198 protein-coding genes, 3 tRNA genes and 1 pseudogene (2 of these 202 cut by a window edge) are annotated in these 230686 nt (G+C 62.4%); 90 read left to right on the top strand and 112 right to left on the bottom strand.

All coding sequences use genetic code 11. The features are described 5' to 3' along the window. The 6 genes from OQE56_RS07025 to OQE56_RS07000 form a co-directional block, all read right to left on the bottom strand. Positions 1–1912 carry the 5' portion of a M1 family metallopeptidase gene (locus OQE56_RS07025; RefSeq protein WP_267222863.1) on the bottom strand. Its footprint begins 296 nt before the window's first position, so only the first 1912 of its 2208 coding nucleotides appear in the window; it begins with the start codon at positions 1910–1912; its stop codon lies off the left edge, out of view. A 110-nt stretch (positions 1913–2022) separates the two neighbouring features. Further along, positions 2023–3663 carry a sulfite reductase subunit alpha gene (locus tag OQE56_RS07020; RefSeq protein ID WP_267222861.1) on the bottom strand — a complete coding sequence of 547 codons (1641 nt, stop codon included), beginning with the start codon at positions 3661–3663 and terminating at the stop codon, positions 2023–2025. Then, positions 3660–4631, bottom strand: coding sequence for an FAD:protein FMN transferase (locus OQE56_RS07015; RefSeq protein WP_267222859.1), 972 nt, complete (start codon positions 4629–4631; stop codon positions 3660–3662). The genes OQE56_RS07020 and OQE56_RS07015 overlap by 4 nt, the downstream gene beginning before the upstream one ends. Before the next feature lie 34 nt (positions 4632–4665). Then, complete coding sequence (locus OQE56_RS07010; protein ID WP_267223403.1) at positions 4666–5475, bottom strand: DUF4198 domain-containing protein; 810 nt, start codon at positions 5473–5475, stop codon at positions 4666–4668. Positions 5476–5495: 20 nt separating this feature from the next. Next, positions 5496–6011 (bottom strand): DUF2271 domain-containing protein, encoded by a 516-nt coding sequence (locus OQE56_RS07005; protein ID WP_267222857.1) that lies wholly within the window; start codon positions 6009–6011, stop codon positions 5496–5498. A 95-nt stretch (positions 6012–6106) separates the two neighbouring features. Continuing rightward, complete coding sequence (locus OQE56_RS07000; protein ID WP_267222855.1) at positions 6107–6751, bottom strand: PepSY-associated TM helix domain-containing protein; 645 nt, start codon at positions 6749–6751, stop codon at positions 6107–6109. Positions 6752–6976: 225 nt separating this feature from the next. Between OQE56_RS07000 and OQE56_RS06995 the strand changes: the two genes are divergently transcribed. After that, positions 6977–7666, top strand: a complete 690-nt coding sequence (locus OQE56_RS06995) for a response regulator (RefSeq protein ID WP_267222853.1) — start codon at positions 6977–6979, stop codon at positions 7664–7666. Between the two features lie 41 nt (positions 7667–7707). Further along, a complete protein-coding gene (locus OQE56_RS06990) occupies positions 7708–9126 on the top strand; it encodes a sensor histidine kinase (RefSeq protein ID WP_267223401.1) in 1419 nt (472 codons plus the stop codon). 301 nt (positions 9127–9427) lie between these two features. On the opposite strand, the gene OQE56_RS06985 is transcribed toward OQE56_RS06990, so the two are convergent. Beyond that, positions 9428–10834 (bottom strand): aspartate aminotransferase family protein, encoded by a 1407-nt coding sequence (locus tag OQE56_RS06985; protein ID WP_267222851.1) that lies wholly within the window; start codon positions 10832–10834, stop codon positions 9428–9430. Between the two features lie 51 nt (positions 10835–10885). Continuing rightward, complete coding sequence (locus OQE56_RS06980) at positions 10886–11587, bottom strand: MtnX-like HAD-IB family phosphatase (RefSeq protein WP_267222848.1); 702 nt, start codon at positions 11585–11587, stop codon at positions 10886–10888. Positions 11588–11850: 263 nt separating this feature from the next. On the opposite strand from OQE56_RS06980, the gene OQE56_RS06975 reads away from it, so the two are divergent. The 5 genes from OQE56_RS06975 to OQE56_RS06955 are packed head-to-tail and all read left to right on the top strand — an operon-like array spanning position 11851 to position 16917. Further along, on the top strand, positions 11851–13269 hold the full coding sequence (locus tag OQE56_RS06975) for a TolC family protein (protein ID WP_267222846.1): 1419 nt from the start codon (positions 11851–11853) through the stop codon (positions 13267–13269). Next, positions 13269–14402, top strand: a complete 1134-nt coding sequence (locus OQE56_RS06970) for an ABC transporter permease (protein WP_267222844.1) — start codon at positions 13269–13271, stop codon at positions 14400–14402. The genes OQE56_RS06975 and OQE56_RS06970 overlap by 1 nt, the downstream gene beginning before the upstream one ends. Positions 14403–14405: 3 nt before the next feature. Further along, entirely contained in the window at positions 14406–15170 is a 765-nt protein-coding gene (locus OQE56_RS06965) for an ABC transporter ATP-binding protein (protein ID WP_267222842.1), read from the top strand. Then, positions 15167–16108: an efflux RND transporter periplasmic adaptor subunit gene (locus OQE56_RS06960; protein ID WP_267222839.1), complete on the top strand. Its 942-nt coding sequence runs from the start codon at positions 15167–15169 to the stop codon at positions 16106–16108. The genes OQE56_RS06965 and OQE56_RS06960 overlap by 4 nt, the downstream gene beginning before the upstream one ends. Before the next feature lie 11 nt (positions 16109–16119). Continuing rightward, a complete protein-coding gene (locus OQE56_RS06955) occupies positions 16120–16917 on the top strand; it encodes a MipA/OmpV family protein (RefSeq protein WP_267222837.1) in 798 nt (265 codons plus the stop codon). A 61-nt stretch (positions 16918–16978) separates the two neighbouring features. Here OQE56_RS06955 and OQE56_RS06950 read toward each other — a convergent pair whose 3' ends face one another. The 4 genes from OQE56_RS06950 to OQE56_RS06935 all read right to left on the bottom strand — a co-directional run bounded on the left by OQE56_RS06950 (position 16979) and on the right by OQE56_RS06935 (position 21983). After that, positions 16979–17299: a non-heme iron oxygenase ferredoxin subunit gene (locus tag OQE56_RS06950; protein ID WP_267222835.1), complete on the bottom strand. Its 321-nt coding sequence runs from the start codon at positions 17297–17299 to the stop codon at positions 16979–16981. Further along, positions 17296–17844 (bottom strand): GNAT family N-acetyltransferase, encoded by a 549-nt coding sequence (locus OQE56_RS06945; RefSeq protein WP_267222833.1) that lies wholly within the window; start codon positions 17842–17844, stop codon positions 17296–17298. Before OQE56_RS06945 ends, OQE56_RS06950 begins: the two co-directional genes overlap by 4 nt. A 273-nt stretch (positions 17845–18117) precedes the next feature. Next, positions 18118–19128: a YncE family protein gene (locus OQE56_RS06940; protein ID WP_267222831.1), complete on the bottom strand. Its 1011-nt coding sequence runs from the start codon at positions 19126–19128 to the stop codon at positions 18118–18120. Between the two features lie 26 nt (positions 19129–19154). After that, the gene (locus OQE56_RS06935; protein ID WP_267222829.1) at positions 19155–21983 is read right to left on the bottom strand and encodes a TonB-dependent receptor; all 2829 of its coding nucleotides are present in this window, start codon (positions 21981–21983) and stop codon (positions 19155–19157) included. 198 nt (positions 21984–22181) lie between these two features. Between OQE56_RS06935 and OQE56_RS06930 the strand changes: the two genes are divergently transcribed. From OQE56_RS06930 to OQE56_RS06920, 3 genes are all read left to right on the top strand, one after another. Next, positions 22182–22367: a hypothetical protein gene (locus OQE56_RS06930; RefSeq protein WP_267222828.1), complete on the top strand. Its 186-nt coding sequence runs from the start codon at positions 22182–22184 to the stop codon at positions 22365–22367. A gap of 173 nt (positions 22368–22540) precedes the next feature. Then, positions 22541–24580, top strand: coding sequence for a M13 family metallopeptidase (locus OQE56_RS06925; RefSeq protein WP_267222827.1), 2040 nt, complete (start codon positions 22541–22543; stop codon positions 24578–24580). A gap of 169 nt (positions 24581–24749) precedes the next feature. Beyond that, positions 24750–25031: a putative hemolysin gene (locus OQE56_RS06920; protein ID WP_267222826.1), complete on the top strand. Its 282-nt coding sequence runs from the start codon at positions 24750–24752 to the stop codon at positions 25029–25031. A gap of 24 nt (positions 25032–25055) precedes the next feature. Here OQE56_RS06920 and OQE56_RS06915 read toward each other — a convergent pair whose 3' ends face one another. The 7 genes from OQE56_RS06915 to OQE56_RS06885 all read right to left on the bottom strand — a co-directional run bounded on the left by OQE56_RS06915 (position 25056) and on the right by OQE56_RS06885 (position 31632). Further along, positions 25056–25562 carry a DUF3291 domain-containing protein gene (locus OQE56_RS06915; RefSeq protein WP_267222825.1) on the bottom strand — a complete coding sequence of 169 codons (507 nt, stop codon included), beginning with the start codon at positions 25560–25562 and terminating at the stop codon, positions 25056–25058. A gap of 88 nt (positions 25563–25650) precedes the next feature. Continuing rightward, on the bottom strand, positions 25651–26898 hold the full coding sequence (locus OQE56_RS06910) for an aminotransferase class V-fold PLP-dependent enzyme (protein ID WP_267222823.1): 1248 nt from the start codon (positions 26896–26898) through the stop codon (positions 25651–25653). Between the two features lie 35 nt (positions 26899–26933). Next, positions 26934–28253, bottom strand: a complete 1320-nt coding sequence (gene sufD / locus OQE56_RS06905) for a Fe-S cluster assembly protein SufD (protein ID WP_267222821.1) — start codon at positions 28251–28253, stop codon at positions 26934–26936. Next, on the bottom strand, positions 28250–29020 hold the full coding sequence (gene sufC, locus OQE56_RS06900; RefSeq protein WP_267222819.1) for a Fe-S cluster assembly ATPase SufC: 771 nt from the start codon (positions 29018–29020) through the stop codon (positions 28250–28252). Before sufC ends, sufD begins: the two co-directional genes overlap by 4 nt. Before the next feature lie 19 nt (positions 29021–29039). Beyond that, positions 29040–29678, bottom strand: a complete 639-nt coding sequence (locus OQE56_RS06895) for a class I SAM-dependent methyltransferase (RefSeq protein ID WP_267222817.1) — start codon at positions 29676–29678, stop codon at positions 29040–29042. Then, positions 29675–31153, bottom strand: a complete 1479-nt coding sequence (gene sufB / locus OQE56_RS06890) for a Fe-S cluster assembly protein SufB (RefSeq protein WP_267222815.1) — start codon at positions 31151–31153, stop codon at positions 29675–29677. The genes OQE56_RS06895 and sufB overlap by 4 nt, the downstream gene beginning before the upstream one ends. A 44-nt stretch (positions 31154–31197) precedes the next feature. Beyond that, entirely contained in the window at positions 31198–31632 is a 435-nt protein-coding gene (locus tag OQE56_RS06885; protein ID WP_267222813.1) for an SUF system Fe-S cluster assembly regulator, read from the bottom strand. Between the two features lie 329 nt (positions 31633–31961). Between OQE56_RS06885 and OQE56_RS06880 the strand changes: the two genes are divergently transcribed. From OQE56_RS06880 to OQE56_RS06860, 5 genes are all read left to right on the top strand, one after another. Further along, a complete protein-coding gene (locus OQE56_RS06880; protein ID WP_267223400.1) occupies positions 31962–32300 on the top strand; it encodes a P-II family nitrogen regulator in 339 nt (112 codons plus the stop codon). Continuing rightward, the gene (locus OQE56_RS06875) at positions 32290–33624 is read left to right on the top strand and encodes an ammonium transporter (protein ID WP_267222811.1); all 1335 of its coding nucleotides are present in this window, start codon (positions 32290–32292) and stop codon (positions 33622–33624) included. The genes OQE56_RS06880 and OQE56_RS06875 overlap by 11 nt, the downstream gene beginning before the upstream one ends. Positions 33625–34241: 617 nt before the next feature. After that, complete coding sequence (locus OQE56_RS06870; protein ID WP_267222809.1) at positions 34242–35255, top strand: aminoglycoside phosphotransferase family protein; 1014 nt, start codon at positions 34242–34244, stop codon at positions 35253–35255. 142 nt (positions 35256–35397) lie between these two features. Next, positions 35398–36105, top strand: a complete 708-nt coding sequence (gene murU / locus OQE56_RS06865) for an N-acetylmuramate alpha-1-phosphate uridylyltransferase MurU (RefSeq protein WP_267222808.1) — start codon at positions 35398–35400, stop codon at positions 36103–36105. 138 nt (positions 36106–36243) lie between these two features. Next, positions 36244–37359, top strand: a complete 1116-nt coding sequence (locus OQE56_RS06860) for a sterol desaturase family protein (protein WP_267222806.1) — start codon at positions 36244–36246, stop codon at positions 37357–37359. A 151-nt stretch (positions 37360–37510) separates the two neighbouring features. Here the strand turns inward: OQE56_RS06860 and secF are convergent, their stop codons facing one another. The 14 genes from secF to OQE56_RS06790 form a co-directional block, all read right to left on the bottom strand. Beyond that, entirely contained in the window at positions 37511–38476 is a 966-nt protein-coding gene (secF, locus tag OQE56_RS06855; RefSeq protein ID WP_267222804.1) for a protein translocase subunit SecF, read from the bottom strand. A 16-nt stretch (positions 38477–38492) separates the two neighbouring features. Further along, the gene (gene secD / locus OQE56_RS06850) at positions 38493–40364 is read right to left on the bottom strand and encodes a protein translocase subunit SecD (protein WP_267222803.1); all 1872 of its coding nucleotides are present in this window, start codon (positions 40362–40364) and stop codon (positions 38493–38495) included. 89 nt (positions 40365–40453) lie between these two features. Then, positions 40454–40780 (bottom strand): preprotein translocase subunit YajC, encoded by a 327-nt coding sequence (gene yajC / locus OQE56_RS06845; RefSeq protein WP_425601603.1) that lies wholly within the window; start codon positions 40778–40780, stop codon positions 40454–40456. Between the two features lie 246 nt (positions 40781–41026). Further along, complete coding sequence (tgt, locus tag OQE56_RS06840) at positions 41027–42154, bottom strand: tRNA guanosine(34) transglycosylase Tgt (protein ID WP_267222799.1); 1128 nt, start codon at positions 42152–42154, stop codon at positions 41027–41029. 78 nt (positions 42155–42232) lie between these two features. Next, positions 42233–43261, bottom strand: a complete 1029-nt coding sequence (gene queA, locus OQE56_RS06835; RefSeq protein ID WP_267222797.1) for a tRNA preQ1(34) S-adenosylmethionine ribosyltransferase-isomerase QueA — start codon at positions 43259–43261, stop codon at positions 42233–42235. A gap of 96 nt (positions 43262–43357) precedes the next feature. Then, positions 43358–44464, bottom strand: a complete 1107-nt coding sequence (locus tag OQE56_RS06830; protein WP_267222795.1) for a lipocalin-like domain-containing protein — start codon at positions 44462–44464, stop codon at positions 43358–43360. After that, the gene (locus OQE56_RS06825) at positions 44464–47019 is read right to left on the bottom strand and encodes an ABC transporter permease (protein WP_267222794.1); all 2556 of its coding nucleotides are present in this window, start codon (positions 47017–47019) and stop codon (positions 44464–44466) included. The genes OQE56_RS06830 and OQE56_RS06825 overlap by 1 nt, the downstream gene beginning before the upstream one ends. Then, a complete protein-coding gene (locus tag OQE56_RS06820) occupies positions 47016–47717 on the bottom strand; it encodes an ABC transporter ATP-binding protein (RefSeq protein WP_267222791.1) in 702 nt (233 codons plus the stop codon). The genes OQE56_RS06825 and OQE56_RS06820 overlap by 4 nt, the downstream gene beginning before the upstream one ends. 116 nt (positions 47718–47833) lie before the next feature. Beyond that, positions 47834–50257, bottom strand: a complete 2424-nt coding sequence (locus OQE56_RS06815) for a hypothetical protein (protein WP_267222789.1) — start codon at positions 50255–50257, stop codon at positions 47834–47836. 71 nt (positions 50258–50328) lie between these two features. Beyond that, complete coding sequence (locus tag OQE56_RS06810) at positions 50329–51525, bottom strand: DUF3142 domain-containing protein (protein ID WP_267222787.1); 1197 nt, start codon at positions 51523–51525, stop codon at positions 50329–50331. 68 nt (positions 51526–51593) lie between these two features. After that, the gene (locus OQE56_RS06805; RefSeq protein ID WP_267222786.1) at positions 51594–52196 is read right to left on the bottom strand and encodes a response regulator transcription factor; all 603 of its coding nucleotides are present in this window, start codon (positions 52194–52196) and stop codon (positions 51594–51596) included. Positions 52197–52276: 80 nt separating this feature from the next. Beyond that, complete coding sequence (locus OQE56_RS06800) at positions 52277–53515, bottom strand: sensor histidine kinase (RefSeq protein ID WP_323748563.1); 1239 nt, start codon at positions 53513–53515, stop codon at positions 52277–52279. Between the two features lie 6 nt (positions 53516–53521). After that, positions 53522–54307, bottom strand: coding sequence for an ABC transporter permease (locus OQE56_RS06795; RefSeq protein ID WP_267222785.1), 786 nt, complete (start codon positions 54305–54307; stop codon positions 53522–53524). Beyond that, positions 54307–55221 (bottom strand): ABC transporter ATP-binding protein, encoded by a 915-nt coding sequence (locus OQE56_RS06790; protein WP_267222784.1) that lies wholly within the window; start codon positions 55219–55221, stop codon positions 54307–54309. Before OQE56_RS06790 ends, OQE56_RS06795 begins: the two co-directional genes overlap by 1 nt. Before the next feature lie 285 nt (positions 55222–55506). On the opposite strand from OQE56_RS06790, the gene OQE56_RS06785 reads away from it, so the two are divergent. The 5 genes from OQE56_RS06785 (at position 55507) to OQE56_RS06765 (ending at position 62168) form a co-directional block, all read left to right on the top strand. After that, a complete protein-coding gene (locus tag OQE56_RS06785) occupies positions 55507–57003 on the top strand; it encodes an aminotransferase class III-fold pyridoxal phosphate-dependent enzyme (protein WP_267222783.1) in 1497 nt (498 codons plus the stop codon). Positions 57004–57235: 232 nt separating this feature from the next. Beyond that, a complete protein-coding gene (locus OQE56_RS06780) occupies positions 57236–57589 on the top strand; it encodes a PsiF family protein (RefSeq protein ID WP_267222782.1) in 354 nt (117 codons plus the stop codon). 237 nt (positions 57590–57826) lie between these two features. Beyond that, positions 57827–58468: a uracil phosphoribosyltransferase gene (upp, locus tag OQE56_RS06775; RefSeq protein ID WP_267222781.1), complete on the top strand. Its 642-nt coding sequence runs from the start codon at positions 57827–57829 to the stop codon at positions 58466–58468. 246 nt (positions 58469–58714) lie between these two features. Then, positions 58715–60361, top strand: coding sequence for a methyl-accepting chemotaxis protein (locus tag OQE56_RS06770; protein WP_267222779.1), 1647 nt, complete (start codon positions 58715–58717; stop codon positions 60359–60361). A gap of 13 nt (positions 60362–60374) precedes the next feature. Next, positions 60375–62168: a GGDEF domain-containing protein gene (locus OQE56_RS06765; protein WP_267222777.1), complete on the top strand. Its 1794-nt coding sequence runs from the start codon at positions 60375–60377 to the stop codon at positions 62166–62168. 55 nt (positions 62169–62223) lie between these two features. Here the strand turns inward: OQE56_RS06765 and pip are convergent, their stop codons facing one another. From pip to OQE56_RS06750, 3 genes are all read right to left on the bottom strand, one after another. Next, entirely contained in the window at positions 62224–63180 is a 957-nt protein-coding gene (pip, locus tag OQE56_RS06760; protein WP_267222775.1) for a prolyl aminopeptidase, read from the bottom strand. 120 nt (positions 63181–63300) lie between these two features. Next, positions 63301–64266, bottom strand: a complete 966-nt coding sequence (locus tag OQE56_RS06755) for a YncE family protein (RefSeq protein ID WP_323748562.1) — start codon at positions 64264–64266, stop codon at positions 63301–63303. A gap of 304 nt (positions 64267–64570) precedes the next feature. Then, entirely contained in the window at positions 64571–65953 is a 1383-nt protein-coding gene (locus tag OQE56_RS06750) for an FAD-binding oxidoreductase (protein WP_267222771.1), read from the bottom strand. 124 nt (positions 65954–66077) lie between these two features. Here OQE56_RS06750 and serA point away from each other — a divergent pair, with 124 nt between their 5' ends. After that, positions 66078–67310, top strand: a complete 1233-nt coding sequence (gene serA, locus OQE56_RS06745) for a phosphoglycerate dehydrogenase (RefSeq protein ID WP_267222770.1) — start codon at positions 66078–66080, stop codon at positions 67308–67310. A gap of 253 nt (positions 67311–67563) precedes the next feature. On the opposite strand, the gene OQE56_RS06740 is transcribed toward serA, so the two are convergent. The 9 genes from OQE56_RS06740 to thrS all read right to left on the bottom strand — a co-directional run bounded on the left by OQE56_RS06740 (position 67564) and on the right by thrS (position 75567). Next, positions 67564–67640: transfer RNA gene (locus tag OQE56_RS06740), tRNA-Pro, on the bottom strand. A 64-nt stretch (positions 67641–67704) separates the two neighbouring features. Further along, a complete protein-coding gene (locus tag OQE56_RS06735; RefSeq protein ID WP_019467383.1) occupies positions 67705–68061 on the bottom strand; it encodes a MerR family transcriptional regulator in 357 nt (118 codons plus the stop codon). Continuing rightward, the gene (gene ihfA, locus OQE56_RS06730) at positions 68042–68341 is read right to left on the bottom strand and encodes an integration host factor subunit alpha (RefSeq protein ID WP_026635111.1); all 300 of its coding nucleotides are present in this window, start codon (positions 68339–68341) and stop codon (positions 68042–68044) included. The genes OQE56_RS06735 and ihfA overlap by 20 nt, the downstream gene beginning before the upstream one ends. A 1-nt stretch (position 68342) precedes the next feature. Continuing rightward, positions 68343–70742: a phenylalanine--tRNA ligase subunit beta gene (pheT, locus tag OQE56_RS06725; protein WP_267222764.1), complete on the bottom strand. Its 2400-nt coding sequence runs from the start codon at positions 70740–70742 to the stop codon at positions 68343–68345. A 21-nt stretch (positions 70743–70763) separates the two neighbouring features. Continuing rightward, entirely contained in the window at positions 70764–71759 is a 996-nt protein-coding gene (gene pheS, locus OQE56_RS06720) for a phenylalanine--tRNA ligase subunit alpha (RefSeq protein WP_267222762.1), read from the bottom strand. 105 nt (positions 71760–71864) lie between these two features. Beyond that, positions 71865–72224 carry a 50S ribosomal protein L20 gene (rplT, locus tag OQE56_RS06715; RefSeq protein WP_017463630.1) on the bottom strand — a complete coding sequence of 120 codons (360 nt, stop codon included), beginning with the start codon at positions 72222–72224 and terminating at the stop codon, positions 71865–71867. A gap of 16 nt (positions 72225–72240) precedes the next feature. Further along, positions 72241–72438, bottom strand: a complete 198-nt coding sequence (gene rpmI, locus OQE56_RS06710) for a 50S ribosomal protein L35 (protein ID WP_038615747.1) — start codon at positions 72436–72438, stop codon at positions 72241–72243. A 657-nt stretch (positions 72439–73095) separates the two neighbouring features. After that, entirely contained in the window at positions 73096–73620 is a 525-nt protein-coding gene (gene infC / locus OQE56_RS06705; RefSeq protein WP_304529332.1) for a translation initiation factor IF-3, read from the bottom strand. A 45-nt stretch (positions 73621–73665) separates the two neighbouring features. Next, positions 73666–75567: a threonine--tRNA ligase gene (gene thrS, locus OQE56_RS06700; protein WP_267222751.1), complete on the bottom strand. Its 1902-nt coding sequence runs from the start codon at positions 75565–75567 to the stop codon at positions 73666–73668. Between the two features lie 398 nt (positions 75568–75965). Between thrS and OQE56_RS06695 the strand changes: the two genes are divergently transcribed. Beyond that, positions 75966–76973 carry an NAD-dependent epimerase gene (locus tag OQE56_RS06695; protein ID WP_267222749.1) on the top strand — a complete coding sequence of 336 codons (1008 nt, stop codon included), beginning with the start codon at positions 75966–75968 and terminating at the stop codon, positions 76971–76973. Positions 76974–77037: 64 nt separating this feature from the next. On the opposite strand, the gene OQE56_RS06690 is transcribed toward OQE56_RS06695, so the two are convergent. The 3 genes from OQE56_RS06690 to uvrB all read right to left on the bottom strand — a co-directional run bounded on the left by OQE56_RS06690 (position 77038) and on the right by uvrB (position 79728). Beyond that, entirely contained in the window at positions 77038–77487 is a 450-nt protein-coding gene (locus tag OQE56_RS06690; RefSeq protein ID WP_267222747.1) for a CopD family protein, read from the bottom strand. Between the two features lie 65 nt (positions 77488–77552). After that, positions 77553–77627: transfer RNA gene (locus tag OQE56_RS06685), tRNA-Val, on the bottom strand. 79 nt (positions 77628–77706) lie between these two features. Continuing rightward, the gene (gene uvrB, locus OQE56_RS06680) at positions 77707–79728 is read right to left on the bottom strand and encodes an excinuclease ABC subunit UvrB (RefSeq protein WP_267222745.1); all 2022 of its coding nucleotides are present in this window, start codon (positions 79726–79728) and stop codon (positions 77707–77709) included. 153 nt (positions 79729–79881) lie between these two features. Between uvrB and OQE56_RS06675 the strand changes: the two genes are divergently transcribed. Next, entirely contained in the window at positions 79882–80445 is a 564-nt protein-coding gene (locus tag OQE56_RS06675; protein WP_267222743.1) for a GspH/FimT family pseudopilin, read from the top strand. A 66-nt stretch (positions 80446–80511) separates the two neighbouring features. Here OQE56_RS06675 and OQE56_RS06670 read toward each other — a convergent pair. The 8 genes from OQE56_RS06670 to grxD form a co-directional block, all read right to left on the bottom strand. Beyond that, positions 80512–80588 (bottom strand) — tRNA-Asn (locus OQE56_RS06670). Between the two features lie 83 nt (positions 80589–80671). After that, entirely contained in the window at positions 80672–82081 is a 1410-nt protein-coding gene (gene ppnN, locus OQE56_RS06665; protein WP_267222741.1) for a nucleotide 5'-monophosphate nucleosidase PpnN, read from the bottom strand. Between the two features lie 182 nt (positions 82082–82263). Further along, positions 82264–85644 (bottom strand): TonB-dependent receptor, encoded by a 3381-nt coding sequence (locus tag OQE56_RS06660; protein WP_267222739.1) that lies wholly within the window; start codon positions 85642–85644, stop codon positions 82264–82266. A 412-nt stretch (positions 85645–86056) separates the two neighbouring features. Continuing rightward, positions 86057–88483, bottom strand: coding sequence for a TonB-dependent receptor (locus tag OQE56_RS06655; RefSeq protein WP_267222738.1), 2427 nt, complete (start codon positions 88481–88483; stop codon positions 86057–86059). Positions 88484–88921: 438 nt separating this feature from the next. Further along, positions 88922–90631 (bottom strand): bifunctional ornithine lipid synthase OlsF, encoded by a 1710-nt coding sequence (gene olsF, locus OQE56_RS06650; RefSeq protein WP_267222737.1) that lies wholly within the window; start codon positions 90629–90631, stop codon positions 88922–88924. A 130-nt stretch (positions 90632–90761) separates the two neighbouring features. Next, positions 90762–91361: a YhgN family NAAT transporter gene (locus OQE56_RS06645; RefSeq protein WP_267222735.1), complete on the bottom strand. Its 600-nt coding sequence runs from the start codon at positions 91359–91361 to the stop codon at positions 90762–90764. Positions 91362–91397: 36 nt separating this feature from the next. After that, positions 91398–92168, bottom strand: a complete 771-nt coding sequence (locus OQE56_RS06640) for an SDR family NAD(P)-dependent oxidoreductase (RefSeq protein ID WP_267222733.1) — start codon at positions 92166–92168, stop codon at positions 91398–91400. Next, entirely contained in the window at positions 92168–92491 is a 324-nt protein-coding gene (gene grxD / locus OQE56_RS06635) for a Grx4 family monothiol glutaredoxin (RefSeq protein WP_267222732.1), read from the bottom strand. Before grxD ends, OQE56_RS06640 begins: the two co-directional genes overlap by 1 nt. Positions 92492–92616: 125 nt before the next feature. Between grxD and sodB the strand changes: the two genes are divergently transcribed. Then, positions 92617–93195: a superoxide dismutase [Fe] gene (gene sodB, locus OQE56_RS06630; protein ID WP_267222730.1), complete on the top strand. Its 579-nt coding sequence runs from the start codon at positions 92617–92619 to the stop codon at positions 93193–93195. A gap of 112 nt (positions 93196–93307) precedes the next feature. Here sodB and OQE56_RS06625 read toward each other — a convergent pair whose 3' ends face one another. Both OQE56_RS06625 and purE read right to left on the bottom strand, forming a co-directional pair. Beyond that, positions 93308–94471, bottom strand: coding sequence for a 5-(carboxyamino)imidazole ribonucleotide synthase (locus OQE56_RS06625; RefSeq protein WP_267222728.1), 1164 nt, complete (start codon positions 94469–94471; stop codon positions 93308–93310). Continuing rightward, complete coding sequence (purE, locus tag OQE56_RS06620; RefSeq protein ID WP_267222726.1) at positions 94468–94971, bottom strand: 5-(carboxyamino)imidazole ribonucleotide mutase; 504 nt, start codon at positions 94969–94971, stop codon at positions 94468–94470. The genes OQE56_RS06625 and purE overlap by 4 nt, the downstream gene beginning before the upstream one ends. 64 nt (positions 94972–95035) lie before the next feature. Between purE and OQE56_RS06615 the strand changes: the two genes are divergently transcribed. The 4 genes from OQE56_RS06615 to OQE56_RS06600 all read left to right on the top strand — a co-directional run bounded on the left by OQE56_RS06615 (position 95036) and on the right by OQE56_RS06600 (position 99100). Then, complete coding sequence (locus OQE56_RS06615) at positions 95036–95308, top strand: Trm112 family protein (protein WP_267223395.1); 273 nt, start codon at positions 95036–95038, stop codon at positions 95306–95308. A 164-nt stretch (positions 95309–95472) separates the two neighbouring features. Next, positions 95473–97755 (top strand): DUF1631 domain-containing protein, encoded by a 2283-nt coding sequence (locus OQE56_RS06610; protein ID WP_267222724.1) that lies wholly within the window; start codon positions 95473–95475, stop codon positions 97753–97755. Then, on the top strand, positions 97752–98606 hold the full coding sequence (gene nadC / locus OQE56_RS06605; RefSeq protein WP_267222722.1) for a carboxylating nicotinate-nucleotide diphosphorylase: 855 nt from the start codon (positions 97752–97754) through the stop codon (positions 98604–98606). The genes OQE56_RS06610 and nadC overlap by 4 nt, the downstream gene beginning before the upstream one ends. 86 nt (positions 98607–98692) lie before the next feature. Continuing rightward, positions 98693–99100, top strand: coding sequence for a DUF3301 domain-containing protein (locus OQE56_RS06600; RefSeq protein WP_267222719.1), 408 nt, complete (start codon positions 98693–98695; stop codon positions 99098–99100). A gap of 63 nt (positions 99101–99163) precedes the next feature. On the opposite strand, the gene OQE56_RS06595 is transcribed toward OQE56_RS06600, so the two are convergent. From OQE56_RS06595 to petA, 5 genes are all read right to left on the bottom strand, one after another. Beyond that, complete coding sequence (locus OQE56_RS06595) at positions 99164–99616, bottom strand: ClpXP protease specificity-enhancing factor (RefSeq protein WP_267222717.1); 453 nt, start codon at positions 99614–99616, stop codon at positions 99164–99166. Positions 99617–99807: 191 nt separating this feature from the next. After that, positions 99808–100431 (bottom strand): glutathione S-transferase N-terminal domain-containing protein, encoded by a 624-nt coding sequence (locus tag OQE56_RS06590; protein WP_267222715.1) that lies wholly within the window; start codon positions 100429–100431, stop codon positions 99808–99810. 91 nt (positions 100432–100522) lie between these two features. Then, on the bottom strand, positions 100523–101278 hold the full coding sequence (locus OQE56_RS06585; RefSeq protein ID WP_425601602.1) for a cytochrome c1: 756 nt from the start codon (positions 101276–101278) through the stop codon (positions 100523–100525). After that, positions 101271–102572, bottom strand: coding sequence for a cytochrome b (locus OQE56_RS06580; RefSeq protein WP_267222714.1), 1302 nt, complete (start codon positions 102570–102572; stop codon positions 101271–101273). The genes OQE56_RS06585 and OQE56_RS06580 overlap by 8 nt, the downstream gene beginning before the upstream one ends. Beyond that, positions 102572–103177 (bottom strand): ubiquinol-cytochrome c reductase iron-sulfur subunit, encoded by a 606-nt coding sequence (petA, locus tag OQE56_RS06575; protein WP_267222712.1) that lies wholly within the window; start codon positions 103175–103177, stop codon positions 102572–102574. Before petA ends, OQE56_RS06580 begins: the two co-directional genes overlap by 1 nt. 377 nt (positions 103178–103554) lie before the next feature. Between petA and OQE56_RS06570 the strand changes: the two genes are divergently transcribed. Continuing rightward, positions 103555–104742: a S1C family serine protease gene (locus tag OQE56_RS06570; RefSeq protein ID WP_267222710.1), complete on the top strand. Its 1188-nt coding sequence runs from the start codon at positions 103555–103557 to the stop codon at positions 104740–104742. Here OQE56_RS06570 and OQE56_RS06565 read toward each other — a convergent pair. Then, positions 104728–105753 carry a lytic transglycosylase domain-containing protein gene (locus OQE56_RS06565; RefSeq protein ID WP_425601609.1) on the bottom strand — a complete coding sequence of 342 codons (1026 nt, stop codon included), beginning with the start codon at positions 105751–105753 and terminating at the stop codon, positions 104728–104730. The two genes, OQE56_RS06570 and OQE56_RS06565, sit on opposite strands and share 15 nt — an antisense overlap. 413 nt (positions 105754–106166) lie before the next feature. Between OQE56_RS06565 and miaB the strand changes: the two genes are divergently transcribed. From miaB to OQE56_RS06510, 11 genes are all read left to right on the top strand, one after another. Then, a complete protein-coding gene (gene miaB / locus OQE56_RS06560; RefSeq protein ID WP_267222708.1) occupies positions 106167–107519 on the top strand; it encodes a tRNA (N6-isopentenyl adenosine(37)-C2)-methylthiotransferase MiaB in 1353 nt (450 codons plus the stop codon). Then, positions 107516–108010 (top strand): GNAT family N-acetyltransferase, encoded by a 495-nt coding sequence (locus OQE56_RS06555; protein ID WP_267222706.1) that lies wholly within the window; start codon positions 107516–107518, stop codon positions 108008–108010. The genes miaB and OQE56_RS06555 overlap by 4 nt, the downstream gene beginning before the upstream one ends. A 7-nt stretch (positions 108011–108017) precedes the next feature. Further along, positions 108018–109004 (top strand): PhoH family protein, encoded by a 987-nt coding sequence (locus OQE56_RS06550; protein ID WP_267222704.1) that lies wholly within the window; start codon positions 108018–108020, stop codon positions 109002–109004. After that, positions 109001–109480, top strand: coding sequence for an rRNA maturation RNase YbeY (gene ybeY, locus OQE56_RS06545; protein ID WP_267222702.1), 480 nt, complete (start codon positions 109001–109003; stop codon positions 109478–109480). Before OQE56_RS06550 ends, ybeY begins: the two co-directional genes overlap by 4 nt. Positions 109481–109910: 430 nt before the next feature. After that, a complete protein-coding gene (locus OQE56_RS06540) occupies positions 109911–111179 on the top strand; it encodes an HlyD family secretion protein (RefSeq protein WP_267222701.1) in 1269 nt (422 codons plus the stop codon). Between the two features lie 19 nt (positions 111180–111198). Continuing rightward, positions 111199–112461, top strand: a complete 1263-nt coding sequence (locus OQE56_RS06535) for a hypothetical protein (RefSeq protein WP_267222699.1) — start codon at positions 111199–111201, stop codon at positions 112459–112461. Beyond that, positions 112458–114431 carry a glycosyltransferase gene (locus OQE56_RS06530; RefSeq protein ID WP_267222697.1) on the top strand — a complete coding sequence of 658 codons (1974 nt, stop codon included), beginning with the start codon at positions 112458–112460 and terminating at the stop codon, positions 114429–114431. The genes OQE56_RS06535 and OQE56_RS06530 overlap by 4 nt, the downstream gene beginning before the upstream one ends. Positions 114432–114445: 14 nt before the next feature. Further along, positions 114446–115951 (top strand): efflux transporter outer membrane subunit, encoded by a 1506-nt coding sequence (locus tag OQE56_RS06525; RefSeq protein ID WP_267222695.1) that lies wholly within the window; start codon positions 114446–114448, stop codon positions 115949–115951. A gap of 141 nt (positions 115952–116092) precedes the next feature. Further along, complete coding sequence (locus OQE56_RS06520; RefSeq protein ID WP_267222693.1) at positions 116093–116941, top strand: CorC family transporter; 849 nt, start codon at positions 116093–116095, stop codon at positions 116939–116941. A 59-nt stretch (positions 116942–117000) separates the two neighbouring features. After that, the gene (locus tag OQE56_RS06515; protein ID WP_267222691.1) at positions 117001–118221 is read left to right on the top strand and encodes a lipoprotein N-acyltransferase Lnb domain-containing protein; all 1221 of its coding nucleotides are present in this window, start codon (positions 117001–117003) and stop codon (positions 118219–118221) included. Between the two features lie 46 nt (positions 118222–118267). Beyond that, entirely contained in the window at positions 118268–119284 is a 1017-nt protein-coding gene (locus tag OQE56_RS06510; protein ID WP_267222689.1) for a magnesium and cobalt transport protein CorA, read from the top strand. 62 nt (positions 119285–119346) lie between these two features. Here the strand turns inward: OQE56_RS06510 and OQE56_RS06505 are convergent, their stop codons facing one another. Further along, entirely contained in the window at positions 119347–121425 is a 2079-nt protein-coding gene (locus OQE56_RS06505) for a S9 family peptidase (RefSeq protein ID WP_267222687.1), read from the bottom strand. A gap of 274 nt (positions 121426–121699) precedes the next feature. Here OQE56_RS06505 and tfpZ point away from each other — a divergent pair, with 274 nt between their 5' ends. The 4 genes from tfpZ (at position 121700) to OQE56_RS06480 (ending at position 126693) form a co-directional block, all read left to right on the top strand. Further along, a complete protein-coding gene (gene tfpZ / locus OQE56_RS06500) occupies positions 121700–122476 on the top strand; it encodes a TfpX/TfpZ family type IV pilin accessory protein (RefSeq protein ID WP_323748560.1) in 777 nt (258 codons plus the stop codon). A 339-nt stretch (positions 122477–122815) separates the two neighbouring features. Beyond that, positions 122816–123337, top strand: a complete 522-nt coding sequence (locus OQE56_RS06490) for a pilin (protein ID WP_323748559.1) — start codon at positions 122816–122818, stop codon at positions 123335–123337. 189 nt (positions 123338–123526) lie between these two features. Beyond that, a complete protein-coding gene (locus OQE56_RS06485; RefSeq protein WP_267222683.1) occupies positions 123527–125464 on the top strand; it encodes a hypothetical protein in 1938 nt (645 codons plus the stop codon). After that, positions 125461–126693 carry a lipopolysaccharide biosynthesis protein gene (locus tag OQE56_RS06480; protein WP_267222681.1) on the top strand — a complete coding sequence of 411 codons (1233 nt, stop codon included), beginning with the start codon at positions 125461–125463 and terminating at the stop codon, positions 126691–126693. The genes OQE56_RS06485 and OQE56_RS06480 overlap by 4 nt, the downstream gene beginning before the upstream one ends. A 4-nt stretch (positions 126694–126697) precedes the next feature. On the opposite strand, the gene OQE56_RS06475 is transcribed toward OQE56_RS06480, so the two are convergent. From OQE56_RS06475 to OQE56_RS06440, 8 genes are all read right to left on the bottom strand, one after another. Beyond that, positions 126698–127558: a glycosyltransferase gene (locus OQE56_RS06475; protein WP_267222679.1), complete on the bottom strand. Its 861-nt coding sequence runs from the start codon at positions 127556–127558 to the stop codon at positions 126698–126700. Then, entirely contained in the window at positions 127558–128400 is an 843-nt protein-coding gene (locus OQE56_RS06470; RefSeq protein ID WP_267222678.1) for a class I SAM-dependent methyltransferase, read from the bottom strand. The genes OQE56_RS06475 and OQE56_RS06470 overlap by 1 nt, the downstream gene beginning before the upstream one ends. Positions 128401–128566: 166 nt before the next feature. Further along, positions 128567–129538: a glycosyltransferase family 4 protein gene (locus tag OQE56_RS06465; protein WP_267222676.1), complete on the bottom strand. Its 972-nt coding sequence runs from the start codon at positions 129536–129538 to the stop codon at positions 128567–128569. Between the two features lie 62 nt (positions 129539–129600). After that, entirely contained in the window at positions 129601–130773 is a 1173-nt protein-coding gene (locus OQE56_RS06460; protein WP_267223391.1) for a glycosyltransferase family 4 protein, read from the bottom strand. A 34-nt stretch (positions 130774–130807) separates the two neighbouring features. Further along, positions 130808–131662, bottom strand: coding sequence for a glycosyltransferase family 2 protein (locus OQE56_RS06455; RefSeq protein ID WP_267222674.1), 855 nt, complete (start codon positions 131660–131662; stop codon positions 130808–130810). Positions 131663–131764: 102 nt separating this feature from the next. Next, positions 131765–132037, bottom strand: a complete 273-nt coding sequence (locus OQE56_RS06450; RefSeq protein WP_267222671.1) for a DegT/DnrJ/EryC1/StrS family aminotransferase — start codon at positions 132035–132037, stop codon at positions 131765–131767. A gap of 83 nt (positions 132038–132120) precedes the next feature. After that, positions 132121–132207, bottom strand: a complete 87-nt coding sequence (locus tag OQE56_RS06445) for a hypothetical protein (RefSeq protein ID WP_267223390.1) — start codon at positions 132205–132207, stop codon at positions 132121–132123. Beyond that, positions 132207–133040 carry a DegT/DnrJ/EryC1/StrS family aminotransferase gene (locus OQE56_RS06440; protein WP_267222669.1) on the bottom strand — a complete coding sequence of 278 codons (834 nt, stop codon included), beginning with the start codon at positions 133038–133040 and terminating at the stop codon, positions 132207–132209. The genes OQE56_RS06445 and OQE56_RS06440 overlap by 1 nt, the downstream gene beginning before the upstream one ends. A 137-nt stretch (positions 133041–133177) precedes the next feature. Here OQE56_RS06440 and pilB point away from each other — a divergent pair, with 137 nt between their 5' ends. The 4 genes from pilB to coaE all read left to right on the top strand — a co-directional run bounded on the left by pilB (position 133178) and on the right by coaE (position 137873). Continuing rightward, a complete protein-coding gene (gene pilB, locus OQE56_RS06435) occupies positions 133178–134902 on the top strand; it encodes a type IV-A pilus assembly ATPase PilB (protein ID WP_267222667.1) in 1725 nt (574 codons plus the stop codon). A 161-nt stretch (positions 134903–135063) separates the two neighbouring features. Further along, positions 135064–136332, top strand: coding sequence for a type II secretion system F family protein (locus tag OQE56_RS06430; RefSeq protein WP_323748558.1), 1269 nt, complete (start codon positions 135064–135066; stop codon positions 136330–136332). Between the two features lie 63 nt (positions 136333–136395). Beyond that, a complete protein-coding gene (locus OQE56_RS06425; protein WP_267222665.1) occupies positions 136396–137253 on the top strand; it encodes a prepilin peptidase in 858 nt (285 codons plus the stop codon). Then, positions 137250–137873 (top strand): dephospho-CoA kinase, encoded by a 624-nt coding sequence (gene coaE, locus OQE56_RS06420; protein WP_267222663.1) that lies wholly within the window; start codon positions 137250–137252, stop codon positions 137871–137873. The genes OQE56_RS06425 and coaE overlap by 4 nt, the downstream gene beginning before the upstream one ends. A gap of 7 nt (positions 137874–137880) precedes the next feature. Here the strand turns inward: coaE and OQE56_RS06415 are convergent, their stop codons facing one another. From OQE56_RS06415 to lgt, 4 genes are all read right to left on the bottom strand, one after another. Beyond that, positions 137881–138813: a Nudix family hydrolase gene (locus OQE56_RS06415; RefSeq protein ID WP_267222661.1), complete on the bottom strand. Its 933-nt coding sequence runs from the start codon at positions 138811–138813 to the stop codon at positions 137881–137883. Between the two features lie 38 nt (positions 138814–138851). Further along, positions 138852–139340, bottom strand: a complete 489-nt coding sequence (locus OQE56_RS06410; RefSeq protein ID WP_267222659.1) for a dihydrofolate reductase — start codon at positions 139338–139340, stop codon at positions 138852–138854. 94 nt (positions 139341–139434) lie between these two features. Next, positions 139435–140229: a thymidylate synthase gene (locus tag OQE56_RS06405; RefSeq protein ID WP_267222657.1), complete on the bottom strand. Its 795-nt coding sequence runs from the start codon at positions 140227–140229 to the stop codon at positions 139435–139437. Between the two features lie 3 nt (positions 140230–140232). After that, positions 140233–141123: a prolipoprotein diacylglyceryl transferase gene (lgt, locus tag OQE56_RS06400; RefSeq protein ID WP_267222656.1), complete on the bottom strand. Its 891-nt coding sequence runs from the start codon at positions 141121–141123 to the stop codon at positions 140233–140235. A 357-nt stretch (positions 141124–141480) separates the two neighbouring features. Here lgt and OQE56_RS06395 point away from each other — a divergent pair, with 357 nt between their 5' ends. Further along, positions 141481–144393 carry a TonB-dependent receptor plug domain-containing protein gene (locus tag OQE56_RS06395; RefSeq protein ID WP_267222655.1) on the top strand — a complete coding sequence of 971 codons (2913 nt, stop codon included), beginning with the start codon at positions 141481–141483 and terminating at the stop codon, positions 144391–144393. Positions 144394–144705: 312 nt separating this feature from the next. Further along, on the top strand, positions 144706–147630 hold the full coding sequence (locus OQE56_RS06390) for a TonB-dependent receptor plug domain-containing protein (protein WP_267222652.1): 2925 nt from the start codon (positions 144706–144708) through the stop codon (positions 147628–147630). Positions 147631–147723: 93 nt separating this feature from the next. On the opposite strand, the gene OQE56_RS06385 is transcribed toward OQE56_RS06390, so the two are convergent. The 4 genes from OQE56_RS06385 to OQE56_RS06370 all read right to left on the bottom strand — a co-directional run bounded on the left by OQE56_RS06385 (position 147724) and on the right by OQE56_RS06370 (position 150203). Beyond that, entirely contained in the window at positions 147724–148227 is a 504-nt protein-coding gene (locus tag OQE56_RS06385) for a TPM domain-containing protein (RefSeq protein ID WP_267222651.1), read from the bottom strand. A 1-nt stretch (position 148228) separates the two neighbouring features. Beyond that, a complete protein-coding gene (locus tag OQE56_RS06380) occupies positions 148229–149119 on the bottom strand; it encodes a TPM domain-containing protein (protein ID WP_267223386.1) in 891 nt (296 codons plus the stop codon). Positions 149120–149123: 4 nt separating this feature from the next. Then, the gene (locus OQE56_RS06375) at positions 149124–149741 is read right to left on the bottom strand and encodes a LemA family protein (RefSeq protein WP_267222649.1); all 618 of its coding nucleotides are present in this window, start codon (positions 149739–149741) and stop codon (positions 149124–149126) included. A 90-nt stretch (positions 149742–149831) separates the two neighbouring features. Then, positions 149832–150203: a diacylglycerol kinase gene (locus OQE56_RS06370; RefSeq protein ID WP_267222647.1), complete on the bottom strand. Its 372-nt coding sequence runs from the start codon at positions 150201–150203 to the stop codon at positions 149832–149834. Positions 150204–150437: 234 nt separating this feature from the next. Here OQE56_RS06370 and OQE56_RS06365 point away from each other — a divergent pair, with 234 nt between their 5' ends. From OQE56_RS06365 to OQE56_RS06320, 9 genes are all read left to right on the top strand, one after another. Next, the gene (locus OQE56_RS06365) at positions 150438–151970 is read left to right on the top strand and encodes a peptide MFS transporter (RefSeq protein ID WP_267222645.1); all 1533 of its coding nucleotides are present in this window, start codon (positions 150438–150440) and stop codon (positions 151968–151970) included. Between the two features lie 119 nt (positions 151971–152089). Beyond that, positions 152090–153361 (top strand): ATP-binding protein, encoded by a 1272-nt coding sequence (locus OQE56_RS06360; RefSeq protein WP_267222643.1) that lies wholly within the window; start codon positions 152090–152092, stop codon positions 153359–153361. 99 nt (positions 153362–153460) lie between these two features. Continuing rightward, positions 153461–154024 (top strand): response regulator transcription factor, encoded by a 564-nt coding sequence (locus OQE56_RS06355; RefSeq protein WP_267222642.1) that lies wholly within the window; start codon positions 153461–153463, stop codon positions 154022–154024. A gap of 311 nt (positions 154025–154335) precedes the next feature. Next, a complete protein-coding gene (locus OQE56_RS06345; protein ID WP_323748557.1) occupies positions 154336–154818 on the top strand; it encodes a type IV pilin protein in 483 nt (160 codons plus the stop codon). Positions 154819–154822: 4 nt separating this feature from the next. Then, positions 154823–155296, top strand: a complete 474-nt coding sequence (locus tag OQE56_RS06340; protein ID WP_267222640.1) for a GspH/FimT family pseudopilin — start codon at positions 154823–154825, stop codon at positions 155294–155296. Continuing rightward, complete coding sequence (gene pilV, locus OQE56_RS06335) at positions 155293–155856, top strand: type IV pilus modification protein PilV (protein ID WP_267222638.1); 564 nt, start codon at positions 155293–155295, stop codon at positions 155854–155856. Before OQE56_RS06340 ends, pilV begins: the two co-directional genes overlap by 4 nt. After that, positions 155853–156947 carry a PilW family protein gene (locus tag OQE56_RS06330; RefSeq protein ID WP_425601601.1) on the top strand — a complete coding sequence of 365 codons (1095 nt, stop codon included), beginning with the start codon at positions 155853–155855 and terminating at the stop codon, positions 156945–156947. Before pilV ends, OQE56_RS06330 begins: the two co-directional genes overlap by 4 nt. After that, on the top strand, positions 156947–157501 hold the full coding sequence (locus OQE56_RS06325) for a type IV pilus modification PilV family protein (protein ID WP_267222634.1): 555 nt from the start codon (positions 156947–156949) through the stop codon (positions 157499–157501). The genes OQE56_RS06330 and OQE56_RS06325 overlap by 1 nt, the downstream gene beginning before the upstream one ends. 34 nt (positions 157502–157535) lie before the next feature. Further along, on the top strand, positions 157536–160865 hold the full coding sequence (locus tag OQE56_RS06320; protein ID WP_267222632.1) for a pilus assembly protein: 3330 nt from the start codon (positions 157536–157538) through the stop codon (positions 160863–160865). A gap of 144 nt (positions 160866–161009) precedes the next feature. Here the strand turns inward: OQE56_RS06320 and OQE56_RS06315 are convergent, their stop codons facing one another. Next, a complete protein-coding gene (locus tag OQE56_RS06315) occupies positions 161010–162059 on the bottom strand; it encodes an isoaspartyl peptidase/L-asparaginase family protein (protein WP_425601600.1) in 1050 nt (349 codons plus the stop codon). Between the two features lie 164 nt (positions 162060–162223). On the opposite strand from OQE56_RS06315, the gene OQE56_RS20075 reads away from it, so the two are divergent. Next, complete coding sequence (locus OQE56_RS20075) at positions 162224–163576, top strand: 3-oxoacid CoA-transferase (RefSeq protein ID WP_323748556.1); 1353 nt, start codon at positions 162224–162226, stop codon at positions 163574–163576. A gap of 88 nt (positions 163577–163664) precedes the next feature. Continuing rightward, positions 163665–165872 (top strand): reprolysin-like metallopeptidase, encoded by a 2208-nt coding sequence (locus tag OQE56_RS06300; protein ID WP_267222630.1) that lies wholly within the window; start codon positions 163665–163667, stop codon positions 165870–165872. Between the two features lie 4 nt (positions 165873–165876). Here the strand turns inward: OQE56_RS06300 and OQE56_RS06295 are convergent, their stop codons facing one another. From OQE56_RS06295 to OQE56_RS06285, 3 genes are all read right to left on the bottom strand, one after another. Next, a complete protein-coding gene (locus OQE56_RS06295) occupies positions 165877–166863 on the bottom strand; it encodes a sensor histidine kinase (RefSeq protein ID WP_267222628.1) in 987 nt (328 codons plus the stop codon). A 21-nt stretch (positions 166864–166884) separates the two neighbouring features. Further along, a complete protein-coding gene (locus tag OQE56_RS06290; protein ID WP_267222626.1) occupies positions 166885–167616 on the bottom strand; it encodes a response regulator transcription factor in 732 nt (243 codons plus the stop codon). 109 nt (positions 167617–167725) lie between these two features. Then, positions 167726–168340 carry an arylesterase gene (locus OQE56_RS06285; protein ID WP_267222624.1) on the bottom strand — a complete coding sequence of 205 codons (615 nt, stop codon included), beginning with the start codon at positions 168338–168340 and terminating at the stop codon, positions 167726–167728. On the opposite strand from OQE56_RS06285, the gene OQE56_RS06280 reads away from it, so the two are divergent. Genes OQE56_RS06280 through OQE56_RS06270 form a run of 3 tightly spaced genes read left to right on the top strand, consistent with a single transcriptional unit; the run spans position 168339 to position 172666 of the window. Beyond that, positions 168339–169064 (top strand): ABC transporter ATP-binding protein, encoded by a 726-nt coding sequence (locus tag OQE56_RS06280; RefSeq protein WP_267222622.1) that lies wholly within the window; start codon positions 168339–168341, stop codon positions 169062–169064. The genes OQE56_RS06285 and OQE56_RS06280 overlap by 2 nt on opposite strands. Then, positions 169061–171544: an ABC transporter permease gene (locus OQE56_RS06275; protein ID WP_267222621.1), complete on the top strand. Its 2484-nt coding sequence runs from the start codon at positions 169061–169063 to the stop codon at positions 171542–171544. Before OQE56_RS06280 ends, OQE56_RS06275 begins: the two co-directional genes overlap by 4 nt. A 3-nt stretch (positions 171545–171547) precedes the next feature. Next, the gene (locus tag OQE56_RS06270) at positions 171548–172666 is read left to right on the top strand and encodes an SLC13 family permease (protein ID WP_267222619.1); all 1119 of its coding nucleotides are present in this window, start codon (positions 171548–171550) and stop codon (positions 172664–172666) included. A gap of 120 nt (positions 172667–172786) precedes the next feature. Here OQE56_RS06270 and OQE56_RS06265 read toward each other — a convergent pair whose 3' ends face one another. The 7 genes from OQE56_RS06265 to gspN all read right to left on the bottom strand — a co-directional run bounded on the left by OQE56_RS06265 (position 172787) and on the right by gspN (position 177948). Then, the gene (locus OQE56_RS06265; RefSeq protein ID WP_267222618.1) at positions 172787–173563 is read right to left on the bottom strand and encodes a DUF4097 family beta strand repeat-containing protein; all 777 of its coding nucleotides are present in this window, start codon (positions 173561–173563) and stop codon (positions 172787–172789) included. 253 nt (positions 173564–173816) lie between these two features. After that, on the bottom strand, positions 173817–174629 hold the full coding sequence (gene mazG, locus OQE56_RS06260; protein WP_267222616.1) for a nucleoside triphosphate pyrophosphohydrolase: 813 nt from the start codon (positions 174627–174629) through the stop codon (positions 173817–173819). Further along, entirely contained in the window at positions 174626–175453 is an 828-nt protein-coding gene (gene cysQ / locus OQE56_RS06255) for a 3'(2'),5'-bisphosphate nucleotidase CysQ (protein WP_267222614.1), read from the bottom strand. The genes mazG and cysQ overlap by 4 nt, the downstream gene beginning before the upstream one ends. Further along, a complete protein-coding gene (gene nudE / locus OQE56_RS06250) occupies positions 175450–176007 on the bottom strand; it encodes an ADP compounds hydrolase NudE (RefSeq protein ID WP_267222612.1) in 558 nt (185 codons plus the stop codon). Before nudE ends, cysQ begins: the two co-directional genes overlap by 4 nt. Positions 176008–176026: 19 nt before the next feature. Then, a complete protein-coding gene (locus OQE56_RS06245; RefSeq protein ID WP_267222610.1) occupies positions 176027–176371 on the bottom strand; it encodes a hypothetical protein in 345 nt (114 codons plus the stop codon). A gap of 9 nt (positions 176372–176380) precedes the next feature. Further along, a complete protein-coding gene (locus tag OQE56_RS06240) occupies positions 176381–177166 on the bottom strand; it encodes an inositol monophosphatase family protein (RefSeq protein ID WP_267222607.1) in 786 nt (261 codons plus the stop codon). After that, positions 177163–177948 (bottom strand): type II secretion system protein N, encoded by a 786-nt coding sequence (gspN, locus tag OQE56_RS06235; protein ID WP_267222605.1) that lies wholly within the window; start codon positions 177946–177948, stop codon positions 177163–177165. The genes OQE56_RS06240 and gspN overlap by 4 nt, the downstream gene beginning before the upstream one ends. Before the next feature lie 325 nt (positions 177949–178273). Here gspN and OQE56_RS06230 point away from each other — a divergent pair, with 325 nt between their 5' ends. Further along, complete coding sequence (locus OQE56_RS06230; protein ID WP_267222602.1) at positions 178274–179635, top strand: adenosylmethionine--8-amino-7-oxononanoate transaminase; 1362 nt, start codon at positions 178274–178276, stop codon at positions 179633–179635. Positions 179636–179666: 31 nt separating this feature from the next. On the opposite strand, the gene OQE56_RS06225 is transcribed toward OQE56_RS06230, so the two are convergent. Beyond that, positions 179667–180032 (bottom strand): hypothetical protein, encoded by a 366-nt coding sequence (locus OQE56_RS06225; protein ID WP_267222600.1) that lies wholly within the window; start codon positions 180030–180032, stop codon positions 179667–179669. Positions 180033–180205: 173 nt separating this feature from the next. Here OQE56_RS06225 and OQE56_RS06220 point away from each other — a divergent pair, with 173 nt between their 5' ends. Then, on the top strand, positions 180206–180940 hold the full coding sequence (locus OQE56_RS06220; protein WP_267222598.1) for a 16S rRNA (uracil(1498)-N(3))-methyltransferase: 735 nt from the start codon (positions 180206–180208) through the stop codon (positions 180938–180940). A gap of 95 nt (positions 180941–181035) precedes the next feature. Here OQE56_RS06220 and OQE56_RS06215 read toward each other — a convergent pair whose 3' ends face one another. The 7 genes from OQE56_RS06215 to OQE56_RS06185 all read right to left on the bottom strand — a co-directional run bounded on the left by OQE56_RS06215 (position 181036) and on the right by OQE56_RS06185 (position 192759). Next, the gene (locus OQE56_RS06215; protein ID WP_267222596.1) at positions 181036–181512 is read right to left on the bottom strand and encodes a chemotaxis protein CheW; all 477 of its coding nucleotides are present in this window, start codon (positions 181510–181512) and stop codon (positions 181036–181038) included. Continuing rightward, positions 181509–183167, bottom strand: a complete 1659-nt coding sequence (locus tag OQE56_RS06210; protein ID WP_267222595.1) for a chemotaxis protein CheB — start codon at positions 183165–183167, stop codon at positions 181509–181511. The genes OQE56_RS06215 and OQE56_RS06210 overlap by 4 nt, the downstream gene beginning before the upstream one ends. Further along, positions 183160–189222 carry an Hpt domain-containing protein gene (locus tag OQE56_RS06205; protein ID WP_267222593.1) on the bottom strand — a complete coding sequence of 2021 codons (6063 nt, stop codon included), beginning with the start codon at positions 189220–189222 and terminating at the stop codon, positions 183160–183162. Before OQE56_RS06205 ends, OQE56_RS06210 begins: the two co-directional genes overlap by 8 nt. A gap of 83 nt (positions 189223–189305) precedes the next feature. Continuing rightward, on the bottom strand, positions 189306–191336 hold the full coding sequence (locus OQE56_RS06200) for a methyl-accepting chemotaxis protein (RefSeq protein WP_267222591.1): 2031 nt from the start codon (positions 191334–191336) through the stop codon (positions 189306–189308). A gap of 117 nt (positions 191337–191453) precedes the next feature. Next, a complete protein-coding gene (locus tag OQE56_RS06195; RefSeq protein WP_267222590.1) occupies positions 191454–191993 on the bottom strand; it encodes a chemotaxis protein CheW in 540 nt (179 codons plus the stop codon). 7 nt (positions 191994–192000) lie between these two features. After that, on the bottom strand, positions 192001–192372 hold the full coding sequence (locus OQE56_RS06190; protein WP_267222588.1) for a response regulator: 372 nt from the start codon (positions 192370–192372) through the stop codon (positions 192001–192003). Between the two features lie 30 nt (positions 192373–192402). Then, positions 192403–192759, bottom strand: coding sequence for a response regulator (locus OQE56_RS06185; protein WP_199096830.1), 357 nt, complete (start codon positions 192757–192759; stop codon positions 192403–192405). A gap of 483 nt (positions 192760–193242) precedes the next feature. Here OQE56_RS06185 and gshB point away from each other — a divergent pair, with 483 nt between their 5' ends. The 6 genes from gshB to OQE56_RS06155 all read left to right on the top strand — a co-directional run bounded on the left by gshB (position 193243) and on the right by OQE56_RS06155 (position 199145). Then, positions 193243–194220, top strand: a complete 978-nt coding sequence (gene gshB, locus OQE56_RS06180; protein WP_267223379.1) for a glutathione synthase — start codon at positions 193243–193245, stop codon at positions 194218–194220. Then, positions 194217–195080 (top strand): cell envelope integrity TolA family protein, encoded by an 864-nt coding sequence (locus tag OQE56_RS06175; RefSeq protein ID WP_267222586.1) that lies wholly within the window; start codon positions 194217–194219, stop codon positions 195078–195080. The genes gshB and OQE56_RS06175 overlap by 4 nt, the downstream gene beginning before the upstream one ends. 130 nt (positions 195081–195210) lie before the next feature. After that, complete coding sequence (locus OQE56_RS06170) at positions 195211–195783, top strand: YqgE/AlgH family protein (protein WP_267222585.1); 573 nt, start codon at positions 195211–195213, stop codon at positions 195781–195783. Next, complete coding sequence (gene ruvX / locus OQE56_RS06165; protein WP_267222583.1) at positions 195780–196214, top strand: Holliday junction resolvase RuvX; 435 nt, start codon at positions 195780–195782, stop codon at positions 196212–196214. The genes OQE56_RS06170 and ruvX overlap by 4 nt, the downstream gene beginning before the upstream one ends. Positions 196215–196238: 24 nt before the next feature. Next, complete coding sequence (locus OQE56_RS06160) at positions 196239–197165, top strand: aspartate carbamoyltransferase catalytic subunit (protein ID WP_267222582.1); 927 nt, start codon at positions 196239–196241, stop codon at positions 197163–197165. A 216-nt stretch (positions 197166–197381) separates the two neighbouring features. After that, positions 197382–199145, top strand: coding sequence for a hypothetical protein (locus tag OQE56_RS06155; protein ID WP_267222581.1), 1764 nt, complete (start codon positions 197382–197384; stop codon positions 199143–199145). 270 nt (positions 199146–199415) lie between these two features. Here OQE56_RS06155 and OQE56_RS06150 read toward each other — a convergent pair whose 3' ends face one another. Continuing rightward, positions 199416–200585, bottom strand: coding sequence for a PilT/PilU family type 4a pilus ATPase (locus OQE56_RS06150; RefSeq protein WP_267222579.1), 1170 nt, complete (start codon positions 200583–200585; stop codon positions 199416–199418). A 39-nt stretch (positions 200586–200624) separates the two neighbouring features. After that, the gene (locus OQE56_RS06145; RefSeq protein ID WP_267222578.1) at positions 200625–201662 is read right to left on the bottom strand and encodes a type IV pilus twitching motility protein PilT; all 1038 of its coding nucleotides are present in this window, start codon (positions 201660–201662) and stop codon (positions 200625–200627) included. A gap of 330 nt (positions 201663–201992) precedes the next feature. On the opposite strand from OQE56_RS06145, the gene proC reads away from it, so the two are divergent. The 15 genes from proC to OQE56_RS06075 all read left to right on the top strand — a co-directional run bounded on the left by proC (position 201993) and on the right by OQE56_RS06075 (position 218931). Next, positions 201993–202811: a pyrroline-5-carboxylate reductase gene (gene proC / locus OQE56_RS06140; protein WP_267222575.1), complete on the top strand. Its 819-nt coding sequence runs from the start codon at positions 201993–201995 to the stop codon at positions 202809–202811. Between the two features lie 26 nt (positions 202812–202837). Next, a complete protein-coding gene (locus OQE56_RS06135; RefSeq protein WP_267222574.1) occupies positions 202838–203413 on the top strand; it encodes a YggT family protein in 576 nt (191 codons plus the stop codon). 37 nt (positions 203414–203450) lie between these two features. Continuing rightward, complete coding sequence (locus OQE56_RS06130) at positions 203451–205502, top strand: M13 family metallopeptidase (protein ID WP_267222572.1); 2052 nt, start codon at positions 203451–203453, stop codon at positions 205500–205502. A gap of 225 nt (positions 205503–205727) precedes the next feature. Then, entirely contained in the window at positions 205728–206861 is a 1134-nt protein-coding gene (locus tag OQE56_RS06125) for a tyrosine-type recombinase/integrase (RefSeq protein WP_267222571.1), read from the top strand. Positions 206862–207003: 142 nt separating this feature from the next. After that, a complete protein-coding gene (locus OQE56_RS06120; RefSeq protein ID WP_267222568.1) occupies positions 207004–207252 on the top strand; it encodes a MerR family transcriptional regulator in 249 nt (82 codons plus the stop codon). A gap of 87 nt (positions 207253–207339) precedes the next feature. After that, positions 207340–207489: a hypothetical protein gene (locus tag OQE56_RS06115; protein ID WP_267222567.1), complete on the top strand. Its 150-nt coding sequence runs from the start codon at positions 207340–207342 to the stop codon at positions 207487–207489. A gap of 60 nt (positions 207490–207549) precedes the next feature. Next, the gene (locus OQE56_RS20095; RefSeq protein WP_345781167.1) at positions 207550–207849 is read left to right on the top strand and encodes a CHC2 zinc finger domain-containing protein; all 300 of its coding nucleotides are present in this window, start codon (positions 207550–207552) and stop codon (positions 207847–207849) included. Beyond that, entirely contained in the window at positions 207846–210023 is a 2178-nt protein-coding gene (locus tag OQE56_RS06110) for a DUF3631 domain-containing protein (protein WP_267222566.1), read from the top strand. The genes OQE56_RS20095 and OQE56_RS06110 overlap by 4 nt, the downstream gene beginning before the upstream one ends. Next, on the top strand, positions 210020–210733 hold the full coding sequence (locus tag OQE56_RS06105) for a hypothetical protein (RefSeq protein ID WP_267222564.1): 714 nt from the start codon (positions 210020–210022) through the stop codon (positions 210731–210733). The genes OQE56_RS06110 and OQE56_RS06105 overlap by 4 nt, the downstream gene beginning before the upstream one ends. Next, positions 210730–211461 (top strand): hypothetical protein, encoded by a 732-nt coding sequence (locus OQE56_RS06100; RefSeq protein ID WP_267222562.1) that lies wholly within the window; start codon positions 210730–210732, stop codon positions 211459–211461. Before OQE56_RS06105 ends, OQE56_RS06100 begins: the two co-directional genes overlap by 4 nt. Positions 211462–211974: 513 nt before the next feature. Then, entirely contained in the window at positions 211975–212499 is a 525-nt protein-coding gene (locus OQE56_RS06095; RefSeq protein ID WP_267222561.1) for a hypothetical protein, read from the top strand. A 666-nt stretch (positions 212500–213165) separates the two neighbouring features. Then, the gene (locus OQE56_RS06090; RefSeq protein ID WP_267222560.1) at positions 213166–215733 is read left to right on the top strand and encodes a DUF6531 domain-containing protein; all 2568 of its coding nucleotides are present in this window, start codon (positions 213166–213168) and stop codon (positions 215731–215733) included. Between the two features lie 130 nt (positions 215734–215863). Further along, entirely contained in the window at positions 215864–216226 is a 363-nt protein-coding gene (locus OQE56_RS06085; protein WP_267222559.1) for a hypothetical protein, read from the top strand. Positions 216227–216417: 191 nt separating this feature from the next. Continuing rightward, positions 216418–218439 carry an RHS repeat-associated core domain-containing protein gene (locus OQE56_RS06080; protein WP_267222557.1) on the top strand — a complete coding sequence of 674 codons (2022 nt, stop codon included), beginning with the start codon at positions 216418–216420 and terminating at the stop codon, positions 218437–218439. A gap of 24 nt (positions 218440–218463) precedes the next feature. Then, a complete protein-coding gene (locus OQE56_RS06075) occupies positions 218464–218931 on the top strand; it encodes a hypothetical protein (protein WP_267222556.1) in 468 nt (155 codons plus the stop codon). Between the two features lie 399 nt (positions 218932–219330). On the opposite strand, the gene OQE56_RS06070 is transcribed toward OQE56_RS06075, so the two are convergent. From OQE56_RS06070 to pdxH, 8 genes and pseudogenes are all read right to left on the bottom strand, one after another. After that, entirely contained in the window at positions 219331–220131 is an 801-nt protein-coding gene (locus OQE56_RS06070) for a PDZ domain-containing protein (RefSeq protein ID WP_267222554.1), read from the bottom strand. An 81-nt stretch (positions 220132–220212) separates the two neighbouring features. Continuing rightward, positions 220213–220425, bottom strand: a complete 213-nt coding sequence (locus OQE56_RS06065; protein WP_267222552.1) for a helix-turn-helix domain-containing protein — start codon at positions 220423–220425, stop codon at positions 220213–220215. After that, a complete protein-coding gene (locus OQE56_RS06060) occupies positions 220422–221108 on the bottom strand; it encodes a lysozyme inhibitor LprI family protein (protein ID WP_267222550.1) in 687 nt (228 codons plus the stop codon). Before OQE56_RS06060 ends, OQE56_RS06065 begins: the two co-directional genes overlap by 4 nt. Positions 221109–221647: 539 nt before the next feature. Further along, complete coding sequence (locus tag OQE56_RS06055; protein WP_267222548.1) at positions 221648–223027, bottom strand: hypothetical protein; 1380 nt, start codon at positions 223025–223027, stop codon at positions 221648–221650. A gap of 30 nt (positions 223028–223057) precedes the next feature. Beyond that, positions 223058–223258, bottom strand: a pseudogene (locus OQE56_RS06050) (SOS response-associated peptidase family protein); the annotation flags it as partial. A gap of 2513 nt (positions 223259–225771) precedes the next feature. After that, complete coding sequence (locus tag OQE56_RS06045) at positions 225772–226596, bottom strand: cobalamin-binding protein (RefSeq protein ID WP_267222546.1); 825 nt, start codon at positions 226594–226596, stop codon at positions 225772–225774. A gap of 4 nt (positions 226597–226600) precedes the next feature. Beyond that, positions 226601–227038 (bottom strand): secondary thiamine-phosphate synthase enzyme YjbQ, encoded by a 438-nt coding sequence (locus tag OQE56_RS06040; protein ID WP_267222544.1) that lies wholly within the window; start codon positions 227036–227038, stop codon positions 226601–226603. Between the two features lie 28 nt (positions 227039–227066). After that, positions 227067–227654 (bottom strand): pyridoxamine 5'-phosphate oxidase, encoded by a 588-nt coding sequence (gene pdxH / locus OQE56_RS06035; RefSeq protein ID WP_267222543.1) that lies wholly within the window; start codon positions 227652–227654, stop codon positions 227067–227069. A gap of 40 nt (positions 227655–227694) precedes the next feature. Here pdxH and OQE56_RS06030 point away from each other — a divergent pair, with 40 nt between their 5' ends. Next, positions 227695–228525, top strand: coding sequence for a kinase (locus OQE56_RS06030; RefSeq protein ID WP_267222542.1), 831 nt, complete (start codon positions 227695–227697; stop codon positions 228523–228525). 12 nt (positions 228526–228537) lie between these two features. Here OQE56_RS06030 and OQE56_RS06025 read toward each other — a convergent pair whose 3' ends face one another. Further along, positions 228538–228882 (bottom strand): YbjQ family protein, encoded by a 345-nt coding sequence (locus OQE56_RS06025; RefSeq protein ID WP_267222540.1) that lies wholly within the window; start codon positions 228880–228882, stop codon positions 228538–228540. Positions 228883–228947: 65 nt separating this feature from the next. Further along, a complete protein-coding gene (locus OQE56_RS06020; RefSeq protein WP_267222539.1) occupies positions 228948–229787 on the bottom strand; it encodes an SDR family oxidoreductase in 840 nt (279 codons plus the stop codon). Positions 229788–229845: 58 nt separating this feature from the next. On the opposite strand from OQE56_RS06020, the gene OQE56_RS06015 reads away from it, so the two are divergent. After that, complete coding sequence (locus OQE56_RS06015; RefSeq protein WP_267222538.1) at positions 229846–230385, top strand: shikimate kinase; 540 nt, start codon at positions 229846–229848, stop codon at positions 230383–230385. Next, on the top strand, positions 230382–230686 hold the beginning of the coding sequence (gene aroB, locus OQE56_RS06010) for a 3-dehydroquinate synthase (RefSeq protein WP_267222536.1). The gene runs 796 nt beyond the window's last position; the window shows 305 of its 1101 coding nt (coding positions 1–305); it begins with the start codon at positions 230382–230384; its stop codon lies beyond the right edge, outside the window. The genes OQE56_RS06015 and aroB overlap by 4 nt, the downstream gene beginning before the upstream one ends.

Below are 230686 nucleotides of genomic sequence, written 5' to 3'. Positions count from 1 at the left end.
TGCCCCGCCACAGAAACGCCCCGGCACCCGACGCGCCGTGAGGATGCGATTGCAGCCAGGCGCCACGCTGTTTGATCACCTGCTCATCGCGATCGTCGCTGGATAGCTCCTTGCGCTCCCCCTGCTTCACCCAGCTGCCTGCCTGCGGCAGCACTTCCTGATTGACGATGGCATCGACGCGATCGTCAATGCGCGCCGTACCGTAGACGAACTGATCGAAGACGTCGTTGACGGCGCGTGCATTGCCCGAGACATCGATCAGCACTGCCCGCAGGTCCGCCGCCGATGGATGGCGGAACTGCCAACGACGGTAGTACTCGCGAAAGGCGCGCTCCATCGTCTTCTTGCCGAGGCGCTCTTCCAGATCGTGCATCGCCGTCGCCGTGCGCGAATACACGGTGCCGTAACTGGAAGCGGAATAGCGGTCCCAGCTGTTTGCGCCCAGCGCATCGTAAGGTCGCGACAACCCCGCCCAATAACGCTCGAGCGCAAACACCTCCGCCGACGGCTTGATGCCTGCTCGCCGGGCCCATGTACTGGGTACCAGCACGCGCTGGTTGCGTTCGCGCAGCATGCGCTCATCCCAGTACTCGTTGATGCCCTCATCGAGCATCGGCTCCTCGAACTCGTTCGAGGCCAGCAACCCATAGAAGTAGCCGTGACCGAATTCGTGGATGGTGACGAAATCGATCTCCCATTGATCCATGGTGTCTTCGTCGATTTTCGAGTAGCCCTCCGCAGTGAAGAACGTCGGGTACTCCATGCCGCCTGCATCGTCCGCGTTGAACGGCGGTATCACCGCGGTCACCGTGCGATAGGGATACGGCCCCAGCGTGTTGGAGAAATAGCTCAGCGAGTCCAGCGTTGCCTTGAGCACGGGCTGGGCACTGGCTTCGTATTCGGGCGGGTAAACAACTCGCACCGCCACACGAGGGCTACCGGGCCCCTGCCAGTTGCCATTCAGCGTTTCGTAGTCCTTGGCGGCGACCCAGGCGAAATCGTGCACATCGTCCTGCACGAAGTGATAGGTGGTCTTGCCGCCTGCCTCTTCCGGCTCGTCCTGCTGCGCGCCTACGGCACCCACGGTGTAATCCGAAGGCACCGTCAGGCGCACGTCGTAGCTGCCGAAGTCCGCGTAGAACTCGCTGTTGTAGTGGAACTCGTGCACGTTCCACTGTACGTGCGCCGCACCGCGCTCACCCGGCAGTTCGAGCACGCCGATCTTGGGGAACCATTGAGCCACCAGGTTGAAGTCGCCCCACCAGCCAGTGCGCGCAAATACGCGCGGCAATTGACTGGTGAAGTCGATATCCAGCTTGAGCGTGCCACCGGCCGGCACGGGCTCGGCGAGATCGACATACGCCACGGTCTGATCCGTCGCCGGACCGTCGTCCGGATGCACAAAGCCCCACTTCAATGCAGCGTTGCCCTGCGCAATGCTCTTCAGATCAATCCAGCCCCACTCGCCTTTCTTCGGCGCAGCAACGGCACCGCGCGGCGGGCCAAGCACGCTGCGCTCGGTGAAGAACGTGCTGCCTTCGTTCTGGAACGCATTGAGATACAGGTGAAGGTAGATGCGGCCCACCGGCTGATCGCTGCGATTGCGCCAGGTGAGCTGCTCGCTGCCCTTGACGCTATGCCTGACAGCGTCCAGCTCGGCATCGATGCGATAGCTCGCCACGCGATCCGAAAGCGTCGGCTCGTTGCCGGTGCGCGCACCGCCCCAGGCCTGAGGCGAACTCGGCTCGCGCGGCGCGGAAGCGTGTGCTTTGGCCAACGGAATCACTGCCGGCACGACGGCCGCCGTCGCGGCAGGCGCAGGCACATCCTGAGCGCAGGCCATCCACGGCAACACCAGGCACCAGGTCAGCGCCACCCCACGGGCGAGCCCGCTCCCCCACTGTTTCCCCATATACCCCTCCCCCGAAGGAACGCGCAGCGTGGGGCATCGATACGCAGAGCTCCTATAGGCCAAAGGTCATGGGTGACATGTCCCTGCGCTGGAGTCTGCGCAGCAGGGACTTAGTACACGTCTCGCCGATAACGCCCTTCGTCGCGGAGCCGCTCTACCGCTTCATCGCCGAGCATCTCGCGCAATGCGTAGTCGACGCCCGGTGCCATGCCGGCGAGGCTGCCGCAGACGTAGATGGCGGCGCCTGCGGCCACCCAGTGGCGAAGCTCAACGGCGGCTTCGCGCAAACGGTCCTGCACGTACAGCCGGGCGCCGCCTTCGCGGGACCAGACGAGATCGAGCCGCGCCAGCTTGCCCTCTTCCCGCCAGCGCATGATCTCGTCGCCGTGAAAGAAGTCGTGTGCAAGTTGGCGCTCGCCGAACATGAGCCAGTTACGCCCATAGCCCGCTTCGATGCGCGACTTCAGCAGAGCGCGAAGACCGGCGAGTCCGGTGCCGTTGCCGATGAGGATCAGCGGACGATCGTCAGCTGGCGCATGGAACGCCCGGTTGGGTCGGATACGCAACGCGATGTCACCACCAAGCTCGGCATGTTGCGTCAGCCAGCCCGAACCGATGCCAGGCGTGCCGTCATCACGCTGCATGCAGCGCACCAGCAGATGCAACGCACCATCGGATGGCAGCGATGCGATGGAATACTCGCGATGCGGCAACGCCTGTAAAGCTGCGACGACCTGTGCCGGGGTACATCCACGCACATCATCATAGGCAGGCAGGTGACTTTCCATCAGCCATTCACGCAGGCTGGCCCGGCGTCCTTCATGCGTCAACCAGGTGCTGCCGTCGAAGGGTGGTTGGGCCAGCCAGCGCTCCACGTCAGCAGCCGCGTGCCGCGGGCCGATCTCCACCAGATCGCCAGCTTGCCAGGCAAGCGCACCGTCCAAAGGACGCAGGGCGATATGAAAGCAGGCGCCGCCCTGGCTGCCAGGATTCAACAGCGTCCGTTCGATCAACTGCCAGCGCTGGTAATCCGGCCGCTGCCAATCAGGCAATTCGGTGGCGCCGGAAAGCAACGCCAGATGATGCTGCCAATGGCGTAGTGCGGCGGGATCGCCATTGTCGACTTCTACTGGATCGAACAGCGTGGTGGCTCGACTATGTTGCAGCCATTGCAGCAACTGGCGGCCGAAACCGCAGAAATCGTCGTAGTCCCGATCGCCCAGCGCCAGCAATCCGTAGCGCAGATGCGAGAGATCCAGCGGCGTGCGCATGCATTGCGTGATGAAACGCGCCGCACTGTCTGGCGCATCGCCGTCGCCCGTGGTGCTCACCACAAACAACACGCGCGACGCTGCCGCCAGCATGTCTGCACCAACATCACCCAGCCCGATCAACTGCGCCGGCATCCCCGCCTGTTGCAGGCTCTGCGTGGTCTGCCAAGCCACCTGCTCTGCCGTGCCGGTCTGGCTGGCGAACAGCACGAGAACAGCGTCGCCACCTGCGACAGAATTCGACAAGGACGAAGCTGCTTGCTCTATCGCGCGACGGCGCCAGCCCAGCCATGCCGTGAACCCGACCCACACCAGCAACACCGCTGTTGCGGCGAGCCAGCGCGACGCATCCGGCAACTGCCACGCGTCCTCACGCAGGTGCCATATCAGCAACGCGCCAACCAACGCGGCGAGCAACGCGCACAGTGCAACGTTGCCCCACGCAGGTTGTTTGCGCTCCGTCGATGCCGATGCGTTCACGACATCAATGCCGCTTCGAAGGCAGGTGACAGACGCTCTTCCAGGCCGCTTGCGCCACGCAGGATGAACATCACGGCGAGCCCACGTTCGCGTGCGTAAGCCATACCTTGCTCCGGACCCAGCACCGTCATCAGCGTGCCCATCGGGTCCGCCTGTATCGCTTCACTGGCGAGGATGCTCACTGAAGCCACCGCGTGCGGCACCGGCCGCCCCGTGCGGGGATCGATGTGATGTGAGTAACGTGTTCCGTCATTTTCGAACTGGCGGCGATAGTCGCCCGACGTGGCGATGGCGCGACCGCTGAGCGTCAGCACCTGACTGAGCTGATCCATGTACGCCACTGCGCCAACCGCTGCGCCAGGGCGTTCAATGCCGATGCGCCATGGTGTGCCGTCGGGCTTCATGCCCTTGCCCTTGAGCTCGCCACCTACTTCCACCAGCCACGCTTCTACACCAAGGCTATCCAGATAGCGGCCAACGAGATCGACGGCATACCCTTTGGCAACCGAAGAAAGGTCGAGATAGACGCCGCCGGGCTGGAACGCGCTGTGTGTGAGCTCATCCAACTTGAGCTTCCACCAGCCGATACGCTCGCGCGCAGCGTCGATCACGGCATCGGAGGGAGGCTCACTGCAAGCCGCGTCAGGGCCGAAACCCCACAGGTTCACCAGCGGCCCTAGCGTGGGGTCGTACGCACCATCACTGTCGCATGCCACGTGCAGCGCATACTTCACCACCTCGAAGCATTCCGGAGGAAGTACATGCCATGTGCCGGCCGGCGAACGATTGAAGCGCGACAACGCCGATGCAGACTTGTAGGTACTCATCTGATCATCGACCAGATCGACAGCCCCCTGGATACCGCCCTGCCAGGAGCGCAGCGTCAGTTCAACCGGCAGCACCGCGCGCACCGACCAGGTCGTGCCCATGGTGTGGCCTTGCGCGGACTGCACGATGAGGTCCTTCAACGGTGCGGCTCCTTAGAACGGTGCGGCCATCGCATTACTGCGGCAGCACTTCCAACGTGGCTGAATACGACAGCCGGCGCACCTTCGCCTGCTTGATGCTGGACTTGCTGTCCTGTGTGCTGGCGTTGATCCAGTACATGCCGGCATGCGGCCAGTTGAAAGTGAACTTGCCGTCCTTGTCAGTGGTGACGTCAACTTCGTCCTGCGCGTTGCGATAACGCGTTTCGCCGGCGATGGCCGTTACCTTGATGCCGCTGACCGGCTTGCCATCGAGCAGTAGCTGGAACGTGCCGGCCTCACCCGTGACCAGATCGGTGAACGACGTGACGGGCACCAGCTCAAGTCCCTTGCCGCTGGGCTTGAGTGCCGCGTCGTTAGGCTTGCCGTTGGTGACAAAGGTTTCGACGCGGCTGATCGACTCGGATACATCCACGTTCTTCGCACCCGCGGGAATGTTCTTGGCAAGATCTGCCGGCTCGCCGCGCCAGCGCTTTTTCTGGCCATCCTGCTCGTAGCTGGCGAACAGACCACCGTTCACTGCAGCAACTTTGTAGGTACCTTGCTGCGTGAGATGCACGTCGAACACGCTGCGGTATTGCCCGGTGAGCGCGTTCTCCGCCTTGACCGTCTGTCCGTCCGGCGCGGTGATGGCGACTCGATCCAGCGCCACCGGCATGTGATCGGGATAGAACAGATCGTTGGAGACCGCCGCATCCACCGTCACCCACGGGTCAGCACCGGAAACATTGGTTGCCGACGGCACCAGCCACATCTTGTGCGCTTGCGCAGCCAGGGGCAGCGCCATCGCCAAGGCCCACACGCTCCACTTCAAGGTCTGCTTCATCATGGGGTTGTTCTCTCTGGTCACGGGGCGAGATCGACTTTGACGGTGCCGAGTTCACTGCTGCCTTGGGCGGTCAGCTGCTGTGGTGCTGACGCCGGCCAGTTGAACGGCACGCGCACCACTTCGCGGCCACCGACTTCGCGCGCGGCCTCCACCACCAGCTCGTACTTGCCCGCAGGCAACTGTCCCAGCGGCGCCTTGCCTTCGTGATAGCTCAACGACTGCTCGCCCGCCGGACGCGTCGCGCCCGACACGCCATCCACCGGCATCTGCAAGTCGCGGCCGCCGCGGCGCCACCACTGGCGCAACTCCGGCAGCCACTTGGTACCGGCGCCTTCTTTGGATTCCTTCTGCGCGTACCACACGGCCAGCTGCGCGGCGACGCTGTGGTCTTCGCGCTCGACCCACACCGCCGTGTAAGGCCGGTGATACTCGGCCACGTTGAGTTGTGGAATCTGCACGGTGACATGGAGATCAGCCGCCGCAACGGGAGCCGCCAACAGCACGGCGGGAAGCGTAAGGGTCAGACGCCGCATGGTTACCTCGTTAGAGCGAGAAGTGAGTGAAGAAGAGTGAGAAGTGAGAGTTCGCGCTTTCTCTCGTTTCTCACTCTTCTTCACTCACGCTTCGCTTAATGGATAAAGATCAACGCCAGCACCAGCGGCAGTACCAGACCGAAGGCCACCAAAGGCCAGGTGGCACCGCGCTGTGCGGCATGCATTTTCAAAAGCAATAAGCCGGTGATGGAAAAGATCACGCAGGCCAGCGCAAACACATCAATGAACCAGCCCCAGGCCGGCCCCGCGTGGCGTCCCTTGTGCAGATCGTTGAGATAGGCGATCACGCCGCGCGTGCTTCGCTCCGTTTCCACCTTGCCGGTTTCGCGCTCGATGCTGAGCCAGGCATCGCCGCCCGGCATCGGCATCGAGATATAGACGTCATCGGATGACCACTCCGCCGCGCGGCCGGCCACGTCCACATGCATCTCGGCAGCGATCCAGTCGGCCACGGCGGCGGGTATCGCCACCCCCTTGCGCTCGTCCTCGCCCGCAACCATTTTTAGCAGCAGCGCAGGCAACTCTGCACTGTGGTGCGCCGTTTGCGCTTTGGCTTCGATTTGACCGGCGTGATTGAGCGTGAAGCCAGTGACTGCGAACAACAGCATGCCGACCAGACACAACGCTGAGCTGATCCAATGCCATTGATGGAGTTGCTTCAGCCAGAACGCCCGGCTCGCTCCCCTGGTGCTGTTGTGCGTTCGCGCCGTCGGTTCCATGCCCGTTTTCTTGACCATCCTGTCCGTACGATGCTGCGTCGCGGGCCATGCAACCGAGTGGCGCGCAAACTGTCTCAATGCCGTATCAGGGCGCTAAGCTGCCGGCTTGGGCGGCTCCGAACTGACGTCGAGCCAAGATCCTGCCACAAATGAGAATTAGTCGCAATTGAACCAGGCTCGACTCATCGCCTCCCTGACGACGGCCACGCTCTACTGGAACTTGATATGCGCATTTTGATTGCCGAGGATGACCCCTCCATCGCCGCTGGTGTCAGCGCATCGCTGCGCCAGGGCGGCCACGCCGTGGATTGCGTGACCGACGGCGCCAAAGCCGACGCTGCGCTGCGCGACACGCCGTACGACCTGCTCATTCTCGACCTCGGCCTGCCCAACCTGGATGGTGCCGATGTGCTGCAACGGCTGCGCAAGCGCGGCACCGGCCTGCCCGTGCTGGTCATCACCGCGCGCGAAGGCCTGCGCGAGCGCGTACGCGTGCTCGATCTCGGCGCAGACGACTATCTGGTGAAGCCCTTCGCGCTCGCCGAGTTCGAAGCGCGTGTGCGTGCCCTGCTGCGGCGCTATACCTCACAGGGTGCGCCGGAGCTCACCATCGGCCGCCTGCGTCTGGACCTGCCCGGCCATCGTGCATGGATCGACGACACGCCGCTTGAACTCACCGCTCGCGAATTCGGCCTGCTTGAAGCCCTTGCCGCGCGACCCGATCGCGTTACCAGTCGCGCGCAGCTCGTCGAGGCGCTGTGCAGTTGGGACGAAGAGCTCACCGACAACGGCCTGGACATTGCCATCTATCGCCTGCGCCGCAAGCTCGCCGATTCCGGCACGCAGGTACGCACCATTCGCGGCCTTGGCTATTTGCTGGAAGAAGTGAAGGAAGGCAAGGAATCCAAAGCATGAACAAGGCGGCACCGAAGCAGGAGCAGTCGTGGCTGTACCGCATGCTCGAGCCCGATGGCCGCCCGAGCCTGCGCCGTCGACTGCTGTCGTCGCTGCTCGTGCCTTTGATGCTGCTGCTGGCCATCGAGAGCCTGATCACCTACAGCGGCGCACTGATCTATTCCAACCACGTGCATGATCGCGACCTTGGCGACAACGCCATGACGCTGGCGCAAATGCTCACCCAGGAAGATCTGGGCGGGCAGATTTCACCACAGGCGCGTTTCCTGCTCGAGTACGCGCCCGAGGGCCACAACTATTTCAGCGTCACCAGCCAGAAGCACGGCCTGCTGGCCGGCTCACCCGAGCTGCATGCCGCGCCGCCGGGGGCCAGCATTGACGCGGAGCCAGTGCTCTACTCCACCACGCTTCGCACCAACAAGCAGAGGGTGCGTGAACTCCGCGCCGCGACCGTGCGCATTCCCAACCTGCGTGACCCCGACGACCAGCTCACGATTACCATGGCGGAGACGTTTCACGACCGTCACCAGCGTGCGCGCGAAATTCTGCTGCTCAGCATCCCCGCACAGGCCTTGCTGATCGCCAGTGTGTTCTTTCTGGTGCTATACGGCGTGCGCGTCGGCCTACGCCAGCTCGACCCGCTGACCGCCCGGCTAGCCGCACGCGAGCACGACCTGGCACCGATCGGCGACGCCGACGTGCCGGTGGAAATCCTGCCGCTCACACGCACCATCGATGGCCTGTTCGCGCGCCAGCGCGGCATGCTGGCATTGCAGGAACGATTCATTGCCGACGCGGCGCACCAGCTCAAGACCCCGCTCGCCGGATTGCGCGTACACGTGGAACGCGCCCAGGCCGACCCGAGTCCGGAAACCGTCAGTGATTCGCTGCAGCACATCGTGCGTCTGACCCAGCGCGCCAGCCGCGCATCCAGCCAGCTGCTCGCCCTCACCCGCGCGCAGTCGCCCGATTTGAACGAGAGCGAACCGCACTGCCTGCTCGATCTCGCGCAACTGATACCTGAACTGTTGAGCGTGCGCGTGCACGACGCCATCGCTGCCGGCGTGGATCTTGGCTATGAAGGCCCTTCCGGCCCGTTATGGATCGATGGCGATCGCATCTCGCTGCAGGAGATGCTCGATAACCTGATCGACAACAGCCTGCGTTATGCCGGCCGCGACAGCATCGTCACCGTAGGGGTCTCGACGCTGGCCGATAGCGCTTGCCTCAGTGTGGAAGACAACGGGCCCGGTGTGCCGCCCGCTTTTCTGGAACGTCTGGGCGAGCGCTTCTTCCGCGTACCGGGTGTCACTGAGGAAGGCACCGGGCTTGGCCTGGCCATCGTGCAACGCATCGCCGAGCGTCATCACGCCTATGTGCGTTTTCTCAGTGGCACCAGCGGCGGCCTGCGCGTGGAAATCGTATTCCCGCCGGCACGCACCTCCAAAACGCCAGGCTGATCCTTTGCAGGAGCGCACTTGTGCGCGACTGCAGCGCCTCATCGTCATGGCGACATAGATTTGTCGCGCACAGGGTGTGCTCTCACAAAAAAAGCGGCTGGCAAAAACGGGGTGCCGCCTTCTTGGCCCACGCGCTCAACAATTCCAGACGAATCGTTGCGGGCATGCACGCTCACCAAGCTGCGGACATAAAAAAACGGCGACACCAAAGAGCCGCCGTTGTCACACATCCCCTGCATGGGAACTACTTGAGACAAACCACCAACAAACGCCGCGGGGCCCATGCCCCGCGGCGTCGTCATTACATCGCCTTCTTGGCCTTGGTCAGCAGCTGGTCGAGCAGCGCGATGGCCAGATCGATTTCTTCGTGCGTGATGTCGAGCGACGGCGCGAAGGTGATCACGTTCTTGTACCAGCCACCCACGTCGAGCACGAGGCCGATCTTCTTGCCGTTGTGCTCCAGGTCGCCGGCGAGGCCGATGTCGACCATCTTGTCGAGCAGCGCCTTGTTCGGCGTGAAGCCATCGTCGGTGCAGATTTCGGCGCGCAGTGCGAGGCCGAGGCCGTCGACATCGCCGATTTCCTTGTGGCGCTTCTGCAGGTCCTTGAGACCTTCGAGGAAGTGCGCACCCTTCTTGGCGACATTGGTCTCGTAGTCCAGCTCGTAACCCATCTTGATCACTTCCAGACCCAGCGAGGTACCCAGCGGGTTGGAGTTGAAGGTGGAGTGGGTGGATCCCGGCGGGAAGATGGTCGGGTTGATCATCTCTTCGCGTGCCCACAGACCCGACAGCGGGTTCAGGCCGTTGGTCAGCGCCTTGCCGAAGACGATGATGTCCGGCGTCACACCGAAGTGCTCGATCGACCACAGCTTGCCCGTGCGCCAGAAACCCATCTGGATTTCGTCGACGACCATCAGGATGCCGTACTGATCCAGCACCTTCTTCAGGTCCTTGAAGAAGTTCATCGGCGGAATGACGTAACCACCCGTGCCCTGGATCGGCTCGACGTAGAAGGCAGCGTATTCAGCCTGGTTGACCTTGGGATCCCACACGCCGTTGTATTCGGTTTCGAACAGGCGGGCGAACTGGCGCACGCAGGCGTCCGAATACTCTTCCGGCGTCATGCCCTTCGGGCGGCGGAACGGGTACGGGAACGGGATGAACATCGCACGCTCACCGAAGTGGCCGAAGCGGCGACGGTAGCGGTAGCTGGAGGTGATCGACGAGGCGCCCAGCGTACGGCCGTGATAACCGCCCTCGAAGGCGAACATCAGGCTCTTGCCGTTCTTGAAGTTGCGCACGAGCTTCAGCGAGTCTTCCACGGCCTGTGCGCCGCCGACGTTGAAGTGCACGCGGCCCTTCAGGCCGAACTTCTGCTGCGCGTCGACCGCAATGGTCTTGGCCAGCTCGATGCGGGTCTGGTGCAGGTACTGGCTGGCGACCTGCGGCAGCACGTCGATCTGACGCTTCAGCGTGTCATTGAGGCGCTGGTTGCCGTAACCGAAGTTGACGGCCGAGTACCACATCTGCAGGTCAAGGAAGCGCGTGCCGGCGGTGTCGATCATCCAGCTGCCTTCGCCGTGGCGGAAGATCTTCGGCGGATCGACGTAGTGCACGGTGTCGCCAAAGGAGCTCCACTCGGCCTCATCAGCCAGCAGCTGCGCGTCGGGGATCACGACGCCAGCGTTCTTCTCGTAAGCGTTCATCAGGGGAAATCCAGAAACGTTTGTAAAAGGGGGATCAGGAGGGGGATCTGATCAGGAAGCCATGGCAAGCACGGGGCTGGCCGGCGCCTGCTCGGCAAGCAGACTGCCATCGAGCAGGCGCGGCAGCAGCTCCAGCGCATCCTCGAAACCAGTGATCGGCACATACGGGATGCCGGCGGCGCGGCAGTGCTCGATCAGGCGGTGCTTGGCGAAAACAAAATCAACGCGATCGGCGGCGCAAAAATCGGATGCGCCATCGCCGATCAACAGTGTCTTGGTGCCACCCTTGCTGGCCTGCGCGGCCACGGCGCACTTGCACGTGCCGCTACGGCAGCCCTCGGCCTGGAACGGCGAGGTGAGCTGCCACTTCTGCGGCGGCGTGGCGGGGGCGAGGTGGTTGGCGGCCAGCGGCAGATCGTCCAGGCCATAGCGGCCCAGAATCTTGCGGATGGCGTAGTCCAGACCGTCGCTCACCACCTGGATCGGCGTGCCGGTGGCGCGGGCCATCTTCACGAAATCCGGGAAATGATGATCAATCCACAGGGAGGACAGGTGCTTGTCCAGCTCTGCCTGGTTCATGTCCAGCAGGCTGACCTGACCGGTCATGCATTCACGCGAGCCAATACGGCCGGCGCGCCAGTCCTGCTCCAGCGTTTCCCAGCCGGGACGGCCGAAACGGTCGAGCAAGGAGTCGATGACGTCCTCAACAGAAATGGTGCCGTCGAAGTCGCAGAGGATGGTCCAACCAGTCACAGGGTGAAGCTCCGGATTGCAGAATGGCTACACGATAGGTACCCACCCCTTTCGGCCTCCTTTCTTTCCGAAAGATACTGCGCGCCTCCGTCTCATCCCCCCGGTGTCCCAATTTGGGACAGTTCTTAAGGCTGTTTAAGGCCGGCTCCGGTATGCTTGGGCACTTATTGGCGCTGCCGCCGGTCACAAGCAAACCTCAACTTGTCACCTGAACATCCAGGAAATTCGTGTTTCAGCGTCAATTCAAACCGGATCAGTCGCACATGGAAGCTGAACGTCCCCGGCCTCGCCACCCGCTAGCCAGCGGATTGCTGGCCTGCGGCATTGCCGTGCTGGCCGGCTGCTCCGCGGCACCCCTCCCCGAGCTCAAGCCTCAGGTGCCCGACGTCTGGCGCAATGCGCCGGCGGGCGTTGCTCCGCCCGCGGCCGACCTGCGCGGCTGGTGGCAGGCGCTGGGCGACCCCGAGCTCGATGCGCTGATCGACCGCGCCCTGCAGGGCAACCTGGACGTAGCCCAGGCCACGGAGCGCATGCGTGCAGCCCGCCTGCTGAACCGCCATGCGCATGACCCGTATCTGCCTTCGCTGCACGGGCGCACCAATGATGTGATCGACCCGGACACGACGGCCTCGTACTTCGTGGCCGGCTTCGACGCCCTGTGGGAACTGCCGTTGTTCGGCGCATGGGCGAGCTCCCAACGAGTGGCCAAGGGGCAGCTCGATGGCGCCAATGCCGCCATCCGGGGCGCCCAGGTGTCGCTGGTGGCCGAGGTCAGCCGCCGCTGGATCGAGTTGCGCTCGGCCCAGCAACAGGCCCGCCTGCTCACCGCTATCCGCGATGCGCAGCAGGAAAAGGTGCGCCTGCTGCAGGTACGCGAACAACTGAAGCTGGTGCCGCCCAATGAGGTGGCACGCGCACAGGCCGAGCTGGCCCGCGCCGAAGCCGCGCTGGCCGAGCCACAGCAGGCCATCATCAGCAGCGTGCAGCAGCTCGCCGTGCTGGTGGGCCAGCCCGAGCCGGACCCGCAATGGTTGCAGCCCGGCGCCCAGCCCCGGCTGGGTGCGTGGCAGCTGACCACCGCTCCAGCCGACATGCTGCGGACACGCCCCGAGATTGCCACCGCCGAGGCCGATGTCCTTAAAGCCGCTGGCGAACTGGGCATGAGCCGCGCTGACATCTATCCGCACATCGGCCTTGGCGCATCGCTGCAGTGGTCGGCCAACATCAACTCCAACAAGCTCAGGGTGCACACGGGCGAGGCGATTTTCTCGTACGGCCCCATCATCGATATTCCCCTGTTCGACTGGGGCCAGCGCGTTGCCAACGCGCATGCCAAGGATCATGAACTACGCGCCGCCGTGCTGGCCTACCGGCAGGCCGTGTTGCAGGGCGTAGCCGAGGCAGAAACGGCGATGGGCGATCTGGAGCAATTGCGCGGCCGCGAAGAGGCCACGCAGAAGGCCACCGAGTCGCTCGACGTCAGCATGGCCGCGTTGAGCAAGCGTGCCGAGCTGCGCCTGAGCAGCAATCTCGATGTGCAGGACGGACTGATCGAAAACCATCGCGCCCAGCTTGAGCTGGTCGGTGCGATCGCCGCCCGCGATCTGGCCTATGTCTCGCTGTACAAGGCGCTAGGCGGCGCTGCCATGCCCAATCCGCCGTCGCCCGGGAGCGCCGACTGATGGTCGCGCTCGCACGCAAAACGCTTATCTACGAATGGCGCCGCTTTCTGCCTGCCATCGTGGCGGTCGGTTTCGCCGGTCTGCTGCAGTTGCTGCAGGTCGCGCTGGTGCTTGGCATCTTCGGCAGCGCTGCCGTCTACATCACCGGTTCGTCGGGTGACCTGTGGGCCGGCTACCCCGGCACGCAGAGCGTCAACCTGGGACGCTCCATCGACGCGGGCGTGGAAATGCGGCTGCGCATGGACCCGGCAGTGACCGCCGTCGAACCGTTCCATTGGGTGGATGCCGACTGGCGCGGCCCCAGCGATACCGGCGGCGTGTCGGTGTTTGTCTCCGGCATCAACACGCGCCCCGACGGCATGTTGTTCGCGCGCGCACTGCCACCGGCACTGCGGGCACGCCTCAACGAACCCGATGCGGTCATCGTCGATCGCGCCGATCTGGACAATCTGGGCGTCGGCGTGGGCGACAGTGCGGTGATCAACGGTCATCGTGTGCGCGTGGTTGGCGTCAGCAACGGTCTTCGCGCCCTGGGTGGTGTCAACGTGGTGGCGTCGCTGGCCACGGCGGCAACGCTGGATACGGATCCGTCCAACACCAATCGCATGACCTACTTCGTGGCCAAGCTGCGCAACCCGGCCGATGCCGAGGATGTTGCCGCACGCCTGCGCGGCAACACGGCGTTCGGCAACTATGACGTGTGGACTGCAAAGGATTTCGCTCGTCGTTCACAGCTGTACTGGATATTCGATACCGGCGCCGGCGCCGGCGTGCTGTTCCTCGCGGGCATTGTGTTTCTGGTCGGCGTGGTGATCACCAGCCAGACCCTGGTGGCCGCAGTGATCGGCTCGATCCGCGAGTACGCCACGCTCAACGCACTCGGCGTGGGCGTGGGTGCATTACGCAAGGTGGTGATGGAACAGGCCTTCTGGGTCGGCGCGCTCGGGTTGCTGGGCAGTGCCGTACTGGGCGCCTTTGCCCTGATGTTCGCACGCAGCCGCAGCGTGCCGGTGGCACTGGGCCCCTGGGTAACGGTGGCATGCCTGTCGTTGTGCATGGGCTTGGCCATCGTGTCGGGACTGGCGGCCATGCGCAGCCTGCGCCGTGCCGATCCAGCCACGTTGTTGAGGTAAGCGATGAATCACGCGTCACCCGTTCCTCAACTCAAACCTACGGTGTCGTTGCAAGCGCGCAACGTCAGCAAGTCCTTTGCGTCCGGCGATATCCGCAGCACCGTGCTGCACGATCTCACGCTGGATGTGCACGCAGGTGAACTCACGCTCATCTCCGGGCCCTCCGGTTGCGGCAAGAGCACGCTGCTGGCGATCCTCAGCGGATTGCAGCGCCCGGATGGCGGCCACGTCATTGCGCTCGACCAGGACCTCAACCAACTCGATTCGCGCGCCGTCGAACGCTTTCGCCTGTTGCACACCGGCTTTGTGTTTCAGGGCTTCAACCTGTTCCCTGCGCTCAATGCGCTGGAACAGGTGGAGCTGCCACTGAGCTACCTGGGCCTCTCACCCACCGAGGCACGCCGCCGCGCCATAGCCTCACTGGAAGAGGTGGGCATGGGACCGCGCATGGGTCTTCGGCCGTCCGAGCTTTCCGGTGGCGAGAAGCAGCGCGTCGCTATTGCCCGCGCCCTGGCCAAAGAGCCGGACCTGCTGTTCGCCGACGAGCCGACCAGCGCGCTCGATGCTGCCAACGGCCAGATCGTTATCGACATTCTCCATCGCATCGCCCGCACGCACGGCACCACGGTGCTATGCGTCAGTCATGACCCGCGGCTGGTCGGGCACTCCGACCGCGTGCTGGCCATGGAGGATGGCCGTATCCTTAGCGACCGTGTGCCATCTCAAACATCGACGCCAACGTCAGGCCTCGAGGGATCTTCCGCATGACCTTGCGTCCGTTCTATCCGCTGCTCGTCCTGGCCCTTGCTTCGTCGCTGCTGGCTGCCTGCTCGCAAAACGACGCCGGCAAGAATGCCGCGGCGACAGCAGCGGCACCCGCCTATGCCGCGGTGGCTCGCGGTCGCGTCGACATCGAAGGCGGCATGCTCAAGCTGAGCATGCCGCGCGACGGCATCGTGGCAGAGATCAAGGTGCGTGAAGGCGATCACGTGCACAAAGGCCAGGTGTTGGCCGTGCTCGACACCCGGCCCGCACAACTGGCTGTCAGTGGCGCGGAAGCCGAGCTGAAGCAGGCTCAGGCACAAGGCAGAGTGCTGGAAGTTCGCCTCAAGGCCGCACAGCAGCGTTCGACGCGACTTGCCGCCGCGGCGGCCGCTGGCGCTGGCGACGGCCAGAGCGCGGATGATGCGAAGGATGCCGCACAGCAACTCCAGGGCGAATTCGACAATGCGCGCGCCTCCGAAGCCATGGCGAGCCAGAAGCTGGACGCCGCCCGCTACGAACTGGCTCAACGCACCCTGGTGGCGCCTCTCGACGGCCAGATCGTGGAACGCAACATTCAGCCCGGCGCCGCTGTATCGCCGCAGGGCGGCCCGGCCTTTGTATTGCTTCCGGAACTGCCCCGCATCGTGCGCGCCGAACTCAACGAATCGTTCGTGAGCGCCGTGCATGAGGGCATGGCGGCCCAGGTGATGGATGACAGCGGCAGCGGCGCACCCCTGCTGGGCGCGCACGTACGGCGCATCGGCACCGTGTTCGGCCCCAGCGCGCTGGAAGAAGATCCGCTGATCCGCGCCAATACCCGCACGGTGGAATGCGTGTTGGTGTTTGATCAGCCGCCGCCGCCGTCGCTGCGCATCGGCCAGCGCGTCATCGTCCAGTTCACCTCCAACAACGCTGCCGCACCGGCCAAACCCGGCGCCTGAGTCGCACCCGCATGAGCCGTTGTCGTTCCCTGCCCGCATCATGGATGCGCGCCACCGCCATGATGCTGGCGCTGACGGCTTCGGCAGGCGCAATGGCGGACAACCCGACCGATGGCCCCAACGACCTGTTCGGCGTTGGCATACAGCGCATGCCGGCGTGGATTGGCTCGAAAGACCATCGCAATCAGGCCGTGCCTTATATTCAGGCCGAGCTTCCCTGGCACATCACTCTGTCGACGCTCGACGGCCTGACCGTCGATCTGATTCACGGGGACAAATGGCGCGGCGGCTTGTACGGCAACTATATGTGGGGCCGTGACCGAGAAGAGCTCGGACCGAAACTCGGCGGCGTCATCGACTCGCTCGGCCCGCGTATCAATGCCGGTGGCTATCTCGAATACCAGGCCACCGCGCAGCTCAGCTTCGGCACAACGTTGAGTCACGACACGCAGGGCGAAGGCGCCTATCTCGACGTGTATGCCGACTACGATCTACCAGTCATCGGCTACCTCAACCACAGTTTGCAGGTGCAGTGGCAGGCGATGAACGGCCCCGCCATGCGGCGTTTCTTTGGTGTCACGCCCGAACAGGCTGCGAAACTGGACATCACCGCGTGGTCCCCTGGCGCCGGCAGCCAGCAGATGGCCTTCGAATACGACGCCTACATGCCCACCAGCCTGCACACCGGTTTCGCCATCGCCATCAACTACACGCGCCTGCTGGGTCAGGCCGCGGAGAGCCCGCTGGTTCGTGTGTACGGTTCGCGCAACCAGCTGACGACGACCCTGGCGTTCGTCTACAGGTTGTAGAGAAGAAGTAAGTGAAGAGGAGTGAGAAACGAGAGAAGGCGCTCTTCACTCACTCATCGCCTCACCGGTCGTCACGCGTCCAGATCTGGCCGTCCACTTCGTGCACCGGGAAACTGGCGATCGGCTCGTAGGCCGGCGGACAGGTGACCGCACCGCTGCGCACATCGAAACGCGCGCCGTGCCTCGGACACTCCACTTCGAAACCATGCAGATCGCCGCCGGCCAGTTCGCCGCCATCGTGGCTGCACACGTCTTCGATGGCGTAGAGATCGCCGTCGATGTTGTACACGGCAATGGCGGTGTCGCCGTCCCATACCACCTTGAACTCGCCAGGCAGCAGCTCGCTACGGGTGCCCACAAAAATCCAGTCGGCCAGATTCATGCCGCCACCTCGTGCAGCGGCTTGCTCATCCATACGAAACGCAGATCGTCGCGGCGCGGAACGCCAAAGCGTGGTTGCCCGTAAGGGAACGGGCGCGTCTCACCGGTAAGTTGGTAACCGCGGCGCTCGTACCAGGCAATCAATTCTTCGCGCTGCTCGATCACCGACATGCGCATCGACGTCGCCTGCCATTCCTTCTTCGCCACACGCTCGGCTTCCGCCAGCACCGCACGGCCGAGGCCTGCTCGCTGCAAGACAGGGTTCACCGCAAACATGCCGAAATAACCGGCGGCGTCTTGCCGTTCGACGTGGCAACAGGCCACCAGCTCGCCGTTCTGCTCAGCGAGAAGGATGATATTGCCATCGCGGCCGATCAGCCCCTCGACGCTTTCGGCATCGGTACGCTGACCGTCGAGCAGGTGAGTTTCAGTGGTCCAGCCACGCTGGCCGGATTCGCCGCGATACGCGGACTCGACGAGGGTGACGATGGCGGCAACGTCGTGGACAGTCGCGGCGCGGAACGTGAGATGGGTAAGACTTGGCATCGCATGATGATAGCGGGTGCCTTTGCTCCGGGCATCACCATAAGGGTGCCCTGGCTCCACGCTCCACCTTCGTCATTCCGGCGCAGGCCGGAACCCAGTGGCGTCACGGTTCGCTTGTCGCGCAATCCATCGTCGCCCTACATGCGGTCGCGACAACCCAACCTGGCCGTCACTGGGTTCCGGCCTGCGCCGGAACGACGAGCAAAAGCACAAGCCTTGCCATGCTCTGACAGTTTCGGCGGCAGGCCTCGCACCTGCCGCCGAAAGACCCACTCAGCGCGGGCTCACCACCAGCACGCCAAAGCCTTCCACCGGTTTGCCCTTGGCGGACGCCGTCGCAGCGGCGAGGTAGGCGGTGTGCGTCTGCGGATCGAGCGCAAGCGTGCGTGCGCTCGGCTGCGTCGGCAAGTTGCCCACCAGGTGGTAGTGATCCGCATCGTCCTGCGCGACGACACTGAGCTTCCCTTCTGCCCCCGGGCTCAGCACCACCTTGCGCTGCGCGTCGTACACCACGGCGTCCGGATCCTTGCTGACCGCCACCTTGGCCACCTGGTGGCCGTCGTTGGCGTCCGTCACGATCATCCAGCCATTGGCGCACACGGAGAACAGGCGGTGATTGGCCTTGTCCATCGCCAGGCCGGTCGGGCCATCGCACGGCGCCAGTGACCACACGTTCAGCACTTTGTTCGCGGCAAGATCCACCCGCACCAACTGGTTCTTGTCCTCGAGGTTGAGGAACAGCTGACCAGCGCCGTCGGCAACGGCGAACTCCGGACGGCCCGGCACCGCGATGGTCGCCAACTCCTTGCCCGCCTGTGCATCGATCACGCTGATGTTGCTGCTATGGCCATTCATGGTCAGCAGGTGGCCAGAGGCATCGTCGATCACGATGGCGTCCGGATCCTTGCCGCTGATGGCGATATGGCCGGTGACCTTGAGCGCATCCGTATCCACCACCGTTACGTTGTCGCCGTGACCGTTGCTAACGAACGCCTGGTGCTTCGCCGGCAGCAACGCCACGCCATGCGCATGCTGCATGCCCGGCACTTCGCCCAGCAACTTGCCAGAGACGGTGTCAACCACCATCACGCGATCGTCGCGGGCAATGAACAGGCGGTGAGAGGCGGCATCAAGGCTCAGGTAGTCCCAGCCACCGGCGCCACCCAGCGCGTAGTGCTGGCTCACGGCGTAAGGCATGTCGGGGGCGGCGGCCATGGAAGGTGCGGACAGTGCAGCCGTCAGGCACAGCGCGTACGGCATCCAGCGAAGAGAAGTCTTCTTCATACAAAATTCCTGGGGATCAAAAGAGGTCAGAGCTTGAAGCGGACGCCAGCGATATAGGTCTGGCCGTAGAACTCGCGCTGGATCGGACGATCGGCGGCCGGGCCTTCGGTGAACTTCAGACGCGTATTGGTGAGGTTCTTGGCGTTGAAGAACACCGACCACTGGTCGTTAAACGTGTAAGTCGCACCAAGGTCCAGCGAGAAGCGCGGCTGCGACCACACGTCGGTGGCCGACGAACTGCCGACACCAAAGATGTCTTTGCTGACGTAGTACGCACCAAGGTTTGCGCTGAAGCCACCCAGGTCGTAGAACACCATGAAGTTGCCGGTGTTGCGCGAGGTCGACGGCAACTGCGAATGATCACCCGGGCGGATCTCACCGCTGGAATCGACGTAGGTGTAGTTGGCGCCCATGCCGAACCCGGCCAGCCAGCCCGGCAGCATGGTGAACTTCTGCTGGTAGTTCAGCTCGATGCCGCGTGCGTGCGCATCGTTGATGTTGGCAAAGGTGTAGACCTTGGCTGCCCCAGTGAAGCCAGCGAACAATCCGTTGTTGGGGAACGTTACGCCACTCTCCTCCTTGTTGATGATGTAGTTGCTCAACTCCTTGTCGAACATGCCCACCGATGCGATGCCGCCATTGTCGAGGTAGTACTCCAGCGACAGATCGAAGTTGTCGCTGGTCGTCGGCTTGAGGTTCGGGTTGCCCTGCGTGACGCTGTCTGACGACGGATCGATCAACGTCGAGGTGGTGACCTGGTTGAAGCCCGGACGAGCGATGGTCTTGGAGTAGACCGCACGGCCAATCAACGTCTCCGTGAACGCATAGCGAAGCTGCACGGTCGGGAAAAAGTTGTTGTAGTTGTGGCCCACCGAAATCGGCGTCGCACCCACAAACGTGCCCGTATTCGGATCAAGCAGCACCTGGTTGCCACCGTAGGTCGCCACCGTGCGTTCCCAGCGCACGCCAGCCAGAATGTCGAGCTTGTCGACTGGCTTGAACTGATACTGACCGTACACGGCGTAAACGCCTTCCTTGCCGTTGGACACACCCTGCGCCTCGGCCTGCTGATCGGCCAGCGGATCCGCCTCGGGGAACAAGCCCTGGTTGCCCACATAGAAGTCGCGCAAGCCCGGCGCATACAGGTTGGGGCCGTTCTGATAGTGCCCGTCGTAGAACGTCACCGGCTTGCCGGAGATGAACTGCGTCATCGGCAATGCCGGCGGCACGCCGTCAAAACGCGTGATCTCACTGTGGCGATCACGCTTGCGTGCGCTTACGCCGAACTTGACGTTCTCGTCACTGCCCTCGAACCAGCTGGTGGGAATGGTGACGTTGAACGCGCCGCTGTATTCCTGATTGTGATCGTGCTCCGTGCTGTTCTGGAAATCGGAGAACGTATAAGCCGACGGATCCAGCGGATTCCCGTTGAGCGCGTTGAAGCGCGGGTAGCGCGGATCGCTGATGTTGTCGTAAGCCACCGTGTAAGTGTTGGGGTTGGCAAACGTGCTGTTGTAGTCGTGCGGCTTATCGTATGTACCGTAGGTTGCGGCCAGCAGGTAATCGATCTTGAAGCTCTGGAAATGGTTTTCGCCGCCGATGGAGGCGACGCGTGTAGCAATGGTTTCCCGCTCGTCGCGCAGCGACTTGTCAAAGGTGACGTTGGGATCGATGAAACCCTTCGGATTGGACGGATCAACCGTCACCGAACCGGTACCGCCAGCGAACATGTTGTAGGTAACGCGCTGACGGTTCACCGACTCGGTATAGCCCGCCTTGAAGTAGCGTACGTACCAACGATTGTCATCGTCCGGCTGGTAGTTCAGCTCGCCGCCGTAACCGATGCGACGGCGGTGGTACTGGTAATAGCGCTGCTCGAAGTCGTTCATTACCTTGCCGGGCGTACCGTTGGCCTGGTCGTCCGCGTAAGAACCCTCGATATCGTCTACGCCACGCTTGTCTTCGTAGTAGGCCACGGTGCCGATAAAGCTGAAGGCATTGCCGGGCCCAAAGCGGCTGCCGCCGGTCACCTGGTAATCCTTGATCGGCGTATCGCGCAGGTTCTCAAAACCGGTACCCAGCTCCACCTCGAGGAAATGATCCTTGCCCGGCGGTACCTGCTTCGGCGTGATCTCGATCGCGCCGCCCAGCGCTTCCGCATCCTGATCCGGCGTATTGGTCTTGGTCACGGTGATGGCACCGATCAGACCCGTGGGGATCGAGTCGAAGGCCACCGCACGACCACCGCCCATGGGCGACGCAGGGTTGGTCGGCGGCAGACGTACGCCGTCAAACGTGGCGCCATTAAGGTCGGCGTCCAGGCCGCGGATATTGATGAAGCGACCCTCACCGGTGTCGCTTTCCAGCGAAATGCCCGGAACACGACGCACGGCTTCGGCGGCATTCACATCGGGTAGCTTGCGAATTTCGGTGGCGGGCTGCACGTTCACCAGGTTGGGAGCATCCTGCTGAATGCTGCGGGCCATCTCCAGCGGCGTGGTCTGCGCCGTCACCTTCAGCGCCTGCAGCGTCGTGGCCGCACCGCCAAACTCCACATCCTGTTCAATGGCCTGGTCACCACGCAGGGCGACCTGACGCTGCACCGGCGCCTGTCCATCGGCACTTACCACCAGGTTGTAGTTGCCGGGTTCAATACCGTCCAGTACGTATTCACCGTCCTTGCTGGTGACCACACTGCGGTTCAATTCGCTCAACGTCACCTGTGCGCCAGCCACCGGATGATGCTCGCTTTCGACCACGCCCTTGAGAGAAGCGGAGCCGGCTGCGTGTGCCAGGCTTGCACCTGTCAACGCGGCAACGCCCACGAGAATGCTGCCTGCACGATTTGCTGCCATGGGAAAACCCTTAGGTAAATGAACGCGGATACGGTCTTGCGTCATGCCGCCGGGCGACGGGCATGCGCTGTCATTCCACGTACCTTAGGGAGCGGCTATGACCATCTGGATGCAGGTGCCTTACCTATCGGTAAGGAAGTGGGTGCCCCGCGCACCATTCGTCACCGTATTCAGCGGCAAGCCAGCGAATGATCGCTCTTGAGCATTCCCATCGCGGAGGATGATCGCGATACCGCCGCCCACATGGCGGCTGGCCTCCATACGAACGCCACGCATACCGGCAGTAGCATGCTGCTTGAGCACGCGTGTGCGTTTCACTTCGATCTGCAGACCGGAGTGGTCGAGACGCACATCGGCCGGCTGTGCAACAAGACCGATCGCTGACCTGTCCCGCGGTGCCGAAGCGACCCACAGGCACGGCGCGAAGCTTACGCCAACATGACCTTCGACACTGTGCCGCATTCTCCTGCGATCACTAGCCTCAGTGATCAACGCAAAAGGCCTGCCGGCCGGATAGCCTGGTCGCAGCGCCAATGACATCGGGAGAGTAGATCCACATGAAGTACCGCATGATGAAACCGCTCGCGCTGGCGGTCGGCATGGCAGTGTGCATGGCTGCGCAGGCCGCCCCCAATGGCTCGTTCGACGTGAAGGAGCTGGATGCCGCCAAGAATGTCTGCAATGACTTCAACGGATTCGTCAATGCGAAATGGCTTGCGGCCAACCCGATTCCCGCCGACCGCACGCGTTGGGGTTCGTTCGATGCGCTGCGCGAGGACAGCCTCAACGTGCAGCACGGCATCGTTGAAAAGGTCGCTAACGATGCTGCCAGCGCCAAGCCTGGCTCCATCGAACAGAAGATCGGCAACTTCTACGCCTCGGGCATGAACGAAGCCGCCATCGAAAAGGCTGGCTACGATCCGATCAAGCCGGAACTGACGCGCATCGATGCGCTGAAGAACACCGGCGACATCGTCGCCTACATCACCCAGAGCTACGCCCAGGGCAACCCCACCGCGTTCCGCTTCTACGGTAGCCCTGATTTCAAGGATTCCAGCCGCCAGATTGCCTACGCGGGCCAGGGTGGTCTGGGCCTGCCCACGGCGGACTACTACAGCAAGCCGGATTTCGAAAAGATCCGCACCGCCTATGTCGCGCACATCGCGCGCACGCTGCAGCTGGTGGGCGTCAGCGAGGCTGACGCACAGGCGCAGGCCAAGGCCGTAATGGCGCTGGAAACGCGCCTGGCTGCCGCCTCGCTGGTGCCGACCGAGCTGCGCCAGCCGGAGAATCGCTATCACTATGTCAGCATGGCCGATGCCGACAAGGTAACGCCGCACTTCGAGTGGGCTGCATTCTTCAAGGCGCAAGGTGCCAATGTGAAGGACGGCTTCTCGCTGTCTCAGCCGAAGTTCTTCGCCGAGTTCGACAAGATGCTGGCCGAGCTGCCGGTGAGTGACTGGCAAGCGTATCTGCGCTTCCACGCCATCGACGAGGCGGCCCCGTACCTGTCCACGCCGTTCCAGCAGGAAGACTTTGCGTTCAACGCGCAGACGCTCAACGGCCAGAAGGAGATGAAGTCGCGTTGGAAGCGCACGCTCGATGCGGTGGAAGGCGGCATGGGCATGGCACTTGGCCAGCTGTACGTGGCGCAGACCTTCTCGCCGGAATCCAAGGCACGCGCGCAGCAGCTGGTGGCGGACCTTCGCGCTGCCTACAAGACACGCATTGAGAATCTGCCGTGGATGAGTGACGCCACCAAGCAGAAGGCACTGGAGAAGTGGGCCAGCTTCACGCCGAAGATCGGTTACCCCGACAAGTGGCGCGACTGGACGGGCCTCACCATCAAGCCGTCCAACACCTATTTCGAAAACGTCCAGGCGGCCGACAAATTCAACTACGCCTATATGGTGGACAAGATCGGCAAGCCGGTGGACCGCACCGAATGGGGCATGACGCCGCAAACGGTGAATGCCTACTACAGCCCGCAGAAGAACGAGATCGTGTTCCCCGCCGCCATCCTGCAGCCGCCGTTCTTCTCGGCCAAGGTCGATGATGCACTCAACTATGGCGGCATTGGCGCGGTGATCGGCCATGAAATGGGCCACGGTTACGACGACCAGGGCAGCAAGTTCGACGCGCAGGGCAACAATAGCAACTGGTGGACGGACGACGACCGCAAGGCCTTCGACGCGCGCACTGACAAGCTGGCGGAGCAGTTCAACGGCTACGAGGCGCTGCCGGGCAAGTTCGTCAATGGCAAGCTGACCATGGGCGAGAACATCGGCGACCTCGGCGGCCTCAATGCCGCCTACGACGCGCTGCAAATGGCGCTGGCCCGTAACCCGGCCGAAGCCAAGACCAAAATCGACGGCTACACGCAGGACCAGCGCTTCTTCCTCAATTGGGCGCGCGTGTGGCGCGGCAGTATTCGTCCGGAAGCGCAGCTCACCCTGCTCAACACCGATCCGCACGCACCGGCGCAGTTCCGCGCTATCGGTGCTCCGTCGAACATGCCCGCGTTCGCCCAGGCGTTCCAGTGCAAGGCCGGCGACAAGATGGTGCGCGACGGCGATAAGCAGGTGAAGATCTGGTAAAACCCCGTGCCGCTCCGGCGGCACCGTCATGCCGCAAAACGAAAAGGCCCGTGGGCAACCACGGGCCTTTTTCATGCGCCATCACCCACTGCCTGCTCGCAGTGGAAAACTCCGACATCCTCATGACGCCTGTCCGGTTATGGTGAAGCACTCAACTCAAGGATGGCTTATGAAAACCGCGCTGATCGCCCTGATGGTCGCCCTGCTCGCCGCGTGCAGCACGCAACAAACCGCCGCACCAACCGCCCCCGCCTTGGTGGGTTTGCCCAATCCCGCGTCGGTCAACTGTGAAAAGCTGGGCGGCAATCTCGACATGCGCAAGGATGCCGCCGGCAATGAAGGCGGCATCTGCATCTTCCCTGATGGTCGCGAATGCGAGGAGTGGGCACTGTTCCGCGACCACACGTGCGTACCGATGCCCGCGTCCACCACGAAAGACAGCAAGTCGTGATGGCATCGCCGCCCGAGGCGCGGCCTAGGTTTCGCTGACCAGACGCGGCTCGCCGGTGACCGCCTGCGTGTCACCCGGCGGCGCAAATCGCTGCTTGAAGGTAAAGGCCAGAGGCGTCGGCCCAAAGCGATCGAGATGCCATAACTTGGCAAGGCCATCGGCAACGGTGGGTTCCGCGCCAGCCGGCACCCACCACAGCACCTGATAGGCGCGCCCTTCTGGCGGCTTCGTAAAGAACTCACGCCGGCGCGCCATGATCGAGGTATGCGCGCTGCGATAGACGAACTCGAACAGCGCTTCGGCGTTTTCCCAGACCGACATATTGACCAGCAACCGTGGGTCGGCAGCAACGGCAATGCTGGTGGCGCCACTCGAGCTGTCATCCTTCAGACGCCACACGAATCCGTGACTGGCTTCCGCCAGTGCATTGATCTCCGCCAACGCATGCATGAAGGGCTGCACCACCGGGTCGTCCGCATCCGCGACCAGGGTGCCAATGTTCATCTGAGCCAACTGCCAGGCACCTTCCATAGCTGACCTCCCAGGGACATGAGCTTGTCGTTGGGGGCAGCCATGGACGTTCTCAACGGGCCGATGTGCTATCGGCCCAGGCCGGTCATTACATCAACAGCTTGCGCACCTTGAGCAGCGCGGTGATGAAGGCGTCAATCTCTTCGCGGGTGTTGTAGAACGCCAGCGAGGCACGCAACGTGGCGGGCACACCATAGAACTGCATCAGCGGATGGGCGCAATGGTGGCCGGAGCGCACGGCCACGCCCTGCAGGTCCAGCAAGGTAGCCAGGTCGGTCGCCTGTGCGCCTTCGATCAGGAACGAGATCACCGGCTCCTTCTCCTTGGCCTCGCCGAAGATGCGCAGGCCCGGGATTTCACGCAGACGCTCCGTGGCGTAGGTCAGCAACTGCTGCTCCCAGGCATGAATGGCCTCGAAGCCAACCGATGCGTAGTAGTCAATGGCCGCGCTGACACCGGCGAATCCGGCGATATTCGGCGTGCCTGCCTCGAACTTGTGCGGCGGCTCGGCAAAGGTGGTGCCGTCGAAACGCACTTCGCGGATCATCTCGCCGCCGCCAAAGAATGGCGGCATCGCCTCCAGATGCTCCTTGCGTGCCCACAGAGCACCGGTGCCCGTGGGTGCGAGCATCTTGTGGCCGGTGATCGCATAGAAATCGCAACCCAGCGACTGCACGTCGACCGGGCGATGCGGCACCGCCTGCGAACCATCCACCAGCAAGGGAATGCCGCGCTTGCGGCATTCCTTCGCGATCTCGCGCACGGGGTTCACGGTACCGAGCACATTGGATACATGAGTGACGCACGCCAGCTTCACGTCCGGCGTAAGCATCTCGATGTACTTCTCGAGAATTAGCTCGCCCTGCTCATCGATCGGCGCCGGCTTCACCGTAGCGCCCGCACGTGCGGCCACCAGCTGCCACGGCACGATGTTGGCGTGGTGCTCCATCTGCGTGGTGAGGATGGTGTCGCCCGCCTTCAGTCGCGGCAACGCGAAGCTGTAGGCGACCAGATTGATCGACTGCGTGGTGCCGGAGGTCAGTACCAGCTCGTTGCGCGAGGTAGCGTTGATGAAGCGCGCCAGCTTGTCGCGTGCACCTTCATACGCCGCGGTGGCCTCTTCGCCGATCTGGTGCACCGAGCGCGATACGTTGGCGTTGTGCAGGCGGTAGTGCTCATCCACCGCCTCGATCACGCTCAGCGGCTTCTGGCTGGTATTGGCGTTGTCGAAATAGATCAGCGGCTTGTCGTGCACGGTGCGCGACAACAAGGGAAAATCGGCGCGAATGCTCTGCACGTCGAAAACGGTGGGGCTCGGTTTGGTCTGTGCGTTCATCGGTTTCGTTTCGCCTTATTGCCGGCTGCCCTGCCTTACGCAGAAGGCAGGTGAGCCATCAGCTGGTGATTGAGGTGCTCGCGCAGGCGCTCGTCCGGCAGCGACTCGAACACCGCACGGCAGAAGGCTGCGGTGAGCATCGCCCGCGCCTCGGTCAACGGAATGCCGCGCGAACGCAGGTAGAACAGCGAGCGCTCGTCGAGCTGACCCACCGTGGCGCCATGCGCCGCCTTCACTTCGTCCGCGTAGATTTCCAGCTCGGGCTTGGTGTCGATTTCGGCCTGGCCGGACAGCAAAAGGTTCTTGCTGCTCAGACTGGCATCGCTGCCATCGGCGCCCTGCGCCACCACAATGGCGCCGCGGAACACGCCGCGCGAACGCTGGTCGGCCACGCCGCGCCAGACCGAATGGGAAGCGGTGTTGAGGCCCTGATGGCGAATGGCCATCTGGGTGTCCACATGCTGGCGGCCGTTGAGAACGAATACGCCGTGCGTATCCAGCCGCGACTCGTCGCCGACCAGGGTTGCATGAAGATCGTGGCGAACCAGCGCACCGCCCAGCTCGAGCACATAAAGCGAAGCCTGTGCCCGGGCATCCAACTGAAGCTGGTTGTGACGCACCAGCGTGCTGCTCGCGGCGATGTCCTGCAGTGTGACGTGACGCAGTTTGGCGCCTTCGCGCAGCACGACGTCGGCCACCTGCGTGCCGAGATGCTGCTGGTCACCGCCGGAGGCATGATGCTCGATCAGCGAAAGCTCGGCGCCCTCGCCAAGTTCGATCACATGGCGCACATGCCACGCCAGAGCGTCCTCGGCCGGAGCGCCAATCATTAGCAGGTGCACGGGTTCGGCGATCTTGGCGCCAGCGGCCACGCGCAGCACGACACCGTCGCCGGCCAGGGCCGCATTGAGACGGGCGAACACGTCGCCGCCTTCGCGGTAATGACGCGACAGCGCAAAACGCAGCGGTTCCGCGTCGCCCTGCAATGCCTGCGACAGCGGCAGCAGGCTCAGGCCCGCAGGCAGTGCTTCGGTGCGCGACAGGTCGGCACGGAACACGCCATTGACGAATACCAGCGCCGGACCGTCGATGCCTGGCAAGGCGAAGGCCGATGCATCGACGTCACGCATGGCTGCCTGCGCGTCGCCCGGTGCAAACCGGCGCTGCCCCAGCGCGCGCAGCGCGGTGTACTTCCACGCCTCCATGCGCGTATCCGGCAAGCCCGCGGCGGCAAAGGCCTCAAGGTTCTCGCGGCGTGCCGCGTCAAGCCAGCCGATGGTGCTGCCGGGCAAGCTCGTCTGCGCTGCCGCTTCCAGCAGCGAATCGACGAATGGCGTGCGCTGCGGCTCGCTCATGCCGAGGCTCCGGTCAGTACGGGATCCTTATCCGCGACCCAGGCGTAACCGTGTTCTTCCAGCTTCAGCGCCAGCGTCTTGTCGCCGCTTTCCACGATGCGGCCGTCGGCCAGCACGTGCACAAAGTCTGGTTCGATGTAGTCGAGCAAGCGCTGGTAGTGGGTGATCACCAGGAACCCGCGCTCGGCCGAGCGCAGCGCGTTCACGCCCTGCGCCACTTGCTTGAGTGCGTCGATGTCGAGACCCGAGTCGGTCTCGTCAAGGATGGCCAGCTTCGGCTCCAGCACGGCCATCTGGAAGATTTCGTTGCGCTTCTTTTCGCCGCCCGAGAAGCCCTCGTTCACGGCGCGATGCAGCAGCTCGTCGGAGATCTGCATGATCTTCAGCTTCTCGCGCACGAGCTTGAGGAACTGCATGGAATCCAGTTCCTTCTCACCGCGCTGCTTGCGCTGCGCGTTGAGCGCTGCGCGCAGGAAGTAGGTGTTGTTCACGCCGGGGATTTCCACCGGGTACTGAAACGCCAGGAACATACCGGCCGCGGCGCGCTCTTCCGGCTCCAGCGCCAGCAGATCGACCCCGTTGAAGGTCACGGTGCCCTCGGTCACTTCGTAGCCGTCGCGGCCGGACAGCACATTGCCCAGCGTGGATTTGCCGGCGCCGTTCGGCCCCATGATCGCGTGCACCTCGCCCGGGTTCACGGTGAGCGTGAGGCCCTTGAGGATGTCCTTGCCCTCGACGCGGGCGTGCAGGTTCTCGATCTTCAGCATGTCAGATACTCAGGTGATGTCAGACGCCGGTGCCGTCGTTGCAACGCTGCAACACGACATAGGTGAACGCTTGTTCGTTGCCGGACGGCGTGTGGTGCACGTCGCGGCTGTGGGTAATCAGGGTGAAGGCCGGCTCAAACAAGGCGGCCAGCGATGCGGCGTCGTAGCGTGCGACGGGAAGTCCGCTGCAACGCTCCGGGCCATCCGCCGCGAACGTGCCGATGACGGCATAGCCGCCTGGCCTCATGGCGCGCGTGATCGACGCGACATAGCGCGACTGCTCGCCCGCATCGGTCAGGAAATGGAATACGGCGCGATCGTGCCACAGCGCATAGTGGCTCGCCGGAAACTCGTGATGCGTCACGTCGCCGACAATCCAGCGCACCGGATGCGCCAGTGCACCGAGGCGTTGCTGCGCTTCCGCCATCGCGACGGCGGAGAGATCGAGCACGCTGACGTCGGCAAAGTCGCGCGCCAGCAGATCGTCCACCAGCGTCGCCCGGCCACCGCCGACGTCGATCGCGGGCAGATCACGCGGTACGTCCAGCGCGTCGATAAGGCGCAGCGATTCGTCCAGGCGCGGGCGGAACCAGCTGGTCTGCCCTGCGTGCTTCTCGGCGTACACCGTGTCCCAGTGTGTTTGCCTGGTCGAACTCATCCCACCGCACCTTCCAGCGACACTTCCAGCAGCTTCTTGGCTTCCACGGCGAACTCCATCGGCAGCTCGCGAAACACCTGCTTGCAAAAGCCGTCGACGATCATCGACACGGCGTCTTCCTCGCCGATGCCGCGGCTACGGCAATAGAACAGCTGATCGTCGGAAATCTTGGAGGTGGTCGCCTCGTGCTCGACGATGGCGGTGGGGTTCTTCACTTCCATATACGGGAAGGTGTGCGCGCCGCACTTCTTGCCGATCAGCAACGAATCGCACTGCGTGTAGTTGCGCGCGCCCTCGGCGCCCTTCTCTACCTTCACCAGACCGCGATAGCTGTTGTTGCTGCGGCCAGCGCTGATGCCCTTGGACACGATCTTTGACTTGGTGCCCTTGCCGATATGGATCATCTTGGTGCCGGTGTCGGCCTGCTGACGATGGTGAGTGAGCGCCACCGAGTAGAACTCGCCCACCGAACGGTCGCCGCGCAGCACGCAGCTGGGATACTTCCAGGTGATGGCCGAACCGGTTTCCACCTGCGTCCACGAAATTTTGGAATCGTCGCCACGGCAATCGCCGCGCTTGGTCACGAAGTTGTAGATTCCACCGACGCCGTTCTCGTCGCCCGGATACCAGTTCTGCACCGTCGAGTACTTGATCTGCGCCTTTTCCAGCGCAACCAGTTCCACCACGGCGGCGTGCAGCTGGTTCTCGTCGCGCATCGGCGCGGTGCAGCCTTCGAGGTAGGACACATAGGCGCCCTCTTCCGCGACGATCAGGGTGCGCTCGAACTGCCCGGTATTGATCGCATTGATGCGGAAGTAGGTACTCAGTTCCATCGGGCAACGCACGCCCTTCGGGATGAATACGAACGAGCCGTCGGAGAACACGGCCGAGTTCAAGGCAGCGAAATAGTTGTCGCCGGTCGGCACCACGCTGCCCAGATACTGCTTCACCAGCTCGCCGTGCTCGCGGATCGCTTCGCTCATCGAGCAGAAGATCACGCCGGCTTCGGCCAGCTCTTTGCGGAAGGTGGTGCCCACGGACACCGAATCGAACACCGCATCCACGGCGACGCCGGCCAGCTTGGCGCGCTCGTGCAGCGGCACGCCGAGCTTCTCGTAGGTTTCCAGCAGCTTCGGATCGACTTCGTCCAGCGACTTCGGGCCCTGCTTGGGCGCGGCGTAGTAGCTGATCGCCTGATAGTCGATCGGACTCAGGCTGAGCTTGGCCCAATCCGGCGTCGGCATGGTGAGCCAGTGGCGATAGGCTTGCAGGCGCCATTCCGTCATCCACTCCGGCTCCTGTTTGAGCGCGGAGAGCTGGCGAATGATGTCTTCGGACAGGCCAGGCGGCAGGCTGTCGGTTTCGATGTCGGTGACGAAACCGGCTTCGTAGCGGCGGCCCAGCGCGGCGGCGACTTCGGCGTTGTCGCGAAGCGTGGCGGAGGTGTCGCTGCGGTCGGTGGTTTCGGTAGTCATGATGGTCTTCGTGTCGTCGAAAGCGGTCGCGGGATGAGATCGGGTCATCCGATCAGGTGGGCGTCGATGCGACGACTAGGGGGTTTGAGCATGTCGGAGAGGCTTACCGCGCGCAGCGCGTTGTCCACGACGTGGTTGACGTGTTGCCAGTTGGATCGCACGCCGCATTGCGACTCGCGGTCGCACTGGCCGACGGCGACGCTGCATTCGGTCATGCCGATGGGGCCTTCCAGCGCTTCGACGATCTGCGCCAGGGTGATCTCGCCAGCAGGGCGTGACAGCCGGTAGCCGCCGTTGACGCCACGGAACGACTCCACCAGCCCGGCGTGGCCCAGGGACTTGAGCAGCTTGCTCACGGTGGGGAGTTCCAGACGCGTCTCGTCGGCGATCTCCGCCGTGCTGAGCACGTCGTCAGGGTGGGCGGCAATGCAGGTCATCACCACCGTGGCGTAGTCGGTGAGGCGGCTGACACGAAGCATGGGGAGCGGCCAGGGGACTGCGTGAATCGGGACTAAAATGGTACTGATTTAAGCCTCGCCGGTCAAACCGCGGCGGTGCACCAAACGGGGGCGATGGCCTGAGTACACGCCCCGCTTTTGGGCAACCGGCGTGCCCGTCCTCCGGTACACACCTTCCCTCACCGTCATCCCGGCGAAGGCCGGGATCCAGTGCCTTTCCGCAACCCATTGAAGGCACTGGATTCCTGCTTTCGCAGGAATGACGGCGAGAGCGCCGGGCACCGTTCCGTCATTCCATGGCACGCATCCTGCTGCACCGCGACATAGACATCGCACGGGGAGCGTTGGGGATGAAGTGGATCACGGCCATCATCAAACCGTTCACATTGGACGACGTGCGCCAGGCGCTGACCGAGGCGGGGGTGACGGGTATGACCGTCACGGAGGTGAAAGGGTTTGGTCGCCAGCACGGGCACACCGAGCTGTATCGCGGCGCTGAGTACGTGGTCGATTTCCTGCCCAAGCTGAAGCTGGAAGTCGCAGTGGCCGACGAACAACTGGAACACGCTGTCGAGGCCATCATCGGCGCAGCGCGCACCGGCAAGATCGGTGACGGCAAGATTTTCGTCAGCGAACTGGAGCACGCCATCCGCATCCGCACGCAGGAGGTCGATGCCGATGCGCTTTGACGGAAAGTCGGCCAAATCGATGCTGGCTCTAGGCGCCCTGCTCGCCACGTCGCCTGCCTGGGCACAGGCGGCAACGCCCGCTCACATCGACAGTGGCGATACGGCGTGGATGCTTACCGCCACAGCGCTCGTGCTGATGATGACCATTCCCGGCCTGGCACTGTTCTACGGCGGCATGGTACGCGCGAAAAACCTGCTTTCGATCCTGATGCAGTGCTTCGCCATCACTGCGCTGGTCACGGTGCTGTGGATGCTCTACGGCTATTCGCTCGCCTTCAGCACCGAAGGCATGCATGCGGGCGTCACCAACCTGCACTCGTTCATCGGTGGACTGGATCGCGTGCTGCTGTGCGGACTCAAGCCGGACTCGCGCTACCAGACGGTGCCGGAGAGCGTGTACGTAATGTTCCAGCTCACCTTCGCCATCATCACGCCCGCGCTCATCATCGGCGCGTTCGCCGAACGCATGAAGTTCAGCGCATTGCTTTGGTTCAGCGGTCTATGGCTGACCATCGTTTACCTGCCAGTGGCGCACATGGTGTGGAGCGGCCCGGGTTCATTGCTGGGCGACCTGGGCGTGCTGGATTTCGCCGGTGGCACCGTGGTGCACATCAACGCGGGTATCGCCGGCCTCATCGCGTGTCTGGTGATCGGCAAGCGCCGCGGTTACCCCAACGTGCCGATGCCGCCACACAACCTCGGCTACACCGTGATGGGTGCCAGCCTGTTGTGGCTGGGCTGGTTTGGCTTTAACGCCGGTTCCGCAGTCGCCGCCAACGGCAGCGCAGGCATGGCCATGCTGGCTACCCAAGTCGCCACCGCCGCCGCCGCGCTGGGCTGGCTCGCCGCAGAATGGATCACGCACAAACGGGCCAGCGTGTTGGGCATCGTCTCGGGTGCAGTAGCGGGACTGGTCGCCGTAACCCCTGCCGCAGGCACTGCTGGCCCCGGTGGTGCATTAGTGCTTGGCCTGATAGCTGGTGTCATTTGCTTCTTCAGCGCCACGCGCCTCAAGCACAAGCTCGGCTACGACGACTCACTGGATGTTTTCGGCGTGCATGCTGTCGCCGGCATTGTGGGTGCTCTGCTCACCGGCCCACTCGCCTCGCCCAAGCTGGGTGGTTTTGGCACCGTCGAATCACTGTGGGGACAGTTGTGGATTCAGGCAAAGGGTGTGGGATTCACCGTGGCGTGGAGTGCAGTGCTCAGCCTGGTGATTCTCAAGCTGATCGATTGGACGCTGGGGCTGCGTGTGGATGACGAGCAGGAATTGATTGGCCTTGATCTCGCGTTGCATGAAGAGAAGGCATACAACCTTTCGTGACGCTTCGCTTCACCTTCTCCCCTTTGGGAAGAGAGTACTCGCGGGAAGGATTCAAACGAGCGTCACTCAGATTTGAAACCGGGGCGAGATTGACCCCTCACCCCAGCCCTCTCCCCAAAGGGGAGAGGGAGAAGTGTGGTACCTCGCGAAGTTCACAGTGCATGCCGAGAGGAAGCGAAGCGACGTTCCGCTTTAAGTCCTCTCCGCCATGGCGCGTTGCGAAGCGCTTGGAAGTACCCGCTGTGTAGCGGCGGAGGTTGCCAAGTAACAACGATCCTCAACCGTTCGGGCTTATCCCAGCGCAATGCTGCCAGCTCTTGAGGCCATTTTCTTTGGGTTACTTTTCTTTTGGGCCAGCAAAAGAAAAGTGACTCGGCCTCCGGCAGGAGGTCGAAACGCCCGCTGCGTAGGCGGCACGCTGGCGGGAACGCCATGTTCAGAGCCAAGAACAAAGTCACTGGATCCCTGCCTTCGCAGGGATGACGGTGAGGGGATTGAGCGCTACTGCGAGCACCCGACCTTTACCACCGTTAGGTGGCTCACCCCAACCCCCACTCCTGAGAGGCGAAAAACCCAAAAACCGCTAAGCTGCACGGCATCGCCACATTCAGCACGCCATGACCACCCTCCCCGACCGCGCCGCCACCCGCCTGGCCTGGACCCGCTCCGCTCTCGGTGACGCCACGCTCAACCTCGAGCCCGCCTCCTCTGATGCCAGCTTCCGCAGCTATTGGCGCACGCATCACGCCGGAAAAAGCTGGATCGTGATGGACTCGCCGCCCTCGAAGGAGGATCCGCGCCCCTGGCTGGCCATGGGTGAGCGTCTCGCTGCCGCGGGCCTGCACGTGCCTGCGGTGCACGCCAAGGACCTGGAACAAGGCTTTCTGCTGATCGAAGACCTTGGTAATCGTCTCTATCTTCCAGCGCTGAACGACGACACTGCCGACCAGCTCTACAGCGATGCCATGGATGCGCTGCTGCGCATGCAGACACGCATGGACTACGCCGACCTACCGCCGTTCGATCACGCGCTGTTGGTGAGCGGACTGGAAGTGATGCCGGAATGGTTTCTGCAACGGCACTTGGGTCACACACCCAGCTGCGGCGAATGGGATGTGCTCGAAGCCGCGTTCGGCGCAATCATCCGAAACGCGCTCGAGCAACCGCGCTGCTTCGTGCATCGCGACTATCACAGCCGCAACCTGCTAGTGGTTGACGACAACAACCCGGGCATCATCGATTTCCAGGGCGCCCTCGCCGGCCCCATCACCTATGACCTCGCCTCACTGCTGCGCGATGCCTACATCGTGTGGCCGCGCGAGCGCGTCGAAGGTTGGGTGGAGTCGTATCGGCAGCGATTACTCCAAGCCGGTGTGATCGACGAGAAAATCAGCCGCGAGCGCTTCCTGCGCTGGTTCGACTTCACCGGACTGCATCGCCATATCCGCGTGCTCGGGCAGTTCTATCGGTTGTGGTATCGCGACGGCAAGCCGGGTTATCTCGCCGATGTGCCGCGCGTGTATCACTACGTGGTGTCCGTGGCAGAGCGTTATCCGGAACTCGCAGACTTTGTCGCACTGCTGGAGCATCACGCCAATGGGCGGGATCTGACGCAAGTGGCAGCCGCATGAGCACCCGCAAACCTCAGTCTCCAACGACCGTCATCCCAGCGAAAGCTGGGATCCAGTGCCTTTTCCTCTTGCGTGGTGTAAGTCGCTGGATCCCAGCTTTCGCTGGGATGACGAGCAAAACATGGAAGCGCCAGGAAATGTCATGCGCCACGCCCTGATCTTCGCCGCCGGTCTCGGCGAGCGCATGCGCCCGCTCACCAATCACACGCCGAAACCGCTGCTGAGCGTCGGTGGCAAGCTGCTCATCGAGTGGCACCTCGAAAAGCTTGCTGCCATGGACGTGCATTACGTGGTGATCAACACCTCGCATCTCGCCGACCAGTTTCCCGACACGCTAGGCGACGGTTCGCGCTGGGGGTTGCGCATCCGCTACGCGTACGAAGGCCCGACGCCGCTGGAGACAGGTGGCGGCATGCTCAATGCGCTCCCTCTGCTCGGGCCGGAACCATTTCTGGTGATCAGCGGTGATGTCTGGACCGATGCGGATTTCGCCGCATTACCCACCGAACCACGCGGACTCGCTCACTTGCTGATGGTGGACAACCCGCCCCATCACCCGAAGGGCGACTTCCGACTCGATGAGCACGGCGTGCTGCATGACGACAAGGCATCGAGCGGCCTGACCTACAGCGGCATCGGCGTGTTTCGCCACGAACTGCTCACCGGCTGGCGTGACGTGATCCACGACGAGGGCGCACAGCAGCAACCGCCACGCTTCAAACTGAGGCGCCTGCTGGAACGGGCCATGACGCAAGGGCAGCTCCACGGCAGTCATTTCCATGGCGCCTGGACCGACGTGGGTACGCCGCAGCGCCTGCAAGAGCTCAACGAACGCCTGCTAGATGGGTGAAAGGTAGCTGTGCGCAAAATTTTGCCGGGTGGATGCCACGGGGCACCGGCGGTATCCTAAACCGCCCGGTTCTGTAGAACGCACCGCGTCGAGACTCTCACCTACAGGGCCGTATTGTTCTCCTGCAAGGTGTTGGCGATGTCTGAATTGTGGTCCCATCTGGTCAGCTGGTTTGCCAGCCACGGCGTGCTTCCGGTGCTGCAATATCTGCACCTCGAAGGGTTGGCCGGCGACCCCAACGACATCTCCGCCTCGCTGCTGATCGCCGCGCTCCAGCTGTGCATCATCGGCCTTATTTTCCGTCCGCTGGAAAGCGTCATGCCGGCGGAAAAATGGGCGGACCGCAAGCTGACCGCGGTCGACTTTCAATACACCGTACTGATGCTGGTGGGCATCTTCCCCATCTTCAGCTATCTGATACTCACGCCGATTGCCACCTACTTCGGTGGCCCGGATACCGGCCCCAGCGATGCCAGCGTCTCACCGCTCGCCCTCACCCACTGGGTGCCCTGGCTGAAGCAGCACCCGTGGCTGCTGTTCGGTTGTTACTACCTCGTCTACGACCTGGTGTACTACTGGATGCACCGCCTGCAGCACGCGCTGCCGTGGTGGTGGGCGCTGCACAGCATGCACCACAGCACCCGTCAGATGAGCTGCTGGACCAATGACCGCGGCAGCCTGATCGATGGCTTCCTGCAGTCGATGATCCTCGCCAGCGTCGGTATCGTGATGGGCGTGGAACCGGAACAGTTCGCGTGGCTGGTGCTATTGGGCGAGCTGGTGCAGAACTTCTCGCATGCCAACGTGCGCATCGATTTTGGCCCGGTGTTTGGCCGTCTGTTTGTGGCGCCGAAGTTCCACCGTCTGCACCACATGCTCGTCGATCCCACCCGCCCGAAGCTGCACAACTGCAACTTTGGCCAGGTGCTGTCCATCTGGGACGTGATCTTCGGTACGGCGCTTTATAACGAGCCGCTACGCCCGACCGGCGTGGGTGACCCGATGGTGGACGACGACAACAACCACAACCTGATCGGCCTGCACTGGAATGCGTTCAAGCGCTTCTGGGGCGCGGTGCGCCGCCCTGCCGGCTGGAAGTTCGGTGAAGTGGCGTTCGGGCCCAACTACGAACCGATCCCGGTCGACCAGCTCGACCTGCATGCGCTGGGGCATCACGTCTTTCAACAGGCACATGGCCCGCACGAAACATCGGGGGACGCCACCGAAGCACGCGAAGCCACCGAAACGGCCTGAGCTGCGGCACCTTCGCCACCCGCCTGCGGCAGGTATCACCGCAGGGCAACGTGGCAACTCGCTGTGCCTGGCGGCAGATGGCAACCCCATCAGGCAAACAAAAAGGCCCGGGATTCCCGGGCCTTTTCTTTTCCTGTCACCCCGTTGGCGCTTACGGACGGCGCGCCAGCTCCGGGTTTTCCTTGGTCTTGGGCATCAGATCCTGCTTGGACACACCCAGCCACAGCAGGATGGGGCTGGCCACGAAGATCGAGGACAGCGTACCCACCAGGATGCCGATCAGCATGGTGATGGCAAAGCCATGCACCGCCGGACCACCATAGAAGTACAGCGCGGCCATGGTGATGGCGGTGAACAGCGCGGTGATGATGGTTCGCGACAGCGTGTTGTTGATCGAGCGGTTGAGAATCTCTTCCGGCTCGGCCTTGCGGGCCAGACGGAACAGTTCTCGCACGCGGTCGAACACCACCACTTTGTCGTTGATGGAGTAACCGATCACCGCCAGTACCGATGCGAGCACGGTGAGGTCGAACTCACGCTGCACCAGCGCGAAGATACCCACAGTCACCAGGGCGTCGTGGAACTCGGTAACGATGGCAGCCACGGCAAAGCGCCACTCGAAGCGGATGCCGAGGTACAGGCCGATGCCGAGCACCACCACGACGGCGGCGACGATACCGTCGCTACGCAGCTCTTCACCGACGGCGGAACCCACGTAGTCGCGGCTCTTGAGCTTGGCGTCTGGGCGTACGGCCTGCAACGTCTTGGTGACGTCGTCGGCGATCTTGCCCAGGTCGACCTTGCCGCCAGTGGCCACGCCCGAGTTCGGATCGTCCTTCGGCTGCAGGCGGATGGAGATTTCCTTGGTGCCGCCGAGGCTCTGCACGATGGCGTGTTCCATGCCGCCCTTCTCCAGGGCTTCACGCACTTCACCGACCTGGACCGGCTGATCGTACTCGGCCACCAGCGATACACCGCCGGTGAAATCGAGACCGTAGTTGAGGCCCTTCACGGCGATGAGCGCGATGGAGGCGATCATCAGCAGGATGGCGATGCCGACACTGAACTTCCTCATGCCGAGGAAGTTCACGTTTGCGTTGTGGTTGAAGATTTCCATGTGTGCCTGTTCCTCTTCAGACCGACAGCGTCTTGAGCTTGCGATGACCGTGAATCAGCGCGGTGATCGCGTGCGTGACGGTAACGGAGGTGAACATCGAGGTCAGAATACCGATCAGCAGCGTCACGCCGAAGCCCTTGATCGGGCCCGAGCCCATCGTGGTCAGCGCCAGCGCGGCGATCAGGTGGGTGACGTTGGCGTCGAGAATGGTGGCCCACGCCTTGTCGTAACCAGCGCGGATGGCAGCCAGCGGCGTGGAGCCGTTGCGCAATTCTTCGCGGATGCGTTCGCAGATGAGCACGTTCGCGTCGATGGCCATACCCAGCGTGAGCACGATACCGGCGATACCCGGCATGGTCAGCGTGACGCCGATGGCCGACATCACCGCAACCAGAATCACCAGGTTGAAGAACAGCGCCACGTCGGCCACCAGGCCGAAAAGCTTGTAGTAGATGGCAGCGGCCAGCAGCACCAGCGCGAGGCCGAGCATCACCGCACGCAGACCCTTCTGGATGTTGTCCTGACCCAGGCTGGGGCCGATCACGCGCTCTTCGACGATATCCACCGGTGCAGCCAGCGAACCGCCCTTGAGCAGCAGAGCCAGCTCGGAGGCTTCCTTCGGGCTGCGCAGGCCGGTGGTCTGGAAGTTCTTGCCGAACACGCCGTTGATGGTGGCGTAGTTGATCACTTCCTCAGTGATCTTGGGCGTGCGCACTTCCTTGCCGTCGACCGTCTTGGTTTCGACGACGCGCTCCACGTACACCACGCCCATCGGCTTGCCGACGCTGCCGGTGGTGAAGTCCAGCATCTTCTTGGCGCCGGCGGCATTGAGCGTCACCGACACGGCCGGCGTGCCGCTCTGCTGGTCGAAGCTGGAGGAAGCATCCACCAGCTGGTCGCCGGTGACGATGATGTTCTTGCTCAGCAGGTAGGGACGACCGTCGTGATCCTTATAGAGGCGCGCATCCGGCGGAACGATGCCGCTGCGCGCAGCGTCCATGGCCTGCTGCGGCGTGCCGTAGCCTGCACGGTATTCCAGCGTGGCGGTGGCACCGATGATCTTCTTGGCCTCGGCCGTGTCCTGCACGCCAGCCAGCTCGACCACGATGCGGCTGTCGCCCTGCTGCTGGATGACCGGCTCGGACACGCCCAGCGCGTTGATACGGTTGCGCAGCGTGGCAAGGTTCTGGCGAATGGTGTTGAGCCCCAGCTCGCGCAGCTTGTCCGGACGCACCGAGGCATTGAGCGGGAAGCGGTCGCCGGTGTCGGTGCCTTCACGCAGAGCCAGGTCGGGGTACTCGACGGCGATGGCGTTGGTCGCCGCAGTGCGATCCGCGGCGGACTTCAGCACCACCGACACGCCCTGCCCGCGCTGCGCGTTGCGCACCACCGAGTCATAGCGAATGTTCTTTTCGCGCAGCAGGCTGCGGATGTCGTCCGCATAGCGCGTTTCCTGCTTGTCGATCACGTCGTCCTGATCGACCTGCATGAGGAAGTGCACGCCGCCCTGCAAGTCCAGACCCAGCGGCATCGACTTGGCGCCAATGGCGGTGAGCCAGCCCGGCACGGTGGACTTGAGGTTGAACGCCACGGTGTAGTCGTCGCCCAGCGCCGCCTTGATGGCGTCGGAAGCGCTCTTCTGCACATCCGGGTTGGCGAAGCTGGCCAGCAGATGGTCGTTCTTCAGCTCGATACCCGTGCTGGCGGCGTTCGCCTTCGTCAGGGCATCGGACACCTTCTGTTGAAGCGCCTGGTCAACCGTGCCGTTGCGATTGGCCGTGATCTGCACGGCAGGCACCGGCAGAAACACGTTTGGCAACGCGTAGATGATGCCAAACGCCAATACGATGGCGACCAGCGCATATTTCCAGCGTGGAAAATCACTCATGCCTTGAATCCGTCAAATGCCGCAGCGTGAGGCCGCCGCGGCGAGCAATGCGTCGTGGGTACCCGGGGCCCCTCAACCCCGGCGAGTCGTCAGGACGACTTGAGCGTGCCCTTGGGCAGCACCTGCTGCACGGCGCCCTTCTGCAGCTTGATCTTCACGTTCGGTGCGATTTCGACCGTGATGAAGCTCTCACCTACTTCATCCACCTTGCCGGCGATGCCGCCGTTGGTGACCACTTCGTCGCCCTTGGAGAGCGCCGAGACCATCTGGCGATGCTCCTTCTGACGCTTCATCTGCGGGCGGATCATCAGGAAGTAGAACACCACGAACAGCAGGATCAGCGGCAGGAAGGTCATGATCGGGTTCGCCGCGGCGCCACCGGCAGCCGGAGCGGCCTGAGCGATCACGAAAGACATCGGAAGGTTCATCAGCTTGTCTCGCAAGTAGCGGTACCTACAGGAATTTCTGTCGGCACCTGATAAAAGATCGTGGATTATGCCACGCGCCCCCGGACCCTGCATGCGTCACAAGGCCCGCCCGCCAAGGGTTCTGGCGTCGGTGAAGGCCGATTCCAAGGGGCTGGACCGGGGCGGGGCGTGAAAGGTTCCGCCAAACCACCTACCCATCATCCCGACGTAGGCCGGAATGACGGGCAAAAGAGGTCAGGCCGCCACACCACCCTGCCGGCGGGCATAGAACTCCGCCACGAAGTCGTCCAGCTGGCCGGCGGCAATAGCCTCGCGAAGACCGGCCATCAGGCGCTGGTAGTGACGCAGGTTGTGCATGGTGGCGAGCTGGCTGCCGAGAATCTCGTTGCAGCGGTCAAGGTGCCGCAGGTAGGCCCTGCTGAACCCGTTGCTGCAGGCATAGCAGTCGCAGCCCTCCTCGATCACCCGGGTATCCAGGGCGTACTTGGCATTGCGGATGCGCAGCGTGCCTTCGGAGGTAAACAGGAATCCGTTGCGCGCGTTGCGCGTGGGCATGACGCAATCAAACATGTCGATGCCGCGGCGCACGGCTTCCACGATATCTTCCGGACGGCCCACGCCCATCAAATAGCGCGGCCTGTCGGCGGGCAGCAGGGGTACGGTGAAGTCCAGCGTGTGGTTGCGCTCGGCCTCGGGCTCTCCCACGGCGAGACCACCCACGGCGTAGCCATCGAAACCGATATTCACCAACCCTTCCGCCGAGCGCCGGCGCAGGTTTTCATACACGCTGCCCTGCACGATGCCGAACAGCGCATTGGGATTCTTGAGGTCATTGAAGGCGCGGCGCGAGCGCTCGGCCCAGCGCAGGCTCAACTCCATCGACGTGGATGCCACTTTTTCCGTGGCCGGATACGGCGTGCACTCGTCGAAGATCATCGCGATATCGGAATCGAGCACCTTCTGGATGCGCATCGATTCTTCCGGCGACAGAAACACCTTCGAGCCGTCCACCGGCGAGGCAAACGCCACGCCTTCCTCGGTGATCTTGCGCTTGTGCGCGAGTGAGAACACCTGGAAGCCGCCCGAGTCCGTGAGGATCGGCTTGTCCCAGCCGATGAACTTGTGCAGGCCACCGAACTGCTCGATGACCTCGAGTCCGGGGCGGAGGTAGAGGTGGAACGTATTGCCCAGGATGATCTCAGCGCCGACCTCGCGGATATCGCGCGGCGTCATCGCCTTCACGGAGCCATAGGTGCCGACCGGCATGAAGGCCGGGGTTTCCACCGTGCCGCGGTCAAATGTGAGACGGCCGCGACGGGCCGCGCCGTCGGTGGCCTGGAGTTCGAAAGTCAGGGAAGTCATGGGGCAATTATCGCCTGTCCGGCGATTTCGTGCTCTGACGCCCCAAAAAACTGCTCCCAGCAGAGGAAGTGACGCCTCTCAGGCCTTGGGCAAGATCAGCATGGCATCGCCATACGAGAAGAAGCGGTACTTCTGCTCCACCGCATGCCGGTACGACGCCAGCATGAAATCGCGCCCCGCCAGCGCGGACACCAGCATCAGCAAGGTCGATTGCGGCAGGTGGAAATTGGTCAGCAGGCCATCGATGCTGCTGAATTTGTAGCCAGGGAAGATGAAGATCTGCGTTTCACCCGCGAACGGCTGCAGTACGCCATCGCGGCTGGCGCTCTCCAGCGCGCGCACCACGGTGGTGCCCACGGCAATCACACGGCCGCCGGCGGCACGCGTGCGGCGCATCTGCTCCACCAGGCTCGCGCCGACATTGAGCCATTCGCGGTGCATCTGGTGATCCTTGATGTCGTCCGCGCGCACCGGCTGAAACGTGCCGGCGCCCACGTGCAAGGTCACGTAACCAAACTGGATACCACGTTCACGCAGCAGGGCCAGCGTCGCCTCGTCGAAGTGCAGGCCCGCCGTTGGCGCCGCCACCGCACCGGGCTCGCGGGCGAACACGGTCTGGTAGCGCTCCATATCGCTCGCGTCCGCATGGCGCTCGATGTAGGGCGGCAACGGCATCTCACCGAGCTTCAGCAGCAATCGCTCCAGCGGATCGGGCGATTCGAAGCGCAGACGGAAAAACGGCCCGTCACGCCCCAGTACCACGGCATGGCTACCATCCGCCAGCTCGATGCGGCCACCCTCTTTCGGCTTCTTGCTCACACCCAGCTGCACGGTGGCTTCATGGGTGCCGGTAACGCGTTCGATCAGGATCTCCACCGCGCCGCCGGACTCCTTGCGGCCGTACAGACGCGCCGGAAGCACGCGGGTATCGTTGAACACCAGCAAGTCGCCCTCGCGCAGGAACGATGGCAGATCGCGGAACATGCGGTCCTGCCGCGTCTGCGCATCCACATCGAGCACCAACAGGCGACTGGCCGAACGCTCAGCCAGCGGCGCCTGGGCAATCAGCTCGGGCGGGAGTTCAAAATCGAAATCGGTCTTCTTCACGGCGGGGATCGTGGCATCGAATGCGCCATTATCGCGCAAAGCCTCCTGCTGAGCCCGCGCACGCCAAAACGGCCCCGGAGCGATGCCCCAGCGGCGCTACCACGCTTGCAGCGTGGCGTTCCTGGTATAGCCCGTCAGCTCAAGATAGCCGCGCCCCCGCCTGCCTGCGCTGGCGCCGTCGCCTGTCAGCGTGACCGCGCCTTCCCAGTACACCATGAACGTTGATTCGCGCGCATCAAGCTCCTGATCGTCGATAAGCGGGCTCACATGCCAGCGCATAGCGCCCATGCGCACCTGGAACGCCACGGGGTAAACCGAATCCGTGCGGGGTGACCGCCACTGACGCTCAGGTATGAACTCCACCTCAGCCGGCCCAAACTGCGTCGTGTGGCCGTCGCGATCGCGCAGCGTCGCGTGCGCCCAGATGACATGCCCGCCGCTGTCGCGCACCCGAAATGCCGTCAGCGCCGCGCCATCGTCGAGATTCGCGCCAAACCAATCCCAGCCCGCCGTACCGGCGGTCATCAACGAATTCGACCATTCGTGATCCAGCCAGGCATGGCCCGTCACGGCCACGCTTTCGCTCGCCGCGCCGGTTGCCGAGGGCCGCCTCACGCTGCCGTGCACCTTCAATTGCGGTTCGCTGTAGTAGTAACTCGCCTGTCCCGCGAGCGGCCCCTTGCGCGAGTAGCCTTGTTCGCCCTGCAACATGAGCGGTTGCGTGGGCGTCAGCGTGATATGAAGCGCCAGGCCCGTGGCATCGGCCACCACCGTATAGGTGCCGTCCGGCGCGCGCGTCATGTGCCAGGTATCGAGCCTGAGATCGGTTTGGCCGACCTTCGCGTACGCCAGGCCAAAGCCCTGACGCGCAATGTTCTGATCATGCACGAGCCGGCCATACGCTGGGTCGGCGAGCGCCACGTGCGCAATGATCAATTGCGACGGATCGAACGCGCTCACATCCTCTCCACCCTTCGCCTCATGAGTCGTGCCCGAGCGGAAAAACGTCACCTGAAAGCCGAGAGGTTGATGATCCGGCGTCTCAAGCCAACCGGTGACGTACCACCATTCGATGCGATAGGCGGGATGCGCGCCGCTATCTTTCGGCCAGTCGATCGCTCGCCCCGGCGTCACATCGGCAACCTGCGCTGCCCCGGCCCATGCCGTTGCCGCGAAAAACAGCGCTCCCCAAAGCCAGCGCATCACCAGTCCTCCCGCACCGCGCGCACCGCATCCATCGAAACGGCCCGATGCCCGGCAAGCACTGCCGTCACGCACGACGACACCAGCATCGCGCAACCGATCATCACGATCTCTGCCCACGGCACATGCAGCGAAATGCTCCAGTGAAACGATTGCGGATTGACCACGAACACCAGAATCAGACTGATCGCAAAGCCGAGCGCGCAGCCCATCGCTATGCCCAGCAACGTGAGCCATCCGGCTTCGGCCGCAATCATCGCCAGTATTTGCCGCACCGTTACGCCGACATGCCGCAGCATGCCGAACTCATGTGCGCGTGCAAGCGCCTGCGTGGAGAACGTCGCGCCGACACCAAACAGGCCAATGACCATGGCCACCGCCTCCAAAAGATACGTCACGGCAAAGGCGCGGTCGAACGTGGTCAAGGTGCGCGCGCGTATCTCACCGGGCTGCGAAAACTCCAGTGCATCGCCAAACGGCAGCTTCTTCAACGCATGGATCACCTGCGTGGCAGTAGTACTCGGGCGCAGCGTGATAGACATATCGGTTGCGCTGACATCACCCGTGAGGCGCCGATAGTCCGCCACGCGCATCTGCAGAGCCCCTGTCTGGCGCACATAGTCACGCCAGATACCCGCCACCACGAATCGTTCGCCCCTCCCACCGACCGGCAGCTCCAGCCGCTGCCCCAGGCGATAGCCATAGAGATCCACCATCGCCTCCGAGGCCCACACAGGTGTCTCGCCGCTATGCCACGAAGTTGGCTGAAGCACGTTGCCAGTCATTTGCAGCGTGGCATCAGGGTCAGCGGCGTCCAGCTCACGCGCGATCAGCGCAACCGGCGGCTTTGCCACGTCGAGTGTCAATCTCGACACGCGCGCAAACGCCACATGCGCAATACCGCCCACGGCCGCCACTTGCGCCTGCTGATCGGGTCGTAAGCCAGCGGCATCGCCACCCTGCACGACGCGTCCGTAGATGTCGGCGGACAGCAGGTGCGCCAGCCAATGCTCTACCGACACACGAAAGCTCGCCACCATGATGGCCATCGCGACAATCAGCGCAAAGCTCGAAAGCACGCCTCCCATCGCGATCGACGCCTGCCCCGGCGCGTTCGCCAGACGCGCGAGCGCCAGCATCGTCGCGACATTGCCTTGCCGCGCGACCCGGCGTGCGCTCGCCCTGCGAAATACCATGGCGGTAAGGCGTGGCATCAGCGCGATGGCACCCACAAGCAAGAGCGCCATGGCTCCATATCCAGCGACAGGCACGCCGTTGACCGGCGGCACGAGCGCGAGCGCGACGCCAACCACAAGGCATGCGAGCGCTGGCCAAGGCGTGCCAAACGGCGCCAGCGCGAGCTCCTCGCTGCCTGCCTTCAGCGCGGGCGCAGGCTGCGCCTTCGCTGCCTCCAACGCGGGTACGAGCGATCCCGCAAGTGCCACGCCAACGCCGAGCAGTAGGAAAATGGCGCTCGCGATCGGCTCAAAGGCGACACGCGGTTCGACGCCAGGAAAGTACCCACCGCCGAGGTCACCACCAAATACGCGTAGCGCCAGCGCCGCCACCATGAAGCCGAGCGCGATGCCGAGCACGCCGCCTCCAAGTCCTAGCAACCCACCTTCCAGCAGAATCTGCCTTACCAGATCCATTCGCGTCATGCCGAGCACGCGTAGCATGGCTAGCTGCGCGCGCTGACGCACCACACCGGCCGCTTGGGTCGCAAACACAAGAAACGCACCGGTAAACAGCGCCATCAACGCAAGCACGTTCATATTGATGCGATAGGCACGCGATAGCCGATCAGTACGGCTCTCGACGTCAGACGGTGCGTCCACCACCAGATGTGTCCCAAGCTCGCTTTGTAGCGCTTGTCGAAAGGCGTCGCTATCAACGCCGCGCGCAAGCTGCAGGTCCACATGCGAAAGTTTGCCCTGGAGATGAAAGTGCGTCTGTACCGCAGCAATATCCATCACCCCGATGCGCTGCCCCGGCCTTGCGCGCAAGATGCCGCCCGCCACGCGCAGCGTGATGGGCGACGTACCACCCAGCAACGTGACATGAGCGCCGTCCTGCGCACCTAGCCACGCTTTCGCGGACGGAGAGAGAAACAGAGCATCATCGGCAAGTACGTCGAGCATCGCCTGCGACGACGGTATGCTGACGAGATCGGGTGTCATGCGCCTGGCGCGAAACGCGTCCATGCCAAGCACCTTGAGTGTGGTGCTCTTGCCGGGTAGGGCCACGTCGACTTCGAGCACCGGACTCGCCGCCGTCACGCCAACGCGCATGGCAAGTCGTGGATAAATGGCTTCATCCATGAAAGGCTGCGCGCCGCGCACCTGCAAGTCGGCCTGACCCGAGAGGCTGCGTGCGGCGGCTGAAAACTCGTTGAAGGCCGCGCCATTGATGAGATACACCGCGTATCCCAGCCCCACGCCAAGCGCGATGGTCACCATGGCGACCAGTGCCCGGCCCCGATGGCTACGCCATTGCGCACCGAGCATCCAGCGCGCAAGCGTGGTCAGGCCGCGACCCGTCTTCGGCGTGCTCATCGCGCCGCCGTTGCTTTCCGAGCCCGGTCATGCAGCGCGCCCTGACTCAGGATCAGCACCCTATCGGCAAAGGCGGCGGCAGCCTCTGAATGCGTCACCATCACGGCGGCCGCGCGCGTCGCCTTGATTTCGGCACGGAGCAATTCGAGCACTTCGTGCGCGGTCTGCGGATCGAGGTTGCCGGTGGGTTCGTCCGCAAGAATCAGGCGCGGCCGATGCACCAGCGCGCGCGCAATCGCTACGCGCTGCAACTCGCCGCCCGAGAGCTCACGCGGCATGTCGTTTCCGCGTCCGCCCAGGCCAACGGCAGCGAGCATGTCGTGCGCAGGCGTTGGAGAAAGGTTGTTCAACAGCAGCGGCACGGCCACGTTTTGGTAAAGCGTCAAATGCGGCAGCACGTGAAACGCCTGAAATACAAAACCAAGCTTTTGGCGCCGCAGACGCGTGGCGTCATCGTCGGACAGACTCAAAACCGGCTCGCCGTCGATCAGCACCTCGCCGCTGTCGGCCACATCGAGCCCTGCGATCAGATGCAGCAAGGTCGACTTGCCGACGCCGGAGTCCCCCATGACCGCCACAAACTCTCCCTCGCCGAGCACGAAATCGAGCCCGGCAAGCACCACGCGGCCGCTACCGTAATGCTTCGAGAGACCACGGCATTCGAGGGAGGGAGAAGCGCTTGGCTTGGCAGGGCGCATAGCGGCTCGGCAGGTTGTCTTTCCCGCCGGTATTGTGCCCGCGAATCACCGGCCGCGCCCATGCCCCGGGCGATAAGCCGTCTGTTTTCTTGGAGATTCTACTTACGCGCCCTGTCTTAACCGACAGATCCTGGCGGGCCACCCTTCACCCGCCTGCGCCGAATGGCCCACGCCGCCAACCCCGCCAGCAGCACGGCAACGCCGAGCGCAAACGGCTGTGCATGGCGTACCACCCGTTTCACCGCTACCACCTGCTGGCTGCGCTTGAGTTGCCGCGCGCGATCGAAATCCGGCTCTTCGCAGTTGCGGCCGAAATTCCTGGCCCATTCGACATAAGGGCCCTGCTTCACGTAGCGCTGGTAATACGCTGTCGCACGCCGCACGCGCTCGGAGGGTTCCGCAGGGGCGGGCTCGCCGTAGCCCTGATAGTGGTCGTTGTAGTCCGGCGGGCCTTCCAGCATCCAGCCGGTGGCCTGGCACATCACCGCTGCATAGGCCTGTGAGCGCGGCGGTAGCAGATCGGCCGCACGCGCCGCTTCGTCAGCCGCGATATAGCGGTAATGGAAACGGTAGTCGGGCCTGGACACGCTTTCCGCATAGCGCTGGCGCTCGCCGTCGGTAACAAACGCCTGCTTGAGCGACTCCGGCTCCTGCCCACTGCCGCCCTGGAAACTGCCGCCATTGTCGTTGTAGTCGGGGCCCTGTTCGTAGCCGAGGATTTCCATGCCGTTCGCGCGCGCGATGGCGGCGGCGGTATAGCGCGCCTGCGCCTTGCCGATATCGGTCCACGCATGTTCGCCATCGTGCAGGGCCTTTGCATAATCCCTTGCCTTGCTGCGGAGATCGGACACCTGCAGTTTGCCGGCTTCATCAAACGTGCCGAAGCGCGGATCGCCATCCACCGGGAAATAGGCCAAGGCTTCGTCATAGCGTCCGGCGCGCATCAGGCGGCGAGCCAGCAGCCAGCGCAGGTTGTCGCCGAAGGGGTGTAACGTGCGGTAGTAGCCGTTCTCGTCCTTGGTCTTCGGCGGCACCGGTGTTGCGGGGGCGTGCGCATCGACGAATGCCTTGAGCTCGTCGACGGTCAACACGCGCTCCGCAACATAGGCGGCGTCATTGCCGTAGCCCATACCGGCGGTCTCCATGTCCTCGTCGTAGATATTGCCATCGCCACCCACGGAGACCGCAGCCTCAAAGAGGTGGCCAAGCGCTTCGACATACTCACCACGCGCGAGCGCAAGCACACCACGCTCGCCAGTGAGCAGATGAACGTTGGCGGGTTCGATCGCTGGCTGCGTATTGTCCACTTTGGGAAACGCCTTGGCCGCCGCCGCATACGCCGCGCTTGCCGCCGCCATGTCGCCCTTCTGCAATGCCAGCTTGGCGCGCACCCACTCGGCCAGCGGGCCTGTCGATTTGTCCACGAGTTTTGCTGCGAGCTCGTAGTTGCCCACCTGATAGGCGAGCGCGGCCAACCGATCGGCGCCCTCCACCTTGTCCAGGCCACGCTGTTCGATGGCGTGCACCAGGGCCTGCAGTCGTGGATCAGGCTTGTTTGCCGCGGCGTCGGTTGAGGCTTCATCCGAGGCGCCGCCCAAGCGCGCAAGTGCGTAGGTAACCAACAAGCGCTGCGGAACGGGGCTATCGATCAGTTCGGCCACGCGTTGCTGGCTTCGCATGGCGTTGTCCGCTATCGCCACCAGCGATTGCACACCGCTGTTCGAGGCGTGCCCAGCTTGCGCGGCGTACAAAGTGATCGCGCGTTTCAGATCAGCGCTGGCAATACCATTCGCGCAAGCGGCATCGCTCTTGCTTTCATTATCGCCATCGCCGTCATTGGACGCGCCGTACAGATCACCCCACGTGCACTGTTTGCCGTGGTTATAAAGGTAAAGGCGCGCCTCCTCGCCAAAACTCGCCACGGCCAGCCCTTGTGTGTCGGAGCCATCGTCCACGGCACGGGTACGCGCCAGCTGAAAAGCCTTGGCGGCGGCAGCGCGTTCGCGCTGGAAGGCGTTGGCATCCGCTGCGGACTCGTTGGCGCGATGGGCGTGGATGCGGCCCACCATGAAAGCCGCCCACACCGAGCGAAGCCTGGCCTGATCAGCAGGCAAGGCCAGCACCTGTTCGAAGCGCGTCGTCGCCCGGTCGAGCTGATCCTTTGCAAAATCCACGGCACCCGCCGTGTAAGCACGCAGATCCGCCGGCAGATCCTGGCCTTGTTCAAAGGCCGCATCGCCATCATCGGCCTGCCGCAGTGCTTCGACACGATCGAACTGCGCCGCCGTGAGACCGAGCGATTTGGCCTGCGCGTCCTTGTCCTTCTCCGGCTCATACATCTGCGGCTCGTTGGACGTCAGCTTGTCCGTGGCCGCCAGCAGGTGCATGGCTTCAAAAGCGAAACTGTTTTGCGGCGTGGCCTTCAGCGTGCCCGCACGCTGATCGAGCAATTGGTTGGGGAACATCGGGCCGCAAGCCCAGGCAACGGCGCCGGCGAGCCCGGCCACTACTGCAGCGACGATCCATGAGCGCTTATACATAGCATCACCTGACCAAGGGCAATCCACGCCCAGATAGCGCAATTATGGCGGAAAGCGTACGACGCCCGCTGTCACGATCCGAGGCGCAGCGCCGGTGCCTCATCGCAGCGCAACCATCCCACCGCCAGCTGGCGACCGGCGCGAAGCACACCCACCCGCGTACGCTGCAGGTAGAAACCGCGCTCGCCGCGCTCAAGCGCATAACCGTTGATGCCGTCCGCAGCCATGCAGCTACCGTCGATGTGAATCAACGGCGGCAATGGCAGGTCAGCATCGCCGTCGTTGATCAACCGCACGTCGTAACGGCGCGAATCGTCGGTAATGCTGGCTACCACCTTCAGCGATGCCTGCAGGGGTACGCGGCCAAGCACGGCCAGCCAGCTCGTTTCGCTCCATGCCCGCGTATCGTCGCCGGTCGGCAGACGAAACCACGCGATGCCCGCCAATTTATCCGGCGCACGCTGCTCCAGCGAGGCCACGAAACGCTGCATGGCTCGTGGGTCGGCAAAGAGTTCACTGGAACCCTCAGTACCCACCAACGTCGGGCGCTCGCTTTCGATGGAAGCCACGCGCCCCTGCTCGTCCCAGCTCACCCGCGTGCCGTAGGCAGGCAAGGCGACGCGCCATGATTTGGATGTATGCCTTGCGAATACGGTGAGCCAGGCGCGGGCCTGATCCGGATTGAACAAGCCGGCGCGTGGCGATTGCACGGCATGCACCTGCAGAACAGCCTCGTCCGCCTGGGCGAGCAGCCCATCAAGATCCGGGCTGACCAGCCATGTCGGCAACGCCGTCACCGAAAGCTGTTCATGCGCCAGTAGCGAGGGACGCAACGCCTGAAGGAAATGGGCGTAAGCGGGTAATCGCGAGGTGGCGCAGTCGTGGTCAATCTCCACACCGGCGAAGACGAGCTTCTGTTGCCGCCATACGGCAAGCACTGCCTGCACGTCCGCCAGCAAAGCCGCTTCATCCCATTGCTGCAGTTGCCCTTCGATGCGCACCACAGCCATGACCGGCTTGCCGCTGGCTGCCAGCGCGCGCCAGTCCGGCGTGAATACACGCCACTGCCCGCGTACATCCATTTCGCCAGCCAGCACACGCCACGCGCGCACGGATGGCCCGTCGTTGGTCAGGGCGCTGACGAGTGAAGGCGTCCACTGCCGTTGCCACACATAGGCGTCATTCGCGAGCGGCGTGGGCGTACCCGAGCAGGCTGCCATGGCGGCGGCCGCCAGCAGCCACGCAATCCGGACCATCCATCGGGACAACGAGGGGATCAAAGGCGCACTCGCGAAACCACTTCAGACGCTATTGCACCCGAACACGCGAATACTGGCTACAGCCAACCCTTCTGCCGCGCCATCCGGTAGGCCTCGATACGATTGGCCGTACCCAGCTTGCCAATGGCCTCGGAGAGGTAGTTGCGCACCGTGCCATGCGAGAGATTGAGCTGGGTGGCAATCTCGTTGGCCGACTGCCCTTCGCCAGCCAGACGCAGCACCTGCCGCTCGCGGTCATTGAGCGGGTCAGCTTCCGACCACGCTTCCAACGCCAGCTGGGGATCGATGGCGCGGCCACCGCGATGCACCGTGCGCAACGCTTCGGCCAGATTCTCCGCCGGGGCGTCCTTCAGCAGGTAGCCGGACACGCCTGCGTCCAGCGCACGGCGCAGAAAGCCCGGGCGGGCGAACGTGGTCACGATGATGACCTTCATCGGCAGCTCGTGCCGTTGTATGCGCTGCGCCAACTCCAGCCCGGTCAGGCCGGGCATTTCGATGTCGGTTACCAGCACATCCGGCTTGAGGCGCTGCAGATCACGCCATGCCGCTTCGCCGTCAGCCGCGGACCCCAACACTTCGATATCGGACTCGAGGTTCAACAGTGCAGATAGCGCACCGCGCACCATCGCCTGATCTTCGGCCAACAACACACGAATCATGTAGCACTCCCTGAGGAACGTTCCGACATCTGTTCAAGCAGTCCTGCCTACCTCGGCGAGCCGGACCAACGATTACACCATCACGTAGCGTGCCGCTCGCTCGGCGTCCAGTGGGCGGGCGCGGCGGGTTCGCCTGAGGCATCGCGCTGAAACTGACGCGGGCGCAACGGCACGCTGACAAGCAACCGCGTACCTTGTCCCGGCGGCGAATCCACCTCCAGCGTGCCGCCAAGTGCGCCAACGCGCTCATGCATGCCTTTCAATCCGTTGCCATGCGCACCGACGCCACCGCGTCCGTTGTCCTCGATGCAAAGCCGTAGCGTCTGATTGGCGACCGTGGTGGTCACCCGCGCCTGTGTCGCTTGCGCATGCCGCGCGACGTTGGTGACGGCTTCACGGAGCACCAGGGCCAGGCCCTGTTCCACATCGGCCGGCAGCGACGCCGGCAGCTCGCCGCATTCGAAATTCACGGACGATGACTCCAACATCAGGCGCGCCGAGGCCATCTCGGCGGCAAGGTCGGCCGCGCGAATGCCGCTGACCGCCGAGCGCACTTCCAGCAAGGCATGCCGGGCCACCTTCTCCGCCTCCGCCACTTCGCGCATGGCCGCCTCGCTGTCGCGGTCGAACAGCTTGCGCGAAAGCTCCAGCTTCAAAGTGATCAACGACAGGGTGTGGCCGAGCAGATCATGCAGATCACGCCCGATGCGCTCGCGCTCCGCCAGCGCCGCCAGCCGGCGCACCTCTTCGTGGGACAGGCGCAATTCGGCTTCTTTCTCGTCACTGAGCCGCTCCGCATGCACCGCGACGCCAATGATGATCGACGTGAAGGGAATCCAGATGACCGCCTGCCACACATAGTGCAGCCGCCACACTTCCACCATGCAAAGCACGTTGAGGCCCACCAATAGAGCCATGTACTGGCGGAACTTCATGCGGCTGCTGCGCAACATGATGGTGCCGTAGATGAAATAGGTCAGCGCGCTCGGATACCACGGCAGCAGCGTGAAGGCCATGATCACCAGGGCGAACGCGTAGTACTGCGAGTCGCGGCGCGACGCCAGGCAACAACGCGCATACAAGAAAAGAAAGATGGGATAGGTGAGCGCCGTCAGCACACCCCAGCGCAGGGTGTAGTGATCAAACATGGGTGTGATGAACACCCACACCGACCACAAGAGGTGCACGGCATCCACCCAGGGCGACTTACCCTTGCGGATGCTGTAAGCCACCAGCGAATCCGGTGCTGGTGTAAACCATGCCTGCCACCGCTGATGCATCGTTGCGCTCACGTCATAACCCTCCGTCCCCTTGCGCATGCTACTTCAACCCGCGCGCCGCAGACGCCGTACCGCGAACAGGAAGAATGCCGTCCCGTAGCTCCCCAGCACCAACACATGTGCCCACGGCGCGGTGTGCCCTATGCCCAGTGCGCTCAAGGCAAGTTGCTGCAGGTGTGCACTGGGCCAGATCGGCGCCATGTGTTGCAGCAAGGCGGGCAACATCGGCAGCGGTATCCACAAGCCGGACAGGAAAGACATCGGCAGATAAATCAGATTGAGTACACCCGGCGCCCCCTGCCCTTTCACCAGTACGCCCACCGCCATGCCCATGGCACAGAACGGCAACACGCCGAGCATACCGGTGAGCAGCAACTGCGACGCCTGGGGCAGCGTCAATGAAAGATGTGCCAGTACCAGCGCCATGAGCAGCAACAGCGTGATGACCACAGCGGCTGCCAGCATCGCCATCAACATCTTGCCCAGCAGGTAGGCCCCGGGCGGCATCGGCAAGGCGCGTTTGAGTGTCAGCAATCCATTGTCACGCTCTGCCGCCAGCGAGACGCCGAAACCGAACAGACCGGGACTCATCACACCAAACACGCCATAACTGGCCAGCAGATAACGCGCTGCGTCGTAGCCGGCATGGTTATTCATCACGATGCCGAACAACAAATAAAACATGGTGGGAAACAGAATCACCGGCAGCATGAAAGCCGGTGCGCGCAGATAGCGCAGACATTCGCTGCGTGCCTCTTCAAGGTAGGCGCCGAGCACGCGGCGCGGCGTCATGGCAGATAACGGCACTGCCGCCGTCGCGATAACGGACATCACGCCACCTCCTTTTCGCTATCCGTTTCATGGGTGAGCGCGGTGAATGCTTCCGCCAATCCGGCGCGACGCACTTCCAGCTCTGATAAGGCAGGATCGGCGTCAAGCAAACGCCGCAGCACTTTCTCTGGCGCATCGCTGTGCAGATGCAGACGCTCGCCGTCCCGTTCGGCGCGGGTCACATGGGGCCATTGCGCCAGTGCTTCCGGATCGAGATCGCTGATGCAACGGATGCGGGTAAGCGCAACGCGCGAACGCAAGGCATCCACACTGCCTTCGCTCAGGACGCGCCCTTTCGCCAGCACCACGACGCGTTGTGCCAGTGCCTCGGCTTCCTCGAGATAGTGCGTGGTGAGCACCACGGCGCAGCCCTCGTTCACCAGACGCCGGATGGCAATCCACAATTTTTGCCGCGCATCGATATCCATGCCGACGGTCGGCTCGTCGAGAAACAGCAATTCGGGGCGGCCGCACAAGGCAATGGCAAACTGCACGCGACGCTGCTGGCCGCCCGACAGGTTCGCGTAACGTCGCTGCAAGAGGTCGGCGATACCGGCGAGCTGCACGGTTTCTTCCTGCCTGCGAGGCGCCGGGTAATAGCTCATGGTCTGGCGGAGCAGTTCGGCCACGGTGAGCGTGCCGGGCAGCATGGCCGATTGCAGCATCACGCCGATGCGGCGCCGCGCGTCGATATGCTGCGGGTCCTTGCCAAACAGCTCGACGCGGCCGGCGTCTGCACGTACCAACCCCAGCAAAAGGCCGATCGCAGTGCTTTTGCCGGCGCCGTTAGGTCCAAGCAAGGCAAGCAATTCGCCGCGGTGCAGCATGAGATCCAAACCATTCAACGCTGTTAAAGCGCCGTAACGTTTCGTTGCGCCAGCCAGGCTGGCGACCGTTGTATCAGGCTTTTCCATGGCACCTCCTCCTTGCCCGCCATGCTAGGCACGGCAAGGGTTTGTACGCAGTTGCCGCCGTCAGCAGACGTGGGTGACAAGCGTCACACGGGGTACCGGCCGCGACCATGCCGCGCTATGCTCGGTACGTCGTTGCAGTGCACATCCGTGAAGGATCGCAGTGCGACATGACCCAACCGGGTCACGGAAACGCTGAACAGTCACGCGTTTCCACCACGCATTCATTGACACATCGATGCGCATGCCATCGGGACGGCAGGCAAGTCGACCTTGGAGGAGGAACCTATGGGCGTGATTGATCAGCTGCGCGAACTGCGCGAATTTGGCGGCGCACCGCAGACCACCGGTCTCGACGACGCCACGATCGAACGTTTTGCTGCCAGCTACCCTGAGCTGGTGCAGGCGATCGGTGAAGCCGTTGCGCGCCATCGCGAGCTGCGCAGTGAATTTGGTGATTTCCTGAAGCTGGACGAATCTGAGCAGCTGGCGACGTCGCAGGCGGAGTTCGTCAACTTCTATCCGGACGATGCGATCAACCCGTACCTGCCGGCGGCCGCGCGCGGTCCGTGGGTGGTGAGCCTGAAGGGCGCGGTGATCCACGATAACGGCGGCTACGGCATGCTGGGCTTCGGCCACAATCATGCGGCTATCGATGCAGCGCTGGCGCGCCCGCAGGTGATGGCCAACGTGATGACGCCGAGCATCTCGCAGATGCAGTTCACCAAGGCGATGGATCGCGAACTCGGCCGCCATCGCGGCGGCAATCCGTACTCGCGCTACCTCTGCCTCAACTCCGGTTCCGAAGCGGTGGGCCTTGCCTGTCGTATCGCTGACGTCAACGCGAAGTTGATGACCGATGCCGGTGCCCGTCATGCCGGCCGCGTCATCAAGCGCCTGGCGGTCAAGGGTGCCTTCCATGGCCGCACCGACAAGCCGGCGCTGTATTCCGACTCCACCCGCAAGACCTATCTGCAGCATCTGGCCAGCTACCGTCACGAAGACACGCTGATCACGGTGCAGCCTTACGACATCGCGCAGCTCGAAGCCGCGTTTGCCGATGCGGAAAAGAACGGCTGGTTCATCGAAGCGATGTTCCTCGAACCGGTGATGGGCGAAGGCGATCCGGGCCGTGCGGTGACGCCGGAGTTCTACCAGAAGGCCCGCGCGCTCACCGAAGCGCATGGCACGTTGCTGATGGTCGATTCGATCCAGGCCGGCCTGCGCGCGCATGGCGTGCTCTCGCTTACCGATTACCCGGGCTTCGAGAAGCTCGCCCCGCCGGATATGGAGACCTTCTCCAAGGCACTCAACGCCGGCCAGTATCCCTTGTCCGTGCTCGCCGTGAATGCGCGTACCGCGGAGCTTTACCGCAAGGGCATCTACGGCAACACGATGACCGCGAACCCGCGCGCACTCGACGTAGCACTGGCGACGCTTAACGAGCTCACTGACGACGTGCGCAACAACATCCGCGAGCGCGGCAAGGAATTTGTCGACAAGCTCAACGTGCTGAAGAACGAACTGGGCGGTCTGATCACCAAGGTGCAAGGCACCGGCCTGCTGTTCTCGTGCGAGTTGTCGCCGGAGTTCAAGTGCTATGGCGCGGACTCCACCGAGGAGTACATGCGCGAGCGCGGCGTGGGCGTGATCCATGGCGGCACCAACTCGCTGCGCTTCACCCCGCACTTCCTGGTGACCAGCGCCGAAGTGGATCTGGTGGTCTCGCACGTTCGCCAGGCACTGCTGCAGGGTCCGCGCAAGCTCAAGGCCGAAGCAGCCTGAGCGACAGGATGACCAGCGCCGCTCGCTGAGCGGCGTTGGCACGGCACCCAAGGAAGGCCATGTCCGGTGACGGGCGTGGCCTTTCCTCTTGGAATCGTTTGGTTAGCGGTTAGCCACCTGCGGCCTGGCTGAACGATGTGCACGGGAGGCCTCGGCGCCCCTCCCCGGTACCCGGCCGGCAGTCATAGACTTGCGCCGCCGGCACTCGCCGGTCATCAAGGAGGGTACCCGCATGTCTTCGCGTTTGAGCCTGATGGTTGCCAGCGTCGCGCTGGCCTTTGCCGCATCCACCGCTTTTGCCGCGCCGCAGGCCGCCAGCAGCAGCGCACCCGCCAAGAACTCGCAGCAGCAGCGCATGACCGACTGCAACAAGCAGGCGACGGGCAAGACCGGTGATGAGCGCAAAGCCTTTATGAGCACCTGCCTCAAGGGTGAAACCCCGGCCGCCGAGCCAGCCAAGCAGACCCAGCAGGAAAAAATGAAAGCCTGCAACGCCGACCCGCAGGCCAAGTCGCTGAAGGGCGATGCCCGCAAGCAGTTCATGAGCAACTGCCTCAAGAGCGATGCCGCTCCGGCTGCGCACTGATCGCCGATCAAGTGACAGCTGCAAGGGTGCCGGTCATGCCGGCACCCTTTTTTATGGCCCGGCCATGCCTTTCTATGGGAGCGCACCCTGTGCGCGACTGGCCCGCGACGCCGTAACACCTCCGAGGTCGCGCACGGGGTGCGCTCCCACAACCACACCGGTCGACATGATTTACATGCCTGTGCACTTCACGCTCCCTGGGCGACAATCGCGTCATTGCCATCGCCGGATCAGCCCATGAAGATCGTCGAAGTCTGCCATCCGCTTATCCAGCACAAGCTCGGCCTGATGCGCCGCGCCGGCATCAGCACCAAGGAGTTCCGCGAGCTGGCCTCCGAGGTTGCCGCGCTGCTCACCTACGAGGCCACCAAGGATCTCGAAACCGTTGAGCAGACCATTGAAGGCTGGGCCGGGCCGCTGACGGTGCGACAGATCAAGGGCAAGAAAGTCACTATCGTGCCAATCCTTCGTGCAGGCCTGGGGATGCTGCCGGGCGTGCTCGACCTGATTCCCGCCGCAAAAGTCAGCGTGGTGGGTCTGCAGCGTGACGAGGAAACGCTGAAACCGATCACGTACTACGAAAAGCTGACCGGACGCATGGATGAGCGCATCGCGCTGATTGTCGATCCCATGCTGGCCACCGCAGGCACCCTGGTAGCCACGGTCGACATGCTCAAGGCGGCGGGATGCAAACGCATCAAGGGTCTGTTCCTGGTCGCGGCGCCGGAGGGACTCAAGCGCATGGAAGCGGCGCATCCCGATGTGGAGATCTACACCGCTGCCATCGATGAGCGGCTCAACGAACACGGTTACATCCTGCCCGGCCTCGGCGATGCGGGCGACAAGATCTTCGGCACCAAGCAGTTGCCGGCCGGCTGAGCCAGACAACACCCCGCCACCTCAAAAGGCCTCGCCATCCGGCGGGGCTTTTTTTTTGGGCACAAGGTGAGAACTGCAGCACGAAAGTCATCGAAACGACACGTACTCATGCCATCTTTCCTGCGCTTCTTTGGCCATCCAAATCAAGCGTAAGAATCTGAATAAAATCATCTTTTTTTGATTTATGGCTAAAGTTGCCGCGCGGTGAGCCGACAGCTCTTGCAGTTCCCTCACCCAGATCCCCCCATGTTGAAACTACCGAAGTGGATGCCCGGACTGACGCTGCGCAAGCGACTGCTGCTGCGCCTGTTATCCATTCTTGGCTTGCTGGCTGTGATGTGCGTGGCAGGTCTGATCCAACTGCACCGCGCTGACACGCGCATCCAGGGCCTGGTGGAAGGTTCACTCAGCCCTGTCGCCGACGTTGGCCGCGTGCAGAACGACTACAACAGCAGCCTGCAGGCGCTCGTGCATGCGGTGCTGTCGCAGTTGCCCTCGGCCGTGGAAGACGCGCACACGCGCATTCACACCGATCGCGTGGATGCCGAGCGGCATTGGAAGGCCCTGCTGGGCAGTGAGCTGGCGCAGGAGCAGGCGTCGTCGCTGAAGGTCGCCGCCGTGCATCGCGCCGAAGCCGACCGCACCATCGACGAAGCGCTGGCGCTGCTCGATGCGGGGCAGTTCGATCTCGGCGGCCTCAAGCTCAGCACGGAGGTGCAGCCTGCTTACGAGCCGCTGCAAAGCGATTTCGCCAATCTGTTCGAGGCCGCCCTCGCCAAAGGCAATCAGCAGGTGCAGACGCAGCACCAGGCCAACCGCGAAGGCATCATCCTGTTGCTGGCTTTGCTGGCTGCCGCCCTGCTTACCACCATTTTTCTCGACGGCGCGCTGATGCGCTCGCTGATGCAACGCCTGAACCTGGCCACCCACGTAGCACAACGCATTGCTTCGGGCACGCTTGGCGAATCGGTTGACGCAGGTGTTGAGGATGAACTTGGCAAGCTGTTGCGCGCGCTTGCCTCCATGGACGCTCAGCTTGCCAACGTGCTCACCCAGGTGCGCGCCACTGCGCTCTCTGTGGATGAGCGCGCGCATCGCCTTGCTCGCAACAACGAAGCGCTGAGCCACCGCACGCAGACGCAGGCGGCCGGGCTTGAAGAAACCGCCGCCTCGATGGAGCACATGGCCGCCAGCGCCGTGCAAGGTGCAGGCCACGCTGACGGTGCCGCCAGTGCGGCGCGCGACGCGATGAGCCATGTGGCGCAAGGCCGCCATGTAGCCAACGAAGCTATCGACGCCATGCAGGCCATCCAGCAAGCCAGCCATGGCATCACTGACATCGTCGATCTGGTCGACAGCATCGCCTTCCAAACCAATCTGCTGTCGCTCAATGCCGCCATTGAAGCGGCGCAGGCCGGCGAGCGCGGACGCGGCTTTGCCGTGGTGGCCGCGGAAGTACGTCAGTTGGCGAAGCGCTGCGTGGACGCCGGCAAGGAGATTCGCCTCCTGGTGACCAGCAGCACCGAGGCCGTGAACGAGGCGCGCGCGCGCGTCACCTTGTCGAGCGAAGCGCTCGACGGCATCGTGCAAAGCGTCACGCGCGTATCGGGTCTGGTGTCCCAGATCTCCGAAGCTGGCCAGACCCAGGCCAGCGGCATCACCCAGATCAACCGTACCGTGATGGAGATGGACCGCATCACCCAGGCCAACGCCGGGCTGGTGGACGACATCAATGCCACGGGGCGCGCACTGAGCACCGACGCCGAGGCGCTGATGCGCCAGGTTGCCTTTTTCCGTCTTCCTGCCGAACGAGGAAGTGTCATTGGGTCGATGCAGGATGCGAGACCCTTACCGGCTATGACGCCCGAACCTCAGACTGCCGCCGCGGCCTGAACTGATCTGAGGCATGTTCCCCACCCTCGCTTACGACAACTCCCGACACGCCATGCTCGAGCGCGCACTCGCTGCAGGAAGCCTGACACCGGTCTTCCAGCCCGTGGTGCGCGTCGACACGCTGGAAGTCGTCGCGCACGAGGGCCTGAGCCGCTGCACTTTCATGCCGGGCAACTTTTCCATTCTCGACCTGCTCGATCTGGCGCGAATGGAAGGCCGGTTGGTGGACGTGGAACTGCACGCCGCTCGCACCATCTGCCGTGCGTTCGGGAATTATCAGGACGACGGGCGCTTGCTGGTGAACCTCAGCGCACACGCCATCTTGCAGGATACATTACGGCCGGGCGACGTACTGGCGGCGCTCACCGACAGCGGCCTCGACCCCGCCCGCGTCACCATTGAAGTGACCGAGCGCGATGTCGTGGAAAACCCCGCGCGCCTCGCCCACGCGCTTGGCTATCTGCGGGCGCATGGCATCCGCATCGCGCTCGATGATTTCGGCAACGGTCATTCCAACTTCGAGCTGTGGAACGAAATCCATCCCGACGTGGTGAAGATCGATCGTTATCTGGTCCATGGTATTTCGCGCAGCGCCGGGCGCCTGGCCATTGTGCGCTCGCTGTGCCAGGTGGCTGAAACGCTGGGTACCGATCTGGTGGGTGAAGGCGTGGAAGATCCGGCCGACCTCCGGGTGTTGCGCGATCTGGGCGTGCCCTATGTCCAGGGCTATCTGATCGGTCATCCGGCACGGGAGCCGGCGCGGGAAGCCAGCGCCGAAGCGCAACTGTTGCTGCGGACACCTTCCGTTTCCGTGTTGCCGCGCCCGCGTGGGCCGGTGACGCAACGCCCGACCCAGGTCAGTCATCTGTTGATGGACGCGCCATCGGTGCACCCGCGTCAGACCAATGAAGAGGTCATGGCACTGTTCGTGGATTACCCCGAATTGCATGCCGTCGCCGTGGTGAAAGATGGTCACCCCATCGGTCTGGTCAATCGCCGGCTGATGAACGAGCGCATGGCTCAACCGTTCGCCCGCGAACTGCTCGCGCGCAAATCATGCACGGCACTGATGAACAGTGCGCCGCTGGTGTGCGACGAACAGCGCAGCCTGGAAAGCCTTGCCGACGTTTTGCGTGGCGAAGACCAGCGTTATCTCGCCGATGGTTTCATCGTCACCAGCAACGGGCACTACCGTGGTCTGGGCACCGGTGAGGCGCTGGTGCGGCGTGTTAGTGAGTTGCGCATCGACGCCGCCCGCCACGCGAATCCACTGACCTTTCTGCCCGGCAATATTCCCACCACCGAGCATCTGGAGCGCCTGCTGGAAGGCGCGGAGCGGTTTGCCGTGGTGCATGTGGATCTGACCGACTTCAAACCGTTCAACGATCACTACGGCTATTCGCGCGGCGACGAAATGATTCGTCTGCTGTCCGGCCTGCTGAGCGAGCACGTCGATCCGTCGCTCGATTTCGTGGGACACATCGGTGGCGACGACTTCGTGGTGTTGTTTCAGAGTTTGGACTGGGAGGCACGCTGCCTGCGTGTCATCGATGCCTTCAACGCGCGCTCCCCACAACTGTTCGACGAAGAGGACATCGCCCAGGGCGGTCTTCGCGGCAAGGACAGGCGTGGCGAGCCACAATTCTTTCCGCTCACCGCCGTGGTGATGGGGGCCGTCGAACTCTCGCCGCCGCTGCCGCAGCGCGCGCAATCCATTGCCATGCTGGCCGCTCGCGCCAAGCGTCGTGCCAAGCGCGACAGCACCGGCCTGCATATCACCTCTCGCGTAACCGAGGCCACCGGCTAAACAAAGGCCCCGCCCGTTGCCGGGCAGGGCCTCGTCATACGTTATCGGCAGGCCGTCAGCGGCGGAAGCGATCTGTCGCCTGCACCAGTTCCGAGATATTGCCCGGCTCGAACGCCGAGTGACCCGCATCCTGCACGACGCGCAGATCGGCCTCCGGCCATGCGCGATGCAGGTCCCAGGCGCTGCGCATGGGGCACACCACGTCATAGCGGCCCTGCACGATCACTGCAGGAATCTTGCGGATGCGTTCGACGTTCCGCAGCAGCTGATCGTCATGTTCGAAGAAGCCGCCGTGCACGAAGTAATGGCATTCGATACGCGCGAAGGCCAGCGCAAACTCGTCCTCGCCGCTTGATTCGATATGCGCGGTGTCCTGCCACAAATAGCTGGTAGCCCCCTCCCACACCGACCACGCACGCGCCGCTTTCACGCGCACTTCCGGATCGGTGCTGGTGAGGCGGCGGTAGTAGGCGCTCATCAGATCGCCACGCTCGACCTCGGGGATCGCCGCAAGATACGTCTCCCATGCATCCGGATACAGCGCATCGCAGCCCTTCTGGTAGAACCATTCCAGTTCCCAGCGGCGCAGCATGAAGATGCCGCGCAGCACCAGCTCGGTAACGCGATCGGGATGCGTCTGCGCGTAAGCCAGCGCCAGCGTGGAGCCCCATGACCCACCGAACACCTGCCAGCGATCAATGCCCAGGTGCGTACGGACGCGCTCGATATCGTTGACCAGATGCCAGGTGGTGTTGTCCTTCAGCTCAGCATGCGGCGTGGACTTGCCGCAACCACGCTGGTCGAACAGCACGATGCGATAAACGGCGGGATCGAAGAAGCGGCGGCATTTCGGATTGGTGCCGCCACCCGGGCCACCATGCAGGAACACCACCGGCTTGCCGTTCGGGTTGCCGCTCTGTTCGTAGTACAGCGTGTGCAAGTCCGAGACCTTGAGCATGCCGGTGTCGTACGGCTCGATCTCGGGATACAAGGTGCGAAGTTCCTGCGACATGCCGGGGCTCCTGAAGCGGCGGGGACGGCTGATTAGGCTAACACGCCGCCCCGCTATGCCTGAGCCGCCCCATGGCCAGGCGGAGCTCCTCCGCCCGGCCACCTGGGACCCGCCTTCGCCTTACGGCTTGCCCACCGTCAGCACGGTGAAGCTATCGGGCTTGATGGCCGGGTGATGACCCTCCTGTGCCGGTCCGGCCAGCGTGGCGGCCGACAGGTACAGGCGATGCAGCTTGGGATCGAGCGTCATCGTGCGCGCGCTGGGCTGGGTGGGAATGGTCGCCGCGACGCTGTAATGATCCGCGTCGGCCTGATGCACCGCCGTGATGTCGCCACTTTCACCGTTGGAGCTAAAGACCATACCGGTGCCCTCGTCGAACACCACCGCATCCGGGCCTTCGCCAATCGCCACGCTGGCCACCAGCTTGCCGCTGTCCGCATCGACCACGGCCATCTGCTTGTTGTCGCAAACGGAGAACAGGCGGCGATGCGTCATATCCATTGCAAGGCCACTCGGCGACTCGCAGGAACCCAGTGACCAGGTCGCCACGACCTTGTTGGTCTTGGCATCGATTTTCGCGAGCTTGGCGGTGCCCTCGAGATTCACATAGACATTGCCCTTGCCGTCCGATACCGCAAATTCGGGCTTGTCGCCCAGCGGCACGGTAGCGACCACAGCGTTGTGGGAGGGATCGATGACGCTGACCGACTGCCCCTTACCGTTGAAGGTCATCACGTGCTTGGAGGCCGAGTCGTAAAGGATCGCATCCGGCTTCTCGCCGGTGCCGTTGACGGTACCGACCACGGCCAGCGTATCGAGATCGAACACCGTCACCGAGGCGGTCTGGCCATTGCTGGTGTAGCCGCGATGCGCGTCCTGATCGATGGCGATGCCGTGCACACCTGCCGTGCCGGGAATGGTGCCGATGCGCTTGTTCTGATCCACATCGACCACTTCCACGCGGTCGCCGCGGCTGACGAACAGATGCCGGCGCTGTGCGTCGAAGTTGAGATAGTCCCAGCCACCCGGGCCACCCAGCTTCAATTGAGACAACACGCGGTAATCGGCGACTTGCGGGGCAGCCATGACGTGGGATGCACCAAGCACAAGCAGTGCTGAAACCAGAGCCTTGCAGAGGGGTCGTTGCATGGTCGGAACCACCAGAGATTGAGGTTCTCCGAGCATGCAGCGACGGCCTTAGCACTGGCTTAGGCGGAGCCCACCGACTTCAAGAGTCCCTTCACGAGTTCCACCCATCGCATCCGCCCTCACCGTCATCCCCGCGAAAGCGGGGATCCAGTGACTTTAGGTTCTCCCTCAACGCCAAAAGGCACTGGATCCCCGCTTTCGCGGGGATGACGGTGAGGTAATTACCAAGCGATGCAGGGCCTTAAGCAAACAGCTTGCCCGGATTAAGCACGCCCTTGGGATCAAACACCCCGCGCACACCACGCATCAACGCAATCTCCGCCTCGCTGCGGGTGCTACCGAGATAGGCCCGCTTGACCAGCCCGATACCGTGCTCGGCGGAGATGCTGCCGCCATGGCGCTGCAGTGTCTCGGCCAGCAGCTTGGTCACGTGTTCGCATTGCGTGATGAAGTCGCTTTCGGACAGCTCCGCCGGGCGCAATACATTGATGTGCAGGTTGCCGTCGCCGATGTGGCCAAACCAGACCACCTCGAAGTGCGGATACTCACTGCCAAGCAAGGACTGGATCTCGTGCAGGAATACCGGCAGCGCACTGATGCGCAACGAGATGTCGTTTTTGTATGGACGATGCGGTGCCAGGCTCTCGGTGATGCCTTCGCGCAGACGCCACAACGCCGCTGCCTGAGCCTCGCTCTGGGCCATGACGCCATCGCTGATCCAGCTACGCTCCACGCCAAGCTCGAAGGCCGCCAAAGCGGCGTCCTGCGAAGACTCGTCCGCATCGAACTCGGTGACCACGTAGTAAGGGTGATCGCCGTCGATGGCGCGTTGCGCTCCGTGCGCCAGCACGTGCCGCAAGGCAACATCGGTAAAGAACTCGAAGGCCTGCAAGGCGAGGCGTGAGCGGAACAGCGCGAACACCTCCATCAGAGCATCCATGGTCGGCAATGCCAGCAGCATCACCTGTGATGGCGGCGGCGGATCGGTGAGGCGCAAGGTCGCCTCCACCACCACGCCGAGCGTGCCTTCCGAGCCGATCAGCAACTGGCGCAGGTCGTAGCCGCTGGAGTTCTTGATCAGGCCGCGATTGAGCTGCAGCAGTTCGCCATTACCTGCCACCACGGTAAGCCCGGCGATCCATTCGCGGGTATTGCCGTATCGGATGACGCGAATGCCCCCGGCATTGGTGGCGATATTGCCGCCGATGGAACACGAGCCGCGCGCGGCGAAATCCACCGGATAGATCAGCCCGTGCTCCTTGGCCGCCTCGTGCACGGCGAGCAAGGTCATGCCGGCCTGTACGCTCAGGGTACGATCCACCGCGTCAAAGCCGAGCACGCGATTCATGCGCTCCAGACTCAGCACCAGCTCGCCATGGGCCGCCACGGCACCACCGGATAAACCCGTGCGGCCACCCGACGGAACAATGGCAACTCCGTGCTCGTTGGCCCAGCGCACGATCGTTTGGACGTCCATCAACTCGGTGGGCAAAGCAATGGCCAGCGGCGCGGGCGTCCAGCGGCGCGTCCAGTCGCGGCCATAGTGCTCGAGGTCGGCGGGATCGGTCAGCAGTCGCAGATTAGGAAGCCGGACGGCCAGATCGGCCAGGCGGGCGTCAGTCATGATGGGGTCCCCAGGGGTTGTATCCAGCCTGCCAGCACCGGCTCGCAACGTCCAGTGTTGCGATGCCGCAAATTCGCTTCAATGTCTGGCATAGTGGCCGAGGTTATCCATCGCGCAACGGCCCATGAAGACCTCGTTCCCGAAACAAGACATCAAGGTGCTCCTGCTGGAAGGCGTCAGCCGCAGCGCCGTCGACAGCTTTCACCGCGCAGGCTACAGCCAGATCGAATATCTCGAGAAAGCGCTGCCGGAAGCCGAACTCAAGGCCCGCATCGCGGATGCGCATATCGTGGGTATTCGTTCCCGCACTCATCTCTCTGATGAGGTACTTCAGCAGGCTAAACGGCTAATTGCCGTGGGCTGTTTCTGCATCGGCACCAATCAAGTGGACCTGGACTCGGCGCGCCGGCTGGGCGTGCCGGTGTTCAATGCGCCCTACTCCAATACGCGCAGCGTGGCCGAATTGGTTATCGCTGAAACCATTATGCTGCTGCGCGGCATTCCGCAGAAGAACGCGCTGTGCCATCGGGGCGGCTGGACCAAATCGGCCGCCGGCAGCTTCGAGGTACGCGACAAGGTGCTGGGTATCGTTGGCTACGGCCATATCGGTACCCAGGTAGGCGTGTTGGCCGAGAGCCTGGGCATGCGGGTGATCTTCCACGACATCGAGTCCAAGCTGTCGTTGGGCAACGCTCGCGCCGCGGAGAGCCTGGAAGATCTGCTCGAGCGCGCCGACGTGGTGACCCTGCACGTGCCCGAAACACCGGCCACCAAGCTGATGATGGGTGCGCCCGAACTCTCGCGTATGCGCAAAGGGTCGGTGCTGATCAACGCGTCGCGCGGTACCGTGGTCGATATCGAGGCACTGGCCTCAGCGCTGCGCAGTGGCCATCTGTCCGGCGCCGCGGTGGACGTGTTCCCGGCGGAGCCGAAAGGCAACGACGACGCCTTCGTCTCGCCGCTGATCGGCATGGACAACGTGATTCTCACGCCCCATATCGGCGGCAGCACGCTGGAAGCGCAGGACAACATCGGCATCGAAGTCGCCAGCAAGTTGGTGCGCTACAGCGACAACGGATCCACGCTCTCGGCCGTGAATTTCCCCGAGGTCTCGTTGCCTGAGCACCCGCGCAGCCGCCGCCTGCTGCACATTCACCGCAATGTGCCGGGTGTGCTTTCGCGCATCAACGAGCTGTTCTCGTCCGGCAACATCAACATCGACGCCCAGTTCCTGCAGACGGACAGCGAAGTGGGTTACGTGGTCATCGATGTTGCAGCGGACGAAAAACAGTCCGCCATCTTGAAGGATCAGCTTGCGGCGATTCCGGGGACTCTGCGCAGTCGCGTGCTGTACTGAGTGAGGCGCTGAGGTACCTGAAATGCGAGGGGGAACCTCATCGTCATTCCTGCGAAAGCAGGAGGAGCTTCACAACAGCCGCAGGCTGGTCATCCAGCGACTTTCGAAGCTCCGACGCCGTATAAAGGCACTGGATTCCTGCTTTCGCAGGAATGACGAGTGGGAAACTTGCCGCAAGCCCGGATGGACATGCATCCATCAACCAAAACAAAAACGGCGCCCAAGGGCGCCGTTCTCTTATCTGTTGCCGAATTGGTCGGGACGGCGGGATTCGAACCCACGACCCTCTGCCCCCCAGGCAGATGCGCTACCAGGCTGCGCTACGCCCCGACGATACGGCAAGACGAGAAGTCTACCAGCTTGGCTGGTAGTACCGAAAGCCTTGAATGAAAACTCAGCGACGCAGCAGCGCCAGTACTTCTTCCAGCTCCATGCGCACCTGGCGCACGATCTGATGAGAAATGCTCGACTCCATACGCGCCTGCGGGCCTTCCAGACGGGCGCGGGCGCCCGTGATGGTGAAGCCTTCGTCGTACAGCAGGCCGCGAATCTGACGAATCATCAGCACATCGTGACGCTGGTAGTAGCGGCGGTTGCCGCGACGCTTGACCGGATTGAGCGCGGGGAATTCCTGTTCCCAGTACCGCAGCACGTGCGGCTTGACGCCACACAGTTCGCTGACCTCACCGATGGTGAAGTAACGCTTCGCCGGAATGGCGGGGAGTTCGGTGTTATTCCCTTGGTCCAGCATAGCTCTCGACTCGCACCTTGAGTTTTTGACCCGGTCGGAACGTCACCACCCGGCGAGCGGAGATCGGAATCTCTTCGCCGGTCTTGGGGTTCCGCCCCGGTCGCTGGTTCTTTTGACGCAAGTCGAAGTTGCCGAAACCGGACAGCTTGACCTGCTCGCCCTTTTCCAACGCCTCGCGGACGACCTCGAAATAGGCGTCCACGAATTCCTTCGCCTCACGCTTGTTGAGGCCCACCTCGAGAAAGAGGCGCTCGGCCATTTCTGCTTTGGTCAGCGCCATCTTATCCTCGCAACTTCGCCTTGCATGCCAACTCCAACGCACCGACTGCTTCACGTATGTTACGGTCCGCGTCGTCGTCAGTAAGGGTGCGTGAAGCGTCCTGTAAAATCAAGCCCATAGCGAGACTCTTTCGGCCCGCTTCGACTCCCTTGCCGCTGTAACGGTCAAACAGGCGCAGCTCCTTGAGCTGGGCGCCTAGCGTCGTCCGGACCACCTGCTCAATCTGTGACCAGCTAACCGATTCCGGCACGTCCACCGCGATATCGCGGCGCACAGACGGGAAGCGCGGCACGGCCTGTGCCTTGGGCAGACGGCGGGCCAGCACGGGCTCCAGCTCCAGTTCGAGCACATGGACATCGGCGCCCAGGTCCAGCGCTTTAGCCAACTGCGGATGCAGGGCACCCAGATAGCCCACGGTGACGCCATCGCGGGTAACGCGAGCGCCGCGGCCGGGGTGCAGCCAGCCCGGCAAATGGTCGGCGTGGACCGCCCAACGCTCGGGCTCGCCGCCCCAGGCGATCAAGGCGTCGAGATCACCCTTGAGGTCATGGAAGTCGAGCGTGCGCGAGACCTCGCCCCACTGCTCGGCATGGGCTGCGCCGCAAGCCACTGCGGACAACGTCGGCGTTTCGGTGGGCGCGTCCTTACGGGCCGCGGCTTCAGCGCCAATGCGGAAGGTGCGGCCCAGCTCGAACAGGCGCACGCGCTCCTGCTGGCGGGCACGGTTATGCGACAGCGCCACGATCAGGCCCGGCAGCAGCGAAGGGCGCATCACGGCAAGGTCGGCCGACAGTGGATTGGCGAGCGGCACCAGCTGCTCAGTCATGCCCCAGCGTTGCAGCACGTCGTTGCCAATGAAGGCAAGGTTCACCGCTTCGTAGTAACCGCGCGCGGCAAGCTGCTCACGTACGGCCAATTCATTGAGGCGGGCTTCGGGTTCCACCGCGAGCGCCAACGCGCCGGCAGGGGTGCTGGTCGGGATGTTGTCGTAACCGTGGATGCGGGCGACTTCTTCGATCAGGTCCTCTTCGCGCTCGATGTCGAAGCGGCTGCTCGGGGCGGTGATCTGCCAGCCATCGGCCTGCGTTTCCACTTTCATGCCGAGCGCGGTGAAGATGCGCGCGACTTCGGCGTCGGCCACGTTTATGCCCAGCACGCGCTTCAGGCGTGCGCGGCGCAACACCACCGCCACCGGCTTCGGCAGATCGGCGAGGTTCTCGGCCACCAGCACCGGGCCAGCCTTGCCGCCGGCAATGGCAAGCAGCAGCTCGGTCGCGCGCTCCAGCGCACGCTGCGGCAGCGCTGGGTCAACGCCGCGCTCGAAGCGATGCGATGCGTCCGTGTGCATGCCGAGTTTGCGCGCACGCCCCATGATGGCGGCCGGCGCGAAGTGCGCAGACTCCAGGAACACATTGCGGGTGTCATCGGTGACACGCGAATCGAAACCGCCCATCACGCCGGCCACGGCGAGGCCGTGCTTGTCGTCGGCGATCAGCACGAAGCTTTGGTCGAGTTTCGCTTCGGAAGCGTCGAGCAGCTTGAGCGTTTCGCCGTCACGCGCATGACGCACGACAATGTCGCCCTGCAGCTTGTCGTTGTCGAAAGCATGCAGCGGCTGGCCGAGTTCGAGCATCACGTAGTTGGTGACATCGACCACGGCGCTGATCGGGCGCAGGCCCGAGCGGCGCAGGCGTTCTGCCAGCCACAGCGGCGTGCGCGCTTTCGTGTCGATGCCTTCGATGATGCGGCCGAGATAACGCGGCGCATCAGCACCTGCTTCAAGGCGGATGCCGCGGCGCGCGTCACTGGCTACCGGCGAAGCGGCCTGCTCGCCGGTCTTCACGTGGCTGCCGAACAGCGCGGCCACGTCGTGCGCGAGGCCATAGAGGCCCAGGCAGTCCGGACGATTCGGGGTGAGCTTCAATTCGAAGCTGGCATCCGGCAAACCGAGATACGCGGCAAGCGGCTTGCCCACTGGCGCGTCGGCCGGCAGCTCGAGCAGGCCAGAGGCGTCGGCGTCAACGCCCAGCTCCTTGGCCGAGCACAGCATGCCGAACGATTCGACACCACGCAGCTTGGCCGCCTTGATATTGATGCCGCCCGGCAGGCTCGCACCCACCATCGCCAGCGGCACCTTGATGCCGACGCGTGCATTGGGTGCGCCGCAGACGATCTGCAGCGGCTCACCCTGCCCTGCATCGACCTTGCACACTTGCAGGCGGTCAGCTTCGGGATGCTTTTCGGCGCCGATGATCTCGGCCACCACCACACCATCCAGGCCTTCGCCCAGCGGGGTGAGCTCTTCCACTTCCAGGCCCGCCATGGTCAACGCGTGGGCCAGTGCCGCGCGGTCAGCCTGAATCTCGACCAGTTCGCGCAGCCAGTTCTCGGAGAATTTCATGCGTGTCGGTTCCTGCTGCGTTTACGCGAACTGCTTGAGGAAGCGCAGATCGTTCTCGAAGAACGCGCGCAGATCGGAGACGCCATAGCGAAGCATCGCAAAACGCTCCACGCCCAGGCCAAACGCAAAGCCCGTGTAGCGCTCCGGATCGATGCCGCAGTTCTTCAGCACGTTGGGATGCACCATGCCGCAGCCCAGCACCTCGAGCCAACGCGTGCTGCCGTCTTCCGCATCCCAACGGATATCCACCTCAGCCGAGGGCTCGGTGAAGGGGAAATAGCTGGGGCGGAAACGCATTTCGAAATCGCGCTCGAAGAACGCACGGATGAATTCGGCCAGCGTGCCCTTCAGGTCGGCGAAGCTCGACGTTTCATCGACCAGCAAGCCTTCGATCTGGTGGAACATCGGCGAATGGGTCTGGTCCGAATCGCTGCGGTACACCTTGCCCGGCGCAATGATGCGAATCGGTGGCTGGCGCCCCTGCATCGAGCGCACCTGCACCGGCGACGTATGCGTGCGCAGCAGGCGACCATCACCGAAGTAGAAGGTGTCGTGCATGGCGCGCGCCGGATGGTGCGGCGGAAAGTTCAGCGCCTCGAAGTTGTGCCAGTCATCCTCGATCTCCGGACCATCGGCACGCTGGTAACCCAGGCGCGAGAAGATCGCGGTGATGCGCTCGAGCGCTCGCGTGATCGGGTGGATACCGCCACGCTCGCCGTCGCGGCCTGGCAAGGTAATGTCGATGGTTTCCGAAGCGAGGCGATGATCGAGCTCCGCCTGCTCAAGCACCTGCTTGCGTGCGGCCAGCGCGTCGGCAAGGCGATCCTTGATGCGATTGACCTCGGCACCACGCGCCTTGCGCTCTTCGGGCGACAACGCACCCAGCGCTTTCAGCGCGGCAGTCACGATGCCGCTTTTGCCCAGCAGACTGACGCGCAGCGCGTCGAGCGCCTCGAGCGTATCGGCCTTGTCGATATCGGCCAGCGCGGCGACCGCGCGGCTATCCAGATCGTCCATCGATGCGATTCCGGTGTGGAAGTCAGAAACAAAAACGGGGAGGAGGCTGATGGCCTCCTCCCCGCTTGATCACATCATATCGTCAGTGCGCAGAGCGCTCGACGATCAAGCGGCCAGACTGGCCTTCGCCTTCTCTGCGATCGCACCAAACGCCTTGATGTCGTGCACGGCGATGTCTGCCAGCACTTTGCGGTCGACGGTGATGCCGGCCTTGGCCAGGCCATTGATCAGACGGCTGTAGGACAGACCGAACTGACGGGCAGCAGCGTTGATACGCACGATCCACAGAGCGCGGAACTGACGCTTGCGCTGCTTGCGGCCGATGTAGGCGTACTGACCGGCCTTGATGACGGCCTGGTTAGCTACGCGGAAGACTTTGCGACGGGCGTTGTAGTAGCCCTTCGCGCGGCCAATGATCTTCTTGTGACGACGACGGGCGGTAACGCCACGCTTAACACGAGCCATGGTTCAGTCCTCCGCCTTAGAGATACGGCAACATGCGTGCTACACCCTTGGTGTCGCATGCCTTGACGTGGTTGGTCGCACGCAGACCGCGCTTACGCTTGGTCGACTTCTTGGTCAGGATGTGCGACTTGAAGGCGTGACCGGCCTTGAACTTGCCCGATGCGGTCTTGCGAAAACGCTTCGCAGCCGCCCGGTTGGTCTTGATCTTGGGCATGGAAATGCTCCTTGATGGGGATTGACCCCGGTTTCTGACTGATCTGGCGGCACCCCTGAGGCGCTCTTTCCGTCCTGCCAGCATCGGTTCACGACCCGTCCTGGTGGGTCGAACCGGCGATTATACGGAGCAAATCAGGGTTTTGCTAGCGCCAGGGCTATCCGAACCGCAAGCCCGCTCCCTTTGGATGCGAGCAGCCGCAAAGGCGGGGCCGCTCTTAGCTCCCTCTCCCCGCCGGGGAGAGGGCTGGGGTGAGGGGACACTCTTGCCTCATCGCCTGGTCGAGCGGCCTTTTGCGTGATTCTGGCGCGCTATCGCGAGTGGGCTCGCCTGCCGCGGGCTTCCGTCCTCCTGCCGGAGGCCGGGTCACTTTCTCTTGCTTGCCCAAGAGAAAGTAACCAAAGAGAAGGGCACCCCGCTTGGCGCTGGCCGGCTGCGCCGACCAGTCCGTGAGGGCCGGCCGGGCTTTTCGACGGGGCTCCTGCCCCGGCGAAAAGTGCCTGGCGTCCTGCCAGGCACCCCTTCGGGGCCTGATCGCCCGACCCTCACCGCCGCACAGGGGGCCCAAAGGTCAAAAGCGCAAAGCCCGCACCTTGTCCGGCGACTAGCAACAAAAAAAGCGACCCGCAGGTCGCTTTTTTCTTGATTTACCGAGAATTACTTCTTCTTCGGCCCGATCATCATGACCATCTGGCGGCCTTCCAGGCGGGGGAAGGACTCGACCACGCCATTCTCGCCCACATCCTCCTGGATCTTCTTGGCCAGATTCTGGCCCAGGTCCTGGTGGGACATTTCGCGACCGCGGAAGCGGATGGTGACCTTGACCTTGTCGCCTTCCTCAAGGAAGCGAAGCATGTTGCGCAGCTTGATCTGGTAGTCGCCCACATCCGTAACCGGACGGAACTTCACCTCTTTGATCTCGACCTGCTTCTGCTTCTTCTTGGCGGCCTGGGCCTTCTTCTGGGCTTCGAACTTGAACTTGCCGTAGTCCATGATGCGGCAGACCGGCGGATCGCCGTTCGGCTGGATCTCAACCAGGTCCATGCCCGCCTCTTGCGCCAAAGCCAGCGCCTCGTCACGGGTCAGGATACCGAGCTGTTCCGAATCTGCGCCGATCACGCGAACGCGCGGGACGCGGATTTCAAGGTTACGGCGATTGCCCTTAGTGTCGGTGGTAGCGATACCACAATCCTCCAGAAGAGTTCTTAAAAGTGCCGGCTCGCGCGCTTAGCGACGGGTCTCGGCTTCCAGGCGCTCGATAAACGCGACCAACGGCATGCTGCCGAGGTCCTCGCCCGAACGCGTACGCACAGATACCGCCCCCGATTCCTTCTCGCGATCTCCGACCACCAGCAGGTAAGGGACTTTCTGCAACGTATGTTCGCGGATTTTATAGCCGACCTTCTCATTGCGCAAATCGGCGTGTACGCGGAAACCTTTATCGACAAGGGTTTGCGTCACTTCGCGGACATAGTCGGCCTGGGCGTCCGTAATGCTGAACACCGCGGCCTGCACTGGCGACAACCAGGTCGGCAGCAGACCGGCATGATGCTCGATCAGGATGCCGATGAAGCGCTCCATCGAACCCACGATGGCACGATGCAGCATCACCGGGTGACGGCGCTGTGAATGCTCGTCTACGTACTCGGCGCCCAGGCGCTCGGGCATCATGAAGTCCACCTGCATCGTGCCGACCTGCCAGGCACGGCCGATGGAGTCCTTCATGTGGTACTCGATCTTGGGACCATAGAAGGCACCCTCGCCCGGCAACTCTTCCCAGGTCACGCCGGCAGCACCCAGCGCAGCACGCAGCGCATCTTCGGCGCGGTCCCACACGTCATCGCTGCCGATGCGCTTATCCGGGCGCAGCGCGATCTTCAGCGCGATATCGGCGAAGCCGAAGTCGCTGTAGACCTTCATGGCCTGCTGGTGGAACGCCGTCACCTCGGACTCGATCTGCTCTTCCGTGCAGAAGATATGACCATCGTCCTGCGTGAACGCGCGCACGCGCATGATGCCGTGCAGCGCACCCGAGGGCTCGTTGCGATGGCACGCGCCGAACTCGCCGTAGCGGATCGGCAGCTCGCGATAGCTATGCAGATCGGTATTGAAGATCTGCACGTGACCCGGGCAGTTCATCGGCTTCAGGGCGTACGTGTGCTTCTCCGACTCGGTGAAGAACATGTTTTCCTGGTAGTTGTCCCAGTGGCCGGACTTCTTCCACAGCGAGACGTCCAGCACCTGCGGACAACGCACTTCCTGGTAGCCGCTGTTGCGGTACACGCGGCGCATGTGCTGCTCCACCTGCTGCCAGATGGCCCAGCCCTTCGGGTGCCAGAACACCATGCCAGGGCCTTCTTCCTGCTGGTGGAACAGGTCGAGCGCCTTGCCGATCTTGCGGTGGTCGCGCTTCTCGGCTTCTTCCAACTGGTGCAGGTAGGCCTTGAGGTCTTTGTCGTTGAGCCAGGCCGTGCCGTAGATGCGCGTGAGCATCGCGTTGTTGGAATCGCCACGCCAGTAGGCGCCGGCCACCTTCATCAGCTTGAACGCGCGCAGCTTGCCCGTATTGGGCACGTGCGGGCCGCGGCAGAGGTCGGTGAATTCGCCCTGCGAGTAGAGCGAAAGTTCCTCGTTCGACGGGATGCTTTCGATGATCTCGGCTTTGTATTCCTCGCCGATGCCACGGAAGAACGACACGGCCTCATCGCGCGACTTCACGCTGCGCGTTACCGGCAGGCCCTCCTTGACGATCTTCTCCATCTCCGCCTCGATCTTCACCAGATCGTCGGGCGTAAACGGGCGCTCATAGGCGAAGTCGTAGTAGAAGCCGTTATCGATCACCGGGCCGATGGTCACCTGCGCGCCGGGATACAAGCGCTGCACCGCCTGCGCCAGCAGATGGGCCGTCGAGTGACGGAGGATATCCAGCGCTTCCGGGCTCTTCTCCGTAACGATTTCGAGGCTGGCGTGGCGATCGATGGGGAAACTGGCATCCACCAGCTTACCGTCCACCTTGCCTGCCAGCGTGGCCTTGGCGAGGCCGGCGCCAATAGAGGCAGCCACATCCTGCACCGTCACCGGATGATCAAACGGGCGCTTGCTGCCGTCGGGTAGCGTGATTTCAATCATGTTCGCACCTGATAAAGACGCTCAATAGAACGTGTGTTTTGTAGAGCTCGACCGAGTCGATGGCGAGTTAACGTCGCTCACCGACAAAGCGTGCTTTTCGTGAAGAATCCGGTCATGGATGGCCGGTTTGGCTTTTGCCCGCCCGGACGGCGGGCAAAAATAAAGGCGCCATGCGCCCTCTCGTGAAACAAGGCGTGGCTCAGGTCAGCATGGGAAGTTCGTAGTTGCCATGTCACACACTCGACCAGCGCGGAAAGCGCGAGCCACCTTAGTCTCTGGATGGATTCGATAGAGACGCTAGTTTAGCCCACCACGGGCTGTCAATTCAGCATCACCCGCACCATCAGTCTCACAGCTGACAGCGATAGAATGCGCGCCCCTACCCTGGAGGTTACGCGATGCGCATGCTCGTCACCGGCACGGCCGGCTTTATCGGCTCCGCCCTGGCTGAGCGCCTGTTGGCGCGCGGCGACGAGGTCTATGGCATCGACAACCACAACGATTACTACGACCCGTCGCTCAAGGAAGCCCGCCTGGCGCGCTTTTCCGGCCACCCGAACTACACGCACCTGCGGGCCGATCTGGCCGACGCGGATGCCGTGAACAGGGCTTTCGCCGGCTTCCTGCCTCAGCGCGTGGTCAATCTGGCCGCCCAGGCCGGCGTACGTTATTCGCTGAAGAATCCGCAAGCCTACGTGCAGAGCAACCTGGTGGGCTTCGTGAACATCCTGGAGGCCTGCCGCCACGGAAAAATCGAGCATCTGGTCTACGCCTCATCCAGCTCCGTCTACGGCGCCAACCGCAAGCTACCGTTCGCCATCGAGGATGCCGTCGATCATCCGGTAAGCCTGTACGCCGCGAGCAAGAAGGCTAACGAGCTGATGGCGCACACCTATAGCCATCTGTACAACCTGCCAACGACAGGTCTGCGCTTCTTCACCGTGTACGGGCCATGGGGACGTCCCGACATGTCGCCCATGCTGTTCGCCGACCGCATAAGTCGCGGCGAACCCATCGACGTCTTCAATTACGGCAACCACAGTCGCGATTTCACCTTCATCGATGACATCGTGGAGGGCGTGATCCGCACCCTGGACCATGTCGCCTTGCCGGACCCCGCTTACGACGCTTTGCTGCCCAGCCCCGGCACATCCAGCGGGCCCTATCGCGTCTACAACATTGGCAATGACCAGCCCGTGCAGCTGCTGCGCTTCATCGAGCTGATGGAACAGCATCTGGGCCGCACGGTGGAGAAGCGTCTGCTGCCGATGCAGCCGGGCGACGTGCCCGATACATGGGCCGATGTGTCGGCGCTGCGCCGTGATGTGGGCTATGTACCCAACACATCCATCGAGGAAGGTGTGGCGCGCTTCGTGGCGTGGTACCGGGAGTACTTCCAGAAGTGAGTGAAGAGGAGTGAGAAACGAGAGAACCACTCTCACTTCTCACTCCTCTCCCCTATTTCCTGCTTCAGAACGGCTTGGCGATCACCAGGAAGATCACACCCAGCAGCACCAGCACCGGCAGCTCGTTCATGATGCGCAGCACTTTGCCGGATGGCAGCGCCCCTCCCTGTTCGCTGCGCTTAAGCAGACGGCCCGTCCAGCTGAAGTACACCAGCAGCAGCACGATCAGGGTGAGCTTGGCGTCGATCCAGTGCAGCGAAGCGACCACGTTCGGCAAGGTTTGCGGAAACAGCCGCCAGCCTTGCCATAAGGTCAGGCCGAACAGGAAGGCGATGCCGAACATGTTGTGGCCAAAACGGTAGAGCCGCCGCCCCATGAGTATCAGCCGCGCCTTGACGGCAGGCTCGTCACCGGCCTCCGCAATGTTCACCAGGATGCGCGGCAGGTAGAACACGGTGGCCATCCAGGCCATGACGAACAACAGATGGAGGCTCTTGATCCACAGATACGTCATCGACTGGCTCCTTCAGCGCAAAAAGAAACGGCGCGAACCCGAGGGCCGCGCCGTTTCGTCGGTATTGGTGGGCGGTACAAGGATCGAACTTGTGACCCCTACCATGTCAAGGTAGTGCTCTACCGCTGAGCTAACCGCCCGGAGCTCGCCCGGCATGCCGTGCGAGCCGCGCAGTATACGGGATCCCATCGGCGGCGACAACCGTCCCGTAAGCCCCACTCAACGCGCCGCTTTTTCGCGCAGCTGGTGGATCTGATCGCGAATCCGCGCCGCTTCCTCGAACTCCAGGTTTTCGGCGTGCTTGTACATCTGCGCCTCGAGCTTCTTGATCATGGCGGAGGCCTGATCGGCGTTGAGCGCGGCGTAGTTGGCACCTTGCTCCGCGATGGCGGCGCGGCGCTCGCCACGGTTGCCGCGGCCACGTCCCGGCGCCTCGCTGCGCGCCCCTTCCATGATGTCGGCAATGCGACGGACCACGGATTGCGGGGTAATGCCGTGCTCGGTGTTGTAGGCCTGCTGTTTCTCGCGGCGGCGCGCAGTTTCATCCATGGCTGCCTGCATGGAGCGGGTCACCGAATCGGCGTAGAGGATCGCCTTGCCGCGCAGGTTGCGAGCCGCTCGGCCAATCGTCTGGATCAGGGAGCCCGTGGAGCGCAGGAAACCCTCCTTGTCCGCGTCGAGGATCGCCACCAGCGACACTTCGGGCATATCCAGGCCTTCGCGCAACAAGTTGATGCCTACCAGCACGTCAAATTCGCCAAGGCGCAAGTCGCGGATGATCTCCACGCGCTCCACCGTCTCGATATCAGAGTGCAGATAGCGCACCTTGACCCCATGTTCGCCGAGGTACTCGGTGAGGTTTTCGGCCATGCGCTTGGTCAGCGTGGTCACCAGCACACGGTCGCCCATGGCCACGCGCTTGTGCACCTCGCCCAGCAGGTCATCCACCTGCGTACGCACGGGGCGCACCTCCACCTCCGGATCGATCAGACCCGTGGGACGCACCACCAGCTCCACGATGGCGTCACCGGATTTCTGCAACTCGTAGTCGCGCGGCGTGGCCGATACGTAGATGGAGCGCGGCGCGCGCTGTTCCCATTCCTCGAAACGCAACGGCCGGTTATCCATGGCTGATGGAAGGCGGAAGCCAAACTCCACCAGCGTTTCCTTGCGCGAGCGGTCGCCCTTGTACATGGCGCCCAACTGCGGAATGGTCACGTGTGATTCGTCGACCACCAGTAGTGCATCGGCCGGCAGATAATCGAACAGGGTCGGCGGCGCCTCGCCGGGGCCTCGGCGCGTAAGATGGCGCGAGTAGTTCTCAATGCCCTGGCAGTAACCCACTTCCGCCATCATTTCGATGTCGAAACGCGTGCGCTGATCCAGGCGCTGCGCCTCGACCAGCTTGTTGTCCTTGTACAACTGCTCCAGACGCTCTTTCAGTTCGACTTTGACGGTCTCGATGGCATTGAGCACGCTCTCGCGCGTGCTGGCGTAATGCGTACGCGGGTACACCGTATAGCGCGGCACTTTGCGAATCGTTTCGCCGGTGAGCGGGTCGAACAGCGACATGTTCTCGATGTCACCATCGAACAGTTCAATGCGCAGTGCTTCGGTTTCCGATTCTGCAGGAAACACGTCGATCACTTCGCCGCGCACGCGATAGGTACCGCGTTTCAACTCCATCTCGTTGCGGGAGTACTGCAACTCCGTCAGCTGCCGGATGAGTTGCCGCTGGTCGATATGCTCGCCCTTGGCCAGGATCAGGCGCAACGACAGGTAATCCTCGGGATCGCCCAGGCCGTAGATGGCCGAGACGGTGGCGACGATCAACGCATCCTTGCGCGACAACAGCGCCTTGGTGGCCGCCAGACGCATCTGCTCGATGTGGTCGTTGATCGAGGCGTCCTTCTCGATATAAGTATCGGACGCTGCCACGTAGGCTTCCGGCTGGTAGTAGTCGTAGTAGCTGACGAAGTACTCCACCGCGTTGTGCGGAAAGAACTCCTTGAATTCGCCATACAACTGCGCCGCCAGCGTCTTGTTTGGCGCCAGCACGATGGTAGGCCGCTGCACCTTCTCGATCACATTGGCGATGGTGAAGGTCTTGCCCGAACCGGTAACGCCCAGCAGCGTTTGCGCGGCGAGGCCAGCCTCAAAACCTTCGGTCAGCGCTCGGATCGCCCCGGGCTGGTCACCTGAGGGTTTATAGGGAGAGACGAGTTCGAAGCGATCAGTCATGGCAGGACACATGGGGGCTCGAGAGGCCATTCTAAATTGCCCCTGCTGACAGAGCCTGTCAGCAGGCAATGACGCCCAGCACCCCGGATCGACGACTGTCACCCATCGCCCTACCCCGTAGCTTGAACCCGCGGGCAACGCAGGAGGCGGCGCATGGGATCAGGGCGAAGAGGTACACCACGACGGCTAGCCAAGGGATTCACACTCATCGAGCTGATCGTGACCTTGGCCGTCACGATCACGCTTGCCTGCCTTGCCGCGCCCGCGCTGAGCCGCCTGGGCAACCGCAGCCGGCTGCAGGCCATGCAGATGGAGCTGATCTCATCGCTGAATCACGCGCGCGGATTGGCCGTGACTTCCGGACGACGCACGCTGCTCTGCCCGTCCCAGGCGGGCCGGCGATGCGACGATGGATTGCACTGGGAGGCCGGCTGGCTGGTCGGCCATTACCGCAGCGGTCAAGCCGACCAGGTGGATGGAGAACCGCGGATGGTGATTCCTGGCAACAGCCGCCTGACCATTCTGAGCAGCGCCGGTCGCAAGCGCGTGCGATACCAGAGTGACGGCACCGCCGGTGGCAGCAACGTGACCTTCACCCTCTGCGTACGCGGCGAGGCCGAAGGCGCATTGACCGTGGTCACTTCCGGCGCTGGCAGGGTCTATGGCGCCAAGGCCTCGGCTGACGAGGGAAAGCAGTGCGCCAACAGCGGCCCATAACATGCGCGAGGCCGTGAAGAACGCAAAAAAACAAGGCCGCGCATGACTGCGCGGCCTTGTCGAATATGGCGCCCGAAGTTGGACTCGAACCAACGACCCCCTGATTAACAGTCAAGTGCTCTAACCGGCTGAGCTATTCGGGCGGGGTGAGCTGGATAGTTTGAATATCCAGCCCCGGGCTGTCAAGACGTTTTAGCCATCGAATCGCCTTGAGAATCGCCGGAAATCAGGCGGTCTTGCCCGTCAGCACCCGATAGCACGGCACGTAGGCCGTCCCGCCGGGAAGCTTCATGCGGTCCTGAGCCACAAACGCCTTCAGCAGTTCGTCGAGCGAATGCATGATGTCGGCGTCGCCGTCGATGTCGAAGGGCCCCTCCTTCTCGATGGCACGCAGACCCTCTTCCTTCACATTGCCTGCGACGATGCCGGAGAACGCGCGACGCAGGTCTGCCGCCAGCTCGTGGCGCGGACGGTCGCGATGGATGGCCAGTGCACGCATGGCTTCATGCGTGGGACGGAACGGCAGCTGGAACGCGTATGGAATATTCAGCGACCAGTTGAAGAAGAACGCATCCTTGTTGTCCAGGCGATAGTTGCGCACCTTCTCGATGCCACGAATCATCGCGCGTGCCACCGCCGCCGGATCGTCCACGATGATCTGGTAATGCTGTGCAACGCTGTCGCCCAGCGTGAGGCGCAGGAAGCGATCGATCTGCTCGAAATAGGCCGCCGACTTCTTGGGGCCGGTGAGGATGAGCGGGAACGGCATGCCGGCATTGTCCGGGTGCATCAGGATGCCGAGCAGGTAGAGGATTTCCTCGGCCGTACCCACGCCACCCGGGAACACGATGATGCCGTGGCCCATGCGCACGAATGCTTCGAGGCGCTTCTCGATATCCGGCATGATCACCAGGTGATTCACGATAGGATTCGGCGACTCGGCCGCAATGATGCCCGGCTCGGTGATGCCGATGTAGCGGTTATTACGATGGCGCTGCTTGGCGTGCGCGATGGTGGCGCCCTTCATCGGGCCCTTCATGGCGCCCGGGCCGCAACCCGTACAGATATCCATGCCGCGCAGGCCGAGCTGATAACCCACCTGCTTGGTGTATTCGTATTCGTCGCGCGAGATCGAATGACCACCCCAGCACACCACGAGGTTCGGGTCGACCTGCGGCTTGAGAATGCGCGCGTTGCGCAGAATCTCAAACACCGCATGGGTGAGGCCCACGCTGTCGTCGAGGTCGAAGCTGCCCTGCTCCAACTGCGTCGACACATAGACGATGTCGCGCATCACGGCGACCAGCAATTCATTGATACCGCGAATGATCTGGCCATCCACGAAGGCCTGGGCCGGCGCGTGGGTCAACTCGATCTTGATGCCGCGATCCTGCTGCAGTACCTGGATATCGAAATCCGGATACTGCTCGAGCATGCCGCGGGGGTCGTCGCTCATGTTGCCCGAGGTCAGCACCGCCAGCGCGCAGCGGCGCAGCAAGGCGTGCAGGCCCGATCCGCTGGCATCGCGCAGGCGCGCCACTTCGTTTCGGGAAAGAATATCCAGGCCACCAGCGGGGGAAATACGCGCGCTGACAGTGGCGGCTCGGCCGGTCTTGCCGGCTTGGGTGTCATTCATTGAAGCAGTCTCCTAGCCGCGCCTTCGCGGCTCGTACGTCCGGGCAAAACGCGGCGGACCGCGTAGCTTCCCGCGCCGGGCATGGCAGGGTCAAGCCGCAGACTGTCTCATCGCCCCTAAACCCACAAAAAAACCGGCGCCCTTGCGGGCGCCGGCTCGGTTCGCCAGATCTTTCGACCCGATCAGAACGTGTACTTCACACTCAGCATGGCGGACCAACGCTGCGACGGGCTCAGCGACTCGTTCACCGGCAGCGGGGACGCATTCGGCGCGTAGTTGCCGTTCTTGTCCTTATAGTTTTTGCCGGAGATGTCGTAGTAGTAATTGCCGTTGGCGTCGACGCCGCTCACGTCAGCCAGGTTGCGCACGCCCGGGAAGCTCGCACGACGTTCCACACCCCAACGCTTGTTGAGCATGTTGGTGAAGTTGTAGATGTCCAGGGCGATGATGCCCTTGTTGCCATCGAACAGACCCGGGATTTCCTGACGGAACGACAGGTCGAGCTGGCTGATCCACGGTGCGCGGTCGGCGTTGCGGCCAGCAATGTCACCCTTGTGCTTGCTCAGGTAGTCGTTGCTGTTGATGTAGTCCATGAACTGCTGCTTCATCTGGCTCGTCACCGCAGAAGCCCACTTCACGTCGTTCACCGACTTCGGAATGTAGACCAGATCGCGGGCGTAACCGTCGCCGTTGATGTCGTTGCCGAAGGTCCAGCTGTACGGCGAGCCGGAATGGCCGTCGTACATGGCGCTCACGGTGGTGGCGTAGTCGCCGAAGAAGCGATGCTGCCAGGTCAGCGAAGCGATCACGCGATACGGCACCGAGTAGGCCGACGTCGTGGCTTTGTCTTCGTTCGGGTTAACCCAGACGTTGTTGTTGTAGTTGGAGTTGGCAACGCTCGACGAGCCCGGATTCACATCGGTGGAACGGTTGTAGCTGAAACCCACCATGCCGTACCAATCGTCTGCAAAGCCCTTCTTGAACGACAGCGTGAGGTTGTCCGAGCTGCCCTTCTGGGTATTGGTGAGCAGCGTGGTGGCACGATCGAACGCCGGGTTCTGGTTGGCGCGCTCGTTGGCCGAGGAGAGACCATTGGCGCTGGCAGTCCCTGCCGTGCCCTTGACGTTGCCGTTCCAGTACAGGTTACGGCCGTCCTGAGCGAGACGCGTCGGCGCACCGATGTTGATGTTCTTGTAGAAGATCGCGTCGCGCACCTGCAGATGGACCCACTCCAGCGACCCAACGATGCCCATCCAGGGCAGCTCGCGATCGACGGCGAGGTTCATCTTCCATACGGTCGGCTGCTTGAAGCTCGGATCAACCGTATCCACGGCCATCTTGGCGGCCGACGAACCGAGCGTCGTCGAGTTACCCGGAATGATCGGGTTGTTCGGGTCGTACGACGGCGCCGGCTTGATGCCGACGTTCGGCAGCACCACACCCGGGAGGCCACTCTTGGCGTCGGTGATGTTCCAGGTGCCAACGTTGTAGCCGTTGTTGGCGTAAGCGTTGGAGAGCCACACGCTCGGGTTGTTCGCGATGAACAGGCCCGCGCCACCGCGCAGCTGGGTCATGCGCTCGGTGTCGAACTGGTAATTGAACGAGATACGCGGCTGCACCACGCGGTTGCCGCTGACGCGCGTGTTGTTCGGGTAACCGAAACCGCCCTTGGAAGCGACGCACGCCGGGGTCTTGCCGTCAGCCTGGTAGGCCGTAAATGCCTTGCCCGGCGCAGCGGCGAAGCAAGGGTTCAGCAGCGGCTGATCGTCCGTGATCGGAATATCCACGCGCACGCCGTACTGCAGCGACAGACGGTCCGTAGCCTGCCAGGTGTCCTGCAGGAAGATGCCGTACTGGTTCAGTGTGTAGCGGGCCGCGACGTCGTCCAGCGAGTAGCCGTTGACCGGACGCTTCATCTGGTAGTTGTACCAGGCCCCCTTGGGCCAGGCGGCCAGGTTGAACTGGTACGAACCGAAGTAACGCGGCACGTACGCGTTGTAATACTGGTCACGCTCGTAGTCCACGCCGCCCTTCAGCGTGTGGTCGCCCAGGTACAGGGTGCCGGCGAAGTAGGCATTCCAGGACTTCACGTTCAGTGCGTTGACCTGACTGTTCGGCTCGGTGCCCAGCGCCACGTTGGTCGCGCTGTTGTTGCCGACGTCATTGTTCGGGTAGATCTGGAGGTACGGCTGGTCGCCACCCACCAGTGCCCCGCGGCTCTGATCGTACGTAGCGTACGAGATGGCCGATTCGGTCGAGAACTTGTCGGTCCAGTCATCGAACAGGTTCAGCGTGTAACTCTTGCTGTTGCGGTTCTTCGAGTACCAGTTGCTGCTCAGGTTGAGGTAACCGGCGGCGCTGGCCGTGGCGATCGGCTGCACTTCCTTGGTCTGGTTGTAGCGGAAGCTGGCGCGGTGATTGGTGTTGATGTTCCAGTCCAGCTTGACCAGGTAGCGCTTGTCGGTCAGATCGAACTTGTCGGTGTAGTTGCCCGGGTTCAGCCCCAGCGACTTGGCCTGGCTGATGATCTGGTCAACCTGTGCCTGGGTCAGGCCCTGCACGGTGTTGGTGTAATTGGAGTCCATCGGGCCGTAGCTGGAGCCCACGCCTTCCTTCTTGGACTCTTCATACGAAGCGAAGAAGAACAGCTTGTCCTTGAGGATCGGGCCACCCAGCGTGAAGCCGGACGTCCAGTTGCGATCGAAACCGGTGTACTTGGAGCTCTGGCCGTTGGCGTTGTCGAGCTCGCCCACCATCTTGTTGGTGTTCTGGTACGTGTAGTACACCGAGCCGTGGAAATTGTTGGTACCGCTCTTGGTCACCGCATTGATGTTGGCGCCCACACCGCGACGGGCGGAGACGTCATAGTTCGCCGTCGAGATGTTGTATTCCTCGATCGTGTCCTGCGAGATCGGCGTACCTACGCTGGCCAGGCCGTTGTCTTCCAGACCGAACGGATCGCCCGCGCTCACCGTATCGATGGTGACGTTGTTGTAGCGGAAGTTCTGACCCAGCGCGGAGATCTGGCCGCGGTCGCGGTCAGAGATGGTCACGCGCGGATCGAGGCGCACCACGTCCTGAATCGAGCGGTTCGGGGTCGGCGTAGCTTCCAGCTCACGGCGCGACACGTTGGTCGACAGGCCCTTGTTCTCGGCATTGAAGGTCTGCGACAACGTGGTCGCCGACACCGTCACGCCGCCGAGGTTCTGCGCAGCCGCCTGGGAGGCGCCCATGGTCACGTTGACGGCAGTGTCCTGCGCGAGCTGCAGGTAAACGTTGTCCTGTTCCGACTGGGTACCGTCCTTGGAAACCTTCACGTCGAACGGACCACCCACGCGCAGACCCTGGGCCGAGTAACGGCCGCTGGCGTCGGTGGTGGTGGTCTTGGTGGTGCCCGTCGGCTCGTGCAGGATCTGCACGGTGGCGCCGGAAACCGGCTGGCCGTTGGCGTCCAGCACGCGGCCACTGATCGAGGAGGAGGTGTCCTGTGCCAGTACCGGCGACGCCGCGAGCAGCGCCGCAATGGCCACCGGCAAAAGCTTGGTGCGCAATGCGTTGTTCATCGAGATTCAACCCCTACGAGATTCGCAAGAAAAAACACGGGACCAGCACAGAGGAGTCCCATGCCCCTCCGCCACCGTCTTAAGTGGCTGATTCCCTAGAAATGATTTGATGATCCTGGGGTACTCGGCGAGGCCGCCAGCCAGGAATCATCACGACGAATGTAGTCGCATTATATTACAAATTCGTAACTTCTTGACGTAAATCTCACAGTTCTTACGCTTTTCCTGACCCGTGAATCGCACTTCCTTACGACAAAGGGCGCCTCCCCTGACAGCGGCGAAAGGAATGCCTTTCCTGCCACGCGGAGTACGCCGCTCCAACGCGCTGCAGTGCTGGCCACCGCGCCATCGCGAGGGCAAAAAAAAACCGGCCCCTTGCGGGGCCGGCTAGCGGGTTCAACGGTGTTGTCGCTTAGAAGAACGAGGTACCGAAGGTCACCACGTACGCACGCGGCTGCAGCAGGCCATAGGTCGGCGAGCTGGTGTAAAGCGAGCCGCTGGCCACGGCCAGGAACTGCGCCGAGCTCACGTACGAGAAGGCCTTGTGGTCGGTGAGGTTGGACACGTTCAACTTGATGTACGGGTTCTTCAGCCAGTCCCAGCTGTCGAACTTGTAGCCGGCGCTGAGGTTGAAGGTGGTGAAGCCCCCCACCCGCTCGGTGTTCATGTAGTCGCCGTAGAGCGAGCTGGTGACGCGTGCCGACAGCGTGGCCCACAGGTGGCTGCCATCGTCGTAGCCCAGGCTGACATTGCCGATGTTGCGGGCGGTGTCAGGCATGGTCTTGCCGTTGGTCGGATAGATGCCGTCGCCGCTGCCGCCATCGATGTTGCCCACGATCTTGGCCTGGGTGTAGGTGTAGGAGGCGTAAGCCGTCCAGTCCTTCGCCAGCTTGTAGCTCAGCTCACCGTTGAAGCCCTTCATGTGCATGCGATGCACCGAGGTGTAGTACGTGTAACCGGTGGCCTGGTCGTACGCACTCTGCTGCTTGTTGTTGTAGTTGCTGTTGTAGATGTCAGCGCTGGCCGAGAGCTGATCGCCGTAGTAGCGGTAGCCAAGGTCGGTGTTCCAGGCGCTTTCCGGCGCATTCGCCTGCTTCTGATCATCCAGCGTGTTGAGCAGCAACACCGTATTCGTCGGCACGCGGAAGGTCTTGCCGCTGCCGATGAAGAACTGGTTGCGCTCGTCGAGCTGGAACTTGATACCGGCCGTCGGCAGGAACTTGTTCCAGGTCTTGTTCGCGTCGATCAACTTCTGCTGCTTGGTGAGCGCACCGGCGGTCGAGCCCGGGTACTCCCATGCAAAACCGTCGCGCTTCTCCCACAGGTAGCTCACGCCAGCGGTGAAGGTCCACTGGTCATTCGGGGTCCAGTTGTCCGTGACAAAGCCCTTCTTGACCTCGGTGGTGGTGTATTCGTCATACACCTTCTGCGGCAGGCCGGTGCCCGGATACACGATGAAGTTGGAACGGCCCCACAGATCACCCGGATTACCCTGGTTGTCGACAGCGCCGTACACGTCTTCCTGGCTCTTGCGCGAACGCTCGTACCACACGCCGTACTCGAGGCTGTTGTCGAGGCCGAAGTCCTGATTGAACTTTGCAATCACACCCGGACGGTAGGTGGTCGCCGCCGAATAGGAATAGACCACGCCCTTGCTGTTATTGGTGACCTTGCCGTCACCGTTGACGTCCTGGTTTGCATAACCGAAGCGATCCAGCGGCGAGGTGCTTTCCGTCACCGTCGCGGCCGCGCCGCCACCGCCGTTGCCGTACCAGAAGTACGGCACCACCGACAGGCGCAGGCTATCAGCCAGCTTGAACTCACCGTCCAGGCTGAACAGGTAGCTGCGGAACGGATTGGTGCGCAGGCCGTAGTAGTAGGTGTTGTTGCTGATCGCTGCCGGCGAAGAGCCCGACATCCAGGTCGGCTGGTAGTCAAAGTTGTAGCCGTTCTGCGCTACCTGGGCCTTGGTGACCGAACGGTAGGCAATGTTGTTTTCGCGGTTGTACTGCAGCGAGGCGCTGATGGAGTTGTCGCTGTTGATCGTCCAGATCGACTTACCGTCGACCTTGGTGACATTCATGTCACCCGGACCGCGCCACTTGTCGGCACTGTTGTTGGAGTACGACAGCCAGGAGCGCACCGGGCCGGTGTCGCCCGTGTTGAGGCGGATAAAGGTGCGGCGGTAGTCGTTATTGCCGAAGGTCTGGGTGAAATCGACGCCTGCCTGGTGCGAGGGATCGATGGTGGCCCAACCGATGTGGCCGCCCGACGCGCCGGAGTCCGGCATATCCACGTCCGGAATGCCCTGCAACACGGTGATGTCGCCCATGTTCTCGGAGTCGCCGTACTCCGTCGCGTACACCGAGTAGCTGCCCGAGTCGGTGATCGGCGCGCCATTGAGCGTCATGCCGATGTCCGACGAGTCGAAGCCGCGGATGCTGTAGTGGCCGTTGGCCAGACCGGTCACGTCGTCCGTGGCGGCATTGACGCCCGGAATGCTGCCGATCATCTGGGTGAAGTTGGAACCCGGCGAGGCCTTTTCGATGGCATCGCGCGTGACCGTCGAAACCGACTTCGGCGCCGTCTGCACCGACATCAGGCCGCCGCCCAGCGACAGGCTATCGGCCTGCACCGTCACGGTGTTCAGCTGCTGAACGCGCTTGGTGTCGTTGGACGTCGTGGTGTTGGAGGTGCTCGACGCGTTGCTGCGCTGATTGGCCGCCTCTTTGTTGGCGCTCGCCGGGTCGGCCGGGCCGCCGGCGTCCTGCGCAGCTGCAGAACCTGCCGCCATACAAAACACGACAGCGATCGCCATGGAAAGGTGGTTTCGTTTCATCTTCGTCGATTCCAGTTTTATGAGATGGGGGAAGCAGCCGGCGCAAAGGGGGAGCCAGCTGGCAGCGAGAGCAAGGGATGCTTGATGCGGCACATGCAATTTCTTTCGCCGTATCGAAAGAAATAGCGCAAGCGATTGTCCATAAACGCAAAATCCTGCCGCTTAACGTAAATTTAAACGTTTTCTCAGGGCGTAAAAAAGCCCGACCGGAAAAGGTCGGGCAACATTTACGAAATCCATTGAACCCCGCTGGCTAACGCAGGCAATGCCCCTTGAGCACTAGCCAACGCGGCTAAGGTTTACATAAGTATTTTACAAAGAATTTACCGTTTAATCACGGTGAGATCGAAAAAAGCTGTCCTATCCGAAAGGAAACGGGCATCCGGCACGCGCGATCCTTGCGAAAGATTCGCAAGGATCGCAGCACGTCTTACGTGTTTACTTGCTCAGATAGCGCGCGCGCTTGGCAGGCTTGAGCGTGGCCAGGTCGAGCATGACAAGGCCGTCGACGCAGCCGGAGAAACCGGGGTCTTCGCCGAAATCGAGGAACTGCACGCCCTCCGGCTCCACCAGGTCCACGTACTGGCGATAGAGCACCGGCAGGCTGACGCCCAGCGCGTCGAGATGGTGCTTGAGCTTGCCCAGGCCAGTCGCCGGATCCAGTCCGGCCAGCGTATCGCGCACGAGGTCGATGACCGCCGGGGACACCACGAACGGCTGACGCGCCGAAGCCAGACCAGGCGCGCCGAAATAGTGCTGATGAGCGGCGGCAATCCATTCGCGTGCTTCGCGCGGCAGACTCACCGACATGCTCACCGGGCCAAACAGGTAGCGCAGCTCCGGATGGCGCTGCAGGTACAGGCCAATGCCTTGCCACAGTTGATCCAGCGCACGCGAACGCCAGTAGGCCGGAGCGATAAAGCTGCGGCCCAACTCGAGCCCCTGCGCCAGACGTGATTCAAGTGCAGGCGAATAATTGAACAGACTGGAGGTGTACAGCGCCGACATGCCACGCTCGGCAATCAGCCGGCCACCATGCCCAAAGCGATAGGAGCCGACGATGCGCAGCGCCTTCGGATCCCACAGCACCAAATGTTCGTAGTGCGGGTCGTAGGCATCGAGGTCTCGGCGGGCGCCGGTGCCCTCACCTACCTTGCGGAACGTGAGTTCGCGCAGACGTCCAATCTCGCGCAGTACGGTGCTGTCAGATGCACCCTTGAACAACCAGATCTGCTTACCGTCATTCAGATCCGCAAACTTCTCGCCCTGCGACTGCAGTTCGGCAGCCACACGCTCCGTCAGCTCAGGATGCGCCAGCGGCGATTGCCCGCCGAAGATCAGTCCGCGATGACGACCCACGCGATACACATGGCGGCGCATCAACTTGGCGGCGCGCTTGGTCGAACCGCCACTGTGCTGCTCAAGCTCATCGGCCGACACGAGCTGACCCACACTGAAGCCCACGCGACGACTGGTCGGCGAAATGGCCTCGCGCGGCAACATGGCCGTGCTCAGCGGCTTGGCCAACATCGACAAACCGTAAAACATCGCCGAGTTGCGCGCGGAAATGTGCACAGGCAGCACCGGCGCGCGGCTGCGCTGCGCCAGACGTACAAAACCATCGGACCAGCGCCCGTCGCTCAGGCCGGCGGGGCCGACTCGCGATACTTCGCCAGCCGGGAAAACGATCAGTGCTTCGCCGTTATCCAGTGCGCGATAGATGTCGCGCATCTTCGAGGCGGCGCCCTTGCCGAAGATATCGACCGGCAGCAACAGCTTGTGCAGCTGCTCAATCGACATCAGCCAATCATTGGCGAGGATACGCACATCGCTGCGCACCGAGCCGACCATCTGCAGCAGCGTCAGCGCATCCATCATGCCCAGTGGATGATTGGCGACAATCAACACCCCGCCTTCGACCGGGATGTTTTCGCGCTCGCGCGGATTGACGAAATAGCTGACGCCAAGAAGGTCTAGCGCGCGTTCGACGAAATCGAAGCCTTCCGCCTCACCTATCGCCGTCAGCGTCCGGTTGAAGCCATCCTCATCGGCCAGCCGGCCCAGCATGCCAGCCATCGGCCGGCGGATCAGGGGATGTTGCGCCAACCATGGCAGACGTTCGGTGAGGGTCTGTTCAACGCTGAGCATGACCGCCTCCTGGGATTTACCCCAAATGCTGGTCTCGGATTATGACAGCAAGGTTATGCGGAAAGGACCGAAAGATCACGTGTGCGATCTCAGGTCACGTTTCAAACGTCAAACCCGCCGATGCAGAGCGTCAAACCGCGAGATGCAAATACGCTGCCACGCCACTCAGGAACATCTGGACCGACAACGCAATCAACAGCATACCCATCACGCGCTCCAGGGCCGTGAGCACGCTTTCGCCGAGCCAGCGGAACAAATAGGTGGAAAACAAAAGAATGACTGCGGTGGCCAGCCAGGCACCAAGCAAGGCGATGGCCCAGTCCGCGGTGCGACCAGGCTGTGTGTTGGTCAGCAGCAGCAAAGCGGCCATGGCGGAGGGACCTGCCACACCGGGGATCGCCATCGGCACGATGAAAGGCTCGCCTTCCCCCTGCTTACCGAAGATGCCGCCGCCATCCGCCGGCGGAAACACCATGCGGATACCGATCAGGAACAACACGATGCCACCCGCGATGCTGATGGACTCCTGCCTCAGCTGCAGCAACTTGAGAATGTGCTGGCCGCCAATGAGGAAGCCGAGCAGCACACCCAGCGCAATCAGCAGCTCGCGCACCATCACGCGTCGGCGACGCTTAGGGGCTACGTCCTTCAGCAGGCTGAGAAAAATGGGAATGTTTCCCAGCGGATCCATGATCAGAAACAGCAGGATCGCCGCTGAGAGCGTGGTCATCTGTGTTTCCATATCAATGCTGCCCTTGTTGCGCGGTCATGCGTGTGACCGCAGATCGAGAGCAGCACCGCGCGCTGCCGCGCCCTGCGTACCAAGCAGGTAGACCACGGCGTCAGCGGTAGCATCGGGCAGCGGATGAATGGTGGTGTCCTCACCGAAATAGGCAGCGCGGCGCAACGTGGTGCGCATCGGACCCGGCAGCAGCGCGTGCGTGCGCAGTGGCGTCTTCTCGGTCTCCTGATGCAGGATCTCGACGTAACGCTCCAGCGCGGCCTTCGACACGCCATAGCCGCCCCAATGCGCGCGTTGCATCAGCTCAGGATCGTCCAGCACAAACACCACGGCGCTGTCCGGTGCCTGCGCCAGCAGCGACACGCACGCCTGCGTGAGCGCAAAGGGCGCCGACACATTCACATGCAAGGCGCGCAGCCAATCATCCGGCTTGTGCATGGCCAGCGGGGTGAGTCCGTTGAAACTGGCGGCCGCGTGGACAATGCCGTCCAGCCGGCCAAAGTCGCGCGCCAGCCCATCGGCTAGCGCTTCGTAATCCTTCGGCGTGGCCGCTTCCATATCCAGTGGGTGGATCACGGGCTCGCGCAAGCCCTCGCTCACCATGGCATCGTAAAGTTGCTCGAGCTGACGCTTGCGTCGGCCGGTGATCACCACCGTAGCGCCGGCGCGCGACACGGCACGCGCTACCGCCGCGCCAAGTCCGCCGTAAGCGCCCGTCACCAGTACCACGCGACCGGCCAGCGAACCTTCCGCCGGCGCCCAATCCTTTGGCAAATGTGCAAACGGAAGCGCCATCAGGAATCAGCCCCGGCCACATCCGCCGCCATGCGCGCCAGCTCACCGGAGGCTTTCAGATCCTCGATGATGTCGCAGCCGCCGATCAGCTCGCCCTGAATGAAGAGCTGCGGAAAGGTCGGCCAATTGGCGTAATGCGGCAGGGCGGCACGCACTTCGGGATCAGCCAGCACGTTGACGGCATGGAACTCCGCGCCCGCCCCCGCCAGCGCTTGTGCAGCGCGACTGGAGAACCCGCACATGGGGAACTGCGGCGTGCCCTTCATGAAGAGCACGATGGCGTGTTCGGCCAAGACGGCCTTGATTCGCTCGTTAACGTCCATAGCTTTGCCATTCATCATTACAATGCGGTTAGATCCGTAGTGTATCAGCCGTGCGTCGGTGGCCGCCCTATGGGTGGCCGCATAAGCCCGGCCCTTTTCCTCAGCCAACGCCCAGGAGCCACATCATGGCGATCGAACTCCCCCCCTTGCCCTATGAAAAGAACGCGCTCGAACCGCACATTTCCGCGGAGACGCTCGAATATCACTACGGCAAGCATCACCAGGCCTACGTGACCAACCTCAACAACCTGATCAAGGGCACCGAGTTCGAAAACGCTGCGCTGGAAGACATCATCAAGAAGTCCTCCGGTGGCGTGTTCAACAATGCCGCCCAGATCTGGAACCACACCTTCTACTGGCACTCGCTGAGCCCGAAGGGCGGCAAGGAGCCGACCGGCAAGCTGGCCGACGCCATCACCAAGGCTTTCGGCTCGGTCGAGAAGTTCAAGGAAGAGTTCACCAAGTCGGCCGTCGGCAACTTCGGTTCGGGCTGGACCTGGCTGGTGCAGCGTCCGGATGGTTCGCTGGGCATCGTCAACACGTCCAACGCCGCCACGCCGATCACCGGCAGCGACAAGCCGCTGCTGACCTGCGACGTGTGGGAACACGCCTATTACATCGACTACCGCAACGCCCGTCCGAAGTACATCGAGGCGTTCTGGAACCTGGTGAACTGGGAGTTCGCGGCCAAGAACCTGGCCTGATCCTTCCGGGGAATCTAGCTATGAAAACGGGGCCGCATGGCCCCGTTTTTTTGTCACAGCTCGCCTAATTTTGCGGGAGCGCACCGTGTGCGTTCCCACAGGGTTTTCGCGATTACCTGTTTTCCAGCAGCTTGCCGACTGCCGGCCCCGCTTGCTGATCGCGCCCCAGCGCATGCGCGATACCGGAAAGCCGCTCGACCAGCTGGCTGGCATTGGGCGCACACACCGTGGCATGTCCCACCTTGCGGCCTTCGCGAGGCTGCTTGCCGTAATCGTGCCAGTGCGCGTCCACTGCTTCGAGCACCGGCGCAGCATCGGGCAATTCGCCGATCCAGTTGAACATCGCCGACAACCCGCGTGCCGAGGTGTCGCCCAATGGCAAGCCAAGCACCGCACGCACATGGTTCTCGAACTGGCTCGTGAGGGCGCCTTCGATGGTCCAGTGCCCGGAGTTGTGCACGCGCGGTGCCATCTCGTTGCCAAGCAGCTCGCCATTCTTCACGAACAGCTCCAGCGCAAATACGCCGACATACTCCAGTTGTTCCGCCAGCGTGCGCGCGAGATGGGTCGCACGCTCCTGCAGTGCGGCGATATCTGGCGCGGGAGCAAGGCTGAGCGACAGCACGCCGTCGGTATGCCAGTTCTGGGTGAGCGGCCAGGTGCGAAATTCGCCGTTACGGCCACGCACTGCCACCACCGACAGCTCGCGATCGAATGGTACGAAGGCCTCGAGAATCAGTCCGTGCGCCGTTGCCTGCGCACCCAGCGCCGCCCAGGCGGCGTCGGCGTCGGCCAGCGTCTTGATGCGGAACTGGCCCTTGCCGTCGTAGCCCAGACGGCGCGTCTTGAGGATGGCCGGGGCGCCAACGATGGCCAACGCCTGGTCGAGCTCTTCGCGGGTATCGACCGCTTTGAATTCCGGCGTCATCAGGCCGCATTCGCGGAACAGGGTTTTCTCGGCCAGGCGGTCCTGGGCCACCGCCAGTGCGCGCGGCGCCGGAAATACCGCGACTCGCTTGGCGAGCCAATGGGCGGTTTCGGCCGGGACGTTTTCGAAATCGAACGTGACCACGTCGACCTGGCGCGCGAAATGATCCAGCGCCTCATAGTCGGTCCAGTCAGCTACAACGAGCGGAGCGACTTGTCCGGCACACGCATCGGCGGCGCTGTCCACCACCAGGCTCTTCACACCCAGCGGAGCACCCGCCAACGCAAGCATGCGGGCGAGCTGACCACCACCAAGAATGCCAAGTACGGGTTGACGGCGGACGGTCACGAGCGCGGATCCGGATGATCGAGCACGCTCTGCGTCTGCCGGGTACGGTAGGCGTCAAGAGCCGTTGCCAGCGCCGGATCGTGCAAGGCCAGAACAGAGGCCGCCAGCAGACCCGCGTTGACTGCGCCCGCGCGACCGATGGCCAGCGTGCCAACCGGAATACCGGCCGGCATCTGCGCAATGGAGAGCAAAGAATCCATGCCATTGAGGGCTTTGGACTGCACCGGCACGCCAAACACCGGAAGACGTGTTTTGGCCGCCAGCATGCCCGGCAGGTGGGCCGCACCGCCCGCACCAGCCACGATCACTTGAATGCCACGACCGACGGCTTCCTCGGCATACTGGAACAGCAAGTCAGGGGTACGATGCGCGGACACGACGCGCACCTCGTGCGCAACGCCGAGCTCAGTCAGCACGCTGGACGCATGCTCCATGGTTTCCCAGTCCGAACGGGAGCCCATCACAACACCCACGCGCGGCGGGAGGGAAGTCGAGGTCATGACCCAAGCCATCCAAAAGGGTTATTGTACGGACTTTCCGCGTCTCGGCACGATCCTGCTTCCCATGGACAAACGTCTGCTCGACATCCTTTGCTGCCCGGTCAGCAAAGTTCCCGTTCGCCCCCTTCAGCGCCCCGAGCTGGAAGCCCTCAACAGCGCCATCGGTGCTGGGCAGGTCCAGAACGTCGCCGGCACTGCCGTGAGCGAACCGCTCTCGGAAGGCCTGATCACCACCGATCACAAGGTGATCTACCGGGTCGCCGACGGCATCCCCGTGATGCTGCCCGAGGAGGGCATTGGGACCCTGCAGCTCACCGGCTTTCCGGCCGCTGCCTAGCCCCTTCCCGACCGGCCCTTCCCCGCAAGAATCCGCGCCGCTGTGTGAACGCGTCGACATATATCGATGCGGCGAATGACAGCATGGCTGCGTTTACCTTATTGTAGGGTGGCGTATTGTCGGAATGGGCTGAACGCGCATCGGCATCACTTCAGGGGTGGGCGATGAAAGACGCCAGTGAACCTTCCAATATCGTCAGCCTGAGCCAGCGCCTGGACCCGTCCAGCGAGCGCGGAGGCGCCCTTTTGAACACCGTTCGGGATATCGCCGGCCGCCGCCTGCAGGTCTTGATCAACGGCATGTTTGAGCATGTCGATGATGCTTTGTTCGACCTGGCCGAAAAGGCTGAAAACAATGCCGCGCAGATGCACTACTTCGACGGCATGCGCGAAGTGCGCAAGCGCCGCCCGATGGTCGAGCGCAGTTTTCTTGCGCAGATCTCGCGCGAACTGACCGATTTCGCTACCAATTATCGTGCCCCCTCCGGCAATGGCCTCTCTCTGCCGCCGGGTTCGGGAGAGTTGTCACTGGTGGCTGACAACGAACTAGAAGAATCGCTCGCGATCACCAGCATGATCGGCAAGAACGAGACGCGCCTGGCGCGCGATCTGTTCTCGGTCAACCAACGCCTGTCCGTCATTTACGGCGGCATCAAGATTGAGGACTCGACCAATCCCGTGGGTCCTGCTGCGCTGTCCCAGGCGTTTCGCCAGGCCATGCGCGAGCTTAGCGCCGAGATGCGCGTCAAGCTGATCATCTACAAGCTGTTCGACCGCTATGTACTGTCCTCGCTGGACGAGCTTTACCAGGAGGTCAACGCTGAGCTGGTACGTGCCGGGGTGCTGCCGCAGCTGCGTCACGAGGTGAGCCGCGCGGGTGGCGCGCAGCGTGGCGCAACCACCGCAGACGCCGCTGGCGGGACCGGCGCGCCGGCCGAAGCGGGCACCTTCCTGGGCGAAGATGAAGGTGCAGCGTCGAACGAACTGCTGCAGACACTGCGTACGTTGTTCAGCGCACGCCGCGCCGGACCGGAAACGGTTATGCGGGTGCCGGCGGGCGCTGTGCAGTTGCCCAGCGCCAACGAGCTCATCGGCGCGCTGAGCGTACTGCAGAGCCAGGCCGCCATCAGCCAGCACCTGCCCTCGCACGGGGGCAATGCCTTGGAGTTGGCTGGCGAAGTGCAGCAGCTCAAGGAGCACCTGCTGGCGCAGATCGGTTCGCTACGCGGCGAGAAGCCCAGCCAGGTTTCGACCATCGACGAGGACACCATCGACCTCGTTGGCATGCTGTTCGAGTTCATCCTCGAAGACCGCAACCTGCCGACCGAAATGCAGGTGCTGCTGGCGCGTCTGCAGATTCCGTATCTCAAGGCCGCGATTCTCGACCGCAAGCTGTTCGCCCACCGCCAGCATCCGGCACGTCGCCTGCTGGACAACCTGGCGGACGCCGCCAAGGGCTGGTCCGCCGAATCGGACCGCGACCATCGCTTGCACGACAAGATCAAGTCCATCGTCGATCGTCTGCTGCAAGACTTCGACGATGACCTGACCATCTTCGAGCGCCTGTGCACGGAGCTGCAGGAATTCCAGGACATCAGCCGCCGCCGTGCGGAGCTGGCTGAGCAACGCGTGGCTGAATCCACCCGTGGCCGCGAAAAGCTCGAGCAGGCGCGTCGCCGTGCGGCTCGCGAGATCCTCAGCCGTATAGATGGCCGTAACCTGCCGCCTCTGGTGCATGGCATCTTGTCGCGCGCCTGGGCCAACTATCTGGTGCTGACGATCCTGCGTCAGGGCGAGGAATCCACCGAATTCCGCGACGCCCTGCGCTTTGCCAACGATTTCATCGACAGCACCAAGCCAGCGCGCACGCTTGATGAGCGCCGCGCCCTGCGCCAGATGCTGCCGGGTATCGAACGCGCCCTGCGCCGCGGCCTAGCCAATGTTGCTTTCCAGGAAAGCGACATCGACCGACTGCTGGCCCAGCTGCACACCTACTACCGCCACCAGCTCGGCGAAACGGTGCCGGAAGCGGAAGTGCGTGCGGTGGAAGAGCCCGCGACACTGCCGATTCCCGAGAGCATCCAGCCGATTGCCGAGTCCGAGGCAGAACTGGCCCGTTCGGAGCCCGAGCAGGAGGCACCACTCGATACCGCTGAAATGCAGCTGGTCGCCGAACTCAAGCCCGGCATCTGGCTCGAGTTCGCATCGGGACCGGACACCATCGAGCGCGCCAAGCTGTCTTGGATCAGCCCGATGAGCGGTCGCTATTTGTTCGTCAACCGCCGCGGCCTCAAGGTGGCTGACTACTCGCCGCACGAACTGGCTGCCGCGCTCTCCAGCGGTACCGCGCGTGTGCTCGAATCCACCGCCTTGTTCGATCGCGCATTGGATGCCATTGTCGGTCGTCTCAGCCAACCGGCCTCGGCGAACCCAACAGTCTCGGAATGACTTCAAACAACCTTGCCCCTCTCTCGCCCGACTTGATCCGGGCGGATATCGAGCGCGCTTTTGCCGAAGACATCGGCAGCGGCGACGCCACCGCCGACCTTTTGCCTGCCCACGCCAAGGCCAGCGCCACTCTGACCTGCCGCGAAGACGCTGTGATGGCCGGTATCGACTGGTTCAACGCCTGCTTCCGCAAGCTCGATCCCGAGGTTCAGGTCGACTGGGCAGTGGGTGATGGCGACCGGGTGGCTGCCGGTTCGGTGATCTGCCGGATTCAGGGCAATGCCCGGGCCATGGTGACCGCCGAGCGCTCCGCGCTCAATTTCCTGCAACTGCTCTCGGGCACGGCCACGGCGACGGCGGCCTACGTGGCCGCTGTAGCCGGGACCGGCGTGCGCGTGCTCGACACCCGCAAAACGGTGCCTGGTCTGCGCCTGGCCCAGAAGTACGCCGTGCGGTGCGGCGGTGGCCACAACCACCGGGTCGGCCTGTACGACGCCATCCTGGTGAAGGAAAACCACATCATGGCCGCGGGCGGTATCGGTCCCGCAGCCGAAGCGGCGCGGCGCCTGCACCCGTCTCTGCTGCTGGAGATTGAGGTGGAAAGCCTTGACGAACTGCAGCAGGCGTTGGCTGCCGGGGCTGACCGCATCATGCTGGACAACTTCACCCTGCCGCTGATGCGCGAAGCCGTTGCCATCGCCAAGGGGCGTGCCCAGCTGGAAATTTCCGGCAACGTCGACCTGTCCACCATCGGCGAGTACGCTCGTACCGGCGTCGATTTCATCTCCGTCGGCGCGCTTACCAAGCACGTTCGCGCGGTGGATCTGTCGTTGCGACTGCAGCTCGACTGAGACCGGTGGCATATGGCCTGCGCTCCCACGGATTTCCCTGGGAGCCAGCCCTTGCAAGCCACCCATAGCGACTACACTCTCGCTGCATGAACGATCTCCCGGACCTGATCCTGTTGCTGGCGCTGCTTGCCGTCATTGGCTCGTGGCTGAAGCTTAGTCGCGGCCGTGAGCAAGCCATCGGGGAGGCCCGCCAACAATGCCGGCAGCATGGCCTGCAGTTGCTCGACGAGACCGTGGGCCTGCGTGGCGTACGTTTGCTCAGACAGAGCGGTCCGTGGCTGCTGGAGCGCTGCTACACCTTCGAGGTGAGCATCGACGGCAATGACCGGGAGCCAGGGAAACTGTGGATGGTGGGGCGCACCGTGACGGGGCTGAGCCTGCCCACCATCCAGAGTCATTTGCCGGGCATGATGGCGGATCACGTGCCACCGCCGGCCACCGACAACGTCGTGCCGCTGCGCCCCCGGGTGCGCAACGACCACAGGCTCCACTAAATCAGGCTTGGTCGAGCCTTCCGGCCGGGCTTCGGCCGACGGGTCGATGTTCGGTAGTCCCGATTACTTCACCACGCGCAGGAACGGTGCGCTGCGCTTGGGCTTATCGCCGGCCTGATCACCTTCGGGTGACGTCGGCGCATCTTCGGGATCCGGTGACGACGGCGGTGGCTGATCGCCACCCTCTTCCGCCGGAAACATCATGCCCTGCCCGTTTTCCTGGGCATAAAGCGCCAATACCGCCTGCACCGGAATATGGATGTTGTGACTGACGCCGGAGAAGCGAGCCTGGAAACTGATCCAGTCATTGCCCAGATCCAGGTTAGCCACGGCACGCATAGCCAGATTCAGCACCACCTGCCCGTTCTTGACGACCTGCGGTGGCACCCGCACGCCCTCGCGCCCCGCATCCACCAGCACATAAGGCGTGAGATTGTTGTCGGTGATCCAGTCGTAGATCGCCCTGAGCAAATAAGGGCGATTAGAGGTCATCGGCGGGAGCTTATCGTCGGTCATTCAAAAGCCTGTGGATGGCCGGCTCCGCGAGAGTGGTGGGTGCCGTGCCGGAAAGGTGGGCAAAGTGTAATGCCACCCGAGGCGGGTTGTCGCACGATGGTAACCATGCAGCCGCCCCAGGCCGCCACCTGCGCCGCCCTTGGGGTCATGCCTTCCCTCACTCTGCTCCCGGGAACAGGCGCAGGCTGAACTCAGGGGCGCATAGCCTTTTCTTCGGCGGTCATGCTGCGGGCGTAGCCCTGGCTAGCAAACAGGCGTTCGCCATAATCCAGAATCGGCTTGCCTTCACGACCCAGATCCACCCCGAGCCAGTGCAGCCGCCAGATCACCGGCGCCACCAGGCAATCGGTAAGGCTCATTTCCGGGTTGAGGAAGAAACGCGACGCCTTGAACAAGGGCAAGGAGGCCAGAAGGTGCTCGCGAAGGCGCTTTCGAGCCACATCCGCGGGGCGCCCGCCTGCCCGGATGATGTCCACCTCAGGCAACCAGTCCAGCTCGATGCGCACCGTCGCCAGACGCAAGCGCGCCCTGGACAGGGGATCGATAGGCATCAAGGGCGGGTGCGGGTAGCGTTCGTCGAGGTATTCGCAGACGACCGCCGTGTTGTAGAGGGTCAGGTCGCGATCGATCAATGTCGGCGTCGTGCCGTACGGATTCAGATCGAGCAGGTCTTCCGGCGGCTTGGCTGGGTCCACCAGCACCCTGTCGTAACTGACGCCCTTTGCGGCGAGCACCAGACGCGTACGGTGGCACTGGATGCCATCTGCAGTGGTGTACAGGGTGAGTGCGGTACGCGAACGAGCACTTTGAACCATGCGCGATCTCCCCATGGGCTTCAAACGGGTACGGCGGCCCAGCCTTTCGAAGGCTTGTTGCCGCCGTACCCAGGCTCCGGAAAGGGCGTCCTTAGTGGACGTCCTTCCAGTACTCCTTCTTTAGCAGATATGCCAGGAAAGTGAAGCCCGCCAGGAACAGCAGCACCCAGATACCGTAGTGCTGACGCTGCAGTGCGGCCGGCTCGGAGGCATATTCCAGGAAGGCGGTCAGGTCACGCGTGGCCTGCTGGTACTGCGCCGGCGTGAGCTTGCCGGGCTGCGACAGCTCCAGCTTTTCCACATCGTCGGAGCCTTCCTTCTTCACCGCCGTCTGCAGACCCTGCAGCTCCCACAGCGGGTTGGGCATGGAGGCGTTCGGGAACACCGTATTGTTCCAGCCCACCGGGCGGGACGGGTCCAGGTAGAAGGAGTTGAGGTAGCCGAACACCCAGTCGGCGCCCTGCTCCTTGGTACGCACTTCGAGCGAGAGATCCGGTGGTGCCTTGCCGAAGTACTGCTGGGCGAGGTCTTCCGGCATGTGTGAAATCACCGGGTCACCGAACTTGGCGCCGGTGAAGTTGAGGTTCTTCATGACCTCATCTTCAGTCAGGCCCAGATCCTCGGCCATGCGCGAGTAACGCACGTACTTCAGCGAGTGGCAGCCGACGCAGTAGTTGAAGAACAACTTGGCGCCGCGCTGCAACGAAGCCTGGTCACGGATGTTGGTGCCAGCGGATGCCAGCTGACCCTCTTCGGCGGACGCCGTCGAGGTGACGCCAACCAGCAGGCCAACGGCAAGCGCAAACGAGTAGATGGCTTTCTTCATCGTGGACTGTCGCTTAGTCATGGTCATACACCACCCGCTCCGGCACCGGCTTGGTCTTTTCCCAGCCTAGGCGCGTGTAGAACCACAGGAACACGAAGTACGCGAAGTAGATGAAGGTCATCACACGACCAAACGTGTTTTCCCAGAAGGTCGCATCCGAAGGAACCCACTCGACCAGCTTCTCGCCGACGACGCCTGCGCCCACCAGGGCCAGGCCGATGAAGGAGCCCGCGAAAGACATCAGCGCCACCTTGAAGCCGGTGCCGCGATAACGGATGGAGCGCACCTTGCCGGCGTCGATCCACGGCAGCAGAAACAACAGTGCGATGGCACCGAACATGCCCAGCACACCCCAGAACGCCGTGCCGAAGAACGACGGGATCATGCGCAGGATCGCGTAGAACGGGGTGAAGTACCACGACGGCTTGATGTGCGTCGGGGTGACCAGGTTGTTGGCCGGCAGGAAGTTATCGTGCTCCAGGAACCAGCCACCGAAGGTCGGCGCAAAGAAGATGATGAACGCCGCGATGATCAGGAAGAAGCCGACACCGGCCAGATCCTTCACCGTGTAGTACGGATGGAACGGAATACCATCCAACGGCGCCTTTGGATCCCAGCGGTTGCCCTTGGGGCCATGCTTGACGTCGACACCGTCCGGATTGTTCGAACCCACTTCATGCAGCGCCGCCAGGTGCAGCACCACCAGCAGCAAGAGCACGATGGGCAACGCGATCACGTGCAGTGCAAAGAAGCGGTTGAGCGTCGCGTCGGCAGGCAGGTAGTCGCCCATGATCCACTCGACCAGGCTGCCGCCGATCACCGGGATCGTGCCGAACAGCGAGATGATCACCTTGGCGCCCCAGAACGACATGTTGCCCCACGGCAGCACGTAGCCCATGAAGGCCTCGGCCATCAGCGCGAGGAAGATCAGCATGCCCAGCAGCCACACCAGCTCGCGTGGCTTCTGGTACGAGCCGTACATCAGGCCGCGGAACATGTGCAGGAACACCACCACGAAGAACAGCGACGCGCCCGTGGAGTGCATGTAGCGGATGAGCCAGCCCCACTCCACGTCACGCATGATGTACTCGACCGAGTTGAAGGCTTCCGCCGCACTGGTCTTGTAGTTCATGGTGAGGAAGATGCCGGTGACGATCTGATTGACCAGCACCAGCAGAGCGAGCGAACCGAAGTAGTACCAAAGATTGAAGTTCTTCGGCGCGTAGTACTCGGTCATGTGCTTGCGATACGCGGGCATGAGGCCCGGTGCACGCTCGTTGACCCAATCGCCGATACGCGTGAATACGTTGGCCATTAGCCGGCCTCCTTCGGATCCACGCCAATCTGGATGTGGGTGTCGTCGATGAAGTGGTACGGCGGCACCAGCAGATTCTTCGGCGCCGGCACACCCGCATAAACGCGGCCGGCCATGTCGTAGCGCGACTTGTGGCAAGGACAGTAGAAGCCGCCCTTCCAGTCCGGATCGAACGGCTCGGGCTTCATCACGGGGACGAAGTCAGGCACGCAGCCCAGATGGGTGCACAGGCCGACCAGCACCAGCCATTCCGGCTTGATGGAGCGTGCTTCGTTCTGAGCGTACTTAGGCTGCTGTTCGGCCGAGCCCTGGTCGGACTTCGCGTCCACCAGACGGCTGTCCTGGCTTGGCAGCGTATCCAGCTGGACCTGCGTACGGTTGACGACGAACACGGGGAGGCCGCGCCACGGATAGGTCACCTTCTGGCCCGACTCAATCTTGCTGATGTCGACCGTGACCGGCGCACCTGCAGATTTAGCCCGGGCACTGGGCTCCCACGACTTGATGAAGGGCACGGCTGCCGCGACAACTCCCACACCTCCGACCACGGCTGTGGTCGCAGTGAGGAATCGGCGGCGACCATGATCGACGACTTCGTTCGCCATCAGGCTCTCCGGTACATACATGCCATTGAGACGCGGAACTCAAAAAGTCCCACAGGTGCTTGCCAAGCGCGTCGACATGCGTAGCAGGCGACACGCTTGCCGCCAACCAGAAATATCCTAGTAACTCCCCTAAAAAAAGCAGGCACGCGCTGCACCATGGCGAGGGTGTGCAGCAATCGCTGCGGCCCTTACGCTTCCGGGTACGTTGCGTACCGGGAAGCTCCCGGGACGACCCGCTTCGCAAGCGCCAGCAGAGTCTGGCTCCCGCAAACCTTTGTTAGTGTAGCGTCAGGGCATGGCCCGTACAATAAAACCACCGCGTCTGCCGCTGCGGCGTTTTATCCATCCTAACGCTTTGCCACGAAACGCATAACGACATGAAACATGCCGCAGGCACGCTAGCCTTCATCGCCCGCTTCGTCGTTCTCGGGCTGGCGGCTGCCTTCGTCATCAGCCTCGTCTGGCCCGGCGTGGGCAGTCACCTGCGACAATCGTTCGGCTTTTCCTCAACGGGAAGCGCCGTTCCTGCGGCACCGAGTCAGACCGGACGTATTGCCGGTCCCATGTCTTATGCCGATGCGGTCGCCAAGGCTGCGCCATCGGTGGTGAACATCTATGCAAACAAGATGGTCACCGAACAAGCCGTACAGATGTATACCGACCCCGTGTTGCAGCGCCTGTTCGGCGGCCGCCCTGCGGGCCCGGCATACAAGCGGCGTGAGCAGAGCCTTGGTTCGGGCGTGATCGTAAGCAGTCAGGGTTACGTGCTCACCAATAACCACGTGATCGCCAACGCGGACGATATCCAGGTGCTGCTCTACGACGGCCGCGTCGCCAAGGCGAAGGTGGTCGGCGCGGACGCAGAGACCGACCTGGCGGTGCTGAAGATCGATGCCAGCAACCTGCCGGTGATCCATATTGCCGACCACACACCGGTGCGCACGGGCGATGTGGTGCTGGCGATCGGCAACCCGCTTGGCCTCAACCAGACCGTCACCATGGGCATCGTCAGTGCCATCGGCCGACAGCTCAGCGGCGCCAGCCCGGAGGACTTCATCCAGACGGATGCCGCCATCAATCTGGGCAATTCCGGCGGCGCACTGGTCAACACCGACGGCGAACTGGTGGGCATCAATACGTTATTGATCGGCAAGGCGGCCAACGCCGAAGGCATCAGCTTTGCCATCCCGGTGAGCAGCGCCAAGCGCGTGCTGGATCAGATTATCGACACGGGCCACGTGGTACGCGGATGGATGGGTGCGGACTACACCTTCGTTCCGGTGGCGGCCGATAGCGGCCTGCCCGCCGCCGCACGCGGCGCGCAGGTCACGGATATCTATCCTGGCGGGCCGGCAGCTCAGGCGGGGATTCAGCCACACGACATCCTCCTGCGCATCGGCACCGACGACATCGTCGATCCGGCCGACCTGCGCCGCCACGAGGCGGCACTTAAGCCGGGCAGCAAGGTGGAAGTGTCGGGCATACGCAACGGCACGCCGTTCCATACCGAGGTGATTCTGGCGCAGCGCCCGCCGCTGAGGCCGACCGCCTCACTGGATAGTTGAGATACCCACCGCCGCAACCGGTGCGTGCGCGCCCACCGGCCGAATGGCCTGCCCGTAGCGCCGGCGCAACGTGCCCACGCGGTCAACGTAAACCTGCGTTTCGGCATAAGGCGGCACGCCGTTGTAGCGCTGCACGGCTCCCGGGCCTGCGTTATAAGCCGCCGCCGCGAGTCGCTCATTGCCGTTGAAGGTACGCAGCAGCAGGCCGAGATAACGCGCGCCGCCGCGAATGTTCTGTGCCGTATCGAAGGCATCACGCACACCCATGTCCAACGCCGTGCCCGGCATCAGCTGCATCAGACCCTGCGCACCCTTGATCGACATGGCGCGGGGATTGAACGCACTCTCCGCGTGAATGATGGCGCGCAGAAACGCTTCATCCACGCCCGACTCCTGACTGGCCAGCTGGATGACGTCGGCATACGCCGAGAGGTTGAGCGCCACCGAGTCCCAGCGGATGGTCGAGTGGAGATTGCACGCCACGCAGGTGGCGATGTAGCTGAACAACATGGTTACTTCGTGACCACCCTGCCCGGCCGGCTTCAGATTGGTGTACTCAACGCTGCCGTCCTTGCGCACCACCCGATACACCGCGCCACGTAGCACGCGGTCGCCATCCGCCGACACGTTGGCCACCGGCTTGTCGGGCACCGAGGTCGTTCGTGCCGGGCCTGCTTCGCTGTAACTCCACTGCCCCGGCTTGCCGTCTGGCTTACTCGGCGCGGGTGACGGAACGACACGCGCCGATGTCTTCACGGAACCCTCAACCCACGCCAGCGACGGCGGCTGAGGAGGGGGTGTTACCTCAGCCCTGGTCGCCGCGGTGGCTACTGAACCCTGCACGGCACCAAGCGAGGGAGGCGGCGTCTTTGAGGGCGACGGTTTGCGACGCACGGGATCCGGCGCCCCGGCAATGCGGTTGCAACCGGCATAGCCCGCCGTGGTACTGCTGAACACCACCTCGCCGGAGGCGCCCGTACAGCGATAAAGCGCGCCGGCATGGCCCTCCATGGGCAACCCAAACAGCCCTGCCGCCAGCCAACAGCCCGCCATCAGCCACCGCAGGGCCGGCATACTCAGCCGCGTAGGGAGCAGCCCGATCACGAGCTCCCCTTCGGCCACCCCGCCAAAGCGGCAGCCACTACCCGGTAAAGCACCACCATGCATCCCCCTTCCCAGACCTCCAGGCGCCGTACCCTCCGGCGCCAGGTTCGACGGCAGTGTGCGCCGGGCGGCGACCGACGCCAAGCGGCGCCATGCCATTTCGTGCGGCAGTGCCTACTTGAGCCGCCCCTCCGCCCCCGAGGATTCATGCAAGTGGTTGATCCACCACGGCCGTTCAGGTGGCGGGCGCCGCCCCGGGCGCGTAAACTGTGCGGTTCGGCGGCCACCCTGCCGCCCCTCGAACTACGGTATCTAACGCCATGACCGGCAAGCTTTTCATCAAAACCCACGGCTGCCAGATGAACGAGTACGACTCGGCCAAGATGGCCGACGTGCTCAAGGCCTCGCACGGGCTGGAGCTGACCCAGGATGAGTCCGAAGCGGACGTCATCCTGATCAACACCTGCTCGATCCGCGAGAAAGCCCAGGAAAAGGTGTTCAGCCAGCTCGGCCGCTGGAAGGAGCACAAGCAGGGCGGCAAGCCCGTGCTCATCGGCGTGGGTGGCTGCGTGGCTTCGCAGGAAGGCCAGGACATCATCAAGCGCGCACCGTACGTCGACCTGGTGTTTGGCCCGCAGACCCTGCACCGTCTGCCCGAGCTTATCGAGGCCAAGCGCGCCACCGGCAAGCCGCAGGTGGACATCAGCTTCCCGGAGATCGAGAAGTTCGACCGCCTCCCCGAACCGCGTGCCGAAGGCCCCACCGCCTTCGTGTCGATCATGGAAGGCTGCTCCAAGTACTGCTCCTACTGTGTGGTGCCGTACACCCGCGGCGAGGAAATCAGCCGGCCGTTCGACGACGTGATCGTGGAAATCGCGCAGCTGGCCGAACAAGGCGTGCGCGAAGTGACGCTGCTGGGCCAGAACGTGAACGCTTATCGCGGCCCCACGCACGACGACGGCACCGCCGACCTGGCCGTGCTGATCCACGCCATAGCGCAAATCGAAGGCATCGGCCGCATCCGCTTCACCACCTCGCATCCGCTGGAGTTCTCCGACTCGCTGATCGAGGCGTATGCCAACGTGCCGCAGCTCTGCAACTTCCTGCACCTGCCGGTGCAGGCGGGCTCGGATCGCATTCTCACTGCGATGAAGCGTGGTTACACCGCGCTGGAGTTCAAGCAGAAGATCCGCAAGCTGCGCGCGGTTCGCCCGGACATCTGCATCTCGTCCGACTTCATCGTCGGCTTCCCGGGCGAAACGGACGAGGATTTCGAAAAGACCATGAAGCTGATCGACGACGTCGGCTTCGACCAGAGCTTCTCCTTCATCTTCTCCTCGCGCCCCGGCACGCCGGCGGCCAACCTCGCTGACGACACGTCGTCAGAGGTGAAGCACGCACGTCTGACCCGTCTGCAGGCCAAGCTCAATGAGAATGCCCGCCTGATCAATGAAGCCATGGTCGGCACGGTGCAGCGCGTGTTGGTGGAGAAGCCGAGCAAGAAGAGCCCTCATGAGTTCACCGGCCGCACCGAGAACATGCGCTTTGTGAACTTTCCCGGTAATGACCGCATGATCGGCCAGTTCATCGACGTGGTGATTACGGAAGCCATGAGCAATTCGCTGCGCGGCCGCGTGAAGCTGGCGGAAGACGACGTCGCTCTGGCCTCGTGATAGCACTGCTCACGATCAGGGAAATCGGTGCAGATGAGTTTGCACTGGCGTGGCCGCTGTTTCGCAGCGTGGTGGCGGCCGGCGACACCTACAGTTATCCGCCTGATCTGAGTTTTGAACAGGCCCGCGACTGGTGGACCACATCGCCCACACGCTGCTTTATCGCTGAGCGAAACAAGCAGGTGCTCGGTTGCTACATGCTCCGCCCCAACCAACCGGGGTTAGGTGACCACGTCGCCAACGCCGGTTACATGGTGTCGCCCGCCGCGCGTGGGCAGGGCGTAGCTTCTCTGATGTGCGAACACTCGATGGCGCAGGCTCGCGACGCGGGCTTCACCGCCATGCAGTTCAACTTTGTAGTCTCGACCAATACCACCGCGGTGCGCCTGTGGGAGCGCCACGGTTTCCACATCGTCGGCAAGGTGCCTGGCGCATTCCGCCATGCCGCACACGGCCCTACCGACGTCTACGTGATGCATCGGCAGCTTTGACTCCCTTATGACCAACGGCCTGAACCAACGCGACTTTTCCCTTGAGCCGGAAGACAACGCCCGCCTCTCCAATCTCTGCGGACCGTTTGACGAACATCTGCGTCAGGTCGAGTTGCGCCTGGGCGTGGAGATCAATCACCGGGGCGCCCTGTTCCAGGTGATCGGCGACGAAGGTGCCGCGCGCACCGCCGAGAAAGTCATGCGTGCACTGTACGAAGTCACGTCGACGGAATCGCTCAACGGCGCCAAGATCAACCTGCATCTGGCCGACTCAGGTATCGATGCCATCGTCAATGATGCTGCCGAGAGCGCGCAGGAAGTCGCGATCAAGGTGAAGCGCGGCGTGATTAAGGGACGTGGCCCAAACCAGGCACGCTACCTGCACGCCATCACCACGCACGACATCAGCTTCGGCGTCGGCCCGGCCGGCACGGGCAAGACTTACCTGGCCGTCGCCAGCGCCGTCGAAGCGCTCGAGGCCAATCGCGTGCAGCGCCTGCTGCTGGTGCGCCCCGCAGTCGAAGCTGGCGAAAAGCTCGGCTTTCTGCCGGGAGACCTCAGCCAGAAGGTGGATCCGTATCTGCGCCCGCTGTACGACGCGCTCTATGAAATGCTCGGCTTCGAAAAGGTGGCGAAGCTGATCGAGCGCAACGTGATCGAGATCGCGCCGCTCGCCTATATGCGCGGCCGCACGCTCAACGATTCCTACGTCATCCTCGACGAAGCGCAGAACACCACCGTCGAACAGATGAAGATGTTCCTCACGCGCATCGGCTTCGGCTCGGTGGCGGTGATCACCGGTGATGTCAGCCAGATCGACTTGCCGCGCAACGTGCGCTCGGGCCTTCGCCATGCCATTGAAGTGTTGCGTGGCGTGGACGGCATCAGCTTTACGTTTTTCACATCGCGCGACGTGGTGCGGCATCCGCTGGTGGCGAAGATCGTGCGCGCGTACGAAGCGTTTGAGCAGGCGTCCGAGGATCAGTCCAAGTGAGCACGCCGCTGACGCTCTCTGTTGGCTACGCCGTTCCGCGCAAGGGTGTGCCATCGGCCGCCAGCTTCCGCGCCTGGGCTGAGGCTGCGCTGCGAGGCGCCAAGCGCCGCAGGGCGACAGAACTGTCGATCCGTATCGTCGATACGGACGAAGGTCGCGCGCTCAATCGCGATTACCGCGGCAAAGATTACGCGACCAACGTGCTGTCCTTCCCTGTCGAGCTGCCACCGGGCATCGCGCTGCCGCTGATCGGCGACCTGGCGATCTGCGCGCCCGTCGTCGCTCGCGAAGCGAAGGAACAAAACAAGGTTCCGCGCGATCACTGGGCGCACATGACGGTGCATGGTGTTCTGCATCTGCTTGGCTACGATCACATCGAGGATACGGAAGCCGAGGCGATGGAAGCGCTGGAAACCCGCATTCTGGCCGGGCTCGGCATCGCTGATCCCTATGCCGTCGAGGGCGACGACGCTTAAGCGTCGTTGTTCATCTCTCATGCGTTTGCGCGACAACGTCGCGCTGACTATCGCTTGCACTCCGAAGCAAGCCGTGGATCGCTGTCATCCAGCGATCTCATAACCCGCTGCAATGCGTCAGCTTGATGTCAATCGCGCGCATCTCTGCGTCACGCGTGTTCACCATGTTGAACTGACATCTAACTCATTCCCCGCATTTTCTGTGCGAAGACAGGCGAGGTTCATCGCGAAGGAACTATTCCTTCACGGGTCCGGCAACTGACGCATCGCATCAACGACGGAGTGGCGTCCCCACGCCTCGGCACGTAAGCCACCATCCGCCGGACATCCAACTCATCGGCTGCCATCTCGCGAGATGCGCCTCCTGCCACCCCGCTTCAGCGTATGGGCGCAGGCGTTTGCACGACATCCACTGACAGAGGCGAATGATTTGAAGACCGACCTCCAGACCATCGAGCGCTTGACGGAAGCCCCCATGCCACCCGGTGACCTGGCTCCCGTACGCCAATCGCCCTTGGTGATGGTGCCTCGCCTCGCAGGCTATGCATTGATGGCTTTCGTAGCCTGGCTGCTTATTTCCACCCTGATTGAGCCCTGGGTTTCCACCAGCGCCACGCGCGCCGTACTTAACGCACCAGCCGTTCTCATCACTACGCCCATCAGTGGCACCGTCAGCGAGGTGCTAGCCCAGAACGGACAACCCATCGAACCCGGGCAAACCATCGCGGTGGTGAAGAACAACACCGTGGCGCGCGACGCACTCACGACGTTGCTTACGCAGCGGCTTGAACTACAGAGCAAGCTGGACGATCTCAATCATCGCATCCAGGCGGATCAGCGGATGCTCGAGTACACCAACAACCAGTACGACCAGTATCACAACGCTAACGTTTCGCAGCTCAAGACCAGCTATGCCTCCCTGCAGTCTCAGCAAGAGGCCGCCTCGGCCAAGCTGGAGGCCCTGGATACCAAGTACCAGCGGGCGATGACCCTGCAGCGCGACGGCGCGGTCAGTGCGGCGGTTGTCTCTGCAGCACGCGCGGAAGCCGATGCGGCCCGCAGCGAGGCCGATGCCCTCGATAAGAACGCACACGGCGTGGGCGAAAGCATTGCCGCTGCACAGCGAGGCGTCTATGTCGCCGCGAGCCAGAGCAGCAACGATCAGCTGACGCAACTCTCGCAGCGCCGCGCCGATCTGCAAAGCAGTATTACCGGCGAACAGGCCCAGCTCGATGCGCTGACCAAGCAGATGAGTGACCTCAACCAACTGGTCACACGCGAACAGGACCGCGTGAGTGCTCTCTCCGACTATGCCGTAAAGGCCTTCGGCCACGGCACCGCGCAAGACATCATTGCGCCGGTGGGCACTCAGGTGGCCGCAGGAGCCACGCTCGTACGCGCCACCGACTGCAGCAAGACCGATGTGGTGGCGGTATTTCCCTCTCGTATGGCAGGACGGCTGAACGTTGGGACCAAGCTGCAGGTCAAGATCGACGCTTCCGGACTGACGCACCACGCCCATATCACGCAGCTTATGCCTACCGCCAACGAAGCCCTTCAGAACAGCTATAGCGCCCCCTTCCCCTATGCCGAGGACGGCTCCGTCTACGCACTGGCGCAGTGGGACGCCGGGGACGACGGCAAGGCAGGCATTCCTGCCTGCACACCAGGGCGCACTGTCACCGCCAGCTTGCGATAACTGATCAATTGAGGTGCGCATGTTTTCATGGCGAAACTATCTCCCCGGCACCGCATTGCTTCTGTCCATGTTCGCATCACACCCGGCGCGGTCGGCCGATGCGATCCAGCAGCAGCTCGCCGCTGGCACTTGTGCCGCGCTGCACTCTGCAGCCACTGCTGTTCCCGGACAGGGGCCCATGCTGCTGCCAAGCTACCCCGGTCTCCAACCGGGCTCAGTACGAGCGCTGGAAAACGTAGCCTTTGTCTACGACAACGCCTTGGCGGGAATCGCACTCACGGCCTGCGGAGAACCCGCACAGGCGAAGCGCATCGCTGACGCATTCGTGCTCGCTTCGTCGCACGACCCCACTTTTCACGACGGCCGTCTGCGCAATGCCTATCGCGGTGGCGCGGTCGCCCATGACAAGGTCGAACTGCCTGGCTACTGGGAAAGCCAGGGAAACTACTGGAGTCAGGACCCTTATCAGGTGGGTACCGCCACCGGTAATGCCGCATGGGCGGCCTTGCTGCTGCTGACCGTCTATGACAGCAGCCACGACCGGCACTATCTGGACGCTGCCGTAGCACAGCTGCACTGGATACAAACCCACACCCTGGGCAGTGCGCCGGCGGCATACGAAGGTGGCCTGTTCGGCTACGACAACGCCCAGCGCGCGCAGCACTGGAAAGCCACCGAGCACAACCTGGACATCTATGCCGCCGCCACGTGGGCGGGTCGCGACGCCGGTGACGCCACGCTGATGCAACAGGCAAAAATCTCGGGCGATTTTGTGCGATCCATGTGGGACCCGACCCAACACCGCTTTCTGGTCGGCACACTGGATGACGGCAAAACGCTCTCGCGAGACAAGTCCGGAATCGACGCCCAGGTCTGGCCATTGCTTGCGTTCGACGCGCATCCGGCCGAATGGAATCAAGTGTGGCGATGGATCGAATCGCAACACCGAAGCGGCGACGGCTACGGCTACCGGCGCCAGCCCGATGGTGTATGGACGGAAGGTACCGCGCAGGTCGCCACGACCCTGTTGGCGAGCGGCAAGCCCGTGCCCGACACCTTATGGCGATTGCTGGCAGCCCAGCGCAGCCCCAACGGCATGCTCTTCGCCACACCTCAGGCGCGCATCAGCACTGATTTTGCGATCGGCCCGAGCTCCACCTACGCGGACTTTTTCTACTACCACCAGCCCCACCTCGGCGCGACGGCATGGGCCGCGCTTGCCGCTAAAGGCTGGAACCCATTCACGGGACGCCCTATCCCTCACGCGGAGCAAGCGCCATGAATTTTCCTTTCGACCACGCGACGATGCTTGAGGTCGTCGCGCTGACCTTACTGCTCGGCGCAGGACTGGCCTGTTTCGCCAACTCGCATCGCCCGTTTGATCGCATGGTTTTCGGGATCTTTTCGGGCGGCTTGCTGCTGCGCTATGCGCTTTGGCGGACCAGCAACACCTTGCCAGATGCCACGCACGGCTTCGCCAGCGTGTGGGCTTACGTGTTCTACGCCTTCGAAATGATCTCCATCACCTACACGCTCGTGGCCATCGTCGTGATGGTGCGTCGCCGTGATAACCGCCCGCAAGCCGATGCCGGCGAGGCGCGCTTGCGGGCCGCCGGCAACCGGGTGCCGGCAGTCGACGTGTTTATCGCCACCTATAACGAGGACTGGCAAATCCTGGAGAAAACCATTGTTGCCGCCAAGGCCATCGACTATCCGCATGTCCACGTGTGGGTGCTGGACGATACACGCCGGGACTGGTTGCGTGATCAATGTGAAAAACTCGGTGTGAACTACGCCCGCCGCCCCGACAATAGCCACGCCAAGGCGGGCAATCTCAACAACGGTCTGAAGCTATCGTCTGCGCGCACCAACTCTCCTTACATCCTGGTGCTGGATGCGGATTTCGCACCGCAAAAAAACATTCTCTATCGCGTGCTTGGCCTGTTTGCCGACCCCAACGTCGCGCTGGTACAGACGCCGCAGTTCTACTACAACGCCGATCCAATTCAGCACAACCTGGGCACGACCGACAGCTGGGTCGATGAGCAGCGCGTGTTCTTCGACGTGTTTCAGCCATCGCGCGACGCATGGGATTCGGCTTTTTGCGTGGGCACGTCGTTTGTGGTTTCGCGCAAGGCGATTACCAGCGCTGGCGGCTTCCCCACCGACAGCGTGTGCGAGGACATCCACACCACCTACCTGCTTCGCAGGAATGGCTACATCACACGATGGCTCAACGAGCGCCTTTCCGTGGGCCTGTCGGCCGAGGGCCTGATTGAGTACATCAATCAACGCGGCCGCTGGTGCCTCGGCACGATGCAGGTGGCCCTGCTCAGGGATGGCCCGCTGCGTGGCCCGGGCTACACCCTGATGGACCGCCTGCACTACTTCCACGGCATGTTGCACTGGCTCGGCAAGCCGTTCCTTCTGATGATGCTGATAGCCCCGGTGCTGTACTGGTATTTCGGCATTGCGGCGTTCTACACCACGCCTGAGCAGTTTCTTTTCTATGGACTGCCGGCCTTGCTCGCTTCCTGGTTCTACGGGCCCTGGATCACCGAGCGAAAAACGCTTCCGATCTTCACCGAAGTGACCCAACTGGTTGCGGCGTATGCCGTGACCATGACCATCATTTCAGCGTGTTTCAGGCCATTTGGACGTCCGTTCAAAGTGACCGCCAAGGGGCTGGACCGCAGCAAGATCGTGGTGCACTGGAAGCTCGCCGGCTTCTTCATTGCGCTGATGCTGTGCCTGCAGGCGGGCGCGGTGAATACCGTCATGCACGCCGATATGAGCGCTGGCACGGTGTTCAACCTTGGGTGGACGCTGATCGCTCTCGTGCTGAATCTGGCCGCCATCCTGGCCTGTGTGGATCTCCCTCGCCTCCGGGGCGAAGAGCGCTTTCCGTTTCAGGGCGTCGCCCGTTGGCGACTCGGAGCGCATGAGGAAACCACCGCATTCATCGATATCTCATTGAGTGGAGCAGCCTTGCGGAGAAGCCCGGCCATGCCTTCCCCTGGCGAGCGCTTGAGCGTGTTGATTCCCGACGTGGGCTGGGTGCCGTCGCGCGTGGCCCGTCACAGCAAGCGGCGGTTGTGCCTGCAATTTGAGCTCAATGAAACGTTGCGCCACCGCCTGATCGAGCGCCTTTTCGGCCACGCGCCACACAACATCGCCACCACGGCGCGGCCGCTACGCGCCTTCCTCAGCCTGGCACGCCTCTCCGGCCTGCCCGTTCCTCCTTCGCGCTGATTCCGGAGACCGCCATGAAACCCTCTTTGCTAGCCGCCTCACTCGCGACCGTCCTGTTGACCGCCTGCACGCTGGAGCCGACCTATCAGCGGCCCACCATGCCTGTAGCGGATAGCTACCCGGAGCAAGCCAAGAACACGGGCGCGGCGAACACACCAATCGCGCCTGATCTGGACTGGCGTGATTTCTTCAAGGACCCCGTGCTGCAACGGCTGATCGATATTGCGCTTGCCAACAATCGCGATCTGCGCATAGCGGCTGCCAATATGTCGGCGGCGCGCGCAGGTTACGGCGCCGCGCGCGCCAGTCTGTTCCCGGAGATTGATCTGCAGGGCTACGCCGGGCGCCAGCGTCTGCCCGGCATGACCCAACAACCAAGCAATGGCCTGCTGGGACCGATCCAGAACAATCGCAAGACCGCGAGCACCTTCAATACCTTTCAGGTGCAGGCAGGCCTGACCAATTACGAACTCGATTTCTTTGGCCGCCAACGCTCCACCGTGAAGGAGTCGGGCAAGATGGCAGAAGCCAGCGCCGCGGATTACCAGTCGGTGCGCATCGCCCTGATCGGCGAGGTGGCCAATGCCTATCTCGCGCTCAATGCTGACCGTGCACTGCTGCAGTTGTCCCAGCAGACGCTCGACGCGCAGCAGCAGTATGCACAGATACTGCAGAAAGCTTTCCACGATGGCGGCGTGTCGGAGTTCGATATGCGCCGCTCGCAGACCCAGGTGAACACGGCGCAAGTGGATGTCGCCGACATGCAAACCCGCGTCGCGAGGGACATCAACGCCATGACCGTGCTGATCGGCCAACCGCTGCCCGCCAGCTACGCCACGCCGAGCCAGTGGCAAGCCCCCCTGCTGACCGACGTACCGGCGGGGCTGCCCTCGTCGCTGCTCGACCGCCGCCCGGACATCATTGCCGCCGAAGACCGATTGCGCGCGGCTAATGCGGACATCGGCCGCGCGCGCGCCGCCTTCTTCCCCAACATCGTCCTCACCGCCGCACTCGGCTCCCTGAGTGGCGGGCTCTCCAACCTGTTCTCCGCCGGCTCACTGGCGTGGAACGCGGGCACCGCCGCCGCCGTGCCGCTACTGGACTGGGGAAAGAACAAGAACGAGCTGTCTGCCAGCAAGGCGCGTTACGCCGGGGTGACTGCCGCGTACGAACAGACCGTGCAGGTGGCATTCCGCGAAGTGGCCGACGCCCTGGCCGTACGCGACCACATCGAACCGCAGCTTACGGCTCAGCAGGCATTGGTCGACCAGTCGCAACACGTCTACACCATTTCGCAGGTGCGCTTTAAAGAAGGGCTGGACGACTACACCGCCACCCAGGACGCGCAGCGTTCGCTGTACGCGGCACAGCAGAAACTGGTCAGCCTGCAGCTCGATCAGGCCATCAATCAGGTCAACCTGTACAAGGCTCTCGGAGGCGGCTGGAACGGTAGCGGCGGCCAGGCCACGGGAGTCGCCCGGGCATCATTACCCCGGTCGGATACCGCCAGTCCCCGATAATTCCCGGGCCGGGCACCCCACTGGAGGGCCTGCCTGTCTGGCGTGCCGCCCATCGCCCGTCGGCGCCTTGTTCCTGAATCGTCACGAATTTTCCGCTAGACTGACCATTCCGCCCGTGATCGGGCTGCATCCGCACGAGTAATGAACGAGGACCCTGGCAGTACCAGCGGCCCGGCCCACCGCAAATGGTGGGATCGACTGGGCCACCTGTTTTCCGGCGAGCCGCGCAACCGGAAAGAGCTCATTGATGAGCTGCGCACCGCCCAGGCCAATGGCCTGATGTCCAATGACACCCTCACCATGGTGGAGGGTGCGATCAAGGTCACCGAGCTGAGCGTGGACGATGTGATGGTGCCGCGCGCCCAGATCGTCATGCTCTCCGCCGACGCGCCGCTGCGCGAGATCCTGGACACCGTGGTCGAATCCGGCCATTCGCGTTTCCCCGTCCATGGCGAAGACAAGGACGACATTCTCGGCATCCTGCTTGCCAAAGACCTGCTGAAATTCGTCGGCGACGGCAACCATTTCGATATCAGCACGGTGCTGCGCCCCGCGGTGCTCATTCCCGAGGCCATGCGCCTGAATGTGCTGCTGGCCGAGTTCCGCCATACGCGCAATCACATGGCGCTGGTGGTGGATGAATACGGCGGCGTGGCCGGCCTCATCACCATCGAAGACGTGCTGGAGCAGATTGTCGGCGAAATCGACGACGAGCACGACGACGAGGAAGAACCCAAGCTCATGCATGAGCAGTCCGGCGGTGGCTGGGTCGTCAGCGCCCTCACCCCGATTGCCGACTTCAACGAGCAGACCGGCGCGCATTTCTCCGACGAAGAGTTCGACACCGTCGGCGGCATGTGCACGTCCGAGTTTGGTCATCTGCCGGAAGTGGGTGAAGAGATCGCTATTGGCGACTACCTGTTCCACGTAACCGAAGCGGACGACCGCCGCGTGCAGGCGTTCCGCGTGACTCGTCTGCAGGAAAGCTGATCGTGCACCTTCAGGGCAGGAAGCCGTCACCGGCTATTTCCACAGGGTTCCCGCGGATAATGGCCGGCCTCGCCCTGCTGTTGCTGTGCTTTGCACTTGGCTGGTCGCCACGTGCGCAGGCAGGCGTGGCGAATGCGCCGGGCGCCAATCTGGAAGTGTCGCTGGTCACCTACGGCCCCGGCGACACGTACTGGGAGCGCTTCGGGCACGACGCCATCGAACTGCGCGACGTGGTGAGCGGCGAAGCCGTCACCTTCAACTACGGCGTGTTCGACTTCGACGAAAAAGGCTTTCTGCTGCACTTCGCCGCAGGACGCATGCATTACCTGATGGATGCCGCTACCACCGAGGTGGACCAGAAGTACTACATGGACGTTGGCCGCTCCGTGACCCGGCAGCGCCTGACATTCACGCCGGCACAGGCTTCGGATCTGCGCGACTTCCTGCTGTGGAACCTGCAGCCTGAGAACGTCCGGTACGACTACGACTACTACGCGCAGAACTGCGCCACGCGCGTTCGCGACGCGCTGGACAAGGCGCTAGGCGGCGTAGTGAAACACCAACTGGAAAACAGGCCCGGCGGCATGACCTACCGCCAGCAGACAGCCCGCCTGATGAGCCAACAGGCCTGGCTGATGCTGATACTCGATCTGGGCCTGGGACCGTACGCCGACCAGCCGCTCAATGCCTGGCAGGAAAGCTTCCTGCCAATGGTGCTGCAGACGGAAATCAGCCACGTCACCATCACCGATGCGCAAGGCAACGCGCACGCATTGGTGCAGGATGAACAGCTGCTCTCGCCCAATCGACTCGACCCGCCACCCGCGCAGGCACCGGATCTACGCCTGCCGCTGGCGCTGGCCGGCTTGATCTTCGGTATTTTGCTAATCGCCGCACGCCGCTACGCACCCATGGTATATGCGCTGCTTGGATCGCTTTATCTGGTACTCGCCGGCTTCGTTGGCATCGCCTTGCTGGTGCTGTGGACCCTGACCACTCACCACTCTGCCTGGGCCAACGCCAACCTGCTGCTGTTCAACCCGCTGGCGCTTCTGCTGATCGCCGCCGTGTGGCGTACCCGCCGCGGCGCAGCCGTCTCTCGCCGTATCGACCTACTGATCGCGCTGCAAATGCTGGCGGCACTGGCCGCCATCCTTTTGCATCTGCTGCCCGGCGTCGTGCAGCAGAATCAGCCGTGGATTTTGTTTGCGCTGCCGTGCTGGCTGGCGCTGACGTGGAGTTTGAGACGCGCACCTTTTGCACACGGGACGGCAAGATGACTGAGGTGTCGTTGCCCTGCCACACGTCGGGGCGCATCATTCGGCCATGCAGATGACCACCTCACCGCCCGCCACTGTCGCTCCGTCCAACTCCATGGTGATCAATTGCGTTGCCTATCGCTTCGACGGGCAGCGCATTGGCGATATCAGCCTCGACGACATCAGCGAGGTACTGAAGCATCCAGATACCTTCGTCTGGGTGGGGCTACACGAGCCGGACGCTCCCCTGCTCGACAAGATTCAGGAAGAGTTCGATCTGCACGATCTCGCCATCGAAGATGCGCAACACGCCCATCAACGCACCAAGATCGAGACCTATGGCGACTCGCTTTTCATAGTGGTGCAGACCGCGCAGCTGGTAGGCGGGCACATTGCCTTTGGCGAGACGCACATTTTCCTTGGCGCCCGCTACCTGGTCACTGTTCGCCACGGTGCCTCGCTTTCCTATGCCCCCGCCCGGCGCACGTGCGAGCATTCGCCCGAGTTGCTCGCACTAGGGCCGAGCTACGGGCTTTACGGGGTCCTCGACTTCATTGTCGACAATCTATTGCCGATCGTGCGCGACTTCCGGGAGGAGCTGCAGGAGCTGGAGAAGGACATCTTCTCCGACACCTTCAAACGCAGCACGGTTCGCCGCCTTTACGACATGCAACGCGATCTGATGACCTTGCGGCTCGCCGCAGCGCCTCTACAGGACATCATCAGTCAGCTGGTGCGCCTGCATCCGCAACTGATTCCCGATGAGCTTCGCGCTTATTTCCGCGATATCTATGACCATGTCTTCCGGGTCAACGAGTCGATCAGCGCGATGCGTGAAATGCTCGCTGCCGCCATCAACGTGAATCTTTCGCTGGTGACGTTTGGGCAGAACGAGGTGATGAAGCGCTTGGCGGGTTACGCGGCCATGCTTGCCGCACCCACGCTGATCACCAGCTGGTACGGCATGAACTTCGCGCACATGCCGGAACTTGCTCAACCGTGGGCGTACCCGGTGATTATCGGCGTGGTGGGGACACTGGTCGGAAGCATCTACTACTTCCTCAAACGGTCAAAGTGGCTATAAGCCTGCACCACACGTGAGCTGAAGAAAAATGGCGGCCCTTTGGCCGCCATTTTCGTATCTGCTTACTTTTCGGGCGTCTTCGCCGCGTCAGTGGAAGTCCACTGCTTCAACCATGCGTTGACCGTCTCATGCCACTGCACGCTGTTCTGCGGCTTGAGCACCCAATGGTTCTCATCCGGGAAGTGCAACAGTTTGCTCGGAATGCCGCGACGCTGCAGCGCCGTGAAGGCACCCAGGCCTTGCGTATCCGGAATGCGGAAGTCCTTGGCGGAATGGATCACCAGCATCGGCACGCGCCAATCCTTGACGTGGTTGAGCGGGTTGAACTTCTCGTAGTTCTCCGGATGCTCAAACTGGGTACCAGCGTTCTCGCGCTCTTCGAACCACAGTTCTTCGGTGTCGTAATACATCGCACGCGTATCGAACACGCCATCGTGATCCACCAGACACTTCCACGGCTGGTTCCACACGCCCGCGATCCAGTAGGTCATGTAGCCGCCGTAGCTGGCGCCGAGCGCACAGGCGCGATCACCATCGAGGAAGCTGTACTTGGCGAGCGCGGCGCTCCAGCCCTTCTTGAGATCTTCCAGCGGCTTGCCGCCCCAGTCACCCGAGATGGAGTCCGTGAATGCTTTGCCATAGCCGGTTGAGCCATGGAAGTTGATCGTGACCACCGCAAAACCCTGACCGGCATAGGTCTGCGGATTCCAGCGATAGCTCCAGCCATTGCTCATGGCACCCTGCGGGCCACCATGAATGATGAAGGCCACAGGGTACTTCTGACCGGCCTTGTAGTTGGCCGGCTTCACCACGTAGCCCTGCACGGTTTCGTTGTTCCAACCCTTGAAGGTGAAGAACTCCGGGTCGCCCATCTGGGTGTTCTTCAGGCGCGCCGCATTGTAGTGCGTGACCTGCTTGAGGCCCTTGCCCTGCAGGTCGGCCACATACAGATCCGACGGATGATTCAGGTCATCGCGTTGCACCAACAGCCTCGACTTGCCCAGCGAGAAACCGCCGATGTCACCGTCGGTCACGAGCGTCGTGACTTTGCCAGTGGCAGCATCGATAGCAAACAACGGGTGCTGACCATTGTCGTCGGCGGTGGCATAGAGCGTTTTGCCATCGTCGGAGATCTGCAGGTTGCCGGCGGAACGATCCCAGTCGGGCGCCACTTCACGCTTCTGCCCGGAGGCGAGATCCAGCGCCATGATGCCGAAGCGATCCGACTCGGATACCGGCGTCTTCATGGCGATGTAGTAAAGCGTCTTGCCATCGGGCGACGGCACCGGCAGCGCATCCCATGCCAGGTTGGCTGCCGTGAGGTTATGCGGTGCCGCCGAACCATCGGCCGGCACGCTATACACGTCGAAGTTGGTCGACCACGGCTCCGTCTTGCCCGCGATGCGCACGTCGAAATACACCGTCTTGCCGTCGGGAGAGAAACTGAATTCGCCGTCGTCGCCGAAGGGCTTGCTCGGCACATCGCCGTCAATGCCGCGCGTCAACAACTGCGGCTGCCCGGAGGCATCGTCCAGATCGGCAATAAATAGCTGCGCGCGACGCCCATCGGCCCAGGTGTCCCAATGGCGCACGAAGAGCTTGTCGTAGACCGTGCCCGACGCCTTGTCCGCGGCGCGACCATCCAGGCGCTCCTTGTTGCAGGCGAGATCAGCGCAATCGGTGAACACGCCAAAGGTCAGCAGCACCTTCTTGCCGTCGGGCGACACCTTGTAGCCATCCACATCGACAGGTGCATGCGTCACCTGGACGGCTTGCCCCGACGGACCCAGCGGACGACGCCACAGCTGCGACACGCCATCCTTGTCTGCCACGTAATAGAAAGCCTTGCCATCCGGCGCCCAGCGCGGCGACGACGCCTTGTCGACCACCTTCACCGGCAGGCCACCCTTATCCAGATCAAGCAGGTAGATAGCGGTCACTCCCTTGTTGGCCGCGTAATCGGTAGCGCGCACGGCATAGAGCGCGTAATGGCCATCCGGCGACAGCTGAGGGTCGCTGACCCGATCCATCATTACCAGATCGCGAATAGTGAAGGGATGCGGGCCACGGGTTTCGACCTCAGCCGCCACGGCGGAGGTGGTGGCTAGCGCAAGCGCCAGCGCGGCAAACAACGGTTTCATCGAAGGGAGTCCCTGGGTGCTACGAAAGCGTTGACGGTAAGGGGCATCCCATGGTGATGCAAGGTACGGTGCCGTATGTCCCCGCTTGCCCACGATGACCGAAGGTGGGGGCCGTAAGGCTCATTTCCTTTCCGGACAAGTTGTGACCGCCATCACGTGACCTGCAGCACGCCCAGTAAACCAAGACATGCCAATGAACGAATGGCACACTTCGAGCTGAAAATGCCGCTAGCGCTCGATATCAAGCGCCACTCTCGCCCCCAACCGACTAGCCATGCCAACAACCACCGCCACTCTTCGCTCCATGTCCCGCTGGGAGGCCGCCAGCATCCATTTGGCAATCAGCGTCTTTACGGCACTTTGCACAGCCGCTTTGCTCTATTTGCTTTGGTTCCCCCCGCCGTACTTCGTCGCTGCGGGAGCCTCTACCCTGATGCTTCTGATCATGGGCGTGGATGTGGTCATGGGGCCACTACTGACGTTGGTGGCTTTCAGTGCAACCAAGTCGAAGCGAATGCTACGCATTGACCTGACCATCATCGGTCTGTTGCAGGTAGCGGCATTTGCCTATGGCTTGAGCGTCATCTGCCAAGCCAGACCGATCTATGTCGTGGCAGCGGTAGACCGGCTAGTGGTGGTGTCCGCCAACGAGCTTTCCGATGCGGATCTTGAGAAAGGCAAGACACCCGAGTTTCGCCGTCGATCCTGGACCGGACCTAAACTTGTCGGCGCGCAGCCGAATGCCGCTGACGCCCCCAGTGTCGTGATGCAGGCATCGTCTGGTGGCAACGACATCGACCACCTGCCTAAGTACTACGTGGCCTACGATCAGGTGTCGCAATCCCTACTCCGGCATGCTCACCCGCTTAGCAAGCTAAAGGGCATCGAGGCAGCACAGCAAGCAGATCTCCAGCAACTGACTGACAAGGCCAAGGAGCGGGGTGATTCGCTGGTCTACGTCCCCCTACAAACACGCAAGGCAGATTTTGCCGCAATCTTGAGTACCCAAACGCATCGGCCTGTTGCGGTCGTTTCCGCCAATCCGTGGTAGCAAGACCAAAAGCGGCAGGCGGCACAGGCAAAAAGTGACGCACCACGTCACTTTTTGCCTGTGCACGACGCCAGGGCAAATGAACCTGCGATCCACCCCACAGTACTGAGCAATGCCGCGGCCAGCTTGCTTGCTCGCCATCGTGACCGTATGCACAATCCATGCACCCGGATAACAACGGGGACCTTAGAGTGGCATGCGTGGCATGCATGATGCTGCAAGTGTCGCGAGCTTCCTGGTCGTTCCAGACCGCTGTAAGGGGGTCCGTTCCCGCCTAGGGGGAAACGGGACCGGGGCTCAGGGGGCAATACCGGTTAGCTAATCAACAGAGGAACTACCATGAAGAAGACCATCCAGAAGGGCTTTACCCTGATCGAACTGATGATCGTCGTGGCGATCATCGCGATCTTGGCCGCTATCGCGATCCCGCAGTACCAGAACTACACCACCCGCGCCAAGGTTTCGGAAGGCATTGTGCTGGCTGACGCGGCAAAGCTCGCTGTGTCCGAGACGGTGTCCAGCAACTTCGGTACCGCCATCGTTGCTTACGCCGGCACCGGTGCTGCCGCCCAGGGCTCCTACGGCTATGAATTCACCTCCACCAGCAATGTACAAAGCATCGCCATTGCCGCCACTGCCGCGACTCCTGCTGCGACCGATGGTCAGATCACCGTCACCTACGCTGCGACGTTCCCGGTTCCGGGCATGGTGCTTCACCTGACCCCGGGTAGCGGCACGATCGTTGCCACCACCGGCCTGCCGACCGGTCCGATGCTGGCTGGTCAGCCGGTTGTGTGGGGTTGCGATGCGAATGCCGTGGCCGCCAACTACAAGTTCGTTCCCGCCAACTGCCGCTCCTAATTCGAGTAGCACGAAAGCAGTGTTTGAAGAAGCCGCCCTCGGGCGGCTTCTTTTTTTGCCTTGCCCATGGAGGCACCGAACGACTCCGAAACACATCGGCGCCACACGCTTATCTATGGGCTAAAGGACATGAAGAGGTAAGCTGCCAGGAACTCTCGCCATCACTTCGACATCGTGACGCCTGCCCCCATGACACGACGCCTGAGCAGACTCCTGCTGACCTTGGCGCTAGTTACTACCGCCAGCATTTACTGGCCTGGGCTATATGGCGGCTGGCTATTCGACGATTATCCGAACATTGTCGACAACCATGGCGTGCAACCGGCATCCGGCGATATCAGCTCGCTGATCGGTGCCGCACTTTCTTCCCCCGCCAGCGACTTCAAACGCCCGCTGGCATCTCTTTCGTTTGCAGCCAACTTTCTTGCCAGCGGCCTTGATCCGTTTTGGATGAAGCAGACCAATCTGGTCATTCATCTGCTCAACGGCGTGCTGGCCTATCTGCTCGCCCTGGCCGTGTTTCGTGCCACCGCCAAAGAGCCTAATGAGAAAACCATCGGGCTATTAGCCGTTCTTGTAGCTACAAGCTGGCTATTGCTGCCAATCAATGTGACATCGGTACTCTACGTTGTGCAGCGCATGGAGAGCATGGCAAATCTGTTTGTCATGCTTGGGTTGCTCGGCTATGTCGCAGGGCGACGACGCATGCTCGCCGGCGACTCGAACTGGAGATGGCTGAGCTTAACCGCGGCAAGCATCACGCTTCCAACCGCGATCGGTGCGCTGGCCAAGGAAACCGCCGTCATGCTGCCGCTGTACGCGCTACTGACGGAATACATGCTGTTTGGGTTCCTCCGACAAGATAAGCATGACAAGGATTGGCGCATTGTCACGCTGTTCGTCGTTGTACTAGCGCTACCCATGGCGCTCGGCCTTGCCTGGCTGATACCGAGCCTGACGCGCCCGGAAGCATGGGCAACGAGAGATTTCAACATGGGCACGCGCTTGCTCACCGAAGCACGCGTCGTTACCGACTACATCAACTGGACCCTGCTTCCGCTCCCCCATTCGCTTTCGTTTTATTACGACGACTACCCGATTTCCAATGGCCTGTTTTCACCCTGGTCGACTGCGGCAAGCCTGTGCACCCTGATCGCGCTAGCGACGGTCGCCCTTTGGCTGCACAAGCGGCGACCTGCCGCTGCGCTAGGTATCGCGCTATTTCTGGGCTGTCATTTGTTGACTGGCACCATACTTCCGTTGGAGCTGGTGTATGAGCACCGTAACTATTTCGCCAGTTTTGGCCTGATGTTGGCTTTGGTTTCGCTCTTATTCGACAGGAGCACCCAACAATCGGCAATGGCACACCGCGCCAGCGTCGCCCTGATGACTGCGCTTTTGCTCTGGTGGACTGGTCTTACCGCAACTACCGCCTTCGCTTGGGGCGAGCCTCTACGATTAGCCCTGATGCTCGCCGAGCGAGCCCCTCACTCACCTCGTGCGCAGTATGAATTAGGTCGCACGTACATCATTTACTCGAAGAACGATCCGTCGTCACCCTATACACAGCTTGCCTACGCTCCGCTGGAACGCGCAGCCGCACTCCCAAAATCATCGATCCTTCCGCAACAAGCATTGATCTTCATGAATTCGCGCATGAGCCTGCCGCTGAAAGAAGCATGGTGGGAAAGCATGGATGTCAAACTCCGCGCGCAACGCCCCGGCGTGCAAGACGAAAGCTCGCTTGCCGCTTTGGTCCAATGTGCCGAGCACGGCCAGTGCAAACTCCCACCGGATCGCATGCAGACTACGTTCGAAGCGGCAATGAGTCATACCAATCCGAGCCCGCGCTTGCTGTCTACGTATGCCGAGTACGCGTGGAACGTTGTGGATGATCAATCGTTAGGCGTTGAACTACAAACGCGTGCCGCTGACGGCGCACCTCATGAACCAGCGTACCTGGTGACGTTGATCCACATGTTGCTTGCGAGAGGCGAGCATGAGGAAGCTCAAAACCGCCTTGAACAACTTGAGCGCCTGAACGTGGGCGGCCATCTGGATTCGCAGATCGATACGTTACACAGACAGATAGATAGCGATACATCGCCCGGGCAAAGCTCGCCATGATTGTCCAGTTGATGAAGGGGAGTCTGTGGACGGCTGCGGTGCTGGCCCTACGACTAGCTACTCAGGCCGGCAGCCTCGTGTTGCTCACGCGGCTGTTTGGACCCCAGACCTACGGCCACTTTGCGTCCGCCGCTGCACTCGCCGTGGTAATGGGCACGCTGCCCAACCTGGGGAGTGGCTATCTGCTGCTGAAGAAGGGTTCGCGTGACATCAACGCAACAGCAGACTTGTGGCGCTATGCGTGGCCATTGACCGCGGTGTTGGGTACCACCCTGTTGGCAGCGTACGTCATTTGTGGACACTGGCTTGCGCAGGGGCTATTGGCATGGCCGATCCTGCTGTATATCGGCACCACTGAGCTTCTCGCAACGCCTTTTACGATGCTTTTCAGCTTCGCTCTGCAAGCGGGCGAGCGTGTGCCGACGAGTCAATTCGTGCAATGGTTGCCTCTCGGCTTGCGCGTCATGGTGGCCGTCCCTTGTTTCTTGCTCCCTTCATCAGAGCGGCTATCCGCTTACGTGATGCTTCAGTTTCTGGCATCCGTATTAGGTGCACTGTTTGGCTGGGTCATCACCCGCCGGCATATTCGCCTGGATTGGCAACCGCGCACGGCGACCGCAAATGAGCTCAAAGAGGGGAGCTCCTATGCAGCCATGCTTATTGTCTCTGCCAATCCCACTGAGCTGGATAAGATCATGGCTGTGCGCCAGGTCGGGGCCATGGATGCAGGCATCTATATTGCCGGCTCGCGTGTTATGGGGGCACTCGTTATGCCGGTGCTGGCCATGTTGTTGACGGCGCAGCCTCGACTGTTTCGCCACGCCCACGAACAGACCAATGCATCCCGTAGGCTTGTAAGAACCATTTTCTTGCTTGCTTTGACCTGGGGCGCACTGAGTGGCGCAGTGCTGGCCGCGGCCAGCCCGCTTCTACCGCAATTGTTTGGTGATGGCTACTTGCCTACCGCGCAACTGATGCCATGGATGGCAGTGACTGCACCCTTCTTGTCACTACGGCTCGCCGCAGGAAGTGTGCTGATTTCACTTGGCCATCCGCTTGAGCGTGTTAGCTTCGAACTTTGCGGCGTTGCGCTGCTGCTGATCGGCATGCTGGCTTTTACCCATTTCATGGGTGTACTAGGCCTGGTCGTGGCCGTCATCTTGGCCGAAGCTGCGATGTGTGTACTCGGACTAACCCTTGTCAATCGCCACATTAGACGTGGCGCTTGATCTGTCAGATCCGCCGCTGGCACCAGGCGATACTTACCCCGCGCTGCAATGCATGCCATGGAGTCCACGACCTATAGCGCATGCTCCGCACCGCCGCTCTGGTCATCAGAACGGGAACCCGCAGCATCGTAAAGAGACTCATCTCGAAGAAGTTGCGCGCGAGTTTGCGCGCCAGCAGCAGGTGCGCGACCACCACCTGCGTCTCGTAAAAGAGCGAGCCAAGCCCGCTGCTTGCCGAACCTTCGTGATTCACAAGCAACTTGGACAAATGCACCCACGCACCGGGGTCCTTCGACACGCGCCATGCCAGCTCACAGTCTTCGCCGTACATGAAGAAACTTTCATCGAACAGCGGTGATGGTGTCCGTTTCACATCCAGCCACAAACAGCAACCGCTGGCATAGGGGAAAGACCCGAGGACGGCGTGAGCAAACTGAAGCCCAGTCCAGCGCTGGTAGTGCAGCCGCCCCTGCCTATGTCCGGCGTGCTGGATATCCATGCTGATAAGCACAGCATCGGGATGCTCCCTTGAAGCTTGCATCAACGCTTTGACGGCCCCATTCCGCAAGGTGGCATCATTGTTAATGAGGACTACCCATGCGGCATCAAACTGACGCATGCAAGCCTGAAGCGCGCGGTTCACGCCAGCGCCAAACCCGAGATTCGCTGGACTGATCTCAATGATCACTCGTGGATCAGCATCAAAAGCGACGCGAATCTGTGCGGCTGATTCGCCACCGTCCGCTGAGTTGTCCCACACCACGATATGGAAAATATCTTGAGCGAACAAGGATCGAATACAAATGATGCTACGCGCGGCGTCCCGGTAATTCAGGAGAACGCCTGCAATGGTGGCGCGCTCCATCAGTCCGATTCCTTGCGTGCGGACATGACCAATTCTTCAGAGAGGTACGGACTGATTGTCGCCAATCCATCGACCCACCAGTGAGATAATGGTGGCACCTGCCTGCCCATGCGACACGAAAGCTCTGCAGAAGTCTGCAATATGTAGCGCGAGCCACGCCCGCGCCGATGCGCCCTTACAGAGGTGAAGCCGGCCCCCAGCAGCAGGGCCCGCAATGCTTTCGGCGTCAGCACAGTAATGTGTCGTGGCGGTTCAAGGCCCCGCCAGGCTTCACCATATCGTCGATGGCCGAGGCTAGTCGCATTGGGTGTGGCCAGCCATACAAAGCCACCGGGCCGAAGCCGATCAAAAAGCTGACTGACGAATGCCCGTGGTTCGTGCACATGCTCAATCACATGCGATGACGTGATGGCATCAAACTGGGCCGATGTGTCGAACGCGTCCAATGTGCCGTTGAATACGCTGAGCCCAGCGCCGCGCGCGGCTTCGGCGGCAATAGGATCTGGTTCTACACCTTGCACCAGCCAGCCGGCCGCTTTTGCGCGCAACAGGAAAACGCCGTTGCCACACCCCACATCAAGTAACCGCCCCCGCCTGGAGGGCAAGTGGCGATAGAAGTAGTCCAGCTGCTGACGCAGAGGGGGTAGCCAGGGCATTACGCAACGACCAGTGGCAACCGAAGGTTTTCGCATGGCACCGAAGCGAGCATTCATGTAACCGTTTGATATGCGCCACAACAAAGACGTTCCGTTGTCTGTCGCGTAGCTCGCTTGGCCATCTGCATGTGTATGGTATGAGGCATAGGCCTTGCCTATGGCCTCACGCTTTGGACGTGTATCCAAATAGAGGCTTCCGCATTCAAGGCACCTCCACATGGACCACTCCCCGGAGACATCTTCCAGATGGTCGCGCAACCCCCGGTAGGCCGGGGTACGCCGCGCCGAACAGCAAGCGGGGCAGGACTTCACCGACTCCAGCTCACTGGCTGCCCAATACGTAGCGATAGGCTCAGTCACGTCGCGGCCGCCCTTTGATCAGCTCAAGGTAAAGCGAGATGTACGCCGCCATTGCACGCTCTTCACAGAAGTGGGCTACAACGCGCTGACGTCCCGCCTCACCAAGACGCGCGCAAAGCGACGTGTCAGCCAAGAGCATGCGAGCGTAGGCAGCCAGCTGAACGACATCATTCATCCGCGCAAGCAACGCCGTTTCACCATGAATGCATACTTCTGCTGTACCAGTGCTATCGAAACCGAGCACAGGCAATCCGCACGCCATAGCCTCGACGGCCACATAGCCAAATGCCTCATAACGCGTCGGTACAAGCACCGCATCAACCCCTTGATAGACCGCAGGCATCTCCTCGGGGCTAACTCTCGATAGCAGACGCATGGATGGGGGTAGCTCTCGTGCGTCAAAGGAGTGGCGCAGGCCACCAAGGCATTGAATGTCGAACTCACTCCCGAGCCTTACCGCCAGCTCCGGAAGAACATCCGCCCCTTTCCACCGCGACGGATTGCCAACAAACAGCAATCGAAAGGGCCTACCCGCAACTCGAGGCACGGGTTGGGCTGGCGAATAAGCCTTGGTATCGACCCAATTGTGAATCACGTGAACCGGGTGCTGGAGGTTGCGGCGCATGGCCCGCGCGGCATGCTCGCTGACCGCGACTATGGTATCGGCGGCACGATAGGAGCGTTCTACACACTGACTCACGAATAAGTTGTGATAAACCGTCTGAAGCCTTCCTCGGTGGGGAAGGAATTCAGGATGACGAATGTACTGGTGTTCCGTAACCACCAGAGGGATGTCTTCACGTCTGAATGCGAAACCCTGCCAGCTGCCGGCGTGGACCAGATCCGTGCCCACTGGCGCCTGGACATCTCGCAGCTTCCAGGGTTTCCATTCATAGGCCCGGTCAAACCACTGTAGCTGTGGATCGTGTCCCGCACGCGCCAAGCCCTCGGCAAGGCGCATCATGAAGACGTCTGCGCCACTACCCGCACGCAGGCAAGGCAACCAAACCCTGAGCGTGCGCCGTGTCATGAGGCCCGTTTCTTGACTAGTGCAGACAACAAATCCGCATATTGATCACTGGCCTTTCGCCAAGAGAATAGCTGTTCTGCACGCAGTCTTCCCGACATTCCGAGTCTTGAACGCTCAGCTGAATCCCTCAGTAGGTGGTTGATCGTATTGGCGAGCGCCGAGTGATTCGTCGCATCAACAGATACTCCGCCCGCAGCACCCGTTAAATCGTGCACTGCAGGCACGTCACCCACAACGACAGGGCATGCACATGCCATGGCTTCAGCCACAACCAATCCCAAACCTTCTTGGTCACCACTACCGGCTTCGATAAAGGGCGCAACAAACAGGCAAGCGCGCCGATAATGATCGGCCAACGCTTCCTGTGGCAAAGCGCCGACAAACTGAACGTGCTGTTCCAATGTGAGATCACGGGTAATTTGCCGCAATCGCTGCTCCTCGGGGCCAAAACCCACGATAGTCAGTCGTGCCTTCGGATGCTCAACAAGGATTTGAGGTAATGCGTGCAGCAGGTGGTGAAGCCCCTTCTTCTCCACCAAACGCCCCACAAACAGCAGTTCATTGGGGTTGCGCCCTTTCCCGCCCGGAGTAAAGCGGCTATCTGTATCCACTCCCATCGGCATAACCGCCGTCTTGACCCCGGAGGATTCTGTCAGCAGGCGGACACGCATCGCCTCGCTAACCAAGGTAACAATAGCTGCACGCCCCAGCACCCAGCGGCGCATACGGGCGAACCATCGACCCCGTAAACCGTACAGATCGGCGCCATGCGAGGTTACGACCCATGGCACGTCACGTAAGGCAATCGCAGCAATCAAGCCCTGCGGCAACATCCAATGCGCGTGTACCACGTGCGGACGGTAGCTGCGCACTGCCTTGCGCACCGCGTACCACTGTCCAAGCAGGAACCCAGGCACCAGCAGCCATTTCCAGGGTGACCGCTTAATGTTTGCAAGCATGCCACCATCGTTGACCAAGGTTTCCCAAGCTCTAGGTGCGTAGCGGTAACGATGCACAACCACTCCGTCGAGCGTTTCGCGATTTTTGGCACCTGGAGCATGCGGTCCAATCACGTGCACATCGAATCTGTCGGTGAGCCGTCGCGCCAATTCGTGTACGAAACCCGGTTCGGGATCTCCGCTCCAGCGCGGATAGGTTGACGTCAGCACCAGCAAGCGCGGCCGCTCGCACGTTGACCCCTGCTCAGTCATTCCGGCGATAGGTGAGTGACGTTATCTGCTCTGACACAAGGCCGATCAGAAAAATGATCACCGCCGCGCTCCATAGCAGGGCACTTCCGTTGGTCAAACGGCCATACGTCAGGAACGTTCGCAAGTAGTTGCAGCAGCCTAGTAGAAAAAAAAGCGCACTTGCCGGTGCAAACAACTTTAGTGGCGAATAGAGCGTGGCGATCTTGAAAATAATCAGCAAGAAGCGCACACCGTCCTTCAATGGCTTAATGTGACTTTTTCCGACGCGCTGAGCTGCCTTGATGGGTACGTAGGCCACTCCATATGCGCTGCGAAAGAACGCCATGGTGCTCGTCGTCGGGTACGAAAACCCATTAGGCAACAGATGCAGGAATTCCCGAAATTTATCAGCTTTTACTGCGCGATAACCGGATGTAAGGTCTGCAACCCGATGCCCGGTCATGCGCGTGGCCAACCAGTTGTAGATGGTATTGGCAACTCCACGCCCCACGCCCGCTTGACTATCCCAATCGCGTGCGCCGACGACCATGTCGTACCCCTCATTAAGACGCTCCAGCAAACGAGCAATATCCACCGGATCGTGCTGACCGTCTCCATCCATAAATACAAAGAGTTCGCCACCAGCGGCCCGAGCACCACGCTTGATTGCCGCACCGTTACCCATTGAATAGGGCGATGAGAGGCACTTGACCCCAGCCATTTCACAGATGGCAACGGTATCGTCGGTCGAACCGTCATCCACAACGATGATTTCCGCGCCAGGCTGGGCGGAACGGATACGCGGCAGGAGCTCTTTGAGGGCTGCCCCCTCGTTTTTTGCAGGAAGAATGATGCTTAGACGATTCAAGGGCGTGTTCCAAGAATGGATTGGCATGATAACCCGATGTATGTCGCAACAAGGCTACTCATCAGGCAACACCCAAGGAAAAGCCAGCCTCTCTGATAGAACCTAGCTCCGCCTCTGGCGTCCGATAACCGATCTAACAGCACCTATGACATGGCCTGCATCGTCACCTGAAATCGCTGGGGACAGCGGCAGGCTGACGGTCTGGCGTCCAACGCGCATAGCATGGGGCCATTGTTCCGGACGCCAGCCAAATCGCTCCTGGTAGAATGGGTGCTCATGCAACGGAAGGTAGTGAACCCCGGCACCGAACCGGGCCACATTCATCGCCTCGAGAAACGCGTCTCGCTCCGAGCCACCATGCGCCTTGTCAATCATTAACGTGTAGAGGTGATTCCTGTGGCGCGATCAGGCTCCGGAGCAGCTGGCAACTCCACTGGCAGCTTGGCGAGCGCCTCGTCTTAGCGCTGCCAAAGCTCCCGGCGACACCTCCAGTCTTGCTCGACACACGCCAGCTGATCGATACCGATGGCCGCCTGTAGATCCATCATGTTGTATTTGAGGCCGCCCTCGACCACACCTGGTAATGCCGGCACCCCTTATCGCTGAAACGGCGCCAAGCGTCTTTATTCATGCCGCGGAGGGCCAGGATAAGCGCCCGGGCGATACGCTCTTCGTCGCGCCCCAGGATCATGCCACCCTCGCCCGTCACCACGTTTTTGGTGGCATAGAAGCTGTAGAAGCCAAAATCACCGAAGGTACCAACGTGCTTGCCACGGAACTCGGTCTCGATGGCGTGGGCACAATCCTCGATCACCATGAGGCCATGGCGCTGTGCAATTGCCATGATCTTGTCCATGGCGCAGGAGCGCCCCGCGAAGTGCACAGGAAGAATGGCCGGCATACGTGAGGTAATGGCCGCTTCAATAGCAGCCGGATCGATGTTCTGGGTGACCGAATCCACGTCGTCGAGCACCGGAATCAGTCCGGCATGCATGATGGCGTTGACCGTGGTACAGAAGGTAAGCGGGGTGGCGATGACCTCGCTACCCGGTTCTAGGACCGCCGCCACCATGCTGACGTGCAAAGCCGCCGTACAGGAGTTGGCGGCAGCAACGCGCGAGGACGCTCCCCCCCTCCAGGTGGCAAAATTCTGTTCGAACTGCGCTATTCGCGGCCCCGTGCCCAGCCAACCTGAACGCAGGCAGGCCTCGACTCCCGCTATCTCAGCCTCTTCGATACGCAGCGCGCCAAAAACCAGAAAGGGCCGGACGCTCTCTGCGTTCGTCGAGGGGCCAGAATCTCCCTTTAGAGCAGGCTCTTCTATCCCAACAGGGGCACTAAGTCCATGCTTCAGGGCATGGAGGCACGGCTGTTGCATGCCATGATGCGGCACCGGTAGCGAAAAAGATTTGTGCACCTCGTCACCCCTGGGGGCCTCCCCTGTCGCCACCGCGTGACCAACCCGTTCAACTGGGGTAAATTCCCGTTCAATCAGGGGGCTGGGCCAGTATCGCTATGTCAACGCTAATGCAACCTTCGCTCGCGGGCCTGACGGGCATGGCGCGCAGGTTGGTGTCGGAAGATGTTTTGCCCGAGGCCGACGTGCGCAAAGCAGTGGCAGACTCGCTGCAGAATAAGGCCGCCCTTATCCCCTGGCTGCTTGACCACAATCTGGTGGATAGCGCTCGCCTCACCCGCATCGCCTCCGATGAGTTCGGCATGCCGATGATGGATGTGGGCAGCCTTGCGCCCGGCTTGATGCCGGTGAACCTGATCAGTGAGGCGCTGATCAACAAGCACCACGCGCTACCTCTCTTCAAGCGAGGCAAGCGCCTGTTTGTCGGCATCGCCGATCCGATGCAGTCGCACGCGCTCGATGAGATCAAGTTCCACTCCAACTGTATGGTGGAACCGATTCTGGTTGAGCGCGGCCAGTTGATGCGCACTATAGAAAGTACGCTCAACACCATGAGCAACACCGTTCCCGACCTGGGTAGCGGCGATCTCGATGACTTGGTGCTGGATGGTGGCGGTGACGAAGAAGCCGAGTCAACCGGCATTGATGCCAACTCGAACGACGATGCGCCTGTAGTCAAGTTCGTCAACAAGATTCTGGTGGATGCTATCAAGCGCGGCGCCTCGGACATTCATTTCGAGCCGTTCGAGACGCAGTACCGCGTGCGCCTGCGCATGGACGGCATGCTGCGTGCCGTGGCCAGCCCCCCGATGAAGCTGGCCTCACGTATCTCCTCGCGTATCAAAGTTATGTCAGGCCTGGACATTGCGGAACGTCGCGTGCCACAGGACGGCCGTATCAAATTGAATCTATCCAAGAGCCGCGCGGTGGATTTCCGCGTCAGCACGCTGCCAACGCTGTTTGGTGAGAAAATCGTGCTGCGTATTCTGGATGGCTCAGCTGCCAAGCTAGGCATCGATGCGCTTGGCTATGAGGATGCGCAGAAGCAGCTGTATCTGGAGGCGATCCACAAGCCATACGGCATGGTGCTGGTCACCGGCCCTACCGGCTCGGGTAAAACCGTGTCGCTCTATACGGCGCTCAATATCCTCAACACCGCCGAGCGCAATATCTCGACGGTCGAGGACCCGGTGGAAATTCGCGTCGAGGGCATCAATCAGGTGCAGCAGAACGTAAAGCGCGGCATGACCTTCGCCGCCGCGCTTCGCTCATTCCTGCGCCAGGACCCGGACGTGATCATGGTGGGCGAAATCCGCGACCTGGAAACGGCCGAAATTGCCATCAAGGCGGCGCAAACCGGCCACATGGTGCTGTCCACCTTGCATACCAACGACGCTCCCCAGACCGTCTCGCGCCTGATGAACATGGGCATTGCGCCCTATAACATTACGTCTTCAGTCACCCTGGTTATTGCACAGCGACTCGCGCGCCGTCTCCATGACTGCAAAAAGCCGATGGAGCTGCCCCCCCAAACACTTCTGGCGGCGGGCTTTACCCAAGCGGAGATCGATGCCGGCCTCACCCTTTATGAAGCAGTAGGCTGTGGCAGCTGTAACGAGGGCTACAAGGGTCGCGTTGGTATCTATCAGGTAATGCCAATGTTGGAGGATATCCAGAAGATTATCCTGCAAGGCGGCAATGCTCTGCAGATCGCAGAGGTAGCGCGCAAGGCCGGTGTTAATGACTTGCGCGCATCCGCGTTGCTCAAGGTCAAGAAGGGCGTCACCAGCTTGGCTGAAATCGACCGCGTCACCAAGGATTAAAGACCTTACCGTTGAGCCCTTGACCCGTCGAAGGAGGGGTTCGTCACACCGGAGTTGCGTCCGGTGCCACGAACTGACTCGGGAGAATGGCTTAAGCTACAAAAATGTTGAGGCAGTCGCCATCCTGAGGCGACCCGACCGGACGAGCAGGGGGAAATGCAATGGCCACGGCCACCGCCACCGCTAAGAAAACATCCAAACTTGCCGCTCAGCGCGCGGAAGTCAGCAGGCTGACCATGTACGACTGGGTCGCGCTCGACAAGCGTGGCAAGCGAATGAAAGGCGAAATGCCCGCAAAGAACGCTTCGCTGGTAAAAGCTGAGCTTCGTCGCCAGGGTATGAACCCGCAAACAGTACGGGAACGCGGCAAACCCCTGTTCGGGTCTACTGGTAGTGCAGTCAAGGCGCGCGATGTGGCGATTTTCAGCCGCCAGATCGCCACCATGATGGCATCGGGCGTACCCATGGTGCAGTCTTTCGACATCATCGCTGACGGCCAGAAAAATGTCCGCTTCAAGAACATGCTTGTCGACGTCAAACAGACAATCGAAGGCGGCGCCGCACTGCATGAAGCGTTGGGCAAATACCCGGTCCAGTTCGACGAGCTCTATCGCAACCTTGTGCACGCAGGTGAATCCGCCGGCGTTCTCGATACCGTACTTGACACGGTAGCTACGTATAAAGAACGCACCGAGGGCCTCAAGGCCAAGATTAAAAAAGCCCTGTTCTATCCAATCATGGTGCTCGTTGTGGCGTTTGTGGTCAGCATGATTCTGCTGCTTTTTGTCGTCCCGGTTTTCGCTCAGGTCTTTAAGGATGCTGGCGCCGAACTCCCGGCCCCAACGCAGATCGTCATTAGTGCTTCCGAGTTCATGAAGTCCTATTGGTGGCTTGTGGTCGGCAGTGTCGTCATTAGTGTGGTTGCACTGGTGATGGGCAAGAATCGGTCAATCAAGTTTGCACACTTCCTTGATCGCCTCATGCTGAAGTTCCCGGTGATCGGCAACATTCTCCGAAACTCTGCCATTGCTCGTTTTGCGCGTACGCTGGGCGTAACGTTTAAAGCCGGCGTTCCGCTGGTGGAGGCCATGGATGCCGTTGCTGGCGCTACCGGCAGCATCGTCTACGGCGACGCAGTGAGGCAGATGCGTGACGACGTTTCCGTCGGCCATCAGCTCCAGCTTGCCATGCGCCAGACCGGCCTGTTTCCCAACATGGTGGTGCAGATGACCGCCATCGGCGAAGAGTCCGGTGCGCTCGACCACATGTTGTTCAAGGTCGCCGAGTTTTACGAGGAAGAGGTCAACAACGCCGTCGACACCCTGTCCACATTGCTTGAACCCATGATCATGGTGATCCTCGGTGTACTGGTGGGCGGCATGGTGATTTCGCTGTATCTGCCGATCTTCAAGCTGGGCGGCACAGTTTAATTGCTAATTTATCAAGCCCCTCTCCCACCGGGAGAGGGGCTTTTATCGTTTCAGGGACAATGCATGCTCGACCTTCCCCTCTGGGCCTGGATCCTTGCCGCCGGCGTGCTCGGCTTGCTGGTTGGTAGCTTTCTCAACGTCGTGATCCTGCGTCTGCCGGAACGGATGAAGGCCGAGTGGCGACTGGACGCGTTTGACGCGCTGGAACTGGAGCCCGACGGCCGGCCCTTGCCGCCTGGCATTGTGCGCGAGCCTTCGCACTGCCCCCATTGCCACCATCCGCTGACGGCACGGGACAACATTCCCTTGTTTGGATGGTTGCTGCTGGGCGGGCGCTGCCGCTACTGCAAGGCGCCCATATCCATCCAGTACCCGCTGGTTGAACTTCTTTCCGGCTTGCTGAGCGCCGCGGTGGTCTGGAAGTTCGGCCCGCAGTGGCCTGCCCTTGCGGGACTGGTATTCACCTGGATGCTGATCGCGCTCTCCGGCATCGACTTCCGTACCCAGTACCTGCCCGATCAGCTGAACTACCCGCTGTTGTGGTTGGGCTTGGTACTCAGCCTTGTCCCTCTGTTTGTAACGCCACACGCCGCCATCCTCGGCGCGGCCATTGGCTACCTCAGCCTTTGGAGCGTCTATTGGTTATTTAAGCTGCTCACCGGCAAGGAAGGCATGGGCTACGGCGACTTCAAGCTGCTTGCTGCGCTTGGTGCCTGGATGGGCCCCATCGCTTTGTTGCCGGTGGTGCTGCTGTCCTCTCTGATAGGCGCCCTGGTGGGTGGCACGCTGATAGCGCTACGCAAGCATGGTCGTGACATTCCCATGCCGTTCGGGCCCTTCATTGCAGCGGCAGGCTGGGTATGGTTTATGGCTGGGGATTGGCTGTTGCAGCACTACATGCAGTTGACTGGCATGCGATGAGCAGACCTTCTCGTAGCTATGTGGTTGCGCTTACTGGCGGCATCGCTGCTGGCAAAAGTGCGGTATCCCGGCGCTTCGAAGCGCTGGGGATCCATGTCTACGATGCGGATATCGCTTCACGCGAAGTGGTGGCCTCAGGCACAGAAGGTTTGCGCGCCGTCACCGAACATTTCGGCAACGGTGTACTGGATACCACCGGACAGCTCGACCGCGCCGCCATGCGCCAACGCGTTTTCGGCAACGACACCGAACGGCGCGCGCTGGAGGCCATCATCCATCCGCGCGTACGTGCCTGGATCCATGACCACGCTTTGGCCGATCGTGGCCCCTACTGCCTGCTGGCCATCCCCCTGCTCGCGGAAAACCTGGAGCACTACCGCTGGGTCGATCGGGTGCTTGTGGTCGATGCCCCCGAAACGGTTCAGCTCGACCGGTTGGTGCAACGTGACGGCATCGACGAGGTACTCGCTCGCCGCATGATTGAGCGCCAGGCCACGCGCACGGAGCGCCTCACCCTTGCGCACGATGTCATTGAAAACAGTGGTGACGAGGCCGCACTGGATCACGCGGTATCGACGCTACACGAACGCTACCTGGTACTGGCACAAGACAGGTATTGAACGCGGCTCACCAAAACCCGCGAATACCAGCAACGCCCTGCCCGCCGCATTGTCTGGCCATGGTCAGGTCAGCCCCGGTCATGCCGCCTAACGCGTAAACCGGCACCGCAGCCTGATCAACCAGTGCCGCAAACGTTGTCCAGCCCATGGGAGCGGCCCCAGGATGCGAGGCCGTCGCGGCCACCGGTGACAACGTGGCGAAATCGGCGAGCAGCAACGCACGCGCAAGCTCCTCCGCGAAATGGCAGCTCGCCCCCACCCATTGGTGAAATGGCAGCGGGCGCTGACCCATATCCTTCAATTGCTGCGCCTTGAGCTGGACACCCACTCCCCTCCCCAGCGCCAATGCCCCTTCCACATCGCCACTCAGCACCAGTTGCGCTCCTCTGGCGCGAGCGACCGGCAGTAGCGCGGCCGCCAGCTCGCGCACACGCTCAGGCAACCAAAACGGAAGGCGGAGCAAGATCAGGCGCTCGCCTCGCTCAATCGCTCCGGTGATGCGCATAAGCCAGTCCCCGAATGCATCGGGCGGCGTGTCGGCAGGCGTCATGAGATAGCGCTCAGGCAACTGCAGCGCCCTCAGAATGGGCCGGTCCGCCGGCGCCAGAATGGACAGATCTACCTCGGCCGGCGGGCACCACTGCAGGGCCTGATGCTCCAGCGACGCAGGCTCACCCTGCCACTCGCGAATCGTCCGGGCGTCGAGCAACAGCGAGCGATCACCGTATCGCCAGGGAATACGGATCAAGGGGGCGGCCAGCGACGCGTCGATACCCAGTTCTTCGCGCAGCTCGCGGATAAGGCCGGCTTCGGGAGACTCCCCCTCTTCCAGCTTCCCCCCCGGGAACTCCCACAGGCCCGCCAGGTGTTTGCCCGGCGGCCGCTGTGCCAGCAGCACGCGGCCGTGCGCGTCGACCATCACGCCCGCCATGACGTGCATGACCCGGGGCTCGAAGAGAGGCAACGCGCCGCGCCTGATCAGTCGTTACGGATGTACTCGACCATATCGAAGTCGTAAGCGTGGTCTGCATCCTTCTTGTGATGCACGCGCGAAACTTCGGTCCAGTCGCTGAAATGCACACCGGGGAAGAACGTATCCGCGCCATCGACGGCGGCATTCACCCAGGTCAGGTACAGGCGTTTTGCGGCCGGCAGCGCCTCGGCGTATACCTCACCGCCGCCAATCACCATCAGCCCGGTGCCACCCGCACGGGCATGGCCTTCCGGCAGGGAACGCACCGTGATCTGGCCCGGAAACGGTGCCTCGTGCTTGCGGCTCAACACCAGATTCGTGCGATCCGGCAAGGCACGACCAATGGCAACGGCCGTGTTGTAGCCCATGAGCACATACTTGCCGACAGTAAGCTGTTTGAACCAGCGCAGGTCGTCCGGCAGGTGCCAGGGAAGCTGTCCCTTACGGCCAATAGCGAAGTTCTCGTCCAGCGCGGCAATCAGCGAAATAGCCATGGAAATCCTTGGATCATCACAATAGGGGACTGCCGGCGCGCCGGCCTATGGCGTCGCGCGGCGCCGATCTTAGCAGGATGCGGCCCGGCGCCGGTTACACCGCCACAGGTGCCTTGATGGCCCCGTGCGGCTCGTAGCCGACGATGGTGACATCCTCGTAGCGGAAGTCGAACAGCGAGCCCACGCCGGGGTTGAGCTTGAGCTGCGGCAGCGGGCGCGGCTCGCGCGACAACTGCAGGCGCGCTTGCTCCAGATGGTTATTGTAGAGGTGCGCATCACCCAGCGTGTGCACGAAATCGCCCACGCCCAGCCCGCACACCTGCGCCATCATGTGAGTCAACAGCGCGTAGCTCGCAATATTGAACGGCACACCGAGGAAGATGTCGGCGGAGCGCTGGTACAGCTGGCAGCTCAGCTTGCCGTCGGCTACATAGAACTGGAACAGCGCGTGGCACGGCATCAGCGCCATTTTCGGCAGCTCGCCGACATTCCACGCGCTTACCACCAGCCGGCGCGAATGAGGGTTGCGCTTGATCTCATCCACCACCCAGCGGATCTGGTCGACGGTGCCGCCATCGGCCGTGGGCCAGGCTCGCCATTGCTGGCCGTAAACGGGGCCCAGCTCACCCTGCTCGTCCGCCCATTCGTCCCAGATGCTGACGCCGTTCTCTTTGAGGTAGGCGATGTTGGTGTCGCCCTGCAGAAACCAGATCAGCTCATGGATGATCGACTTCAGGTGCAGCTTCTTGGTGGTGACCAGCGGAAACCCTTGCGCCAGGTCGAAACGCATCTGCCAACCGAACACGCTACGCGTGCCGGTGCCGGTGCGATCGCCTTTTTCCGCGCCGTGGTCCAGCACGTGCTGCAGCAGATCCAGATAGGCGCGCATGGGTTACTCCTTGCCCGGCATCGAAACAGTGTAAAGACGCAGAGTCGGCGCTTGCCGTGCCATCACCAGCAGCACCACACCGATGAGAATCAGCGGCAATGACTGGATCTGCCCCATGGTCAACCAGCCCCAGGCCAGGTAGCCAAGCTGCGGATCAGGTACGCGCACAAACTCCACGCCGAAGCGGAAACAACCGTACATCAGTCCAAACAGACCGGACACCAGATAACGCGGCCGGGGCTTCAACGACACCAGGAACAGCACCGTGAACATCACCACGCCCTCAAGCAGCATTTCATAGAGCTGCGAGGGGTGTCGCGGCAAGCCGCCGAATTGCGCCAGGGCGGCCTGCCATTGCGGATGCGCTGCCGCCCAATCGACGTCAGCGCTGTGGGCGTTAGGGAAAAGCATGGCCCACGACACATCGCTGGGCTTACCCCACAATTCGCCGTTGATGAAATTGCCCAGGCGACCAAGCCCCAAACCAATCGGCACCAGCGGCGCGACAAAATCCACCGTGTCGAAGAAATGCATTGCATGCCGGCGCGACCACCACAAGCCCGCCGTCAGCACTCCCAACAAGCCGCCATGGAAACTCATGCCGCCGTCCCACACGCGGAACAGCGCCAGCGGGTCTTTCCAGATCCAATGGATATCGGCGTAGAACAGCATGTACCAAATGCGTCCACCGACGATCACACCCATCATCGCGTAGAACACCAAATCACCCAACGCATCCTTCGTCACCGGCAACCGGCCTTGGCGGCGCCGGTACTCGGCCATCAGCCAGGCGCCGAGAAAGCCCCCCAGATACATCAAGCCATACCAGTGAATCTGTAGCGGCCCCAGATGAAAGGCAACTGGGTCGAAGGCAACAGTAAAAGGCTGGGTCATGAGCAAACGGGGCGGTGGCAAAGCGCAAGTGTAGCGGTCTCACCTGGACAAGGCATGGGGGTGCTGTCGTCGGCGGTACGGCGCCGCTCGTCGGTCGGGAAGTGGCGCATCTCGCACTCCCTGGTAGCTACCTGCCATAAAACCTGTAGACAAAACCAGCTACCACCTGACTGTTTCATTAGGCTTGCACCTACACGTCACTTTGTTTTAACGTCGGGATTACATCGCCTGTCCCCCAAGCCCGGCGATGCCACGGCGTAAAGACCCCTCCCCAGGGCCTTACGTCTCATTCCAAGAACCTGATGCCCAGCTCTTTGCGCGCTGGCTGATGGCTATTTTTTGTTCGGAGTTCCAACAATGAAGCAAAAGACACTGCTGGCTACTGCCATCGCCGCAGCGCTCGTGCTGCAGACGTGGTCGGTGGCCGCACAGGATGCTGCCCCCGCCAAGGCTGATCAGGGTTCGGCCAAGAGCCTCGAAACCGTGACGGTAACCGGTTCGCGCATTCGCAGCGTGGACGTGGAAACCTCGCAGCCCGTCTTCACCATGGACAAGGCGGCCATCCAGGCCACCGGTCTGACCAATGTCAACGACATTCTCGCCCGCATGCCGTCCATGGGCACCCCGGACATCACCCCGCAGGACACGCTGTCCTCCGGCGCTGACGTCGGTGGCCGCTATGTGAACCTCCGCAACCTCGGTTCGCAGCGCACCCTCGTGCTCGTCAATGGCCGTCGCTGGAGCACCAGCCTTGGTGGCCTGACCGACGTGTCGACCATTCCCGTCTCGATGATTGATCGCATCGACATCCTCAAGGATGGCGCGTCTTCCATCTACGGCTCCGACGCCATCGGCGGCGTGGTGAACATCATCACCAAGGAGAAGTTCGAAGGCGCCGAAGCCAACGTCTACTACGGCCAGAACGGCAAGGGCGACGGCGAGACCCAGAATTACGACTTCACCTGGGGCCACAGCACCGAGAAGAACTCCATCGTTATCGGCGCTGCCTACCAGCAGACCGACCCGATGTGGGACCGCGAGCGTCCGGAAACCCGCTACGCCGACGGTCCGCGTCACCCCGACGCCGGCTGGAGCTCGACCGGTCCGTACGGCCGCATCGTTGATCCGACCACCAAGCAGCAGTACGTCATCAACCACGGTGCGACTGATTCCAGCAATCTGGCCAACTACCATCTGTACGATGGCAGCACCAACGCCGATCGCTACAACAGCACGCAGGACATGACGTTCCGCGCCGGCACCAAGCTGAAGAACCTGTTCCTGCAGGACAACTACAAGCTGACCGACAACATCACTCTGCACGGCATGGCCGATGCCAGCGTGCGTGATTCGTCCGCCCAGCTGGCGGGCTATCCGTTCTCCACCGGCAACACCGTCGGAAACCTGTTCCCGAACGGCGTGCAGATCAGCGGCCAGAACGCCTACAACCCGTTCCCGGGTCAGGATGTGTCGTTCTTCCGTCGCACGGTGGAAATGCCGCGCGTCACCGACGCACATTCCAAGATCTACAACATCAACGTGGGCGCGCAGGGCTACTTCCAGTTCCTCGGTCATGACTGGACCTGGGATGCGGACTACAGCTACTCGCAGAACAAGATCCACCTATCCACCGACGGCAACCTGGACCTGCACAAGGCACAGGCCGCACTGGGCCCGACCACCATCATCAACGGTCAGGTGGCTTGCGCCAACGCTTCCGATCGCGCTGCTGGCTGCGTGCCGTGGAACATCCTCGCCGGCCCGGGTGCCACCCCGCAGTCCGTGCTGAACTACGTGGGCTACCACGAGTCCGCGCGTCAGGTCAGCTCCACCGATGACTACACCGCCAACGTCTCCGGCGGCCTGTTCGACATGCCGCTCAACGCCGGCACCGTGAACCTGGCCGTGGGCGTGGAGCACCGTGGTCTGAAGGGCAGCTACCGCCCGGATGCCTACGTTGCCGCAGGCAACACCACCGACCTGGCCGCCAACGCGACCACCGGTAAGTACTTCACCAACGAAGCGTACGCCGAGCTCGACGTGCCGCTGCTGCGCGACCTGCCGGGTGCCCAGGAACTGGGCATCAACATCGCCAGCCGCTACTCGAACTACAGCAACTTCGGCAGCACCACCAACAACAAGTACAGCTTCCGCTACCGTCCGATCGAAGACTTGCTGATCCGCGGCACGTTCGCCCATGGCTTCCGTGCACCGACCATCAACGATCTGTACGGCGGCCCGGGCCAGAGCTTCGAAACCTTCATCGATCCGTGCGACACGAAGTATGGCGCCGCCGCCACCAGCAGCACGGTGGCTCAGCGCTGCGGAACCGCAGGTGTCCCGGCCGGCTACCGCCAGGTCGATGGCTCCGGCACGCCGATCAAGAGCAACACGGGTACGCAGACCCCGGTGCCGTTCGTCTCGGGCTCCAACCCGAACCTGCAGCCGGAACAGTCGATCACCCGTACGCTGGGCCTGGTCTACAGCCCGCACTTCGTGGAAGGCCTGGACTTCACGGTTGACTACTACAACATCTACCTGAAGAACCAGATCACGTCGGTCAGCGCCAGCGAGATTCTCAACCTGTGCTACGTGCAGAACGATCCGTCGTACTGCAGCCGCTTCACCCGCAAAGCAACGCCAGGGATTGACCCATCCACCGGCCTGGTCCAGGGCTCGGTCAATGCGCTCAACGAAAGCGAAGCCAACCTCGGCACGCTGAAGACCGAGGGTTACGACGTCGGTATCCACTACCGTCTGCCGGAAACCTCGTTCGGCCGCTTCCGCATCGCTTCGGACAGCACCTATCTGACCAAGTACGAAACGGTCAGCAGCCCGGGTGCGACGCCGAAGGACCAGGTCGGATTCTTCGCTGCCGACAATGGTGCACAGGCGATCTACCGTCTGCGTTCGAACCTGCAGCTGGATTGGGACTTCAAGGAGTTCGGCGCCAGCTGGACGGTCCGTTACTACTCGGGCCTGAAGGACCAGTGCTACACCGCAACCGTCGAGTGCAGCTCGCCGACCTACACCAACCCGTGGTGGCCGTCGGTTGGCATGAGCCAGAAGGGTTCGGTCGCGTTCAACGATGCGCAGTTCCGCTACACCGCACCGTGGAAGGGCGTGTTCACCGTTGGCGTGAATAACATCTTCAACAAGAAGGGCCCGTTCTACTACAGCGTGCCGACGGCCGGTACCGGCAGCCCGCCGTACAACCCGTCGTTCGACATCGACCGTTACTGGTACGTGTCGTACAACCAGAAGTTCTAAGCTCGAAAGAGTTGAGATCTTCGAAAAAGGCGGGCCTTCGGGCCCGCCTTTTTTTGTTCCCTGACAAAGCCAGTTGAAACGCGTAGGGCCAGACCACTGAATTAGTGAGCGCTTTGCTTACATGCACTGACAGCAACAGCTGGTTTGTGCGCAGCAGCGCCTCTGCTTAACTTTGAATTCACATCGCTGCCAAAGGTGGAAGAGCGATGTCGAGGTATCGCATCCGCCGCCCCGCGGCATGCGAGCCGATCCCCAAGCACCCAATGTCGAGCGCACGCGCCGGCAGCCGGTTACTTTTGTTCGGAGTTATGTATGAAGCAAAAAACACTGCTGGCCACTGCCATCGCCGCAGCGCTCGTGCTGCAAACCTGGTCCGTCATGGCCCAGGACGGCGCCCCTGCTCAGGCGGATCAATCGAAAGCCAAAAGCCTTGAAACTGTCACGGTGACCGGCTCGCGCATTCGCAGCGTGGACGTCGAAACCTCGCAGCCGGTCTTCACCATGGACAAGGCAGCGATTCAGGCCACTGGCCTGACCAACGTCAACGACATTTTGGCCCGCATGCCGTCCATGGGCACGCCAAGCATCACGCCGCAGGACACCCTGTCCTCCGGCGCTGACGCCGGCGGTCGCTACGTCAACCTCCGCAACCTGGGTTCGCAGCGCACCCTGGTGCTGGTCAACGGCCGCCGCTGGAGCACCAGCCTCACCGGCCTCACCGACGTGTCGACCATTCCCGTGTCGATGATCGAACGCATCGACATCCTCAAGGATGGCGCCTCCTCCATCTATGGTTCCGACGCCATTGGTGGCGTGGTGAACATCATCACCAAGGAAAAGTTCGACGGCGCCGAGGCCAACGTCTACTACGGCCAGAATGGCAAGGGCGATGGCGAGACCCAAAACTACAACTTCACCTGGGGCCATACGGGTGAGAAGAACTCGATCATCATCGGTGCCGCCTGGCAGCAGACCAACCCGATGTGGAACAACGAGCGCCCGGAAACCCGCTACGCCAACGGCGCACGTCACCCCAATGACGGTTGGAGCTCCACCGGCCCGTACGGCCGCATAGTTGACCCGATCACCGGCGCGCGGTACGCCATCAACCACGGTGCGGTGGACACGGCCAACCTGGCCAACTATCACCTCTACAATGGCAGCAGCAACGCCGACCGCTACAACACCGCGCAAGACATGACGTTCCGCGCAGGCACCAAGCTGAAAAACCTGTTCGTCCAGGACAAGTACAAGCTAACTGACAGCATTACGCTGCACGGCATGGCCGCCGCTAGCGTGCGTGACTCGTCCAGCCAGCTGGCCGGCTATCCGTTCTCCACCGGCAACACAGTTGGCGACCTGTTCCCGAATGGCGTGCAGGTCAGCGGCCAGAACCCATATAACCCGTTCCCCGGCCAGGACGTGTCGTTCTTCCGCCGCACGGTGGAGCTGCCGCGCGTCACCGACACCCACTCCAAGATCTACAACATCAACGTCGGTGCGCAGGGCTACTTCCAGTTCCTCGGCCACGACTGGAGCTGGGATGCGGATTACACCTACGCCCAGAACAAGATCCACCTGTCCACCGTCGGCAACCTGGATTTGAACAAGGCACAGGCCGCCCTAGGCCCGACCACGGTCATCAACAATCAGGTGGTCTGCGCCAACGCCGCCGATCGCGCAGCAGGTTGCGTGCCATGGAATATGCTCGCCGGCCCGGGTGCTACACCGCAGTCCGTGCTGAACTACGTGAATTATCACGAATCGGCACGCCAGGTCAGCTCCTCCGATGACTACACTGCCAACGTCTCTGGCGGCCTGTTCGATATGCCGCTCAATGCCGGTACCGTGAACCTGGCCGTGGGCGTGGAGCACCGCGGAGTCAAGGGCAGCTTCCGCCCCGATGCTTACGTCGCCGCCGGCAACACCACCGACCTGGCCGCCCAAGCTACCTCCGGTAAGTACTTCACCAACGAAGCCTATGCCGAGCTCGACGTGCCGCTGCTGCGCGACCTGCCGGGTGCGCAGGAACTGGGCATCAACATCGCCAGTCGCTATTCGAACTACAGCAACTTCGGCAGCACCACCAACAACAAGTACAGCTTCCGTTACCGTCCGATCGAAGACTTGCTGATCCGCGGCACGTTCGCCCATGGCTTCCGTGCGCCGACCATCAGCAATCTGTACGGCGGCCCGGGCCAGAGCTTCGAGACCTTCCTGGATCCGTGCGACACCGTTTACGGCGCCGCCGCGACCAGCAGCAATGTGGCACAACGTTGCGCCACGATCGGCAACGGAACCAAACCAGGTTATCGTCAGGTCGATGGCTCCAGCACGCCGATTACCAACAACACCGGCGCACAGACCCCAGTGCCGTTTATCTCCGGCTCCAACGCAAACCTGCAGCCGGAGCAGTCGATCACCCGTACGCTGGGCCTGGTCTACAGCCCGCATTATGTGGAAGGCCTGGACTTCACGGTTGATTACTACAATATCTACGTGAAGAACATCATCTCGTCGGTCACCGCCAGCGAGATTCTCAACCTGTGCTACGTGCAGAACGATCCGTCCTTCTGCGGCAAGTTCAATCGCGCGACGGCGCCGGATCCGAGCACCGGTCTCGTAACAGGCTCGGTGAATCAGCTAAATGAAAGCCTGTCCAATCTAGGTACGCTCAAGACATCCGGCTACGATTTGGGCATCCACTACAAGCTGCCGGAAACTTCATTCGGTCGCTTCCGCATCTCCTCTGATAGCACCTACTTGACCAAATACGAGACCGTCAGCGGTCCGGGAGCTACACCGAAGAATCAAGTCGGCTTCTTTGCCGCGGACAATCCCGAGCAGGCTCTCTACCGACTTCGCTCCAACCTCCAGGTGGATTGGGACTACCGCGAATTTGGCGCCAGTTGGACGATCCGCTACTACTCGGGTCTGAAAGACCAGTGCTATGACAACACCCCTGGCAACTATGTCGAGTGCAGCTCACCGAACTACACCAACCCCTGGTGGGGCACGGTCGGTATGAGCCAGAAGGGTTCGGTCGCCTTCAACGACGCACAGTTCCGCTACACCGCACCGTGGAAGGGCGAGTTCACCGTTGGCGTGAACAACATCTTCAACAAGAAGGGCCCGTACTACTACAGCGTGCCGACGGCCGGCACTGGAAGCCCGCCGTACAACCCGTCGTTCGACATCGATCGTTTCTGGTACGTGTCGTATACCCAGAAGTTCTGAGCTCGAAAGAGTCGCGATCTTCGAAAAAAAACGGGCCTTCGGGCCCGTTTTTTTGGTGCGAAGTTGCGTAGCAATTCGCGCAACCTCAGTTCATCAAAGCAATACAGGTCGATCCGGCAGCTCATCCGGCTTCGCCTTGTCATTGCCAGGGAAGTGCCGCTTCAGCAATGCATGCGCTTCATCAATGCCATCAAGGCATCCTTCACGCCATGCACCTTTGGCAAAACGTGTAAGCATGTGATCGCGAACGCTGTCCCATTCGTGCTGGGCGACCGCAGTGGCAATCCCTCGGTCGGCGATGATCACGACGCGGTGTTCGGCCATCAGCACGTAGAACAACACGCCGCTGTTGTGCTCGGTATCCCATACGTGCAGTTGCGCAAATACTTGTTGCGCGCGTCGATGGGCATCCAGACCTTCCAGTACCGCAAGTGGCGCCAGCCGCGATTCGACGGCAAAACAGATTTCACCCTTGTGCCCTCGCTCGCCCTCGGCAATCGCGATCGTCATGTCGTCCAGCAGGCTCTTGGGAAAACGACGGCGCATTTGAAACCAGCCATCGAAGAGGTTCATCAGCAGACGTTGCATGCGTGTCATGTCACCAGCTCCCTGACGAACCACCGCCGCCGAAACTGCCACCGCCGCCGCTGAAACCTCCACCGCCACCGCCAAAGCCGCCGCCTCCACCGAAGCCACCGCCGCCGAAGCCACCAAAACCTCCCCAGCCGCCGCCACCAATGGATCGACCCGTTCCCGTCGGCAGCAACATCAACACACCGCCGATTAGGGCACCCATGATGCCCACCCCAACGGATGCGGCCAACAACCAGAGCAGACCACCGGTAATGGCCGCACCTAGCGGTGTGCGTAGCCATATGGCGGAGCGTCCAAAGATGCCACGCAGAAAGAACGCCACGAACACGCCGATCAGCAACACATTGCCAAAATGGGAACCACGCCGCTCGCGATTACCGCTCTCGACTGGCGGCGGCAATGCTTCGCCGTTCACCAGCTTGGTCAGTGCCCCCACGGCGTCACCGATGCCGCCGTAGTAATCATTCGTGCGGAATTTCGGTGCGATGTATTCGCGAATGATGCGGGCCGTGGCCGCATCAGGCACCGCCCCTTCGAGGCCATAACCCACCTCTATGCGCACACGGCGATCATTCTTGGCCACCAGCAACAGCAGCCCGTCGTCCGTGCCCTTGCGGCCAATCTTGTTCGCCTCAGCCACGGACAGCGAGTATTCGGCAATGTCCTGTGGTTGCGTCGTGGGTACCATCAGCACGACCACTTGCGCGCCCTTGGTTTTCTCCAGCGATACCAGCTGCGCGTCCAGCTGATCCAGCTGTTGCGGCGTCAGCGTGCCCGTCTGGTCAGTGACGTGCCGGGTCAGCGTGGGAACCTTGGGCATGTCTTCCGCATGTAGCCCTACGGGCGACAGCAACGCTATCGCCAGTGTCGCCAGCAGACGCGCCATGCGCCGCATCATGTCAGTGTGCCGAGGCAGCAGGTGCCGGTGTCGTGCCGAAGTTGACGGTCGGCGCAGTGGAAATGGCCTTCTCGTTGTCGACCGAGAAATTCGGCTTCACCTGATAACCAAACATCTTCGCGGTCAGGTTGTTCGGGAAGGTGCGGATCATCGAGTTATAGTCCTGCACCGATTTCACGTAGCGATTGCGCGCTACAGTGATGCGGTTCTCGGTGCCCTCCAGCTGTGCCTGCAGATTCTGGAACAGACCGTCGGCCTTGAGCTGCGGGTAGTTTTCGCTGACCACCATCAGACGCGACAGCGCGCTGGATAGCTCGCCCTGTGCCGCCTGGAACTGCTTGAGCTTCGCCGGATCATTCAGATCGTCGGTGGACAGCTGCGCACTTCCTACCTTGGCGCGCGCATTGGTCACCTCGGTGAGCACTTTCTCTTCGTGCTGGGCGTAGCCCTTCACCGTATTCACCAGGTTGGGCACCAGATCTGCGCGCCGCTGGTATTGGTTGAGCACCTCGGACCATGCGGCCTTGACCGCCTCGTCCTGGCGCTGGATGGCGTTATAGCCACACCCCGAAAGGCCGGCAACGACCAGCAGCAATGCGAGGACACGAAGAAGTTTCATGAGGGTGCTCCATTCCGGTGGAGCCACCATTGCAGCATTCCGCTGCGACCGGCGCAATCTTGCGATCGGCACGTCTGACCAAATGGGATGTCAGAACCAACGCGGCCAGAGGATCAGCCCCCAGCTCAACGCCGTCAGCATCAGCAGGAGGAACACCGCGGCTGACCCCATGTCTTTGGCACGCCCCGCCAGCTCGTGGAACTCCGGACTGACCTTATCCACCACCGCTTCGACCGCAGAGTTCAGCAGCTCGGCGGACAGCACCAGGATCGGGGGCAGCACCAGCGCGATTTTTTCCAGAGGCCCGTTGCCCACCCACAAGCCCAGCGGCACCAGCACAACGGCAAGGCACACCTCGAGCCGGAACGAAGCCTCATGGCGCCAGCCCGCCCGCAGCCCCTTCATGGACCACTTGAAGGCGTTCCAGATTTGCCGGGGCCCGCGGAAACCGGTGGCGGCCATGGTGTCGTCCTCTCTAACGTGCGGCACGGCCGCGCCCCCAGGCTGAGGGCATAAGCGGCGAATCATGCCACAGCGAGCCTCTCAGTGGCGCCTGAAACGCAGGTTTCTGCGTGCGGCAGCGCAACGTGGCCTGTATGACAGATGCGTTACCCTTGACCACTTTGTGACCCCATTCCGGGTTGCGCAAGCCGGCCGCGACGCGGTCGTTGTATGAACCGTAGTACGGACAATTGAATGGCAACCCCGAATCCGCCGGTCTCCCAGAGCCGCTCGTTCTACACCGTCTTTCTGATCGAAATGTGGGAGCGCTTCGGCTTCTACGGCATGCAGGTGCTCATGGTCACCTACATGATGAAGAAACTCGGCTTTATCGACACCAAAGCCAATCTGGTCTGGGGCGCAGCCGCAGCATTGATCTATGCCACACCCGCCATCGGCGGCTGGGTGGGCGACAAGCTCATTGGTACGCGGCGCACCATGCTGACCGGTGCGGTGGTGTTGACGCTCGGCTACGCCATGTTGTGGATTCCCTCCAACAATCCGACGCTGCTGTATTGCGCGCTGGGCGTGATCATTGTGGGCAACGGCTTCTTCAAGCCCAACGCCGGCAATCTGGTGCGCAAGATCTATGAAGGCGATGACGTGCGCATCGACAGCGCATTCACCATCTACTACATGGCAGTGAACGTTGGCTCGATGGTGTCGATGACGGCAACGCCGTGGATCCGCAACTACGTCGGCGAGCATTACGGCGATGCCATGGGCTGGCATACCGCCTTTGGCTCCTGCGCCGTCGGCCTTGCTCTAGGCCTGATCAACTACTCGCTGATGCAGCGCACGCTGGCGCACATCGGCTCGCCGGCAGACGATCATCCGGTGCAATTCAAGCGCGCGCTGGCATTGTTTTTCGCGTCGCTGGTTCTCGTGTTTGTCGCCGCCTTTATTCTGCAGAGCCTGCTGGCGGCGAAGATCTGCGTGTACCTTGCCGGCATCGTGATTCTGGGCATCTTTGCGCACCTGATCCGCGGCGCCGAAAAGAGCGAACGCGCCGGCCTGATCGCCGCACTGGTACTCACCGTGCAGACGATCTTCTTTTTTATCTTCTATGCGCAGATGGCAACGTCGTTGAATCTGTTTGCACAGAAGAACGTGAACCTCTCGTTCGACGTGTTCGGCTTCCATCTGTTCAACTGGATTCCGGAGCAGTACCAGAACCTCAACGCGATCTGGATCGTGATCCTGAGCCCGGTGCTGGTGTTCATCTACAACACGCTGGGCCGCGCCGGTAAAGACCCGTCGGTGGCCGCCAAGTTCGCTCTGGGCTTCGCCGCCGTAGCACTGGGCTTCTTTATGTATGGCTTCGGCGCACTGAGTGCCGTCGACGGCCAGGTGTCGTCCTGGACCATGGTCTGGGGTTACGGCCTGTACTCGCTCGGCGAACTACTGGTCAGCGGCCTGGGTCTGGCGATGATTGCCCGCTATGTACCCGCTCGCATGGGTGGCTTCATGATGGGCGCGTACTACGTGGCCGTGGGCATTTCGCAGTACCTGGGTAGTGTGGTGGCCAACCTCGCCGCCATGCCGGAGAACATCAGCAGCCCGGTCGAGTCGCTCAACATCTACGTCAGCCTGTTCAATAAGCTCGGCATTGTGGGTGTGGCCTGCACCGTCATTGCGGTGGTCATGTTGCCGCTGATGCGCCGCCTATCGCGCAGCCACGCCGAGGTGCATACGCCACTACCGGCCGTGCACAGCGAAGAAATCTGACCCCCCACTCGCCCCGCTCGTCGGGGCGAGTTCGTTCTGGAGCACCCGCAGGGTCCATAGTGACGCACCGCCCCATGCTGGCTCGGGGGCCTTGGTACAAACCGGCTAGTATCCCGGCCATGAAACGCCCCACTTCGCAGCAACGCATCGGCCCTCGCACCCTCTTTCGCAGCCTTGCCTGGCTGCGTATCTGTGCCATCGCCGGCCAAAGCACTGCCGTCCTGGTTTGCGCCCTCTGGATGAGGCTGGATATCCCCCTGCTACCGTTGATGGTGGGTATCGGGCTGCTGGCTGTCTTTGCGGTATTCGCCGCCTGGCGACTCGCCCAACCGTGGCCCATCCGCCAGTGGGAAACCATCCTGCACGTGGGTATCGACACGCTCGTGCTTGGCTACTTGCTGCATTTCACCGGTGGCGCGAGCAATCCATTCATCACCCTGCTGCTCGTTCCCATCGCGTTGAGTGCTGCCGCGCTGTCGGTGAATGCCGTGCTGGCAGTCGCGGCGCTGGTGGGCGCGGCCTACGCCGTCTTGTTGTTCTGGAACGTGCCCCTGCCGGTGTCCATGCATTCCACGGGTGGCTTTTCCCTGCACGTGCTGGGCATGGGCGTGAACTTCGTGATCATGGCAGTGCTGCTGGGTTTCTTTATCAACCGACTGGCACGCGCCGTGCGGCTGCAGCAACTGGAAGTGCAGCGCGTGCGCGAACGCGCCCTGCGGGACGAAGGCATTCTTGCCATTGCCACGCAAGCGGCCGGCGCGGCCCACGAGCTGAATACCCCGCTGGCGACCATGCGCACCCTGCTGCCCGAGCTGCGCCGCGAACATGCCACCGACACCGCGCTGTCGGATGATCTGACCCTGCTCGAGGGGCAGGTGGATCGGTGCCGGACCATTCTTCGCGAGATGGTGGCCTTCGGCAAAGCGCAGCTGTCCCAGGAGCCCGAACAGCTCACCGTCGACAGCTTCATTCACGGTTGCCTGGAGCGCTTCCAATTGCTGCGGCCGGAAGCCGACCTTGCCCTGGCCCTCGATCAGGAGGCCGCCCGCACCGTGCTCCGCACCCCACCCGGGTTGCGTCATGCCCTGCTCAACCTGCTGAACAACGCTGCCGATGCGTCGGCCCTGAAGCAATCGCAGGCCGTGGCACTGACGGTAAGGCGTGACAGCGGTTGGTTGGAGCTCATCGTGGCCGACCACGGCCCCGGCTTTTCCGATACCGACGAGCTGTCCGTACTCGGCCAGTCGCAGAAACTGACCGGGTTGGGCATTGGCCTGGCATTAGCTGAGGCCACGGCCGAACGCCTGGAGGGTGAGCTGATCGCCACCAATACCGGCAGCGGGGCGCAGATGCGCCTGCGCCTGCCCTTGTCGGTGATCGCCGCGTCATAATCAATGCGGCGGATAGCCACAGTGGCACATGGCCACATGTGAATGCGTTGTCGCAGCGCCCAAAATAGGTGCGACCGGCCCTGAGCCGCGGAGACCCCCATGAGCGACCAGCAACTTCTGATCATCGACGACGACGCCACGTTTGCCCGCGTGCTGGCACGCGCCCTGAGCTCGCGCGGCTTTGAAGTCATCACCGCCAGCAATGCCGACGAGGCACGCGCCCTCACCCGTCGCCACCAGCCACGCTACTGCGTACTCGACCTGAAGCTAGGCGAGGAAAATGGCCTGCGATTGATCCCGGAACTCCAGGCGCTGGTACCGGAGATCCGCGTGCTGCTGCTCACCGGCTACGCATCGATTGCCACCGCCGTGGAGGCTATCAAGCGCGGCGCCCACGATTACCTCGCCAAGCCGGTAGACGCCGATGCGGTGGTTCGGGCCCTGCTCGACGGCGACACCCAGGGCGCTGACGACGAAGTGATCGACGCGCCGGAGGCACCGCTCGCCCTACGCCGCCTGGAGTGGGAACACATCCAGCGCGTACTCACCGAATGCGACGGCAACATCTCCGAAACCGCCCGCCGCCTCGGCATGCATCGCCGCACGCTGCAGCGCAAGCTGAGCAAGCATCCGGTACGGGAACGCCCGGATAGCGAGGACTGAGGCCCCGCAACCACCAGGCGCCCATCCCCTTAGGCCAGCGAGGCGCCGCTGGTGACAAAAATTTGACGCCATCTTGGCACGGCGAATGCTTGTCTATTCACGCAACAACTGTGCGTCAGATCGCATTTAGCCAAATAGACGTTTCGGTTATATCGCTTTGTCCAGTGCCAAAAGCGCGTTACCTGTGACAGACTGCTCACCCATGGCGCTTACCCAACGTAGGCGCCATCAAGGCGCCGGCTAGGTGTCACAAGAAGATCAGGGAGGATCGTCAACTCATCCATTCAGGAGTCCTTTTAAGGGGGGGACGAATGAAGAGAGACGACTCTGGGGTACCACTCGATCTGCCATGCGCGAAAGCCCGCTATCGGGCATCGTTGGCGCGCGGGTTTACGCTGATCGAACTCATTATCGTTGTTGCGATAATCGCGATCCTGGCTGCGATTGCACTTCCCAGCTATCACAACCACGTGATGCACGGTAACCGCAATGCGGCCGAGGGCGTCATGCTCGACATGGCGGCGGCGCAGGAACGGTTTCTGATCGACAACCGCGCCTATACCACAAGCGTGACCCAGCTCGGGTATGCCACGCTGCCAGACAGCACCTCATCCAACTACAAGATCGCCGTGGCGACCAGTTCCGGTCCGCCGCCGAGCTACACCATCACGGCCACGCCCGTGGCCAACGGACCCCAGGCCAGCGATACGGTCTGCAACATCCTCACGCTGGCCAACGACGGCACCAAAGGCGTCCAATCGGCCAGCGGCTCCGTCACTCAATGCTGGCAATAAGCCTATGCGTACCCAGTCCGAAAGTGGCTTCACATTGGTCGAACTGATGGTCACGGTGACCATTGTTGTCATCTTGACGCTGCTCGCCGTCCCCAGCTTTGCTCCTATGTTGAACGGCCAGCGCATCAAGAATGCATCGCTTGACCTTGTTTCGACCGTCACGCTTGCGCGTAGCGAGGCCATCAAGCGCAACACGGTGGTCAACGTATCGGCCAATGCAGCGGGCTGGAATGCCGGCTGGTCGGTAGCGCCAGGAACGGCTGCCGCCATTCGCAGTGAAGCGGCCCTGAGTGGCATCACCATCACCGAAACCAACGCGAACACCCAGTTTCAGTTCGGCGGCAATGGGCGCATGCAGCAGCCCTTGAACGTCAGCTTCACCATCAAGCCCACCACGGCCATCACGGGTGTGCAGCCCGTTTGCGTCAAAGTCGGCGCCACCGGGCGCGCCCAAATCTTGACGGGAGCCTGCTCATGAAGCATCAGCGAGGCATGTTGATGATCGAGGTGCTGATCTCGATTTTCATCGCCGCGATAGCGCTGCTCGGCATGATCGGCTTGTCGATGAAGTCGTCGCACAATCAGATGGAGTCGTTTCAGCGCGTACAGGCGCTGACCCTGGTGCAGGACATGGTGTCGCGCATGAATGCGAATCGCCAGGTGGCAGCCTGTTATTCCGATGGAGCCACCGGTACGGTCACGACACAAACCTTGCCCTCGTGCACCGTCAACATCGTTGCGACCAGCACCGCAGCGCAACAGGCCATGGTTAACGCCGACCTGGCCGCCTGGCAAAGCGAGCTGCGAGGTGCCAGCGAGGTCAATGGCACCACCAACGTGGGCGCCATGATCGGTGCGACGGGATGCATCGCCCAAACCGACCCGGTCAACAACATCTATCGCATCACCGTCGCCTGGCAAGGCCTGACCTCCACTGTCGCGCCCACGCTCACCTGTGGAAAAGGCAACTTTGGCACCAACGATGCCTTACGCCGTGCCGTCAGCGTCAAAATCCAGATAGGCAACCTCACGTCATGACACGCCTACCTTCAAACGGATGCACGCGGAGCCATGGGGCACCACGCGCGTATCGCCCTCAACAGGGCGTTTCGCTGATCGAGTTGATGATCGCGATGGCCATTGGCTTGGTGCTGTTGGCGGCGCTGAGCACGTTGTATGTGGCAAATAGCAAAAACCACAACGAATTCAGCAAAACGTCCGCCCAGGTGGAGAACGGCCGCTTCGCCAACCAGTCCATCCAGCGCGACATCGCCATGTCGGGCTTCTTCGGACGTGCCAGCCTGCTGCCGACTTCACCAACCTATGGCAACCCGGATCTTTGTGCCACGACGCAAACCACACTCGGCTTTGGCACCACCGGTGGAGTGACGTTGCCAAACAGCCTTGTTGGCCGGGCCATCAATGCCGCGACGCCCGCCTGTCTGTCGACCTACAACGTGGTTCCCAACTCGGAAATGCTCACGGTCCGCTATGTATCAGGAGACGTTTCGGCTGCCGTGGATGGCACGAACTTCTTTCTGCAACTTTCACAGTGCAGCACCGATGCCGTGCCCCTGGTGTTCAGCAAGGTAAGTACGGACTTCAGTCTTCAGACCCTGGCCTGCAACGGCAAAGCCGCCGAACTTCGTCAATACGTGGTGCGCACGTACTTCCTTTCCACCTGCGACAACTGCTCGCCGAGCGACAACATTCCCACACTCAAGGTGGCTGAACTGAGCGGTGGCGCGGTGACCGTATCGTCCCTGGTCGAGGGCATCCAGGACATCCATTACAGCTACGGCGTGGATCAGGATGGCAATGGGTCACCCGATTGCTACGTCGACGACCCTGCGATCGATAACTCCGCCACATGTACCGGTGTGGCCACGTATAGCTGGGCCAATGCCGTGACCAATTGGTCCAATGTAACCACAGTGCGCGTCAGCGTGCTGTCTCGGAATACCGACTTCACCGCCGGATGGACAGATAGCCGTACCTACAACCTCGGGCGCACCACGGTTGATGGCGGACAGACTACGGATGGCCCCTACAACGACAACTACAAGCGCCACGTCTACACCTCGCTTGCGCGTGTGTGGAACACGGGTGGCATGAGGGAGATCCACTGATGAACAGCAGGCATGCCAGCCGGCGGTTGCAGCGCGGTTTCACACTGGTCACCACCATGATCTTCCTGATGATCTTCATGATCTCGGCAACCTCCATGGTCGGCGCCAGCCTTTCCGACATCAAAGTCGCCAACAACGAGCAGTTCCAGTTCGAAGCGCAGTCAGTGGCCCAGGAAGGCATCGAATACGTGGTGAGTCAGCCCTTCACGCAGACGCTGATTACCGGCACCACCCCACTTCAGGTGAAGCTCTATGGCACCGCCATCACCTACACCGCGCAGGTCGCGGCACCGGTATGCGATGCCATCACGCCCGTGCTCGGCTCCTCGCTGAATCCAAATGTCGCTACGGACGTGGCCTGCGAAATGTCGTCCAAGCAGTCCTCCTACGGCCAGATCAATTCTGGAACAAATACCAATACCCCCTGCTCAGACACGCAATGGGATGTGCAGTCCTCGGTGACCGACGCGAATGTATCGGCAACGGCAGTCGTTCTTCACCAGGGCATTTCAGCGCGTATGTTCACGCCGTCCGCGCTGGCCGAATGCCATTGAAGTCCCCTTTTCACCTTTCTTCCGGGATCGTGCCATGAGCATGCATCGTCAACTCTTGCGTCGTGTACTGCCCGTTGCGCTGCTCGCTGCGACGGCCTCCGTGCTTTCTCCGTTTGTCAGTGCGGAGGACATCGACATCTACGCGCCGCCGATCAGTGCGCAACCAGGTGGCACGCCTGATCTGATGATCTTGTTGGATACTGCCAGCGCATGGAACGGCGCCGTTACGTTTACCTGCCCGCCCGTCAATGGTGTGCAACCCACCTCATCGAACAACGCGGGAAAAGATGCGGGCTTTGTGCAATGCGCGCTTTACCAGGCGGTCTACGATCTCGGCCAGAGCACCTCGCTATCCGGCAACATCAATGTTGGCCTGATGCGCTACAACATCAAGAAGGATGGCACGGCAAACACGGGCCAGACCTTTTCCGGTAATGGCGCAACGCTGAAATCGCCATCGGTGATGGGTTCGCCGGGCCCCGCCCCGCAGCCACTTCCATTGATTGGCGGACCCACGTCTGCTGGCGTGACCAACCTGAATTCGCTGTTGACCACCATTGTGGGACTGGATCGCACGGCGGACGGATCCAACAACGAGAATATGGGTACGGCCTTGCAGGAAGTGTGGGCCTACTATGCCGCCAAGGTGGGTCTATCCAACGAGAGCTACACCAACCTCGTCAACAGCGACTATTGCCGGAAGAACTTTCACGTCTTCATCGCCGGTGCCTTTACCAATACCAAAGCGGGCGCGAATGTCGACTGGCTGACGCCACTGCAGGCGGCGGGCGCGACTTCCGCACAGCAAGCGGTAGTCACCATCCCCGCGCCCAACAACAAATACCAGGGACAAGGCGGCGGCCCGGAATGGGCTCGCTTCATGTTCCAGAACGACCTGTCCGGTGGAAAGGACCCAAGCGGTATCGAGAACATCGTTACCTACACCATCGTCGTGACGGACGGCAGCAATCCGAATTTAGTCGCCTATATGCAGGCGATGGCGTCCAATGGCGGTGGCAAAGCCTTCATCGTCAACGTGAACGATGCCAATCCACTGCAGGAACTGGTCAATGCCTTGCTGCAGATTTTTGGCGAAGTCGAGGCAGTCAACAGCGTGTTCTCCTCGGTGAGCTTGCCGCTCAGCGTAAACAACCAGGGTACGTACCAGAACCAGTTCTTCTACGGCATGTTCCGTCCGGAGAGCAGCTTCTTGCCGCGCTGGTGGGGCAATCTCAAGCAGTATCAGGCGGGCTTCAGCGGCGGCGGCGTAGCGCTGGTGGACTCGGCTGGCAATCTCGCCATCAACAACAACACGGGCTTCATTACGCAGAGCGCAGTGAGCTTCTGGACCACCGCAGCCAATACCGTGGGTACTGCACAGTGGCCGAGCACGGGTTACTGGTACAACACGTGGCAAGCCAATGGACAGAGTTTTGGTGCGGGTGGCGCTTTCGATTCGCCCGATGGCGAGAAAGTTGAGAAAGGCGCCGTCGCGGAAGTGCTTCGCGGCACGAACCTGGCAAGCGATGTCCGCACGGTCTACACCTGCAGCAACAGCACGAATGCCTGCAGCACGACCGCGCTGGATAAGTTTGCTACCAGCAATGCGACGCTGATAGCCAATGCCAATACGGCCTTCGGCACCTCGAGCAGCACGGTGCCCAGTACCAGCACACTGGTCAACTGGGTGCGCGGCGAAGATCTGGCGAACAACGAAACCGAGCCGGGCCCGTACGGGTTAACGCCCACGCTGCCCAACAGTTACACCTCCACGGCACGCCCATCCATTCATGGTGATGTGCTGCACTCGCAGCCTGCCGTGATCAACTACGGTGGCACCACCGGTGTAGTGGTTTTCTACGGTTCCAACGACGGCATGTACCACGCCATCAATGGCAACGAGACGGCGAGCATCACCAGTGGCACCGTCACGGTTCCCGCAGGCGGCGAACTGTGGTCCTTTGTCGCGCCGGAGTTCTTCCCGCGCTTTGCGCGCCTCTACAACAACAGTCCTTCGGCGAAGTTCGGCGCCAACCCACCGAACGGTTCGACACCGAAGGACTATTTCTTCGATGGCTCGACGGCGGTGTTCATCGATAACCGGCCTGCCAGCACCACCTATGGCTCCAAGTACATCTACCTCACGCCCCGTCGCGGCGGTAGCTTCATTTACGCGTTCGACGTCACCAATCCGCTGGCGCCTAAGTTCCTCTGGGAGAAAACCAAGGCCGACCTGCCGGAGCTGGGCGAAGCGTGGTCGCAGCCGATCATTACCCAGGTGTCCGTTGCCGGCCAGACCAACCCTGTGCTGATCATGGGTGGTGGTTACGATACGGCCGAAGACAGCGACCCGCCGCCCGCCAGCGACAGCGTGGGGCGCGCCATCTACGTGATCGACGCCGTCACCGGCACGCCACTGTGGGCTGCGCAGCAGAGCTGCTCCAATGCCCCCAAGAAGGGGACCTGTGTGGCCGTTGCCGGCATGACACACTCCATACCGTCCACCATCACCCTGCTCGATCGCAATGGCGACGGCTATACGGATCGCCTGTATGCCACCGACGTAGGCGGCAATATCTGGCGCGTCGATCTGCCGTTGACCGGCGGCTTCACCGCATGGTCGGTCAGCCAGTTGGCCAGCCTGGGTGGCACCGGCAACAACGCGCGCAAGTTTTTCTATCCGCCCGATGTGGAGACGACCCCGCTAGGTTATGACGTGGTGGTGGCTTCGTCGGGTGACCGCGAACACCCGCTTTACTCGGCATCGCCGGGCACGGCCAGCCAGGTACAGAACGCGTTCTTCTCGATCCAGGATCCCAACACCGGCACCAGCGTACCCACCACCTGGACGCCCATTACCGAATCCAATCTGGCCTTCCTGTACACCAGCGGACAGACGCCCGTGGCGTACACCTCGACCACCCCGTCCTCCTCGGGTGGCACGAGCCAGGGTTTCTTCATCAACTACCAGGCCAGCGAAAAGGGCGTCAATGCACCGCTTATCGTGTCTGGCTACACCTACTTCGGCACCAACACGCCAACGCAGCCGAGCTCGACGCCGGTCTGTCAGGCCAACCTGGGTATCGCTCGCGGTTATGCCGTCAGCTTCCTCACCGGGCTTGGCCTGAACCAATACGGCTTTGTGCCATTTAATGGCGGTGGTATGCCGCCTTCGCCGGTATTCGGTTTCGTGCAGATTGGCACGGGCGCATCGATGCAGACCGTGGGCGTGTTGATCGGCGGCGGCAACCAGGCCTCCGCGGGTGCTCAGGACGGCTCTTCCGCCCTTGGCGCGCAGCAGATATCGCCGCCCAGCTTCCACACACGCAAGCGCACGTATTGGTATCAGGAAGGCGTCAAATAAGGGAGCAGTGTTTCGCGCAGCACGCTCAGGCCTACCCGGTTGTGGAACCGAAAGCCTGAGCGTGCTTAGCCTTGAACTGATGGACCGCAAGCAGGAGCAAGGATAGGCACAGGCCTGGCGCGCCTCTGCCCCCTGTCGGCTGACTCAGGGACCGCTGTTGCTTTCAGCGGCAGGCAGCGGCTCAGCGGTGCCGTCGTCCTCATCGCCATAGATGGCGACATGCGGCACGCCGTCGGCACCGATCCAGCCGCGATACATGCCATCGGTATTGAACGGCATGGTGACGGTGCCATTGGCATCCACGGCGATGGCGCCACCGTTGCCACCCATCGATGGAATTTCCTGATTGATCACCTCGGCAGCCGCACGGCGCAGCGGCACTCGCATCTGCGTCACGCGCATGCAGATTTCATGCGCTGCCACCGTACGTATGTAGTACTCGCCCCAGCCCGTTCCGGATACGGCACAACCGGAGTTGGCATAGGTGCCCGCGCCGATGATCGGTGAATCGCCCACCCTGCCCCAGCGCTTGTCATTCATGCCGCCGGTGGAGGTGCCTGCCGCGAGATGCCCATCGGCATCCAGCGCCACGGCGCCGACCGTGCCGAAATGTTTGGCCGTCTCCACGTCCGAATGCTTGGTGTGCTCGGCATCTTCCTTCAGCGCCTTCTGCAGTTGCTGCCAGCGCTCATCGGTACGGAAATACGAAGGGTCGACCAGCTCGATGCCCGCCTGCCTGGCGAATTCTTCCGCACCCTCGCCGACCAGCATCACGTGCTGGGATTTCTCCATCACGGCACGCGCCAGCAGGATCGGGTTCTTCACGCGATGTACGCCGGCGACGGAGCCGGCCTCCAGCGTGTTGCCGTCCATGATCGCCGCATCCAGCTCGTTTTTGCCATCGTGCGTAAAGACGGAGCCCTTGCCGGCGTTGAAGTTCGGGTCGTCCTCGAGCACGGTGATGGCGGCAGCCACCGCATCCACGGCCGGCTTGCCTGCCTTCAGCTGGGCATACCCGTTCTTGAGTGCCAGGGTCAACGCGGCGCGTACGGCCTTGTCCCTGGCGGGGCTCATCTCACGCTTGATAACCCCGGCGCCCCCGTGGATCACCAGCACCGGCGATGCGGCGTGGCTCACGGAGGCCATCCCCAGTGCCGCGATGGCTGCGACAAGACGACTGGACTTCACAGACATACTCCCTTGACCTTGGCCGGAGTATAGCCAGCCGCCTTGTCCATGCTCATCCGGATGGCCGGCCGGGCCAGGGCATCAACGCCCCCGGACCTTTGCAAGGCGTGTCCGGTCACCATTCCGTCGTATCCTTGGCAGCTGGCTACCCCCTGCAAGAAGGCATCGCAATGGACAAGGTTTATGCAAGCGCGGCGCAAGCTCTCGACGGGCTGCTGTTCGACGACATGACCATCGCCGCCGGCGGCTTCGGCCTGTGCGGCATTCCCGAGAACCTGATCGCGGCGCTGCTGGCGGCCGGCACTAAGGGACTCACCATCGTGGGCAACAATGCCGGCGTTGATGATTTCGGCATGGGCCCGCTGCTCAAGACGCGCCAGGTGAAGCGCGTGTACGCCTCTTATGTGGGCGAGAACAAGGAATTCGAACGCCAGGTGTTGGCCGGCGAGCTGGAACTGCACCTGGTACCGCAGGGCACACTGGCCGAGAAGCTGCGCGCGGGTGGTGCCGGCATTCCCGGCTTTTATACGCGCACGGCCTTTGGCACCAAGCTGGCCGAAGGCAAGGAAACCAAGGTATTCAACGGCAAGGAGTACGTGCTGGAAGAAGCGATCCATGCCGATGTTTCGATCATCAAGGCCTGGAAGGGCGACCGCCTGGGCAACCTGGTGTTCCGCAAGACCGCGCGCAACTTCAACCCGATGATCGCCACCTGCGGCAAGATCTGCGTGGCCGAAGTGGAAGAGCTGGTCGACGTCGGCACGCTCGAGCCGGACAACATCCACGTGCCGGGTATCTACGTGGACCGCATCATCAAGGGCCCGTCGTACGAGAAGCGCATCGAGTTCCGCACCATCGCAGGCGCCAACACCGGCAAGGAAAGCCCGATCCGCACCGCCATGGCGCAACGCGCGGCGAAGGAACTGCAGGATGGTTTCTACGTGAACCTCGGCATCGGCATCCCGACGCTGGTAGCCAATTACATTCCGCCGGGCATGGACGTCACCCTGCAGTCGGAAAATGGCTTGCTCGGCATCGGCCCGTTCCCGGATGACGCGCACGTCGATCCGGACCTGATCAATGCCGGCAAGCAGACCATCACCACCCTGCCAGGCTCCAGCTTCTTCTCCAGCGCGGAGTCGTTCGCGATGATCCGCGGCGGCCATATCGATCTGTCGATTCTCGGCGGCCTGGAAGTGTCCTGCACCGGCGATCTCGCCAACTGGATGGTGCCGGGCAAGATGGTCAAGGGCCCCGGCGGCGCGATGGATCTGGTCAGCGGCGTGAAGCGCGTGGTGGTGCTGATGGAGCACACCGCGAAGGACGGTTCGCCGAAGATCAAAGATCAGTGCGACCTGCCGATCACCGGCAAGGAGTGCGTGGACCTGATCATCACCGACCTGTGCGTGTTCTCGGTCGAGAAGGGCAAGGGCCTTACCCTGATCGAGCTGCAGGATGGCGTGACTGTCGATGACGTCAGGGCCAAGACAGGCTGCCATTTCCTAGTCTCGCCCGGCCTCTGAACCACGGCGTACTCCCCCTGGATGTTCCGTCGTAAAATGGATTGCCCAATGACGGGCATGTCCAAGACAAGCATCAAGGGGGATAGCGATGCGCAAATTGATTTTTGTGTTGCTGGTGCTGGCCGCCAGCAACAACTGTGTGGCTGCGGCGCCAGAACTGGTACGTCAGATCTCGGCAAAAGACAGCTTTCTTCAGGGTACGGAACGCCTGTTTCCTGCCGACATCCAACGAGATGCCGCGTCAAGCGCGCTTGCCGAAGGTGGGATGTGGATGACCACCCCCGATGGCGAACGTCTTTTCGCCAAGACCGTCCGCGTGGATAAACAGCGTGACGGCAACCAGACCTGGATCGGCAAAGTAGCCACGAAAGATGGTGAACGCAGTATTGTCATCACCTTTGGTAAGGACGCTGTGTTCGGCTCTTTGCTCTCCTCGCAGGGCAAGCCGCTGCGACTGATCACGCAGAACGGCAAGACTTATATCGCCAAGCAAGACGAACAAGCGGCTGCAGCACGTGCCGTGCTGCAGGTTCCAAGCGCCCCTCCGGCCATCGACTACGTACTGCCACCTGCCGTCAGCCCCACCAGCAGTGACGTTCCCCGTACCCAGGCCGCTTTGGCGATGGCCACATCGGGAACAAGCCCTGGCGTGGACCTGTTGCTGGGCTACACCCCGGGTATGGTGACCCAGCTGGGCTCCGTATCAGCGGTCGTTACACGCCTGAACTACCTGGTCGCCGTTGCCAATCAGGCTTACAGCGACAGTCAGGTCAACGGCCATGTGCGACTGGTCGGCACGATGCAGGTGAACTATCCAGATTACAGCGCCGACGGCACCGTGCTCAGTGACATGATCAATACGTCCACCACCGGCCCGCTGGCAGCCCTACGCGCGCGTCGCCAGATGCTTGGCGCTGACCTGGTGAGTCTGGTCCGCCCATTTTCATCAAGCGGCCAAGGTGGTGTTTGCGGCCTCGGATATCTCAATTTCGCAGGTGGACAGGCGATCACCACAGCATCCGCACCCTATGGGTATTCCACGATCGGTGATGGCTCTAACGGCGGCTACTACTGCCTCGACGTCACCCTTGCACACGAGATGGGACACAACATGGGTCTGGCCCATGACATCGCCGATGCCACTGGCCCTGGCGTGTTTCCCTACGCCTATGGCTGGCGGCAGACGTTGGCCAGCGGAAGCTTCTTCACGATCATGGCCTACGGCACCGGTAACCAGCAGTCCGTTCCCTACTTCGCCAATCCCGCCATCAGCCTTTGCAACGGAAATCCCTGCGGAGACCCGGTCCAGGCCAATCAGACCCTTGCACTGAATCAAACCATGCCGACGATCGCGGCATTCAATATCCGACAGGAACCCTACGTGGATCTTGATGGTGATGGTTCAGCCGATCTGTTGCTGCAGAACCCTTCACAAGGGCAGTACGCATCCATCCTTGTCCAAGGTGCGGTAGCTCAAACCGGAAAGATTGTCTCGGTCGCCACCGGTTACCGGATCGCCGCCGTAGGGGACTTCGACGGAAATGGCGCCACCGACCTGGCCTGGACTAGCGCCGCCAATGACCTGTACATCTGGATGAATGACGGCAGCGGCAATTTCACCGCTACCTCTTTGGGTGTCTATCCAGCCGGCTGGACCCTCATAGGGGCTGCCGATCTCAACGGTGACGGCAAGGCAGACCTGTTGTGGATGAACAATTCAACGCACCAGTTTGGCTACTGGCTCATGGATGGCGCCAGGCAAATCGGCATCCAAACAATCAATGTGGCTGCGGGTTATTACATCGCGGCCGTTGGTGACCTTGAGGGAAATGGCCATGTGGATCTGGTCTGGACCAGTCCCGCCAATGACCTGTACTTCTGGATGAACAATGGTAGCGCTGGGTTCACCAGCGTACGCGGCGACAACTACCCGGCTGGCTGGCAGCTGATCGGTGCTGGTGACGTCAACGGCGACCAAAAAGCTGACTTGATCTGGACGAACGACACAACACAGCAGTTCGGATACTGGACAATGAATGGCGCCGCGCGCACGGGCTACGTGATCAACTCTATGCCTGCCGGCTACCATATTGCTGCGATCGACCGGTTCTCGACACCAGCAGCCAGCATCCTCTGGAACGCGCCGGGCAACACGCTCTATCTTTGGCAAAACGATGGCAGCGGAAACTTTACCTCGACGCAAATGTTGAGCTTCCCGGATACGCAGGGTGGCGGTTTCTTTTGGGCATACCCCAGTGGCTGGAGCGTCGTCTCTGGATTGATCAGCAAGCCATAAAGGACTAGCTGGCGACCACGCTCTGGGAGTCGGGAAAACGTATACGCGCGATGTGTCGACGACCATCGCGCGTCTGCAACTCCAGCGGCCAATGGAAGCGCTCGCTGATGCGCTGGGCAATGGCCAGTTCGAAGCCATGACGATCGGCCCCGTTCGGCGTCGATGTTTCTCCGCGATGCGTCACCGTCACCACACCGGGCATCACGGTAATCACCACGGTGCCGCCCTCGGCCTGCTGGCAGGCGTTACGTATCAGCTGCCAGCAGAGCACCGCGAACACGCGCGGCGAACCATGCAAGGCGAAACGCGCAGGCTCTTCGAGCTCCAGCGTGATCGGGCGCCCCTCCAGCATGTCCAGCACATCTGGCAGTTCGTGGCGAATCACGTCGTTCACCACGAAATCCTCTTCCGTGAGCCCGTTATCCGACTCGCGCGCGAGGATCAGCAGCGCTTCGACCAAGGCCTCCATCTCACGCGTCGATCGCTTGATGCGCTGCACGGAGCGCTGGCCAAACTCGCCCAGCGACGGATCATCCGCCAACATGTCGGCTGACATCTTGATCACCGTGAGCGGGCTACGCAGCTCATGGCTGGCATCGCGGGTGAAGCTGCGCTCGCGCTGGTTGTAGCCAACGATACGGTTGGCGAATGCATACAAGCTGCTGGCCAAGGTCGCCACATCGGCATCGGTGCGGCGCGGCAGCTGGTCAGGGCGCCAGCCATCCAGATCCAGCGACTGCTCGTCCCAGCGACTGACCGCTTCGGCAAGCCGGCTCACCGGTGCCCACGCGCGGCGCGCGGCAAGCCAGGCCAGCGCGCTGATGATCACGATCAACGCCAGCACCGCACCCACCGGCGCCACGTCATAGAAACCCATCAGGCACGCGATCACGATGGCCAGCATTTGCAGGCCAAAGATGATCGAAATGCGTCGATGAAACAGTCCGCGCTGAAAAACCAGCGCGGACTGTGCACTGCCCCTGCTAGCCATAATCAATTCATGAGGACGTCATCATGCCGGCTGCGAGGCGGACGCCACCTCCGATTCAAGATCGGCAAGGCGGTAACCGGCGGAGTGGATGGTATGCAACAGAGGACGATCGAACGGTTTGTCGATCACCCTGCGCAGGTTATAGAGATGGGAACGCAGCGTATCGGAGTCGGGGAGTGTATCGCCCCAGATCTCACGCTCGATATCGCGGCGGCTCACCACACGAGGCGATTCCCGCATCAGGATCGCCAGCAGTTTCAGGCCAATCGGCGATACGGTGAGCTCCTGCCCACTGCGCACCAGGCGCAGGGTGGCGGTATCCAGGGTCATGTCGCCCACGGTAAGGATTTCGGTGGAGACCTGGCGGCGGTCGCGACGGATCAATGCCCGCAGGCGCGCCTCCAGTTCGCGCACCTCGAACGGCTTGACCAGATAGTCATCTGCACCCGCTTCCAGTCCCACCAGCTTGTCTTCGAGGGTGTCGCGGGCGGTAAGCATCAATACCGGCGTGGACTTCTTGGCGTCACGTCGTAGCTTTCGACACACATCCAGGCCATCCATGCCCGGCAGCATCAGGTCGAGCACGACCACGTCATAACTGTTGGACACGGCCAAATGCAGTCCGCTCACGCCGTCGGCGGCGTAGTCGACCGAGTAGCCACGGCGCTCCAGAAATTCGCCCACCATCTCGGCAATCTGGCGGTTGTCTTCGACCAGCAGAATCAGTCCCGATTGTTCGTCGCGCGAGCTCATCCCTTCCTCCTGAACTGATTTCACAAAGGTGAACAGCTAACGACCCGCATCGTGAGGACCATGTGAAATCCGGAAGACCGGTTCACATGGGGTTGTGACCGTATTCACGTTAGCGCAACAGCGGCTGTAATGCCCCCCAGACGTTGTCCAGCACCAGCGGCTGCGCCGAGGCCACCGGATGCAGGCCATCCTCCTGCATCAGCGCCGGTTTTAGCGCGACGCCATCGAGCAAAAAGGGCACCAGCGCGGTTTTCTTCTCGTGCGCCAGACCTGCGTACACCGCGCGCAGGCCATCCCGGTACTGGGGACCATAGTTCACGGGCAGCTCAATCCCCACCAGCACCACGCGCGCCTTGGCCTGCTGACCGGCATCGACCATGGCTGCCAGGTTGTCGCGCAGCTGCGCCAGCGGCAAACCGCGCAGGCCGTCATTGGCGCCCAGTTCTATCACCAGCACGGAGGGGTGCGTCTTCTCCAGCAGCGCAGGAAGCCGATTGCGGCCACTTAGCGAGGTCTCCCCGCTGATGCTGGCATTGACCACCGTCCAGCCCGGCTCCATCTTGGCTAGACGGTCGCCGAGCAAATGCACCCAGCCAGACTCGACCGGAATGTTGTGCGCGGCGGATAACGAGTCCCCCAGCACGAGCACGGTTTTCGGCGAGGCTGCGTGAGCGGCCTCGACGAGGGCACCCAGCAGGCCCAGCAAGCAAAGGAAACGACGCATGAGTGGTAGTGCCTCTGTTCTGACCAATGGCGTTCTTTTGGACGCGGCCGATGTTAGCAAGTCGGTTCAAGGCCCCGAAGGCCGGCTGGATATTCTCACCAGCGTGTCGCTGCAGGTACGTGAGGGAGAGAGTTTCGCCATCGTCGGCGCCTCCGGCTCGGGCAAAACCACCTTGCTGGGCTTGCTGGCGGGACTGGATACACCAAGCAGCGGCCACATCGCGCTCGACGGCCACCCGCTCGAACGCATGGACGAGGAGGCCAGGGCTGATCTGCGCCGTCGCCTGGTGGGTTTCGTGTTCCAGTCGTTTCATCTGCTGCCGGCCCTCACTGCCGAAGAGAACGTGATGCTGCCGCTGGAGCTGGAAGGCCGTGACGACGCACGCGCCCGGGCACGCGAAGCGCTCGACGCCGTGGAATTGACCGCGCGCCGCCGCCACTACCCTGCCCAGCTATCCGGTGGCGAGCAGCAACGCGTCGCGATTGCGCGCGCCTTCGTGCACGGCCCTCGTCTTTTGTTTGCCGATGAGCCGACGGGCAATCTGGACCAGCGCACCGGCCAGCATGTCAGCGACCTGATGTTTGCGCTGAATCACGATCACCGCACCACGCTGGTGCTGGTGACGCACGACCCCCGGCTGGCCGCACGCTGCGCCCGGCAGGTAACGCTGGATAGCGGGCGCGTGGTCGCGCCGTCTCGCGCATCCACCGCGGTAGCGCCATGAAGCTGCTAGCACTCTCCCTGCGCAGCCTGCGCCGCGAATGGCATCTGCCGGAACTGCGCACACTGGGCGCCTCGCTGGTGCTCGCGGTGGTGGCGCTCGGCGTGGTGGCCACGCTGTCCACCCGCATGGAACGCGGCGTGCTGGCCAGCGCGGCCGAGCTGATCGGCGGCGACGTGGGTATCAGTGCCCCGCAAGCGCTGCCAGCAACGTATGCGCAGCAAGCGGCACAACGCGGATTGCAGGTGACGCAAGGCGCCAGTTTCCCCAGCGTCGCGTTTGCTCACGAACAAAGCCAGCTGTTGGATGTGCTGGCCACCGACGGCAACTATCCACTGCGCGGCACGCTGGAAATCCACCAGGCGGAACATGGAAATGCGGTCGGCCATGGCCCTCCCGCCGGTACGGTCTACCTGGATCACCGTGCGCTGGTAGCGCTTAGCCTGAAGGTCGGTGACACCGTGCAGGTGGGCGGGCGCGACCTGCGCATCGGCGCTGAGTTGATCCGCCAACCGGACGGCGGCGAGCTCGTCGCCATGGCACCACGGGCGCTGATGAATATCGCGGACGCCGAACAGGCCGGCCTGCTCGGCGTGGGCAGTCGTGCCCGTCACCGCCTGCTCGTCGCCGGATCTCCCAATGAGGCGCAGGAATGGCGCCAGTGGGTGCAGTCGCAAACCCTGCCCCAGGGCGCGGAACTGATTACCCCGGAACAAACGCAGGAGCGCATGCGCAGTGCCTTCGACCGCGCCAGCGCGTTTCTGCGGCTCACCGCGCTGCTGTCCGCGCTGCTGGCGGGCGTTGCCATCGCGATGGCCGCACAGCGCTACGCACGCCGCAAGACCAACGAAGTAGCCCTGCTCCGTGCCCTGGGTACGCCACGCCGGCAGGTGCTTGGTCTGCTGACCGGCACGCTGGGCCTGCTCGCCATTCCGGCGGTCACGCTCGGGGCATTGGTCGCGCTGCTTCTTGCGCAGATCACCTGGGGGTTCGCCAGCCAGATGTTCTCCGGCGTGCCCACGACGATGCCTTTGGGTCCGGCAGCCGCCGCGGCCGTGATGGGGCTGGCGGTCCTCGCGGGCTTTTCGTTGCCGCCGCTGGTGCGGCTTGCCGAAGTGCCTCCGGTGGCCGTGTTCCGTGAGAGTACGGCGCGACGCGTGCGCCGCTTCGATGCGCTCTACCTCGTGCCGGCGCTGGTGGCGTTGCTGCTGATCTGGAGCCAGAGCGGCTCCGCCAAACTGGCGGGCATACTCGCGGTGAGTCTGCTGGGCGTTGCCGTGGTCGCCGCCCTGCTCTCTGCGTTGCTGCTGTGGATCGCACGACGCGTGGCGCCCGGTGCGCACCCCGCACTACGCCTGGGCCTGGCCGCTCTCGCACGCCGTCGCAGCATGAGCCTGCTGCAGGCCACCGCGCTGAGCCTGGGTCTGGTCGCGCTATTGCTGCTCGCTATCGTCGCACCGGCCCTGCTGGAAGGCTGGCGCCGTGAGTTGCCGGCCGATACGCCCAATTGGTTCGTACTCAACCTGCAGACGGATCAACGTGCGGGCTTCGAGCAAACCCTGGCCGAGATCGGCGGCCAGAAGCTCAACATGCTGCCACTGGCCGTGGGCAAACTCACCGCCATCAACGGCCGCCCCATCGACCAGCTCACTTTCAAGGACGAGCGCGCGAAGGATTGGGTCGACCGGCAGCTGCGCCTTTCCTGGGCCAGCGAGCTACCGCCCAGCAATGAGGTGATCGCTGGCCAGTGGCAGGGCGAGCACCCGGCGCAGGCGGAGGTATCGATCGACACCATGTGGCGCGACCTGTTTGCGCTGAAGGTCGGCGACACCATGCGCTTCAATGTGGGCGAAGGCAGCATCGAGGCTCGCGTAAGCAGCATCCGCAAGGTCGACTGGACGTCGTTCCGCGTGAACTTCTTCCTGGTATTCGACCCCGCCCACGCCAGCACGCTGCCACATACCTGGATAGCCAGCTTCTACCTGCCGCGCGGCCACACCGAGGCGCTGGCGAAACTCTCACGCGACTACAGCAACCTCAGCCTGATCGATGTCGACGCCATGCTCGATCGCGTGCGCGAGATCGTGGCCCAGGTAAGTGGCGCCGTGCGCTGGGTGCTCGGCTTCAGCCTGCTGGCCGGCGCACTCGTGCTGGCTGCCGCACTGGCCGCCAGCGCGCAGGAGCGTCGCCACGAGGCCGCGCTGTTGCGCACGCTGGGCGCACGGCGCAGTCAGCTGCGTGCCGCCGCAGCGTGCGAGTTTGCACTGCTAGGTCTGGTAGCCGGGCTCACGGCGGCGTTCGGCGCTGCCGGCACTGGCCTGTGGCTGGGGCATGCCATCTTCCATATCGAACACTTCGTGCCGCCACTCGGTTCGCTGCTGCTGGCCGCACTGGCAGCTGCCGCCGTGGTGATGATGCTGGGCCTGGCTGGTACCTCGCGGGTAAGCCGCACGTCGCCCATGCGCCTGCTGCGGGAGTCCTGAGTTTTGCACACACCGTCATGGATCGCCCGGTTGGCGCAGGAACGTCTGCTCCTCTGCTTTGCACTGTTGGCAGCCGTGTTGGCCGTGGCCGATCCCCGACCGTTGGCCGACTACCAGCGCTGGTTGCAGGCGCCTACGCTAGCGGGCTTGCTTGGGCTGCTGATCTGCATCCAGGGCATCCGCGATAGCGGACTGGTGCAGCACGCAGCGGCTGCACTGCTCGAGCGCACGCATTCACTGCGTGGACTGGGGCTGTTGCTGGTCAGCATGGCGGCTGTCCTATCCATGGTGCTGACCAATGACGTCAGCCTGTTTCTGCTGGTGCCGATGACCCTCGCCATCGGCCGCATCTCCAATGTGCCAGTGATGCGCGTGGTGGTGCTGGAAGCGCTGGCGGTCAATGCGGGATCGACCTTAAGCCCCATCGGCAATCCGCAGAACCTGTTGCTATGGCAGTACATGCATCTGCCATTTCTCACTTTTGTGCGCACCATGCTGCCGGTGTTCGGCGTCATGTTTGTCTTGCTTCTGTTGCTCACTTGGGTGTGGATGCCACGCGGCCGCGTGGTGCTGCACGCTGAGGATATAGACGGCCATCCCATCTCTGCCTCACAGGCCATCCTCTCCATCGCCGCACTGGCGAGCATGGTGCTGATGATGGAGCACAACCACGCGCTGCTCGGCGCCCTGTTGCTGCTGGTGCCATTCGTGCTGTTGGAACGGAGCATCCTGGCCCGCGTGGACTGGCTCTTGCTGGCAACATTTGCCGCAATTTTTCTTGCGCTGGGACACTTTGCTGAACTGGGTGTCGTGCAACGCGCGTTGGACGGACTTGATCTCGAAAACCCGCTCACGCTCTACATCACCGGTATCGCCACCTCGCAGGTGATCAGCAATGTGCCTGCTACGGTGCTGCTACTTCGTCACGCACCCGATGCCATGATGCTGGCAGTGGCAGTGAACGTGGGTGGGTTCGGCCTGGCCATCGGTTCACTGGCCAACCTCATCGCATTGCGGCTGGCGGGGCAGCCGCGCGGTGCGCGGCTGCTGCATCTGGTCTCCATCCCGTTTCTGCTTGTTTGCGCGCCACTGGTGTATCTGGTGTGGCGGTGGCTGGGATGAGTCAAATGGTGCTCAGAGGCGAAAAGAAATGGACCTGGGGCTAGATTGCCCCCTCACCCCAGCCCTCTCCCCGAAGGGGAGAGGGAGCCAAGACTCGTATGGAAATCTCGCGAGTAACTCTTAGTCGTCGCCACGATCGCGCGGCACACTCACCTTCCCCGTCACACCCGAGTGGCTGATGTCACCGCTGCCCTTCGCGCCCACCGAGAAATCACCATGCACATCGCGTACGCGCAGATCACCCGAGCCCAAGGTATCCACCCGAACGCCGCCCGTGACGGCGCGGATGGTGACATCGCCCGAACCCACGCTGCCGACACGGGCATCGCCACGCACGCCATCGACCTTCAGATCGCCTGAACCGACCGAGCCGACATCGAGACTACCCACGTCATTCACTTCCACGACGCCCGAACCCACACTCATCGCGAACGCACCGGCGATTTTGTGGACATGGAGATCGCCCGAGCCCACTTTGGTCTGCAGGCTCTGCACGCCGGTGACCGAGGCGTCGCCGGAACCCACGTTGAGCACCACCGGCATTTGCGCGGGCAGCTGCATGTCCAGCTTCAGGCTGGTGGAGCTGTGCATGAATAGGCTGACGCTCATGTGATGCTCGCTGCCGGCTTCGACGATCAAGCGATCGCCTTCGCGCCGTTGCGTGACCACCAGCTCGTCCAGCAATTTGGGATCCGATGCACAGGCGCGCCCGGTCACGGTGCCACCCTTTGTCCCGCCGTCGCCGTTGAGGTGGAGGTCGTAGCTGTGCAGATCCACTTGCACCTCGCGTACCCCGGCAAGGTCCAGCGTGAGATTGCGGGGCGCCTGGTACTTGCACTCATCGGCGTGCGAAACCAGCGGGGCAAACAACAGAGCGGCTAGGAACAGACGGCGCATAACGGGCTCCTCATTGATCGGACGAAGAGTGAGATGAGGCGGGCAGGCAAAAGGTTTAGAGCCCTCGCCCGCTTTCCTCGTCAACGCGACCGCGCGAACGACGTTTGAGGCACCACGCCCCTCGAGAAGGTCGATGGTCGTCACCTGACTATAACTAGAAGAAATGCATCGGCGCGGTCGTGATAGGAGCGCCCTGTCCTGAGGCACGGGAACCCCAGAGCCCGTGCCTCCTTTTTCCAGGCGCTCGCAGGCCTCAGCCGGCGCTCTCATGGCGCTTGGCCTGCTGCCACAGCGCTTCCTGACTCATCAGATCACGTTCGGGCAATGGCTTGCCCTCGGCGGTCGCCAACGCCTCCATGTGGCGGAAGCGGCGTTCGAACTTGGCGTTGGCGTGGCGCAGCGCCTGCGAAAAATCCACGCCGGCGTGACGCGCCAGATTCACCACCACGAACAACACGTCGCCAATCTCATCCTGCAGGCGCTGGCGATCACGCCCGTTGGCGAACTCGGCGCGTACCTCGCCGACCTCCTCCAACAGCTTGTCGAGCACGGGCTGCTCGTCGGGCCAGTCGAAGCCGACTTTGGCCGCGCGCTCCTGCAGCTTCAGCGCGCGCTTCCATTCCGGCAGTCCGTGCGATACGCCGGCAAGCGCGCTGGCATCATGCTGTTCGCCCTTCGCTGCGCGCTCGGCGGTCTTGATGTCTTCCCACGCCTGTTTCTGCGCATCGAGATCGTCGTAGCTCTCGTCGCCGAACACGTGCGGGTGGCGGCGCACCATCTTGTCGCTGATGGCATGCGCCACATCGGCAAACTCGAACAGTCCGGATTCCTTGGCCATCTGCGCGTGAAACACCACCTGCAGCAGCAGGTCGCCCAGTTCATCGCGCAGATCGTGCCAGTCCTTGCGATCGATGGCGTCCGCTACCTCGTAAGCTTCCTCGATGGTGTATGGCGCGATGGTGGAGAAATCCTGTTGCACATCCCACGGGCAACCGTTTTGCGGATCGCGCAGACGCGCCATGATCGCCAACAGATCGTCCAGGCTGTGCCGCTTCGTTTCGCTCATAAGGCGTCCAGGTCGGCAGCGAGCAGGCGTGCCTTCCAGTCGATCGAGGTGTCGCCCACCGTAATGAATTCGGGATTGATCAGCGAGTCGCCACGGTTGTAGCGCAAGGGTTCCCCCGCCAGATCGAGCACAGCGCCGCCCGCCTCCTCCACCACGCTCTGGGCGGCGGCGGTATCCCACTCGCTGGTGGCGCCGCGACGCAAATAGACGTCCGCCGCGCCCTGCGCCACCAGACAGAACTTCAATGAAGACCCCAGCGGCGTCGACTGGTAGCCGTCACCAATCAACTGCTGCAGCAGCGCGGTACCGGAGCCACCATGCGAGCGGCTACCCGCCACCACCGGAGGCTCTGCCAATACGCGTGTGCCGATGCGCTGCCAGGCTTCGCCAGCGCTGGCCTGCATCCAGGCTCCATGACCGCGTGCAGCGGCATACAGCACGCCCGTCACTGGCGCCAGCACCACGCCAAGCACCGGCTGATGATCGTCGATGAGCGCAATGTTCACGGTGAACTCGCCATTGCGCTTGATGAACTCGCGCGTGCCATCGAGCGGATCCACCAGCCAGTAGCGCTGCCACTCCTGGCGCTGTGACCAGGGCGCGGCACGCGCTTCCTCCGAAACCACCGGCAGGTCGCCTTCGAGCTGCGTCAGCCCGGCCGCGATCACACGCTGCGCGGCGAGGTCGGCTGCGGTGACGGGGGAATGGTCGAGCTTGCGCTCCACTTCGAAGTCTTCGCCGTAGACCACCAGGATGGCTTCGGCGGCATCGCGGGCAATGGCCGCCACCTGTTGCAGCAGCACGGGGAGAGAAGGATGCGTCATGTCGGAAAAAACCGGCCGGCGAGATACTCGCGGGCCATGAAAAGGGCGGCAATGGAACGGCCTTCGGTCACGTCGTCGCGGCCCACCAGCTTATGCAGGTCGGCCATCTTCCACGGAACCACTTCCAACTCTTCGGGCTCGTCGCCTTCCAGCCGTTCGGGATACAGATCCTGCGCCAGCACGACATGCGCCATATGGGTCATGTAGGAAGGCGACAGCGACAGGTTGTGCAGAATCTTGAGCTTGCGCGCGCCGTAACCGATTTCTTCCTTGAGCTCGCGATCAGCGCCCTGCTCCACGGTTTCGTCGCGATCCAGTCTGCCCTTGGGCAGACTGAGTTCGTAACGGCCCACGCCGGCGCCGTACTCGCGCACCAGCAGCACCGTCTCGTTGTCGATCATGGGAACGATGATGACCGCGCCCATGCCGCCGCCCTTCAGCCGCTCATAGGTACGGCGCTCCCCGTTGGAAAACTCGAGGTCGAGCTGCTCGACGCGCAGAAAGCTGCTATCGCGAACGTCTCTGGTGGCATGAATGATCGGTGGTTTGCGCATCGGGCGATTGTAGCGCGGCTTAGCGGACAGCCGCCCGAGCGTGCCGACGGCCGGTAAACGCACCCCAGAACAGCAGGCCGAATGCCATGGCATGGCCCAGGCTCGCGGCCACACCCCAGCCGGTCATGAGCCACCGTACGCTTGAGAAACCGCCATTTTGCGTGGCATGTGGCAGATACCAGCCATACATCGCGGCGTTGGCTATCGTGATCACGAACTCGAGCACGCAGGCGCTCAGTATCAGCAGCGCGGCCTTTGGGGCGGCGGGCCAGAGCACGGCCGACAACGCGATGCCGATGATGGCTACGACGAACATCGGCGCGTTGCCCAGCAGCAAACTATAGAACGTGGCCAGTCCTTCCATGGGTGCGCCTCAATGATGGGCCGATGAAAAGCGCGCAAGCGCCTGTGCGTGGATGGCCGGCGTTCCTGCCAACACGCTGGTGGTATCAAGCGTCAGCGCGTTGCCCTGGATATCGGTGAACACGCCGCCGGCCTCGCGCACGATAACGGCCAGCGCAGCGATGTCGAGAATATTCACATCCGATTCGATCACCAGATCCAGGCTGCCCCGCGCGAGCAAGTGGTAATGGCAGAAATCGCCGTAGCCGCGGATGCGATTGCTGTCGCGGATCATCGCCCCCAACGCATCCCAGCGGGCATCTTTCGTCAGTGTCTTGATGTTGCCGGTCGAAAGCGACGCTTTCGCCATCTCACCGGTCGCTGCCACGTGAACGCGTTCGCCCTCGAACCACGTGCCGCCACCGGCGCTGGCCCACATGGTTTCGCCATAGATGGGCGCACTCGACACGCCCAGCACCAACTCGCCGCGATGCATCAGCGCAATCTGCGTGGAGAAGAACGGCGTGCGGCGCACGAAGCTCTTGGTGCCATCCAGTGGATCAACCATCCACAGAAGTTCGTGATTGTTGTCGTCTCGGCCGAATTCCTCGCCATAAATGGACGCCTGTGGAAGCGCCTGCTGCAGCACCTTCCGGATCGCCAGTTCGGCCTCGCGATCGGCGACGGTGACGGGCGTATCGTCGCTCTTGATCTCGACATCCACGCCGCGCCGCCAGTAATGCCGAATCACCTCGGCCGCCGCTTCAGCAGCTTCGCGCGCGGCCACGAGGGCCTTTGGCAGATCCAGATCACTCATGACTTTCCCCCGGGCACGGCGGCCGCCAGGCCACCGCTGTAGTTGATGTGGGTGACACCATCCGCATCGGTCGCGCCAAATCCCGATAGCCATCGCTGTAAGGCTGGAGCATTCCCTCTGGACGCAGCCACAGCGGTGAACCGCCGGGCCAGTGGGCTAAGTTGCAGGCGTCCATCGATCCGCAGCGGCCCCTGACCGCTGTCGGCCAGATGTCCTTCGATCACACCATTACTGGCATGCAGCGACAATTGCAGCGTGCCCAACGGTATCTCACCCTGACGTGGTGTAAGCACCATCGCATCCATCCAGTGCCCCCGTGCATCGAGGGTCAAGGGCCAGCCGCCGTGCAGTTGAACCTTGCTCGCTGTCATTTCCAGCGTGCCTCGCGGCTGCCCTGTGGGCAGTGTGAGTTGGGCTGCCAGCACCTCCAGATCCAGGCGCATATGGACGTCCGTCCACTGCGCGTCGGCGGCATTCGCCCCGGTCATGCTGCCACTGAACTCGATGCGGGGACCATGCAGTTCGAAGTGGAGCCGGTTGTCCCCCAGCAGCGCGCGACGCGACAGCTGCCAGTTGGCCCGCCCGAGATCGGAGCCTTTGGCGGAGATGACCTGGCCAGCCCGGCCGTCCCACAACGGGCCGCTTACCTCTTCAAGGCGCACGCCATTCAGGCGCGACGCCAACAGCGGCATCACCCAGCGGGCGGGCAAGTACCACAACAGCAGCAAACCAAGCGCCGCCAGGGCCAGCACACCGAACAATGCAGCACGCCAATACTTCAAACCAGCATCCCTTAAGGCAACACTGATGAAGTATCGCCATTGTCACCGTCCCTGTCTGCCTGCAGATCACAGGGGCGACGGCGAAGGCAGACTGGCCGTCTGTCGAGTCGACGCCCCGAAGAGATGTGGGCAGACAGGGACGGCCCCGCATATATCATTCATTAGATGGGGTGATGCCTGAAAGGCTCACAGACGCGCGCGCGTGGCTTGGCAAGACGGCCACGCGCGCGCGTCTGTGAGCCTTCCAGGCATCATGACAACGGCGATACTTCATCAGTGTTGCCTTATCTTGAGCAGGAGCGCCTAAAACCCCGATCATAGCCCGATGAACACTCTCCCCGCTGCCGACGCGCTGGTGCGTCGTGACCTGAGCCGCCTGTGGCATCCCTGTACACAGATGCATGACCACCAGACGGTGCCGATGGTGCCCATCGCCCGCGGTGAGGGCGCCTGGCTGATCGGCACCGATGGGCGCCGCTATCTGGATGGCATCAGTTCGTGGTGGACCAACCTGTTTGGCCACGCTAATCCGCGCATCGCCGCTGCCCTGGCGGATCAGGCACGCACGCTGGAACACGTGATCTTTGCCGGCTTCACGCACGAACCCGCCGTCGCTCTTGCCGAAGAACTGGTGCGCGTCACGCCGCCGGGACTGGATCGCGTGTTCTATGCCGACAACGGCTCGGCCGCGATCGAAGTGGCGCTGAAGATGAGCTTCCACTACTGGCTCAACCAGGGTCACGGCGAGAAGACACGCTTCATCGCGCTTACCGGCAGTTATCACGGCGAAACGCTGGGTGCATTGTCGGTCAGCGACGTGGCGCTTTATCGCAAGACGTATGCGCCGCTGCTGCTCACTCCTTTTCTTGCGCCAGCACCTGACACGTATGAAGCGCAGCCCGGCGAAACACCGTCCGAGCTGGCGCAGCGCCGCCTCACAGAACTGCGTCAGTTGCTGGAGCAACACGCGCACGAAGTTTGCGCAGTCATCGTTGAGCCTTTGGTGCAGTGCGCCGGCGGTATGCGCATGTACCACCCAGACTATCTCGCCGGCCTGCGCGCGCTTTGCGACGAGTATCAGGTGCATTTCATCGCCGACGAAATCGCCGTGGGCTTCGGCCGCACCGGCACACTGTTTGCGTGCGAGCAGGCACAGGTGTCACCTGATTTCATGTGCCTCTCCAAGGGGCTCACCGGCGGCTTCCTGCCCCTGTCGGCCGTGCTCACCACGACGCAGATCTATGAGGCGTTCTACGCCGAATACAGCGCAGGCAAGGCGTTTCTGCATTCGCACAGCTATACAGGCAATCCGCTTGCGTGCCGGGTTGCGCTGGAAACGCTGAAGATCTTCCACGACGAACCGGTGCTGGAGCGCAACCGCGCGCTGGCCGAGCATCTTGCCAGCCGTCTCGCACCGCTAAGGGATCATCCGCACGTGGCCGATGTTCGTCAGACCGGCATGATCGCCGCGGTCGAACTGGTCGCAAACAAAAGCAGCCGCACGCCGTTCCCTGCGGCGGAACGGCGTGGGCTGCGTGTTTACCTGCACGGCCTCGCCAACGGCGCACTGCTACGCCCGCTGGGCGACGTGATCTATTTCATGCCGCCCTACGTCATCAACACGCAGGAAATCGACCACCTGGTGGACACGGCCATCAGCGGTATCGAACGCGCCGTCGCCGCCTGAGAAGGCGGCCCGCCGACGCCCGCTCGATGGCTTAATGGCCGCGAACGGAAATACTGGGATCGAGCTGCTGCAGTGCCCGCGCCGTGTCGATCTGTCCGGTGTTCTTGATGTCCTGGCTGGTATAGCTGTTGCCATGCACCGGCAGGCAGGTACCCGGCTTCGCCGGAATCAGGCTGCCCGTGGTTTGCAGGCAAGCGCGGTCGCCCGGCCTCGGCGGTACTTGCCGCTGGCTTGGTGTCGCCTCATTGGCGCTGACTTGCCCTTCCGGCAGAGCCTTCATCATCTTGCTGTCAGGCGCCGGGGCCGACGGGGGCTGCGTGCTTTGGGCTGCCGCGACCGAACTGACACCCAGTGCGAGTAGCAGAATCAGAAGCGACGTGTGGGTGGTTTTGTTCATGATCCACCTCCGGGGATGAGTGGGGACAAATCACATCCTGCGCCGACACGGGCCGGCAGGCAATTCAGGCTCCCAGGCGGCCGGTCGCTCGTTCAGGTATCGCCGCGCAAAGCGCCCGGACGGCGCTGCGCCGGTCCGTTATGCTTTCCGTTTCGACAGGTATGAAACGCTTCATGCGCACCATTCGCATACACGTGGACCAACCCCTCGCCGCCGGTCTGGAACTGGGCCTGCCCGCGCAGGCCGGCGAACATGTGGCTCGCGTGCTGAGGCTCGCAGCGGGCGATGGCATCATCCTGTTCAACGGGGACGGCTGCGACTACCCGGCGGTCATCCAGGCGGTCGGCAAACGTGACGTAACGGTGCAAGTGCAGTCTTCACAAGCCGTCGACAATGAATCGCCGTTGCCACTGACCCTGGCGCAGGGCGTGGCCCGCGGCGAGAAGATGGACCTGATCGTGCAGAAGGCCACCGAACTTGGCGTTGCCCGCATCGTGCCGCTGCTCACGGAGCGCTCCGAAGTGAAGCTTGATGCCGCACGGGCGGAGAAGCGCCTGGCGCACTGGCGCGCCGTGGCCGCCAGCGCGTGTGAGCAAAGTGGGCGCGCCCGGCTGCCGGAGGTGGTGCCCGCCATTCCGTTGGAACAGTGGTTGCGCGCTTTGCCCGCCGATGGCGCGCTGCGCCTGGCCTTGCTGCCTGAAGGCACGCAGCGACCGGCCGAACTTTCCTTTACGCCGGCTGGCGGCTTGCTTGTCGTGGGCCCGGAAGGTGGATTGGGTCAGCGCGATACCGCGGCGCTCACCGACGCCGGCTTTATCGGCTTGCGGCTCGGGCCACGCATTCTTCGGACGGAAACGGCGGGGCTTGCGGCGCTGGCGGCGCTGCAGGCTTTGCATGGGGATGTTTGACGTGGCGCTGATGTAGCGTTGTCGCGAGCACCCGCCCCTCACCCCAGCCCTCTCCCCGGAGGGGAGAGGGAGCGAAAGGTTGAGCGCTGCTGGGCTCAGCTCGCGAGATCGAGCAACCCGATCAACTCAGCTTCGATGCCTTCCAGATCCGGAATCACCGCGATGTCATCGCGCACCAGCACCTGTGCACGCACGCCTGGCGGCAACGGCGCGCCATCGTGGGTCGGAATGATCAGCTCGGCATTGAGCGTGGTCAGGCGCGGGAAGCCCTGAGTCACCACCGCAATAAACGGCAGATCGGCGTGACCGCCTAATGCCTTCAGCACGGCCACGCGCACCGACTGCTCACTGTCCCCTTCGCCAGCACCCGCCAGCGCGTTGAACGACAGCAGCGGCACACGCCAGCCACGCCATGCGATACGACCCAGCAACCACGCCGGCGCCCCTTCCACCGGTTCGGGTGTGGGCAGCGTGATCACTTCGGCGACAGTGGCGTTAGGCAGCAACAAACGAAGGTTGCCGACCGGTACCAGCACGCAACGAATTTCACGGGGTAGCGGTAGTTCGCTCATCGGCGGCCCTCCATCGACATCTCTTCGACCAGGCGCGCCGCCAGTTCAGCAGGCGTGCCGGAATAACTGTTCAAACGCTCGGCTTCGATGCCATGCACCATGTCGGCGAAGTGGCCGTCGGTCGACGCCTCCACCCACACCTGGCCGCCACGATCATGGATCGCCTGGCAACCGCCCAGCGCATCGTTGGCGTGGCCGGCAAACACGATCGCCTGCGCATTGCGGCCAAATACGTTGGCCGCCATGGTAAAGCTGGCATCGATCGGCGAGCTCTGTACATCCTGACCATTAAGCGGCTGTAGCTCGATGCGCCCATCGCGATACACCCGCACCTGCTGGCCGGCAGGCACCACCAGCACCTCGCCGGTACGCGCGCGCGCACCCGGCTCGGCCACTCGCACGGGCAAGCCGCTGTGCATGGCCAGGGTATCGGAAAGGGATTCCACCGAGTTGCCGCCCAGATGCTGGACATGCAGCACGGCTGTGCGCAGATCGGCCGGCAAATGCGACAGGAAGGCGCAGACCGCCTCGACGCTGTCCGCCGCGGCACCAAGCACGACCAGGCGACTGATCGCACTGTCGAGACCCTCAAGCACCATTTCGTTGCCGCCCTCGTAGACCGACTTCGGAGCGATGGCTTCTTCGATCGACACCAGCTCCAGGGTCATGCCCGGCTGGATGAACGAGGCCAATTCGTCGCCGCCTTCCGGCGCGAGGTATTCCGCGGCACTGAGTTTTTCGACGCCAAAGTCCGCCGATCGCTCCGCTGCCGGTACCGGCGGCGGCGCTTCTTCTTCGTCGACCAGCGACCAGCTCGACGCCGCCTGGAAAGCGGATTGCGATTTTTCTTCGATGTCGACACTCGCCGCTACCGGCGGCATGAACGATTCGTCGATCGGCGCAAGCGCCAGATGATCGAGCTGGAACGACGGCATCGCGCGAACCGCCGTTTCCTGCGGCGCTACCTCGATGGGTGCGGGCCCCTGCGTGACAAAGGTGTCGACACCAAAGTGGCCGTCATGCAGCGGAGGCAAGTCGTCCTCCGCGTTGAATTTGAGTCCGGAGCCGAAATCGTCTTCCGCCGCCGCAGGCTCATCCGCAGCCAGCAGCGCTTCGAGTTCGGCGGCCAGCGTTTCCGATTGCACCTCGGCGATGTGGGCACTCGGCATCGCTACAGCGACGTGTTCCACCACCGGCACCGCCTCCATGTCTTGCATCGCAAAGGCTGGAAGCGGCGGCATATCGGTGTGGCCGGCGCTGAGTTCGTGCTCTTCCACTTCGGGCACGGCAGGCGCGTTCTGAGGGCGCGGCGGATCGAGATCGCCTTGCGCCATCACCTTCACCGCGAGATGACGCGCCCAGCGCGCGCGATCCCAGCCGCCCAGCGCACAACTGGCTGCAGCATCGTTGAACACTACGCGCGGATGATCGCCATCGATCACCTCGTAGAGGCGATCCAGGTCGTCGGCGGCATCGTCGTCGAGATTCACCACCAATACTTCGGCGCCCGTGCTGTCGATCATCTGCCGACTCAGGGTGGACAGTGCACCTTCGTGCACGATCCGCGCCCCACGCTCCCGCAGTGCATCGCGCAGCTGACCACCCAGCTCGACATCGTCAAACAGCAGCGCTACCGCAGTCGCCGTTTCAGCCATTGAACGACTCCGTGATGCGCTGCTCCAGCACCTCGCTGATTTGCGCGAGCAATTCGGCTTCCTGGTAAGGCTTGCCGAGGTAACGATCCACGCCGATATCGAAGGCACGCTGACGGTGCTTATCGCCGGTACGCGAGGTGATCATGATGATCGGCACGCCACTCAGTCGCGGATCGGCCTTCATGTGCGTGGCCAGCTCGTAACCGTCCATGCGCGGCATTTCGATGTCGAGCAGCATCAGGTCCGGCACACGTTCGTGCAGTTTCTCGATGGCGTCGACACCGTCCTTCGCGGTCGCGACTTCGTACTCGTGGCGCTCCAGCACGCGGCCAGTGACCTTGCGCATGGTGATCGAGTCGTCGACCACCATCACCAGCGGACGCACGCGCGTCTCTTCCACCACCGGCGTCGCCACGGCGCTGAGGCCTTCCTCCAGACGCTGCTGACGTCGGACGACGCCATGGCGCACCAGCGGAGCGAGATCGAGAATGATCAGCACCGAGCCGTCACCCATGATGGTGGCGCCGAGGATGCCCGGCACCGAGCTGATCTGCGGGCCGACGGACTTCACCACGATTTCGCGCGAACCGATCACCGCATCGATGCGGATCGCCGCACGCAGATCACCCGCGCGGGTCAGCAACAGCGGCAGCTGCTCTTCGTCACCTGCATGGCTGCCCACAATGCCGAGCAGTTCGGCCAGATCGTGGATGTCATAGGTGTCGCCGGCATACGGGAACGACGGCTCCGGCTCCGCCAGGCGCTCGGCCAGTTCGGACGGGCTGATGCGGGCCACGCCCTGTACCGAGGTCATCGGGATGGCAAAGGTCGATTCACCGATGCGCACCAGGATGGCCTGCGTCACCGCGAGGGTGAACGGCAGGCGCAGCACGAAGGTGGTGCCTTCGCCCGCCCTGGATTCGATCGACAGCGAACCGCCGAGCTGCTTGATTTCATTCGCCACCACGTCCATGCCCACGCCACGGCCAGCAAGCTGGGTGACGGTGCTGGCCGTAGAGAACCCGGGCTGCGTGATGAGCGCAAGCACCTGGTCGTCACTGATACGCGTGTCGGAGCGAATCATGCCACGCTCGATGCCGCGCTTGCGGATAGCGTCGCGATTCAGGCCGCGGCCGTCGTCCGTTACGCGCACCACCACTTCGGTGGCTTCACGCGCGACGCGGATGCGGACGGAGCCTTCGGCCGACTTGCCCGCCTTGCGGCGTTCGTCCGGCGACTCGATACCGTGCGCGACAGCGTTACGCAGCATGTGCTCGAACGGTGCCTTGATGCGGTCGAGCAGGTTGCGATCCATTTCGCCATGCGCGCCTTCCACGTACAACTGGGCGCTCTTGCCTTCTTCCTGCGCGGCCTGCCGCAGCGTGCGGCGCAGGTTGGGCACCATGGTGTCGAACGGCAGCATGCGGGTGCGCAGCAGACCTTCCTGCAGCTCCGAGCTTACGCGCGACTGCTGGATCAGCAGCGTTTCCGCCTGGCGCGTCAGTTCGTCGAGCATGCCCTGAATGGACACAAGGTCGGATACCGATTCGGCCAGTGCACGCGAGTACTGTTGCAGCTGTGAGAAGCGATCGAGCTCGAGCGGATCGAACACCGCCATGCCCGCTTCGCGATGCTCACGCTGGAAGCGCGCGATGATCTGCGCTTCGGTTTCGATTTCCAGCATGCGCAGCTGGCTACGCAGACGCTGCACGGTCTGGTCGAGTTCGACCAGGTTGAAGCGATAGCCGGCCACCTGCTGTTCGAGACGCGAACGGTAGATCGCCACCTCGCCGGCGTGGTTCACCAGCGTGTCGAGCAGTTCGGCGCGAACGCGGATCTGTTCCTGCGGCGTGCTGGCCGCTTCGTCGCGCTCTTCCGGCAGGAGTTCCGGCAGCAACGCCGCACGCTCGGGGAACGGCAGCACCGTGGCAGACACCGGCGCGGCGGCCGGCGTCGCGTGCCCGGTTTCACCGGCCATCGCCAGGAAGCGATCGATCATCGCCTGCGGATACGGCACCGGACGGCCCTGCGATACGCACTGAACCAGACCGTGCAGCTTGTCGAAGCCTGCCTCGAGCGCCGCAATCAGCTGACCGACAGGCGCCGAATTGGCCTGCAGCGGTTTTTCCAGCGCGGTTTCGATGGCGTGGGTGAGATCGCCCACCGGCACCAGACCGGCAATGCGCGCGCCACCCTTCAGCGTGTGCAAGTCGCGCAGCAGTTCGCCGAGATACTGGGTTGCCATCGGCTCTGCTCGCCACTGGGCAAGCACACCGTCGGAGTGATCCAGAATCTCGCGAGCTTCTTCGACGAAGATTTCCAGCAGGTCGGGGTCGATCTGGCCGAGTTCGAGCAGGTGCTCGCTCTCTTCCACATCGTGAGGCGCGAAGGGCGTGGGCTCGGCGACGAGCGGCTCGATGGTTTCGGACGCCGGTTCGATGGTCTCTGCTACCGGCTCGATGATCTCGGCCACCGGCTCCACGATTTCCTCGGCCGCTTCCGCGACATCGGCATCGTGCTCGACCACGGGACCCACAACGACTTCTTCGACGTCGTCGGCGAGCAGGTGGTGTGCGGCCTCCACGGGCTCGTCGGCCAGTGTGAGTTCCTCGATTTCGAGCTCGTGGGTGACCACATGCTCGACCGGCTCGTCGACGCCGTCTTCTTTGGTACCCAGCTCGAGCGACTCGGCTTCGCCGAGGAGTTCCGCATAGACCGCGGCAAACTCATCCTCTTCAGCCGTCGGGGCCGCCACCGGTGCCGCGTCGGCAACGTGGCTCACCGGCATCTGATCGGCAGCGGGCAGATGGGCGTCGAGATCGAACTCGCCGAGCGCTGCGAGGAGCTCGTCGGCGTAGCTGTCGGTTTCGGCAGTGGCCGGGGCGGTAGCCACGGGTTCTTCTGTCGCGTCGTGACCGTGCGCCGTCAACAGCGCAGCGTCGAGCGACGCAGCCAGCGCCTCTTCGTGCGAGGTGTCGGCCACAGCAGCGGCAGGCGCTTCGTCCATGTCCTCCGCATGCGGCTCGAACAGGACGTGCGCGACCTGCGGCTCGGGCTGGCTGTCGCGCAGCTCGGTCAGGCGCTGGATCAGATGGTCGAGATCCGGCAGCTGCGGCGACGGCGCATCGAACTGCGCCATCACGTGATCGACGGCGTCGGCACTCTGGCCGAGCAAATGCACGCCCTCGGTCGACAGCGGCAGGCTGGCGGCACGCAGACGCTTGAGCAGACTTTCCAGCGGCGAAAGCAGCTGGGTCAGCAGCGGCACGTCGACCATCGCAATGGCGCCGTGCAAGGTGTGCACCGCACGCAGCAAGCCGTCATCCACGCGCAACTCACCGCTGACGCGGTTGATGGCCGTGCGAATGGTGGAGAGGTACTGCGCCACTTCGCTGCGCAGAATCTCCAGCAACACCGGATCGATCGGCGGCATCACTGGCGCATGAATCGCCTCGAACACCGGCGCCGCGGTTTCCATCGGCGTCGTTTCGATATCGGCAAGGCTGGCGCTGGGAATCGTGGCCGCCGCGGCATCGATGCGCGGCACGCGACGGCGCACCACGCGGCGCACCGTCTCGGTGGCGGCCGGCGCCACGTCGGCAATGCGTGCGTCTTCCTGACCTGCGGAAAGGCGCTCGGCGGTGTCCATGATGGCCGCGAGCGGCGCCGTCAGCACACCCTCACCCATCAATGCAGCGCGGAACTGCGGCAACGCGTCGATGGCAGCCACCACCACATCCCGCACGCCTTCGGTCGGCGGAACCGACTGATCGAGCACGCGGTTGAGCATGTTCTCGATCTTCCACGAGAACTCGCCCAGCATCGTGGCGCCGACCAGGCGGCCGGAACCCTTAAGGGTATGGAAGGAACGACGGATGGGTGTCAGCGCTTCAAGGTGCTGCGTGTCGGCCAGCCAGGACTGACGGGCCGCATGCAGGCTGTCGATTTCTTCCTGCATTTCCTCCAGGAAGATCTCGCGGATGTCGTCGTCTATGCCGGCCGTGCTGGACTGGAACCCTGCGTCGATCGACGCGCTACCAGACACGGGCACCTGCTCGAAGATTTCTTCTTCGATCTCGACCCAGTCTTCGTCGCCGCCCTGCAGCACTTCCTGCGGGCTGACTCGCTCCGTGTCGGCCAGGCGCAGACCGGTTATTTCATGGGCTTCGGATGGCGTCGTATCAATGCTGCCGACGATCAGACCCGACAGGTCGTCGCCATGTGCGAGGCTGACGCTTTCGCTGAGCTCCGGTTGGCTGGCAAGCGCAGCAGCCAGTGCCGCGTCGGTCGCCTTGGCAATGTGCTCGGGCGCCTCGTCCCAATCTTCCGGGGCGGGTGCGCGCGCAGCCGGCGGCGGCCAGTAGCCCAGCGTGCTGAGGCTGTGTTCGGCCACGTCCAGGATATGTTCCAGGCCGCCACGATGTTCGCGCGCCGCCTCGAGGTAGTACTCGAGCGCAGCGAGTGCATCGGCCAGATGATCCATCTGGGCGCTGCTGGGCACGCGGCGATCCGCCAGCAACTCGTTGCCGACAAAACGGCCGATACCTTCAGCGAGCTCGGCGGGACGCGGCGCGGACAGCATGCGCATGGCGCCGGCCACCTCATCCATCAAGGCGCCTACGTCGGCCAGCTGCGGCGGCTGCCAGCCGGATTCCACGTACGCGACGATGGCCTCCTTCACCTTGCCGGTGTTGGCGGTGGCCTCGTGCATCAGCGTGGCGAGGATATGGCGGGCTTCGCTGCGCGGCAGCATGCTGGTGGCGTTTTCGGGCGCGCTTTCTTCGTCGGCACCCAGGCTTTCGATGTGGTCGTCCAGCGACGCTTCCACATAGAGCAACGCACCGGCCACGTCGAGCAGCAGCTCTTCGTCGGGCGCACGCACGCGGCTGGCGATCTCTTCCAGCACCCGGCGCTGTTCGTTGACCACGCGGCGCGGCACGCCCAGGGCCAACATGCCCAGCGTATCGCCCACGCGTTCGAGAATTTCAGTCTGATTGGCCAGCTGTGCCGGGTCGGCATCGGTCTGGCGCAGGAACAGGTCGAGCGACTCCTTGACGCGCAGCAAGTCATCCTTGAGCGCTTTGGCCACCGAGTCGAGCAACGCCCGGTTGTGGCCAGCCATCGAGCCACGCGCGTGCTCGATCTCACCCGCTTCGGGCAGCAGTGCATCGAGCGCATAGGTCTGACGCAGCTGTTCCATGCGCGGACTGCCCTGTCGGGCCTGACCCACCACATAAAGCAGTTTGCGCGCCAGTTCATCGGCGTCGCCGCCACGCAGGCTAGCCTCGCCGTGCTCGACCAGCTGGCGGATGCTGCGATCCACCTTGCCGATCAGCTGGCGCACTTCGTTAGCCTGGCTCTTCAGCGGGCCCTGTTGCATGCCTTCGAGCACGCCGGCTGCAATCCACCACAGACGACGACCCGGCACGCTGTGGCAGCGCGCGGTAATCGCATCCAGGGTCTGGATCATGCCAGCCAATTGCTGGTCATTGCCCTGGCCACGGAACCACGACAGCAACTGCTGCTGGAACCGCAGGCGCAAGGTGGCCACTTCGCTGCGCTGACGCTCGAACACGACGTCGTGCAGCGCCGCCGGCGCGTGTGCCGGCAGGGCCAGGTCGAGGTTGGGCGTAAACAGCGCTGATTCGTGCAGCGCCTGCTGGCCGCGGCTGGCGCGCAGGTCGTTGAGCAGCGGCAGCAACACCACCGGCACGTCGCGATGACCACCGGAGAGACGCTCCAGGTAATCAGGCAACTGCATCAGGCCGCGCATCAAGGCCGCATAGGCCTCTTCGCGATCGGCCACGTGGTCCTCGAGCAGCGAGATGGAGAGTGTTTCCATCTCCTCGGTCACCATCGCCGCGCCGTACAGCTCGACCATGCGCAAGGTGCCCAGCACTTGGTGCAGGCTGTCCGCGCACGAGCGCATGGCATCCCGGTTGCCCGGGTTGTCGACATAGGATTCCAGCGCCTCGCGGGCCAGGGCGAGCGTCTCGTCGAGCTCGGGCTTGACCCATTGCAGGGTGGTGAAATCGATGTGGTCTTGAAGTCTCATGCGCCCCTCTCAGCGGCCACGTAACCGTTTGTCACGCAACCGGCGAGGTTGCCCCCTGTGAAAAACGTTGTTAGCCAGCTCTTTCAACCCGGCAGCTTGAAGTGAGCCACCGAGCGCCGCAGGTCACTCGCCAGCTGGGCCAGGTAACCGATCGAGTCGGCCGTCTGGCTTGCGCCTTGTGAGGTCTGCGAGGTGATTTCCTGGATCGCATTCATCGACACCGAAATATCGGTAGCGGCGGTCGACTGCTGGCGCGCCTGGGTGGAAATGTTCTGAATCAGCGCGGACAGATCGTGCGACACGCGCTCGATGTCACCCAGCGCACTACCCGCGTCTTCCGCGAGTCGGGCACCGGCCACCACTTCGGCGGTGGTCTGTTCCATCGAGTTCACCGCTTCGTTGGTGTCGGACTGAATGGTCTGCACCAGCGTTTCGATTCGCTTCGTGGCGCTCGCAGAGCGTTCTGCGAGTCGCTGCACTTCGTCCGCCACGACCGCGAAACCGCGACCCGCTTCACCCGCCGAAGCAGCCTGAATGGCGGCGTTCAAGGCGAGGATGTTGGTCTGCTCGGCAATGTCGTTAATCAGTTCCACGATGGAGCCGATTTCCTGCGACGATTCACCCAGTCGCTTGATTCGCTTCGACGTTTCCTGGATCTGATCGCGGATCGAGTCCATGCCCGAAATCGTTTCGCGCACCACCTCGGCACCGCGCGAAGCGATTTTCACCGAGCGTTCGGCCACGTCGGCCGATTCGGCGGAGTCCTTCGACACGGTATCCATCAGACTCGCGATCTGGTTGATCGCGGTGGTCGCGGTGCTGATCCGCTGCGCCTGATGCTGCGCGGACTCGGCCAGGTGACGCGCAGTGGTCTGCGTTTCCTGGGCGGAGGACGACACCTGTTCCGACGTTTCGTTAATCGTCGTCACCAGGGTGCGCAACTCGTCGATGGCGTAGTTCACGGAGTCGGCGATGGCGCCCGTGATGTCTTCGGTCACCGTGGTTTTGACGGTCAGGTCACCTTCGGCGAGCGAACCCATTTCGTCCAGCAGGCGCATGATGGCCTCCTGGTTACGCTGGTTGAGTTCGGCCGAGTCCTGGAAGCGGCGGCGTTGGTCAGCCACCAGCTGCACCACCAGCACGATCAGGAAGGCCGCCGCGCCGATAGCACCGAGCACGCCCCACCACAGGTTGGGGAACAACCTGCGAGTCGGCAGCTTGCTGATCTGGTCAGCCAGTTCGTTGGCGCGCAGCAATACGTTCTGCGAATCCAGCGAGGCCTGGTTGCCTGCGCGCTTCACGTCGCTGAGGTTACCTGCCGCACCGACCAGCTTGCCGACCGGATCCTGCAGGTTCTCCCACTGCGTCTGCATGTCGCTGAGGATCTTGCGCGCGTTGGTGTCACCCATGGCGCGCACGCCCACTTCGGTGTTGCCTTCGAGCAGACCCTTGAGCACCGAGCCGTACAACTGGCCGTCGCGGGCCAGGCCGTCGGCGGCAGGCTGCGAGGCGTCGCCACCCTGCAGCACTTCCTGCACTCGGCGGATCATACGGTCGGCCAGCAGCATCTGGCGGGCAGAGGTATAGGTCTGCTCCGCGCTACCGCCGCGCTGCTGAAGGATGTTCACCACCTGCTCCATGCTCGAGTTGAGCAGGGGCAGATCGCGCGACAGCGTGCCGGCGCGTTGCGCCGAATCCACCACCAGCGCCTTGTTGGACAGGATCTTGCCGATGTCGGCGTCGAGCTGACCCCACGCATTGCCCAGGGCGGTAGCGGCGCGGCCGGCAGCAGAGGCGTTGTTGTCGGCGTAGGGCTTCAGGCCGCCCTTCTCGTCGCCCTTGGCCAGACGCTGCACCGCCGAGTCGATCGCATTGCGGTTGGTTTCCAACTCTTTGAACGAGTCGACGTTACCGTCCGCCGCTTCGAGGGCATATTTCGCCGTCTGCTGCGACAACACCTGAATCTGGGTCGTCAGACCCACGGCCTGGGAGTCTTCACGACCCCGCAGCGTGAGCATGATGAAGTCCACACCCGTAAAACCGAACGCGATGACCAGTGCAATGATGAGGCTTGTATAGCCTCGCTCTTTGCCCACGCCCCCTGTAGTGCTCATTTCGTTCACCTCGCCCGTCTACACCCCCGCCGCTGTTGCCGGCAAAGGCTTCGGATCATCGCCCTGATTCCGGCCTCGAACGGCACCGGCCCTACTTGTCGTCCAATCTGTTGCTCGTCAGGCTGCAGCCTGACGGAAGTCCGGCGCACGCACCAGCTTGCCCATGTTGAACATGGCCAGCTGCGGCTCGCCTACGCGATCCTCGACGAAGCGCGTCAGGCGCGGATCGTCCTCTTGCTCGGCATTGCGGCGCTGCTCGGTATCCACCGTGCGCTGACCGAAGACCTCGTCCACCATCAGCGCCACGCTACCGCCGCCCTGACGTACTACCAGCAGGCGCGTACGTTCAGTGGACTGCGTGCGATCACCAAACAGGAAGCGGGCCAGATCGATCACCGGCACCAGGTTGCCGCGCACGTTCGCCACGCCCAGCAGCCATGCCTGGGTGCCAGGCACCGGCGTCAGCGAGGGTACGGCAAGCAATTCGCTGATCTCGTCGATGCCGCTGACGAACAGACGACTGCCGGCGCGAAAACCAATGCCGCGCCAGAGGCCAGGGGCCTCCAGCTTCTCCGGCGTACCGGAGGCGTGAGCCAGCGACAGCCGCTCGTAATGCGCAAGGAGTTCGAAGGGCGTGAGCGAGGCGGTCTGGCTCATTCTGGCCTCATGCAGCGCTGGGAAGCAGATCGTTGATGCAGGCCAGCAGGTCTTTTTCGTTGACCGGCTTGGTGATAAACGCGCGCGCCCCCTGACGGAGGCCCCACACTCGATCGGTTTCCATCGACTTGGTGGTAATCATCACGATGGGAACGTTCGACGTTTCCGGGTCGCGCGTAAGCGTACGCGTGGCCTGAAAGCCATTCATGCCGGGCATGATGACGTCCATGATGACCAGGTCCGGCTTCGCAGCGCGCACGCGTTCGATGCCGTCCTCGGCGTTGCCAACCGAGTCGACCTTGTAACCCGCACGCTCCAGCAGCGTGGTGAACACGCGCACGTCGGTCGGTGAATCGTCAATTATCAGAATATTGGCCACAGGTCCCCCTAGACCCTGTAGTCGCCGGCCTTACACCGTGCAGACATGTCTATGGATAGCGCCAAGCAGCTCATCTCGTGTGAACGGCTTGGTCAAATATTGTTCGGCGCCGACGATGCGGCCGCGTGCCTTGTCGAACAGACCATCTTTCGAGCTCAGCATGATCACGGGCGTTCCGCGGAACTGCGGATTGTTCTTGATCAGCGCGCAGGTCTGATAGCCGTCGAGGCGCGGCATCATGATGTCGACGAAGATGATCGCGGGCTTCTGGTCGGAGATCTTGGCGAGCGCCTCGAAACCGTCCACCGCCGTGAGCACGTCGCAACCCTCTTTCTTCAGCAGGGTTTCGGCGGTTCGACGAATGGTTTTCGAGTCGTCGATAACCATGACCTTGAGGCCGGCCAGGCCATTTCCACTTATGTTCAAGTTCACAACACCCCCCTGCGACCCGCCCCAGGCTCAGGAAATCATGCGACCACTAACTCTGGGCTAGCGGTCCCATATGGAGAAAATCCGTATTGTCGATACGACGTACGGCAACCATTCAGCCGGCAGGCACTCGTGCGTTGCTGTTTACCGCCTGCCCGCTCTAACGTCAAGCTGGAATCTCACGTTAAGAGTCCTACGTCATTGAATTGAGTGGTTTGCCCTGTTGTGAATCCGATCGTGGGGCCGACCGGCAATGCCTGTGTAAACGCCATCTCTGGGCCGCCTCTTGCCAGGGAAGGCGGTGCGCCGACCCTCGATCGACATACACTCCACGCTCCCCGAAGCCGGTGCCACCCGTGACACTGGTCCGTACAAACACGCTCTTGTCCGGCCCAGTGCCAGGACCAGATCGTGAAGAAGCTCTACTACCGGAGAATGACGATGACCCTCTCGGTCGCCGTGCTGATGGACCCGATCGGCTCGATCAAGATCGCCAAAGACACCACGTTTGCCCTGCTGCTGGAGGCCCAGCGGCGTGGCCACAGCCTGTTCTACATGGAACAGGGCGACCTGGCCGCCCGCAGTGGCGAGCCCTGGGCCCGGCTGGCACCGCTCTCCGTGCGCGAAGACGCCTCCGGCTGGTACACGCTGGGAGAGCCGCAATGGCGCGACCTGCGCGAGATGGACGTGGTGCTGATGCGCAAAGACCCTCCGGTCGACGCCCAGTTCATCTACGACACCATGGTGGCGGAGCTGGCTGAGCGGGCCGGCGTCACCGTGGTCAACCGCCCGCAGGCGCTGCGCGACTGCAACGAAAAGCTGTTCGCCATGCATTTCCCCCAGTGCATGGCCCCCACCCTGGTGACCCGGGACGCGGCCGATCTGCGCGCCTTCGTGGCGACTCATGGCGAGGTGGTGCTCAAGCCGCTGGATGGCATGGGCGGGCGCGGCATCTTCCGGGTCAAGGCGGGGGACAGCAACCTCAACTCCATGCTGGAAACCCTGATCGCGGCGGGGCCGCACGGGGAGCACAAGCACTTCACCATGGCCCAGAAGTTCATCCCCGAGATCAGCTCGGGCGACAAGCGCATCCTGGTGGTGGACGGCGAACCGGTGCCGTACGCCCTGGCACGCATCCCGCAGGGCAGCGATTTCCGCGGCAACCTGGCCGCCGGCGGCCGTGGCGTGGGTGTGCCGCTGAGCGACCGGGACCGCTGGATCGTGTCGCAGGTGGCGCCCGAACTGCGCCGGCGCGGCCTGCTGTTCGTGGGCCTGGACGTGATCGGCGATTACCTCACCGAGATCAACGTCACATCGCCGACGTGTGCGCGCGAACTGGACGCCCAATTCGGGCTTAATATTGCCGGCCAATTGTTCGACGTCGTCGAGCAGAACCGAACCGGAAACCGCGCTGCGTGAGCCAACCTGCTGTCCGCACCGGCGCCGACATGATCGGCGCCACGATGCTTTTCTCGCTGTTGCTGCACGGCGTGCTGATCCTTGGCATTGGCTTCACCTACGTGAAGTCCAGGCCCAGCCTGCCCACGCTAGACATCACCCTGGTGGACGTGGCCAACCGCGAGTCGCCCGACAAGGCGGACTTTCTGGCCCAGGCCAGCAACAGCGGCGGCGGTGAAAGCGACAAGGCCGCCCGCCCCTCGCAGCCGGTGTCAGGCGCCCTGCCCCGGCCCACGCATGGGGTAGCCCCTCAGCCGGTAGAAGCCGGCGCGCCGCGCCCACAGGAAGCGACCGACGACAAGCTGCTCACCACCACCGGCAACAGCCATTACAGCGTCAACACGGACAGCGCCAAGCTGGAGCAGACCCCGCAGGACCTCCCGTCGGCCGACGAAATCAAGCGCAAGCAGGAGATGGCCCAGCTTGCCGCCGAGGTGCGCAGCCAGAGCCAGCAATACGCCAAGCGGCCGAAGAAGAAATTCATCTCGTCCAACACCAAAGAGTACGCCTACGCGGCGTATATGCGCGGCTGGGTGGATCGCGTCGAGCGTGTGGGCAACCTCAATTACCCCAACGAAGCACGCCGTCGCGGCCTGCATGGCGATGTGCTCATGACGGTGACCCTCAACCGCGATGGCTCCGTGAAGGGCATCGAAGTGGTGCAAAGCTCGGGCCAGCCGCTGCTGGACGCCGCCGCTCAGCGCATCGTGCGTCTGGCCGCACCGTTCCCGGCGTTGCCCGTCGATAAGGAGCATATCGACGAGCTGAATATCACGCGTACGTGGCAATTCATGCCCAATGACATCCTGCGCAGCCGGTAGGAAAAAGCGAGGAGTGAGTGACGAGAAGTGAGAAAAGTAGAGAGAGCTACCGCTCTTCTCTCACGCCTCACGCCTCTTTTTAGCTCCCTTTTGGGCCCATCCGTTCCCCCAGTGGGCATACAATGGCGCCATGACAGCTCCCAGTCCCCCGTCATCTCTCGCCGGTCACTTTCTGATCGCCATGCCCAGCCTGGCGGAGCCGCCGTTTTCGCGCAGCGTGGCCTTCATCTGCCAGCACGATGAAGATGGTGCGGTCGGCCTGCTGGTCAATCAGCTCTCCGAGTACCGATTGGGCGACGTACTCGCCCAGATGAAGCTGGAATGCAACGACCTGGAACTGGCTGACGCCCCCGTGCTCATCGGTGGCCCCGTGCAACAGGAGCGCGGCTTCGTACTGCATCGCGAACCTGGCCACTGGGAATCCAGCTACCGCATCAACGCCGAGTGGTCAGTGACCACCTCGCGCGACATCCTGATCGCCATGGCTCATGGCGAGGGTCCGCGCCTCGCCGTGATGGCGCTGGGCTATGCGGGATGGAGCGCCGGCCAGCTCGAGCAGGAGCTCAAGGACAACACCTGGCTTACGGTTGAGGCCAGCGAGCGGGTGGTATTCCACACCCCGCTGGAGGAGCGCTGGAGCGCCGCGGCCGGTCTGGTCGGCGTCGATCCGCTGCAATTGCCCGGCTACGCAGGGCACGCATGAGCTGTGTGTTCGGTTTCGATGTCGGCAGCAAGCTGATCGGCGTTGCTGTCGGCAATCGTTTGACCGGCAGCGCGCGCGGCCTTGCAGCCATTGCCGTTCGCGATGGCGATCCCGACTGGTCCCGGCTGGATGCCCTGCACAAGGAGTGGCAGCCGGACACGCTGGTGATCGGCCTGCCGCTGACCCTCGACGGCGAAGAGCAGCCAGCCAGCAAGCGCGCCCGCCGCTTCGCCGACAAAGTCGCCCAACGCTACAACCTCCCCTCCGAACTTACCGACGAGCGCTACAGTTCGCAGGAGGCCGCGCAGCGCTTCGCCAGCGCGCGCGCCGCCGGACTGAAGAAGAAGCGCGACGCCGCCACGATCGACGCTGAAGCCGCTGCCGTCATCCTCGAACGATGGCTGGCCTCGGCAGAAACCACCGGATACTGACCTCCCTACGGACCGCCGCCCGCCATGAGCCCACGCCTGCGCCACCTCACCACGCTCGAACATCTCCCTCGCGAAACCATCGAGCGCTTGCTCGACCGCGCGGAGATCATGCGCGACGGTTGCGCCCATGGCACGCGCAAGCTGGACACGCTGTCGGGCCGTACCATCCTCAACCTGTTCTTCGAGCCCTCCACGCGCACGCGCACCTCGTTCGAACTGGCGGCGCGCCGTCTTGGCGCCGATGTCATCAACTTCGACATCGGCTTCTCTTCCACCGCCAAGGGCGAGGCGTTGTTCGACACGCTGCACACGCTGGAGGCAATGCATCTGGACGCCATCGTGGTGCGCCACAAGCAGTCGGGCACACCGGAAGAACTGGTACGCCATGCCATGAGTGGCGTGTCGGTGATCAACGCCGGCGATGGCAATCGCGCGCACCCGACCCAGGGCCTGCTCGACGTATTGACCATCCGTCAGCATCGTCCCGATTTCAGCAAGCTCACCGTGGTGATCTGCGGCGACGTCAAGCACTCACGCGTGGCGCGCTCGGACGTGCACGCGCTGACCGCGCTTGGCGCGAAGGAGGTTCGCCTTTGCTCGCCCAGCGGATTGATGCCTGAGGCCGACGAATTCCCTCAGTGCGTGATCACCGACGACTTCGACGCGGCCATTGAAGGCGCCGACGTCGTGATCATGCTGCGCCTGCAGAAAGAACGCATGGCCGCCACCGACCTGCCCGACGAGGCGGCTTACTTCACCCGCTATGGCCTGGACAACCGCCGCCTGCAGCGCGCCGCCAAGGGCGCCCTGGTGATGCACCCGGGACCGCTCAACCGGGGTATCGAGATCGCTTCGGAAGTGGCCGACGGTCCGCAGTCGCGCATCCTGGAACAAGTCGGCAATGGCGTGTTCGTGCGCATGGCCGTGCTGGCGGAAGTACTCGGCCGCTAAGAGCCGCTCCAACATCTCCGGATGACCTCGAACTCCTACCCTCCCTCACCGGCATCCCCGCTCTCGCGGGGATGCCGGTGAGGGAGTAGCGAGACTTTTCGGCGTCACCTCTGTGCCACGCCGCGGCCCGAACAGCCGTGGCGCGCCGCGATATGTCACGAAATGCAGGCATAATGTGCGGCGAGATATCACCTCACCATTTTTAAGGGAATAGACATGCGATCGACGACGCGCATTGCCGCGCTGGGTTTTGCCGGCCTGCTGCTGGCTGCATGCCATCACAAGGACAAGGACGCGCCCCTCGCCTTTGTGCCGGCGGATACGCCTTACGTAGTAGCCAACCTCGACGTGCTCGATGACGACACGCGCAAGGCCCTGCTGGCTCAGGCTGATGCCCAGCTTCCGAGCGAGATTGTCCAGCTGCGCTCCACCGCCGACGACATGGCGGAGAAGGATCCGGATGCGTCGCGCCTGCTCAAGGCCATCATCGCCGAGCTCGACGGCAAGACCATTGAGTCGTTCGCGCAGAATGCCGGCCTCAACATCAAGGGCCGCTCAGCGTTCTACGGTCTCGGCCTGTCGCCGGTCGTACGTTTCGAACTGGTGGACCCCAAGGCGTTCGACGCATTCGTGGGCCGGCTGGAAGCCGCTTACGGCAAGCCGTTCGATACCGCGACCCTGGGTGGCCTGAATTATCGCAAGCATGTCTCCGCCGACGCCGGCTTGCAGGTGGTGATGGCGGTGGTGGGTAAGCAGGCGGTCGCGGCCTTGTTGCCCGCTGACGCGCCCGAGGCCACGCTGCGTCTTGCTCTGGGTCTGGATCGCCCGGCAAAGAACCTGCAGGACGATGGCCGCCTGGACAAGCTGGCCAAGGACAAGGATTACCAGCCGTGGGCCATCGGCCAGGTGGACCTCGCCCGCCTGCTGCCGCTCGCTGCCGGCGGCAAGGACCCGCTGTTCAACGCACTGATCAAGGCCCGCGCGGAAAGCGAATCGGCCAAGACCGGCGAGCCGGTGGAAAACCAGCTGAAGGTCTCGCCGAGCTGCGAAGGCGAAGCCACCCGCATCGCCGCGCGCGTGCCGGCGCTGAGCTTCGGCTACACCAAGCTCGACCAGAAGCACCAGGACATCCGCTGGGACGTGTCGCTGGCCGATGACATCACCAAGGCCTTCACCGGCCTGAAGGTGGAGCTGCCGGGCCTTGGCGCCTCTGGCACCGCGCCGTTCGACATCAGCCTCGCCCTGCCCGTCGCACAGCTCCGTACCTTCTGGGCGGCTCAGGCAGAAGCCGTCGCCGCCAAGCCATTCACCTGCCCGTCGCTGGTGGAACTCAATGACACCTTTGCCAAGATCGGCCTGATGGCGCAGCAGGCTGCCGTACCGCCGGTGGGCGATCTGCTTGGCGCACGCGTGGCGCTGGATAGCTTCGAACCCGGCAACAACGACAGCATGCCCAAGTTCAGCGGCCGCGTTGTCATCGGCACGTCCAATCCGGCCGGCCTGCTGGCGATGGCCCAGACGGTCATGCCGGGCCTTCAGCAGTTCAAGCTCGCCGCGGACGGCAAGCCGGTCGCCATGCCGCCGGAGTTCACCGCCCCGCTCGGCACACCGGTATGGGCTGCCATGGGCCCCAAGGCACTGGCCCTTGCCGTTGGTACGGGTGAAGACGCCAAGCTGGGCGACATGCTCTCTGCCGCCAGCGGCGATGCCGGCCGCCTCGGCCGCCTGAGCCTCAACGGCGACATGTACCAGGCCTGGGTGAAGGCCATGGCGCAGAAGGCCGAGCATATTGCCGAGCTCACCGCCTCGGCCGATGCCAACGATCCGGATGCACAAGCCACCGCGAAGGCCGCCGCCGAGCGTTCCAAGGCGCAGTTTGAGTCAATGCAGGCCCAGGCAGCACGTATCAAATCGATCGGTGGCGATATCCGCATGGATAGCAAGGGCCTGGTGATCAGCAACCAGACCGAGTTGAAGTAATCCAGCGACCTGCCTTTGTCAGTCGTGAAAACGGGGCGCCATGGCGCCCCGTTTTTTTATGCCGTGTCGCCGGCGATCCGATGGTCAGCGTGGCGCGACTCTGCTGGCGCACGATGTTCAGGCCAGGCGTCCAGGCCAGCAGAATCACTACCTCACCAGGCCCAGGTGGTCTCCTTTCTGCGGCGCCCTGAGGCTTTCGTGATGTCCCGCCAGCGCAAAAAAAGAAGGAGCCCGTAGGGCTCCTTCCTGGACCTCGATGACTTGAAACGGTCAGCGGCGCAGCAAACCACCACCGCCAAAGTTCTGCGAATCACGCGTGTCTTCCAGCTCCACGCCATCCAGGCCCTGCGACAGCGTGTGCGCGTCGCCACCCTGAGCAAGCTTGATGCGCAGGCGCACTTCGTTGGAGCTGTCGGCGTGGCGCAAGGCGTCTTCGTAGGAGATCTCACCCGCGTGATAGAGCTCGACCAGGCTCTGGTCGAACGTCTTCATACCCAGGTTGGTGGATTCCTTCATCACTTCCTTGAGCTTATGGATCTCGCCCTGGCGGATGTAGTCCTGTACCAGCGGCGTGCCCAGCAGCACTTCTACCGCCACGCGGCGCGCCTTGCCATCAGGCGTGGGGATCAGCTGCTGCGCCACGACGCCCTTGAGGTTGAGCGACAAGTCCATGAACAACTGCGAGCGCCGATCTTCAGGGAAGAAGTGCAGGATGCGGTCCATCGCCTGATTGGCGTTGTTCGCATGCAGCGTGCACAAGCACAGGTGACCGGTTTCGGAGAAGTTGATCGCGTGTTCCATCGTTTCGCGCGTACGCACTTCGCCGATCATGATGACGTCGGGCGCCTGACGCAGCGTGTTCTTCAGCGCGTTGTCCCAGCTGTCGGTATCGATACCCAGCTCGCGCTGCGTGATGATGCAGCCCTCGTGCTTATGCACGTATTCGATCGGGTCCTCGATGGTGATGATGTGGCCCGTCGAATTGGCGTTGCGGTAACCAATCATCGATGCCAGCGAGGTCGATTTACCGGTACCGGTACCACCCACGAAAATGATGATGCCGCGCTTGGTCATCGCCAGTTGCTTGATGACCGGTGGCAGGCTGAGCTCTTCGATGGTGGGAATTTTCGACTCGATGCGACGAAGCACCATGCCCACGCAGTTGCGCTGGTAGAAGCACGACACACGGAAGCGGCCCACGCCCTGCGCCGAAATGGCGAACTGGCATTCGTGGGTTTTTTCAAACTCCTCGCGCTGCGAAGGCGTCATCACGTTGAGCACCATGTCGCGCGACTGCTGCGCGGACAGTGGGCTCTGCGTGATCGGCACGATGCGTCCCTGCACTTTCATGGACGGTGCGACACCGGCCGTGATGAACAGGTCCGATGCCTTCTTGTGCACCATCAGTTTCAGGAACGAGGTGAAATCGAAATCACTCATGGCACGGACCTCCGGGATTCAACACCAACTATGTACCACTTACTTGAATATGTCCTTGTTACGCGCATAGCCCAGCGCCTGCTGACGAGTCACCAGGCCGCGCTTCACCAGGTCTTGCAGGTTCTGGTCCAACGTTTGCATACCGTACTGCTGACCGGTCTGGATGGACGAATACATCTGCGCCACCTTGTCCTCGCGGATCAGGTTACGGATGGCGGGGATGCCGACCATGATTTCGTGCGCCGCGATACGCCCGCCGCCCACCTTCTTCAGCAGTGACTGCGAAATCACCGCACGCAGCGATTCGGACAGCATCGAGCGCACCATCGGCTTTTCGCCGGCGGGGAACACGTCGATGATACGGTCGATGGTCTTGGCGGCCGAACTGGTGTGCAGGGTGCCGAACACCAGGTGTCCGGTTTCCGCAGCGGTCAGCGCCAGACGGATGGTTTCAAGGTCGCGCAACTCGCCGACGAGCACGTAGTCCGGGTCTTCACGCAGCGCGGAACGCAGCGCCTCGTTGAAGCCATGGGTATCGCGATGCACTTCGCGCTGATTGACCAGACACTTCTGCGAGGTGTGCACGAATTCGATCGGGTCCTCGATGGTGAGGATGTGGCCGTATTCGTTCTTGTTGATGTGGTCGACCATGGCCGCCAGCGTGGTCGACTTGCCCGAACCGGTCGGCCCGGTCACCAGGATCAACCCCTGCGGCTGCTCGATCAGGTCACGGAACACCGCCGGCGCAGCGAGATCTTCCAGCGTGAGCACTTCGGAAGGAATGGTACGGAACACCGCACCGGCACCGCGGTTCTGGTTGAACGAGTTGACGCGGAAGCGCGCCAGGCCGGGAATCTCGAACGAGAAGTCGACCTCAAGGAATTCTTCGTAGTCGCGGCGCTGCTTGTCCGACATGATGTCGTAGATCAGCGAGTGAACCTGCTTGTGCTCGAGCGCGGGGATATTGATGCGGCGAACGTCGCCGTCCACGCGGATCATCGGCGGCAGGCCGGCGGACAAGTGCAAGTCCGAGGCCTTGTTCTTCACCGAGAAGGCAAGCAGTTCGGCGATATCCATCTGGCGTTCCCCTCAACCCAATCATCTGGATGGCACGCTGCTCTGGGCGAACGGTCGATTTTCCCCCGGACACAGCCGCAGGGCGCCCAGGCGCCCATGCCTTCCGAATGGTCCCGACCTGGTTCCCCATGCAGCGGCTCGATACTACCCGCGCCATGGCCCAGGCCACCAGTCTTTCCTTTGGCCGTACACCCAAACTGCGCACTGGGGCGTGTTCGCGCACGCCTGACGGGAAGGTGACGGCCGGGCGCCCGCGCCGCCCCGAACTTCCGCCACGGGACGGGCGCAGCCGGGTCCGGTAAGGTACGCGGCGATCAGCAAGGAGTTTTCATGACACGTATCGCTTTCATCGGCGGTGGCAACATGGCGCGCAGCCTGATCGGCGGCCTGCTCAAGACCGGCGTCACCGCCAACGCCCTCAGCGTGGCCGAGCCCCGCGCCGAAGCCCGCCAGGAGCTGGGCCGCGACTTTGGCGTGGCCTGCTATGCCGAGAATCGCCTGGCGGCCGCCGATGCCGATGTGCTGGTGCTTGCGGTAAAGCCTCAAATCATGCCCGCCATCCATAGCGAGCTGCAGGACACGCTGGCCCGCAAGCGGCCGATGCTCATCTCCATTGCGGCGGGCGTGCGTATCGATCAGCTCGAACGCTGGTTTGGCCATACGCTGCCCATCGTGCGCTGCATGCCCAATACGCCCGCCCTGATTGGCGCCGGCGCCACCGGGCTGTGCGCCAACCGCCGGGTCAGTCCCGAGCAGCGGGCGCAGGCACAACACATTCTCGATGCGGTGGGCCTGACGCGCTGGATCGACGACGAATCGCTCATGGATACCGTCACCGCTATCTCCGGCTCCAGTCCCGCCTACTTCTTCGCCCTGGTTGAAGCGCTGGAGGACGCCGCCTTTGCGCAAGGCATGCCGCGCGAAACCGCGCGTGCGCTGGCAGCGCAGACCTGCCTTGGCGCCGGACGCATGCTGACCGAAAGCGGCGAAGACCCCGCTGTGCTGCGTCAACGCGTGACGTCGCCGAACGGCACCACGCAGGCGGCGCTTGAGAGTTTTGCCGCTGATCACTTCCGCCAGGTTGTTGCCCGTGCCGTGGCCGCTGCCACGCGACGCGGTGGCGAACTGGCCGCCGAACTGGATAGTTAACTCCACCGCACCGAGCGTCCCCTATCGTGAACTATCTCGTTAACGCCCTCTCCTTCCTCATCGAGCTGGCCTTTGGCGCCGCCGCGGCGCTGTTCGTGCTGCGCCTGCTCGCCGAAGCCAGCCGCGCGGACTTTCACAACCCGCTGAGCCAGTTCGTCTACCGCACCACCAATCCGATCCTGGCGCCGGTCAGGCGCCTGCTACCCAACTGGCGCCGCATCAATATCGCCGCGCTGATCGTGGTGTGGTTGCTGATGCTGCTCAAGCGCGTGGTGTTGTTTGCGCTGCTGGGGCTGTTTCCGCATGTGCTGGGTCTGCTCGTCCTTTCGATTGCGGACGTGCTCGACTTCATCGCGATGTTCTATGTGGTGCTGATCTTCATCTGGTCGCTGATGAGCCTGTTCCAGGTCGAGCAGTACCACCCCGTCTACCGCCTGGCCGGCAGTCTGGTGGATCCCTTGCTGCGTCCCTTGCGCGGCAAGCTGGTCGCTGGTGGCCTGGATTTCGCACCGTGGGCCGTGATGATCGTGCTGATCCTCGTCCGCATCCTGGTGGTGTCACCGCTCGCCGATATCGGCGCCAAGCTCGCGTTGGGCCTCTGAGCCCAACGCGCCTCTCGTCCCTAAGGAATCTCTTCGCATGAACGCGACCTCGCACCTGCTGCGCCGATGCCTGCTTGCAGCCAGTCTGGCGGCTTGCATGGGTACTGCCTTTGCCGCCTCCGCCACCAAGCCAGACGTCGTGGCCGGCAATGTGGATACCTCGATCGACCCGGGCGTCGACTTCTTCGACTTCGCCAACGGCGCCTGGCTCAAGAGCCACCCGATTCCGGCCCAGGAATCGGCCTGGGGCATTGGCCAGGTCGTGCAGGATGAGCTCTACGGAAAACTGCGCACGATCAGCGAAGCTGCTGCCGCAAAAAAGGATGCTGCACACGGCAGTGACGAACAAAAGGTCGGCGACTTCTGGACCACCGCCATGGATCAGTCACTGGCTGACCGGCTTGGTCTGACGCCGCTGAAGGATGAGCTGGCGCGCATCGACGCCGTGCACGATGTGAACTCTGCCCTCGACGAGGCATTTGCACTGCAGCCGCTGGGCGTGGATGTCTTCTTTGACTTCGCCGTGGCGCAGGACGAAAAGCAGAGCGACGCCATGGCAGTACACCTCGTACAGGGTGGCCTCGGCCTGCCCGAACGGGATTACTACTTCAACACCGAACAAGGCGTCGCCAAGGCCCGCACGGCCTATGTCGAACACCTGCATCGCATGTTCCGCCTGCTCGGCTCTGACGATGCCGCCGCGCAAGCCAGCGCAAAGCAGGTCATGGCCTTCGAGACGGCGCTGGCCAAGGTGTCGCGACCGCTGGCAGATCTGCGCGACCCTGAAAAGAACTACAACAAGATGGCGCCAGCAGAGCTGACCGCCAAGTACACCCCCGCCATCGCCTGGAACACGCGACTGACCGGCTGGAAGGTCAACGCACCCACGGTGATCGTGGGCCAGCCCGAATTCTTCGGCGGACTGCAGGCCCTGCTGGCCAAGACGCCGGTACCGGTGTTGCGCGACTACATGCGCGTCCATCTGGCTGATGCCTACGCCGGCACGCTGAGCCAGAATTTCGACAACGAGCAGTTCGATTTCTACGGCCGCACGCTGTCCGGGCAGGCCGAACAGAAGCCACGCTGGAAGCGCGTGCTACGTGCCGAGAACCAGGCGCTTGGCATGATTCTGGGCCGCATCTATGTGAAGGATTACTTCTCCGAGGCCAGCAAGCAGCGCTACAACGCCATGGTCGAGGCCGTGCGCACGGCGTACAGCGAACGTATCGACAAGCTCGATTGGATGAGCGATACGACCAAGACCAAGGCGCACGAAAAACTGGCGGCCATCACCAAGAAAGTGGGTTATCCCGACAAGTGGAAGGACTACTCCGCGCTCACCATCGGACGCGAGTCGTTCGCGCAGAACATGATGAATGCGCAGCGCTGGACCTTCAACGACATGGTGTCGAAGTTCGGCAAGCCGGTCGATCGCAACGAATGGGAAATGACGCCCCAGACGTACAACGCCTACTACAACCCGTCCAACAACGAGATCGTGTTGCCTGCGGCGCAGTTCATCATCCCTGGCTTCAGCGACGCCGAGATCGACGACGCGGTGGTGTATGGCTATGTCGCTGCGTCGACCATCGGTCACGAGATTACTCACGGGTTCGATGACGAAGGCCGCCAGTTCGATGCCAAGGGCAATCTGAAGGACTGGTGGACAAAGCAGGACGCGGAGCGCTTCCAGCAACGCGCCAATGTCATGGTGAAGCAGTTCAATGGTTACGAACCGCTGCCGGGTCTGCACATCAACGGCGAAGCCAGCCTGGGCGAAAACATCGCCGACTTCGGCGGCATCATGATTGGCCTGGATGCGTTCAAGAAGACTGAGCAGTATCGGAAGGGTGAGAAGATTGCCGGCTATACGCCGATGCAACGTTTCTTCCTCGGTTACGCGCTGAGCTGGCTGTCGCAGGAGCGCGAGGCACGGCTGCGCACGGCGCTGCTGGCCGATGTGCATGCGCCGGCGAAGTGGCGCGTTATCGGGCCGCTTTCGAATGTGCCGGAGTTTTATGAGGCGTTTGGTGTGAAGGAAGGGCAGCCGATGTGGCGGCCTGAGAGTCAGCGGGTAAAGATCTGGTGATCGATGCCTAGCTCCCTCTCCCCTTTGGGGAGAGGGTTGGGGTGAGGGGTGGGTGCTCGCGGCACGGTTGATTCCCCTCACCGTCATCCCTGCGAAGGACGGTTTGCGGTCTATTTCGGGTTGTTTCGGTCTATCTAAGTCTATAATTTCTCGATAATTGTGCTCATTGTGGATCGAGGTGAATCGCAATAGACTTTCCGTACTTTTTCAGTACGGAGCGTTGCCATGGCCCACGCGATCCACTTGGTCAGCACGCGCGCGAAATTGGTGCCCCGGCGCGAGCCCTACTGGGGGCCACGTCTTGACCCGGGCCTCTACATCGGGTTTCGCTGCACCAAGGACGCTGGCTATTGGATTGCGCGGCAGTACGACGCCAGCGAAAAGAAGCAACGCACCGAATCACTCGGGAATGCCGCGTTCAAGATCTACGACGACGCGTGTGCCGACGCGCGGGGCTGGGGTAAGCGCGTGCTGGCGGGCCGCGTGTCCAAGGACATCAAGACAGTTAAGGACGCCTGCGAGGCGTACGTGACTGAGCGCCGCCAAGAAAAGGGCGACAGCATGGCCCGCGAATGCGAGTTGCGCTTTATTCGCCACCTCTACGGCACGCCGCTCGCACGCGTGGTCCTCATCAAGTTTCGGCGCAGCCACCTCAAGACGTGGCGCGCCGGATTGGTCAAGGGCGACGGTACGCCCATGGGCGATGCCAGCAAGAACCGCATCGTTTCAACGCTGGTCGCTGCGCTGAATCACGCCAAGAGCGAAGGCGCGGCGTCCGCAGAAACGGCGCAACACTGGTCCGACATGAAACGCCTACACGCGGTGTCGAACACACCGCCCTACCTGCCCCCTGACCAACGCAAAGCCCTGATTGCCGCGCTCCCCGAACCGATGCGCCCGCTGGTGACGGCGATGGGTTACATACCCATGCGTCCCGGCGCCATTGCGGCGTTCACGGCGGACAAGATCGAGCCCCACACGGGGCAACTGCATGTTGGCAAGGACAAGAACGGCAAGGGTCGTTTTGTGAAGCTGCCGGACGCGACGCGCGACTGGTTTCTGGCACAGGCCAAAGGCAAGGCGCCTCATGCGCTGCTGTTCACGCAGCCTGATGGCCAGCCGTGGGCCCGGCAGGCGTGGGGCGAAGCCATTCGCGACGCACGCGTGGGATTGGGGCTAGCGCCGCGAACCTGCGCGTACAGCTTCCGTCATTCCACGATCACCGACTTGCTGCTGGCGGGCGTGCCGTTGCTGACGGTGGCGCGCATCGCGGGAACGTCGGTGGCGATGATCGAAAAGACCTACGGCCACCTGTTGGAACACGCCGCGACGGAGGCGTTGGCGCGGCTGGCGCTGTAGCCAGGCGTTAGTTTTCTAACGCCATTTTCTAACGCAGATAAATTGCCCCAAAAGTGCACAAATCGACGCGACGACCGCGCCGATTTTCAGGTATAGATTACGTGTCACCCGAAGCAAACCACATCTCACCGGGAGACACGCAATGAATGCTGTAAACGCCCCCTACGTCGCGCCCCTTGTGCATGATCTGCGCGGCGCGATGACTCGCCTCCACCTGGGCAAGACGAAGCTGCGCGAACTGATCGACGCGGGCGAGATTCTCGCGTTCAAGGACGGCGGCAAAATCATGGTGACCGAAGAGGAATGCCAGCGCTATGTCGCACGCAAGCTGCGCGAAGCGTCCGCACGCCGCCGCCTGACCGGCACCAACCCCATGGCGATTTCCGACTAGCCGTCTTACGACGCTTAAGCGCACCCGCGACGTTCGCTGCGGGCGTTTTTGTGCCTGAGGTCACCCTGACTAGGGAGGCGTCTCGATATGACTTCTAACGCCATTTCGTATGTGAAGACGGCCCCGCTCTCCGTGGCGGGCATGGCAGGTTTGGCGTGGACCGAACTGATGGTGGCGGTGGCCATGGTGAACCTGATCACCAAGAAACTGGCCCGCCGCACCCTGCAAAAAAAATAGCGTCCGGCCATATCGGCACGGACGCCGTCTGAGTCACTCCCCCACAGGAGCGAAAGCATCATGGCGAAATCTACTCCTTCTACCTTGCCGCGCAACTGGCGCAAACGGTTGCCTCACGCTGGCGACTATTACCACCGCCACGTCGAAAAACTCAGTCCCCCTAACGCATCAGGCAACGCCTCCGGGTGCTGCCCGTTTCACACTGACCGCGCTCCCAGTCTGTCGGTGCAGTTGGATGGGCGCGGCTTGTTTAAATGCCACGGCTGTGGCGAGCACGGCGATCTGATTCAGTTCCACATGACGCTCACTGGCCTGTCGTTCGCCCGTGCGGTTCGCGACTTGATGAGTACGCGCTCATGACCCCCGACGAGATGGCCTTCGTCGAACGTGAAGCGTTGCGCCAGTGGCAATGGAGCGCTCGTCAGCAAGGTCGTCCCCTTCCCGAAAAAATCACGGGCCATTGGGTGTATGAGAACGCTGATGGGTCCATCGACCATCACCAACTGCGCGCTCGGCTGGCCAATGGTGAGAAGGATTACCGCCCGGCATTCCAGACGACCAAGGGCAAGGTCAAGCTCGGCAAGCCGCCCGCACCAACGCCTGGTAGACCACTATATCGGTTGCCGGAATTGTTGCGGTCCACCAGCGGGCCGGTGGTGCTGTGCGAAGGCGAGAAATGCGCCGACATTGCGCGCGGGCTGGGTTTGACCGCCACCACCTGCGGCGGTGCATCGAGCGTAGGCGGTACGGACCTGTCGCCGTTGCAAGGTTTCGAGGTGGTGATCTTTCCCGACGCCGACCCTGTAGGTACGGGTTGCAGCGACGACCTGTGCGCCGCGTTGGTGGGCGTCGCGGCCAGCGTGTCGGTGATCGACGTGGTTGTCGCTGGCATGGCGGGCAAGGATGACATCGAGCAATGGGTGGGGCGCCATCCGGGTGCCACGGGTGCCGATGTGCTGGCGCTTCCGCGAGTGAAGCCGAAGCCAGAACCCGGCCAAAGCGCCGAGCCGGACGTGCTTCCGCTCATCGTCCGTAAAGCGTTAGAGCACACGCGCGACGATCCCGGCGCGTTGTTCGAGCCGGACGTGCTTGCTGCCATCGCCAAGGCCCGCGCCGTGAGCGAAGCCTCCTACGTGCGCATCCGCGAGGCGGCCAAGCAGCAAAAGGTGCGCGTGGGCCGACTCGACAAGCTCACCGAAGAAGTGGATGACGACGAGGCGATGAACGCGGCCATGTTCCCCGTGGTGGTGCCATGGACGGCGCCCGTGTCCACGGCGGATCTGTTGGCGCATCTCGTCGCGGTGATTCACCGCTTCGTGGTCCTTGATCCGGCCGGTGTGCTGGCGGCGGCGCTGTTCGTCATGTACTCCTGGGTGTTCGATGCGTTCGAGGTGTCGCCGCTGGCGCATATCCACTCGCCGGTAAAGCGGTGCGGCAAGACCACCTTGCTGATGGTATTGGCCCGGCTGGTATGTCGTGCGCTGGCTGCCAGCAACATCACCCCCGCCGCCTTGTTCCGCGCGGTGGAGAAATGGCAGCCCACCTTGTTGATGGACGAGGCGGATTCGTTCCTGCGTGACAACGACGAGGCGCGCGGCCTGATCAACTCGGGCCTCTATCGCGAGACGGCTTTTGTGATCCGTACCGAGGGCGACGACCACAAGCCCACCCGCTTTCGTACGTGGAGCCCGAAAGTCCTCTGTGGTATCGGCAAACTGGCCGACACCATCGAGGACCGCTCGGTGCCGCTGCGGATGCGTCGTGCACTGCCCGGCGAGAAGCGCCCGCGCTTGCGCCAATCCTCCCCGGAACTGTGGGAGGAAGAGCGTAGCAAGCTGGCGGCGTGGGCCGAAGTAGCCCTGTACGAGCTCAAGCACCTGCATCCGCGTCCGGTGCCCGGCCTGCACGACCGCGCGCAAGACTGTTGGGAGCCGCTCCAAATGATTGCCCAACTGGCGGGCGATGACTGGGCAGACAAGGCCGAGCTGGCCGCCCAAGAGTTGTACGGCATCGAGGAAGATGCGCCCACCATCGGGGTGGAGTTGTTGCAAGACATCAAGGCGGTGTTCGCGCACGAAAACGTCAGCAAGGTCCAGAGTGCCCGTCTCATGGAGCTGCTGAATGCTGATCCAGAGGCACCGTGGTGCCTCTGGAACCGGGGCAAGCCCATGACCGTCCGTCAGCTCGCGCGCAAGTTGTCCGAGTTCGGTGTGCGTCCCAAGGGCATCCGCATCGGTGACAAGACACCCAAGGGTTATGAACTGGATCAATTCGAGGAGGTGTTCGCCTACTACCTTGCTCCTGTCGAAAACGGGGAACGATCCGCAACATCGCAACAATCGCATAACGGCGCGACTTCCGGGCGCTTTCTGTCCGCAACGCAAAACGGCGTGTTGCATATCGAAAACGGCCAAAAACCGTTGGTACACAACGATTGTTGCGGTGTGGCGGATGAAAAGCCCGAAAAGGGGCATGAAAGAGATAGTGAGGCCGCATCCGAGCGACCCGACGCCTGCGGCCGGGTGGAACTATGAATATGTTCGCCCTTCTGCGTGAGCTCGCGCATGCTCGCATTACGGTGTCTCTGTCCGGCGACAAGTTGGTGCTCGACGGCAACTTGCGCACCATCGAAGCGCTGCGCCCCGATCTGATCGAGCATAAGGCCGAACTGCGGGCGTTGCTGAGTGGTGGCGGCTATGAGGCCGCTATGCGCGACGCCATCGCACCGCAGACGGGTACGGCACTGCGTGCGCACCTGCTGGCACTGGCTGATCGCTACGGCATCAACCCTGCATACATTCACCGTCTGCATGATCTGGATGTCGCCGCCTGCGAAGGGTGCACAGACGCCCAGCTTGTCACCTACCTGGACATGTTGGATGACACCGTGACGCGGCAGGCAGGCAAGGTGCCGCCGGGCCACACAGCTGCGATCCACTGCTACCACTGCGGGCCGGTGTTCGTGCATCCGTCCATCGCCGCCTGCCTGCCCGTGGTCAACGACTGGCCACAAGCACTGGGTTGTCCGTGGTGCCTGATCCGCAGGGCGGGTGGCTATATCCCCCGTCCGAAGGTTCAGTGCAGCGCGTGCGCCCATTTCCATGCCGATGCCATCAATCCACCAGCCGGTATCGGTCACTGCGCCTGCGGGCATGGCGCGTATTACCCCATGCAGCGTCACGGCTGCGCAGCGTTTGAACGTGTTGGCAACCCCACTCCTACCGAAAAGGGAACACACGCATGAAAACCAAAATCATGGAACTGCCTACCGACGTCGCCACCCTTGGCGACGCATTGGCCACGATCACCGACGACCTCGACAAGCTGGCCGCTGACCGCACGCGCGCCGAGTCCGCCGTTGTCGAGGCCGAGCGCCTCAATGGGGAGCTGGAAGCCATCACTCGCGCGCGTGCCGAGACTAAGGCAAATGCGTTCGTTGCTGGCACGCAGGCCGACTTGGCCGAGCTCGATAGCCAGCTTCAAGCGTTGCAAACGGCCAGCCGCGCGGCCCGCGAGGATGGCACGGCTGCCGAACTCGCCATCGCGCTGCTGGACGCGAAGCGCGTCGAGTTGGAGGCGAGTAAGGCGGCGACGATCACGAAGCGACACCAGATCGTTATGAGCTGGCTGAGCGAACTCGGGGCCGCTGGCATGAAGCACTATATCGACGCCATCGAGGCCTTGGAGTCCCATGTGGTACAGGCCGCTGCCGCCGACCGCGTGCGACTGATCCTGTCGCGCGTGGCCGGTGATCCCATCGACGAAGCGCACTGCGAGGGTTTGCACTTGCTGAAAAAGACGCGCGGCTGCGACTACGGCATCCCTCAGAAGTTTTGGTACTGCTTTAACGGTCAGCCGTGGCGCCCGCCGGTGCCGTGGCTTACGTCGCACCACGACACCGGTAAGGCACAGGATGCGGCGCTCGTTGATGAGATCATCCAACTGTTGCGCGCTGCCCATGTCATACCTTAGCCGCTGTGCCGGTGCAGGTGGTCCGAGGGGCCACCTGCTGCGTTGTCACTGGTGCGCTTTGAGAACGCGGCAGTGATCGGAATGCCCGAAAGGGCGAGAATTATTCGTCCAAGTCGCAAGTCCTAAAGGGTCCTGGTGTGAAGGCGCTACGTGAGGGAGGTTCGCGCCCCAGTTTTCGCCTAGCTATCACTTTTTTTAAAGTGTCCAGCCATGGCTGAGCGCATCACTGTCAAGGAATTGGCGCGGCGGGAAGCGTGCGAACCGGTGCAAATCCGCCGCACCGTGACATGCGGAAATCTCGTACGCGATGACGATGGATGGCTTGACGCGTCGCAAGTAGGTCACGGATGGCGAACCATCGACCGGCGCACGCGCGAGAAGCGGGGGAACAATGCCGGGGGTACAAAGGCCACGATGTTCCGTTTCGATAAGGGCCATCGTCCACCCATGGCGCCGCGCGGACGTTGCTAGCTGCGCACAGGACGCCATCACACATTCGGAAGGAGTGTTGCCATGTCTGTCATCGCTTTCCCCATGTCCTCTGAACGGGTCGCCATGCTTCTGGATGACGCCCATGGGGTGATCCATGCTTTGCATACGATGTTGCAAGATGCCAGCACGTCGGGTGGCATGTCGCCCAAGCTGGCGCGCATCGGCATGGATGCCTTGGAGGCGTTGAGGCAGCAACTTCGTCACATGGCCGAGCGGCAGCCGGTGCTGGCCGATCTATGTCCCGATATTGATCGTCTGCTTGGCGAGGCGTCGATGGTCTTTCGGTCGGCCACTGTGACGAACCCGAGCCAGGGAGTGCCGGTGCTTCCTGCGGCGGACATCTATGCAAATCAAGCGCGAGTGCTCGTTCAAGCGATGAGCGTGCTGGCACGCGCACGTCAGCGCCTCCGCGCAGTGAAAGCGATCGATACCAAGGCGGCTGTCGATTGGAAGCATCTGCGCCCGACCAAGACGGGGGGATTCGTAAGAAGCGAACGCATCACGAAGGCGGTCAAGGGTTGGGAGCATTTGCGCCCCATCGACTGACGAACGACCTGCAGTGCGCGACGACGATACGATTCGTAGTCGTTGCGCACGCGTGCAAAAGAGAGGCGGATCGCCTAAGCGACCCGCCTCTTTTCGTCACTAAAAGATTCCCGACGACTTCACTTTCTCGAAGGAGGCGGAGAGCGCCTTCCTAAGCCGCCGCGCGGGTCACTGCGGGCCCATGATGATCCATGTCATGGCGGACATGCAGCTTGGTACCTGCCGCGATGGAGCGTGGCTATCGGATTCGTCCGAGTCGTGCCTTGCGCGTTTGGCAGGCTTTCGGCAAGCCAACGGCAAGGCACAACAACGATGCACAAATGTCATCGATTGAACAGACTCAACGAGTAGCGTAACGTTACGCTCCGTTACGCGGAGCCTATCGAGTCCGACTTTTAGGATTCGTCCGATGGTGCGCCACATCATCGGCTAACTAGGCTCGCGCCACCATCGCTGTTGCCGGTACCTTCTCGCCCCTTTGGAAGGGTCGGTCGGCGTGATGGTGTTTCTGGGGAAACAGTGCAGCCGGGCATGTCCTTTTGCCGGGCTGTGCTGTACACCGAGTATCGCCAAAGAAATTAAGCGTGGGCTGCGATCGTGTCGCAGCCTTGGTGTGTTGCCGGTGGAGAAGCATGCATGCGCTTCTCTTTACATCATGGATGTTTTATGCACTTTGTTTCCAAGCTGCGAATGACACTGTTGGTGGTTGCGCTGCTGTGCGCTGCGCACGCCCACGCCCAAGATGGTAGTAGTGGATCCAGCGAGACGAAGGATGGCAAGTCCGTAAATACTGATCCATCGGTGAATGTCAGGGCAGATATTTCCAAGGAAGGGGGCACGGTCACGGTCGAAGTCCCTCCAACGGTCCCCATGCCAAATTTGTCGGGCGTATTTCTCACGCCAACGGGAAATGGCTTTTTGGGCCAGGGGTACACACCTGCGAATCCCAACAACACGCCGTCCAACCTCGGGGCGCAAAACCCTGGCGTCACCTGCCCGGTGGGCGACCCAATCCTTCCCGCGACAGGCACGAAAATCGAGACATACCCGCTCTTTTCGCTGCCCGGTGAGATGGGGCTGCGCTACATCCTCTACTACAACAGCGCGAACCCATCGAACATGGCGAGCGCTGACCATTGGAGCGACAACTTCGCTTACTTCTTGGATCTGTCCTGTTGGACGTTCCCAAGCTACGGGGTGTGCAGCCAAATCACGTTGTTTCGCCCGGATGGCTCCACCGTCGTCTGGGGTCACAACGCGTCACCCTATGCGAAAGGGAGTGGTGTAGCGACCTATTCGCAGGATGCGTCAACGGGCAATTACACCGTCTACGACGAGGACGCGACCGTTCAGGTGTATTCCTCGACCGGCCACCTGTTGTCGATCAAGAACGCGTCGGGCGTCGGCTGGACGATTAGTGGTAACGAATGGGCGGGAACGGTGATGACGGTCACCCACACGAACGGGCAGTCGTTCACCGTCCAGCGCAGCAGTGGCTCCACGGTGGTGACCGACCCGGCCGGCAATGTCTACACGATTCAACTAGGACCAAACGCGACGCTGTCGTCGATCACGTACCCCGGCTCACCCACGACGACGGTCTCGTTCAAGTACCTGACGCTCACGTCGCCCCGGAACTTCGCCCTCTCCGAGGTGGATTACAATGGTGTGCCCTACGCCTACACCACGTATAGCACGAACCCGCAGAGCTTCTATGGTTGGGCCACGGGAACGTACCTCACGGGCGGGTCGCAACAGACCACGGTGGCCTACTACAAAGAAAGCTCCGGAAATCTTTCGGCCACGATCACCAATCCTCTGGGCTACCAATCAGTCCAGACGTTCAACGCCAGCGGCAATCTAATCCAAGTCAGTGGTAGTGCCATGCAAACCTGCGGTGCGACGCTCAGTGGCCGTACCTATGACACCAACAACCACCTGGCGGCTGAGATCGACAACAACGGCAACACCCATGCGTACACCTACGCCGCCAATGGTCAGCTTCAAACGGAGACGGCGGCCTATGGTGCACCCGAGGCGCGAACCACTGATTATGTGTGGGACCCCAACGCGACGCTCAATCGCCCTCTGAGCGTTACGGTGCGCGGGTGGCAGAAAACCACCTACACCTACAACGCTCAAAACCGCCTCGCCTCGGTAGCCGTCACAAATCTTTCGGGCAACGGCAGCGCCAACCAAACGCTGACCACAACGTACAACTACACGCTATACGGCAACGGCATGGTGCAGACCATGACGGTCACGCGCCCTTCGCCGAATGGGACCGATACCGACACCTACACCTACGACGCCCTTGGCAATCTTGCCTCGTTGTCTAACGGCTTGGGGCAGACAACGGCCTATAGCTACTACAACGCACTCGGTCAGCCCGGTCGTGTCGTAGGACCTAATGGCGACGTGACGAGCTACACGTACGATGCGCGCGGTCGTATTGGCACCAAAACCACCTACCCCAACGGCGCAGCAGCGACCTGGACCTATGGCTACGATGGCTTTGGTTTACTTGCATCGCTCTGGGGCCCCGACGGCCAAAATACTACCTGGAGCCGTGATGCGCGTATGTGGGTATCGAGCATTACGCATAACGACAAGGATGGAACCTCCACCGAGAGTTTCAACTACGACGCTAACGGTGACGTACAGCAGCACACCGTGTCGCGGGGAGGCACTGTTGGGCTCGTCAATGCCTTCCAGTACGACTCGTTGGGGCGGATCTATCAAAAGATTGGGCAGCATGGGCAGACGCTGACCTACGCCTACGATGGCAATGGCAACGTGCTCTCCACAACCAATGCCATGGGCCACACCGTCGTCTCTCAGTACGACGCCCTCGATCGTGTGACCCAGCAAACCGAGAGCGGCGGCGCAAGCCCACCGATCCCGGCGACGGTGTCCGGCATCAACCTGCCGAGCTATACGTGGTTGCCCGTCGGTAGCGCGAGCAAGCCTTACACGGTGAGCTGGAACAGCGTGCCTTATGCCACGACGTACATCCTGCAAGAGCAGGTCAACGACGGTAGCTGGGTCACCGTGCAGAGTGGATCGGCTATTAGCTGGTCGGCTGGCGGCAAGGCGAGGGGAACCTACCATTACCGAGTGGCCGCCTGCGACACGACGGGCTGCAGCGGATGGAGTCCAGCCGGTGTGTATGTCATCAATGGCCCCAACCCGGAGCTGCCCGCCATCCTTCTAATGATTACGAGCGGTGCGTAACCCGTCTCAGCAGACAAGGCGAGGCGCTCGTCAACAGCCGTCGAACCACCGTGCCCTTCGTGGCCTCGATCAGTACCCAGTCGCCGAATGGGCGGCGCTCAACCTTTGCAAGCTTAACCAGGAGAATCGCATGTTGGATCGCATCAAATCGGTCGCCTTGGCATCACTCATTGTCGTGTCGACATTATTGCCAGTGGGTGCGATGGCGCAGGCCATCATCTACCCGGCACACATTACCGAGGTGAACTCGGGGTGGGGCGACGATGCGGTCGGCGTGACTCTCGATCAACCCCAGGTCAATCCGGCGAAGTGTCCTATCACAGACGGCATCTACAACTCTCCGGCGGGCGCCGGGGGCAATCGGACCTTTCTGGCGGCGGCGCTAACGGCTCTGGCGAACAAGTTGACGGTTACTGTCGTGGTAAGTAGCACCCAGTGCGACCCCGTTGGACGGCCCTACCTCATCGCGGTATCTCCGTCCGCTCCCCAATAGTCAGTGTCACGCGGCTGGCATGGGTACCCCATCGAGTCGCGCTTGTTCATGGAATGGAACATGCGCGCAGGACATTCGGTGTGGTTAGGGCTCCTGCTGCTGGCATGGATGCATGGCACTACCGTGACGCAGCCCACCTGTAATGACCCTCGGTGACGCTGCTGCGTCGCGCTCTAAGGAAGTTCAGCTCGATGGAAGACATGGCTCGCTCCCGAATCACTCAACGTGTTGTGCTGGCATGCGGACTCTTGGTAGGTCTGCCTGTAGTCATGGCTCTGCCGGCTTATGGGCAAGCCGTCACCCAGTTCAGCTATGACGCGGGTGATCATGTGGTCAAGGTCACGGACCCGCGTGGACTGGTGACGTCCTCCACCTACGATGGTCTGGGTCAGAAGTGGCAGCAGGTGAGCCCCGATACGGGAACGACGACCTATAGCTACGATGCCTATGGCCGTCTGGCCACCATGACGCGCGCGGGCGGCAATCAGGTGGGCTATGGGTATGACGGGATCGGGCGTCGGACCAGTGTCAATTCGGCCGGCATCTGGCAAACGTTTACCTATGACAACTGCACCAATGGTGTAGGGCGACTGTGTAGCGTCGTTGATTTCACCAGTACCATCTCCTACGTCTACTCGCCGGAAGGTTGGGTGACCGGACGTTCGCTCTCGGTCGGTGGCACCGGGTACTGGCTCGGCTACAGCTATGACGCCTTGGGTCACACGACGGTGGTGGTGTACCCCGACGGCAACGAAGCGCATTACCTCTACACCCACGGTGTCATATCCGCCGTGCAGATGAAAATAGGGGGCGTCCTTTCCAATGTCGCCACCAACATCTTCTACCAGCCAGGCGATGCAGCCATGGCGCAATGGACGTCGAGCAACGGACTCACCAATAGCCTGAGTTACGACACCGATGGACGGCTAACGGGCATCAGCGTGCCTGGCGTGCAGAGCCTAGGGGTCAGCTATGACACCGCCAATCGCGTGGTCGGCATCGCTAATGGTGTCGACAATCAAATGAGCCAGAGCTTCGGCTACGACGCCATGTCGCGTCTGACCTCCGCGTATTCGGCTGGAGCGGACAATGAGAGCTTCTCCTACGACGCCAATGGTAACCGCCAGAGCCAAATGCTTAATGGTGCGTGGACCACGGTAACGGCCAATGGCAGCAACAATCAGGTCACCCAGCTCTCTGGCGCGAGCAATGTCGGTTATGGCTATGACGCGCGCGGCAACCTGACCACGGTCGCAGGGGTATCGACCTTTACTTACGACGTATTCAATCGACTGGCAAGCGCAGGCAGTGCGACATACTACGTGAGCCCCGAAGGGCAACGCCTGCGTAAGTCAGTGAACGGCGTGTCGACGTTTTTCGCACCGGACGCGAGCGGTCCGCTGCTAGCCGAAAATTCAGGCAGCGGGTGGAACGACTACGTGTGGTTGAACGGTCGTCTCATCGGGCGCACGGTTGGCGGCCAGCTACAGGCGATTCACGATGATCAAGTGGGCCGACCCGAGGCGGTGACCGATGCCAGTCGCACGGTGGTGTGGCGGGCACGCAACTATGCGTTCGATCGGACGGTGGTGCAGGACAACGTCGTGCCCCTCAATCTCGGATACCCGGGTCAGTACTACGATGCGGAATCGGAGCTGTGGAATAACGGGTTCCGGGACTACAGCCCTAGCCTTGGACGCTACATCGAGAGCGATCCGATTGGGCTAAGCGGCGGCATCAATACGTATGCCTATGTTGGCGGGAATCCGCTGAGCCACGTCGATCCTTACGGATTGGAGGAGGAGACAGAGGAAGGTCGCTTCGACGAAATGGAGGTGCTGTTTCCCAGGATCGGTTTTAACTTGGTAAGGGCGCCTCTTGAGTCCGAAGTAGACAGAGAGTCGCGCTGGGAGTCATGCCCAAGAACTAACTCTCTCCCTTCCAATGCAGGGCAACGTCAACACATCTTTAGAAGCGCTTCCGGGCACCTAGCTGAGGACACGCCTGCGAACCAGGAGCTTTTGGAATCAACGGCAAATAATCTCGACTATTTGCGTGGAACAGATGCCTACGGAAACTCCATATATACGCAATCTCAGACGGATGGCTCCCAAGTTTGGGTTACCACGCGTGGTGGCGTCATTCAAAATGGTGGCGTAAATGCGCATCCTTGGACCTTTGTGCCTGGTGTAGGCTTAAGACCAGGTCGATGAAATGAACTCACAAGGCTTTCAGTTATGAGGCTGTTATTGGACGAGCAACTTGCATTTAAGGCGATGGTGACTTTTCTCGCCAATTTGCATGAGCAGCTGGGCTGGGATGATCTTCCTTCGCTTTTGGGCAGCATGGCACTGATCGATGGCGTGCCACTCGATGCCGCAATTGAAGAAGACTGGAAGGCGGTGGTGGATCAAACTTTTGCGGACTGTAGTCCATCGGGGGCTGCCACTGGCTTAGCAATGGATCAGGCTTATTCTGCCGTCGTGCATTTTCTTGATGCGCGGTTTCGAAAGGGACAGACAGACATTGGGCAGATTCTGCAGGAACTGCGATCCGTGGACCTCTTGCCTGGCTCGCCTGAACTTATGTCTGAGTGGGCCCAATGTACGGCCTTGGCGTCCAATTCGGCGAAGGCCATTTCGGCGGTGGTTGTGAAAGATGGAGTCGCCTGCGAAATACACACCAAGTCAGGAAGGACCTCCTGATCTCTTGCGTTTCCCTAAACGAAAGATGTGAATCGCCTCATCGCCCTTGCCCACCCGACAAACTCCAAGAAAGGTTGGCTGGGGCAAAAGAAGATGAAGTCTGCTCAATGCGAAAGCGATCCAAATGGCGATGAACCACCATTTGAAGGTTCACTATTTGCAGTTCCGGATCTGCTCCAGTCAGTTGCCCCTGTGAGTAGTGGGCAGCGCGCATCGCGCCTAAGGGGGTTGTCGATCGTGAAGTTCGCGAGCACATCGGCATGCGCTTCCTCGTCCAAGTAGGCGCGCTTCTCCCCCTCCCCGCGCGTCGGTGTGGGTTCCTGGGCGTTTCATTGGATGGGCCAGTGGCGGTTGTCATTCAGCACCGCCGCCGGCTGGCTCTTTTGCGCTGGCTTTGAGTTACGGATTCAACGTGACTTCTTTGGCAAAGATACTGCCATGCCGATTAATGGTGAGGGCAACGCGCCGCCCCGCCTTTTGATCGAGCAAGGCTGCGTAGTCGGCGCTGCCGCCAATGGGCCTGCCGTCCATCGTGATGATCAAATCTCCGACCAGAATGTCGGCATCAAAAGCAGGACTGCCATTCACCACGCCGACCACTGCCACACCGTGGTTCGATTGCAGTTCCTGCCGTTGCTCCGGGGACAAATCGACGACTTGAGCGCCAAGCCGGACTTTGAACTTCACCAAATAGACCGCTAGAAAATCGTAGCGGTCAACGTGCATGGGGATGTAATTGGTCTGTGTGCCGTACGTCGTTGTTGTGCTGTTGTCGAACGCTGTAGCAGAGCCACCCGTGCCGTAGGCAGTCGCTGTGCCGCTGCTGTACGAAGTCGAAGATGTGGGTGTCACTACTGGAATGACAGCGGATTGCGTGCCCGTGTAGGCAGGATTGGCAATGACCACTAAGTCAGCCCCCACTGCGCGCCCTTGAGCCAACGCGCCGGCATCGGATTGACTCCCACCGGCGTTAAAGGACGAATAGCCCAGGACCACATAGCCTTGCGCCCCATAGGCTTTTACCAGCGCGTCACCAACTAAACCAGTATGGTCAAGTATTGGTTGGGCTGGCGGTGGGCTGGCCCGATGGGCGGCTACTACGGCTGAACTTGCGGCTGGGTTCGGGCGGTAGAACTTTTCGTAACCATTCGTGCAGCCCGCCATGCAAAGCGCGGCCGCAATAACAAGTAGCCACTTCATATTGTCCCCCTGTCGTGGTTTTCGCAGAAAGATGGTAAGCGAGTAATCATATTCATGCGTATTCTTTCGATAGTTGATGAGTCATAGCGTCAACGTCAGATCGCCCGTTTTGAGCAAGAACAATTCCCAGACGGCCGGCAACATGGTGCGCTCGCCGCCTTCCCATTTTTGCCACGTTCGCAGGTTGACGTAGACCACGGCGGCCGCTTCCGCTTGCGTCAAGCCCACGCCCTCACGGGTGACGCGGACGGCATCGGCGGCAGGGCTTCCCGGGGTGTACGTGTGTGCGCTCACGGCCGCCGCAATGCGGTGGCGATGGCGTCAAAGCCGACCGTGGTAAAGGTGACATTACCGACCATCACGCGACCCGTGCGGGCGGCGCGCATCATCCCTTCCCGATCCGCCGCGCCAGCCGGCGCCAAGATTTCATCGCGGCCCATGCACGATGCCTTAAATGCATACGTTGCAGCGTTCACGATCAGCTTATCGTCAGGTAAATCCTTCACCGCGTCCGGGGCGACTTCCATACATGAGGGAGCGCCCATGTGCATAACGCCCACCACCACCGCACCCGGGGCCGTGCCCGGCAGTGCCAGCAATGCAGCGTGCGCGCCCGCGTAGTCGGGTGGCGCATAAAAGCCTCGCGTGGTTCCCGGTAATGCTTGCCAGCGTGACGCGGTGCCGAGCGCGGGAGGCGGCGGGATTTGGGGTGGGTAGGCTTCCGCCACCATCGTGCCATTGCGCCTGATATACCAATCCAGCACACACGCGGATGTTTGGCAGCGTGCGTTACGATCCGCCACCGCCGCGCGCTCTTTTGCCTCAAAGGCGGCCGGGTCGGCCGCGTGGCTTTTTAGCAACGCAAAGTGCTCAGCATAATTGGCATCGAACGCGGCCGCATGCGCATCCGAACAAATGAATTTTTCCGCATAGCTCGCGGCGGTGGTGCAATTCACCGTGCCCGCATGCGCGCCCATGGCGGCCAACCCTAGGACCAAGACGCCCATCGTGCGCCGGAAAACCATCTTTCTCATTGCATGAACCTCTCATCCCAGGCAACGGCGCCGGGTGTGAAGTCAAATTTGTACGCCCATTGGGCGTTCTGTTACCCACCCTTGTAGGGGGGCAAGACGCTAATAGCGGCGAATTGTCACAGGCGTGCAAACATTGCTAGATGCTTGGGTCCTTCCTACGCCTTAGCGTGACGCGGGACATTCGCGCCGCGTTTTCACGCCAGCTGCACGTTTCTAACACTGTTCCCGCATTCTGGAATTTCCCCCCTTTTTTGGAACGGTTCGAACTCACAGTTCGCATGGCAACTAAGGTATCCAGCCCCAGTGTCGAATCCATAACCTTGCACGAATTAGCCCGAAGGGAAGGGTGCGACAAACGCCAGGTGACTCGCGGCTTGGCGCAGGGTCAGCTGATCCGTAGTGAGAATGGAGTGCTGCCGACCTGGCAAGTTGGGATCGGCTGGCACGAGACGAACTGCCGTCTCCCACCGGGAATTAGGTTCCTAATTCTTTTGCCTGGGTGTATTTGTGGCTTTGATCAGGTCACTCAATCGTTGCTTTGCGCTCTGATACAACAAGTCAGGATCGTTGGGGGAACGTAGTGTGATGAGTGTGTTCGATAGCCATTGCCGCGTAATCAGTAAGACGCCGCTCTGGGCAAGCTCAACATCCGTAGCGCTCACCTGACTTCGGTCAGTCTGGCAGACAAGGATAGACAGTACGGATGCACCTCTTCGTGTAGCCGCCCATATTCGAGCTAGCTGTTCGCGACGGTCAACGAGCTTGCCGACCTTTGTTGCAACGTCAGCTGTTCTTAGGGTGCATTCGACAATTGCAATCTGACCGCCAGGCGTGATCACGACGATATCCGGGGACTGTGTTTCTAGTTGAACGCATGGATTGAAGCCAAGCAGGTACAGTAATGCCGCGACGGCCAATTCGAATTTTTGGGATTCTCCGGTTTCAAGAAGTCCGTGCTTGATTCTTTTTAGTTCGGGGTCGAACTGCTGAACTGCCAGATATCTTTCGTTTCGCGATGCCGATGGATCAACCCACCAGTGTCGTCGAACGTATTTGTCGTCGACGCTTAGCATTAGGAGCGCGCCCTCCGCTGAATGCATCGCAACTGTGGCTCTTCCAATCCTTCGACCGTTCTTAGTACGTCCCCAACGCACCTTGTTGGCAAGTTGCTTACGCAATGAAACCCCTTTGTCTGGCGTCACGCGTAGGGCCAAGCGCACTGAGTCGGTGTCGAGCATTGGATGTGCAATCAACTGAACGTTGAGCTTTCCGCCTGCAAGCTTCGTATCCGAAAGTGAGATGTCGACTGGGCTGGCAACATGGATTTCTATCACTGGGGGGCTGTTCTGATTCAGATAGTGTTGAAATCCAAGCCAGTTCATTAGGTCACTTGCTCCATCAAACGGGACCGGGCATCGCCTCAGTCCGTCATCGTGCGCGTAGATTTTGTGAAGGAGGTTGTCGTCCTTCCAGCGCGAAGTCGTGCGAGCAGAGAGCAGCTGAAACCATTCGTTGTCTTGCGAACCACCCGAGACGAATGCGTTCTCCCGGTCGTGCAGCTCCATCTGAATTCCGTATGCCTGCACCTCGCCAGAGAGGGCGGAATTCAAGATTGCATACAACTCGTCTTGGGTGACGCCATTGCGGACGATCTGTCCTATGAAGTAGTCCCCGATGTTGACCTGAAAACTGCTTTCCTTGTGCGTATCAAGGGGCAACGGCATGAAACCCACCGAGGCGCAAAGGATTTCAAATTTGCCGGAATGATTTTGCTTTCTCGCCACAAACCGAACATCTGATGAGTAGCCATCGCAGATCCACTTGTGAGCAACCTCTTCGAACTTCTCTTTCCATGCCTGCATGTTGAGCGCACTCCTGCGAGTAGAGGTCTATTAGGCGGCTAATCGGTGTTCGTAGTACGGGCGCGGTCGATCATCCAAAATGGCGTACATGGCTGCGAGGTTGTTGGGGTCGGGGCTTAGCCAGGCATCAAGGCATTCGTTTTTAATCGGAATGATGCAGCGATCATGGCCAGCCGCCGCGACTTCCGGCAGCGGTTCGTCCGTGATGGCCGCGAACGAAAACAGGTCGGTACCGTGATCGGCCCCCGGTGACATGTTCCAGAGGCTAACCTTTGGGGATCGCCGGAAGCCTTCACCGCTCCCGATAAGCCTTCATCCACCCCGCGTCCCCGAATGGCCCCCGTCGGCCGCCAGATGGGCGTCGATAGCTGCGCGTGCCTTACGGAGGACATCTGCCTCAGTGGACGCTCTTACCGGAGATGGATTCTGGGGGACTGGGTCCGCCATTCCCGTCGGGACATTCTGCTGAAACTCAGACGTACCTAACTTCGCCGGGGGTAACGTGAAATGGGCATAGTGGAGGTCGGTGACGATGTCATATCCAAACCGAATCTCGATATCCCGATACTGCTTCGTTTGCGGGCCTGACGATGCCATGGGCGACTCCTGCCAGTGCAAGGTGGAAACGTCGCAAAAGTATGACGCATGCCAACTCGCGGCGCGCGCGGCCAGTCGCACCATCTCACCGCCTTATCAATCAGCGATACCTGAGCCGCGCCGGTCGCTTCGACACAGGCGGCGTAACGAAAGGAAGTCCATTGGCATCAACTCGTATGGACGGCCTCTCATACGCCGGGTAACCACAGAATTGCGGTATCTCGTCCTCGCGCACCAGCCGCTTCATGCGGGGCAGCAAGTAACCCTTGACCTGCTTCTTTGCCCACTCCAGGTGCAGTGCCCTGTGAGGTCCCGGGTTGCGCGCGCCGCGCTCGAACGTGAACTCCCACTCGTCGCCAACCTTACGGATGGTGGCAAGGGTGACGTGACCGCTCGCGCTTTGAGCGAGAACGACATTCCCATCACCTGGTGGCGGGCAGACCCATATGAGACTCATGGCGCCAGCCTACGCCCATGGTGTCTCACTGCCCGATTCGCTGGAACAGATGAAGGATGGCCACGCCTTGCACCCTTCGAGACCAGCGCGGACCATTGGGCCAGACAACAAAATTGGTCGCTCACGCATGGCTTCTGTCACTCAAGAGAAACTCATCGTTAGTCGGTTTTTGGTGTGCATCACGGCGGCGCAAGTGAGCCTGCCGGGAGTCGAGGGCTGGGTTGGCGCTTGGGCGATCTACAGCCTTCCAAGGGACGCCGATGCCATGCCAGAGCGATATGGGGACACTGATGCCCAGGTAACGCAGGAGCTGGCGCATGGGATGGCCAAGGCCATTGCCACGGCCATTGCGAGAACCCTCTGACTTGCAGCCAGCGCAAGCGGCGACGAACATGGATCCACTCATCGGGATGCCACGCAGTCGCGTGTGAGTTGGCCCGCACCGGTGGTCGCGCCGTGAAGGGGCGAACGCAAGCACCTTGTCTGTGCGCCGCAGTTCGCAATGATTCATTTCGAGCTACGGCCGGGATTGCAAAGAATGTTTCCGTACCTGTGTCCGTATTCCGTATAGGGCTTTAGGTGTGCCGATGTAATCGACTGATTTACCGATTATTTTCCACCATCCGCACTGGGCATCTTCGTCCCTGCGAAGGCAGGAAGCGCTTCACAACAGCCGAAGGCTGGTCATCCAGTGCCTTTCGCTCTTGTGGCCGTTCCCGCGACCTGGCTCGCCTGCGGCGGGCTTCCGACCTCCTGCCGGAGGCCGGGTCACTTCTCTTTGCTTGCCCAAAGAGAAGTAACCAAGAGAAAAGGCACCCCGCTTGGCGCTTGCCGGGCTGGTAGCCCGGCAAGTCCGTGAGGGTTGGCCGGGCTTTTCGACAGGGCTTCCTGCCCTGACGAAAAGGGATCGGCATCCATGCCGATCCCCCTGCGGGCCTGATCGTCCAACCCTCACCGCCGCACAGGGGCCCCACAGATCAAAAGCGCAAAGGCTCGTGCCGCTGGCGCGGCACATCGCATCGCCATTCGTCACGCGTCTTTTCTGTAGGAGCGCACTTGTGCGCGACCAGCCGACGGAGCGGCAACGACGAAACGCTGCGGCCGCGCACAAGTGCGCTCCTACAAGGGAACCATAGGTGTAGGGAAACCACGGGTGCCGCTTCTGGTGTGCGCCGCGCGCCGCTTTAGCTCTAGCTTTAGCTCTAGCTCTAGCTCTGGCTCTGGCTCTGGCTCTGGCTCTGGCTCTGGCTTTCGCTCTTGACCTCCGGGCCCCTATGGCGCGGCGGGCGGGTGGAGGAATAGCCCGCAGGGTGGCCGGCAGGGATGCCGGCCAGTTTTTCGTCAGGGCAGGAAGCCCTGTCGAAAAACCCCGTAACCCGCCCGCGTACCTTCCGGGCTATCAGCCCGGAAGGCGCGCCATCGGGGTGGCCTTTCTCTTGGTTACTTCTCTTTGGCCACGCAAAGAGAAGTGACCCGGACCGCGGCAGCGGTTCGGAAGCCCGCCGCAGGCGAGCCAGGTCGCCGCACCGTCAATAAGGGCGAAAGAACAAAGGTGAGGGATAGAAACGCCACCGCGAGCACCCGCCCCTCACCCCAACCCTCTCCCCGGAGGGGAGAGGGAGTAGAAGCGCGCCTCGCACAACCTGCCTACATCGCGATCACTCACCCAACAGCGTGGCAAGAACAACAATCACCCACGCTGCTTCTCATCCCACTCCGCAAAAATCGCATGCATCGCCTCGAGTCCGTCGAACAACGCCGCCGGCCCCGGCTGCAAAATGATCGGCGACTTGATCTCATAAAGATCGCCGCTGCGCACGGCAGGAATCGCATCCCAACCCACACGCGCCGCGACCCGCTCCGGACGAAAGCGCTTCCCGCACCACGAACCAAGAATGATGTCCGGTGCAGCACGCACCACCTCGCCCGCATCTTCCAGAATGCGGTGCTTGGCCAGCGACTCGCCCGACATCTGCGGAAACACATCCTCACCGCCAGCGATGCGCACCAACTCCGCGACCCAGCGGATGCCTACGATCAGCGGCTCGTCCCACTCCTCGAAATACACCTTCGGGCGCCGATCAAATTTCGCCGCGGCAGCCTGGATCTGAGCGATGTGCTGCTCAGCCTTCTGCGCATAGGCTTCCGCCTTGTCGGCCGCGCCCACCATGGCGCCGAGACGGCGGATATACGCAAGGATGCCGTCCACGCTGCGATGGTTGCTGATCCACACTTCCACGCCAGCCTTGATCAGCTCCCGCGCAATATCCGCCTGGATATCGGAGAAGCCGATGACGAAATCCGGCTGCAATTTCAGAATCTCATCGATCTTCGCACTGGTGAATGCCGAGACCTTAGGCTTTTCCTTGCGTGCCCTTGGCGGGCGCACAGTGAAACCTGAAATGCCGACGATGCGATGCTCTTCACCGAGCGCGTACAGCACTTCGGTAGGCTCTTCGGTGAGGCAGACGATACGCTGAGGGTAATGGTCAGTGGAGCTGCGTTGTTCGGTCACGCCTTCAATGTCCTAGCACGGTCACCGTGATCTTGCGCTGATGCGGATCGAGCCGGTGTTCCCATAGAAAAATGCCCTGCCATGTGCCCAGTTGCACCCGCCCTGCATGCACCGGCACCACCAGGCTGACGCCCGTGAGGATCGCGCGCACGTGGGCCGGCATGTCGTCAGGGCCTTCCTCATCGTGGCGAAAGATGGCGTCGCCGTCGGGTACCGCGCGAGCCAGCCAGCGCTCCAGATCGTCTCGCACGGTGGGGTCGGCGTTCTCACTGATCAGCAACGAGCAGCTGGTGTGCAGGCTGAAAATGTTGGCCATGCCCGTGTGCACGCCGCTGGCGGCCACCACTTCACCCACCTTGTCGGTGATCTCGGTGAAGCCGCGGCCGCGGGTGTGTACGACAAAGCCATTTTGGGCGACGTGATCGGCGGGCGCTGCACGCATGCTTCATGCCTCCCAAAAAGGTGATGGTTTAAGGATAAAGCAGCCGGCTGGTCCAGGTCTGGCCGTGTCGGCTCCAGCGTACGCGCTCGTGCAGGCGATATTCCGCGCCGTACCAGAACTCCACCATATCCGGCTCGACCACGAAGCCGCCCCAATGGGGAGGCCGCGGTACGTCACGACCCTCAAACTCGTGCTCGTAACGCGCAAAGCGTTGCTCGAAGGTATCGCGATCGGGCAAGGTCTGCGACTGCAACGAAGCCCAGGCGCCGATCTGGCTGGTACGGGGACGGCTGGCAAAGTACGCGTCCGACTCCTCCACCTGCAGCTTGCGTGCCACGCCTTCCACCCGTACTTGCACGGCTTCGCGCAGTTGCTTCCAGTGGAAGCACAGGGCGACCTGGGCATGCGCGTCGAGCTGCGCGCCTTTGTCACTCTGATAATTGGTGTAGAAGCGGAAGCCACGTTCGTCGGCCCCCTTCAGCAGCACAATGCGCGAACTCACGCGCCCGGCCGAATCGACCGTCGCCAGATTCATCGCCGAGGGTTCGGGCTCGCCGCTCGTCCCGGCTTCGTCCAGAAGTTGCAGGAAAGTGTCAAGAATCTCTTGTTTCAGCATGGGGTCTTGAATCGTGGCCGTCGCGCGCCATCATGGCGGGATGTCGCCAGATGCTAGCACGCAGAATTCGACCTTGGCCGGGCACCTGCTCGACCAGTACGCCGGTCGCATAGCCCGTTCACGCCGCCCATACCTGCTTGGCCTGTCGGGCCTGCAAGGTAGCGGCAAGAGCACTTTGGCCCGGGAAATGAAGGCCCAGGCTGAAACACGCGGCTGGCCGACCGAGGTGCTTTCGCTCGATGATTTCTATTACTCGCGCAGCGAGCGCGACGTATTGGCGCACCAGATCCATCCCCTGCTGCGCACCCGGGGCGTGCCCGGCACGCACGAGATCGAGCTGTTGATGTCGGTGCTGGCTGCCTTGCCGCAGGCGTCGGAGAAGCTGCCGGTCAGTTATCCGCGTTTCGACAAAGGCCATGACACGCGCATTGCGCCGTCAAAGTGGCCGCGCGTTGCGAGGCCGCCGAAGCTGGTGATTCTGGAAGGCTGGGCGCTGGGTCTGCGTCCTCAACTGCTTTCCGCGCTGGACGAACCGGTCAACAGCCTTGAGCAGGATGAAGACCCTGAGGGCGTCTGGCGCCACTGGGTCAACAAGCAGCTGCGCGGCTATCAGCCACTATGGCGCAAGCTGGACGCATTGATCGTGCTGCAAGCGCCTGGATGGGACATCGTGCGCAAATGGCGCAGCGAGCAGGAGGAAGAACTCCTGGCTCGCCACGCGCCGCTGGCCATGGATGCCGCTGCCATGGTGCGTTTCCTTGCCCATTACGAACGTCTTAGCCGGCACGCACTGGCCACGCTGCCCGAGCAGGCCGACACCACCGTCGAGTACGACAACGACCGTCACGTGATTGCTCTCAATCACAGCTAAAAGGTTGCGACATCAGGCGTGCGGCTCGACCAGCACGGCGGTACCGTAGGCGAGCACTTCGGTCACACCCTCCGCCACATCGTTGGCGTCGTATCGCATGGCGATCACCGCGTTGGCACCGCGCTCGGCGGCATGCCGAAGCATCAGCTCGAAAGCTTCTTCACGCGCGTGTTCGCACAGCTCGGTGTAGATCGAGATATTGCCGCCCACCAATGTCTGCAGCGCCGCGCCGAGATTGCCGATCACGCTGCGCGAACGCACCGTGATGCCACGTACGATGCCCATCGGGCGAACGATGCGGTAACCGGGCAGTTCGTTGCTGGTGCTGACCATGTGGAGCGGGAGGTTGCTTGGCATGGAGTTTCTCCTTGAGTGAACGCATGTCGAACTTGAATGGCCGTGCTACTGGCGCCTCGCCTGATTCACACGCCGCGCTGTAACAGCGCCGCATAGCCGTCGCGCGCATCGGGCCATTGCGGGGCAAAACCGCTGGCGCGCAACCGCGCATTGCTCAGGCGCTTACTCCCCACACCAGGTGGCGAAGCACCTTCGTCGGGCATGGGGGCACCTGCCAGCGAGGCAAGCTGGTCGTACAACACGTGTAACGGCAGCGGCGTGTCATCTACGCCAAGATAAAGCGACATCGGATGGGCCAGCGACAACAGATGCACGATGGCCGCCGCCGCGTCGTCGACGTGTATGCGATTGGCCCAATGCGCCGTCTCGCGCGGCACACGCACGGTGGCCGCTCGCAAGCGCTCGATCAACTGCAGGCGGCCGGGGCCGTAAAGACCCGCCAGACGCAACACCACCGACGACACCGGTTGTGCGAGCAGCCAGTGCTCAGCCTCCAACAGGGTGGCGCCGTTGAAGCCGGGTGGATCGGGCGGCGTCTCCTCGTTAACCCAGGCATCGCCGTGCTCGCCATAAACGGCGCTGGAAGAAACCAGCAGCACGCGCTGCAAGGCGCCGGCATCGAGCGCATCAAACAGGTGCCGCAAGCCATCGACGAACACCGCACGATAGGCCGCTGCATCACGCGCATCCGGCGTGGGCAGATACACCAGATGGGTGATACCCGCAGGTAGCTCGCGAAGAGACGCCGGCCGGGTCAGGTCGCCTTGCAGCCACTGGATGCCGCCGTCGTCGGGCCTGGCCATGCTGCGCCGTAATGCCCACACCGTATCGCCACGCGCGCGTAAACGCTGCGCCACGCGCAGGCCCACGTCACCACATCCGGCAATCAACACGCGCGCGCTCACGCCGCTGTTCCTGCCATGTAGCGACGCCCCGCGCATTTGCGCCTGTTAGCATTAACCCATGAATCCATCGTGCAACCTGTTCATCGTTGGCCCGACCGGTGCCGGCAAGACGTCCATCGGGCGTCGGCTGGCCGAGCATTATGGGCTGAACTTCGTCGATCTCGACCAGGAGATCGAACGGGTATGTGGCGTGCCGGTGAGTACGGTATTCGAGATCGAGGGTGAGGCGGGCTTTCGTCAACGCGAGAGCCAGCTACTGGACGAATGCAGCCGCCGTAGCGGCGTCGTGCTGGCCACCGGGGCCGGCGCGGTGCTCGATCCGGCCAACCGGCGCTTGCTGGCCGAACGCGGATTTGTGATGTGGCTGCAGGCCACGCTGGAGCAGCAAATGGAACGACTGGCGCAAGACCGCCAGCGCCCCCTGCTCGCCAGCGGCGATCGTGCGGAACGACTCACCTCGATGGCCCAGCAACGCACGCCGCTGTATCGGGACATCGCCGACCTGGTGATTCCTGGTGCCCATGAGCAGGTTCACGCTGCCGCTGCGCGCAGCATTCTGTTGATCGACCAACACTGGCAACGCCAACAGGCCGCATGACTACCACGCCTACCCCGCCCCGCATCATCGACGTCACTCTGGGCCAGCGCGGCTATCCCGTGTGGATCGGCCCCGGTCTGCTTGCCGATCACGCCCGCTGGCGCGCCTCGCTGCGCGGCCGGCATGCGCTGGTGATCAGCAACACGACGGTGGCGCCGCTGTATATGGAACGCATCGCTGAAGGTCTCGATGGTTTGCAGTGGTCGTCCTTCCTGCTCGGCGACGGTGAAGCACACAAGACCTTCGCCAATGTCGGACTCGCGCTGGACGCACTCGCCCAACTGGGCGCCACGCGCGATGC

The sequence above is a fragment of the Dyella silvae genome (assembly GCF_026421305.1).
In the GTDB taxonomy this organism is placed as follows: Bacteria; Pseudomonadota; Gammaproteobacteria; order Xanthomonadales; family Rhodanobacteraceae; genus Dyella; species Dyella silvae.
The sequence above is the reverse complement of the archived record's forward strand: the minus strand, read 5'-3'. Positions and strand labels throughout refer to the sequence as shown.

Coding starts and splice junctions, on each gene's coding strand:
- lgt (WP_267222656.1), bottom strand. CDS start 141,123: ATGACCCAGCCTTTTACTGTTGCCTTCGACCCAGTTGCCTTTCATCTG.
- olsF (WP_267222737.1), bottom strand. CDS start 90,631: ATGCTCAGCGTTGAACAGACCCTCACCGAACGTCTGCCATGGTTGGCG.
- OQE56_RS06465 (WP_267222676.1), bottom strand. CDS start 129,538: ATGATGCGCCTTGCCGAGGGCTTGGCGCGTGCGGGACACGATCCACAG.
- OQE56_RS06040 (WP_267222544.1), bottom strand. CDS start 227,038: ATGCGTGCAGCGCCCGCCGATCACGTCGCCCAAAATGGCTTTGTCGTA.
- OQE56_RS06955 (WP_267222837.1), top strand. CDS start 16,120: ATGAGCCGTTGTCGTTCCCTGCCCGCATCATGGATGCGCGCCACCGCC.
- OQE56_RS06995 (WP_267222853.1), top strand. CDS start 6,977: ATGCGCATTTTGATTGCCGAGGATGACCCCTCCATCGCCGCTGGTGTC.
- OQE56_RS06245 (WP_267222610.1), bottom strand. CDS start 176,371: ATGGAAGGACTGGCCACGTTCTATAGTTTGCTGCTGGGCAACGCGCCG.
- OQE56_RS06185 (WP_199096830.1), bottom strand. CDS start 192,759: ATGGTTATCGACGACTCGAAAACCATTCGTCGAACCGCCGAAACCCTG.
- OQE56_RS06790 (WP_267222784.1), bottom strand. CDS start 55,221: ATGGAAAAGCCTGATACAACGGTCGCCAGCCTGGCTGGCGCAACGAAA.
- OQE56_RS06765 (WP_267222777.1), top strand. CDS start 60,375: ATGTTCCCCACCCTCGCTTACGACAACTCCCGACACGCCATGCTCGAG.
- OQE56_RS06915 (WP_267222825.1), bottom strand. CDS start 25,562: ATGGAAGGTGCCTGGCAGTTGGCTCAGATGAACATTGGCACCCTGGTC.
- OQE56_RS06280 (WP_267222622.1), top strand. CDS start 168,339: ATGAGTGGTAGTGCCTCTGTTCTGACCAATGGCGTTCTTTTGGACGCG.
- OQE56_RS06375 (WP_267222649.1), bottom strand. CDS start 149,741: ATGAAACTTCTTCGTGTCCTCGCATTGCTGCTGGTCGTTGCCGGCCTT.
- OQE56_RS06595 (WP_267222717.1), bottom strand. CDS start 99,616: ATGACCGACGATAAGCTCCCGCCGATGACCTCTAATCGCCCTTATTTG.
- OQE56_RS06480 (WP_267222681.1), top strand. CDS start 125,461: ATGATTGTCCAGTTGATGAAGGGGAGTCTGTGGACGGCTGCGGTGCTG.
- OQE56_RS06240 (WP_267222607.1), bottom strand. CDS start 177,166: ATGAGTGATCTGGATCTGCCAAAGGCCCTCGTGGCCGCGCGCGAAGCT.
- OQE56_RS06030 (WP_267222542.1), top strand. CDS start 227,695: ATGTCGCCAGATGCTAGCACGCAGAATTCGACCTTGGCCGGGCACCTG.
- thrS (WP_267222751.1), bottom strand. CDS start 75,567: ATGATTGAAATCACGCTACCCGACGGCAGCAAGCGCCCGTTTGATCAT.
- OQE56_RS06965 (WP_267222842.1), top strand. CDS start 14,406: ATGAATCACGCGTCACCCGTTCCTCAACTCAAACCTACGGTGTCGTTG.
- OQE56_RS06200 (WP_267222591.1), bottom strand. CDS start 191,336: ATGAGCACTACAGGGGGCGTGGGCAAAGAGCGAGGCTATACAAGCCTC.
- OQE56_RS07005 (WP_267222857.1), bottom strand. CDS start 6,011: ATGCGGCGTCTGACCCTTACGCTTCCCGCCGTGCTGTTGGCGGCTCCC.
- OQE56_RS06195 (WP_267222590.1), bottom strand. CDS start 191,993: ATGAGCCAGACCGCCTCGCTCACGCCCTTCGAACTCCTTGCGCATTAC.
- OQE56_RS20095 (WP_345781167.1), top strand. CDS start 207,550: ATGGCGAAATCTACTCCTTCTACCTTGCCGCGCAACTGGCGCAAACGG.
- OQE56_RS06360 (WP_267222643.1), top strand. CDS start 152,090: ATGAAACGCCCCACTTCGCAGCAACGCATCGGCCCTCGCACCCTCTTT.
- OQE56_RS07000 (WP_267222855.1), bottom strand. CDS start 6,751: ATGGAACCGACGGCGCGAACGCACAACAGCACCAGGGGAGCGAGCCGG.
- OQE56_RS06130 (WP_267222572.1), top strand. CDS start 203,451: ATGAACGCGACCTCGCACCTGCTGCGCCGATGCCTGCTTGCAGCCAGT.
- yajC (WP_425601603.1), bottom strand. CDS start 40,780: ATGTCTTTCGTGATCGCTCAGGCCGCTCCGGCTGCCGGTGGCGCCGCG.
- OQE56_RS06590 (WP_267222715.1), bottom strand. CDS start 100,431: ATGGTTCAAAGTGCTCGTTCGCGTACCGCACTCACCCTGTACACCACT.
- OQE56_RS06265 (WP_267222618.1), bottom strand. CDS start 173,563: ATGCGCCGTCTGTTCCTAGCCGCTCTGTTGTTTGCCCCGCTGGTTTCG.
- OQE56_RS06940 (WP_267222831.1), bottom strand. CDS start 19,128: ATGAAGAAGACTTCTCTTCGCTGGATGCCGTACGCGCTGTGCCTGACG.
- OQE56_RS06015 (WP_267222538.1), top strand. CDS start 229,846: ATGAATCCATCGTGCAACCTGTTCATCGTTGGCCCGACCGGTGCCGGC.
- OQE56_RS06520 (WP_267222693.1), top strand. CDS start 116,093: ATGAACGAGGACCCTGGCAGTACCAGCGGCCCGGCCCACCGCAAATGG.
- upp (WP_267222781.1), top strand. CDS start 57,827: ATGAAGATCGTCGAAGTCTGCCATCCGCTTATCCAGCACAAGCTCGGC.
- OQE56_RS06640 (WP_267222733.1), bottom strand. CDS start 92,168: ATGGCGCTTCCGTTTGCACATTTGCCAAAGGATTGGGCGCCGGCGGAA.
- OQE56_RS07010 (WP_267223403.1), bottom strand. CDS start 5,475: ATGAAGCAGACCTTGAAGTGGAGCGTGTGGGCCTTGGCGATGGCGCTG.
- sufC (WP_267222819.1), bottom strand. CDS start 29,020: ATGCTGAAGATCGAGAACCTGCACGCCCGCGTCGAGGGCAAGGACATC.
- OQE56_RS06205 (WP_267222593.1), bottom strand. CDS start 189,222: ATGAGACTTCAAGACCACATCGATTTCACCACCCTGCAATGGGTCAAG.
- OQE56_RS06385 (WP_267222651.1), bottom strand. CDS start 148,227: ATGACACGCATGCAACGTCTGCTGATGAACCTCTTCGATGGCTGGTTT.
- OQE56_RS06320 (WP_267222632.1), top strand. CDS start 157,536: ATGAGCATGCATCGTCAACTCTTGCGTCGTGTACTGCCCGTTGCGCTG.
- OQE56_RS06825 (WP_267222794.1), bottom strand. CDS start 47,019: ATGAGCACGCCGAAGACGGGTCGCGGCCTGACCACGCTTGCGCGCTGG.
- OQE56_RS06820 (WP_267222791.1), bottom strand. CDS start 47,717: ATGCGCCCTGCCAAGCCAAGCGCTTCTCCCTCCCTCGAATGCCGTGGT.
- coaE (WP_267222663.1), top strand. CDS start 137,250: ATGAGCAGACCTTCTCGTAGCTATGTGGTTGCGCTTACTGGCGGCATC.
- OQE56_RS06785 (WP_267222783.1), top strand. CDS start 55,507: ATGGGCGTGATTGATCAGCTGCGCGAACTGCGCGAATTTGGCGGCGCA.
- OQE56_RS06830 (WP_267222795.1), bottom strand. CDS start 44,464: ATGCGCTGGCTTTGGGGAGCGCTGTTTTTCGCGGCAACGGCATGGGCC.
- OQE56_RS06815 (WP_267222789.1), bottom strand. CDS start 50,257: ATGTATAAGCGCTCATGGATCGTCGCTGCAGTAGTGGCCGGGCTCGCC.
- OQE56_RS06415 (WP_267222661.1), bottom strand. CDS start 138,813: ATGCACGTCATGGCGGGCGTGATGGTCGACGCGCACGGCCGCGTGCTG.
- OQE56_RS06430 (WP_323748558.1), top strand. CDS start 135,064: ATGGCCACGGCCACCGCCACCGCTAAGAAAACATCCAAACTTGCCGCT.
- OQE56_RS06795 (WP_267222785.1), bottom strand. CDS start 54,307: ATGTCCGTTATCGCGACGGCGGCAGTGCCGTTATCTGCCATGACGCCG.
- OQE56_RS06920 (WP_267222826.1), top strand. CDS start 24,750: ATGAAAACCGCGCTGATCGCCCTGATGGTCGCCCTGCTCGCCGCGTGC.
- ppnN (WP_267222741.1), bottom strand. CDS start 82,081: ATGAATGACACCCAAGCCGGCAAGACCGGCCGAGCCGCCACTGTCAGC.
- pheT (WP_267222764.1), bottom strand. CDS start 70,742: ATGAAATTCTCCGAGAACTGGCTGCGCGAACTGGTCGAGATTCAGGCT.
- OQE56_RS06345 (WP_323748557.1), top strand. CDS start 154,336: ATGAAGAGAGACGACTCTGGGGTACCACTCGATCTGCCATGCGCGAAA.
- purE (WP_267222726.1), bottom strand. CDS start 94,971: ATGACCTCGACTTCCCTCCCGCCGCGCGTGGGTGTTGTGATGGGCTCC.
- OQE56_RS06885 (WP_267222813.1), bottom strand. CDS start 31,632: ATGCTTCGTGTCAGCCGCCTCACCGACTACGCCACGGTGGTGATGACC.
- sufB (WP_267222815.1), bottom strand. CDS start 31,153: ATGACTACCGAAACCACCGACCGCAGCGACACCTCCGCCACGCTTCGC.
- nadC (WP_267222722.1), top strand. CDS start 97,752: ATGACTTCAAACAACCTTGCCCCTCTCTCGCCCGACTTGATCCGGGCG.
- OQE56_RS06395 (WP_267222655.1), top strand. CDS start 141,481: ATGAAGCAAAAGACACTGCTGGCTACTGCCATCGCCGCAGCGCTCGTG.
- sodB (WP_267222730.1), top strand. CDS start 92,617: ATGGCGATCGAACTCCCCCCCTTGCCCTATGAAAAGAACGCGCTCGAA.
- OQE56_RS06160 (WP_267222582.1), top strand. CDS start 196,239: ATGAGCCCACGCCTGCGCCACCTCACCACGCTCGAACATCTCCCTCGC.
- OQE56_RS06925 (WP_267222827.1), top strand. CDS start 22,541: ATGAAGTACCGCATGATGAAACCGCTCGCGCTGGCGGTCGGCATGGCA.
- OQE56_RS06325 (WP_267222634.1), top strand. CDS start 156,947: ATGAACAGCAGGCATGCCAGCCGGCGGTTGCAGCGCGGTTTCACACTG.
- OQE56_RS06860 (WP_267222806.1), top strand. CDS start 36,244: ATGTCTGAATTGTGGTCCCATCTGGTCAGCTGGTTTGCCAGCCACGGC.
- OQE56_RS06695 (WP_267222749.1), top strand. CDS start 75,966: ATGCGCATGCTCGTCACCGGCACGGCCGGCTTTATCGGCTCCGCCCTG.
- OQE56_RS06475 (WP_267222679.1), bottom strand. CDS start 127,558: ATGGAGCGCGCCACCATTGCAGGCGTTCTCCTGAATTACCGGGACGCC.
- OQE56_RS06970 (WP_267222844.1), top strand. CDS start 13,269: ATGGTCGCGCTCGCACGCAAAACGCTTATCTACGAATGGCGCCGCTTT.
- OQE56_RS06425 (WP_267222665.1), top strand. CDS start 136,396: ATGCTCGACCTTCCCCTCTGGGCCTGGATCCTTGCCGCCGGCGTGCTC.
- OQE56_RS06615 (WP_267223395.1), top strand. CDS start 95,036: ATGGACAAACGTCTGCTCGACATCCTTTGCTGCCCGGTCAGCAAAGTT.
- OQE56_RS06150 (WP_267222579.1), bottom strand. CDS start 200,585: ATGAGTGATTTCGATTTCACCTCGTTCCTGAAACTGATGGTGCACAAG.
- OQE56_RS06535 (WP_267222699.1), top strand. CDS start 111,199: ATGTTTTCATGGCGAAACTATCTCCCCGGCACCGCATTGCTTCTGTCC.
- OQE56_RS06410 (WP_267222659.1), bottom strand. CDS start 139,340: ATGGCTATTTCGCTGATTGCCGCGCTGGACGAGAACTTCGCTATTGGC.
- OQE56_RS06170 (WP_267222585.1), top strand. CDS start 195,211: ATGACAGCTCCCAGTCCCCCGTCATCTCTCGCCGGTCACTTTCTGATC.
- OQE56_RS06095 (WP_267222561.1), top strand. CDS start 211,975: ATGTCTGTCATCGCTTTCCCCATGTCCTCTGAACGGGTCGCCATGCTT.
- OQE56_RS06070 (WP_267222554.1), bottom strand. CDS start 220,131: ATGAAGTGGCTACTTGTTATTGCGGCCGCGCTTTGCATGGCGGGCTGC.
- grxD (WP_267222732.1), bottom strand. CDS start 92,491: ATGGACGTTAACGAGCGAATCAAGGCCGTCTTGGCCGAACACGCCATC.
- OQE56_RS06910 (WP_267222823.1), bottom strand. CDS start 26,898: ATGAACGCACAGACCAAACCGAGCCCCACCGTTTTCGACGTGCAGAGC.
- OQE56_RS06230 (WP_267222602.1), top strand. CDS start 178,274: ATGAACACTCTCCCCGCTGCCGACGCGCTGGTGCGTCGTGACCTGAGC.
- OQE56_RS06945 (WP_267222833.1), bottom strand. CDS start 17,844: ATGCCAAGTCTTACCCATCTCACGTTCCGCGCCGCGACTGTCCACGAC.
- OQE56_RS06505 (WP_267222687.1), bottom strand. CDS start 121,425: ATGAAACCGTTGTTTGCCGCGCTGGCGCTTGCGCTAGCCACCACCTCC.
- OQE56_RS06950 (WP_267222835.1), bottom strand. CDS start 17,299: ATGAATCTGGCCGACTGGATTTTTGTGGGCACCCGTAGCGAGCTGCTG.
- OQE56_RS06340 (WP_267222640.1), top strand. CDS start 154,823: ATGCGTACCCAGTCCGAAAGTGGCTTCACATTGGTCGAACTGATGGTC.
- OQE56_RS06390 (WP_267222652.1), top strand. CDS start 144,706: ATGAAGCAAAAAACACTGCTGGCCACTGCCATCGCCGCAGCGCTCGTG.
- OQE56_RS06440 (WP_267222669.1), bottom strand. CDS start 133,040: ATGCAACAGCCGTGCCTCCATGCCCTGAAGCATGGACTTAGTGCCCCT.
- murU (WP_267222808.1), top strand. CDS start 35,398: ATGCGCCACGCCCTGATCTTCGCCGCCGGTCTCGGCGAGCGCATGCGC.
- OQE56_RS06960 (WP_267222839.1), top strand. CDS start 15,167: ATGACCTTGCGTCCGTTCTATCCGCTGCTCGTCCTGGCCCTTGCTTCG.
- OQE56_RS06580 (WP_267222714.1), bottom strand. CDS start 102,572: ATGGCCAACGTATTCACGCGTATCGGCGATTGGGTCAACGAGCGTGCA.
- OQE56_RS06215 (WP_267222596.1), bottom strand. CDS start 181,512: ATGAGCGAACTACCGCTACCCCGTGAAATTCGTTGCGTGCTGGTACCG.
- OQE56_RS06985 (WP_267222851.1), bottom strand. CDS start 10,834: ATGAACGCTTACGAGAAGAACGCTGGCGTCGTGATCCCCGACGCGCAG.
- OQE56_RS06105 (WP_267222564.1), top strand. CDS start 210,020: ATGAATATGTTCGCCCTTCTGCGTGAGCTCGCGCATGCTCGCATTACG.
- mazG (WP_267222616.1), bottom strand. CDS start 174,629: ATGAGCGAAACGAAGCGGCACAGCCTGGACGATCTGTTGGCGATCATG.
- OQE56_RS06090 (WP_267222560.1), top strand. CDS start 213,166: ATGCACTTTGTTTCCAAGCTGCGAATGACACTGTTGGTGGTTGCGCTG.
- OQE56_RS06675 (WP_267222743.1), top strand. CDS start 79,882: ATGGGATCAGGGCGAAGAGGTACACCACGACGGCTAGCCAAGGGATTC.
- OQE56_RS06780 (WP_267222782.1), top strand. CDS start 57,236: ATGTCTTCGCGTTTGAGCCTGATGGTTGCCAGCGTCGCGCTGGCCTTT.
- OQE56_RS06690 (WP_267222747.1), bottom strand. CDS start 77,487: ATGACGTATCTGTGGATCAAGAGCCTCCATCTGTTGTTCGTCATGGCC.
- OQE56_RS06355 (WP_267222642.1), top strand. CDS start 153,461: ATGAGCGACCAGCAACTTCTGATCATCGACGACGACGCCACGTTTGCC.
- OQE56_RS06025 (WP_267222540.1), bottom strand. CDS start 228,882: ATGCCAAGCAACCTCCCGCTCCACATGGTCAGCACCAGCAACGAACTG.
- OQE56_RS06660 (WP_267222739.1), bottom strand. CDS start 85,644: ATGAACAACGCATTGCGCACCAAGCTTTTGCCGGTGGCCATTGCGGCG.
- OQE56_RS06975 (WP_267222846.1), top strand. CDS start 11,851: ATGGAAGCTGAACGTCCCCGGCCTCGCCACCCGCTAGCCAGCGGATTG.
- OQE56_RS06880 (WP_267223400.1), top strand. CDS start 31,962: ATGAAGTGGATCACGGCCATCATCAAACCGTTCACATTGGACGACGTG.
- OQE56_RS06800 (WP_323748563.1), bottom strand. CDS start 53,515: ATGCGCAAGGGGACGGAGGGTTATGACGTGAGCGCAACGATGCATCAG.
- OQE56_RS06080 (WP_267222557.1), top strand. CDS start 216,418: ATGGAAGACATGGCTCGCTCCCGAATCACTCAACGTGTTGTGCTGGCA.
- OQE56_RS06895 (WP_267222817.1), bottom strand. CDS start 29,678: ATGAGTTCGACCAGGCAAACACACTGGGACACGGTGTACGCCGAGAAG.
- OQE56_RS06805 (WP_267222786.1), bottom strand. CDS start 52,196: ATGATTCGTGTGTTGTTGGCCGAAGATCAGGCGATGGTGCGCGGTGCG.
- secF (WP_267222804.1), bottom strand. CDS start 38,476: ATGGAAATCTTCAACCACAACGCAAACGTGAACTTCCTCGGCATGAGG.
- OQE56_RS06770 (WP_267222779.1), top strand. CDS start 58,715: ATGTTGAAACTACCGAAGTGGATGCCCGGACTGACGCTGCGCAAGCGA.
- OQE56_RS06610 (WP_267222724.1), top strand. CDS start 95,473: ATGAAAGACGCCAGTGAACCTTCCAATATCGTCAGCCTGAGCCAGCGC.
- pheS (WP_267222762.1), bottom strand. CDS start 71,759: ATGGACGATCTGGATAGCCGCGCGGTCGCCGCGCTGGCCGATATCGAC.
- OQE56_RS06565 (WP_425601609.1), bottom strand. CDS start 105,753: ATGGAGGGCCATGCCGGCGCGCTTTATCGCTGTACGGGCGCCTCCGGC.
- OQE56_RS06990 (WP_267223401.1), top strand. CDS start 7,708: ATGCTCGAGCCCGATGGCCGCCCGAGCCTGCGCCGTCGACTGCTGTCG.
- OQE56_RS06125 (WP_267222571.1), top strand. CDS start 205,728: ATGGCCCACGCGATCCACTTGGTCAGCACGCGCGCGAAATTGGTGCCC.
- pdxH (WP_267222543.1), bottom strand. CDS start 227,654: ATGCTGAAACAAGAGATTCTTGACACTTTCCTGCAACTTCTGGACGAA.
- tfpZ (WP_323748560.1), top strand. CDS start 121,700: ATGCCAACAACCACCGCCACTCTTCGCTCCATGTCCCGCTGGGAGGCC.
- OQE56_RS06210 (WP_267222595.1), bottom strand. CDS start 183,167: ATGGCTGAAACGGCGACTGCGGTAGCGCTGCTGTTTGACGATGTCGAG.
- OQE56_RS06450 (WP_267222671.1), bottom strand. CDS start 132,037: ATGATTGACAAGGCGCATGGTGGCTCGGAGCGAGACGCGTTTCTCGAG.
- pilV (WP_267222638.1), top strand. CDS start 155,293: ATGAAGCATCAGCGAGGCATGTTGATGATCGAGGTGCTGATCTCGATT.
- OQE56_RS06585 (WP_425601602.1), bottom strand. CDS start 101,278: ATGACTAAGCGACAGTCCACGATGAAGAAAGCCATCTACTCGTTTGCG.
- OQE56_RS06220 (WP_267222598.1), top strand. CDS start 180,206: ATGCGCACCATTCGCATACACGTGGACCAACCCCTCGCCGCCGGTCTG.
- OQE56_RS06155 (WP_267222581.1), top strand. CDS start 197,382: ATGCGATCGACGACGCGCATTGCCGCGCTGGGTTTTGCCGGCCTGCTG.
- OQE56_RS06510 (WP_267222689.1), top strand. CDS start 118,268: ATGCAGATGACCACCTCACCGCCCGCCACTGTCGCTCCGTCCAACTCC.
- OQE56_RS06875 (WP_267222811.1), top strand. CDS start 32,290: ATGCGCTTTGACGGAAAGTCGGCCAAATCGATGCTGGCTCTAGGCGCC.
- OQE56_RS06120 (WP_267222568.1), top strand. CDS start 207,004: ATGAATGCTGTAAACGCCCCCTACGTCGCGCCCCTTGTGCATGATCTG.
- OQE56_RS06370 (WP_267222647.1), bottom strand. CDS start 150,203: ATGGCCGCCACCGGTTTCCGCGGGCCCCGGCAAATCTGGAACGCCTTC.
- rplT (WP_017463630.1), bottom strand. CDS start 72,224: ATGGCTCGTGTTAAGCGTGGCGTTACCGCCCGTCGTCGTCACAAGAAG.
- proC (WP_267222575.1), top strand. CDS start 201,993: ATGACACGTATCGCTTTCATCGGCGGTGGCAACATGGCGCGCAGCCTG.
- miaB (WP_267222708.1), top strand. CDS start 106,167: ATGACCGGCAAGCTTTTCATCAAAACCCACGGCTGCCAGATGAACGAG.
- OQE56_RS06485 (WP_267222683.1), top strand. CDS start 123,527: ATGACACGACGCCTGAGCAGACTCCTGCTGACCTTGGCGCTAGTTACT.
- OQE56_RS06870 (WP_267222809.1), top strand. CDS start 34,242: ATGACCACCCTCCCCGACCGCGCCGCCACCCGCCTGGCCTGGACCCGC.
- tgt (WP_267222799.1), bottom strand. CDS start 42,154: ATGACTTCCCTGACTTTCGAACTCCAGGCCACCGACGGCGCGGCCCGT.
- OQE56_RS06445 (WP_267223390.1), bottom strand. CDS start 132,207: ATGGATCTACAGGCGGCCATCGGTATCGATCAGCTGGCGTGTGTCGAG.
- OQE56_RS06315 (WP_425601600.1), bottom strand. CDS start 162,059: ATGTCTGTGAAGTCCAGTCGTCTTGTCGCAGCCATCGCGGCACTGGGG.
- OQE56_RS06365 (WP_267222645.1), top strand. CDS start 150,438: ATGGCAACCCCGAATCCGCCGGTCTCCCAGAGCCGCTCGTTCTACACC.
- OQE56_RS06330 (WP_425601601.1), top strand. CDS start 155,853: ATGACACGCCTACCTTCAAACGGATGCACGCGGAGCCATGGGGCACCA.
- OQE56_RS06735 (WP_019467383.1), bottom strand. CDS start 68,061: ATGCTGGACCAAGGGAATAACACCGAACTCCCCGCCATTCCGGCGAAG.
- secD (WP_267222803.1), bottom strand. CDS start 40,364: ATGAGTGATTTTCCACGCTGGAAATATGCGCTGGTCGCCATCGTATTG.
- OQE56_RS06655 (WP_267222738.1), bottom strand. CDS start 88,483: ATGAAACGAAACCACCTTTCCATGGCGATCGCTGTCGTGTTTTGTATG.
- rpmI (WP_038615747.1), bottom strand. CDS start 72,438: ATGCCCAAGATCAAGACCAACCGGGCGGCTGCGAAGCGTTTTCGCAAG.
- OQE56_RS06380 (WP_267223386.1), bottom strand. CDS start 149,119: ATGCGGCGCATGGCGCGTCTGCTGGCGACACTGGCGATAGCGTTGCTG.
- sufD (WP_267222821.1), bottom strand. CDS start 28,253: ATGAGCGAGCCGCAGCGCACGCCATTCGTCGATTCGCTGCTGGAAGCG.
- OQE56_RS06750 (WP_267222771.1), bottom strand. CDS start 65,953: ATGACTGACGCCCGCCTGGCCGATCTGGCCGTCCGGCTTCCTAATCTG.
- OQE56_RS06060 (WP_267222550.1), bottom strand. CDS start 221,108: ATGGGCGCGCATGCGGGCACGGTGAATTGCACCACCGCCGCGAGCTAT.
- gshB (WP_267223379.1), top strand. CDS start 193,243: ATGACCCTCTCGGTCGCCGTGCTGATGGACCCGATCGGCTCGATCAAG.
- OQE56_RS06085 (WP_267222559.1), top strand. CDS start 215,864: ATGTTGGATCGCATCAAATCGGTCGCCTTGGCATCACTCATTGTCGTG.
- nudE (WP_267222612.1), bottom strand. CDS start 176,007: ATGCGCAAACCACCGATCATTCATGCCACCAGAGACGTTCGCGATAGC.
- OQE56_RS06145 (WP_267222578.1), bottom strand. CDS start 201,662: ATGGATATCGCCGAACTGCTTGCCTTCTCGGTGAAGAACAAGGCCTCG.
- OQE56_RS06515 (WP_267222691.1), top strand. CDS start 117,001: ATGGCCGGCCTCGCCCTGCTGTTGCTGTGCTTTGCACTTGGCTGGTCG.
- serA (WP_267222770.1), top strand. CDS start 66,078: ATGAAGACCTCGTTCCCGAAACAAGACATCAAGGTGCTCCTGCTGGAA.
- OQE56_RS06530 (WP_267222697.1), top strand. CDS start 112,458: ATGAATTTTCCTTTCGACCACGCGACGATGCTTGAGGTCGTCGCGCTG.
- OQE56_RS06570 (WP_267222710.1), top strand. CDS start 103,555: ATGAAACATGCCGCAGGCACGCTAGCCTTCATCGCCCGCTTCGTCGTT.
- OQE56_RS06755 (WP_323748562.1), bottom strand. CDS start 64,266: ATGGCTGCCCCGCAAGTCGCCGATTACCGCGTGTTGTCTCAATTGAAG.
- OQE56_RS06290 (WP_267222626.1), bottom strand. CDS start 167,616: ATGAGCTCGCGCGACGAACAATCGGGACTGATTCTGCTGGTCGAAGAC.
- OQE56_RS06295 (WP_267222628.1), bottom strand. CDS start 166,863: ATGGCTAGCAGGGGCAGTGCACAGTCCGCGCTGGTTTTTCAGCGCGGA.
- OQE56_RS06525 (WP_267222695.1), top strand. CDS start 114,446: ATGAAACCCTCTTTGCTAGCCGCCTCACTCGCGACCGTCCTGTTGACC.
- cysQ (WP_267222614.1), bottom strand. CDS start 175,453: ATGACGCATCCTTCTCTCCCCGTGCTGCTGCAACAGGTGGCGGCCATT.
- OQE56_RS20075 (WP_323748556.1), top strand. CDS start 162,224: ATGGACAAGGTTTATGCAAGCGCGGCGCAAGCTCTCGACGGGCTGCTG.
- OQE56_RS06550 (WP_267222704.1), top strand. CDS start 108,018: ATGACCAACGGCCTGAACCAACGCGACTTTTCCCTTGAGCCGGAAGAC.
- OQE56_RS06490 (WP_323748559.1), top strand. CDS start 122,816: ATGAAGAAGACCATCCAGAAGGGCTTTACCCTGATCGAACTGATGATC.
- OQE56_RS06115 (WP_267222567.1), top strand. CDS start 207,340: ATGACTTCTAACGCCATTTCGTATGTGAAGACGGCCCCGCTCTCCGTG.
- OQE56_RS06225 (WP_267222600.1), bottom strand. CDS start 180,032: ATGAACAAAACCACCCACACGTCGCTTCTGATTCTGCTACTCGCACTG.
- petA (WP_267222712.1), bottom strand. CDS start 103,177: ATGGCGAACGAAGTCGTCGATCATGGTCGCCGCCGATTCCTCACTGCG.
- OQE56_RS06110 (WP_267222566.1), top strand. CDS start 207,846: ATGACCCCCGACGAGATGGCCTTCGTCGAACGTGAAGCGTTGCGCCAG.
- OQE56_RS06600 (WP_267222719.1), top strand. CDS start 98,693: ATGAACGATCTCCCGGACCTGATCCTGTTGCTGGCGCTGCTTGCCGTC.
- OQE56_RS06275 (WP_267222621.1), top strand. CDS start 169,061: ATGAAGCTGCTAGCACTCTCCCTGCGCAGCCTGCGCCGCGAATGGCAT.
- OQE56_RS06300 (WP_267222630.1), top strand. CDS start 163,665: ATGCGCAAATTGATTTTTGTGTTGCTGGTGCTGGCCGCCAGCAACAAC.
- ruvX (WP_267222583.1), top strand. CDS start 195,780: ATGAGCTGTGTGTTCGGTTTCGATGTCGGCAGCAAGCTGATCGGCGTT.
- OQE56_RS06100 (WP_267222562.1), top strand. CDS start 210,730: ATGAAAACCAAAATCATGGAACTGCCTACCGACGTCGCCACCCTTGGC.
- pilB (WP_267222667.1), top strand. CDS start 133,178: ATGTCAACGCTAATGCAACCTTCGCTCGCGGGCCTGACGGGCATGGCG.
- OQE56_RS06935 (WP_267222829.1), bottom strand. CDS start 21,983: ATGGCAGCAAATCGTGCAGGCAGCATTCTCGTGGGCGTTGCCGCGTTG.
- OQE56_RS06075 (WP_267222556.1), top strand. CDS start 218,464: ATGAGGCTGTTATTGGACGAGCAACTTGCATTTAAGGCGATGGTGACT.
- OQE56_RS06645 (WP_267222735.1), bottom strand. CDS start 91,361: ATGACCACGCTCTCAGCGGCGATCCTGCTGTTTCTGATCATGGATCCG.
- ihfA (WP_026635111.1), bottom strand. CDS start 68,341: ATGGCGCTGACCAAAGCAGAAATGGCCGAGCGCCTCTTTCTCGAGGTG.
- OQE56_RS06285 (WP_267222624.1), bottom strand. CDS start 168,340: ATGCGTCGTTTCCTTTGCTTGCTGGGCCTGCTGGGTGCCCTCGTCGAG.
- uvrB (WP_267222745.1), bottom strand. CDS start 79,728: ATGACTGATCGCTTCGAACTCGTCTCTCCCTATAAACCCTCAGGTGAC.
- pip (WP_267222775.1), bottom strand. CDS start 63,180: ATGTCGCAGGAACTTCGCACCTTGTATCCCGAGATCGAGCCGTACGAC.
- OQE56_RS06055 (WP_267222548.1), bottom strand. CDS start 223,027: ATGCAGGCATGGAAAGAGAAGTTCGAAGAGGTTGCTCACAAGTGGATC.
- OQE56_RS06405 (WP_267222657.1), bottom strand. CDS start 140,229: ATGCGCGCCTATCTGGATCTGCTGCAGCACGTGCTGGACCACGGCGCG.